The organism is Sorangium sp. So ce836 (assembly GCF_028553905.1).
GTDB lineage: Bacteria > Myxococcota_A > Polyangia > Polyangiales > Polyangiaceae > Sorangium > Sorangium cellulosum_D.
This window is the reverse complement of record NZ_CP102233.1, coordinates 7,991,260-8,221,945: the sequence shown is the minus strand read 5'-3', so window position 1 is coordinate 8,221,945 and position 230,686 is coordinate 7,991,260. Positions and strand designations below refer to the sequence as shown.

Below are 230,686 nucleotides of genomic sequence, written 5' to 3'. Positions count from 1 at the left end.
TCGGTGCTCTGCCCGCCGGGCAACTCCAGCTTCGAGAGGTCGATGTTCAGGCTGCCGGGGCGGAGGTTCCAGAAAGAGCACCCGACGTTGAGGCCGGCGAGCCCCTGCTCCGCGAAGTAGGCCGCCGGGAACGGCGGCTCACGACGCAACACCTCGATCGATTGAATGCGTTGAACGAGCATGGATGTCGACCTCGTGGACTGTCCGGGGCAATGCGCTGCATCGAGCGGCGCGACCCGGCCTGGCCCGCGCATTGCCCGGCGCCGCCGGCAGGCGGCGGTCAATCGCTCCCTGGCATACCGCCGCGGTGACCCTCTGCGAAGGGGGACCGCGAATGATTTACGTTTCTTCACACGATTGCTTCACCGCAGTGTCACGTCCGCTTTACGTTTCTTAATGAGCCCGCTACGTGGCGGATCCGCGCGATAACTGAAGCCAATTGGAGGTGGCCAGACACGCCGGCCGGGCTAGAGTTGCGGCGCAACAGGGCCCAGCGTCCCTCGAAGGCGGACGCCCGGGAAGGCTGGGCAGCGGAGCTGCCGCATTCGCTATCGCGTGTCGATAGCCACTGGTGGGCGTCGTATGATCGATTTTTATTGCGTGTCGCTGTCGCCAATCCATTGGCCCCACCCCGGCGTCGCGGTGGCCACGGCGCGCGCCGGCGGCGTCGCGGTGCTGGACCGCGAGCTGTGCGGCGAGCCGGACCTCCGGCTCGGGCGGGACAACCTCCTCCGCCTGCTCGACCTCGCGCCGAGGGACTGCCCCGTCGGGCTCCGCCTTCGCGCGGACCAGATCGCCGCGAGCGCGGAGCTCCTCGCGGCGCTGGAGCCGCGGTCGCACTGGCTCGTGATCTGCGGCTGGCAGGGCCCCGCCGAGCGCGCGGCGCTCGCCGCCCTGACGCCGCGCCGAGAGCGCAAGCTGTGGCTCGAGATCCGCGACGCCGAGGGGCTCGACGCCGCGGAGGGCGAGCTCTCGTTCGACGGCTGGCTCGCCAAGGGGCGCGAGAGCGGCGGGTTCGTCGGCAAGGAGTCGGCCTTCCTGCTCGCGCAGCGGCTGTCGCGGCAGCAGCGCCCCTTCCTGATCCAGGGCGGGATCGGCCTGCACAGCGCCGCGGCCTGCCGCGCCGCCGGCGCCGCCGGCGTCGTCGTCGACGATCAGCTCCTCGCCATGCGCGAGGCGCCGCTGCCGGAGCACGCCCGCGCGGCGCTGTCGCGCCTGGGCAGCGCCGATACCGTCGTCGTGGGCGAGCGCCTGGGCGCGCCGCTCCGCATCGCGGCGCGCCCCGACTTGCCGGGCAGCCAGGAAGTGGTGCGGCTCGCGGAGGAGCTCGAGCGGGAGGAGCTCGACCCGGCGGCGAGGCGCAGCGAGGCGAGGCGCAGCGACTGGATCGCCCGGGCGGCCGCGCTCCTCGGCTGGGATCGGGCGGGCCGCGGCGCCCCGCCGGTCGGACAGGCCGCCGGTCGAGCGGCGGAGTACGCCCGCAAGTACGCGACCGTGGGGCGCTTCCTCCGCGCGCTGCGCGACGCCGCGTCCGGGCACGTCGAGCTCGCACGAAAGCACGACGTGCTGGCGCCCGGCAGCGCGCTCGCCCGCTCGCACGGGACCCGTTACCCCATCGTGCAAGGCCCCATGACGCGGGTCAGCGACCGGGCCGAGTTCGCCGCGGCGGTCGCGGACGGTGGCGCGCTCCCGCTCCTCGCGCTGGCGCTGATGCGCCGCCCCCAGGTCGACGAGCTGCTCCGGGCGACGGAGGAGCGCCTCGGCGACCGGCCGTGGGGCGTCGGGATCCTCGGCTTCGTCCCGCCGGAGATCCGACAGGAGCAGCTCGCCGCCTGCGCGTCGATCCGGCCCCGCTACGCGCTCATCGCGGGGGGCAGGCCGGACCAGGCCGCCGAGCTCGAAGCGCAGGGCATCCCCACCTACCTCCATGTCCCGACGCCCGCCCTGCTGCGCGCCTTCCTCGAGGGCGGGGCGCGGCGCTTCGTGTTCGAGGGCTCCGAGTGCGGCGGTCACGTCGGCCCGCTGACCAGCTTCTCCCTGTGGGACGCGATGATCGACGCGCTGCTCGACGGCAAGGTCCCCGACGCGGCGGCCGTCCACGCGCTGTTCGCGGGCGGCATCCACGACGCGCGCTCGGCCGCGATGGCGGCGGCGATGGCCGCTCCCCTCGCGGCCGCCGGGCTCCGCGTCGGCGTGCTCATGGGCTCCGCCTACCTGTTCACCGCGGAGGCGGTCGCGAGCGGCGCGATCGCGCCGGGGTTCCAGCGACAGGCGCTCGCGTGCGACGGCACCGTCACGATCGAGACGGGGCCGGGGCACGTCATCCGCTGCGCGTCCACGCCCTTCGTGGGCGAGGTCCACGCCGCCCGCGACCGGATGCGGCGCGAGGGGCAGCCCGCGGCCGCGATCAGCGCGGCGCTCGAGGAGATGACGCTCGGCCGGCTGAGGATCGCGTCGAAGGGCGTCGACCGCGGCGCGCAAGGGCAGCTCGCCGCGGTCGACGACGAGCGCCAGGCGGCCCGCGGCCTGTATATGATGGGCGACGTCGCGGCCCTGCGCGCGGGCGTCGTCGACGTCGCGTCGCTGCACGAGGAGGTGTCCACGGGCAGCCGGCGCGCGCTCGACGGCCTCGTCCAGGCCTCGGTGGAGCACGCGCCGCGCCGCGCGGCCGCGCCGGCGCGCATCGCCGTGATCGGCGCGGCGTGCCTGCTGCCGAAGGCGCACGCGCCGGAGGAGCTCTGGAGGAACCTCCTCGACAAGGTCGAGGCCATCCGCGAGATCCCGCGAGAGCGCTGGGATTACCGCCTGTACTACGACCCCGATCCGCGGGCCGAGGACCGGATCACCTCGAAATGGGGCGGCTTCATCGAGGAGCTCCCCTTCGATCCGCTGCGCTACGGGATCCCGCCCGCGTCGCTGCGCTCGATCAGCGTCTCGCAGCTCTTGGCGCTGGAGGTCACCCGGCGCGCGCTCGCGGACGCGGGGTACGCCTCGGGGGGGTTCGATCGCGAGAACACCGCCGTGATCTTCGCGGCCAACGGCACGGCCGACCTGGAGCAGGCGTACGTGGCGCGCGGCCTGCTCCCGCTGGCCGTGGGCGGCCCTCCGCCGGCGAGCCTGGAGCGCCTGCCGAGGTGGTCGGAGGAGAGCTACGCCGGCATCCTCGCGAACGTCATCGCCGGGCGGGTGGCCAACCAGTTCGATCTGCGGGGCCCCAACCTGGTCGTCGACGCGGCGTGCGGCTCGTCCCTCGCGGCGCTCGACCTCGCCGTCGAGGAGCTCGTCTCCGGCCGGTCCAACGTCGCGATCGTCGGCGCCGTCGAGCTCGAGCAGACCCCGCACGGCTACCTCGCCTTCAGCAAGACCCGGGCCTTCTCGCCTCGAGGCCGCGCGAGCGTGTTCGACCGGAAGGCCGACGGCATCGTGATCAGCGAGGGGGTCGCCGTGGTGGTGCTGAAGCGGCTCGCGGACGCGGAGCGCGACGGCGATCGCATCGATGCCGTCATCCAGTCCGTCGCCGGATCGAGCGACGGCAAGGGGATGGGGCTCACCGCGCCCAAGCCCGCCGGCCAGCGCATCGCGCTCGAGCGGGCCTACGCGCGGGCGGGCATCGATCCGGCCTCGCTCGGGATGTACGAGGCGCACGGCACCGGCACGGCCGTCGGCGATCGCGCCGAGCTCGAGACGATCGCCGGCGTCCTCCGCGCGGCCGGGGCGCCGCCGCAGCGCTGCGCCATCGGCTCGGCGAAGTCGCTGCTGGGCCACGCCAGAAACGCGGCCGGGTTGGTCGGGCTGCTCAAGGCGCTCCACGCGCTGAAGCACCGCGTCCTGCCGCCCCACGCGGGCGTGGACACGCCGGTCGAGCCGCTCGCGGCCGACGACGCGCCGATGTACCTGATCGACGAGCCCCAGCCCTGGCTGGCCGGGCCCGAGCCCCGGCGCGCCGGCGTGAGCGCGTTCGGCTTCGGCGGCACGAACTTCCACGCGGTCCTGGAGGAGTACCAGGGCGACTTCGCGGCGCCCGTGCTCGGCGCCGTCGAGCGGCCCCACGAGCTGGTCGTCGTCGAGGCCGAAGGCGCGTCGGCGCTGGTCGCCGAGCTCGAGCAGCTCTCGCGCGCGCTCCGCCAGGGGCCCGACGCCGTGCGCCTCGGCGACGTCGCCTTCACGTGCGCGCTCGCGGCGCAGCAAAGCCGCGAGCGCCGCGCCGCGGGCCCCGCCGGCGCGGCCGTGTGCATCGTCGCGGACGGCCGCGAGCACCTCCTCGGCGCGGTCGACCGCGTGCTCTCGCGCCTCCGGGGCGCCACGTCGGACCCGCTGCCCGCTTACGTCCACCTCCGGACCGCGCCCTGCGCGGAGCCGGGCAAGGTCGCGTTCCTCTTCCCCGGGCAGGGCTCGCAGTACCCGTCGATGGGCCGCGAGGTCGCCCTGTACTTCGCCGAGCTGCGGGACGCCTTCGAGCTCGGCGACCGAGCGCTCGGCGGCGTCCTGCCCGGCCGCCTGAGCCGCTTCATCCTGCCGCCGGCCGCGTTCTCCGAGGCCGCGAAGGAGCGGCAGCGCCGCGAGCTCACGGCCACGCGGATCGCGCAGCCGGCCATCGGGGTGATCAGCGACGGGATGCTCCAGCTCGCGCTGCGCGTCGGCCTGCGCCCCGAGGTGCTCGCCGGCCACAGCTACGGCGAGCTGACCGCCCTGCGCGCGGCGGGCGCCCTGTCGCGCGAGGACTGGCTCGCGCTGTCCGAGACGCGCGGGCGGCTCATGCAGGAGGTCCCCTCGGCGCCGGGCATGATGGCGGCCGTGAGGGTCCCCCGGGCCGAGCTCGAGCCCTTGCTCGCGGCGTTCCCGGCGGTCTGCATCGCCAACCACAACGCGCCCGACCAGTGCGTCGTCTCCGGCGAGCTCGGCGCGATGCGCGTCGCGCTCGACGCGCTGTCGGCGAAGGGGATCCGCGCGCACGAGCTCCCGGTCTCGACCGCGTTCCACTCGCCCCTGATGCGCCCGGTCCGGGCCCCGTTCGCCGCCGCCCTCGAGCGCACGGCGATCGCGCCGCCGCAGAACGACGTCTACGCGAACGCGACCGGCAGCCCCTATCCGCGCGATCCCTCGGCCGTGCGCGCCCTGCTCGCGGCGCAGCTCGAGGCCCCCGTCGATTTCGTGGCGCAGATCCGGCGCATGTTCGACGACGGCGCGAGGACCTTCGTCGAGCTCGGGCCGAAGGCCACGCTGACCAGCCTCGTCCGGCGGATCCTCGACGGAGAGCCGCACCTGGCCGTCAGCTTCGACGGCGCCGGGGGCGGCTTGAAGGGCCTCCTGCAGGCGCTCGCGGCGCTGTTCGTCGCCGGCGTCCGGCTCGATCTGCCGGCGCTGTTCGACGGCCGCCCCTGCCAGCGGCTCGACCTCCGCGCGCTCGCGGAGGACCGCGCCGGGGCCTCGCCGCCCGGGTGGCGCATCGATGGGGGGCGCATCCGCCGGGCCGAAGAGCCCGTCGGCCTGCTCGGCGAGCGCCCGTTCGTCGAGCACGGCGCCGCCCCCGAGATCGACGAGGCGCTCCCCGGCGCCGGCGCGCTGGATCCTCCGCTCCTCGCCTACCGCGAGCACCAGGAGACGATGCGCCGGTTCCTGTCGATGCAGGAGCGGGTCACCACCGAGTTCCTCCTCCGGTTCGGCGGCGGGGATCCGGCCGCGCTCGCTCCGCCCGCGGCCTCGCCGCGCGGCGGCCTGGCCGCTCCGCCCGCGCCGCTCGGCGCGCCGCAACCTCCGCCGCCGCCCGCGGCGCTCGAGGCGTCGAGCGCGGAGGCGCGCGACGCGGCGCCCGCGCGGCTCGAGCCGGCGGCGCTGCGGCGGACGCTCGCGACCCTGGTCAGCCGCCGAACCGGCTACCCGGAGGACATGCTCGGCCTCGACCAGGACATGGAGGGGGAGCTCGGCATCGACTCCATCAAGCGGATCGAGATCCTGGAGACCCTGCTGCGCGAGCTGCCGCCGGAGGTGGCGGCGCGGCTCCGGTCGTCGATGGACCGGCTCTCCCGGATCCGGTCGATGAACGGCCTCGTCGACGTCGTGTCCAGCGAGGCGCTGGCGCTGCGCGCCGCGGAGACGACCGAGCGCGCTCCGGCCCTGCCGCCCGGCGGCGCCGGGGCTCCCGTGGCGCGCCCCGGCCCGGCGGCGCAGGCCGGCGAGGGCGGGGTGGGTGAGGCCGGCGCGGGCCCCGCGGGCGGCGAGCCCGCGTCGGGCTCCGCCGCGCCGGAGGGCGCGCAGGCAGGGGCGTGCCCTCGCTTCGTCCTGCGCGCCGAGCGCAAGGAGCTCCGCGACGAGCCGCCGGTGCACCCGCGGGGGCTCTTCCTCGTGACCGAGGACGAGCTGGGCCTCGCCGGGCGCGTGTGCGCCCTGCTCGCGCAGCGCGGGGCCCGGCCGGTCGTGATCCCGCGCGACGCGCTCGAGGCGCCCGACCGGATCGCGCGCGATGTCGCCGCCGCGCGCCGCGAGCACGGCGTCGTGCGCGGGATCGTGCACCTCGCGTCGCTCCACCGCGGCGCCGTCGACGGGCTGGCCGCGTTCCGGCGCGGCAACCGGGTGCAGGTGAAGAGCCTGTTCTACGCGGTGCAGGCCTGCCCCGGCGAGCTGGCCGAGGCCGGGGGCGAGCCCCTGCGGATCGTGGCCGCCACGCTGCTCGGGGGCAGCCGCGGGCAGGGCGGCCTCGACGGGTCGGCCTCGGGCGCCGGCTGCCACGGCGTCCTGCGGTGCGTGGCGCGCGAGCACCCTCGCACGATCGCCAAGGCGCTCGGGCTCGACGATGCGCTGCCGCACGACGCGATGGCGGACCGCATCGTCGACGAGCTGCTCCGCGCGCCGGACGACGTCGAGGTGCGCTACCGGAACGGACAGCGGACGGTCGTGTCCGTCGCGCCCGCGCCGCTCGACGCTGCGGAAGAGCGCCGCGACTGGGAGCCGGGCCCCGGCTGGGTCGTCCTGGTCACGGGGGGCGCGCGCGGCGTCACGGCGGAGGTCGCGCAGCGGCTCGCGCGCCCGGGCGTCCGGCTGGTCCTCGTCGGGCGCGCCGAGATCCCCGAGGGGGACACCGAGCACGAGGGCGGCGACGTCGAGGCGCTGCGCCGGCGCGTCATCGCCGAGATGCGGGGCGCGGGGAGGGACCTCTTGCCCGCCGCGATCGATGCCGAGATCAGGCGCCGGCTGCAGGCGAGGCAGCGCCGCGAAACGCTCGACGCCCTGCGCCGGCGCGGCGCCGCCGTGGAGTACCACGCGATCGACGTGCGCGACGCGGAGCGCCTCGGCGACCTGATCTCCGGCGTTTACCGCCGCCTTGGCCGGATCGACGCGGTCGTCCACGGCGCCGGCGTCATCGAGGATCAGCTCCTCGCCGACAAGCGCCCCGACTCCTTCGATCGGGTCTTCGACACCAAGGCCGACAGCACCTTCTTCCTCGGGCGCGCGCTGCGCCCGGAGGGCCTGAAGTGGTGTGTGCTGTTCAGCTCGATCTCCGCGCGGTTCGGGAACCGCGGGCAGTCTGATTACGCGGCGGCCAACGAGGTCATGAACCACCTCGCGGCTCAGCTCGACGCGCGCTGGCCCGCGACGCGCGTCGTCTCGATCGGGTGGGGACCCTGGCGCGACGTCGGGATGGCCGGCGAGGGCGTGCTCCGGCGGCTCGCGGCGCAGGGGATCGCGCCCATCGACGTGGAGGCGGGCTGCCGGTTCTTCGTCGACGAGCTCTCGCGGGGGCCCGAGGGCGACGCCGTGGTCATCGCCGGCGAGGGGCCATGGAGCCGCAGCGCCGACGCGGCGGGCGCCGCGCCCCTTGCGGGACAGGGCGTCGCTCAGGCGGCCGAGTAAGGGCAGGGCGCCCCGGCCCCGCCTCGCCGCGGGGCCTGCCGCTTCGACCCGGCGCGCGCGGGCGGCCGCCGGCGCGCCCCACGACGGCTCCGGTCGCGGTGAAGTGCTAGCGACCGTTCGCCGGTGCGCCCTTGCGGGCCCTGGCGACCGTCTGTTCCAGCGCCGCCACGGCGCGCGAGACGCCGTCCTCGGCGCGGAGCTTCTCGCCGAGCCGCTGCGCCCGCTCGCGCATCGCGCCGTCGCGCGCGAGGCGGGAGATCGCCCTGGCGAGGCGGTCGGCGGTGAGCTTCTTGATGGGCAGCGGCTCGACGCCCACGCCGAGGTCGGCGATCCGCTGCCCCCAGAGCGGTTGATCGTAGCCGAACGGCACGGCCATCGACGGGATCCCCGCGCGCATCGCGGCCGCCGAGGACCCGGAGCCGCCGTGGTGCACCATCGCGGCCACCCGCGGGAGGATCCAGTCGTAGGGCACCGTCTTTACCTTGAAGATCGTCTTCGGCAGCTGGATGTCCTTGAGCCCGCCCCACCCCGTGATCAGGAGGCCGCGCTGCTCGGCGCGCTCCAGGGCTGCGACGACCGTCTGGGTCAGGCGCTTCGGATTGCGCCCGACGATGCTGCCAAAGCCGATGGCGACCGGCGGATCACCCGCCGCGAGGAACTCCTTCAGATCCTCGGGAGGCTCGTAGTCCTCCGCCTCATCGAAGATCCAGTAGCCGGTGACGTGCATCCAGTCCGCCCAGTCCCGCGGCTTGGGGAGGACCGTGGGGCTATACCCGAACAGGTGCGAGGTGCGCCGGATCGTCCGCAGCTCGTCCCGCCAGTGCCTCGGGGGTAGATCGAGCGCCTCCTGCCGCCACCGGTTGATCTGGTCCGAGCCCGTGCGCGACACCGGCTCGGCGAGCAGCCAGGTCAGGCGGTTGTAGAGCGGCCCCAGCTTCCACACCGGCGCATGGAAGGGGTTCGGGAAGCCCCACGTGGGGATGTGGGGGACCGGGTTCGGGCTGACGACGACATAGGGGATCCCCAGCTTCTCGGCGATCGACGGGCCCACCTGCAGCCAGGGCCAGCACAGGAACACGTCCGTGCCCTTGACCGCGTTCCAGCAATCGCGCAGGTGGTTGACCACATAGGAATGCAGGTTCTCGCCCAGAAACTTGCTGAACTCGCCCGCGTGGCCGGACTGCTCGCGCAGGGTGACGGCGAGGCGGCTCGCGTAGAAAGCCTCCGCGCTGCCGCCGAGCGGGAAATACTCCAGCCCGCACTTGCGGACGAACGGCTCGAAGTCCGCCTGCGTCGCGAACCGCACCTCATGCCCGGCGGCCTTGATGCCGGCTGCGAGCGCGACCAGCGGCTGAACGTCACCTCGTGAGCCGCTTGCGACTACCGTATAGTGCATTGCAATTCTCCTCGACTCCCCCGCTGCGCGGCCCCTCGCACGGCATGCCCCGGCGGAGCGCGGCGTCTCGACGCCCCGCTCTCCGCCGGGAAAGGACCATGGCACGCGAGGGACGCGCCGGATCGGTCCTGCACGCTACACGCTACGCTGTGATTCGCAGCCCCCTGCAGACCAGGTCCGAGAGCTGCGCGAGCGACAGATCCGCCGGAGGCTCCTGCCCGTCTCCGAAGACATCCTTGTAGGTGAGCGACCGGCCGATGCGATCCTTGAGCAGGAGCACGAGGTGGATCACGTCCATCGACTTGATCCCCAGATCGCCCATCAACGTGATCTCGGGGGTGAGGTCGCCGGGATCCTGGTCGAGGTCTGCCATGAGCTCCTCGACCGACTCGACGACACAACGCCACACGTCCGCCTTCGTACGTACCTTCATCCTAGCTCCTCTGCTGACGACCCGAGCTCGGGTCGTTCATGTTCGGGGGTTCGGCGGGGGGCTGCGCGCGTGGAGCGCGGGCGTCCCTTGCCGCCACGTGGGACAGCAGGCTGGCGACGCGGCGGTCGCCGTCGCTGTCGTGACGATACCAGTCGTCGAGCTCGCGCCCGGGGAGCACCACGTGCGCGAGCGCCCGCGCCCAGATGCCCCAGCTCGCGTTCAGGAAGGACCCGTCGACCGCATCGACGGCGCGGTCCGCCGCCGTGCCCCCCGCCTCGGGCGCCTCCGGCGGCGCGCGGCGCTCCGCTGCCGCGCCGCCGAACAGCAGGCGATGGATGGCCTCGGGGAAGCGCACGAACCGCTGCTCCAGCCCCTCGATGACGGCCGCCGTCGCCCCGCTGCTGTCGACGATCTCGAACGTGGCGTACGTGGCGCCCGAGCGCTCGAGGCGGACATGGCCGCTGCACCGCATGCGTCCGCCCGGCGTAAGGGACCGCCGGTACCAGGCGACGCGCCGGGCCTGGAACGGAAATACCCCGAAATGGCGCTCGCCCCGCTCGAGCAGCCAGAAGGCGACCAGCTGGCCCGTGCAGTCGAGGAGCGCCGGGTGGATCCGGAGCGCTCGAGCATCGAGCCCGGGTAGATCGGTGATCGCCAGATCGGCCTCGATGCTGTGCTCTCCGACCGCGAGGACGCGCTCGATGCCGCGGTAGGAAGGCCCGTGAAAGGCGAAGCTCGAGTAGAATCGCTGCGCCGACCACGCGCGGGGCGGCCGCGCGCCCGGTTCTGAGAGGAGCGCCGGGCGCGGCGCCAGCGAGGGATCGTCGGCCACGTGCACCGTGCCCTCGAAGGCGGGGTATCGCCGCGGGCCGTCGACCTCGTGGAGCCTCACCCGCACCCGGCCATCGAGCCCGTCCCCGGGCAGGCGCTCCGCGTGGATCGCAACGGTGAGCCTGCCCCGGTCGAGCGCGAGCCATCGCCCCGCGCGGATGTCCGAGAACGCGACGGGCCGCAGGCCGGTGAGCCGCCCGGCTGCCTCCGCGAGGATCTCCAGGCTGAGCGTGAAGGGGAGGACGGGCAGGTGCGGCCCGCCCGCCCGGCGCTGCGGCGAGGGCGGCCCGAGGCTGTGGTCGAGCACGAACGGGTCGCGCCGCCAGTCGAAGCGCCGCTCGGCGTGCAGCTCGCGGCCGTCGAGCCGCACGACGTCGCCGAGCAGCGGGCAGTCCATCGGCGCCGCTGCCGCTGCCGGCCCTGGCTGTCGCGCGGCGGACGGCGGCGCCGGGGCGGCGCCGGGCTGCCGCGTCAGGCGCTGGACCGCGCGGAGGACGCGCGCCTGGCTCTCCTCGGCGTCGGCCAGCAGCGCGGCGTGCAGCGCGCGGATCGAGCGCGCGCGTGGCGCCGGATCTCGGGCCGGCCCGGCGCCCCGGCCGCGCTGCGCCGCGCCGGCGCCGTGGCCGCTGGCCAGCGCACCTGCGCGGGCCTCGTCCTGCGCGAGGCCGCCCCGCAGCACGGCGTCGCAGAGCAGATCGAGCGGCTCGACCTGGACGGCGAGGCCGTGGGCGTACAGCTCGCCGACGACGTGTTTCAGCTGCTGGATATCGCTGCGGTGCTGCGATGAGGCGGCGACGGCCAGGTGCGGTCTCCCGCGCAGGGTGTCCTCCACGAACGCGGTGAGCCGGTTGTTCGGGCCCGCCTCGATGAACGTCCGCGTCCCGTCGTCGTACAGGGCCTCGATCATCTGACGAAACCGCACCGGCGAGGACCACTGCGCGGCCAGGAGATCCCAGGCTCGCGACGGCTCCTCCGGCACCGGGCCCAGGGTCGCGCAGCAGCGCACCCGCGCGTGGGCCGCGCCGGGCACGAAGCGATCGTAATGCGCGCGCAGCGTGCGCTGCCACGCGTCGAACAGCGGGGTGTGGTAGGCGCGCTCGAACGGCAGCCGCAGGCAGACGGCGCCGGCGCCGCCCAGGGCCTCCGCGGCCGCCTCCACCGCCGGCTGGGTCCCCGCGATCACGACCTGGTTGGGGCAGTTGTCCATCGCGATGAACAGCTGGCCGCCGTGGCGCTCGAGCAGCGCATCGAGCTGGGCCCGGTCGAAGGCGTTGACCGCGACCATGCGCTCGGGGACCCGCGGCGCCGGCAAGGCCCGGCCGCTCAGGCCGATCTGCGCGATGATGTCGCAGAGCGCGCGCCGGCTCGGCGCCGCGATGGCGCCGGCGGCGATGAGCGCGGCGTGCTCGCCGTTGCTGTTGCCCACCATGATGTCGGCGCGGACGCCGAGCGCCGAGAGCATTTCGTACGAGGCCAGGCTGGCGATCAGGCCCACCTGCGCCCCGCGCTCCATGTCGACGAGCCGACGCTCCCGGGAGAGCCGCTCCTCCTCGCTCGTGGCGGGCGCGCGCGGAAACACGATCTCGCTCGGCGGCGCCTCCCCCGCGCTCGCATACGACGCGTCGAGGGCGTCGAACCAGGCGCGGGAGGGCGGCCAGTGGCGATGGAGCTGCTCCAGCATGCCCTCGTACTGGGAGCCTTGCCCCGGGAAGAGCAGCGCGGTCCCGCCCGGCGGAGCGCCGCTTCCATAATAGACGCCGCTCGGCACGCGCAGGTGCCGCTGCTCCGCGCGCGCGAGCGTGGTCCTGGCGCGCTTGAGCTTCTTCGTGAGATCGCGGTGATCGAGCGCGACCACCGCGAGGCGGTGCTCGCCGCCCGGCCCTCGCGCGCGCTCGCGCGAAAGCCGGCGCAGGGAGATCGCGGAGCCCGCCTCCGCGACGGCGACGAGGTCGTCGATCGCGGCCGCCATGCCCGCGCGATCGGAGGACGACAGGAGGAAGAGCTCCCCTGCGTCGCGCGCGCTCGCGCTCGTCGCCGACGGAGAACCATGGAGCTCGGCGGTGCGCGCCTCCGGCGTGTCGCCCGCCGGGATCTGCGGCTTCTCTGCGATGGACGCCATTCGTGCGAACAGGCTCCCTTGCCTCGCTGCGCCTGGGCCGCGAAAAGGCCCCATGGCTCAATGAGCGCGGAGTCTCCCCGAAAACGATCTCCATAGCAAGGCGAGATGCGCTCCAAGGCAAATTAAGTCTCGCGGGCCGAGGCGTATCGATCGAGATCATTTGTGCAAGTATCTGTAATCATTGGTAAGTGCTGCGTGTTTCGCCGGCGTTTCGCGCCGGGCTTTGCAATACTTTACAGTGAATTAGCGTGTTCTTCATCCGGGTCGGGGTTCTTTACAATACTTCACATGAGATGGGCCGAGGGCTCATGGTCGATCACGGCGCCATTCCGGGGTTCGTGGCCCGTGGCGACCGCAGTAAATCGCGCGCCTCGTGCGTGTCGTCGGCGGCGCCGATCGAATCGATGCAATCGAGGTTGACAGGTCTGGTGTCCGCATCACAATCCTTGCGCCTGGCCGGAGGGCCGCCATCGCTCGTCAGCGGCCGGGCGGTGCGGGCCCTTGGTGGACGCCGGGCGTCGTGGGAGGCGCTCGCGCGCGTCAGGTGCAGATATGAAGAGGATCCTTGTCACGGGGGGAGCGGGCTTCATCGGCTCGAACTTCGTCCGGCATGTGCTGGCGGAGCGGCCCGGGGTGCAGATCGTCAACCTCGACGCGTTGACCTATGCCGGGAGGCTCGAGAGCCTACGCGGGCTGCCGGGCGAGGGCCGGCACGCCTTCGTGCACGGCGATATTCGCGACCGGGAGCTCGTCGAGCGCCTCCTCTCCGAGTGGCAGATCGACACGATCGTCCACTTCGCCGCCGAGTCCCATGTCGACCGGTCGATCGCGGGGCCGGATGCGTTCATCGAGACCAACGTCGTCGGCACGCTGCGCCTCCTGGAGGCCGCGCGCGCCGTGTGGCTCGGCCGCGGCGGAGCGGCCAAGGGCAAGCGGTTCCATCACATCTCCACCGACGAGGTGTTCGGCTCCCTCGGGCCGGCGGACCCCGCGTTTCAAGAGGGCACGCCCTACGCGCCGAGCTCGCCATATGCCGCCTCGAAGGCCGCGAGCGACCACCTGGTCGGCGCGTACGTCCATACCTACGGCCTGCCGGCGACGATCACACACTGCTCCAACAACTACGGCCCGCGGCAGTTCCCCGAGAAGCTCATCCCGCTGATGATCCTGAACGCGCTCATGGGCAAGCCGCTGCCCGTCTACGGCGACGGCGCCCAGATCCGCGACTGGCTCTACGTCGTCGACAGCTGCGAGGCCATCCTGCGCGTCGTCGAGCGGGGGCGCGCCGGGGAGAGCTACAACGTCGGAGGCGGCAATCAGCCGACCAACCTCGAGATCGTCCAGCAGATATGCGCGGTCCTCGACGCGCGCTTCCCCGACTCTCCTTACCGGCCGTACAGCAAGCTCCTCCAGTTCGTCCCGGACCGGCCAGGGCACGATCGGCGGTACGCTGTCGACTTCCGGAAGATCGAGCGCGACCTCGGCTGGCGGCCGCGCTTCTCCCTGGACGAGGGTCTGCGCGCGACCATCGAGTGGTACCTGACGAACCCGGAGTGGCTGTCCGCGATCGGGCGGCGTGACGACTATCACGGCTGGATCGAGCGGAACTACACGCAACGAGGAGCGAACCAGTGAAAGGGATCATTCTCGCCGGGGGCCGCGGCACGCGCCTCCATCCCGTGACCCGGGGCGTGAGCAAGCAGCTCCTGCCGGTCTACAACAAGCCGATGGTCTACTACCCGCTCTCGATACTGATGTTCGCGGGCATCCGGGAGATCCTCGTCATCAGCACCCCGGAGGACCTGCCGCTGTACCAGCGGCTCCTCGGCGACGGCCGGCAGTGGGGCCTCCGCCTCGACTATGCCGTGCAGGACGAGCCGCGCGGGCTCGCCGACGCGTTCCGCATCGGCCGCGGGTTCGTGGCCGGCGAGCCCGTCGCGCTCGTGCTAGGAGACAACATCTTCTATGGCACCGGGCTCCCGGAGACGCTCCGCCGCGCGGCGAAGCTCGACGTGGGGGCGATCGCCTTCGCGTATCCGGTGAGCGACCCCCACCGGCACGGGATCGTCGAGCTCGACGCGTCCGGGCGCGTGATCAGCCTGGTGGAGAAGCCGAGCGAGCCGCGCAGCCACCTCGCCGTGCCGGGGATGTACTTCTACGACGGCAAGGTGTGCGACATCGCGGCGTCGCTGAAGCCTTCGGCCCGCGGCGAGTACGAGATCACCGACCTCAACTGCGTGTACCTCGCGCGGGGCGAGCTCAGGATCGAGCTGCTCGGCCGGGGCGTCGCGTGGCTCGACGCGGGCACGCACGAGTCGCTGCTCCAGGCCTCGAATTTCGTGCAGACCGTCGAGCTGCGGCAGGGGCTGATGATCGCCTGCCCCGAGGAGGTCGCCTACCGGATGGGGTTCATCGACGGGGACGCGCTGGCGGCGCTCGCGGACGAGCTGCCGGGTGAATATACGGATTACTTGCGCAATGTCCTGAGGGATCACCCGGTGCGTCGCTCGTAGATCGTCGACCAAGGCCGGTTCCGGGGGCGCGGGAGGATTGCCGGCCGCCCGGCCCGAGGAGGGCGAGCTCGTCGCGGAACCAGCCACGAGATGCAAGCCTGTCTGCCGCGCGCCTCGCGGTCCGGTCGGAAGCGGAGGTTCTGGATGAGTCGGCTCGATATCGTGCGATGGATCGATTTTCGCTCCGTGGTGGACGAGCGCGGGGCGCTGACCTTCGTCGAGGGGAACGAGGACATCCCGTTCGACATCAAGCGCGCTTACTACCTGTACGACGTCCGACGGGATCGGGGAGGGCACGCCCACCGCGACACGCAGCAGGTCATCATCGCGCTCCAGGGCCGCTTCGTCCTCGAGCTCTCGGATGGCGTCGAGAAACGGCGGTTCGCGCTCGACTCCCCCACGCGGGGAGTGCTCGTCGTGCCCATGCTCTTCATCCGGCTGCTCGACTTCGCGCCTGGCACCGTCGTCCTCGTCCTGGCGAGCACCCATTACGACTCGTCCCGATCCATCCGGTCCTGGGAGGACTACCTGCGGGAGGTGAAGGGGACGTGACGACGCGCACGACCACGCCGCCGGGCGTCGCTCCTGGCCTCCCCTGGCGCGGTGGGGTCGGGCGTCGCTCCGGCGAGGGACGGCCCGGGTGAAGGTCCTGCTCCTCGGATACTCGAGCCTCGCTCGGAGGCGCGTGCTGCCGGCGCTCGCGCGCCTCGGCGTGCGCGAGATCGATATCGCGTCGGCCTCCCGGGGCGCCGACATCGCCTTGCCGCCTGGCGTGACGGGGCGGCGCTACGATGACTACCGCGCGGCGCTCGCCCGCAGCGACGCGGCCCTCGTGTACGTGTCGACGGTCAACTCCACGCACGCGGAGCTCGCCGAGCGCGCCCTCGAGCAGGGCTTTCACGTCGTGGTCGACAAGCCGGCCTGCCTCTCGGTCGAGGCGTCCCGGCACCTCGTCCTGCTCGCCCGGCAGCGGGGGCGCTGCCTCGCAGAGGCCACGGTCTACGCCCATCACCCGCTCTACCGCGAGGTCCGCCGGATCTTCAGCGACGCCGGCCGCGCGCCCACGCGGCTCGCGGCGACGTTCAGCTTTCCCCCGCTGCCGGCGGACAACTACCGGTACCGCGCCGCGCTCGGCGGCGGATCGCTGCTCGATCTCGCACCCTACGCGGTCACCCTCGGGCGCGTGCTCCTCGCCGCCGCGGAGCCGGAGTCGATCGCTTGCCGCGTCGTCGAGCGCGCCGATGAGGTCGAGACGGCCTTCAGCGTGCTCATGATCTTCCCGGGCGGCCGATCGCTGGTCGGGCACTATGGAATGACCACCGGATACCAGAACCGCCTGGAGGTCCTTGGCCCCGACGTTGTCGTGACCATCGACCGAGCGTTCTCGCCCCCCGCCGATCTCCCGATCCAGCTCGGCGTCGCCGAGCGCGACCGTCGCCGGACGGTCGAGGTCCCCGCGGCGGACAGCTTCGCGGAGTTCTTCCGGAGCGTTTTCGAGGCCATCGCCCGCGGCGAGCACGGCGAGCTTGCGAGGACGCTGCTCGCTGACGCGGCTCTCCTGGACGCGCTGCGCCGCGCAGCCGCGGCCCCTTGACGTCGAGCCCGCTCTAGCTCTCACCGTGGCGTGCATCGAAGGGCCGCGGCCCATCCCCGCGGCCCCAAGGAGCCCACCCATGCACGCCCGGTCGGCTCGATCGCGGTCGGTTCGACCCCCGACGCTCAGCCCCGCCTCGGCTTCCGCTCCAGCCAGGCCCGCTGCCCCCACGGGCACGCGAACTCGAGCGGCTTCGTCAGGATCCACAGCACCGGCAGCGGCGGCGGCACCGGCGGCGTGGGCCCGGCGCCGTCCGTGAAATAGATGACGCCGGAGACCCGCCGGGCCGCCAGGAACTCCGGCGCGAACACCGGCCGCAGATCGGTCCCGCCGCGGCCGCCCACGTCGCCGAGCCGCCCGTCGAAGGCGTACACGCGCCCGATCTCCGTGTCGCACTCGGCCACGGTGATGCGCGCGACCTCGCTCATCGCCTGCAGCTGCCGGGCGATCTCCTCGAGCTCGTCGCGCCGCATGCTCATCGACGTGTCGATCGCCACGAGCACCGACGGCTTCGCGATGGCCCGGGGCGCGTACGTCCTGCCGGGCACCTCGCCGACGCGGCCCGGGAAGCGCCGATTCGGCCGCGCGTACGTGTGCACCGGGGCGCGCTCCCGCGCCACGAACATCCGCAGCGCGGTCTTCCAGTCGAGCGGGGTCGCGCGCGGGCCGAGCACGTCGGTGAGCTCCTCGATGAGCCGGCCGGGCGTCTTGCCCGCGAGCGTCAGGCCGGGCAGATCCGCCGGGTCGCCGTCGCCCGCGAGGGCGCCCGCCTCCTCGGCGGCGCGCAGCAGGAGCTGCCGCGTCTGCTCGACGGCGCCCGGCTCCCGCGAGGGGCGGCGCAGCACGCGGTGGTCGTCGACGGCCTCGCCGCCCCGCTGCGGGAGCTTGCCCTCGCGCGCCGCGCGCACCAGCAGCTCGTAGCGCTCGAGCGTGCTCTGGCCGCCGCGCAGCCCGACCGGGGCGTAGGGCTGCCACCGGATCGGGTCGGGCAGCGGCTCCTCGATGTACTCGTTGGCCGACATCTCCAGGGCGAGATCCATGAGCTCGGGCTCGTCCGCGCCCGCGAACTTGGGGTGGCAGAGGTGCCCGAGCGCCACGTGGTGCACCTCGTGCAGGAGCACGCCGCGCAGGAACACGGGCTCGTTCATGAACGACTCCACGTTGACGTGGAGGAAGAAGCGGCCCTCGAACATCGAGACCGCCATGCGCCTGACCGAGGGGTCCGCGACCGGCGCGAGCCGCCCGAGGATCGCCGCGTAGCAGGGATATCGCTCCAGAAACCCCGGATCGCGCACGAAGGCGTCGAGCCACGCCGCGAGCTCGTCCTCGGGCACCTCGCGGCGCGCCGCGCGCTCGGTCTCCGGCATCGCCGCCTCGGGCGCCTGCTTCGCCGCCTCGGGCGCCTGCTTCGCCGCCTCGGGCGCCTGCTTCGTCGCCCCGTTGCCCCGCCTCATTGCGGCCGGATGGGCGTGACGCCGTGCTTCTTCAGCGCCCCCGCCAGCCGGAGGGCCCAGCGCTCCGGCAGCTGCGCGAGCAGCTGGCCCAGGCACGCCCGCGCGACGTTGCTCCGACGCACCTCCACGAGCTTCGCCTGCTGCGACAGGTGCGCCGACAGCGCGGTCACGACGAGCCCCACCCGGTGCTGCCGCAGCGCATCGGCGCGCCACGCCAGCACCTTCTGCTCGGCGGCGCTGCCCGGGTAGTTCTGGAGCAGCTCCTCGGGGCGGACGTCGATGAGCTGCGTCGCGGTCGCGTTGCCGCCGAGCGCGTCCTGGAGGCGCTCGCGGTGGTCGCCGGGCAGGTCGGCGAGCAGCGCCTCGAACGCCACGAGCGACAGCTTCCGCTGCGCCGCGAGCACGCCGACCTCCGGCCCCTCGAGCAGCGGCGCGAGCCGCGTCGTCACCTCGTCGAAGCGGTCGGTCTCCCCGCGCTCGCGCGCGGCGCGCAGCGCCTTGCCCGCGGGCGAGGTCGGCCCGTAGTCGGCCAGCAGCGCGCGCAGGTCGAACGGCAGCCGCGTCGACCACGAGTCCTTCGACGCGAGCAGGAGCTCCACCCAGCTCGGCGGCAGGTACCCGCCGAGCGCGTCGCGCAGCAGCACGCCGTCCGCGAGCTCCTCGGGGCGGAGCGCGCTCAGCACCTGCGACGCGTACGTCCAGGTGCGCGGCGGGACGTCGTCCAGGAGGCGCTCGTGCGCCTGCGCCAGCGCGATCACGCCCGGGTGGATCCCGTTCACCTGCGCCCAGGCGAGCCAGGACGCGCGGTCCGCGCGGACGTTCAGGTTGAGGAACCGCGCCCGGAGCGCGCGATCGAGCGGGGTCACCTGGTAGTCGGCCGACTCAGGGTTCACGGCGGCGAAGCACACCCAGCCCGCGGGCAGCTCGTACTCGTGCAGCCGCCGGGCGCTGAGCAGCTGGAGCGCCGGCTGCTGGATGTACCGCTCCGCCCGGTTGAGCTCCTCGAGCATCAGGATGCCGGCGCCTTCCTGGGGCAGCACCGACGGCGCCGCGTAGGCGGTCCGGTTGTCGCGGATGACCGGCAGGCCCACGAGGTCGGGCGGCTCGAGGAGGCTCAGGTCGAGCACGACCGTGGCGATGCCGAGCCGCTCGGCGAGCTGCCGGACGAGCTCGCTCTTGCCGATCCCCGTCGGGCCCTCGAGCAGCACCGCGCGCCGCGCGCGGTACGCGAGCTCGAGCACGGCCTCGAGCCGCGGTCCGACCGGGATCGGCGCGGAGCGCCCCTCGAGGAGGCTGGGTGGCGTCGCCGCGGCCGGCCTGCCCGGCGCGTTTCCATCGGATCTGGGCTTCGTCACGGAGATAGAGGAGGGTACGGCGCGCGCGGAGCGAAGAAAGAACCTCCGAGGCCTGGGGCCCAGGATGCTCGGCCTTTCCGTGCCCGGCGGGCTCTCGGCTCTCGTCCTGCCAGGTGGACCCGAGCTCTAGCAGCCGCTGCGCGGCCTGTCATTCGCCACGCGACGGCCGGCGGCGCGCTCAGGCGCCGAGGAGCAGCCCCAGCGTGGTCGCGAGCGCGGCGTCGTTCCACGAGGACAGCCCGCGGGGCAAGAGGACGGTCACGCGGTGAGGCCGGCCTCCGCAGCTGCGCGCGCCCTCGTAGGTGCGTCCCGTCCGGGTGAGCTCGTAGCTGCATCGCCCGATCCGGCCGGTGAGCTGCCGGTCGTCCAGCCGGTAGTCGGAGAGGGCGCCGGCCACGAGGCCGCGCGCGCGGAGCCCTGCCTCCGCCCGGGTCACCGAGAGCTGAAGCGGCATGGCGCCGACGATGCCGGTCGCGGCCTGCCCGGTCGCGGTGACGCTCACGGGCTGGTTGAAGGCGACGCCCCGGACCGCCTGCCCGTCGCGCCCGCCGTCCGCCGCGTACACGCCCAGGCTCACGTCCGGCCCGACGACGCGCCCCGGCTCGATGTCGGCGCTCACGAGCTCGCCCCGGGCGGTGAGCAGGATGAACTCGCTCGGCCCCGCGGCATCGAAGATGTCGTCGCGCGCCGGGTGATCGGCGCCCGGCGCCGCCCCGCACGCCGCGGTGAGCGGCAGGGCGAGCGCGAGCGAGAGCACAGGGAGCAGCCTCATCCGCATCACAGCACCTCCACGCCTGGTCCGGCACACCGAACGTGAGGCCGGGGGCGCCGGAGCGGTAGACGTCTGTACCGCGAGGATCGGATTCACCAGGGCCGCATCCGTTCCCGATGGCCTCGGGGGGCATCGGGGAGCCCCCGAGGGGCAACCCCTGCACGTGCCGCCCGATGCGGGCTGCGATGCGCTGTCGTCCACCGATGCGCGAAGGCGTGCCAGCGCGCCATCGCGCGCCGGCGGCCCCTCAGCGCGGCACCTCGAGCGGGGCGCAGGTCGAGACGCCGGCGCCGACGATGCGGAAGCCGATGTTCGTCATGTAGTCGGGATCGATCGAGCCGTCCGAGGGCCGGTAGCGGCTCACGTTGGTGGTCCGCGACGACTGGAACTCATCCGGCGCGGTGTAGAAATAGAAGTCGCCACCCCAGAACGAGAACGCCCACGCGCTGGGGGTCTCGATGCCCGGCAGATCCGTGGCCTCGACGATGTCGCCGGTCTCCTTGTCGATCTCGGCGAGCTGGACCGGCGTGGTGGTGAAGAAGCCGAAGAGGCGCCCGTCGCCCGTGCCGGTGAGCTCCGCCGAGGCGCCCCGCAGCGAGCCGCTGAACTCCCCGACCGGCGTCACCGACGAGCCGTCGATCCTCCCCAGCCCGATGCCCGGCCTGCCGGTCGCGCCCGCCACGAACAGCTGCTCCGCGTCCGGGCGGGAGAGGTCGCTCGAGAAGCCCATCCCCAGCCGGGACCACCCCGCCGAGAGCGACATGTCCGTGGGCTCGCAGCTCGCGTCCTCGGTGCTGACCTTGAACAGCGTGCCTTCGCTGTCGTCGCCGTACACGTAGTTGACCCACGCCACCGCGTCGCGATCGACCGCCATCGAGTTTGGATGCATGCTGGTTTGGCAACCCAGGACACCAATCTTCGTGAACTCCTTGCGATCGGGCCTGAAGCTGTAGAGCTCGTTGTCCTGCGAGAGCACGTACACGAGGGCCGCCCGCTCGATGCACCGACTGTCGGTGTCCTCACTCCCGCCGCCCTCATCGCCGCCGCCGGTCCCGGCGCCGGCGCCGAACGTCTCGTCCTGGCCGCCCGCACCGCTGCCGTGGCCTTCGCCGCTTCCGTCGCCGCCGCTGCTATCGCCGGCCCCTGTGGTTTGGCTGGTGTCTGCCGGGGACGTACCGTCGCCGGACGCGCTGCAGCCGCTCGCCGCGAGCGCCATCCAGAAGCACCATCGTGCGATTCGCATATCCGCTCTCCCTTCCGCGTGATTCGCTTCTATAGCCGCGAAGCGCGCGTCCGGGTACACGAAGTGGGCGTCCCGAATGAAAAGGACATCTGCGCTCCGCGGGGGACAGCGGCGTCCGTGCCGAGCGGGCCTGAGGGGCGAGCGAGGTCATCAGGGGATGGCGACGACCTCGTCGGACTGGCAGCAAAAATACGTAGCTCCCTCGGGTGTCACTTCTCCAGCGGCGACTCCGCCGGTCGGGGCGCATGTGCCCGGCTCGTTCGTGACCCACTGCGCATCCATGCTCTCGAGATGCAGGTCCGGCCCTGCGAGGCACTTCGGCCCGGCCAGCGTCACGGTCGCGGCGCCGAGCAGCCGGTGGCAGCTGCCGTCGTCGTAGGCCGACACGATCGCGGAGCACGCGCTGCCCTCGGGCGGCTCGCACCCGCACGGCGAGCAGCTGCGCGCATCGTCGAAGCCCGTGTAGAGCGCTTGCAGCTCGGGGTAGTGCTCCGGGCATTTCGGCTCGCCCTGGCGGAGGTAGCGGATGCATATCGCGAAGCCCTCCGGTCGCTGCGCGGGGGAAGCGACGCACATCTTCGAGGGATCGGCGCATGCGTGCTTGTCGGCCGAGCCCGCGCAGCCGCGCGCCCGCACGCTGAACGGGGCAGGCAGCTCGGGCGGCGGCCCTCCCGGATCGATCGTCGGCGCGCAGGGGCTCACCGTCGGCACCGGGATGACCAGCGAGCCGAGCTCGCTCGAGGCGGTCGTGGCGCACGCGCCGTTCCACCCGTCGGGGGCGTCGAACGACGTGGACGCCGCCCCGTCGCACGTGGCGGAGGCGCTCCCCTGGAGGCTCGGCGGCAGCTCGCAGGCGGGCTGCATGCAGCGGCATGTCGGGCAGCTGTGCGCGTCGGCGAAGCCGCCGTAGCCGTCGAACACGACCTCCGGCGTCTCCGCCGGGCACTCCGGCGCAGACGCCCCGTCGACCGGGGCGCCCCTCCAGAGCAGGATGGGATCGCCGAACCCGAGGTATGGCAGCTCCACGCAGGCGCCCTTGCACACGGCGCACGGCTTGTCGCATTCGTGGGCGTCCAGGCCGTAGCACGGTTCGTCGCACGAAAACATCTGGACGGGGCCGCTGTTCCAGCAGCCCGCGAAGCTCCCGGCAGTAGCGAGCGCGAGCGCGAGCGGGTACTTCCTTGTCGTCATCGTCGTGGCCCTTTTCTGGCGTGTTTCGGTCCGGCCGTCGGACAGGGATCACTGCGCCGCGCTGATCTCTCGGCGCCGCCGCTCCAACCGCTCTCGAGCTCACGCCGGTTCACGCCGGCGGGCCCGCGCGGCCGGGGCGCGTGGCGCAAGCGTCCATCCAGAGAGGGGAGATCGCGCACGCCGAATCCATACTTGGGTCGGTGAGGACAGGAAAGCCCAATCTGCTGTGAATCCTCAATGAGTCGATGTCATTCCGGTCTGGCTCACGAAATTATCAACGCTCGCGCATCATGCGTCTCGTGCGAGAATATCGCTCCGGATGGCGGAAGGCATGGCGCTGGGAGAGCGCTCCCGGACCGCGACGGAACGTGCTGGACGTGAAGGGTAACGGCGGGAGGAAGGAACGTCGGCCCCTCACGAAGGGAGGGGGCGGGCGGCTCGGCAGCAGCCCCGCACAACCGGCAACGCGCCTAGCGCTGCGATCGCTCGAGCGCGTCCACCGCATCCAGCAGGGGTCTTATCTGCGCGCGCTCCTCCTCGGAGAGCGGCGCCTCGTCGAGCTCGGCGCGCAGCGCGCGCGCCCGCGCCTCCTCGCCCAGGGCGACCGCGAGCTCGAGCCGCGCCGCGAGGGCGCGCGCTCGCTCGAGCGGGGCGTCCGCCTCCTTCCGGGCGAGCGCCACGTCGAGCACCTTGGCGGCGGCGGCGTCGTCGTTCTTGAAATCACGCAGCCGCGCCGCCGCGCGCAGCGCCCGGCCCAGCCTCGAGTCCGAGCGCGACCCGGCGGCCGCCTCATCGTCGTCGTCCGGCGCGTCCCGCCGGATGAAGATGACCGAGTTGCCCGCGACATCGACCACCGTGAAGCGACTCTGCCCCTTCTTCATGCGCGAGATCCGGGGAAAGCCGGAGACAGGAACCTTGCCATACGCCCGCCGCAGGCCCTCCGAGAAGGTCTCGTGAAGGCGCTCGACCTCGGGGACGAGCACAAGGCACGTGCTGTACGCCTCCCTGGGATCCAGCCTCTTGAGGCCCATGAAGTGCAGGTGGACGTCGCCGCGGCGCGTGGCCGCGTACACGTTCGGCCTCGTCTGCTGGTGGGTGACCTCGAAGCCCAGGGCGCCGTAGAACGCCAGGGTCTCGGGCATCGACACGCACGGAAGCACGGGAATCGTCGTCACGTCGCTCATGAGATCACCCCTTTCGCGCCGGTCGCGCCCCCGCGGAAGCGGCGAAAGAAGGCGCGCACGTCGCCGATGAACAGGTCGGGCTCCTCCATGGCCGCGAAGGTGCCGCCGCGGTCGAACTCGGACCAGTGCACGATGTTCGTGTTGTCGCGGGCGGCGAACCTGCGGATCGGAGCGATGATGTCGCGCGGGAACACCGCGACGCCGGTGGGCAGGGTCGAGGGCTTCACCTCGGAGAGATCCGCGTCGTCCGGCGTGTCCGGGGTCTCCACGAACGAGCGGGCCGACGAGGCGGCCGTGTTGGTGAGCCAGTACAGCATCACGTTCGTGAGGATGCGATCGCGATCGATGGCGTCCTCGGGGGTGTCCTTGCAATCGGTCCACTCCTTGAGCACGCCGACGATCCAGGCGAGCTGGCCGACCGGCGAATCCGAGAGGGCGTAGGCCAGCGTCTGAGGTCGGGTCGACTGGATCTTCTTGTAGCCGTACAGCTCCCGCAGGTAGGTTTCGGCCGCCTTGAGCCGGGATTGCTCGGCGTCCGTCAGGCCCATGAGCTCCTCGGGGTCTCCGGATGGCCACGAGACGAGGCCGTTCGTGTGCACGCCGATCGCGTGGTCGGGATCGACGAGGCCGACCTCGCGGGAGATCCACGTGCCCCAGTCGCCGCCCTGGGCGCCGTAACGCGGGTAATCGAGCCTTCGCATGAGCTCGGCCCAGGCGCAGGCGATCCGGCGCGCGCCCCACCCGGCCTCGCGGGTCGGCCCGGAGAGCCCGTATCCGGGGAGCGAGGGGACGATCAGGTGGAACGCGTCCGCCGGATCGCCGCCGTGGGCGCGGGGATCGGTCAGCGGACCGATGACGTCGAGGTACTCCACGACCGAGCTCGGCCAGCCGTGCGTCACGATCAGCGGCAGCGCGCCGGGCTCGCGCGAGCGCACGTGGAGGAAGTGGATCCGCTGGCCGTCGATCGTCGTCGTGAACTGCGGGTGCTCGTTCAGCCGCGCTTCGTGCCTGCGCCAGTCGTAGGTGGTGCGCCAGTACGCGGCGAGCTCCTTCAAGTAGCCGAGCGGGACGCCGTACGACCAGCCCGCGGAGGGCAGCTCGTCGGGCCAGCGGGTGCGGGCGAGGCGATCGCGCAGATCGTCGAGCGCGGCCTGCGGGATGTCGATGCGGAAAGGTCGGATGTCGCTGTCCACGGGCAAGGGAGAGCTCATGCGTACGACGTAACGTACGATGTACGGTTCGTCAATCCGGGAGCGCTCGGTCGGTCGCCCTCGGACATGGCGGAGCTGCCGAGGCGATCCGGGCGCAGCTGCCGGCATGCCAGGACTGAAAGCAGCCGTCGCAGGATCGAAAGCGATCGGGGGCATCCTTAGGGGTAACCCCGTGAAGTCGTCGGGGACGACCCCTGGCCCGCATCCTGCTAATCACGGAGGACAGAGCGCCCGTGACGGCTTCCCCCCCCAGCCGTCGAATGGGCGCTCTGTTTTTTGTGCTTCCGGTCTGGCCGGCGCAGCGCTCACCGAGACGCCGCAACCCCAACCCGGGTGAGCGCTCGCGGCGGCGCAGACCCCGCAGACCCAACCCGGGTGAGCGCTCCCGCCTCCGGGGGCCAGTCGCCGCAACCGAGCACTCCCCGGTCCCGGCGGCGAGCTGCCAGATCTGCAAGCGACGATCTCAGGATCGAAAAGAGGTCGGGTAACCCCTTAGGATAACTACCGGAAACATGTCGGGGCGAGCCCTGGCCCGCGTCCTGCTAAGCATGCAGGGCAGAGCGCCTGTGACGGCTTCCCCCCCCGCCGTCGAATGGGCGCTCTGTTTTTTTGTGCTCTGCTCACGGGGCGCGCCGAGGGGCTTCGCCCAGCGTCGATGCGAGCAGGCGGATCGCGCCGGGCAGCTCTTCGAAAAGCTTCCCGTGTCTACGTCGGCGTACCGCGCGGCGGGGCCCAAGCGGCCAGGGCGTACGAGGCGGGAGACGGCCGGGGCCGCCCGGAGCGGCGATGTCCCAGGCGGCAGGAGCGCGCCGTGACTCGCCGCCTTCCGCCGCGTGGCTGGAGCTGCTAACTCCCCGGGCGCCAGGGGGGCGGCTCTTCCATCTCCCGGCGGCGCATCGACGACATCCGCGTGAGATCCTCCAGCGCACTCCTCGCCTTCGCGATCGCCGCCGCCGCCAGCGCCCACGCGGGCGAGGCGCACCCCCAGCCCGCCCCGGCGACGGTCGCCGCGCCGCTGGACGAGCCGCAGACGCCCGCCGCGCCGGCCTCCCCGCCCGCCGCGCCGGCCTCCTCGCCCGCCGCGCCTGCCGGGATCGAGGTGACCGTCGAGGGCAACCGCGCCCCGCCGGGCTCCGTCTCGCTCTCCCGGCGCGACATCCGCGAGCTGCCCGGCGCGCTCGGAGATCCCTACCGCGCCATCGAGATCCAGCCCGGCGTGACCTCCATCGCGAGCGGCATGCCGTACTACTACATCCGCGGCGCACCGCCGGGGAACATCGGCTACTTCTTCAACGGCATCCAGGTCCCGCTCCTCTTCCACGTGGGCGCCGGCCCCAGCGTCATCCCGGCCTCGATGGTCCAGCGCGTCGAGATGCACCTCGGCCCCTATCCCGCGGACATCGGGCGGCTCGCCGGCGCGGCGATCGAGGCCGAGAGCGCGCCGCCGTCCGACGTCTGGCGCGGGGAGGGGAGCCTCCGGTTCATCGACCTCGGCGGCGTCGTCGAGGGGCCGGTGGACCGGGACACGCACGTCCTCGTGGGAGGCCACTACGCCGCCGGCGCGGCGCTCACCTCGGCGCTCGTGCCGAGCGTCGACGTGGGCTACGCCGACTACCAGGGACGGGTGACCTACCGGCTCGGCCCGGAGGAGCGCTTCACCGTCTTCGCCTTCGGCGCGTACGACTACCTCGCCAGCATCGACGAGGGCGGCGGCGCCAAGGCGACCAACGTCCTGCTCGACAGCGACTTCCACCGCCTGGACCTGCGCTACGACCGCGAGGACGCCTCGGGCGCGCGCGTCCGGGCGGCGCTCACCCTCGGGCTCGACCAGTCGCGCGGCGTCGGCGTCGAGATCGCGCAGGCCTGGAAGCTCAACGCGCGGATGAGCCTGGCCCGGCCCATCCTCGGCGGGCGCGCGCTCCTGCGGGCCGGGGCCGACGCGGCGGTCGACCGCTACCAGGTGACCCCGCGCCCGAGCCCGCCGACGGCCGGCGAGCCCGCCGAGGGCGCGGACGACGAGCCCGCCGAGGGCACGGAGCAGCTCGACGAGAGCTTCCCCGAGCTCTTCCGCAGCCGGCTCGATCTCGCGCTGGGCGCGTGGGCCGACGCGCTGCTCGTGCTCGACGAGCGCTCGACCCTCACGCCCGGCGTGCGCGTGGATCACTACACGTCGCTCGGCCGCACCGCCGTCGCCGTGGACCCGAGGATCGTCGGCCGCTTCGGCGTCGGCGAGCACGTGCGGCTCATCCCGGCCTTCGGCGTCGCCTCGCAGCTGCCCGGCCTCGCCCCGCTGCCGGCGCTCCAGATCGGCGGCATCCCGGGCGGCCTGCAGCGCAGCCTGCAGTCGAGCTTCGGCGTCGAGGCCAACGTGGGTCCGGTCAATTTCAGCGCGACGGCGTTCCGGCAGGTGACCTTCGGGCTGAGCGATCCGATCGGCACCGGGCGCGGCACGAACCTCAGCACGGAGCGCTTCCTCACGCGGAGCCTCGGCGACACCTACGGCCTGGAGCTCGGCGCGCGCGGGGCGCTGCGCCGCGACATGTTCTTCCTGGCGTCGTACACGCTGTCGCGCTCCACGCGCACGCGCGGCAAGGCGACGATCCCCTCGGCCTACGACCGGACGCACGTCGCGCACGTCGCGCTGCTCTACGACCTCGGCAAGGGGTGGCGCGCCGGGATCCGCCACGTCTTCTACACCGGCTTTCCCGCCGACGAGGCCACCCCGGGCCGCCCCCCGCGCGAGCACCCGGATCGGATCCAGCCGTTCTACCGGCTCGACATGCGCCTGTCGAAGCGCTGGGCGCTGGGCGCGCGGAGCTATCTCGGCCTGGTGCTCGACGTGCAGAACGCGACGCTCGCCAAGGAGGTGTTCGACGTGAGCTGCGACGACAGCGGGTGCACGCCGCAGACGATCGGGCCGGTCACGATGCCGGGGATCGCGATCGAGGGCGGGTTCTGAGGAGAAGGCGCCTCGGGGGAGCGCGAGGGGCGCGGCGGCGACCACGCCGGCGCCGGCGGTCGCCCGGGCCGCGAGCGCCCAGCCGCGGCTCACCGGTGGAGCAGGTCGAAGAGCTGCTCCAGCATGAGGTAGGTCAGGCCCCAGACGACCCGCTCGTCCACGCGCAGGCACGGGAGCTGGAGGACGTTCCCCTCGTGCGTGTACGCGTAGCTCGAGGTGCGCTCGCCGCGCGCGAGCGGCCCGAGCGGCGTCCAGAGCGCCTCGGCCACCTCGTCGCTCAGGGTGAGATCCGGCGTGGAGCGCAGCGCGAAGACGAACGGGGCGATGATCATCCCGACGCGCCGCCCGCGGACGACCGCCGGGATGTCGGGCAGGCGCGCGAGCAGGGTGCCGTGCGCCGCGAGGTCGATCCCCACCTCCTCGTGCGTCTCGCGGATCGCGGTGGCGAACAGGCTCCCGTCGCGCTCCTCGCGCCGGCCGCCCGGAAGGGCCATGTGCCCTGACCAGGGATCGCCCGGGTGCTCGGCGCGGCGGATCAGGAGGAGCTCGGCCTCGCCGGGCTCCGGGCTCCCGGCGGGCTCGAGCGCCGTGCCCAGAGGCCCCGCCGGCGCCCGCAGGATCGCGGCGACCGCGGCCTGACGCTCCTGCGTGAGCGCGTCGAGCGCGGCCTCGCGCCCTTCGAGGCGGGCCATGATGGCGGCGAGGTCGTAGGAGGGGAGCACGGCGGCGAGGATAGCATAGTGTCTACCGGTACTTAGAGATCGCGCGCGGCGGCGGGGGGCTCCGGGCGCGCGGCGGCGCGGCGGTCGCTCCGGAAGGGCGTGCGCCGGCGGACCTGGACGCGAGGCGCGCTGGCCGCAACCACGGCGCCCGGGCCCCGCCGGCGTGCGATCGCCGTCAGGGAGCCGCCGCGGCGAAGCTGTCCCACATGTCGCAGAGCTCCTTCTTCAGCCCGGCCTCCTGGGAGCTGGTCATGTCGAGGACGATGTTCTCGTCCGTCTCCGGCTCGTACCTCGGCCATTCGACCGCATCCTCGCCGTTCGGGTCTCCGGTCTCCGCGTGGCGCGACCAGTACCCCATGATCGCCTGCGAGAGCTCGAGCTCGTCCTCGGTGAGCGGCTCCGACACGAGCAGCCCCGGGTTGCCGAACACGTACCGGATCTCGGCCGAATGGAAGGCGCCGAGCTCGCCGAGCAGCGAGCTCTCGGGCGCGTGGGTGAAATGATAAAGATACGTCGCCGCGCCGCCGCTCGCGATGGCGCGCGCCGCGCGCCGCGCCGGACACACGAACATCGAATCGCCCAGCGCCGCGGTCGCCGCCGCCTGCGCCGAGCCGTACGTGTCGCTCGGGTAATTCGCCACCACCTCTTCGCCGTGGCCGGGGGCGAACCCGTCCGCGAACGTCACGAACTCGGCCTCGTCGGCGACCGTCGCGGCCTCGCCCCAGAGCGTGACGAAGAGCGAGCCCTCGTCGGCGTTGCTGCCGATGATCGTCGGCAGCTTCTCGAAGCTCCCGGCTTCGAGGAGCTTGCTCGGCACGTCGGGGAGGTTCCAGCCGTCGATGACCGGGAACCAGGTCGGGCCGGCACCCACGAGGAAGGCTTCGCCCGGCGGGAGCGCGCTCATGACCTCCTCGGCCGGCTTGCCGCGCAGGCACTCGAGGACCGAAGGCGCGTCGGCGCAGCCCAGCGCCTCGACGAGCTCCTGCCCCTGCGCCGTGGCCGTGGCCTCGTCCGCGGCGGAGTCGCACGGCCCGCTCTCGATGATGGCGCGATGGAACAGGCCTTTGCTCGGCGGCGACACCAGGTGCATGCAGACGCTGATGCCGCCCGCCGACTCGCCGAACAGGGTGACCTTGCCCGGATCGCCGCCGAAGGCGCCGATGTTGGCCTTGACCCACTCGAGCGCGGCGCGCTGGTCCTCGAGGCCGTACGCGCCCGTCGCGGGGTGATCGGGATCCTCCGACTTGAGCTCCGGGAGGGCGAGGAACCCGAGCGGGCCGAGGCGGTAGTTGAGGGTGACCACCACCGAGCCGGTCGTCTCGGAGAGGAGCCGGCCGTCGTAATCGGCCTCCGCGCTGCTCCCCATCTCGAAGCCGCCGCCGTGAATCCAGACGAGGACGGGCAAGGACGAGGACGCCGGGCGCTCGGGCGTCCAGACGTTCAAGGTGAGGCAGTCCTCTCCCGAGCTCTCGTTGAAGCCGGGCGTGAGCAGGTTGAGCTGCGAGCAGGGGATGCCCACCTCCACCGCGCTGCGCGGCTCGGTCCACGGCTCGTGCGGCGCGGGCGGTCTCCAGCGCAGCTCGCCGACCGGCGGCGCGGCGTACGGGATGCCGAGGAAGGTGCGCGTCGCGCCGACGACCGCGCCCTCCACCGGACCCGCCTCCGTCTCGATGAGCAGGGGCGCCGGCTCACCGCCAGCGCCGCCGGAGCCGCCAGCATCGCCGGAGCCGCCAGCGCCGCCGGAGCCGCCAGCGCCGCCGGAGCCACCCGGGGCGGGCTCACTCGAGCTGCAGGCAGCAGCGAGCAGGCCTAGGAGAATGGTGTGCGACAGTGAAAGTCGAATGGGCATGGTCGTCTCCGTCGAGAGCAAGTCGAGAGTGCGGGACCGTGGGTAAAGAGGAGAGCACAGCGCCGAGGGAGAGCGGCGGACACGGCGACCGCGCTGGAGATGATGGAGTTCTTCGCCCGATTCCGCGAGCTCTACAAGTCGCCATCGTCGTCGAGCGAGGGCCGGGCGCGGGCCCGCCGTCAGCCGCCCTGCCGGCGGGCCGCGGCGACGCGCGCGACGAGCCGCTTCACCTCGGCCGCGTCCACCGGTTTGGTCAGGTGGTGGTCGAACCCCGCCTCGCGGGCCTGCCGCCGATCCTCCTCCGTGCCCCAGCCGGTGAGCGCCACGAGGAAGAGACCGGTCAGGTCGGGCTCGGCCCGGAGCCGCCGGGCCACGTCGTAGCCGTTCATGCCCGGCAAGCCGATGTCCAGGAACACGACGTCGGCGCCGAGCTCCCGGGTTGCGGTCAGCGCGTCGGGGCCGGTGTGGACCGCCCGGGTCTCGTGCCCCGATAGCCGGAGGAGCAGGGCCAGGCTCTCCGCCCCGTCGACGCTGTCGTCCACGACGAGGACGCGGAGGGCGGCCGGGGGGGCGCCGTGCGCAGGGCCGGCGGACGATGGCCTCGGCGCGGCCTCCTCGGCGGCGGCGAGGGGGAGGCGGATCGTGAACGTCGAGCCGCGGCCGGCGCCGTCGCTCTCGGCGTGGATCGAGCCGCCGTGCAGCTCGACCAGGCGCTTCACGAGGGTGAGCCCGATGCCGAGGCCGCCCTGGGCCCGGTCGATCGAGCGGCCAACCTGGGTGAACATGTCGAACACGTTCGACAGCATGTCGGCCGGGATCCCAACCCCGTTGTCCGCGACCCGGACGACCACCGCGGCCCCGTCGCGCTGGGCGGCGAGCCGGATGCTGCCGCCGGCCGGGGTGTACTTGGCCGCGTTGTTGAGGAGGTTCGCGAACACCTGGGCGAGCCGGGTCGGGTCGGCGTCCAGCAGGAGAGAGGCCGGCGGGAGCCGGACCGCGAGCTCGTGCGCCGCCGCCTCGATGAGCGGGCGGCTCGTCTCCAGGGCGCTGTTCAGGACGGCCCGGAGATCGATGCGCTCCTTCCGCAGCTCCACCTTGCCGCGGGTGATCCGGGAAACGTCGAGCAGGTCGTCGATCATGCGGGCCATGTGCCCGATCTGCCGGTCCATCATGTCCAGGATTTTGCGGGCCTGGTCCGCGCTGCCGGCGACCTTGAGGATCTCGAGGCCCGTCCGGATGGGGGCGAGCGGGTTCCGCAGCTCGTGGGCGAGCGTGGCGAGGAACTCGTCCTTCCGCCGGTCCTGGTCGCGGAGCTGGTCGTAGAGCCGGGCGTTTTCGATGGCGACGGACGCGATGTGCGCGAGCTGGACGAGGATCGCCTCGTCGCTCTCGGTGAAATCCCCGTCGTGCTTGTCGGAGAGGTGGATGAGGCCGAGGTTCTCGCCGCTCCGGCCGATGAACGGCGCGACAAGCCAGCCCCGCATCGGCGGGAGCTCAACCTGGGTGAGGGGCGGCGACGGGGGCTCAACCTGGGTGGGCGGGAGCTCAACCTGGGTGGGGGACGGCGGGGGCTCAACCTGGGTGAGGTACGGCTGCCCCAGCTCAACCCGGGTGAGCCCAACCTGGGTGAGCCACGCCGGGGGGACCCCCAGCTCAACCCGGGTGAGCCGCACGGGACGGTTCGTGCGGCAGACCACCGCGTAGACGCCGTCTTCCGCGGACGGAACCGCCGGGCCACGCCAGCCGTCGTACTTCCCGGACGTGGCCACCGGGTTTACCGCCTGCGACTCGTCGACCCCAGCGTTCAGCCGGGTCACCGCCAGGCGCGCCCCGATGATCCGCCGGGCCTCCTCGGTGATCCCCTGGAGCACGCTGCCCAGGGACCCGGACGCGTGGATGGTCAGCGCAGCGTCCGCCACCTGCTTGAGGAGCCGGCCTTGCTCCCGCTCCAGCTCCAGCAGCCGCGCCACCCGCTCCTCGTCGAGCTTGCGGGCGGTGACGTCGACCGTCACCCCGTCGAACCGCCGGGGGGTTCCGTCCGACGCATAGGCCGTCCCGCCCAGCGCCCGGACCCACTTGAACGCCCCCGTGGCCGGATCGACCGTCCGATAATCCATGTCGTAGGGGATCCGCTCGCGGATCGACGCCTCGATGGCCCGTCGGGTCGGCTCCCGGTCGTCCGGGTGCAGCCGCTCGTAGAACGTGCCGATGGTCACCCGCGCGTCCGGCGGCAGCCAGAAGTGCTCCTTTACCTGGTCGTCCCAGATCAGCTCGTCGAACGGCAGATCGCAGTACCAGAACCCGAGACCCGACAGCCGGACCGCATAGTCGAGCCGCTCGTCCCGCTCCCGCACGCCCCGGGCCGCCCGCGCCCGCTCGATGGCCTCCCAGCAGCGGCCGACCACCAGCCGCACCAGCCCGACCTCATCGGGCGTCCAGCGCCGCGGCACCTTCTGGTGGACCGCCATCGCCGCCGTGAACCGGCCGGACTTGTGCAACGGCACGCAGATGACCGCCTGGATCTCCGTCGCCCGGTACGCCGCGAGGTCGCCTCCGGCCCTCGGGTCCGCGTCGACGTCGTCGAGGACGTACGGCTCGTTCGCGAGCATGAGCCGCACCACCTCGGGGCCGAAATCGGCGACCGGCCACCGGCCCACGATGCTCCGGACACCCCGCGTGTGATCGCCCGTGATGACGAACACGCGCTCGTCCTCGACCTCCGCGTAAGCGCACCGGTCCACGCCGAGGTGCTCCGCGAGCAGGCGCGCCGTCACGGCCATGACCTCGCCGGGATCGACGAGCGGCTGGGTGGCCGCGGCCAGCTCGGCCAGGAACCGATGCCGGCCCTCGCTCTCCCGCAGCGCCTCGCTGGCCCGCCTCGCCTCCCGCGCCTGGGCCAGCGCATGCACGGCCGTGGCGGCGAACCGCGACAGGCTGGAGACGAGCCGCGCGTCCTCGGCGTCGAACTTCCGCTCGTCGGAGTGCGCCACGACCCAGACCGTGCCGATCGGCGCGCCGCCCGCGTGGAACGGGACGGTCAGCGCCTCGACGATCGCCGGATCCATGGCCGCGCCGGCCGCGAAGTGGCGGGCAGGGGGCGAGAACGAGAAGAGGAGCGCCGCGTTGCAATCGAGGACGGCGCCGCAAGGGCTCGGGCGCCGGGGCATCGTCCCACCGATGTGGTGCGCAAACGCCCCGGCGAGGGCGACCCACCGGAACACCTCGCGGCCGTCCTCCACCTCGAGCACGCTGACGCCCGCCGAGTCGGCCCGGCAGAGCTCGAGCAGCAGCGACACGAGCGTCGGGAGGACGTCCTCCAGCGACCCGGCCATCGCCTCGGCGAGGGCGATCAGGGCCCGGTTCTCGGCCGCATGATCGGGCAGCCGGGACGGGCGGAGGGAGAGCGCCTCGGCGGCCAGCACCTCGTCGATGCGGACCCCCGGAGGCGAGAGCACGGCGGCGCCGTCGCAGCGCGGAGCGCTCATCGGCAGGGACGCTCCACCCGATCCGAGCCGTGCGCGGGCAGGGCGGGGACGCCGAGCGCCTCGGACGCCGGACCGACCGTCATGGCGTCCCGAAAATCGAGCAAGCTCGGCTTTGAATGCTGCATGCGTTCGGCGGAGCTTGCTAAGGCGATGGGCGGGCCACCGCAAGCCGTCGGCCGCGCGCCCTGCGCGCCGGGGCGTCCCCTGCGGCGCACGGGCGGGTCACCCGGGCTGGCGCGCCGCCCTCGGCGCCGGGAGCGCCCTCGGCCGGGGAGCGCGCGTCATCCTTGCTGCGGCTCGACACGCGCGGAGCGTAGTCCGATCGCCGGAGGGGCGTCCACGCCGAGGCGAGCGCGCCGAGCGGCTCGGTCCTCTCGCCGGGGGCGGCAGGAGCGCATCTCGCACGGCTGTCTCCGCCGGTCCTGCGCATGGCCTCGGTCTCGCTGTCGAGGGGGGCCCGCGCGCGCGTCAGCATGACTCTGGAGGACGGCGCGCCGCGCCGGTTTCTGGGGCGTATCCGGAGGTCCGTTTGCCGGAAGCGTCGAAGAAACCATCCGGACCCGACCGGATCACATCGGGACCAGCTCGGGACCGAGCGGCCCAGCGCGACGAACTCAGCAGCTCCCGGCGTTCGGCTCGCTCGGCCGGGCATTCTGATTCGGTGCTCATCCTGATAGGATGAGCGTGGACCATGCTCGAGATCCTGCGCAATGCGCACTACACCGTGACGATCGATCCGGCGGCGCAGCTCGCGCGGGTGACGCGGAGCACGGCGCCGTCCGAGTCTGCCGCCATGTTCGAGGAGCGGTGGATGGAGGTGAGCCGCGCGCTGGACCGCGCCGGCCGCAGCGGGCTGTGCCTGCTCGTCGACCTGCGCGCGGCGGCGGGGCGGAACGACCCGCAGTTCGAGGCGGCGATGCAGCGGCTGCGGCCAGCCGTGATGGGCGGCTTCCGCCGCGTCGCCGTCCTCGTGCGGACGACCGCGGGGGCGCTTCAGATTCAACGCCATGTCCGGGAAGACGGCATCGACCGGATGATCGGCAGCGACGAGGCCCAGCTGCTCGATTACCTCCGTGAGGGACGGCCGCGCTGCCGCTGACGCGGATCGCGCCCGACATGGCCCCACCGGCGTGCGCCGCGGCGCCGCTCGTGATCTTCATCGACGCGTCCTCCGTTCGGTCGTTTGCATCGCGTGTCCCCCCTCCGGTGAAGCGGCCGCGATCCGAGGTCGCAGCCCGGCACCGCCGCAGCGCGAACGGCGGTCACCCACGCTCCCTCGCAGCACGGCCCCCCGACCGTGCCGCCGCACGCCCTCTGCAGTGCGCGCGCGTCACGAGGGCGGCTCACCTTTTTTGACCGGCCGGAGACGATCTTCGTAACTAATTGAAAACGAACCGCTTTTCCGGGCCATCCGCCGCGCCGCCGGCGCGCGCCTCGGCGGCCGCCCCGCCCGGCGAGGCGCCGCGCTCCGGGGAGGTGGTCAGTCGAAGACTGGGACGGAACTCCTCTGTTCGGCGCCGAGGGCCATGTCCTTATCAGGGTTGTACAACCCTCGTACTTCGGTTTTCCCGTTTGTCGCGCGATTCGCTTGTCAGCTTGCGAATCCGCCGTATAGTCAATCCGAGTCGCGTCCCCGCCATCCGCCATGGAGTCACGCGGGGTGTTGCAGCGCTCGTGTCGATCCGCCGGATCGGGGCACTCACCATCTCAGCTCCGCTCCGGCGATGCCCTGGACGGCGTTTGCCGGGCACGAGGGGCCGGTCGCGAGGGGATGGAAGGAAAGCCGTGTACGGCTGGCGCCGGACGAGCAGGCGAGTCGGCGGGACCGGCGGTCCACGCGTTTGGGGGGGAGAGGGGTATGGAGACACAGGTCGCTCACGGTATCGAGGATCGCGCTCGCAGGGACTCGCGGGCTCTTCAGCGGCTCGCCATCGCGCACGTGGTGAGCAGCTTCCAGACCGGCGGCGCCGAGCAGGTGGTCGTCGATCTCGCGGCGTCCCAGCGCGCCGCGGGCCACGACGTGCTGGCGGTCGCGATCGCCGAGGATCCGGACGGGCCGCGCGCCGAGCAGCTCCGGCGGCGCGGGGTCGAGGTGCGCCTCGTGCCGAAGGGCCCGGGGTTCGACAGGACGCTGACCGCCCGCCTCGCCGCGCTGTTCGCGACGAAGGGCGTCACGCTCGTCCACGCGCACAACCACCTGTCGCTCATCTACGCGGCGCCCGCCGGGTGGCTGCACCGGGTCCCGGTCATCCACACGAAGCACGGCGTGTCCCAGGACATGGAAGGACGAAGGTGGCTGCGCAGCGCCGCGTCCGCGTTCGTCGACGCCCACGTCGCGGTGTCGTACCCGACCGCCGCGGCCGTCCTCGGCCGGCGCGAGGTCGACCGGCCGAAGCTGCATGTCGTGGCGAACGGCATCGATCTATCGCGGTTCGCGCCGGATCCGGCGGCGAGGGGCCGGGTGAGGGCCGAGCTCGCGATCCCGCAGGACGCCCTGGTCGTCGGGAGCGTGGGGCGCCTCTCTCCCGTGAAGAACCACGCGCTCCTCGTGCGCGCCGCCGCGAGGGCGCTGCCCCGGAGCGGGCGGCTCCTCCTCGTCGGCGACGGCCCCGAGCGCGGGCGGCTCGTCGCCCTCGCGCGCGAGCTCGGCGTGTCCGATCGCGCGCTGTTCGCCGGGGAGCGTCACGACGTGCCGGCGCTCCTCGCCGCGCTCGACGTGTTCGCGCTGCCGTCCCTGTCCGAGGGCCTGCCGCTCGCGCTCCTCGAGGCCATGGCCGCGGGGCTGCCGACCGTCGCGACCGACGTGGGCGGCGTGCCCACCGCGCTCGTCGACGGTGAGACGGGCTTCCTCGTGCCCTCCGGCGAGGTCGCGCCCCTCGCCGCGAGGCTCGCGGAGCTCCTGGCCGATCCCGCGCTCGCTGCGCGGATGGGCCGGCGCGGCCGCGCGATCGCCCTCCGGCGCTACTCCGCCGCCCGGATGGCCGAGCGCTACATGGATCTCTACGCGCTGCTGCTCGCGCGGCACACGCCGCGCGCCGCCGCCGTCCGCCCGAGCTCCCTGCTCGCCTGGATCTGGGGCGCGAGCCAGAGGCCGCGCCAGATCACCGCCGCTCCGGGCCGCGGCGACGGCCGGGCTTCCGGCGATCACCCGCCGCCGGCCGCGCTGGCGAGCTGAGCGGACGACGGCGCGCCGCTGTCATCCATCGTTCTTTCGTAAGGCTCTCGAGGGGGGAGGACCCATGTCGAACGTTGCGAAATGGCTCTCGGATCTCCTGGCCGCGCCCTGGGCGACGCGGCCGTTCACGCGGGTGATGCGCGGGCGCGTGACCATCATCGTCATGCACCGGCTCGCGGACCCGGCTCGCGGCATCGCGGGCGTCGATCCGCGCGATCTCCGGCGCGCGCTGGAGTTCCTGAGGAAGGAGCGGTATCCGATCGTGTCGCTCGAGCGGGTCTTCCGGAGCCTCGCGGGCGAGGCGGCGCCCATCGACCGGGCCGTCGCCTTCACGATGGATGACGGCACGAGCGACCAGGCGACGGTCGCCGCGCCGATCTTCGCGGAGTTCGATTGCCCGGCGACCGTCTTCGTCGTGACCGGCTATCTGGACGGAGAGCTGTGGTGCTGGTGGCACCGCGTGGAGTACGTGTTCGAGTCGACGCGGCGCCGCGAGCTCAGCGTCATGGTGGCCGGCATCCGCCACGTCATGCGCCTGGACGAGGGCGTCCCGCGGGCGCACCTCGCGCGGCGCTTCATGGAGCACTGCAAGCGCATCCCCGAGATCGAGAAGCTCCGCGCCGTCGAGCGGCTCGCCGCCGCCGCCGAGGTCGAGCTGCCGGCGCGCCCGCCCGAGCGTTACGCGCCGATGTCGTGGGACGACGTCCGCGCGTGCGAGGCGCGCGGCATCACGTTCGGCCCGCACACGGTCACCCATCCGGTGCTCTCCAGGACGAGCGACGCGCAGTCGAAGCGCGAGATCGTCGTGTCCTGGGCGCGCCTGTGCGCCGAGGCCAGGCGCCCGGTCCCCATCTTCTGTTATCCGAACGGGCATGTCGGGACGGACTTCGGTCCTCGCGAGTGCGCCACGCTGCGCCGGCTCGGCTTCCTGGGGGCCGTGACCAACTGGCCTTGCGACCACGCGACCGTCGCGGGATTCCAGAGCTCGCCGGACGCGCCGTACTCGGTGCCCCGGGTCGACTTCGGCGCGGATCACCGGAGCTTCATCCGCTCGGTGTCGGGCGTCTTGCGGACGAAGCAGCTGCTGAAGCGGCACGTCGCCCAGCGGGGCGCGGCCGCGCCGGCCGCGGCCGCGCCGGCCGATGCGGGCCTCTCGCCCGAAGGCCCCCAGGACGAAAACCGCGGCCCGTCGACCTCGCTGTTCGAGTGACCATGGACCGACAAGACATCGGCGCCATCCGCTTCTCCCCCGAGCGCCCCCCGGCGCTCGTGCTGGGGGACATCACCCTGGTCCGACCGCTCGGGATGGCCGGAATCCCGGTCATCGCGGCGACGAAGGATCGGTCCGACGCGGTCCTCTGCTCGCGCCACGTGCGCGCCGCCTGCGTCGTGCCCGGCTTCGACGAGGCGAGCCGGGACGCGTCCGCGTCCGTCTTGCTGGGCCTCGGGGAGCGGCTCCACGCGGCGCTCGGGCGCAAGATCCCCCTGTTCTACGGCACGGACCCGCAGCTCGAGCTCGTCTACCGCCACCGGGCGGCGCTCGCGCGGCACTTCCTCTTTCTCCTCAACGAGGAGGACGTGCGCTGGTCGCTGCTCGACAAGGAGGGGTTTTACGGCCTCTGCGAGGCGAGGGGCGTCCTCGCGCCGCGCACGCTGCGGCCCGGCGGCGATCTCGCGCGCCTGCGCGAGCCGCTGCTCGTGAAGCCGCGCCGCAAGTCCGCCTGGGCCGAGATCCAGCGCGACCTCCTCGGCGGCGCGGGGAAGGCGCGCCGCTTCGACACGCGCGCCGAGCTGCTCGCGCACCCGCACTTCGAGCGCCTCAAGCGCGACCTCATCGTCCAGGAGCACATCCCGGGCGGCGTCGTCGATCTCGTGTCGTTCCACGGCTTCGCCGACGAGCGGCGGGAGCTGCTCGCGTGGTTCTGCGGGCGCAAGCTCCGCACCTACCCGGGCTTCGCCGGCGAGAGCGCGCTCATCGAGGTCACGGACGACGAGGCGGTCGCCGCGGCCGGGCGCGAGGTCGCGGGGAAGCTCGGGCTCAAGGGGCCGTTCAAGATCGACCTCGTGCGCGACGCGAGGAACGGCGCGCTCTACACGCTCGAGGTCAACGCCCGGTACACCCTCTGGAACCACGTGGGCGCCGCGGCGGGCGTCAACCTGCCGCGCGTCGCGTACGACTACCTGGTCGAGGGCCGCCGCCCGGCCGAGGCGCCGCGCGCCGCCGCGGGCTACCGCTGGCTCGACGTCTACCGCGTCTACCGCGCGTTCCGGGAGCAGCGCGGCGGCGCGTCCCTCGCGACCTGGCTCGGCTCGGTCGCGGGGGCGCCCACCGTCTACGACGCCTTCGCCTGGGACGACCCGAGGCCCTTCGCGCGATGGGCCAGCACATTCCTCACACGAAAGGTGGCTCGCCATGCTCTACGGGATCATCTCGGACGTTCACGGTAACCTCGAGGCCCTCTCGGCCGTACAGGCGTTCCTCGCGGAGCGGGGCGTGGAGCACCTGCTCTGCCTCGGGGACATCGTCGGGTACAACGCCGACTCGGACGCGTGCGTGCGCCTGCTCGCGCGGCCGCCGGTCCTCGCGATCGCGGGCAACCACGATCTCGTCGCGATCGGGCGGATCGACGTCGAGCGCTGCGGCGCGAAGGCCGCCTTCGCGCTCCGGCGCACGCGCGCCGCGCTCTCCGCGGACAGCAAGCGGGCGCTCGCCCTCTTGCCCAGGCGGCGCCTCATCGAGGGAGAGATCGTCCTCATTCACGGCGGCGTCGTCGATACGTGCGAATACATGACGAGCCCCGCGCACATCGAGGAGAACGCGCAGATCCTCGGCGAGCGCGAGCCCAGCGGGCGCATCTGCCTGTTCGGGCACACCCACGTCCAGGCGCTCTACGAGGTCGAGGCGGGCGTCGCGACGCTGCGGTCGGCCTGCGAGCGCGTCTCGCTGGACCGCGCGCGGGGCAGGCGCTTCTTCATCAACCCCGGCTCGGTCGACGCGGCCCGGAGGAGCGCGAAGCTCGCCGAGTTCGCCATCTTCGACTCGTCGCGACAGGAGATCTGGTTTCACCGGGTCCCTTACGATCACGAGCGCGCCGAGCGGCGCGCCGCCGAGGAGGGGTATCGAATGACATGGCTGGACAAGCACCTCGGCGCGGCGCGGGGGGCGATCGCCCAGCTGCGGCCGCGGTTTCGCTGAGGGGCGGCGATGCCGCCGCGCCGCGCGAGGGGGGCCGGGCGGCGCGGGGGCAGGGGAGGAGGGGTGTTCGATGGGGAGGTATTCGATGGGGAGGGAAAGATGCTGCGGTTTCACCTGGTGACCGAGGTCGCCGAGCTCGCCGCGATGCGGGGGGCGTGGGAAGATCTGATGGGGCGGAGCGACATGGGCGAGCCGATGCTCGCGCCGGACTGGATGCTCGCCTGGTGGCGGGTGTTCGGGGCGCAGGGCCGCTCGCTGCGCGCCGCGCTGTTCTTCGACGGGCCCCGCCTGGTCGGCCTCGCGCCGCTGCTCGAGCGCCGCTGCCGGCACAGGAGCGGCATCCCGTTCCGCCGGCTGGAGCTCCTCGCCTCGGGCGAGGACCAGGCCGACGAGATCTGCTCCTGCAACCTCGGCGTCATCGCCGAGCGGGGCGCCGAGGCCGACGTCGCGCACGCGCTCGCCGACGCGCTCACGGGCGCGGCGCTGGGCGCCTGGGACGAGCTCGTCCTGCCGGCCATGCGCACCGACGGCGCGCTCCCCGTGGTCCTCTCGCGCGCGCTCCGGAAGCACGGCATCGACGCGCGGATCGAGGTCACGGACGCCTCTCCCTACATCCCGCTGCCGTCCAGCTGGGAGGCGTACCTGCGCGCGCTCTCCGCGTCGCGCCGCTACCTCGTGCGCCGCTCGATGCGCGATCTCGAGGCGTGGGCGGGCGGCGCGCTGACGCTCGAGCGGGCGAGGACGCCGGCGGAGCTCGCCGGGGCGCGGGAGATCCTGCTCCGCCTGCACGCCGAGCGCTGGTCGGCCGACGGGCGCGCGGGCGTCTTCGCCTCGCCGCGCTTCCGCGCGTTCCACGACGAGGTGATGCCCGCGATGCTCGAGCGCGGCGCCCTCGACCTCACGTGGCTCTCGGCGCGCGGCGAGCCCGTCGCGGCGCTCTACAACCTCGTCTGGAACAACAAGATCTACTTCTACCAGTGCGGGCGCAGGGTCGACCTGCCGAAGGGGCTCCGTCCCGGGATCGTGGTCCACGCCTACGCCATCCGCGCCGCGATCGAGGCGGGGCGGCGCGAGTACGATTTTCTGGACAGCCCCTGCCAGTACAAGCTGGCCCTGTCGCTTTCGGCGCGGCCGCTCGTCGAGCTCCGGGCCGCGCGGCCCTCGGTGAACGACAGCGCCCGCCGCGCCGCGGAGCTCGCCGCGCACGAGCTCCGCGTGATGAAGCGGCGCGTGCTCGCCACGTGGCGCGCCGCCGCCCGCTCGCTCGGCCGCGACCCGGCCGATCCGCCGGCGCCCCCGCGCGGCGAGCCGGCGATCGCCGCGGCCGACGGCGCGAGCCCCGGGCCGGCGGCGCGGGAGCGCGCCGCCTCGCCATGAGCCGTTCGCCGGGCGCGGGGATGCTCGGGCCTCCCTGCGGTGCTCCGCGGGGCGTGAGGCGCCTCTAGGCGCGGCTCAGAGTCCGACCGTGGCGCGGAAGAACTGGCCCTCTCCCTCGATGGCGTAGCCCCCCGAGGCGAACGGGACGAAGATCGAGCCGCCCTGGCGGAGGGGCTGGGCGGCGCCGCGCGCGTCGACCAGCGACGCCTGTCCCCGGGTGCACAGCACGATCTCGGGGCCGCGCCGGTCGTCGGTCCGCCACGACGACGCGGCGTCGAGCTCGATGCGCGAGAGCCGGAACTCCGGCGCGGGGGTGTCGTAGATGGACTCCGCGCCGGCCCGGCGCGGCGCGACGGGCGCGACGCACCACGGGGAGAAGTCGAGGACGCGCAGGAGCTCGCCGACGTTCACGTGCTTCGGCGTGAGCCCGCCGCGCAGCACGTTGTCGGAGCTCGCCATGATCTCGATCCCGACCCCCTGCACGTAGGCGTGCAGCCGGCGCGGCGGCAGGTACAGCGCCTCGCCCGGCTCGAGGTGCACGTCGTTCAGCAGGAGCGCGATCACGACGCCGACGTCGCCCGGGTAGAGCTCGTGCAGGCGCAGCGCCCAGCCCGCGGCGCGCGCGAGCCGCCCGCCCGCCTCGGCGCGGGCGCGGCACGCCTCGACCACGGCGGACACGAGCTCCCGCCGCGCCGCCGGCCCGAGCGCGAGCAGGCCCTCGACGAGCCGCGCGACCGCGGCCGCGTCGACGGGCCCGTCGACGCGCGGGACGAGCGCGTCGCCCGGGCCGCCGGCGAGGAGCGCGAACACCTCCGCCAGGGCCTCGGCCGGCCGGAAGCCGCAGAGCGCGTCGAACGGGGTGAGCGCGCAGATGAGCTCGGGCTTGTGGTGCGGGTCGCGGTAGGTGCGCTCGGGCGCGTCGACGGGGATGCCGGCCGCGTTCTCCGCGTCGAACCCGCGCCGCGCCTGCGCCTCGTCCGGGTGCGCCTGCAGCGACAGCGGCTGGTCGGCCGCGAGCACCTTGAGCAGAAACGGCAGCCGCGCGCCGAAGCGATCGCGCGTCGGCCCGCCCAGGAAGGCGTCCGCGTGCGTGGGGATGGCGTCGATCAGGCGCTCGCGGCCTCCGTCGAGCGCGATGGTCGAGGAGGCCGCCGGGTGGGCGCCCATCCAGAGCTCGGCCTGAGGCTTGTCGGAGGGGCCCTGTCCGAGCAGCGCCGCGATGGCCTCCCGCGAGCCCCAGGCATACTCCTGAACACGGTTCTCGAGCGCGAACATGGCTAGCTCCTGCGGGCGGCACCCTACCGGATGGCCCCGGGGAAGTCAGCCCTTGAGCGCGTGGGCGATGCCGCTCTCCAGCGTCGACCGCGTGACAAGGCCGCTGAGATCGGCGCCGAGCTCGACGCGCGCGGCTGTCGGGGGCGTCACGCGCGGGAAGTCAAGAGGTCCCCGGGGGGCGTAAGACGCGCTTCGGGCTCGCGCTGCTCGGCGGCTTTCGGCTCCGCGGCTGACGCGGCGCGCGGCTCCGGCTTTACGCGGTCCGGCGTGCGCCCTAGGCTCGGCGAATATGACCACGACCAAGGACGAAGCGCGGCTCTCACCCATCCTTGCGAGGCTGCGCGACGCCGCGCTGGCCTATCCCGAGGCGGTGGAGGAGTTCCCCTGGGGCGATCGCGTGGCCAAGGTGCGCAGGAAGATCTTCGTCTTCCTCAACATCCACGAAGGGAAGCTCGTCGTGACCGCGAAGCTGCCGCAGTCGGGCGAGGCCGCGCTGCTGCTGCCGTTCGCGGCGCCGACCGGGTACAACCTCGGCAAGAGCGGGTGGGTGACGGCGCGCTTCGGTCCCAAGGACCGCGTGCCCGAGGCGATGCTGCTCGAGTGGATCGAGGAGAGCTACCGCGCGGTGGCGCCGCAGCGGGCTTTGCGGGTGACGGAAGAGGGGGCGACGGGGAAGGGGGCGAGCGAGCGAGAGGGGCAGGGGAAGAAGGGGGCTGCGGCCGGGAAGAAGGTTGCGGCGAAGAAGGGGGTTGCTGCGGCCGGGGAGAAGGTTGCGGCGAAGAAGGGGGCTGCGGCGAAGAAGGGGGCTGCGGCGAAGAAGGGGGCTGCGGCGAAGAAGGGGGCTGCGGCGAAGAAGGGGGCTGCGGCGAAGAAGGGGGCTGCGGCGAAGAAGGGGGCAAGGGGAGAGCCCGCGCCGCGGAAGAAGACGCCTCCGGAGCAGAGAGCGCAGCCCGCCCCACGCCGAGGAGGCTCGACGAGGGGCACCGGATGACGGCCCGACCGGACGCGGACGATCATGCTTGGAACGCCGTCTGGATGTGATCTACCTGGACGCTGGAGTCGTCCGAGCGCACCGCGAAGAATTCACTCGTTGAATCCATCTCAACTGCGGTAGGCTCGCGCTCATGGAATGGGAGATCTTGGATGGGCAAACGGTGCAGGGGCCGTTTGCCGAGGCGGCCGTCATTGCAGAGATCCGCAAGGGATTGCCGCCGACGACGAAGGCGCGACCGGTAGGCAAAGAGCATTGGAGGCCCATCGGTGCACACGAGCCTTTCGCTCACGCGCTGTCGGAGCTCATCAGGTCTCCGACGTCGCCCGTGGCTGCGCGTTCGCAGATATATGATGGCATCACGTTCGTGATCTGGGCGGCAGTTCTCGCATGGTCTGGATACGTGCTTTCCGACTCGCTCGGAGCATCCAGCAAGAGCGCTCCGTTCGACGCGGGCTGGGTCGCCGTCGCTGCGAAGTGCACCTTCGGCTACGTTGTCGGTAGATCGCTTCACTTCATCGTGCGTGCTGCGAAGGGGTAGCTTCGCTGCCATTGGCGCTCCTCGTCGGCAACATTCCCCTCCGCCATCAATGAAGCGCGGTCCTCGCGCGCTCCCGGCCTCGGCGGCGAGGCCGGCACGATGCGACACGACCTCCACCGTCCCTGGAGCACGACGGCGCCGAGGCCCCGCGTCTGCCGCCGACGTGCAGCGGACGCTCCTCGGGTGGGACGACGGAGCCGTCCGCGGTATCCTGGCGCCATGGCCGCGACCGCTTCGACCCCCTTACGTGCGCTCCTCGACACCTCCGCCCGTTGACGGCAGGGCCCACCCACACCCACGGAAAGCCCTCGATGCCCCAGCGCGAGCCATCCACGGAACCGCCCTCCGCCCCGCCAGGCCCCGCCGCCCTGCGTCCGCCCCCGCCGCGCTGGCGCCGTCTCCGGGCCGTCGTGCTCGCCGCCGCCGTGCTCTACCTCCTCGGGGTCGTCGCGGTCTGGCTCGCCCTGCCCATCCTGGGCGACCGCTTTTGGCCCGCGACGCTCTTCCTCTTCGGCCCGCGCCAGGTCATCGCCCTCCCTCTGCTCGTCCTCGTGCCCGCCGCTCTCCTGCTCCGGCGCCGCGCCCTCATCCCCGCGGCGCTGGCGGCGGCGATCGTGGTCGGGCCCATCCTCGGGTACTGCTTCTCGCTCCGGGCGCTCACCGGCGGATCGGGCCGCGGGGACCTGCGCGTCGCGTCCTTCAACACGGGGAGCCGCGCCATGAGCATGGAGCGACTCAAGGCCTTCGTGGCCGAGTCCCGGCCCGACGTGCTCGCCCTGCAGGAATGCTCGATCCCCGAGCCCGAGCTGACAGCCACCTTCCCGGGGTGGTCCGTCCACGTCGACCGCGGCATGTGCCTCGTGAGCCGGTATCCGGTCCTCAAGGCCGAGTCGAGAGATCGCAGCGACGTCTGGCGCGCCGGCGGCCACGGCGCCATCCTCCGCTACGCGATCGCGCTGCCGGACCGCGCGGCCCCCGGCGCCCCGCCCAACTCGCTCGTTCCGACTGCCGCTGCCGCGGGCGCGCCCGACGCGCCCGACGCGCCGCGGCCGGGCGCGCAGGCGGCGCCCGGGGCGCGCACCTTCAGCCTCCTCAACCTGCACCTGGAGACGCCGCGCGAGGCGATCGAGGCGCTGATTCACGGCCTCTGGAAGCAGGCCGCGGAGCACGACCGCGTCATCGCGCTGCGCGCGTGGGAGTCCGAGCTCGCGCGCCAATGGGCCGACGAGGCGCCCTATCCGGCCGTGATCGTCGGCGACCTCAACATGCCGGTCGACAGCGCCATCTACCGGCGCTTCTGGTCGGGCTTCGAGAACGCGTTCTCCCGCGCCGGGCTGGGGTTCGGCGCGACGAAGCGGACGCGCTGGTTCGGCATCCGCATCGACCACGTCCTCGCCGGGCCGGGCTGGACCACCGAGCGCGCCTGGATCGGCCCGGACCTCGGCTCGGACCACCTCCCCATCCTCGCCGACCTGCGCTGGACCGGCAGCCCGCACGAGGGGTCGCCCTGAAGTTCAGCAACTTCGGTCAGGCACGGCCGGCACCCCCTCGTTATCCTGTCGCTCGCCGAGGAGGACACCGCCCTTGACCGAAGCCACCGAGAACGCCTGCTTCGTCAGGTTCCGCAGGGTGCTCGAGCACATCGACGCGCACCTGGACGAGGACCTGACGCTCGATCGGCTGAGCGGCGTCGCCGCGTTCTCGAAATACCACTTCCACCGGCAGTTCTCCGAGCTCTTCGGCATCGGCGTCCACGAGTACGTGAAGCTCCTCCGCCTGCGGCGCGCCTCGCAGCGGCTCGCCCTCCGGGATCAGGCCCGGGTCACCGACATCGCGCTGGAGAGCGGGTACGAGAGCCTCGAAGCGTTCTGCCGCGCCTTCAAGAAGGCGTTCGGCCAGACCCCGTCCGAGTTCCGGGAGCAGCCCCGGTGGGACCCGTGGCACGCGATGCACGAGCGCCTGAGCGAGGCGAGGACACTGCCCCTCCGCGCCCAGGAGCGCGCCGGAGACGTGAAGATCGCGCGCTTCGAGGAGACCCGCGTCGCCGCCCTCGAGCACCGGGGCGACCCGAGGCGGATCCTGGAATCGGTGCGGCGCTTCATCGGGTGGCGCAAGGAGAACCGCCTGCCGCCGCGGAGCAGCGCGACCTTCAACGTCCTCTACTACGACCCGGCCGAGACCCCGCCGGAGGCCTTCCGCATCGACCTCTGCGCGGCGACCCACCGCCCCGTGCCAGACAACCCGCTCGGCGTCGTCGCGAAGACGATCCCCGGCGGCCGGTGCGCCGTCCTGCGGCACATCGGGGGCGATGACACGCTCTTCCACGCCGTGAGGCACCTTTACGCAACGTGGCTCCCCGCGAGCGGGGAGGAGCCGCGGGATTACCCGCTCTTCCTGCAGCGCGTGCGCTTCTTCCCGGAGGTGCCCGATCACGAGGGCGTCACCGATATCTTCCTCCCTCTCCAGTAGACGAACCCCTCCAGACCCTCTCCCATCCTCCAGATGTCCGCAGGAGAACCCCGCATGAGTCGATTCGTGGGCAGCCGAAGCCTCGTCGTGCGCGACGAGGCGAAGGACCTCTCGTTCCCGGTCCTGCTGATGTACCCGACGCGCGTCCCCGCCGAGATCGTGGCGATGGGGCCTTATTCGCTCGAGGTCGCGCCGAACGCGCCCGTCGACGGCGGCGCGCTGCCGCTCGTGGTCCTCTCGCACGGCGGCGGCAGCTCGCCTTTCGTGTATCGCACGCTCGCCTCCCACCTCGCGCAGAGCGGATACGTCGTCGCGATGCCGGAGCACCCGGGGGACAATCGCAACGATCGAAGCAGGTCCGAGACGCTCGAGAACCTCCGCGATCGACCGCGGCACCTTCGCCTCGCGATCGATGCCGTCGCTTCCGATGCGGAGATCGGGCCGCGCCTGGGGGAAGACGGCGTCGCGGTCATCGGGCATTCCATGGGGGGTTATACCGCGCTCGCCGTCGCGGGCGGGCAGCCCTTCGCGGGATATGGGCAGAAGATCGAGGTCACCAAGGACCCGCGCGTGAAGGCGCTGGTCCTGATGGCCCCCGCGACCGGCTGGTTCGGCCTCAACGACGCCTTGAAGGACGTCACGGCGCCCATCCTCTTGCTCGTCGCGGAGCACGACCGCATGACGCCGAGGTGGCAAGGGCAGCTCGTGCTCGACCTCGTCCCCGACCGGGCTCAGGTCACCTTCGAGGTCGTCGAGAACGCAGGCCATCATTCCTTCTTGAGCCCGTTCCCTCCCCAGATGCGGACCCCGGGCTTCCTGCCCGCCTGCGATCCCGCCGGGTTCGATCGCGAGGCGTTTCACCGCAAGCTCCCGCAAGACGTGCGCGCGTTCCTCGACCGGATCTGGTCGCGAAGAGGATAGGTCGCCTCTTCGTCGACGGCTTCGCGTAGCCGCGGGCCCCCGGAGGAGCCGAGCCGCTCGCCGGTCTCGTCGCGAAAGGCATCCAGGAGAGCAATCGCCCGACCTCGAACCGCCCCATGTGGGCTATCCTGCGCGCCCACGCGCGGCATCTTGTTCGGGAGTCTTCCATGAAGCGATCACGTTCAGAGAATCTTTGCAAGGTCGGCATATTCCTCGGCCTCGGCGTCTCGCTCGCCATCGCCGGCTGCGGCGACGAGGACAACGGCGGTTCCAGCAGCGCCAGCAGCAGCGCGAGCACCGCCACGAGCAGCAGCAGCGTCAGTAGCGGCAGCGGCGGCGGCACGGGCGGCAGCGGCGGCGGCACGGGCGGCAGCGACGGCGGCAGCGGCGGCGCGGGCGAAGGCGGCGGCACGGGCGGCAGCGGCGGCAGCGGCGGGCCGTCGCTCAGCTTCTTCGTGTCAAGCTCCGGGAGCGCGACCGCGAACCTGGGCGGGCTCGCCGGCGCAGACAAGCGGTGCCAGGACCTGGCCGCCGCGGTCGGCGCCGGCGCGAAGACCTGGCGCGCCTACCTCAGCGTCGAGAAGGGCCCGAACGATCAGCCGGTGCACGCCAAGGACCGGATCGGCGCCGGCCCCTGGTACAACGCGAAGCTCGTGATGGTGGCCGCGAACATCGAGGAGCTGCACGCGAGGTTCGGCGATCACACCGTGTTCCTCGACGAGAAGGGCCAGATGGTCCCGGGCCAGTGGGAGGGCTCCCCGACGCCGAACCAGCACGACATCCTCACCGGCACGAACCGCGACGGCACCCTGAAGGCCGGCCAGACCTGCGCGGACTGGACCTCCGAGGACGCGAACCAGACCGCGACGGTCGGGCACTCCGACGGGCTCGGCCCGAACGGAAGCAATGCCGACATGTACCGGCCGTGGAATTCGGTCCACGCGAGCGGCAGCTGCGCCGACACCGCTCCGGGCGGTGGGAACGGTCGTGTCTACTGCTTTGCCGTCGACTGAGCGGACGAGCGCAGGCGCCGTCTCGACGGGTATGTGGAGAGCGGCGCAACGCGCAATTCACCGCTTATCCGGCGCTGGCTCCGTCCTCGTCGTCACCGAGCCCGGTGAGGTTGTCCACCACGCGCCGGAGCATCGCCAGGAAGGTCGCGCGCTCTCGGTCGGTGAAGCCCCGCAGCGCCCGTTCGGCCACCTCGCGCAGCGCTTCCTTGGCGAGCGGCAGGCGCGCCTCGGCCTTCGCCGACAGCGAGATGTGGACAGCGCGCTTGTCGCCCGGGTGCGGCGTGCGCTCGACCAGGCCGTCACGCTCCATGCGGCCGAGGAGGGCGGCCATCGTCGGCTGTTCGACGTGGGCACGCTCGGCGAGCTCGCGCTGCAGGAGCGCGCCGTTCTCCTCGAGCGCCACGGCCACCGGCATGTAGGCCATCCCGAAGTCGAGCGGGCGCAGCCGCCGCTCGAAGTGGCGCATCAGCAGGCGCGACGCATGGTTGATCCAGAAAGTCGGTGAGGTCTGCGGCTCCCAGGGGGCCTTCGCCTTGACATTCATAGCATGCTATCTATGTTGGGTGGAGACCGGGCGCGATGCGCGCTCGAGGAGGTATCCGATGAGTGCACCGACGACCAGCGCAACTTTCGACCGTGCCTACCAGGCGCCTGTCACGTGGTGGGGCGACATCCGCATTCCGGGCGAGCTGGAGGCGCTCGTTCGCTCCGAGCGGCCGCAGACATCGCTCGAGCTCGGGTGCGGGGTGGGGCGGCTCACGCGGTACATGGCGCAGCGCGGGGTGAGGGCGACGGGCGTCGATTTCTCGTCGGTGGCCATCGCCAAGGCGAAGGAGAGGGTGGCGAAGGACGAGGTACGTCCGGAGCTCCTGGTGGGCGACGTGACGCATCTGGACATGCTGACAGGACCGTTCGACGTGTCCTACGACGTGGGCTGCTTTCACTGCCTCGACGGCGCCGCACAGCGCGCCTATGTGGCGGAGGTGGCGCGGCTCCTCCGGCCGGGCGGCACGCACCTGATCTGGGCGCTGGACCGCTCGCCGAGCGGCCTCGCGCTGTCGCCCGCGGCGGTGGAGCGCGTGTTCGCGCCTCAGCTCCGGCTGAACGACGCGCGGACGAGCCGGCGGCGCCTGCTCTCCTCCCACTGGTACTGGCTCGTTCGCTCGGAAGGTTGAGCTCGCGCGCACCGGCGCGCTGAATTGGATATCGCTGCCAGGGACCGGATCGGCACCGGCCCCTGGTACGGCGCGAAGCTCGCGGTGGCGGCCGCGAACGTCGAGGAGCTGCACGCGAGGTCCGGCGACCCCACGTGCGTTGGACTGAGCGGCAGAGCGCTGGCGCGGGGCGCCGTCAGGACGCCCGGCGCTGCGCGCGCGCAGCGCGGCGGGCCGGCCGCGGGGCGAGGGCGTGGGCAATGCCGCTCTGCAGGGTGCTCTGGGTGGTGATGCCGTCGAGGTCGACGTCGAGATCCACGAGCGTCTGGGCCGTGTCCGGGCCGATGCCGGTGAGCACGAGCTTGGCGCCGAGCAGGCGCGCGGCGCGCGCGATGCGCAGCAGGGCGTCGGCGGACTCCGCGTCGACCTCCTTGACGCCGGTGACGTCGAGGATGGCGGTGTGGAACTGGTGCTGGACGATGCCGTCCAGGAGCTTCTCCATGGCCTGCTGGGCGCGGGTGGTGTCGAGCGTGCCGATGAGGGGCATGGCGACGACGCCCTCGGCCAGCGGGACGAGCGGCGTGGACAGCTCGCGCAGCGTGGCCTGCTGGGCCTGGATGACCTGCTCCTGGAGGGCGAGCCGCTCGAGCTCGGCCTCGCGCAGGGGGGTCAGGTCGCGCGCGATGGTGGCGAGCGCCGGGGGCCGCCCGGCCTCGCCGATGAGCGCGACCATGGAGACCTGGCACGGCAGGGTGCGGCCGTCGCGCTGGGCGAGGCCGAGGGTGCCTTGCCACGACCCGCGCTCGAAGCACCGCTGCACGATCCCGGAGAGCGGGTCTCGCTCCTCCACATACAGGTCGGAGAGGCGCGTGCCGAGCGTGGCGTCGCCGTGGCCCGTCATGGCGCGGAAGGCCTGGTTGGCATAGAAGATCGCGCCCTCCTCCGAGGCCATGCACACGCCGTCCGGCGCGCTGTCCACGAGCGCCTGGAAGTCGCGCAGCTCCGCCTGGGCCGACGCCAGGTGTCGCTGCGCCGTGACGTCGCGCCCGACCCAGAGGACGCTGTCCTCGGTGAACGGCTTGCAGGCGGCCTGGATCCACAGCTGGCGATCCCGAAACGTGACGGGGTACTCGATGCTCAGGACCGTTTGCTTCGCGAGCGACTCCCGGATGACCTCGGCGCAGCGCTCGATGTAGTCCTCTCGCACCACGCTGGTCAGGTGTCTGCCCCGCGCGTGCCTGGCCAGCTCGGCAGGGATGACGAGCGTCGGAAACATCTCCAGAACCACGCCGTTCCGATCGAAGAAAGCGATGAACGCCGTGCTCACCGAGCAGAGCGCTTCCAGCTTCGCCTGAGCTCCCTCCAGCTCGGCCACACGCCTGCGCAGCGCCTCGTTCTCGCGTTCGATCTCCGTCAGGCTCTGTTTGTTATTCACCATACAAAAATCTCGCCCCCCATCGTATTCGCGCAGGTCGGGATGAGCGAGCGAAATCCAGCGAGGGATCGTGCTCGTTCATGCATTGCGCGACCCGTGCGCCGGGCGATCTCGCGTCCAGGCGAGGACCGTCGCGGCGCTGCTCGCGTGCCGGGCAGCGCGCGCACGTCGCGGACTGCGGTGGGCCGAGATTTGTCCAATGTTGCGGCAGGAAGGAGACGGCGCAGCCCGGCGGACGGTCCAGTGTCGATTCGCGTGCGTCGGAGATCCCGTTGCGGTTTCCGTGATGAGAGGCAGGGCCGGGAGAAGCCTAGATGGCCTCTACAGCTCAGTGGCTCTCCCGCACCCTTGCTGAACGAGGGCTCAGCGCGGGCGGCGCTTCGCGCGACCGAGCAGCAATCCCAGCGCCGCGAGGAGGAGCCCCGCGTGGGTGCCAGAGTCTCGCGCGTCGCTGCCCAGGGTGCAGCTGCAGCCGGAGCTCGATCCGTCACCGCCCGTCGAGCCGCCAGCTCCAGCGCTGGCGTCTTCTCCGTCCGCCCCCCCGGACCCGGTGACCATCGCGCCGCCGCTGCCTACGCCGCCGCCAGCGCCGCTTTCCATGTCCCCGCCCGCACCTCCGGTGCCGGCCGCGCCGCCCGCGCCTCCGGTGCCGGCCGCGCCGCCCGCGCCTCCGGTGCCGGCCGCGCCGCCCGCGCCTCCGGTGTCGTCGCCACCGGGAACAGCACCGGGACAGGCTGCCGTCTCCGGATCTTGACCACCGGCCCTGTCGAGGCCGAAATAGGCGGCGACGGCGGGGCCGTCGAACGGCACGGCGTGCCCGACGCCGGCCATCGAAAAGGCCTCGTAGACCGTGTAGCCGCACGCGCTCTTCCAGGACTGGCGCGTGGTTCCGCTCCGTGGAGTGTCGGTCCCATCCGGGGTTTCGTTCAAACCCAAGAGGTTCGTCCACTCCTTGACGTCTTCAGCCATGTTCTTGTAGCTGAGGATGGTGTCGTCGGTGCCATGCCAATGCTGCAGGCGCGGGCGATGGCCGGTGTAACCGGGATAGTACGAACGAACGAGGTCTCCCCACTCCTGCCCGGTCTTCGTGACGTTGCCGCCCCCGCAGGGCCCGCTCCACTGGGCAGAGTTCCCCGTTCCGGTGACGTCGTTGTAGCCCTCGGCCCAGCAGCCGCACGGGACCCCCATGAGCGACACGCCGGCCATGAACACGTCGGGGTACACACCGAGCAGCGCCTCGGTCATGATGCCGCCCGACGACCCGCCGACCGCGTACACGCGGCCCGGATCTCCGCTGTACTTCGCGAGCGTGTATTTCACCATCTGGACGATGGCGCCCGTGTCGCCGCCACCGCCGTGTTTGAGCGATCTCGTCGATCCCGCGTCCCAGCAGTTCTGCCCCGTGGCCTCCGGGAAGATCATGATGAAGCCACGGGTGTTCGCTATCGACACCAGGCTCGACATCTCGCTGAACGTACCCGGGCCGTTCCCCTGGCAATGATGGGGAGCGACGACGATGGGAGGCTTCGTCGCCAGCTCGTCAGGCACGTAAATATACATGTTGACGTAGCTGGGAAGGCCGTCCACCCCCCATTCGCCCTGGTTGACCTTTTGTAGCGATGCCCCGCGCGCAGGCGGCGCGGCGAGCAGCGCCAACGAGAGCGATGCGAGCCCGAGGACATGAATCTTGAATCGGTTCATCAGGCGGATGATGCTACACAACGTCAACCTGGTGCGCAAGCCGATACCGATTCTCCTCGGGCGTGGACTCAGGCCGTGACGGGCTCGACTGAAGAGCGCTCTAGAATCGACTCAGAAAATTCCAAACTTCCTGGGGCATCCACGACATGTTCTGCCCGGCGTCGTTCGGCGACGGAGTATGACCGCCGTCGTAATCGCACCAGCGGGTGGGGTGACCCGCGGAGCAGCCCTCGTAGTCAGAGCAGGCGTGGCCGCCTCTGGGCGCCTTGGCTAGGGTCTTCACCGTGCATCCATTCTGCATGGCGAAGAAATCGCTGTTGGAGGTTTGTCCGGCTCCGCCGCTCTCCTGCTGGCCGAGCGAAGACATGAAGGCGATCGGCTGACAGCTCGCGGGACGGGCGACGCCGCCGCCGGAGTGGACCACTGCGGCGCGGTAGACGCCCGGACGCGCGCAGGCCAGCGTCCACGCCATGGCGCCACCCTGGCTGAAGCCTTCGAGCTCGATGCGCGAGGTATCGATGCAGAGATCGCCTGTGACCTGCTCGAGGATGTCGTCGACGAAGGTCACATCGTCGTCGGCTGACCAGAACCCGCCGACAGCGTCGGGCGCGATGAAGATGGTGCTCCCCTCGGAGAGCGACCAGAGCCCGAAGTACGAGGGCGCAACTTGGCCGCTGTTGCCCGTGGCCCCGTGGAAGGAGAGGATGAGCCGGTAGGGGTGGCCGTTGTCGTAATCGTCGGGAGCGTGCAGGGTGTACTTGCGCGTCTTCCCGCCGCTCTGCACGGTGCCAGCGCCGTTCTGGAGCGTGCGCGCCTTGCCGCACCCGGCGGACCTCATCACGTCGCCTCCGTCTCCACCTCCGCTGCCGCCGGCCCCGGCCGTGCCGGCACCGCCCGCGCCGCCCGTCCCACCCGCGCCCGTCCCACCCGAGCCCGCTCCACCCGCGCCCGCGGTCGCCCCGCCGCTGCCAGCCGCATCGCCGCTGCTCGCGCCGACGGAAGCAGCGCCACCGCCGGAGCCGCTCGCGGAGGTTTCACCGGCGGTTGAGCCGCCAGCGTGGCCGTTGTCGCTACAGCCGAGGCTGAGAGCGGCGCAGAGACCCAGGCCGCCCCAGACCGGTGGCAGCCAGCGAGAGCGATGGTGAATGCAATGGGAGCTCACGGAGCCAACGCTGGACGACATGGGCGCTCTCCTCGGTCGACATCCAAGCCACGGTCGACATCCAAGCCACGAGGGGTACGAACCAGGTGCGGCGCGGACGGGCGTTTCGTCACATGGCGCCTCGGTGCGCATGACGGCCTATCCGGGACAGACAAAAGAAGTTCCGGAGCGCCGAATGTGAACGTTCACATGCTCGGAGTCAACCATGAAATGGCGCGCGGCGGTCGTCGGCGAGCGCGAGGGCCATGACGCGGTGCGGGAGCTCCCGATCCGGCAGCGCGGCGCTGAGGGGTAGAAAGATTCGCTGTTGTTGCATATCGGCCCCTCCGGAAATTGATCTTTCGAGGTGCGACGGGAATGTGCTAATGGACTGCTCATGCTTTGTGTCCCGCGCCCGGAGGTCGTCTCCGGGGCAGCGGGCGTTATCAATGTTACTTAGCCAGGGACCGATCGCGCGTCGGCGTCTCACGCTCCGACCCCGCGACGCTCGTCACCTCTGCTCGCGCAGCGCCGGCTCGCGCCTGGATCCCAGGCTGTCGGCCCCCTTGCGCCGCGGCGAGAGCGGGAGAGCGGCTCGCGAGGTGCTCTCTCGCTCCGGCGCGCCGCGTGCCCCTGGCTCTCCGGGAGGACGGGATGATGAAGAGCGCGCTTTGGGGGATGCTGACGGGCTCGGGCCTCCGGCTCGGGCTGTGCGTCGCGGCGGTGCAGGCGGCCGCGCTCGCGGGCTGCGTGGCGCCGTCGGACACGGAAGGCGAGGCGAGCGAGGGCGAGCTCACGGACGAGCAGTCGTATGCGGCCTCCACGAGGCCGGTGGACGTGCACGGCAGGCTCCAGATCGTGGGCAAGGAGCTCCGGAACCAGAACAACGCCCCGGTCCAGCTGCGGGGCATGAGCCTGTTCTGGAGCCAGTGGGGCGGGTCGTTCTACAACGCGAACGTCGTCAACTCGATCGCCGACAGCTGGGGGGCGACCGTGGTCCGCGCCGCGATGGGCGTCGAATCGGGCGGGTACCTCACCAACCCGACGTCCGAGAAGAACCGGGTGAAGACCGTCGTCGACGCCGCGATCGCCCGGGGCATCTACGTGATCATCGACTGGCACGATCACAGCGCCCAGGACCACAAGGAGCAGGCCAAGGCCTTCTTCCGGGAGATGGCGACCACCTACGGGAACCAGCCCAACGTCCTGTTCGAGATCTACAACGAGCCGGACAACGAGCCCTGGAGCACGATCAAGCCCTACGCGATCGAGGTGATCAACACGATCCGCAGCGCGGGCTCGAACAACGTGATCATCGTCGGCACGCCGACCTGGTCGCAGGACGTGGACATCGCCGCGAACGACCCGATCACCGGGTTCTCCAACATCGCTTACACACTGCACTTCTACGCGAACACGCACAAGGAGAGCCTGCGCGCCAAGGCGAGGACCGCCATGGACAGGGGCCTGGCCCTGTTCGTGACCGAGTTCGGCACCTGCGACGCCTCCGGGAACACCGGGCTCAACCTCAACGAGTCCCAGACCTGGATCAACTTCCTGAACGCCAACAAGATCAGCTGGGCCAACTGGTCGCTGTTCGACAAGAACGAGACGGCCTCGGCGCTCACCCCCGGCGCCAGGACCACCGGCAACTGGCCGGACTCGGAGCTCACAGAGTCGGGCAAGTGGGTCAAGGCGAGGATGCTCGAAGGCACCGGCGGCTCGGGCGGCGGAAGCAGCAGCAGCAGCACGAGCAGCAGCAGCGGGACCGGCGGCTCGGGCGGCGGGGGCGGCGCGGGCGGCGGCACCACGACCTCGGGGTTCCAGTTCACCGTGTCCCCGAACGTCAACCGGTGGTGGATCCAGGTGAAGGTCGTCGAGCCGGGGTACCGCATCACCGGCGTCACGGCGCGGGTGAACGGCACCACGCACAGGCTCGAGCCCCAGTCGTGGGGCGAGGGCGAGTACGCCATCAGCCGAGAGGTCCCCGCGGGCACGCGGGTCGTCTTCACGGCCACGGACAGCCGGGGCGTCTCCGCGAGCTTCACGTCGAACCCCTGGCCGTGACGAGCCGCGCAGCGGCGGTGCGCGCGGTCCTCTGAACAGGAAGGCCGGGGCCCCGGCGCTCGGCGCCGGGCCGCCGGCCCACGCAGCAGCGTGGCCGGGGCCCGGGGCTCAGCGCCGGGCCGCCGGCGCGCGCCCGTCCACCGGGCCGCCGACCGCGATGCGCAGCTCGGCGAGCGCGGTCCGGTACTCGCGCACGAGCTTCAGGAGCTTGACCTGCGCGGCGGCGCGCCGCTCCTCCAGGCTGAGCGCGCGCACCGCGTCGATCTGGCGGCTGTCGAGGGCGCGCGCGACCTCGACCCCGGCGCGCTCGACGGCCGGGAGCGCGCGCGCCCGGAACTCCTCGACCAGCACCCCCGCCGCGCGCGCCGCCCGGAGGCGATCGCGCACCTCGCGCGCGACCCGCTGGACCTCGGCCGCGAGCGCGCGCTGCGCCGCGATCGCGCCGGCGTCCGCGGCGGCGATCTCGCTCGCGCGCGTGTCGAAGAGCGGCAGCTCTAGCCCGGCCTCGAGGGTCCAGCCCAGCGGGTCGCGCGTGGCGGGCGAGAACTCGTAGCCGAGCTCGACGAACGAGAGCCACGGCCAGCGCGTCGCGCGCGCCAGCGCGCCCTCCGCGCCGGCGGCGTCGATCTCGGCGGCCGCGAGCGCGATCTCCGGGCGATTCCTCAGCGCGGCCTCGATCAGCGCCTCCTCGGACGCGAGGGCGACGAGCGGCGCGGACGCGGCCGGCTCGCCCACGAGGCGCACCGGCGCGGCGGGGTCGAGCCCGACGCGCTCGAGCAGCGCCGCGCGCGCGACCTCGCGGCGCGCGCGCGGCACCGCGCCGTCCTCCTCGGCCACCGCGGCCGACAGCGCCGCCATCGCCTCGTCGACGGCGGTCCCCTGCGCCGCGTTGACCCGGGCCCGCTCCTGGTCCGCGAGGCGGCGGCGCGTCGCGGCGACCGCCTCGAGCGCCTCGATCTCGGCGTCGAGCAGCAGCACGTCGTCGAACAGCCAGCGGACCTCGGCCTCGAGCTCGAGCTCGGAGACGCGGGTCTCCGCGCGCGCCACGTCCACGTCCGCGCGCGCGACGTCCGCGGCCGCCCCGGCCTCGCCGGGCCGGGGCGGGCGGATGCGGACCCCCGCCGCGAAGCGCGGCTCGTGATCGAGCACCTGATCGAGCCGCAGCTGCGAGAAGCGAACCTCCGGGTTCCGGTAGGTGCCCGCCGCGTCGGCGTCGACGCGCGCCCGGGCCTTGTCCTCGCGCGCGCGCATCATCGCGAGCGTCGCGCTCCGCTTCTTGGCCAGGGCCACCGCCTCGTCCGCGGTGAGCTCGCCCGGCGCGGCGCGGCGCCCCGCCCCGTGGCCCGCGCCCCCGCGCGCCTGCGCCTCTGCCTGCGCCTCCGCCGCGCGCGCCTCGCGATAGAGCGCGATCGCGCGCTCCGACCCCTCGAGCTGCGCGGGCGCCGCGCAGGCCGCGAGCGAGAGGCACGCGACCGACGACCAGACCGGCGCCCTGGCGCGCGGGCAGGAAGAGGACGAGGAGGAGGACGCCGGGCAGCGGCGGCGACGAACGGAGAAAACCTCAGCGATCTTCATGCCTCACGGGTTCCGTGGAGAGCTCTCGGGGCGACGGCGGCGCGGGCTCAGCCCTGCCACGGCAGCTCGAGGAAGGAAGGCGCCTCGGCGCCGGCGTCGAACACGACGATCAGCTTGCCGGGGGACAGCGCGAGCGAGATGCCCTCCGGCTTCTGGCCGGGGAAGCGCCGCACGAGGCTCGGCGAGAGGACGCCGCCCTCGGGGCGCAGGACGTGGAAGAGCGACCCCGCGGCGCCGTCGGCGGTGGACGGGGTCGAGGCGATCGCCAGCGAGCCGTCCGGGAGGAAGCACAGATCCGAGATCCCCCCCGGCGTGGGCGCGCCGTTGAGCTCGACGTCGACGCGCGCGCGCGCCCACAGCGAGAGGCCGGCGCCCTCGAGCCGCCGCCCCTCGAGGAGCGCGCGCGGCGCGCCGAGCCTCCAGATGAGCGCGTTGCCCTCCGCGTCGAGCGGCGACTTCAGCCCGAAGTAGAGCGCGCCGTCCCGGTAGGCCATGCCCTCGATCTCGAGCGGCCGCGTGCCGCCCGGCAGCCCGAGCTCCGCGAGGGCCGCGGGGCCGGCGGCGTCGAGCAGCTCCGCGAGGTGGACCTCGGCGTCGACGCGGAAGCCGCGGCCATCCTGCTTCAGCCGGAGCAGCGCGGTGCGCGCCTTCTTGCGCTTGCCCTTCGCGCTGTAGCCCTGCGACGAGAGCAGGTACACGTCGCCCCCGTCGCCGGCGGTGATCGACTCGATGTCCGCGAGCTCCTTGACGCCGAGCACCGGCACCGGCTCCGGATCGACGGCGCCGGCCGCCGACATCGCGAACAGCCACGGCACGCCCTCGTCCTCCGCGTCCTTGTGGCCCGTGTCGTCGCTGACGAGGAGGTACCGCCCCTCCGCGGGCCGGGGCAGGACGCCGGACGGCTCGAAGCGCGACCGCTGCCGCAACGCCGCCGGCACCGCCATGCGGATCGCGTCGGCGGCCCCGGCCGGCGGCGCCGCCGCGGGCGCGCCCCGCGCCGCGGGGGCGGCCGGAGCGCCGGGGGCCGGCGGCGCGGCGAGCGGGGCCGCCCCGCGCGTGAAGGCTACGTCGAACGCCTGGCCGCCGAGCAGCTCGACCGGTTGATCGAGCGCGATCGTGACCTCGCGGCCCCACACCGGCACGTTCAGATCCGTCCAGCAGCGGAGCGGCAGCTGGCCCACCACCGGCCCGACCGTGATGGCCCGGCCCGTGAGCGGCCGCCCGTTCGCGCCGCGCGCCCAGATCGTCGCGGCGTCGCCCGCCTCGACGTGGAGCGCCGCCCGCTCCGGGACGCAGGCGATGACCCGCCCGGGCGCGCTGGCGATCTCGACGATCGGGTCGCCCGCCACGGCGACGTCGCCCGGCCGCTTGCGCACCGCGGAGACGCGCCCGCCGTGCGCCGCGCGCAGCGTGTGCTGGACGCGCCGCGCCTCGAGCTGCTCGATTTCCCGCCGCGTCACCGCGAGGTCCGCCTCGATCTTCGCCGTCTCCGGGCTCGCCTGCTGGAGGAGCCTCTTGCGGCGCTCCTCGCCCGCCGCGATCCGCGCGCGCAGGAGCTGGATGGCGCGGGGCTTCTCGGTCGCGATCGCCTCGACGCCCGCGCGCTGCACGTCGAGCGACCCCAGGGCGTCGTGGCTCGCCTGCTTGTCCTCGATGAGCTGCTTCACCCGGGAGATCTCGCTGGCGAGCACCTCGCCCTCGGCGCGCGCGCGGCGCTGCTCCTCGAGCTCGCGCGCGAGCTCGAGCTTCAGCTCCTCGACGCTCGCCTCGAGCTCCTGATCGAGCCGCGCGTGCTCCGCGGGGACCATCGCCCGGAGGCGCGCCTCCTCGGCGCGCGCCACCGCGAGCTCCGCGTCGATCGCGCCGCTGTCGAGCGCGACGATGACCTGACCCGGCGCCACCACGTCGCCGACGTCGACCTCGATCGAGGCCACCCGCCCGACCTCGACCGTGGCCACCATCTCGGTGTCGGCCTGCGCGAAGGCGAGGATGCCGTCGCTCGGGCTCGAGGAGCGGCTCAGCCACGCCGCGAGGCCGAGCGTGCCCAGCATCGTGAGCGCGGGGGTCGCGGAGGAGAGCGCGGATCGGATTCGCCAGAGATACATGGCTAGAGGTCCAGCGTCGGCTCCTGGAGCATCAGACTCACGTCCTCCACTCCGGGGAGCGCTTGAAGGCTCGTCACGAGGCGCGCCCTGAGCTCCGGGTGGCGCACGCTGATCTGGTAAGCGTGCTCCATGACGGAGCCCTGCGCCGCCTCGCGCAGGGTGACGAGCGAGAAGGAGCCGCAGTGCTCGCGCAGGATGCCCGCGATCGCGCCGGCGAGCTCGGCGCCGGCCTGCCCGGTCGGCGCGACGAACCGGAGCAGCCCGTCGGGCTGCCGGCGCGACCCGTAGCCGGTGACGTGGAGCATGAGCGTCGCGCCCGCGAACATCGCCGCCCCCGCGATCGCCGCGCCGTAGGCCTGCGCGCCGCTCGCCATGCCGATGGCGAGCGAGGCGAAGACGAACACGACGTCGCGCGGATCGCGCATCGTGGTGCGGAACCGGATCGCGGTGACGCCGCCCGCGATCCCGATGCCGGCGGCGATGTTGTTGCCGACGGCGAGCATCAGCGTGCACGTGATGATGCTGCCGAGCGCCATGCTCTGGACGACGGTCCGCGAGTACGAGAGGCCGCGGAACGTGAGCATGTAGACGCCGGCGATGCCCTGCGTGAGCCCGAAGGCGACGAGGAGGGAAATGAGCGCCCTGCGCCACTCGACCGCCTCGCCGTGCGAGAGCATCGACAGCCACTCGATCATCGCAGCGGCCCTCCCTCGATCCGGGCCGAGCGCACGTCCGGCAGCATCAGCTGCGCGTTGACGCTGTAGCAGTACTTGGAGAACGAGCGCCGGACGAGCTCGAGGCGCCGCACGAGCGCCACCATCCACGCGGGCGGCCTGCGCTCGAACTTGAGCTCGAGGACGCAGACGGGCTCGTGCGTGTTCGTCTGGGCCGGGTGGTCGACGGGGCGCCACCCCCGCTCGGACGCCTCGAGATCCAGCGACTCCTTGCGCTGGCAGACGACCTTCCGGTCGAACGTGAGGCGCGCGTACTTGTCGAGCGTGCTCTCGTACGCCTCGCGCTCGTAGTCGACGAGCATCGTGGGCCGGAGATCGTGGCGGTGGATCGGGCTGATGAACTTCTCTGCGCCCTTTCGCACGCCCGGCGGGAGCCGCTCCAGCGCGGCGGGGCTGCCGCGCTCGACGAGCTCCCGCCACTCGTCCGCGGGCACGCACGCGCGCGACTTGATGATGACGTCTTGGACGCGCCGCTTCACCTCGAGGAAGACGGGGCTCTTCTTGCCGGGGTAGGTGCGCGCCCGCACCTTGAAGCGGTCCCGCTGCTCCCGGGCGTTGGCCCAGTAGAGATCGTGCCCGCGCGTGTCAAAGTAGAGCGAGCGGATGCGGTACGAGCCATCCTCGTTCCCGTACTTGTCCGCCCGGCAGACGGACCGCGCCGTGGCCCGGATCGCCGGGACGAGCCGCTCCGGCACCAGGTACTTGAACTCGTAGCGTTCGATGACGTCCAGGATGACGGCCTCCTCGATCGTCAGGGGTCAGGGGTAGGCGCCCGGGTCGGGTGCGTCGCGCCGCCTGCGGCGTCGCGGAGTTGTTGCTGTATCCACGCGATAATGACACAACCGCCGCCGAATGCCGCAAGCGGAATCCTGCGCAAGCTCGCGATATCTCCCCGGTATCCCCGCGCGTTGCATTCGAGTCGCAAAGCTACAGCGCAGTGGCTTGCCCGGCTCGGGCTCGGGGGGGGCGCTGCTCGCCGGGGGCTGCCAGGGCTCGGGGCCTCGAGGGGGCGGCGGCGGTGCGGATCTCGGGCTGCCCCCGCTGCGGCGGGGCCGTGCGGCTCGGCGCACTGCCGCACGGCGAGCCGGACGGGTGTTCCGGTGTGGTCGCCGGTGCGGTGCACGCGGAGAGGCTATACCTCCACAACGATTCCGGCGACGGCCCGCGCTTTTTTGCGATCGGGCTTGACGGCGCGCTGCGGGGCGAGCTCGAGGTGGCGGGCGCGCGCGGTCGACGGGGAGGGGGCCGCGCGGGGCCCGAGCACGGGCGGGGGAGCTGCCTCTCTTTCGGGGACATCGGCGACAGCGACCGGCGTACGCTCGCGGGGATGCGGAGCTCTTTTCGCCTGGGCATCGCGCTCGCGACGCTCTTCCTCGGCTGCGCCGATCTCCTCGGGATCGAGGACGTGACCCGAAACCCCGGTCCGGGCGGCGGCGGCAGCGCGACCAGCGCCGGCGGCGGCAGCGAGGGGAGCGCCGGCGGCGGGGGCGACGGAGAGCGGCCTGCTCCGTCGACGCCGGTCCCGCGGCTGCCGGTCCAGGACGGCGCGGTCGGCTCGATGCTCGTGCCCGACACGCGGAGGCCCACGTTCGTCTGGGAGCCGTCGGCGTCGCCCGCGGGGGAGAGCGTCGAGTACACCGTCGAGCTCAGCGAAGATCCCTCGTTCACCGCCCTCCTCGCGACCGAGACGACGGCGGCGACACGCTGGCAGCCGGCCGCCGATCTGGAGGGCTCGGCGGAGCCTCCGGTGGGCAGCCGGGTCTACTGGCGGGTCCGCGCGTGCTCGGCCGGCGCCTGCTCCGAGCCGTCCGCGGTCCGATGGATCTCCGATGGATCAACGTGGGACGGGGCCATCACGATCTCAACGGCGACGCCTTCGACGACATCCTCGTGGGCGCGACCGATTACCAGATCCCTGGGGAACTCACTAGCGGAGCCGCTTACATCTTCCTGGGCGGGGCGGGCGACAGCGTAGATCCGGCGCCGGATGGGACCCTGGTCCCGGTAAACCCCACGACCGGCTCCGTCCTCGATGGGGCCGCCTTCGGGGCCACCGTGGCGACCGCGGACGTGAACGGTGACGGCTTCGCCGACGCCGTGATCGCAGGCACGAGCTTCGCCAACGAAAGGGGCATGGTCCGCGTGCTGTCCGGGAGCTCGGCGGAGCCGGAGACGTGGTCCCCGAGCCAGGACTTCTGGGGGAGCTTGCCGGGGAATGAGCGCAGCTTCGGCCACGCGCTAGCCTCCGGGGACATCAACGGAGATGGCTACGCAGATCTCGTTGTCGGCGCGCCGGGGGACGGCCCGGATCTTTTTTCCGAGCCCGGCAGCGCCTACGTTGTATCTCGGCGGCCCCGGGAGCTTCGATACGGCCGCTGACGCGATGTTCACGGGGGTGCAGGGCGACAGCGAGTTCGGCGCCTCGGTCGCGTCGGCTGACTTCAATGGAGACGGCTTCTCGGACGTCGCGGTCGGGGCGCCTGGCATCCAGCGCGTCTATGTCTATTTCGGCTCGGCCGGCGCGCTTGACACGGTGGCTGACGGGCTCTTGATCGGCGAGGGCGAGCTCGGACGATCGGTGGGCGCCGGCGATGCGAACGGAGATGGGTTTTCTGACCTGCTCGTGGGAGATCCGACGAGGAGGATGGCCTTCCTGTTCCTCGGCGGGCCAGGTGAGGAGTTCGACACGACCGCCGACCTGGAGCTCCACGGCGAAGGGCCGTCCGATGGCTTCGGTCAGATGGCCTCGAGCGGAGACCTGGATGGGGACGGCTTCGCGGAGATGCTGGTGGGCGCGCGCGCGGTCGGCACCGCGGGCAAGGTGTACGTGTACCGCGGCGGCGCGAGCCTCGACGCGGAGCCCGACGCCGCGATGCGCCCGCAGCGCGGGGGCAGCGAGGGAACGGAGATCTCGCGCGCCGGCGACTTCAACCGCGATGGGTTCGGGGACGTGGTCGTCGCCTTCGGCGGGGGCAGGGAGGTGCTCGTCTACCTCGGCGGCAACCTCGGCGACGCCGCGCAGGCCTCGCTGCAGGGCGCGGGCGGGATGAGCGAGGAGCGCTTCGGCGCGGCCGTGTCGCCGTAGCCCGGCGCGGACCGCCGACGCCCGCGGCCGCACGGCCGCTCGCCCCGGGGCCACGGGCGGAGCGCGGCCTTACACGTCCTCCTCTTCCTCTTCACTGCGTCTGCGACACCTGCGCGAACTGCCTGTCGCCGACGTGCGGCGCCGCACGCGAACTCCTGTGTTTCTGCTGACACGCGCCCGGCGGGACACGACGGTTTGCGGCGGACAATGCAGGGTGAGCAGGCTCTACCAAGATGTGTGTCGATGCAATCGAAGCGATGAGACCCGCAGCTCGCCGGGGGATTGCGCCTCCTCTCCATGTCGGAACGAGCTCGAACTGGTTGATGCGACGTCGGATTCAGGGGAGAACATCGGCGTCATCGTCATCGCGGGGTAGCGAGCTATCTTGAAACGGGAACGCCTTCACGCACCTTGTAGGCAAGCGCACCGCACCTCGTGACGGCCCTCGGAATGCCCGCATGCTCAAGGTGCCTGATCTCCTCGCCGTCCTGCAGCAGATCGTGCGTCGGGCCATGGCCATGCACTCGCGCGCGCCGCGCGGCAGCCTGCTCCTCCGCGAGGGCGATCGCCTCGTGGCTCGAGCGCTGCTCGGGTTCGACGCTCCTCCTGGACACGGCGCGCACGCGCCCGCCGCCGCGGAGCTCGACGGCGAGGGGGCCGCGCTCGCCGGGGCGGCGCCCGAGGACACGCGCGCGAGCCATGTCGTCGATGCGCGCGCGTGGTACCGGGCGTACCTGCCCTTCGCGCTCGGGATCGGGGGCGCCATCCCGGAGGGCGCCGGGGTGCTCGTCGCGCCCATCCAGCTGCACGGCGAGGTGGTCGGCTACCTCGCCATCGAGCAGGAGACCCGGGAGCCCCCGGACGAGGCGCGCCGCGCCACCATCGAGGTGCTCGCGGGCGCGGCCGGGGACGCGCTGGAGCGCCACCGGCTCTACGACGACAAGGCGAGCGCGGCGCAGGAGATCCGGCTCTTCGAGCGGCTGCTCGGCGCGGTGGGCACGACCGTCGAGCTGCACGACCTCGTCGAGACCGTCGCGCACGGCATCAAGAGCGTGCAGCTCGACGCGGACTGGAACGCCGTCGAGCTGTGGCTGCTCGAGGAGGACGGCCTCGCGGACGGCCCCGCGCCTGCCCGGGGCGAGCTCCGCGCCCGCGTGTACCGGGCTCCGACGTCGGAGCCGACGACCTACTGGCAGAACATCCGCGCCGGCGCCGACAGCGCCGCGCGGCCCCTGGGCGTCGCCGTGGACTTCCGGACCGGCGACGGCGGCGAGGGCGAGGGCTCGCAGCGCGCCTTGCTCGACGAGGCGATCCGCCGGCGGGTGTCCGGCATCATCGTCGCGCCCGGCAACCCCGAGAGCGCGGAGGAGGCGTTCCGGCAGGCGGCGGACGCGGCCATCCCGGTCGTCGTCATCGACGCGCCGCCGATCCCGGGCAGCCGCGCGCCGCTCTACATCGGGACGGACAACGTGGCGTCGGGCAGGCTGGCGGCCGAGATGATGCGCCGGCTGCTGCCGGGCGGCGGCGTCGTCGCGGCGCTCGGCGCCGTGGACCTCGCGCCGAACGTCCGCGAGCGCGTCGAGGGCTTCTGCGCGGCGGCGCGCGGGTCGAGCCTCACGGTGCTGCCGACCATCGCGTGCGACTGGGATCTCGCGGCCGGGACGAGGCTCGCCACGGCGGCGCTGACGGCGCGGCCCGACGTCGCCGGCGCCTTCGGGGCCGCCGCGGACAACGGGCCGTCCTGGGGGCTCTCGGCGCGGGCGCTCGGCAGGGCCGGAGAGCTCAAGGTCGTCGGGTTCGATCTCATCGCCAGCACGGTCGCCCTGCTCCGGCAGGGCGCGATCCACGCGACGATCGTCCAGCGCGAGTACGACATGGGCTTCCGCGCGGTCGAGGTGATCCACCGGATGATCGCGCAGGGCGTCGGGCCGACGCTGGCCGCGCTGCCGCCGTCCCGCGTCCTCCACACCGGCGTCGATTGCGTCACCCTCGAGCGGACGCCGTGGTCCACGTCGCTGAGCGACTACCTCACGCTCGACGCGGCCCGCCGCGTCGCCGTCGGGCAGGGCGGCCGCGGCGCGTCCGTCGCGCCGGCGATCGAGGTCATGTTGATCGGGTTCCCGCCCCCCTCGCGCTCCGTCATCGAGGGCCAGGTCACGATCTCGGCCGCCTCGCTCGTGGGCCGCGCGATCGCGGCGGGCAGCCCGCTCGCGATCGACCCCGAAGGGGACGCGGCGCCGCGCGACGCCGCCCTGCCCGCCGCCCACGCCGGCGCGCGCACGGCGGTCGCCTTGCCCTTGCAGGCGCGGGGCGCGGTCCTCGGCGCCCTCGTCCTGAGCAGCCGTCGCGGCGGGGCGTGCGCGCGCCGGCAGAGCGACCTGTCGTTCCTGGTCCGCGTCGCCGGCACGGTGGCGGTCGGCGTCGAGAACGCGCGGCTGTTCCGCCGCATCTCCGAGCGGAAGACGGCGCTCGAGCGCGCCAACGAGCAGCAGGCGGCGATGCTCCAGACGATCCGCGAGCTCTCGAGCCCCGTCGTGCCGATCGCGGACGGCATCCTGGTGATGCCCGTCATCGGCGTCATGGACGTCGAGCGCTCCGGCCGCTTCATCGAGTCGATGATCCGCGCGATCGACGCCCAGCGCGCGCGCGTCGTGCTGATCGACGTGACCGGGATGGCGGTGGTGGACGCGTCGGCGGCGTCGCAGCTGGTCCAGGCGGCGCGGGCGGCCGCGCTGCTCGGCGCCGAGGCGGTGCTCGTCGGCGTGCGGCCCGAGGCCGCGCAGCTGATGGTCGCGCAGGGCCTCGACGTCGGCGCGATGGCGACGCAGGCGAACCTGGCGAGCGGCTTCCGCTACGCGCTCGAGAGGACGCGCCGCCGCGCGGCGAGGCGCGGCTGACGCGGCTACCCGGCGCGCGCGGTGGGGGGCGCCTCGAACGGGCGCGGCGGCGCGGCGCTCTCGTCAGCGGTGCGCCGCGCGCGCCGCTGCTCCTGGACGAGGTGCACCGCCTGGTCGAAGACGACCGCGACGAGGATGACGGCGCCGATGATGATGAAGGTCCAGTTCGGATCGAGGCGCCAGATGCGCCGCACGCCGTCGTCGCTGTAGCGGATCTGGAACATGTTGATGCCGTTGTCGATGACCCGCATGATGGCCGAGCCGATGAGGATCCCGAGCGCGCTGCCCTCGCCGCCGCGCAGCGAGCAGCCGCCGAGCACGACCGCGGCGATCGCGTAGAGCTCGTAGCCCATGCCGACCTGCTGGGACATCTGGCCGATGTAGGACGCGTAGCAGACGCCGGCGATGCCGCCCGTCGCCGACGAGATCACGTACGTGAGGACCTCGACCCGGCTCACGTCGATGCCGGAGTACTCGGCGGCCTCGCGGTTGCCGCCGATCGCGATCATGTAGCGCCCGAGCACGGTGGAGTGCAGGACGTAGGCGCCGGCCGCGAGGACGCCGAGGAAGATGACGAGCGGGTAGGGGATCAGCGCGTCGCCGCGGACGTGCAGGAGCCCGCCGTTCGCGAGGCGGAGGAACGGCGAGTCGCCGAAGCTCAGCGTGCCGCCCTCGGCCACCGACTGCGACACGCCGCGGACGAGCAGCATGCCGCCGAGCGTGACGACGAACGGCTGCAGCTTCAGCCGCGTGATGAGGAGCCCCTGCGCGAGCCCCACCAGCACGGCGGCGGAGAGCGCGACCGGCACGCCGACCCAGAGCGGGTACCCCAGGCACCCCATCCCGGACGACGAGAGCTTGGCGAGCAGGACGCCCGTGAGGCCGATGACCGAGCCGATCGACAGGTCGATGCCGCCGGTGATGATGACGAGCCCCATGCCCATGGCGAAGATGCCGAGCATCGAGATCTGCCGGGCGGTGTTGACGACGTTGGACTGCCCGAGGAAGTCGGGGTTCGAGATCCAGAGCCCCGCGCACATCAGGACGAGCACGAGGCCCATGCCCAGCTCACGCTTCATACCGTGACCTCGCCTCCCGCGGCGCCCGCGCTCCCCGTCATCAGCGCGGCGATGCGCTCCTGGGTCAGGCCCTCGCGCGGGAGCACGCCCGTGATCCGCCGCTCGTGCATGACGACGACGCGATCGCTCATGCCGAGGATCTCCTCCATGTCGGAGCTGACCATCAGCAGGGTCATCCCCTCGTCGACCAGCGCGGCCATGTGCCGGTAGATCTCGGCCTTGGTGCCCACGTCGATGCCGCGGGTCGGCTCGTCCAGGATGAGCACGCGGGGGCGCATCGACAGCCATTTCCCGAGGACGACCTTCTGCTGGTTGCCGCCGGAGAGGTTCACCGCCCGCTGGTCGAGCCCCTTCGCCTTGATGCGGAGCCGGCCCACCTCGTCCCGCGCGGCGCGGCGCTCGGCGTCGCGGCGGAGCCACCCGAAGCGGCTGAAGCGGGCGAGGCTCGGCAGCGACGTGTTCTCGACGAGGGTCATCGGGAGCACGAGCCCGCGCCGCTTGCGATCCTCGGGCGCGAGGCACACGCCGCGGTCGATGGCGTCGCGCGTCCCGCGCGGCAGGTAGGGCGCTCCCGCGAGCGTCATCGCGCCGCCGAGCGCCCGGGTCGCCCCGAAGATCGCCTGCATCAGCTCGGTGCGCCCCGCGCCGACGAGCCCCGCGAACCCGAGGATCTCCCCGCGGAGCGCGGTGAAGCTCACGCCCGCGGGGGCGCCGGCCACGAGCAGGTCGCGCACCTCGAGCGCGGGCTCGCGCGGCGGGCGCTCGCGCTTCTCCGGGAAATAGCGGCCGCTGAGCTCCCGCCCCACCATCATCGCGACGATCCTGTCGTGCGTCGCCTCGGCCCGCGGGACGTCGCCGACGTGCCTGCCGTCGCGCAGCACGGCGATCCGGTCGGCGAGGCGCAGCACGTCGTCCATGCGGTGCGAGATGTAGAGGATGCCGATCCCCTCGGCGCGGAGCTTCTCGACGATCGCGAAGAGCTCCCGCGACTCGGCCGCGGTGAGCGATGACGTCGGCTCGTCCATGAGGATGATGCGCGCGTTCACCGAGAGCGCCTTGGCGATCTCGACCATCTGCATCTGCCCCGCGGTGAGCGCCGAGACCGGCGTCGTGGGCGGCAGCGAGAGGCCGACGCGCCCCATCAGCGCCGCCGCCCCCGCGCGGAGCGCCTCGCGCCGGAGCGGCGCCAAGAGGCCGCTCGACCCCTCGTTGCCGAGGAAGATGTTCGCGGCGATGTCGAGGTTCGGCGCGAGCATCAGCTCCTGATGGATCAGCGCGACGCCGAGGCGCCTCCCGTCGCGGACCCCGCGCAGCGCGACGGGCGCGCCGTCGATGGCGATCTGCCCCTCGTCGGGGGCGAACGCCCCGCCGAGGATCTTCATCAGCGTGCTCTTGCCCGCGCCGTTCTCCCCCACGACCGCGAGCACCTCGCCGGCGCGCAGGGTGAGGGAGACGCCGGCGAGCGCGGTGACGCCCGGGAAGCGCTTGACGATCCCGCGCATCGCGAGCAGGGGCGGAGGCGCGGGGAGGGGCAGCGGAGCGGGGGCGAGCGTCATTGGCGGGAGGAGGCTCGAGGGCGGCGGGGCCGCCGCTCGCGCCGCCGGGGTCGCGCTACTTCTTCAGCTCGGCGAGCCTGGCCTTGAACGCCGCGACGTTCTGCTTGTCGATCACGTCGACGCCGGTGTCGACCATCTTGTTCGGGGGGATGGCGGCCATGGCCGCGTCGCCCTTGGTGGCGAGCTCGTGCATCCACTTGCTCGTGAGATAGCCGAACTGGAACGGCTTCTGTACGACGGTGCAGGCGACTGTGCCGTTCTCGATGCCGCTGAGCGTCGCGTCCTCTTCGTCGAACACGGCGGGGATGACCTTGCCCTTCTTCCCGAGCGCCTCGACGGCGGCGATGATGGCCGGCCCGTTGTACGACCAGAGGCCCGTCGCGACGTTGAGGTCCGGGTGGGCGTTGAGGATGTCCTCCACGTTCGCGCGTGCCTTGGCGCGATCCCCGTTGTCCTCGCGCTTGTCGACGATCTGGATGTCGTGGGGAGTGACCGCGTCCTGGATGCCCTTGAGGCGCTGGGTCGCGTTGTCGACGGCGAACATGCCGACGAAGACGGCCATCTTCCCGCCGTTCGGCAGGAGCTTCACGATCTCGTTGCCGAGCGCCTTGCCGGCCTCGTAGTTGTTCGTGCCGATGTACAGCAGCCGGTTCGACTTCGGTGCGTCGGAGTCGAACGTGATCAGCTTCGTCTTCTCGGCGACCTTGTTGAGCACGGGGACCTGATCGCTCGGCGCGAGGGCGGTCACGCCGACGGCATCGTAGCCCTGGCTGGCGAGGCTCTCGAGGATCTGGTTCTGCTCCTCGGGCGTGCTGTTCTGCGGCATCTTGATGTCGACTTGAATCTTGGCCTCCTGCTCGTACTTCCTGACGCCGGCGATCGCGATCTTCCAGAACTCGCTGGAGCCGCTCGTCACGAACGCGAGCTTGACGACCTTGGCCGTTTCCGGGCTGCCCTTGCTGCTGCCATCGCCGCTGACCCCGGCCGCGCCTCCCTGATCGCAGCCAGCGATCCACGCCATCGACAGCACGGCGAGCGCCGCACACGCGAGCTTCCAGAGATTCTGTTGATGCTTCACGTCAGCTCCCCTCGGTTCGTCCGCGACAAGCGCGCGTCGAGACGATGCCGCCGATCCGCGACATCGGTGATACCCCGAAGCGATGCTAGCGATTCGCCGCGACGATGTCGCGCCTCGTCTGGACGACCCAGGCGGAAACTTCGGGCCGACGCTCTCGGGCGCGGCAGGGAAGAGCCGTGCACGAGCCCGCCTGCCTTGCAGAACAGGCGATGACACAGCCCTCGATGTGCGGCGCATTACGGTGATTTCAGGCTGCACGTCACCTGCCTGTGAGGTCGCCGCTGGCGATGTGTTCGCGCGGTGGCGACGTGGTGCGCGCGAGGCGCACCGGGGGTCGTGTCGGGATGGCGCGGACACACGTGGCTGAATGGTGAGGGGGACGTTGCGGGGACACCGGATCCGCGCGGGAACGGCGCCACCGCGGAAGTCATGGTTGGATTCGCGCGGGAGAACCTCTAGAATGACCAGCCGTGTCATCTCCCAAGCAGTCGCAGAGCGCTTCTTTGTTCCTCTGCGTGACGTTCGTTCCGAACGAGCGGCTGGCCACCGCCGTCTTGCGGCTGGTGTCCAGCTTTTGCGGCCAGGTGCTGGACGACGCGAATGTGAGCTCGCGGTTCTACATGGCCGCGCACGAGCTCGCGGAGAACATCACGAAGTACTCCACCGGGCCTCGCGTCAGCCTCGAGCTCGCGCTGGAGGAGGACGAGAGCTCGCATATCATGAAGATCCGCGCGCGGAACGAGGCGTCCCCCGAGCGCCTGCGCGAGGTCGAGCGGCGGCTCATGGCGCTGAAGACCGCGAGCGACCCGGTGAAGCATTACGACGATCTCATCACCGAGACGGCGATGATCGACGGGATCTCGGGCCTCGGCCTCGCGCGCGTCCGGGCCGAGGGCGGGCTCGACATGGACTACACGATCGAGGGGAACGAGCTGACGATCATCGCGCACGCGCCGATCGAGCGATGGGGGGCGAGCGGGCAGGTCGGAGGTTGAGCCCGTCGCGCGCGGGCCGCCTGCTGCCCGACGGGCGGCGGCGCTGGGCCGCGCGCCGCAGCGGCAGCGCCGCGGGCCATCGGGCAGGCGAGCCGACCCACGTCGTGGGCTCGATCAGTGACAGGCCCTCTTGAGCCCGGTGTACATGACGTCTTGCTGGCAGAGGAGATTGCAGCTGCCGACCGGGCCTGGGTCGCCGCACGCGACCTCCTCCACCAGGTACACGTTGGATGCGTTCCGGCAGGCGCCGCCGCCCTCGCAGCTGACCGCGGGGATCTGCGGCTCCTCCTCGCCGCTGCAGTCATAATCGAAGCCGCCTCCGGGGCGGATGGGGGTGTCATAGAACGTGTTGGGCTGGTCGGGGTGGACCTGCGCGTGCCTGTCGTCGCAGTCGGTGCCGCCCTCGCACGCGATCGACGGATAGCCGTCGCCGTCTGCGTCGCAGTCGATCATCCCGCCGCCGCCCCCGCCGGAGCCCGACGTCGCCCCGCCGCTCCCGCCGGAGCCCGAGGCCGCCTCACCCCCACCGCCGCCGCCGGAGGCCGCCGCGCCCGCGCCGCCGCTCGCTACGCCCCCGCCGCCGCCCGCTGCGCCCGACGACGCGGTGGCGCCCGCGGTGCCGGCGCTCGAGCTCGCCGGCTCGGTGAAGACGACATCGGGAAAGCTGCACCCCGCGCTCAGCGCGGCAGTCGCGGCGGGCATGGCGACGAGCGCGAACCATCGATGACGCAAGGGCATCCCTCCATGGTCCTCATGATTCCTTCCCGCGTCAACCGTCCGTCGAGATGTCCGATGGTGCAGTGGCGCATAAGACGGAGTTTCCCCGAGCGGCGCCGCGTGTCCAGCGCCGCGCCGGACGAGCGCGAGCCCGCCGTCGGGGCCGCGTCGGGCCGCGTCGGGCCGCGTCGGGCCGCGTCGGCCTGTGCGCGCAAATCTTGCGAGCTCAACAATTTTTCGAAGGGCGGAATGCCATGGCCGCATCCACGCTCTGTCGGCTGATGAGGCCGACGCAGCGAGCCGTCGTATCGATTGTTTTCAGGAGGTTTCATGGTTCCCGGCCCATCTTGCTCCAGCCCGATGTCGCGCTCTCGAAGCCATTCTCCCGCCGCCACGACGCGGCGGTGGGCGCGCCGCGCCGCGCTCCTTGCGCTCGCGCTCCCCACGGTCTCCTGCGCGGCGGGTGATCCGATGGATGGCGAGCCGGACGGCGTCGCCGAGGCCGTCGGCGCCGACGCTCAGGCGCTCACGTTCCCGCTCGATCCCCGCAAGTCCCTCGTCGTCACGGACACGGACATCGTGTCTGCGTTCACGTTGCAGGACGTGCTGCAGCAGCTCGTCGACCAGGCCGACGTCCCCGGCCTCACGCCGCTGCAGGTGTTTCGTCAGATGTTCGACACGTACCGGAAGGCCGACGAGGGGCTCGCTCTCGGCCCGCATTGCGACGATGTCGTGCTCTCCAACCCCCCTCCGCCGACGCAAGGCATCTTCACCGAGAGCTTCGACGGGTCCATCAACGGCTTCCCGGTGATCTGCAGCCGGGCCGTCGGTCAAGAGGCGGACACCGACCCGTTCGCGGGGCCGCCGGAAGAGTCGCTCTACATGGCCACGACGCTCGTGAACCGCTTCGATCTCGCGGACCCGCTGGGATCCGATTGCGGCGAGCACCGCGTCGTGTTCGCGCGGCGGGGAGGGCACGCCCAGCTGAACGGCGGAATGCGCAGCTTCATCATCTTCGAGTCCAGGCTGCCCAACCCGACCCCCAGCCTGGGCCGCGAGGGCTGCCGCCCGGTCGTCGAGCTCTGGCGCGGCCTGTCGGATCCCGCGAAGAGCGTCGAGGAACGGAGGGCCGCGCTGCTGGACTTCTATTTCGACGGCCTCCCCGGCTTCTCGCCCGTCATCCACATCGACCGGTTCAGCGCGGGCAGCGGGCAGATCCGCGTCAACGACTTCCTGCGGCCTCCCCCCTTCTCGCAGGACGACTGGGCGCTCCGGGAGTTCAAGCTCTCGCACGACTGCACCGCCAGCGCCTGCCAGCTCCTCGTGGTGCCGCACCACGTCGACGACAACCCGTCCGCGCTGCTCTTCGACCCGGCCTCGACCGACCCTCGTGCGGCGAGCTTCCGGTCGTGGTTCGTCGACGACGCGGTGGAGGCGCTCGCCTCGTCGGGCGACATCAACCGGTTCGACTATCCGACGCTCGTGCCGGCCTCCTTCGGCGCCGGGGAAGCCCTCCTGATCACCGAGCAGAACAACTACCGGAACGCCGTCGGCAGCGGCCCCTCGGCCTTCAGGACCGCCATCCAGGAGAAGCTCACCGCCGCGGGCAGCCCGCTCTCGCCCGACCAGCTCCTCGCGCGCGCCCAGTCCATCTCCTGCTCCGGGTGTCACCTGGTCAAGAGCCAGGGCAGCGGCGCGAACAGCGACGTCGGCCTCTCCTCGCCGATCCCCGACAACACCTTTCTCTTCACCCACACCTCCGAGCAGACGGAGGAGATCCCCGGCGAGCCCGGCAGGACGCGCTTCCAGATCTCGAACCTGCTCGCCGACGAGTTCATCCCGTTCCGAGAGCAGGTGATGAACGACTTCCTCTTCGGCAATCCGGTCCTCGGGTTCGAGCGGTCCGGCCTGTGGACGTCGTCGCAGGCGCCGCTCTCGCTCGTCACCGGCTGGGTGACCGAGGGGATCCGGTCGCTCCGGGTCGGGACGCCGAGCGCCTGGAACCAGATCACGAGCGCGCCGTTCAGCACGGCGGGCATGACGCCGGTGGGCAACGAGCTGCGCCTCGACTTCTTCACCTCGGCGATCCAGCCCAATCCGTCGTGGGTCGGGACCGTTGTCGCGCTGATCTCGATCCCGTCCGCGGGCATCCACAACCAGTTCGTCGGGTCGGTCGGCCTCACCCCCCTCCCCAGGAACGCGTTCTCGCCCATCGCGTTCACGCTCGCCGCGCCCACCGTGGCCGCGCTGAACGCGTCGCCGAGCGACGTGTCGATCACGCTCGAGCTCGCCGTGAACCCCGGCTCGGGGCCCTACTTCCTGGACAACCTCCGCTTCACGAACTGACCGCGGCCGTCGCGGCGCGCCGCCCTCGGCGGCGGCGCGGCGCGGGCGTGGCGCTTCCCGTGAGCGGCTCGCCCTGGTAGGGTGGCCGCTCACGAGGGAGTACGCGCGGAGCGGCGCCTTTTGCGCGCGAGGAGGGGCGGATGGCGGATTCACCGAGCGAGGCTCGGGTCACCGAGGTGGCCGACGGCATCTACCAGCTCCACACCCCGGTGGGGGAGGGCAAAGCTGCGTTCTCGTTCAACCAGTATCTCCTGGTCGACGACGCGCCGCTGCTCTTCCACACCGGCCCGCGCCGCCTCTTCCCGGCGGTGCGCGCGGCGATCGCGCGGGTGATGCCGGTCGAGCGGCTGCGCTACGTGGCGTTTTCCCACTGCGAGTCGGACGAGTGCGGCGCCATGAACGAGCTGCTCGACGCCGCCCCGCAGGCGGCGCCGGTGTGCGGGCGGATCGCCGCGATGGTCGACGGGGACATGTTCGACCGCGCGCCGCGGGCGCTCAAGGACGGCGAGGTCCTCGAGCTCGGCCAGCGCCGGGTGCGCTGGCTCGACGCGCCCCACCTGCCGCACGGCTGGGAGTGCGGCTATCTGTTCGAGGAGTCCACCGCCACGCTGCTCTGCGGCGATCTCTTCACGCAGCCGGGCGCCGACCACCCGGCGCTCACGCGCGACGACATCCTCGAGCCGAGCGAGGCGATGCGCCGGGCGATGGATTACTACGCGCACGGCCCCGACGCGCCCCGGCTCCTCGAGAAGCTCGCGGCCACGTCTCCCCGCGTGCTCGCCTGCATGCACGGCCGGGCGTACGAGGGCGACGGGGCCGCGCTGCTGCGCGCGCTCTCGCGCTCGCTCGCCGCGGCGACGTGAGCGGCGCGCCGAGGCGCTGACGCCTCTTCTTGGTGTTCTTGGCGTCCTTGGCGGTTCGTTTCCGTTCGATCATCGTGATTGATCGGTGCTCTAGGATTGCTTCGGCGGTTCGTTCGGGCTCTATTCATGGGCGGGTCTCGCCGCAGGGCGTCCGCGACGTCGAAGTAGAGCTCTTCCGCCGGATCACACCCCTGTGGGAACGATACGACGAGGCCGGGTCTGAGAGCGATGGCAAAGACCTGGCGCCTTCGCTCGACTCCCGAAGCGCAGATCCGGCAGAAGCTCAGCAGGCCAGAGGCCGTTGGTGGAAGCGCCACGCAGATCGGGGGACCCTCAGGTCGAGCGAGCTCCTTGTTGAGCTTTGCAGACGGCTCGCCCCCCCCCAGTATCGAGCGCGCACGGCACGATGACGCCTCAGATCCGAGCTCGACGGGCCAAGGAGGAGATTGTCGTCTTCGACCACGACCGCAGATGCGATCTTCCTGAGCTCAGATTGGGCGATTCTGCCTATGGCGACCTAGACCATATCCTGCGCCGAGCTGAGCATCATCGGAACCCGCACGACCTGCAAGTATAGCAACGTTTGTCGCCTTCGCAGGGCATGATCTCAGACGCCGCGACCAGGGCCGGCGCCCTCAGCCGGGGCACGGCCCTGCGCATCCCTCGCCGCCGCAGTCGATGCCCGTCTCGTCGCCGTTCTTCACGCCGTCGCTGCAGGTGGGCGCCTCGCAGGCGCCGCTCCAGCACACGCCGCTCGTGCAGTCCGCGCCGGTCCTGCAGCCCCGGCCCGGCGGGTAGCGCGGGCACGACGTCGTGCCGCCGTCGACGCCGCTCTCGTCGCCGTTCTTCACGCCGTCGCGCCGGACAGCAGGGCGATGCACAGCGGGAGCGCGACGCGACGACGGGTGTTCCTGCGCACGGGAGCGGATCTCCTTGGGCGAGCCTCGGACCGGACGGAGCACGCCCGAGCCAGGCCTGCGGGCGACAGCCGCACGTACCAGAACAGGGCTGTCGGAAGGCCTGGGAGGCGCCGGGATGCGCGGGTGATGGTGCTGGCCACGCGCGTCGTGAGACGCATTCCGACGGCGCGATGAAAATTCTCAGCCGCAGAAGTACGTATCCTGACGATCTCGTCAGCGCCTGACTCGATGTTTGCCTGTGCGGGGCGGGAACTCGATGGCGCTCAGGGGCTGTCGGGCGCGGCGAGCGTTCAGATCGGCTCGGGCTCGGGCTCTGCCTGTGCCTTTCTCTTGGCGCTGGCCGTGCGGGCGCGCTGCTCGGCGCGGCGCACTTCATCGGCCGTGTCCTCGTACGGCGAGAGCAGCCGGTCGCGGAGGAGCGCGTGCCTCTCGTCCCTGTCGTCGTCGTACTCGGCGTGCACGTGGACCATGAGCGTGCCGTAGGCCTCGTGCCACGCCTCCACGGCCTTGATCGCCGGATCCGCGCTCTTCGCCTCGGTGACGCCGAGCTTCTGGCCGTACAGCTCGGTCCAGCGCCGCAGGCGGCCCGCCTCGGCCGAGAGCCCGAGCCGATCCACCGCCGCCTTCACGTCCTTGCGCTCGAGCGCCTTGATCATCGCGCTCATGCGCACCCATTGCTGGGAGTAGACGAGGCGGACGAAATCGATGCCCGACGAGAGCACCTCGGAGCGGACGAGCAGGGCGCCGCTGCGGCGCGCGGCCTCGTCCTCCGAGAGCGGCAGGATGCCATCGTGATCGAGCGCGCGCTCGACGCTATCGAGGACGCTGTTGAATGCGCGGGAGCGGACCCCCAAGCGCCATGTCGACGACTGGTAGTGGATAGACGCGACCCGTGATCGGGTCGACGGGATCGGCGCCGGGTCCGCTGGCTCGACGCGCCGCACCTGCCGCACGGCTGGGAGCACGGCTACCTGCTCGAGGAGTCCACCGCGACGCTGCGCTGCGGCGATCTTTCGACGCAGCCCGGCGCCGTCCACCCGGCGTTGACGCGCGACGACATCCTCGAGCTGAGCGAGGCCATGCGCCGCCCGCCCGCGGACCCGTCTTCGATGCGTGGATGAGCTGTTGAGCTAGCGTCGCTTTTCCGGGAGGCTGGGCGGATCGCGCAAGGCTTCATATGTCGCTCATGTCTGTAAGATGGGGCGGCCACCACGAGGAGCTTGAAATTCGGATCGCGTTTTGATTTCCTGGCCCCCCCAGCTTTCTCTAGCCCAGCGAGAGCGTGCCATGCCGGTCGCAAAGCTTATCGGTGTCCTTCCTTCATTCATGGGCCGTTCGCTTCGCCTCGCGGCGCCGCTCGCGGTCGTCGTGGCCGGCGGGTGCACGGGCGTCTTGGGTGGTAGCCCCCTGGACTCGACGGATCCGGCGATGGGTTCGGCGGCCGAGTGCGGCGCAGCCCCTGCGCTGGCCAAGCCGCGCATCTGGCGGTTGACCAAGAGCCAGCTCGCCAACACCTTGCGCGACGAGTTCGGCATCGAGCCCGCGGCGCTTTCGAACTTGCCGAGCGAGGCCCGGCTCGACGGCTTCGCCAACCAGGCCTCACAGCTGCGAATCGCGCCGCTCCTCGCGGAGGTGTACTTCGCGATCGGCGAAGAGCTCGGGGCGCACGCGCTGCAGAACCCCGACAAGTTCGGCATCGCGTGCGACGCCGCCACCTTGGCGCCTGGCACTTGCCTGGAGGGTTTCATCGCCACAACGGGGCGAAAGCTCTGGCGCCGCCCGCTCTCGGCGACGGAGGTCGCCGACTTCAGCGCGCTCTTCGCCAAGACGGCCGCGCAGGGCGCAGGTCCTGCCGGAGGCGTCACGAGCGTCGTGCAGGCGCTGTTCATGTCGCCGAGCAGCCTGCACCGCACCGAGCTCGGCACGGTGAAGGACACCGGAGCGGTGACACCGCTGACGGATCACGAGATCGCTTCGGCGCTCTCGTACATGCTCTGGGATAGCGCGCCGGATGCCGAGCTCACCGCGCTCGCAGATCAAGGGAAGCTGCGCGACCGTACAGTGCTCTTGGACCAGGCCAAGCGCCTGTTCGAGGCGCGCGACAAGGCGTCACCGGCCATGAACCACTTCTTCGAGCAGTGGCTGGAGCTCGAGAATCTCCCGAACGCGGTGAAAGACGCCGGCCTCTTTCCGATGGCGACGCCCGAGCTCAACGCCGATTTGAAAGAAGAGCTGCGCCTGTTCACGGACAGCGTGCTGTTCGACGCGGGGGCGGATCGTCGCTTCGACTCGCTGTTCACGAGCACGTACGCGTTCGTGAACGAGCGCACCGCCCCGCTCTACGGTTTGAGCGGGGTGACCGGCGACGCCATGGTGCGTCGCGAGCTCGATCCGGCGGAACGCCGAGGCATCTTGACGTCGCTGCCGTTCCTCTGGGGCCACGCGCACGCCCAGGATACGGCCCTCGTTGGGCGTGGCGCCTACGTCCGCGCAGAGATCCTGTGCCACCGCGTGCCGCTGCCGCCCGGCGGTGTTCCGAATCCTGGCAAGTTTGCCGAGCCGAACGCCACGGGTCGGCAAAGACTCGGCATTCATGCGAGTCCGGCCTGCGCCGCCTGCCACAAGCTGTTCGATGGCATCGGGTTCGCGCTCGAAAGCTACGATCCCATCGGTCGCTTCAGAACGACGGAGCACGGGCAGGAGATCGACGCGAGCGGCAGCCTGCCGCTGCCGAGCGAGGGGAACAAGGAACCCGGGATCGTGTTTTCCAACTTCGTGGAGCTGGTGGACGAGCTGGCGCAAAAGCCGGATGTCTACGGCTGCTTCGCCCAGCAGTTCGCCGCCTACGCTTCAGGTTACGATTTGCCGGAGCTCGACGCCTGTGAGAAGGAGCGCGTCGTGGACGAGTTTGCGCGCTCGCAGAACGCGATCGATCAGCTGGTGCTGAGCGTGATCGCATCGCCAAGCTTCATCGACCGGAAGAACTAGGAGCCCGCCATGCGCAACGTGAAGTTTTCCCGGCGTACGATGCTCCGTGGCCTCGGCTACGGAACCGTCTTCTGTTCTGGGCTGTTCGACAACGTCTACGCCCAGACCGCTCCGCGAATCACGCGCGTCGCCATGTTCGGCTACGCGAATGGCTCTCAGTATCAATCGGAGCCGACCGGAGGCGAAAAGGACTTCGTCCTCAAGCCGCACATGGCGCCGCTCGAAGCGGTGCGCAACGACATCCTGGTGTTCAAGAACCTGACGCTCGCACGCGACCCCGGTAACGCGCACCGCTCGGCGTCGTTCTCGGTGTTCGGCCTCGGCGCGCGGACCAGCATCGATCAGGAGTTCGCCAAGTTCCTCAAGGACACGACCCCGCTGGCATCGCTGGAGATCGCGGTCGGACAGACGTCCGGCGACGGCGGCGTCATCCCCGGACTGTCTCAGGTCGATGGCAGGTTCATCCCCAGCGTGAAAAACCCGCTGGCTGCGTATCAGCGCGTCGCCGACCGCATCAGCGGGGGCGCTCCCGCGCCGGGCAACGGCACGCCCATGAACACGCCGAGCGCCGCCGAGCAGGCGCTGCTCCGCCGCCAGAGCGTGCTCGACTTCATCAAGGAGGACGTCCAGTCCTTCCGCGGGCGCCTCGGGCCGGAGGAGGCTACCAAGATGGACTTCTACCTCGAGTCGCTGCGCACGCTCGAACGCGATGTCGGCGGCAGCATCCCCACAGACATGCCTTCGAACTCGTGCTCGAAGCTCGCGGCGCCGCTGCTGAGCAAGGACACCATGATGAACGATATGCCGGAGCACAGCCGGCTGTATCTCGACATCATGGCGATGGCTTTCGCCTGCAACGTCACTCGCGTGGCATCCATGATGTGGGGCGGTGGCGAAAACAACGAAGCCGTCAAGTTCGGTGACATCGATATCTCGGCCTGGCACTCCGTCTCGCACGGCGATCCGGACGGCGCTCCGGGACGACAGATCATTCGGCTCCAGGCATATTTCGCGCAGGAGTTCCGCTATTTCATCGAGAAGCTGAAGAGCTTCTCCGACGGCCAGTTCTCCCTGCTCGACAACACCGCAGCGGTCCTTTCGACCCAGAACGGCAGCAGCCAGCTGGGCTCCGCCCAGAACTTCGCCGAGACCGACCACCCTCCCCAGCACGCACCTTTCGTGGTCGCCGGCAGCTGTGGAGGCGCTTGGAAGACCGGGCGCCTGCTCGACGCCGGCGGGCGCAATCACAACGACGTTTATCTCAGCATCGCCCGGGCGATCGGCATGAATGTGACGTCGGTCGGCCGCGCCGCGTGGTGTAGAGGTCCGCTCATCACGTAGCTGGCGGGTGCCGGGCGGCGCCGCAGCGCTGACTGACCACGCGGCCGGTCCTCGCGGGCGGCGGCGTTCGCCTGCGCCATCAGGCGGGCGACCGCCTCCCGCGGCGCCTCGGCGCGGCCCTCCGCGGCGCCGGACAGCGGGGCGATGGACAGCGGGAGCGCGATGCCACGACGGGTGTTCCTGCACGCAACGTCAGGTCGAGAACCCCCAGGGCCTCACCGCGCGGCGCACCGTCCTCGTCGTCTCGGCGCCCGAGTAGACGTGCGCGTGGACATGGCCCTTGTGGCGCTCGCACCACAGGCTCGCTCCGCCGGTCCGGTTGCGCTCCGCGAGGCAGTCGGGGCAGGGCGGCTCGATCTCCGGAACACGCCACGAGTCGTCGTGGTGCTTGTCCCGGACCACGCACACCGGACACCCGGCGGTCCGCACCACGCGCTCGGCGACCGAGCCGAGCAGCACGCGCTTCACGCCGGTGCGCCCGTGCGTGCCCATCACGATGAGATCCGCGTCGACGTGCGCCGCGAGCCACACGATCTCCTGGGCCGGATCGCCCGTGAGCAGGTGCGTGACCACGCGCTCGACGTGCGCGGGCCGCGAGGGCACGGCGAACTCGTCGACGACGCTCTTCGCGAGCTCCTGGAGCCGGGCCGCGGCGTCCGCGGCGCTCGAGGTCTTGACGAGGCCCTGCAAGCCCAGCATCTCCCGGCGGCTGTCCGCCACCGCCACGACGTGCACCTCGCCGCCCGTCTCCTCGGCGTTCGCCAGCCACAGCGCCCGGAGCAGCACGCCCCGGCTCGCGGGCGAGAGATCCACCGCCGCCAGGACGTTGAACGGCCTCGTCGCGCTCGACGTGCTCGAAGAATTCGATTCCATGGCTTCCTCCCGTGACATGTCCTCGTTGGCTCGCGACCGAGTCGCAACGAGCGTGCCTCTCGCCGCCCCGCGCGCGGTCGCGCTCGGCACGGCGCGGGGAGAGCCCGGGACGCAGACGATGCGCTTCGCCGCGCACCCGCTGCGTGGACGATCGGAGGAGGGAGCGGCGGCGGCGAGCCCCGCGCCGCCCGCCCGGAGCGCTCAGCCGGCGGCCGAGCCGGCCTTCCGCTGCGCGCTGTCGCAGACCCAGCGGACCACGCCCGGGAGCACCCCCTGCGCGATCGCGCTCACGCGCGAGCCGACGTCGGGGTAAATCTCGAACCGCCCGCGCGCCATGCCGTCGGCCATGCTGCGCGCCACCGCGTCCGGCTCCAGCGTCTTCACGTTGCCCGCGATGGCCTTGGTCTCCGCGGGCTTGTACCGGTTCTCGAACGCGAGCTGCGGCGTGTCGGTGTCGGGCGGCATGCACACGCTCACCCGGACGCCGTGCGGCCACATCTCCGCGCGCAGCGCCTGCGAGAAGCCGATCAGCGCGAACTTGCTCGCGGCGTACGGCGTGTAGCCGTAGATGCCGATCACGCCCGCCAGCGACGAGACGTTGAGCACATGGCCGCTCCCGCGCGCCACCATCGCCGGCAGCACCGCCTTGCACAGGTGGACGGCGCCGAAGAAGTTCACGTCCATCATGCCGCGGAACTCCTCGACCGGCAGCTCGAGGAAGCGCCCCGGCATCACGGCGCCCGCGTTGTTCACGAGGTGATCGATCGGGCGCTCGGCGAGCAGCGGCTCCAGGGCGCGCGCGACGTCCTCCGCCCGGCCGACGTCGAGCTCCAGGACGTCGACCCGCGCCGACGGGTGCTCCCGCCGGATGCCCACCGCCGCCTCGTCGAGGAGGGCCCGGCGGCGCGCGACGAGCGTCACCGCCGCGCCGTAGCCCGCCACAAGCCGCGCGAACGACAGGCCGATGCCGCTCGAGCCGCCGGTCACGAGGACGCTCTTGCCCTGAAAGTAAGTTCGGGTGTCCATCGACGGCGGAACCTACCCCAGGAGAGCGTCAGGCGCGAGGCGCTCGTGCGGGCCCGCGCCGGAACGCCCCAGCGGGCGCGCCTCCGCCCCTTCAGAGCGTCCTTCAGCAGGCTCCCCGCGGCGGCGCCGATCGTCTCCGACCGGGCTTGTCGAGCTTCTTCTTTTGCTTCTTGGACAGCTTCGCCTTCATGCGCTTCAGCCCAGCACGCTGGATGCCATGCATTGGAGTCCAGGGAGCCGTCACGAAAGCGATGCTCCTCCGTGACGCGCGCCGCGCGGATAGGACGTTTTGCCCCGCTGTGGTGAAAATGACCGGTCAACCCCCCGGCGCGCCGCCCCGCCTGGGCGACAGGGCAGCGAGCGCGCGCCGGACGAGCCCGCGGGGCGAGGGCGCCTCCGGGGGAGCGCCCGGCGCCCGGGACCCGCGGGCGGGAGCACCACCCCGCACGGAACGGCGCGCGCCGCCCGTGCCCTCGGGGGGTGGCGTTTGCTATATTACAATGTCTGCGGTCGCGGTCGCCGGCGTGCTGCTGTGCCCAGCCGCTCCGGGCGGACCCGCTGGCGATCGGCGCCGAGTTCGTCTACTCACGTTGTAAGCAAGCTCATGCGAGATCTCAGGTAACACGGGGAGCCGAGATGCGCGTGGGAGACGTCATCGACCGTCGCTTCCGGCTCGAGCGCCTCGCCAGCTCCGGCGGGATGGGCGACGTCTACCGCGCCATCGATCTGGGCACGAACGAGCCGGTCGCGCTCAAGGTCCTGCAGCGCCGCGGGCTCCAGGAGGCGATCCGGTTCGCGCGCGAGGCGGAGGCGCTCGAGGCGCTCACCGCGCTGCGGCACCCGGGCATCGTGCGCTACGTCGCGCACGGCGCGACCGACGCGGGGCAGCCCTACCTCGCCATGGAGTGGCTCGCCGGCGAGACGCTGACCGAGCGCCTCGCCAGGAGGTCGCTCTCCGTCCGCGAGACCCTCGCGCTCGCCTCCAGGGTCGCCTCGACGCTCGGCGTCGTCCACCGCGCCGGCATCGTCCACCGCGACCTCAAGCCGAGCAACCTGCTCCTCGTGGGCGGCGCCGTCGAGGGGGTCACCCTCATCGACTTCGGCGTGGTGCGCCTCGGCGCCATCGACCGGCACCTCACCATGCCGGGCACGATGCTCGGCACCCCGGGCTACATGGCGCCCGAGCAGGCCCGCAGCGAGCCGAACATCGACACCCGCGCCGACGTCTTCTCGCTCGGCTGCGTGCTCTTCAAGTGCCTCACCGGGCGCTCGGCGTTCCAGGGCGCCGACGGGCTCTCGGTGCTCATCAAGGTCATCCTCGAGGACCCGCCGCGGCTCCGCGAGCTCCGCGGCGACATCCCCGAGGCGCTCGACGACCTCGTCGCGCGCATGCTCGCGAAGCCGCCGAACGAGCGGCCCAGGGACGGCGACGCGGTCGCGGCCGAGCTCCTCGAGCTCGACGACCTCGGCGCGGGCGCCGTGAGCAGCCGCCCGTCGAACACCCTGCGCGGGAGCGAGATCACCACGAACGAGCGCAAGATGATGTGCCTCGTGCTCGCGCGCGACGTGACCGGCGACGCCGAGGCGACGCGCTCCCAGGAGGAGGACCTGGAGCGCAGCAAGGCGCTCATCGCCGTGGCCGAGCGCTACCAGGGCGAGCTCGAGATCCTGGAGTCGCGCTCCCCGCTCATCGTGCTCTCCGCCGGCGGGGCGCCGACCGACCTCGCGGCCCAGGCCGCGCGCTGCGCGCTCGCCCTGAACGCGCTGCTCGGCTGCGTCCCGGTCGCGCTCGTGACCGGACGCGCCGAGATCTCCTCGCGGCTGCCGGTCGGCGAGCTCATCGACCGCGCCGTCCACCTCCTGCCGCCGGCCCACGCCCCCGCCGGCGCGGACGCCGTCCGCATGGACGAGGTGACCGCGGGGCTGCTCGGCTCCCGGTTCGACATCACCCGCGACAAGAGCGGCCTCCGCCTGCACGGCGAGCGCGAGGCGCTCGCCACGACGCCGCCGCTGCTCGGCAAGCCGACGCCGTGCGTCGGGCGCGACCGCGAGCTCGCCCTGCTCGAGGCCGCGTTCGCGCACTGCGTCGAGGAGTCGACGCCGAGCGCCGTGCTCGTGACCGCGCCCGCGGGCGCCGGCAAGTCCCGCCTCCGCACCGAGCTGCTCCGCCGCCTCCGCGACCGCGGCGAGGAGATGGAGGTGTGGATCGGGCGCGGCGACCCCATGAGCGCCGGCTCGGCCTTCGGCCTGCTCGCGTCGGCGCTCCGGCGCACGATCGGCCTGTTCGACGGCGAGCCGGTCGAGGCGCGGCAGCACAAGATCCGCGCGCGCGTCGCGCGGTACGGCCGGGGCGAGTCCCCGCGCACCGCGGCGTTCCTCGGGGAGCTCATGGGCGTGCCGTTCCCCGACGGCGACAGCGTGCAGCTCATGGCGGCGCGGCGGAACCCCGTGCTGATGAGCGACCAGATCCGCCTCGCCTGGGAGGAGCTCGTGCGCGCCGAGTGCTCGGCGCGGCCGGTGCTGCTCGTGCTCGAGGACCTGCACTGGGGCGACCTGCCGAGCGTGATGCTCGTCGACTCGGCGCTGCGCAACCTCGGCGATCAGCGGCTGATGGTGCTCGCGCTCGGCCGGCCCGAGGTGCGCGAGCTCTTCCCGAAGCTCTGGGCGGGGCGCGGCGTGCACGAGGTGCAGCTCTCGGGGCTGCCGCGCCGCGCCAGCGAGCGGCTCGTGCGCCAGGTGCTCGGCGAGGACGTCGCGCCGGAGCTGCTCACGATGATCGTCGACCGCGCCGACGGCAACGCGTTCTACCTGGAGGAGCAGCTCCGCGCGGTCGCCGACGGCAAGGGCGCCGACCTGCCCGAGACGGTGCTGGCGATGGTGCAGGCGCGCATCGAGGCGCTCGACATCGAGGCGCGGCGCGTGCTGCGGGCGGCGAGCATCTTCGGGCAGACGTTCTGGCAGGGCGGCGTCTCGGCGCTCGTGGGCGGGGCGCAGGTGGCGCCGAAGCTGGTCGAGCTGGAGCAGCGCGAGGTGATCGCGCGGCGCGGCGAGGGGAGCCTCCCCGGCGAGGTCGAGTACAGCTTCCAGCACGCGATCGTCCGGGAGGCGGCCTACGGGATGCTGACCGAGGGCGATCGGCGGCTCGGGCACCGGCTGGCGGGCGAGTGGCTCTCGCGCGTGGGCGCGGCGGACGCGATGGCGCTCGGCGAGCACTTCGAGCGCGGCGGCGAGCTGTCGCGGGCGGCGGCCGCCTACTGCCGCGCGGCCGAGCAGGCGCTCCGGGCGCAGGACCTCGCCGCCGCCGTCGAGCGCGCCGAGCGCGGGGTCGCGTGCGGCCCGACGGCGCAGACGCTGGGCGCGCTGCGCCTCGTGGAGGCCGAGGCGCACGTCTGGCGGGGGGAGCTCGCGCTCGCGGAGCAGCGCGGCGTCGAGGCGGTGGACCGGCTGCCGGCCGGCTCGGCGCCGTGGTTCTCGGCGATCAAGCAGGTGGCGGTCGCCGCGGGCAAGCTCGGCGGCTTCGAGCGGGTCGAGCGCTGGATGGGCGTGGCGCAGGCCGCCGAGGCGGAGGCGGAGGGCGCGCTCGTGGAGAAGCACATGTGCCTCGGCGAGGGCGCGCTCCTGCTCGTGTTCGGGGGGCGCTACGCGTTCGCGGACGCGCTGATCGAGGCGGTCGAGGGCGACGGGACCGACCTCGCCGAGCGGGAGGTCGAGGTGGAGGCGCGGCTGCACGAGGTGCGGTCGATCCGGGCGCTCGTGAACGGCGACCCCGGCGCCTGCCTGAGGGGCCTGTCGTCGGCGCTCGCGGCGTTCGAGCGGGCGGGCGACCGCGGCAACGCCTGCGCGGTCCGCATGAACGTGGGCTACATGCACGCGGAGCTCGGGGATTTCGCGGGCGCGGAGGAGGTGCTGCGCAGCGCCCTCGCGGCCGCGGAGCGGATGGGGCTGCACGAGCTGGCGGCGGCGACGCTGAGCAACCTGGGTCACGTGCTCGGCTACCGGGGGCGCATCGACGAGGCGCAGCGGACCGAGCGGGAGGCGATCGCGCTGTCGCAGCGGCTCGGGGATCCGCGCCAGGAGGGGAGCGCGCGGACGTACCTCGCGCGGATCGCGCTGATCGCCCGGGATTACGAGGCGGCGGAGCGGGAGGCGCGGACGGCGGCGGAGATCTTGCAGAGCGCGCCGCCGCTGCGCGCGGCGGCGGTGGCGGCGCGGGCGCGGGCGCTCCTCGGCCTGGGGAGGTACGACGAGGGGCTCTCGGCGGCGGGGGAGGCGTTCTCGATGCTGGAGGCGATCGGGGCGATCGAGGAGGGGGAGTCCGCGGTGCGGCTCGTCTACGCCGAGGCGCTGGAGGCGAACGGGATGGAGGCGGACTGCGCGGCGGTGATCGCGGCGGCGCGAGAGAGGTTGCTGGAGAGGGCGGGGAAGATCAGCGATCCGGTGTGGCGGGAGAGGTTCCTCACCGTGCCGGACAATCAGAAGACGCTCGCGATGGCGGAGCGGTGGGTGGGGTAGGGAAGAGTTCGCGTGCTCCTCGTGGAGCACCGGGAGAGAGGTGAGACTCGATATGACGAATGCGCTCGCCAAGTCGACGCGTCCTCGCCACCTCGTGGCGAAGCTCCTCGAGCAGCCGGATCTCGTGCGGCTCGTGCAGGGTCTGGAGGCCCCGGTCCTCACCCGGCTGATCCACCACATCGGCCTGGAGGACGCGGGGGAGATCGTCGCGCTCGCGACGACCGAGCAGCTCAAGGGGATCTTCGACGAGGACCTGTGGCGCAGCGAGCGCCCGGGCAAGGACGAGGCGTTCGACGCGGATCGGTTCGCCCTGTGGCTCGAGGTCATGCTCGAGGCCGGCGAGGCGTTCGCGGCGCGGAAGATCGCCGAGCTCGACGAGGATCTCGTCACGCTGGCGCTGTGCAAGCACGTCCTCGTGATCGACATCGACGGGCTCAGCGTGCAGATGTCGAGCTCGGAGCGCTCGGACGACGACGATCTCGTGGAGAAGGCGCTCGAGAGCTGCCTGTATCAAGAGTTCGAGGAGTTCCGCGTCATCGCCAAGGATCACCGGAGCTGGGATTCCATCCTCCTGGTCCTGGTCGAGCTCGACAGGGAGCACCACGCGCTCCTGCGGGCGCTGCTCGAGCGGTGCTGCGCCATCTCCACCGAGGTCATCGAGGAGTCCGGCGGGCTCTACGACGTCCTCACCTCCGAGGAGATGCTGGAGTCCGACGTCGCCGCGGACCGGGAGGACCGGCGCGAGCAAGAGGGGTTCGTCGCGCCGTCCGCGGCCGTGAGCTTCCTCAACCTGGCGCGGGTCACGCCGCTCGACGAGATCCTCGGGGCCCGGGCGTACGATGCCGTCACGCGCGCGCATTTCCGGGCGGCGGCGGCGAAGGCGCGGCCCCCCGCCGCGGCGCCCCGGCGGCCGGTCTCCGGCGAGGAGAAGGGCGCGCCGGCCGCGGAGGACCTCCAGAGCTTCCTCGAGGTGCTGCGCGAGGCGGACATCGTGGCGCCCGCGGCCGATGCGCGGCTCCTCACGGCCGGCGAGCGGCGCGAGGGGGAAGACCTGCTGTTCACGTCGGCGATCCGCGAGGTGATGGCGCGGGACGCGGAGCTCTACGGGAAGCGGCTCCTGGAGCTGAGCTATCTCGTGAACGTCCTCATCTCCGGGTGCAGCCACGACGGCCGCGCGTTCCGGCCGTTCGAGGCGGCCGAGGCCGTGCTCTGCACCTGCAGCCTCGGGCTCGAGCGCCTCCTCGGAGAGCGCGCGGGGCGCAAGAGGCCGGGCCCGGACGAGCTCGCGTCGGCGATGACCGAGCATGACGCGGTGAAGATGTTCATGGCCGGGTGGAACCTCCTGCACCACGAGGTGCTGCTCCAGGCCGCCGGCGCGCTCCGGAAGGCGCTGGCCGGGCTGATCGCCGACCAGCCCGACGCGCAGGCGGCCCGGGCGATCGAGCGCGTGGCCGCCGGGCTCGCGGCGGACGTCGACGCGGGCAAGCCGTGGCGCTCGCGCGGCAAGCTCGATCGGATCGAGCGCGCGCTCGGGGCCGAGGCGACGGCGGCCTACCGCGCGCTCCTGGACGAGCTCCCGACGCTGCCCGACAGCGCGGTCGAGGCGGCGCGGGCGAGCGGCGCGCAGCGCTCGCGGTTCGTCTCGAGCGCCGCGCAGATCCGGGCCATCCAGGCGATGCTGACGCGGCCGGAGGGGAGCGGCGCGACGGCCGCCCCGCGCGCGGCCGGCCCTGCTGGGCGTGGGGCAAAGGCCGCCCCGCGCGCGGCCGGCGCCGCTGCGCCCGCCAAGGCGCGCAAGCGCGCGCAGCCCGGCGCGGGCCGCCGGAAGTAGCGGATCGGGCCACCGCCGCGCCGCCGCCCGGCCGGGGGAGGCGGCGCGCGATCAGCCCTCGCGCGGGGGCGCCTCGGGCAGGCCGCCGTTCTTGCGGAGCGTGGCGATGAGGCGGTCCAGCGCCTCGCGGTAGCCCTTCTGGACCGCGGCGATGCGCTCCTCCATCGTCGCGTCGATCTCCTTCACCTGGGTCGCGGACGAGTCGAGCATCGCCTTGCTGCGCCCGAGCTCCTCGATGCGCCGGTCCGACGCCTTCTTCTCCTCGTCGGTGCGCCGGCCCGACGACTGGAACGCGCGCTCCGCGGCCACGGCCTCGTCGATCGAGGCCTTGATCGCCTCGATCTCCTCGAGCATCCGGCGGAGCCGGAGCTTGTGCTCGACCATGTCGATGTGGACGGTGTAGCTCGCGAAGCTCACGGCGTCGGCCTGCCGCTCGAGCGTCGCCGCGTTCTCCTTGCCGAGCGAGGCGCGGTGGCGCTCGATGGTGCGATGCGCCTCGTTGCGATCGCGGACGTACTTCTCGAGCTGGCGCGCGACGCCCTCCTCGAGCGCGTGCGCGGTGGCGCCGGTGACGTCGGCGTCGCACCCCTTCTGCTTGACGACGTACTGCGCGGCGCCGCTCACCTTGCGGGTGAGCTCGTCCTGGTTTTCGTTGAAGAACTCCATGGCGCCGTTCACGACGCGCAGGCGCTCGACGTAGTCGTAGCTCCGGCCCGCCGCGTCCGCCTGCTCGATGACCTCGACGGCCACCTTCCAGTCCGGCTTCTTGAGCTCGTCCGGGTAGCCCTTGAACTGGCCGGTGGCGCGCTTCGCGAGGTCCTCGCGCTCGCTGAACGACGTGGCCGTGGCCTGGAGCTCGGCCGGGTAACGCTCGGCATAGCCGCTCTGGCGGGCCGACGAGGCGATCTCGGGCTCCGGCTTGGGGGCGCTGCAACCGAGCGCGAAGAGGTGGCCGGCCAGGAAGAGCGCGCCGGCGACGAGGCGGGGTCGGTTCATGGGCGCAGGCGTATAGCCCAACTCCGCCCCCGGAGGGCGCGCTCCGCGCAGCCCGCGCGGCGGCTCGGCGCGCCCGAGATGCGATGTGTCATGTGGTGTGGGTCGCGCGGGGTCAGGTGTGCGTTCGCCGGGGCTCGCGGGGCGGATCGGGCGATTGCGCTCGCGTGACGGGGCGCAACGCACCTGGAGCGACGGATGGAGGGGACGTCGGATCACCGAAGGAGCTCGAGCCGCCGAGACGCCAAGCGCGCTCAGCCGCCGGTCCCGCCTGAGCCGCCTGCGCCCTCCGGCTCATCGCCGCACGCGGCGCCATCACAGCTGTTGTCGACGCCGTCGCCGCACACCTCCTCGGCTCCCGGATGCACCGACGGAAGGTCGTCGCGGCAGTCCAGCTCTCGGTACCCATCCTGATCGCAGTCCGAGCACGATTCGTCGTGGACCAGCAGGCCGGGGAGACGAGCCCCACAGCAGAGGCTGCGCGCCCCACATCCGCGCGCGCCGCGCATCGCGCACCGCTGGACATCGCGCAGGACGCTGGAATTGCTTCCCTTCTCGTCGCGTCCTTGGCATCGTCGCGTCCTTGGCATCGTCGCGGCCCGCTCTGCGCGCCCGAGGCGAGCGAGGGCGGTTGTTCTTCTTTATCTCAGCATGGCGAGCGCCGGAGCCGGTCACGGCGGCGTCGATCACCTTCGCGAGAGGATGTGCGGCATGGGAGCTTTGAAAGACAAGGTCGTCATCGTCACGGGCGCGAGCGCGGGCATCGGCAGGGAGACGGCCGCCGCCCTCGCCGCCGAGGGCGCGAAGGTCGTCGCGAGCGCGCGGCGCGAGGCGCAGGGGCGCGAGCTCGTCGCCGCCGTCAAGGACCGCGGCGGGGAGATCACCTGGGTCACCGCCGACATGCGGGTCGAGCGCGACGTGCAGGCGCTCGTGGACGCCGCGGTCTCCACCTACGGCCGCCTCGATGGCAGCTTCAACAACGCCGGGGTCGGCTTTCTGGCGCCGTTCATCGAGATGAGCAACGAGGACTACGACCAGTTCCTGGACACGAACCTCCGCGGCGTCTTCTGGTGCATGAAGTACCAGATCAAAGCCATGCTCGCGGGGGGCGGGGGCTCCATCGTCAACTGCGCCTCGGTGGCAGCGTCGCGCTCCTTTCCCGGGCTGTCGGCCTACGCCGCGTCCAAGGCCGGCCTCGTCGCGCTCTCGCGCGGCGCCGCGGTCGAGGTCGCGCAGAAGGGCATCCGCATCAACACGGTGAGCCCCGGCATCATCGAGTCGGAGATGGCCACGGCGGGCTGGCGCCTCGACGATCCCCAGGGCCGCGCCTTCGCCTCGTCGCTCCACGCCATGAACCGCGTCGGCAAGCCGGGAGAGGTGGCCGCGGCGGTCGCGTTCCTCCTCAGCGACAAGGCCTCGTTCGTCACGGGCCAGGACATCATCGTCGACGGCGGCCTCGTGCCGGCCGCGTGGCCCGCGGGCTACGCGGGCGGGGGCTGAGCCGCGCCCAGCGCGCGCCCTGAGCCGCGCTCCTCCGCGGCCGCTCGCCGCCGGGTGCGCGGGATGGCCCCGCTCGGCCCGGCCGGCGCGAGCGGCCGGGGACGGCGCGCGTCGGCACCTCGCGTGCACGCAGCGGGTCGGCGCGCGCGTGTGCGGGGGATGCACGGCGCGCGGCGATGGAGGGGAACCATGGGGCGCGATGACGAGGAGCGGCCCGAGCCGCAGGCGCAGGGCAAGGGGCGTGTCGACGAGGTCGATCAGTCGAAGGGGATCTTCCGGCTCGACGGGCCGCATCCCAAGGAGGCCGAGCTCCGCGCGCCGGGCACGCTCGGCGGCGGTCCTTACGAGGAGTCCGGGCGCGGCGGCCCCGCGGGCTCGCTCGAGCCGCGGGACCCCAGCCTCGCGTCCGCGGGCGCGGCGGCCTCGCCGGAGGAGCCGCCGGCGCAGGGCGGCGACGCGGCCGACGAGGCGCGGCCGGTGGCGGGCGCGCTGCCGCAGCACGAGGAGCGGAGCGCCGAGGAGCGCAGGGCCGCCGGGCAGGGGTAACCAGGGGTAACAGGGGAGGCGGCGGCCGCGCTCGCGCCGCTCGCGCCGGCGCCTCGCGCGCTCACCGCGGGGCCGCGGCGCTCGCGACGCCCAGGGCGACGTATTTGCTGAGGGTGCCGAGCACGCCCATCTTGTCGCGGAAGTTCTTCATGAGCCGATCGGGCAAAATCAGCTCGTCGAACAGGAGGCCGCCGAGCGCCGACAGCGCGCCCGTGAGCGGGCCGCTGCGCTTTCCGGTCGCGTCGAGCGCCTTCTCGTAGCCGATGCCCCAGGCGAGCAGGCCCCCGGCGAGCACCGCGATCCCGGCGGGCGTGACGACCGGATCGAACCGGTCGCTCGCGCGGCGCCCCCCGAGCCCGACCGCCGTCGCCATCGCGTTCATGGAGGCCCAGGGCGAACCGCGCTTGAGGGTCGACGCTGCCATCATCGTGCACATCGTCGCCGCCGTCAGCGCGGCGCCGGTCCGCAGCCCGCGCGTGACGATCTCGCTCATGCGGGCCCCCTGCTGAGGGCGCTGCGCGGCCGCGCGGGGCGCCTCGGGCGGCAGGGCCGTCGCCTCGGGCGGCAGAGCGCTCGCCCGAGCAGGCGGAGGGGCCGCCTCGGCCGGCACAGCCGTCGCGGGCGGCAGGGCGCTCGCCTCCGGCGGAAGGGCGGTTGTCTGGACGGGGGGAGACATCCGCTCGGAAGGGGGGACCAGCGCCGCGGGCTGGTCGGCCTCGGCGCCCCCCTGTCGGCCGACATGGAGATAGTCCTCGCGACCATCATGGTAGGTATAAGGGACCGGCTTGGGACCCTGGTGCTCCGGCTCCGGCGTTCCTGCGGCGCGTTCCGGGTTCATTCGATTCTCCATCTGACACCTTTCGACGATTTCTGCGAAACCTAGGATCTGCGGCGGGTGCCAACTCCGTGCCAGCGCCGCGTCAGCCAGTCCACGTCGCCGGGCCATCGCCCCGAGCGCGATCGACCCGGGCTCCCGCGGTCGCACGGACGCACGCCGGCGGTCCCGCTGGCCCGGCCGATCCGCCCTCGTCCGCGCGCGCCCGTGGTTTGGCCCTCGCATGGGGCTGCGCCCAGGAGGACCCCATGAGCACGGCGCGCCCGCTCGATCACGACTCCCCCACGAGGACATCGCGCGCCGTGAAGACGGCCGGCGTGCTCTTCGGGTTGGGCGCGGGCGGGCTGATCGATGGAATCCTGTTCCATCAGCTCCTGCAGTGGCACCACCTGATCTGCTTCAGCTGCCATCCGGGCGCGACCATCGACGACGTGCGGAGGAACATCTTCGCAGATGGCCTGTTCAGCGCTGTCGCATTCGGTCTCACCGTGGCAGGAGTCAGCAAGCTCTGGAGCGCGCTGCAGCGGGGCGGAGCCCTGCTGTCCGGGCGGATCTTCCCCGGCGCCGCCGCCGTGGGCTGGGGGGTGTTCAACCTGGTCGAGGGGGTGATCGATCATCACCTCCTCCAGATTCACCATGTCCGTCCAGGGCCAGGTCAGCTGGGCTGGGATCTGGCCTTCCTCGCGTCCGGGGGCTTGCTCGTGCTCGGCGGCCTGCGCCTGATGCGCGCGGCGCCGCGCGGCGCGCGTGCCGGGCTGTCAGCGGGATGAGGGGGCGCGGCGGGGCGAGGGCAGGCGCCGGGCCGGATCGCCGGCGCGGTCGGCTGCGTCGAGCGACAGGTCGCGCGTCTCGGTCACGGGGGCAGCCGCCGTGAGCGGCGGCGGCACGGCGAGCGTGGTCATCGGTGCGCCCTGCGCGACGGCCGCGCCCCCGTCGCCCTCGGCGGCAGAGGTCATGTCGAGCGACGCCGTTGTCTCGCCCCCAGGGGCCGGCGCGGCCGCCTCGACCGAGCGGCCGAGCGGGTCGCCGCCGGGCCACGCCAGCGCGATGGACGCAGCGCTCGACGCGGGCCCGCGCGCGCGGCGCTCGGCCTTCATCATCGACGGGTCGAGCGCGGTGCCGCCCGCGAGCAGCGGGCGCAGCGCCGCCAGCATGGCCGCGGCGCTCGGGTAGCGCGCCGAAGGATCCAGGGCGAGCGCGCCGTGGATGACCGCCGCGACCTCGACCGGGACCCACGGGGCGATCTCGTGGAGCGGCAGCGGCGGCGTGCTGCAGATCGTGTAGACGAGCTTCCCGAGCGTGCCGACCTGCTGGTACGGGGCGTGGCCGGCGACGGCGCAGTAGAGGGCGCTGGCGAGCGACCAGAGATCGGTGCGGTGATCGACGTCGCGGCCGTTCTGCACCTGCTCGGGCGACATGTACAGCGGCGAGCCGAGCACGCTGCCGGTGTTCGTCAGCCCCGTCGTGTGCGCCAGGGCCAGCGGATCGGCCAGGATCTTGGCGATGCCGAAGTCGAGGATCTTGACCGTGAGCGACCCGTCCGGGCGCCTCGCGAGGAAGAGGTTCGCCGGCTTGATGTCGCGGTGGACGATGCGCGCCTCGTGCGCCTTCTGCAGGCCCGCGAGCGCCTGGGCGCCGATGCGCAGCACGACGTCCGGCGGGAGGGGCCCGACCGCGTCGATGCGCTGCTGGAGGTCCTTGCCGTGGAGGCGCTCCATCGCGATGTACGAGGTGTCCGTCTCCTCGTCGGTGCCGGCGTCGAGCACCTGCACGATGTGCTCGCTGTCGATCGCGCTCGCCGCCCGCGCCTCGCGGCGAAGGCGCTTCACCCCCTCGCTGCCGGGCAGGAGGTGGCGCCTGCTCATGACCTTGATCGCGACGCGCAGCTGCGTGGTCGTGTGCTCCGCCTCGTACACGGAGCCCATCCCCCCCTCGCCGAGGAGGCGCACGAGCTTGTATTTGCGGTCGATCGTCTGGCCTATCAATCGCAGTGCAGCCTAGCGAAGCGACCCTGGTGCGGCAACGACGTCTCCCGTGGACGGCCGCGCCGCCGGCGGCCTGGCGAGGCACGTCAACAGCGCTCACCCGCTCGAGCCGCGCGGCGCTCTGGAGGTGGGTCGCCGAGCTGCGGAGATGGGTCGGGGCGCGGCGCCGCGCTCCGCGCCATCACCGCTCCGCCCGCGCGGGGCCGCCTTCGCCCCACGCCATCTGCGCGAGGCGGTGCAGCAGGGACAGCGAGGGCGGCTGCGCGCCCGCCTCGAGCGATGGGAAGGCGCACGTCAGCTGAACCACGGCGAACGGCGCCCTCCTGGCGATGAGCAGCTCGCAGTGGCCGCTGAACGCCGCCGGGTTCCGGGGCCGGGCGGGGGGGGCGAGCGAGAGGCCGTCGGGGAGCTCCGCGAGCGCGCGCCCGAGGTCGTCGAGCTCCTCGGGCGCGAGGCGTCGCTCGCGCGGCTCGGCCGCGCCGCTGCCGCCCGGGTAGAGCAGCGCGTGCCCGCTGGCCTGCGAGCGGAACGGGCCGTCCGAGGACGGCGAGAGCGAGAGCTCGACCTTGGCCCAGCGGCGCCCGCCGCCGGCCGGCGCGATGCCTTCGAGGACGAGGAGCCAGTCCGGCGCCGGCCGGCGCGCCATCGCGCGCCTCGCCCAGCGCCGCAGCGCGTGGGGCCGCGCCCAGGGCGAGAGCCCCGCGTGCCACGCGCGGAACGCGAGCTCCTCGCGGTACGCCGCGCCCGGGAGCCACGATCGGGCCGCCTCGAGCGACTCCCACACCGCGAGCCCCGCCGCGAACGCCGGGCCCACGCTGATGCACTGGACCAGCCCGGGGATGCACGCGGCCGCCGCGGCGAGCACCGCGCCCCCCGCCGCGGCCGACGCGACCAGCTGGACCGCCCCGAGCCCGAGCTCCCACGGATGGCTGCCCTGGCACAGCTGCCGCAGCTCGGCGGTGCTCAGCTCGCTCGGGTCGCGCACGTCGCAGGCCGCTCTGGTCATATCCTCGTCGCCGCCCCGGGCTCGGCCCAGGGCCGAGCGCTCCCATCATACCGCGATCCGGCGGCGCGCGCCGTCAATCTGCGTCGCCGCCCGGGACGGCGATGGGGCCGACCGCGGCCTTCGTCGCGCGCAGGTAGTCGCCGGGGGCGACGAGGATCTGGGTGCCTCGCACGCCGGCCGAGATGGAGACGACGTCGAAGAGCTCGATCGTCTCGTCCGCGTAGACGGGATAGGCCTTCTTCGCGCCGAGCGCCGTGACCCCGCCACGGACGTAGCCCGTGAGCGGCTGGACCTCTTTGAGGGGCACGGTGTCGACCTTCCGGTCTCCGGTGAGCCGCGCGATCGCCTTGAGGTCGAGCTGGGCGTTGCCCGGCACCACCGCGAAGCAGACGCCGTTGCGGTCGCCGCGCGCCACGAGCGTCTTCCACACCTGCTCCGGCGGCAGGCCGATCTTCCTGGCCACGGTGCTCGCGGTCAGGTCGCTCGGATCGACCTCGTAGGTGCGCAGCTCGTACGGGATGCCGAGGCTGTCGAGGATGCGCGCCGCGTTGGTCTTCATGCGGGGCATGCTATACGCGCCGGCCGGGCCGATGACGACCGAGAAGAAGCTCCCCGAGGGCCGGCTGAACCGCTTCGTCCGCCTCGCGGGCCTCGGCGCCCGCGCGGGGGCGGCGCACCTGCTCGCGCGGCGGGGCGACGCCGCCGCGGACGCCGCGGCGCACGTCGCCGAGGTGCTGGGCACGATGCGCGGGCTCGCCGCGAAGGTCGGCCAGATGGCGAGCTACGTCGACGGCTTCATCCCCGAGCCGCAGCGCGAGGCGTACGAGGCCGCGCTGCGCTCCCTCCGCGCCGCCGCGCCGGTGTCCTCGCCCGCCGCCGTCCGCGCGGTGGTCGAGGAGGACCTCGGGGCCCGCGTCGACGAGCTCTTCGCGGCCTGGGACGACGCGCCGTTCGCGAGCGCCTCCATCGGCCAGGTGCACCGCGCGGCGCTCGCGGACGGGCGCGCGGTGGCCGTGAAGGTCCAGCATCCGGGGATCGACCGGGCGCTCGCGAGCGACCTGGAGAACGCCGGCATGATCCAGGCGCTGGTGGGCGCGATGGCGCCCAAGGCGCTCGACTCGAAGCGCGTGCTCGAGGAGGTCAGGGCGCGGTTCCTGGAGGAGCTCGACTACGCGCTCGAGGCGGAGCGACAGCGGTATTTCGCGGGCGTCCACCGGGGCGATCCGACGATTCACATCCCCGAGGTCATCGCGTCTCGCTCGTCGCGCCGCGTGCTCACCGCCGAGCTCGCGCGCGGCGCGACGCTGGAGGAGGCCGCGGCGCGCGACGAGCGCACCCGGCGCGCGTATGCCGAGGCGCTCTGGCGGTTCGTGTTCAAGGGCAACCTCGTCGGCGGGATGTTCAACGCGGATCCGCACCCGGGCAACTATCTCTTTCACGCGGACGGCCGGGTCACCTTCCTCGATTTCGGCTGTGTCGAGCCGCTCGACGGCGCGCGGCTCGAGCACGGGCGCGGGATGCACCTCGCGGCGCTCCGGAAGGACGAGGCGGCGTTCGCGCGGCACGCGGCGCTGATCCTGGGGACGCGGGGCGGGCGGTTCGAGGAGATGTCGCTCGCGTACACGCGGCGGTGCTTCGAGCCGCTGTTCAGCGCGCCGTTCCGCGTCACGCGGGCTTACGTGACGAGCCTTGTGGAGGGCGTGATGGCGATCAAGGAGCAGATCTTGGTGAAGGACAGCGGGTTCGTGCAGCTGCCGCCGGGCATGGTGTTCTTGAACCGGCTCCAGTTCGGGTTCTACTCGGTGCTCGCGCGGCTCGACGTGGAGGTCGACTACGCCGCGGTCGAGCGGGCGTTCCTGCGGGAGGCGGGGCTGCTCGAGTAAGGCTGCGGGCGCGCGCGCGACCCGGCGCATGCGCGACCCGCTGGCGAGGGCGCGTCGGAGAGCGGCTCGACGGCTTATGCCGGGAGCGGTCGGCGCTATAACGCGTGGTCGCGGCCCTTGATCGGGGCAGGCATTGGAGGGGCACATGAACAGACTCGCTCATCGAAAGACAATCGCCGCGCTCGCCCTGCTCGCCGCCGCCTGTGGCGGGTCGTCGGACGACGCGCCCGACGACGGGAGCAGCGGGACGACTGCGTCTGGCGCGGGCGGCGGCACGACTGCGTCTGGCGCGGGCGGCGGCACGACGGCGTCTGGCGCGGGCGGCGGCACGACGGCCTCCAGCGGGACGACCGCGCCGGACGGCGAGATCCTGGCGCTCGAGATCGTCGAATGGCACCAGGACGAATCGGCGCTGCGGGTCTCGTTGGTCCTCAGGAATCAGGATACGTTGCCGCTGCCGGTGACGCCGGAGAGCTTCTCCGTGACGAGCTCGGATGGGTTCTCGCTCGGCTGGGTGCCCTTTCGATGGATCACGAACCCGTGCCCGGCGGTGAATCTGCCGTCCTTGGGCTCCTTGCGCTGCGAGATGGGCTTCAGCAAGAGCGCCGAGCAGGAGCCGGCACGGCTGGTGTTCGCCGCGCTCGACGGGCGCCAAATCGAGACCCCGTTTCCGGCCGAGTCGCCCATCACGCTGGACAACTTCTGCTCCCACATCAGCTTCGACGGTCGTTGCTACGAATGCGTGACCGAGTGCAGGTTGTACGAATCCGTCTGCACCTCGGACGAGGACCGGATCAACCTCGACAGGCTTCTCTTCTCTGCGGGGGACTCTTGCACCGAAGATGCTCCCCCCCTGAGCGAGGCCTGTTTTGACGGGCTGCTGACGTGCATACAGGATGACTGCGTCGAGGACTGCGATTTGCACCCTTGATCCACGAGGCGGCCAACCGCGGGAGCGCGCCTCGCCTTCCGCCTGCCGGGAGGGAGGGCGCTTCAGCGCGCGCGGCGGTCGTGGAAGAGGAGCATCTCGATCGTGCCGGCCTCGCGGAGCCACGGCTGGTCGTGCGGGCCCGGGAGGACGCGGAGCGTGTGGGGGATCGAGCGCTTCGCGAGCTGCGCGGCGAGGGCGGCGTTCGCGTCGTGGAACGGGTCGCCCTTGCTGGTGAGCAGGTGGAGATCGCGCGGGCCGGCCGCGGCGACGGCCCGGGCGAGGCGGTCGGCGTAGGCCGAGGCGCGGTGGGTGCTGATGGCGGACTGCACGCCGCCCCAGGCCCCGAAGAGCTCGGGCCTGCGGAGGAACACCTCGACGCCGACGTAGCCGCCGAGCGAGCAGCCGTCGAGCGAGGTGCGGGCCGCGTCCTGGAACACGGGCGCCTCGGCGCGGGCGCGGGGCAGGACCACCTCCGCGAGCCAGCGCGCGTAGCCGTCGAGGGCCGCGGAGGGGTTCGGGGCCTTGTGGACGTTGGGCGTGTACGGGCACGCGACCGCAAGGCCCCGGAACGGCCGCGCCGCGAGGGCGGCGTTGACCTCGGCGAGGCGTGCGTCGGTCCAGTCCTTCCGGCGCGCGGTGCGGCCGAGCGGCGGGCGGCGGAGCCGCTCGTAGGCGGACCCGAGGCCGTAGCGATCGAGCCACGCGAAGGCGCCGAGGCGCTCGTCGCCGGTCTCGCCGAGGCCGTGGAGGAGCACGAGCAGCGGCACGCGCTCGCCCGGGGCGAGGTGCCTCGGGACGAGCAGCGTGAACCGCCGGCCGAGGGCGCGATCGCCGGGGACCTGGAGGTCGCGGACGTCGAAGGCCGGCGGGGCGGAGGGCGCCGGAGGCGGCGGCGCGGAGGGCGCCGGAGGCGGCGGGGCGGCGGAAGAGGCGTCGGCCGGGTCGGCGAGGGCGGCGCGCGGGGCGAGGGCGGCGGCGCAGAGGGCGAGGAAGGGGCGCCGGGGGAGGAGCATGCGGGGAGTGTCGCAGCTCGGCTGCTCCGGGCCAGCTCGTCGGGGCTCCACAGGGATCTCGCGGGTCTCTGGGGGCTGACAGGAAATGGCCGAGGCGCGCCGACGGGGTGGACGCGGCGCGCGCCGAGCGGGTACACCGGGGCGCCCATGGCCACGACGCACGACGCGACCGACGAGACGCACGACGAGGTGGGGCAGGCGCGCCCCGTTCGCCCCGAGGACCAGGACCCGAAGCTGTGGAGGGGCCAGGGGTGGACGGCGCGGGTCATCAAGAACGAGGACGACGACGGGTGGGCCGTCGAGATGACGTGCGACGGCCAGAGCGAGCCCTCGCTGGTGGGGCCGTGGACGATGGGGCGCGACAAGAAGAACCCGAAGCCGCTCGACGCGAGCGCGTTCGCCACCCTGGTGAAGACGGCGAACGAGGTGCTGGCGCGGCACGTCCAGCAGCGCCGGGCGCTGCTCCACCGGAACGTGACGGTGGCGGTCGAGGGCGGCGCGCGGGTGCGGGTGGACCTCGACGTGGTGCCCGACGAGGACGACCCCCACGCCGTCCTCACCGAGCGCGACGCTGCCGGAGGGATCGTGCGGCGGTCGCGGGTCGCCGCCGATTTCAAGCTCACCGCCGAGAGCGCGCGCAGGTGGCTCGAAGGGGGCGTCCCCGAGGCGTGACGGGCGCGCAGCCGACGATGCGCCCGGCGAGGACGTGAAGCCACGGCCGCGGCAGAGACGGCCGCCGATCCCCCCGCGCTCAGCCGGGATGGCTCGGCGTCCAGGCCGGCGGATCGCTCGCCGGGAACGACTCGTCCGACGCCTCGTCCTCGGGCTCGACCGGCGCTTCCGGCGTCTCGCGCGGCGAGAGCGCGCCCCCGCGGTCGACCGGCGTCTCCGGAATCCGCTCCTCGCGCGCCTCCTCCGTCGGCTCGGAGCCGGCCGCGGCGCCCTCGGGCGCTTCCGGTTGTCGCTGTACCGCCGCCTCCTCGCTCGCTTCCATGCGTCCCCTCCGGCGCTGCCGTGCCCTCCTCGACAGCTGGAGCCGGCGAGGCGCGCCGCAAGGGGATCCCCGGCGAGATCGAGGCGGCGCTCTCTCTGCGCTCGCCTCGCGTCGCTCAGCGCGCCGGCTGAGCCCCCACGAACCGCTCCAGCACCGCCTTGCGGAGCAGCTTCGGCGGCAGGATCCCCTGGGCGAGCACGAAATCGTGGAACCGCTGCGCGTCGAAGCGAGGGCCCATCCTGGACTCGACCTCTGCGCGGAGCTCCATCAGCCGGGTGAACCCGTAGAAATACGATGTCGCCTGCCCCGGCGCGCGGAACGTGTAGCGCTCCACCTCGGACTGCGCGAACGGCGCCGACAGCACCACGTCCTTCTCCAGCAGGGCGCGCGCGGCCGCGGGCGTGATCTTGCCGGCCTGGAGCTCCGGGTCCAGGAAGGCGCGCGCGGCCCGCAGCAGGCGGTATTGCAGCGAGACGAGCTGACCCTCCGGCGGCATGAACGGGAGCACGATGGCCTCGGCGTAGAGGCCCCACCCCTCCACGTTGGCGCTGTTGTCCGCGAAGACCGCCCTGGCGATCGAGACGCCCCGCTCGACCAGCGAGGCGAACTGGAGCTCGTGTCCGGGGCGCGCCTCGTGGGCGGTGAGCGTCCACGACGCCGCGGCGTGGGTGAAATCGTCGACCTTCCGCAGCCCCTCCGCGGAGCCGGGCGGCGCCGGGAGGCTCAGCGGCAGCACGAACTCCCCTTGTTCGCCCTGGTTGTCGAGCAGCCGCGGCGGCCGCATGTGCGGCGCAGGCGTCTCGGCGCTCTCGGCGGCGGTGCCGAGCCGGATGCGCGCCGGCCGCTCGGGCAGGGTGACGAGGCGCTCTTTCCGAATGATGGCCTCGATCTGGGCGAGCCGCTCCTTGTAATGCGGCAAGATCGCCTCGCCCACCAGCTGCTCCTGTTTCAGGGCGCGGATCACGTCGCGGTAATCCGCGCTCGGCAGCTTGCGCGCGGCGGCGACCGACACCGAGAGCTTCTGCATCTGCGCCTTCAGATCGTCGAAGGCGGCGTGGGCCAGGGACGCGAGCTCGGCGGGCGGGAGATCGACGCCATACGACTCGAGCGCGAACGCATAGAGCGGCGGGGGCAGCGCGAAGCCGACCCGCGCCCGGGGGAGCACGTCGGCGCGCAGCGCCGCGTCGTACGCCTCGAGCTGGCGGTTCAGCGCGGCGAGCGGCTCTTCATGGCCGCTGATCGCGTATTTCCGGAAGAGCTCTCCGATGCCCTCCCGCACGCGGGCGTTCGTGGCGAGGTGCCGCTCGATCTCCATCCTGGAGGGGGCGAGCAAGCCGGGTTTCCCGAGGTCCTGGGTGAGCCTGGCCCTGGCCTGCTCGGCGATGGGCGCGTGGCCCCCCTCCAGGCCTGCGTAGCGCCGGAGCCGCGTGAGGGCCATGGCCCGCCGCGCCGGCGAGTTCCGGTCGTCCAGCAGGACCGAGATGCCCGTGAACACGAGCCCCGTGACGTGCACGTACGAGACCCGGTGCTTCTCGTCGAGCTCCGAGCCGCGTACCGCGCGATCTCCGGCGTCCAGCAGGATCTGCAGGTCTTCGGCGACCGCCGGGTCCTCCTCGGCATCTCGCCGCTTCTGGAGCTCGACGATGGCCGCGCGGTAGGCCGCGCGCTCCCGCGCCTCGACCCCCGGCGAGAGATCGGTGATCTCCCCGTCCGCGCGCTCGATCCCCGCCGCGCCGGCGTGCTCCGGCGAGAACCGCGCGAGCACGTCGAGGAGCACCTGCGCGTGCTCGTTGCTGCGCTCGACCCACGCCGGGGTGCGGGGGGCTGCCGCAGGCGCGGCGGGCGGCGCCGCCTTCGCGCTCGCGGCGGCCGGCGGCGCCGGCGAGGGCAGGGGAGCCGGCGCGGCCGCGGGAGGCGGCGCCTCGCGGGCGCACGCGGCCACGAGCAGGGGAACGACGGCGAAGGGGCGGAGGGCGCGCAGGGCCATATCGCACCTCTGGCACAGGCACAGCCGCGAGCCAATCACGACGAAGATACGCGAGGGCTCTGCGAGCGCGCCTTTCGCTGCCGTGATGCGCCGCCCCGCGACCTGTGTTGTTCTTCATGAACTCCGCGGTTTACAGCGTACTTCTCCAATCCGCGCGCGCGCGGCGATCACCCTGCGGAGCGGGCGCATCTCGCGACGTGCCCTCCTTCGGCGCGGGGCGGGCGGCGCGGGGCGGGCGGCGCGGGGCGGGCGGCGCGGGGCTGGCGGCGCGGAGCGGGTCGCCCGCGTGGCGCGCCAGGGAGCGCGTCGCGCGCGCTCGCTCGCGCGCCGATGTGCTCAGCGGCGGCGGCGCCAGCGCAGGAGCCCGAGCGCGAGCAGGCCTGCGGCGGTGGCGATCGCCGGGTCCTCGGCGGCGCCGACGCGGCAGCCGCAACCCGACGAAGAGGAGGAATCGGACGCGTCAGCGCCGGCGCTGCCGCCGTCGCCGCTCGCGCCGGCGCCGCCGTCGCCCGCGCTGCCGCCGGAGGAGGCGGTGCTGGCGCCGTCGCCGGAGCCGCCGCTGCTCACGCTGCTCGATGCGGCGCCGCCCTCGCCGGATTCGCCGCCTGCGCCGCCAGACCCGGTGGGCTCACCCTCGCGCGGGAGGATCGTGACGGTCGCGCAGTGGTGATAGAAGCAGCCGCCCGGGTTGTTGATCCCGTGGTTTGACATGAACTCGCTGACCTGCAGCGTGCAGTTCTCGCAGGTCAGATCGTCGGGGAGCTTGATCTCGACGGTTTGCTCGGCCGTGAACGCCGACGTGTGGACGAGCAGGCCGTCCGCCACGAGGGGGAGCTGCGGATCTGTCTCGATGACGGTGGAGCCGCACGGCGTGGCGCCGGGGGTCACCACCGGATCCGGGGGGAGCGACTCCGGCTTCTCCGCGATCGACACGCGGTAATGGCCCGGGTGGAATATCGTCTCGTCGATCCTCAGCTTGATCGTCTGACCCTGGACATACGTGGTCACCTCGCCGGTCGGCTCGATCGGCGTCCCGGGGTCCGCCTGGCCGCAGGGCGCGCTCTTCTGCGGGTCGCCGAGGTCGCTTTGTTCCGAGTAGCAAGCGGGCTCGAGCAGGACGAAGTGGGCGTGGGCCACGGCCGGGTCGATCGCGGCGAGGGCCGCCGCGGCGAGGGCCGCTGCCGCGGGCGCGCGCCACGGCGCCTTGGGTCTCGTTCGTGATGTTCGCATCGCAATTCTCTAGGTCAGGAGGTGGTCTCGCGGCCGCGCCCGTGGAGACTCGTTGGCTCTCCTCCCAGGGCGTCGCGGGCGCCTACTCTCCACCACCGCTTGTCCGCCGCCAAGCCCGAACTCGCCGCGGCGACGACACCCGAGCTCGCGATCGCCGCGGCGACGACAACCAAGCTTGAACTCGCCGCTGTCAACGGTCGCCGGACCGCGGCGCAGCGCCGCGCCCGCGCCGGCCCGAAGCTCGTCCCCGTGACGGCAGCGCCGGCGCCAGCAGCTCGCCGTCGATCCGGAAGCCGCTGTGGCGCGCCGTCGACCACGTCGCCGGCGCCGGACGGCTCGATGCGCTCGACGGACGGCGCCGCTCTCCGTCGCTCACGAGGCCGCTCGCGTCCCCGGACCGGCCGGACGCGCTGCCACGGCTCCGCACCTCGCCGCCAGACGACGCCGCGATGTCACCGGGCTGCCTTCATGTCCTCCGCGGCGCTGTGGTCGATTCTCGTTTCGTGTGGGCGTGAGCGCGAGGTGCGCGCCCCGGATCTCTCGACTGCCGATCTGCAGATCAGGCCACGCGCCGGATTGTCAGTCGTGTGGACCCGGCGTAGCGTGGTGCTCCTTGCAGTTCCTCCAACATCGAGGGCGTCATGAGTAACCCGTCCCTGCCTCAGAACGACTCTCCCGCGGAGCAGCAGCAGCGCAAGAGCGAGCTCGCCCGCGCCCAGCAGACGTACGTCTACGACCACGACACCCGTCTATCGCCCCTCGGGGTGGCCCAGAGCGTTCCGAACGGACAGGGGTTTGCCCCCATCCTGGTGGGCTCGGCCGCGCTCGTCATCCTCGAGCTCGTCGGCAACGTGATGGCCAAGGCGTCCAAGCTGGTGGGCTCCGACGGCGCGCTTCACTCCCCGAAGGGAGGCCCGATGGACGACGCGACGAGCGCCAAGATCCAGGGCGTCCTCCACGATCTCAAGCAACGTCATCGGGAGCTCACCCTCATGCTGACGCCGCTCCATGGCGAGCCCGAGCGCGCCCCCGCGCCGCCGCCGCGAGCGCCGGCGGTCGCGGTGGTCGCGGGGTTCGCGCAGAAGATCGTCACGGCGGCCGAGGGCCGCGCCGTGGAGGGCGTCCTCGGCGCGACGAACTATCCCACCAAGAAGGTGGGCGATATCATCAAGTCGCTGCTGGATGCGCTGGTGAGCGCGGCGGGGAAGCTCCTTCTCAGTCTTGTCGGGATGTACGGGCAGGCGACCGGCGTGTACGACTACGTCTCGGAGTTCCAGACGTTCCGCCTGCCCGAGATCGCGAGCGTCTACCAGGACGACTCCATCTTCGCCTGGCTGCGCGTGGCGGGGCCGAACCCGCTCGTCCTCAAGCGCGTCGCGTCGCCCGGCGCGAGCTTCCCCGTGACCGACACGCAGTATCGCTCGGTGATGGGCGAGGGCGACTCCCTGGCGAGGGCAGGCGCGGAGGGGCGCCTCTACCTGGCCGACTACGAGCTGCTCTCGCAGCTCGTGCCCGGGACCGCGCCGGATCAGCAGAAGTACGTCGAGGCGCCGCTCGCGCTCTTCGCGGTGCCCGCCGCGGGCTCGCCGAGCCGCCTGCTCCGCCCGGTGGCCATCCAGTGCGCCCAGACGCCGGGCGCGGCGAGCCCGATCTTCACCCCTTCGGACGGCGTGGCGTGGGAGGTGGCCAAGCTCCACGTGCAGGTCGCCGATGGGAACTTCCATGAATTGATCTCGCACCTCGGGCAGACCCACCTCGTCATGGAGGCGTTCGCGATGGCCACCCCGCGGCAGCTCGCCCCCGAGCACCCGGTCAACGTCCTGCTCACGCCGCATTTCCAGGGCACCCTGGCGATCAACAACGCCGCCGAGGCCGATCTCATCGCCCCGGGAGGCCCGGTGGACAACCTGCTCGCCGGGACGATCGCGTCGTCCACCCGGCTCGCGGTCGACGCCGTGCTGAGCTACAGCGTCAATCAGCAGTTCCTCCCGGTGGCGCTCGCGCGCCGCGGCGTCGACGACCCGAGCACCCTGCCGAGCTACCCCTACCGCGACGACGCGACGCTCCTCTGGGGCGCGATCCATACGTGGGTGTCGCGGTACCTCGCGATCTATTATACGAGCGACGCAGACGTGCTGGGCGATTACGAGCTGCAAGGCTGGTTCGCCGAGCTGTCTTCCCCGTCGGGCTGTGGCCTGAAAGACATCGGCGAGGACGGGGCGATCCGCACCGTCGCTTATCTGGCGAACCTGCTGACGCACGTGATCTTCACCGCCAGCGCCCAGCACGCGGCCGTGAACTTCCCGCAGAGCTCCCTCATGAGCTTCACCCCGGCGCTCCCGCTCGCCGCCTACGCCCCGGCGCCGAGCATCACCGCGGGCCTGCCGTCCTCGGAGATCTTCCAGCACCTGCCGCCCCTGCAGCAGGCGCTGCTCCAGCTGAACGTGATGATGCTCCTCGGCGGCGTCTACTACTCGCGGCTCGGCGACTACGACCGGAACATCCCGGGGGCGTATTTCACCGACGCGCGGATCCGCGAGCCCCTCGAGGCGTTTCAGCGCGAGCTGATGGATATCGAGGCGACCATCGGCAAGCGCAACCTCCAGCGCTTCCCGTACGTCGTCCTCCTGCCGTCGCAGATCCCGCAGAGCATCAACATCTAGGCTCGGCCTCGCCGGAAGCGCCGGAATCAGGCGTCGTGGAGCGTCATCGACGCGTCACGCGCGATCGAGGAACGTCACCTCGCCGGTCTCCAGGGCGTACTCGGCGCCGACGATGCGCATGCCCTCCTCGGCGCACAGCCGCTCGAGCAGCCGGCTGCCGTGCCGGAGGTGATCGCACGAGTTGCGCACGTTGGCGCGGACAGCCTCGCGCATCAGGAAATCCCTTGGAGCGTGGCGGCCGGCGGCGCTCACCACCGTCTGCACCGGGGCGCGGCAGCGCTCGACGATATCGCGGATGTTGTCGGTGAGGACGCCGCCGCTCTCCTCCTGGAGCAGCTCGCCCAGCGTGGCCTTGATGGCGCCGCAGCGCGAGTGGCCCATCACCACGGCGAGGCGCGTCCCGAAGGCGGCGGCGGCGAACTCCACGCTGCCGACCAGCGACGGCGCCACCACGTTGCCCGCCACCCGGATGACGAACAGATCGCCGAGGCCCTGGTCGAAGATGAGCTCGGACGGCACCCGCGAGTCCGAGCAGGAGAGGATGATGGCGAACGGCCGCTGCCCTTCCGCGAGCGCGGCCCGCTCCCGCTGGCCCAGCACCACGCGCTCGCTGCGGACGTTGTCGGCGAAGCGCCGGTTGCCCTCGATCAGCCGCTCCAGCGCCTGACCGGCGGAAATGGGGGGCAGGGCGGGCGGGGGGTCGGTGATGCTCATGACGGCCGGCCAGCGTGGTAGCGCGCGCGGCGGGCGTCAATGGGCTGTCGCCCGCCGCGGTGCGCCGTTCGTGGCGATCGACCTCGGAGCGACCGCCGACCGCGATCACGGCCGACGCCGCGCTGGAACGCGGCGCCGGGGCGCGGCGCGCGCGGGGATCACCGCGCCGTGCCGCCGCCGCGCCGCCGCCGCACCGCGAGCGCCGCGACGGCGGCCGCCGCCCCGAGCGCGCCCAGCGGAGCGCGCGGCGCTCCCCCCGGGATCGCGCACCCGCACCCCTCCTCCGGCGGCGACGGCTCCCTCGCCGGATCGACCACCACGCTCACCTGGTCGGCCGCCTCCAGGATCCCGTCGCTGACCTTCACCTCGAACGCGAGCGCCGTCGCCGCGGCCACCTCGGGCGCCACGAAGGTCGCCCGCGCGCCGTCGCCCACGAGCTCGACCTCCGGCCCCGCCGTCTGCGTCCAGGAGAACGTCAGCTCGTCCTCCTCGGGATCCGAGCTCCCCGACGCGTCGAGCGTCACCAGCTCTCCCACCGCGACCGCCTGATCCGCCCCGGCGTCGGCCGCCGGCCCTCGCTGGCAAGAGGCGGTGTCCTCGACGAGCGTCGCGAACGGCTTGTTCTTCACGCCCGCGAACCCGATGTTGTCGATCTCCCAGCCGGTGTCGCCCGCGGCCTCGTCGGTGCCGACCCGGAACCGCACCCGCACCGTCTTTCCGGCGAACGCGGTCCCCAGATCCACCGACACCCTGTCGAGCTCGGGCCACGACGGGCTCTCGCCGACGAACGCCCTCCGCCTGGCCAGCGGGTTGCCCGACTCGCTCGTGATCCTGCCGCCGTAGCCCGGATCCGCGGTCTTCGCGACGTCGACCCACGTCTCGCCGCCATCGGCGCTGATCTCGATCACCGCGCCGTCCCAGAACGTGCCGTCGCTCGCCTCGAACTGGTGCCGGTGCGCGAACGTCAGCACGAAGCGCTCGGTCTCGCTGACCTCCAGGGGCGGCGACACCAGCGCCGCGTCGGACAGGGTCCCGAGATCGACGCCGCGCCACACGCGGTTCGGCGCGTTCCCCTCGGCGCGCGACCACACGAGCTCGCTGGAGATCCCCTCGACCGTCCACGTCGTGCTCTGCGTCTCCACGCCGTCGACCGTCGACGACCCGGGGACCTCATCGTAGTTCACGCGGCGCACCAGGGCCTCGACCCGCGTCGGCGTGCACGCCTCGGCGCTCTTCAGCGTCAGGTTGAGCTTCAGGTCCTCGGCGGGCTTCATGTTCCGGTCGAGCTTCACCGGCACGGTCGCGGTCCCGGTCGCGAACGGCGCGATGTCGCCGAACGACGCGCGCGCGCCCTCCGGGAAGGTCACCCCGCCGCCCGGCCCCTCGATGGACGCCGCCGCGCCGGTCAGGGGCGCCGCGCCGCGATTGACGATCTCGATCGTGACCGTGCCGGACTCCTCCGCGTCGAGCAGCCCGTCGCTGTCGCAGGAGCCGGCGCTGTCGTCGAGCTCCGCGCGGACCAGCGCGAGCTCGGGCTGGACCTTGAAGCTCTCGACCACGCCGGAGAGGCCGCGCGCGTCGACGCGCGGCGACACGGCGCACGTGCCGGCCCCGCGCCGCGCGAACGCCTCCGCCATCGCGCGGAAGTCGCCCTGATCGCTGGCGAGCGCGGCGGCCAGCACCGCGTCGCGCTGCTCGGTGAAGGTCGGGTTGGCGGGGGCGAGCTTCATGCCGGCCACCACGTAATCGCTCATCCGCCGCCGGGTCTGCTCGAACGCGCGCGGCGGGGTCAGGCCGCCGCCGTGCCGGATCAGCGCGACATAGGCCTCGAACATCATCGCCGCCCAGACCTCTCCGGCGTTGTGCACCTCGGAGTTCTGCGGAGCCGAGACGTTGAGCGGGTGGTCGGGGAGGCGCTCGTCGTCCGAGATGTGCCGGAACGTCAGCCCGTTCTTGGCGAAATCGACGGAGTAGGGCGCGCGGCGGATGCCGAAGTAGCTGTCGCCGAGCGCCGCGCTCCCGTAGCTCGAGATCGGGTAAGCGCCGTCGAGGTCGTCGCCCTCGCGCAGCGCCATGTGCAGCGCGACGAAGTCCCCCCACCCCTCGCTCTGCGCGCCGCACATCTGGGTGCTGCACGCGACCTGACGGAGGTGGATGTAATGGCCCCACTCGTGCGCCACGATGGTGTTGTCGATCGTCCCGTCGCGCTCCACGCTGGGCTCTCGGGTCATCGTGACCGTGAGCGGCGCCTGCGCCCCCGCGAGCGCCGCCTTGAGCGCGCCGCCGTCCTCCAGCGAGACGCTCTGGGCGGGCGTCGTCACCTCCGGGTCGTCGCCGGCGAGCCGCGGGGCCCCGTCGCTCTCGCGGTTGTTGGCGATGATGACGCCGACCGCGCCGGCCTCCTGCGCGTTGCGCGCCTTCTCTGCGAAGGCGCACCCGCCGCGGTCGACGAGGGCGATCTTGCCGGCCACGTCGCTCGTGATCGGCCCGCACGCGTCGCCCCGGGGCGCGGCGTCGTCCTCGCCGAGGGCGAGCTCGCCGGTCACCTCGTAGCGCTGGGGCCCGAACATGGCGGTGTTCGACGCGTAATTGGCGTTCTGCGGCGTGACGCTGAGCGACCGCAGGTCCGGCCCGGTCCACAGGTACATCTGCATCCGCGGCGACGCGCCGTCGTACGTCGCATCCATGTTCGCGTTGTCGCGGCTGCCGCCGGGCGCGTCGTCCTGCGCCTCGGCGAGGAGCGGGTCGCCGCCGATGCCGCCCCGGCCGAGGTTGTCGCGCTGGGCGTTGCCCGCAGCCTCGGTGAAGCCGGAGTCGTAATACCAGTCGTGGAGCCAGTTCGTGACGTAGAAGACCTGGGTGACGGCCGCCATGATCTGATCGGGCCCGGCGAGCGGCTCGGCGAGCGGATCATAGGTGTAGTCGAACGCGCCCGGCCCCGAGAGCTCCGCGCGCGTATCGCCGCTGGAGAACCCGTCGGGCGCGTTGTGATCCGCGTAGGCGTCGACGTTGTTGCCGCGGGTCGAGGTCGCGTCGGCCGGCAGCCACGGGTCGGCCCGGCCGTCCGGGTTCGTGTTGAAGCCCTCGATGGAGATGAGGCTCGGCGCGATGAACCGCGGGCGATGGCCGTCGGGCCGCCCGGTCGGGTGCGGCGACATGTCCGCGATGGGCCCGCCGAGCGGGGTGTGCTTGTCGTCGTCCTCCGCCCAGACCCGGTAATCGAACGTCGCGGCGTGGGAGAGGTTTTCCCGGTAGAGATACCGCCCGTCGCTGGCCCCGAACACCCACGCGGTCGCGTCGGAGCTCGTGCGCTCGGCGTCGCCCGAGACGACCTCGACGAAGTAGCCGGGCACGAGCCGGTCGGGCAGCGGAAACAGCACCTTCCTCACCCGCGCCGGCTGCGCGAAGCGCAGGCTGCCGGCGCGCTGGCGCGCGTGCGCGGTGTCCGCGAGGTCGAAGAGCCGATATCCGCCCTTCGCCTCGCCGAGGTCGCGGAGGTCGGCCGTCTTGATGTCGATGCGGTGCGCGTCGCGCACGGCGCGGACGACCGCCTGGGCCGGCGCGCCGGTGAACGCGCGGCTGCGCTTCGAGCCGGGCCGGAGGGAGCCGGCGCCGGGCGGCAGCGCGACGGCCGACGCGTGCAGGTTGCCGCCGAGGGCGACGAGCGTGAGGTCGCGCTTCATGAGCACCTTGAGCTCGCTGCGGAAGACCGGGATCCCGTCGACGTCCTGCCCCAGCGTCACGAGGATGCCGCCGCGCCCGGTGTCGTGGATGTGGCGCACCACGGCCGTGTCGAGCGCGGCCTGCGGCAGGTGGTAGAGGCGCGCGTACTGCTGCACGTACCAGCGGGCGGCGGCCTCGGCCGTGCTGTGGGTGGCGGCCGGCGGGCGGTGCTCCGGCGAGGTCGCCCACACGAACGTCGGCACCCCGCGTTGCGGGTCGGTCGACGCGATGACGGCGCCCGGCGCGTCGTCGCTGGCGACGCGCGCCACGCCGGCGGGCGGCGCCGGCGGCTCCCTGAAGTAGGCATCGTGATTCGGGCGCTCGCGCGCGTGGGCGAGGGGACCGGCGAGCAGCGCGAACGACAGCGCGGTGTACCGAACTGAAACCTTCATGTTCCTCGATTCTCCGATTCCGAGGGAACGACGCCTGTTGGCCACGCGCGCGACGGCCGCGCGCTGCGTCCCGGGCGCCTCGCGCCCACCCGTCGAATCCGCGACGCGCGGCACCCTAGCCGCAGCGTGCGTGCAGGGGAAGCGCGACCGATCGCGCCCTGTCCGGAGTCGTAAGGCGCCTCTCATGCGATCTCGTCCAGCGCTTGTCAGGGCGCGAGTCCGGCGGCTCCGATCCAGGCATGGAATAAAGAGGATACCGTCGCGCTCCACTCCATGAATCCATGAATTGCACTGTTGTGATCGCTGCCTGACGTCGTGGGGCGCATCGGCCGCGCGCGCCGAGCTCGCCCGACCTGGGCAGGAGGGGAGACTGTCGCGCCGGAATCGGGCGGGGTGGGGGGAGCCGGGTGGGGGAGCTGGGGAGGGGGGAGCTGGGGAGGGGGGAGCTGGGGAGCGCTGGCTCAGGAGGCCCCGGATCATGCGGTGCGTCGTCGCTGCGCGGGCTCCTGCGGCGTCGGCCGTGCAGCGAGGGATCGAGCGAAGGCGGTTACGCGGTCCTGCGCGCTGTGGCGCGCCTCAGCGGCGCGGGCGCGGCGAGCCAGCCCACGTACGCCCCTGCGGTATGACGAAGCGCTGACATGCCGCGCGGGGCATCGGAGACTATTCTGACAAAAGCCAACGTGATCCACGCCTTGCACGTCGAGACCAAGCTCGTCTCCGAAGAGCTCTGCGCTCTTCTGCGTCAGGTTGATCCCGCGGTCTTCGTCTTCCGGGACGAGCCCGAGGTGCGCGCCCGGGTCGAACGGGTGGTGTTGCGGCTCCGGGAGCTCGTCGTGGCGGTCGAGCGCGACGACGCGGGGGGCGCGCTCGATCGGCTCCGCGACCGCCTCCGCGCGCTGCTCGCGGCGGTCGAGCGGGCGACCCCGTCCGGGACGCCCTCGCCCAAGGCGGCGTGGATCGCGTTCCAGCGCGAGGTCCAGCCTGCCTACGAGTCGTTGCTGCTGGCGCTGCGCGGGGTCGTCGCGGCGCCGCCTAGCGTCAGGCCGACGAACCATGCGCGCAGCCTGTGGCACGTGGGCTCGGGGCTGGCGGTGCTCGGGCTGGTCCAGCTCCTGCCCGAGCGCGGCTGGCTCGTGGCCGTGAGCGGCGCCTTCGCGGCGGCGGCGTGGTCGATGGAGATCGCGCGCCGGGTGAGCGAGCGGGTCAACGATCGGCTGATGCGGCTCTTCCGGCTCGTGGCGCACCCGCACGAGCGTTACCGGGTGAACTCGTCGACCTGGTACATGACGGCGCTCCTCCTCCTGGCGCTGTTCGGGACGCGGCTGAGCCAGTCGCTCGCCGTGGTGGTGCTCGCGGTGGCCGACCCGGCGGCGGCGCTCATCGGCCGTCGCTTCGGCCGCACGCGGCTGCGCGACGGCCGCTCGCTGGAGGGGACGCTCGCCTTCTTCGCGGCCGGCGCGCTGAGCTCCCTCGCGGTGATGTGGGCGCTCGGCCCGGCGTCGCTCTCCTCGCGGCTCCTCCTGGCCGCCGTCGCCGGCCTGGCCGGGGCGGCCACCGAGCTGTTCTCGTCGCGGATGGACGACAACTTCACGATCCCGGTCGCCGTTGCGGCCGCGGTGACCGTCGCCGGCGCGGGCTGAGCTCAGCGCACCTCGCCGCCGATCTCGACCGCGAGGCGAGCGAGGTACTGCCTCATGAACTCCGCCCGTCGCGCCCCCTCGCGACGCCCGGCGGCCGTCCTCAGGCTCTCGGCGGTCTTGAACAGCTTCACATGAAAGTGGTCGATCGCGTTCTCGCGGTCGTTCCACGGCCTCCGCTCGGCGAACGGATCCTGGGGATCGTAGAACCGCACCCCGAGCAGCCCGCCCACGGCGAAGCAGCGGGCGATCCCGATGGCCCCCAGCCCGTCGAGCCGGTCCGCGTCCTGGACGACCCTGGCCTCGAGGGTCCTCGGCTCGATGCCCGCGCTGTAGCTGTGGGCCTCGATGGCGTGGGCGATGTCCGCGAGGAACGCCTCGGGGTACGCGACGCTCCGGAGGAAGCGCAGCGCCTCCTCCGCGGAGAGCCGCGAGGCCTGGGAGCGCCTGGGATCGTTCTTGGGGACGTTCACGAGGTCGTGCAGCCAGGCCGCGGGGACGACGACCTCCAGCCTGGCCCCTTCGTCGGCCGCGAGGGCCTTGGCCGTGGCGACCACGCGCGTGAAGTGCGCCAGATCGTGGGCCGGATCCTTGCCGAGATCGGTCTGCTCGAGCTGCTTCGCGAAGAGCGCTTCCCAGTCCCTCATCCCCCGCCTCTTACCCACCGGGACGAGCGCGGGCAACGCCGACGGGGAGCGCGAGCGCCATCCGTCGCGGGCCGCCTCCGCGCGCGGTCCGTGGGCGGCGCGTCAGGCCGCCGGGGGCGCCTCTGCGCCCACGCCGCGGGGAGGCGCGGCCGCGAGCTGGTTGATCTGCACGTGCTGGCTCGGGACAGGCAGCCCCAGCTTGCCGAGCTCCTCGCGGATGACCTTGTTGGTGGCGAAGAAGACGGCGCCGTAAGAGCTGCTCTGGCAGAAGGGCCGGACGGCCAGCACGGGCCCGGAGAGGTTGAACTCCAGGATCTCGACGACGGGCGCGGGCTCGCTGACCACGTTGGGGATGAGCGCGAGGCGCGCCTTGAGCCGGGTGATCGCCGCCTCGTGATCCGCGCCGTGCGCGAGCTGCGCCGTGCAATCGACGCGGCGGAACGGGTTCGCGCTGAGGTTCTGGATCGTGTCGCTGAAGATCTTGGCGTTGCCCACGATGGTGCGGATGTTGTCCGGCGTGTCCAGGGCGGTCGCGAAGAGCCCGATCGAGTGCACCGCGCCCGTCACGCCCCCGGCCGTCACGACATCGCCGGTCTTGAAGGGGCGCAGGAGGATCATGAAGATGCCCGCCGCGAGGTTCGAGAGGAGCCCGGACCACGCCATGCCGATGGCGATGCCGATCGCGGCGAGCAGGCTGGCAAAGGTGGTCGTCTCGACGCCGAAGACGCTGAGCACCGCAATGATCAGCAGGATGTTCAGCAGCACGGACGTCGCCGACTCCAGATAATGCGCCAGCGTGACGTCGAGCTTCTTCAGCGTGGCGCTGCGCTGCATGACCGAGAGGACCCCCCGGATGATTATCCGGCCGATGACCCAGACCAGGATCGCGCCCACGATCTTCGTGCCGACGCTCACCCCGAGCGCGACCCCCATGTCCATGTATCGCTGAACTCTCTCGTCCATCTCAAGCCTCCTGGCGACGTGCGCGCCGCTCGCGGGGCGCCCTGTGCAAGGCGCGTGCGCGCCTCGCCTCGAGAGAGCTTCCCCCGGCGGGCACCTCTATCACGCGAGCGGGGCGGTTCGCGAGAGGGGCGGTAGAGATGTTCGAGCATCAGCCCTGCGGCCTGCACACCTCAGCTGGCCGCGGGGTCGGCGCCCGGCCGCGCCTCGGGTCGCCGGCGCGTCCTCCTCGCTCGCCGGCGCCCGCAGGCGCTATCGCGGCCGCGCACCAGCGGTCGCATCTGCGGTCGGTATGCTGAGGTCAGCGCCACGGACCCGCTGGGCGCTACGTCGCCTGCGGCTCCACGTCGGCGCAGCAGCGGAAGCCGACCTCGTAGCCGTAGTCGTCTTCCTTGTGAAAGGTCGTCATCGGGCGGCACTGGCTCCGGATCGGACCCCACCACCCGCCCTTGAGCCCGCTGCGGTAGGGGGCCTTCTGGTCGGTGCGCACCACCCACTCGTTGACGTTGCCGTTCAGATCGTAGACGCCTGCCCACGAGGCGCACTCCGCGCGCGAGCCGGCCGGCTCGCGGCCGTCCAGCCGCGAGAGCTCGGCGGCGCATCGCTCGTTCTGCATGCAGGCCTGGTAGTGGAGCAGCCGCTGCGAGTGGTCTGGAAAGCGGTACTCCCGGTCCTGATTGCACGTCTCGGCGTTCCGCTCGTAGCCGTAGACGTAAGGCAGCGCCTCGGGGCCCTCGCAGGCGAAGTTGAACTCGGCCTCGGTGCACAGCCTTTTGCCCTGAGCCTCGCAAAGATCGGCGGCCTGCTCCCACGACGTCAGGGTGCGCGGCAGCTCGCCCGGGACGTTCGGGTACTCGTAGCGGTCCATGCAGAACGAGAGGCTCTCGGTCTTCTTGGCGACGCACCGCGACGGCTCGCGGAAACGCAGGCACCGGGCGGCCACGCCCGGCTCGCCGTGGCGCTTCGTCCACTCGGGGTGGTATTCGAGGCATTCTTGCACCACCGCGGGGCAATACTCGCCTTCCACCCGCACCATCCCGCCGGGGCAGCCCTCGGTCCTTCCGGGCAGGGTGACCGGCGCCTCGATCGCCGGGGGGTCGTCCGTCGTGGGCTCGTCCAGCGGCCCGTCGGTCGCCATCTCCGCAGACGCGATCGGCGCGGGATCGGACTGCGGGAGGTCGGACTGCAGAAGCTCGGACTGCGGGAGGTCGGACTGCGGGGGTTCGGACATCCCCCCGGAAAACTCGCGAATCTCGCCGTTGCGAGCGTCCCTTCCCTCCGTGTCCGGGTGACTGCTGCAGCCAGAGGCCGCAACGCCAAGCAGTGTCAGTAGTACCGTGATGCCCAGGGTTCGCACAATGACCTCTTCCCACGTTTGCCTACATCGGCGCACATGCGTGGGCCAAGACTTGAACCGAGCTCGCCTCGATCGTCGCGCGAGCGTCGGGACCTGGGTGGAGAGATTGCAAAATCCCGGCCTACTGCAGTGCCCGGCGATCGCGGGCCACGCGGCTGCGCCGCCCGTCGTCGAGCCGCGGTGTGGCCGCCTGGACGGCCGGAATGGCCGGCCAGCGCGCGGCCACCTCGGCACACCGCCTTGCGCGCGACATGCGCGCCCTACGTCAAGTTTGCGTGGTTGGATGGCCGCCGACGCGTCGCCGTGCCCACGGTCGGTCGGCGGTCCCCGGGCGGCGCGAGCGGCGGCGCCGCGGCGGGACGATCATCGACGCCCACCGCGGGCCGGGGCGGGGCCCGCCGGGCGGCCGACGCCCACGCCGGCGCGGCCGCCGGCGGTCCCCCGGAATGCCCGCGGCCGAACGCTCAGCGCCGGCGCCGCCGCGAGGCCAGCGCGCCGAGCACGCCGAGGAGCATGACCCCCCCGAGATCGGCCGAGCGGCCGTTGGTCGAGCACGAGCACCCCGAGTCGCTGCCGGACTCCCCGTCGTCGTCCTTCGGCGTGTCGTCGGGCGACGCGCCTCCGCCGCCCACGCCGCTGCCCGAGGCGCTGCTCGAGGCCGCCGACGAGCTCGACGCCGCGCTCGTGGTCGATCCGCCTCCGGCCGAGGAGGTCGACGTGCTGCTCGCGCCCGCGCCGCCGCCGCCGTCGCCACCGCCGCCGCCGCCGTCGACGCCGGCGCACTCGGTGGAGCACTCCGCCGAGCACTCGCCGCAGATGCACTCGATGATGCGGACGTAGATGCTGGCGCCCTCCGCATGCTGGTCGACGCAGCGCTGCGCGCACGCGTCGTCCGCGCACTCGGAGTAACAGCCGGCGAATTCCCGGCACGGGCGCGACGCGCCGCAGGCGTCGTACCGCGCCCTGCACACGCCCGCGAGCGAGTCGTTGGAGCAGCTGTTGCACTCGCTGCCGCCGCCGCTCGCGGCGCTCGCGGCGCTCGCGGCCGTGGTCCCGCCGATGGGGTACAGGGCGCACACGCCCTCGATGTCGTCGTCCTCGAGGGAGCGGATCGACGAGCCAGCGACGTAGTACGCGGTCATCGTCGAGCCCCGCGCGTCGGAGTGGCCGAGGCCCAGGAAGTGCCCCTCTTCGTGCGTGGCGATCGACTGCGTGTCGACACATCCGTCGTTGCCGGTGTCGTTCCAGCAGAACCCGACGTTGTTGAAGACCATGTCGGCGTCCACGATGGCGTTGCCGAAACCCCAGGCCGGCGTCGTGACGCCGATGACCGAGTGGACGTCGCCGAGCATGCCCGGCCAGGAGTCGCTGATCCAGTGGAACACGCTCTTGCCGTCTCTGTGGTCGTAAAGATCGGTGGTGTCGCCGAGGAGGGTGACCCCCCACTCCGTACACCCCACGCTCGACCACGCCTCGAACCCGGCCTGGATCCGGGAGACGGCGATGCCGGCGATCGGGCGCGGGATCGTCGACTGGTTGATGTAGTAGCCGACGGGCAGCTTGCCCCAGCGGGGAACGCTGGGGTCGAGCGGCGTCCACGCGGCGGCCTCGCCAGCGGCGGCGAGGGAGGAGAGGGCGCCGAGGGCGGCGGCGAGGGCGACGCGGCGCCTCACCTCACTTCACTCCCGCGAGGTGGACCACGTCCGTCATGAGGCTCTCGACCGGCTCGACCTCCACGGCGGGCGCCTGCACGGGCACCAGCGCGCCGCCGTTCCGCCGGACGAGGTGCAGCCCCTCGAGGCTGCGCCGCGCCAGGCCCTTCGTGTCCACGTGATAGACCGACAGCGCGAGCGCCGTGAAGTGCCATCGCCCCTTGTCGCCGGCGCGCAGGAAGACCACCGCGTCCTCGCCCTGCGAGAGGTTGGCGTCGCCGAGCACGCGCTGTGTCTTGCCGTTGTAGGTCCCGCCCATCTGCTCCAGCACGATCACCTTCGGACCCCCGCTGTCCGCGCCGCCCTTGAGCGGCTGAGTGACCGTGAGCTCGGTGCGGGTCACGATCGACCTCCCGTCGTCGGACTCCGTCGTGTACGACTTGCCGACGGTCACACGCGCGACGGTCGCCGACTTGCGCACGAGCTCCTCGCGCGAGAGCAGGACGGCCGTCGTCGCGTCGGCGGGCGCGCCGAGGCACAGCAGAGCGGCGGCAGCGGACAGGGAGAGCACTGCGTTCACGCTTCTCTTCATGTCGATGACTCCTTAAGACCCTCTGTTCTATCCTGAAGCGCGCGCGGCGGCCAACCGGGATCAGGACGGAGTTCGTGCTCTCCGTGCTGCGGTGCAGGATATCTGTCGTGGTGACGGAACATCGCGCGATCGGATGGCGTCATGCCGTCATCTGCGCTCTGCGTAATTGCTCACCGCGCGTGGGTGGTGCGCCGAAATTTGTGCGGTGCCTGTGACGCGCTGCTCGTCCTCGAGGGCGAGATCGTCATGTCGCTGCGCGGCGGGGGGAGAGCGTCATCGCGCCCGGGAGGAGCTGCCCGGGCCGCATCTTCGGGGCCCGAGGCCGGGCGGAACTAGGGCGCGAGCGACAGGTCGCGCACGTAGTCGGCGAGCGCCCGCTCCGCGCTGGCCACCGCCTCCCGCGCGCCCGGCAGCTTCGCCGACAGCGCCGCGATCCGGTCTTCCTGCTCGCTCAGCGCCCTGAGGTACCGCTCCTGGAGCGCGCTCCCGGCGGGCACCACCTTGAGGTTCGCGCGCACGCGCTCCTGCTCGCCGCGCAGCGCCGCGAGCTCGGCCTCCAGCGCCGAGAGCGCGCGCCGCTGGACTTCGACAGCCGCCCTGAGCTCCGCGATCCGCGCGAACACGGCGCGCAGCGCCTCGGGGATCTCGCGCGAGGACAGGTACACCTCGATCTGCTCGTTGGACAGGCTCGTGAGCGCGATCGTGTGCGAGACGGGGTGCTCCAGCGCGACCGTGAGCCGCGCCGTCTCGCCCGCGGCCACCTCCCGCCGGATGCGGTAGCGGTCGCGCGTCGTCTCGACGCCCTCCTTGGGCTCGGCGAGCTCCCAGCCGGCGAGGCGCGGGTGCTCGATGAGCACGACGCGCGGCTCGCGCGCGGCGCCCACGATCGTGTAGACGGTCACCTTGCGGGCGGTCCGGACGAGCTCCAGCACGCCGCCCTGGATCCTCGCGCGGGCGATCGCCTCCTCGGCCCGCTCCTCGCGGTCGATGCGCACCTTCAGGTCCACGGCGAAGCTCACGAGCCGCGACTCGCCCGGCGGCAGCGCCGCGAGCCGGGCGTCGCCCACGTAGGTGACGACCCCCCCGGCGGAGCGCTCGTAGACCGTCATCGCGCCGGGCGGCAGGCTCGTGTCGCTGTCGTTCCGCAGCCGCACCGAGGCGAGCGGCCTGTGCGCGCTCGCCTCCCGCTGGTAGAGCCACACGCGCTCCGCCGGGAGCTCGCGCTCGACGATCGGGAGGAGCGCCGTCTGCCCGCTCGCGATCGTGAGGGGCGCAGGGAAGTGGAACACGACCTGCGTCGCCGCCTCCTTGCGCTCCGGCGCGCGCTCCTCGGCCTTCTCGGCCACGGCCTTTTCGGCCGGCGCGGGGGCCCCGGCGGGGCCCGCGAGGCCTTGGTAGCCCGCGTGCCGCGCCGCCCTCGCCGCGAGCGCCGCGGCGCCCTCGTCGAGGCGCGGCAGCACCCGCTCCGCGACGTCGACCGGCACCTCGGGGCGCTCCACATAGTAAATCTCGTAGAGCGCCTGGCGGAACGTCACCGGGTTGCCCGACACCAGGGTGAAATCCACGTTCTCCCAGTCGCCGCCGCTCTGGTTCTCCACGATGGCCCACCCGGAGAGCGCGCCTGTCTTCGCCTGCGCGTCCTCCGGCACGGTGAGCCGATACGAGGTCTTCCAGAGCGGCACCTCGATGACGTAGGCCACCCGGACGATCCGCTCGCCCTCGCCGGCCGTGCGCACGACGAGCTCGCGGCGGTTGCGCTGGCGCCGGCTCGCGAGCCCGAGCAGCGCCGCGCCGACCTGCCGCCGCAGCCGCTCCTCGGCGAACTCCACGCTCTCGAGCTCCTGCAGGACGACCTGCTTCAGCGCGCCGTCCGACATCAGCGCGAGCCAGTGCCGGTTCTCCGAGCCGCCGCCCGGCAGCGCCACCTGCGCCGCCGTGACCGCGACGATCCGCCCGGCGACGATCCCCTCGGGCCCGCGGGCCCGCACCTCGGCGCCGCGCAGGGCGTTCAGCAGGGAGGCCTCGGACTCCAGCGCTCCCTCGTCGAACGGGAGCTCGCGGAACAGGTCGCGCAGCGGCTCCCTCCCGGGAAGCGTGATGCTCCCGGTCACGCCGCGATCGTCGTAGACGACGATGCTCTTCAGCACGTCGTCGACCTGATCGAGCCGCACCTCGAGCCGGAGCGCGGCGTCGCCGCGCACGCGCGCCTCGTACTCGAAGTATCCGACGCCGCCGGTCGAGAGCACGACGCGGCGCAGCGAGAGCGCGTCCGCCGCGGTCCCCGGCCGGGCAACACCCGTCGCGTCGGCCGCCAGCGTCGCTGTCGTCCACAAGTGATGATCCATCGTCGCCTCCCCCCGGCGGAGGCGTGCGATGGCCCCGCCGTGGGGGTTCATAACGCCCCTCGCGAGGGCGTCAACGACGGGCGACGGGTGGAGTTCGCGCGCCGCTCCCGGCGCCCGTCAACCGCGGCCGGAGGCCTCGATTCGCTTCACGACGGCGAGCGCCTCCTCGACGTGCCTCGCCGCGCGGAGCTGGGAAGAAAAGGCATGTCGAACGACCCCCTCGCGATCGATGACGAACGTCACGCGGCCCGGGAGGAGCCCGAAGAGCGGCCTCACGCCGTAGCGCGCCGCGATCTGCCCGCCGGGGTCGCTGAGCAGCGTCATGGGCAGGCGGTGCTTCTGCGCGAACTGCTCGTGGGATCCCTCCGAGTCGGCGCTCACCCCGATGACCTCGGCGCCGGCCTCCGCGAAGGCGTCGTAACGATCGCGGAAAGCGCACGACTCCGCGGTGCATATCAGGGTGTCGTCCTTGGGATAGAAAAAGAGGACGACGGCCTTCTTGCCGCGGAAATCGGAGAGCTTCACCGCCTCTCGCCTCTGCGATTGCAGGGTGAAGTCAGGGGCGATCTGACCGACGGACAGGGTGGAGGGGGCGAGCATGTCGGTCCTCTACCCGATGCGCCGCGCCGCGTCCAAGGCCGCGGGGCCGCGCGGAGACCCGCCGGTGGCGCGCGGCGGCGGCTCCTCCGCTCCGGAGCTTCTTCGCGATCTCCAGGCAGGCGCCCGGCCGCAGGCCGCGGCGGATTCTCCAGGGACCGGGCCCGCGGCCGCCCCGCGCCCGGGAGAGATCGAGCGAGCGGCGGCCCAGAAGGCGCGCAGCGCGCGCCGGACACCGGCCGCGGGCGGCCGATCGGGCTACCCTGGGCGCCCCATGGCCACCACGTTCGCTGCGCTCATCTTTCGACCCGCCGAGATCCCGGACCGCGCGCTGTCCCAGGGCTTTGCCGTGGCGCTCGGCGGCTGGGACGTCGCCGCGCCGCGCCTGTTCGTCGCGCCGCTCCCGGGCGTGCCCGGCTACGCTGCCGCGTATTACTCGAGCGGCGAGCCCGCGGGCGGCGGCGACGAGCTCGACCACCTCGCCGAGCTCTTCGAGGACGAGCTCTCCCCGCCCGTCGCCGTGCTCGACGCGGCCGAAGGGCTCGGCCACGCGGGCGCGACGATCTTCGCGCTCGTGTTCTCGGAGGAGGTCGTCCACGACGACGGCTGGCGCTTCGAGGCGAGCGGGTTCGTCCGCCATTTCGTGCGGGAAGGGGAGGACGGCCTCGAGGCCGGCGTGGAGACGCCCGACCGGAGCGACCTCGTCGCCATCGACGCCGACCTGCCGGAGACCGCGACCGCCCAGGAGGAGCGCGACGCGACGGATCGCGCGATCCGGCCGCACCGCGGCTCCACGTTCCTCTCGGCCGAGCTGGGGGCGCCGGTGCTCGGCGCGCTGATGGGCGGGCTCTTCGCGCCCGAGCGCCGGGTCGCGGTGCACCTCGTCGAGCCGGGGCCGGCGTCGATCGCCGCGGAGGTGGAGCGCCTCAACCGGGTGCTCCGGCGCGAGGACGGCCGCGGCGCGAAGGCGGCGCCCCCGCCGCCCGTCCGCGGCGTCGCCCCGCCGGCGACGTACGCGGCGTTCGCGCGCGCCTACGACTGGGCCGATCCGGCGGATCCGGAGGATCTCTACCGGGAGCTCGCGATCGGCGCCGTCGAGGGCACGCTGCGCTTCCTGCGCGAGGACGAGCTCCTCGGCCACGAGCGCGAGCCCGGCTGGGACGCGGCGGCGGCGCGGCAACTCTACCCGATCGCGCGGCTCTCGGGCTCGGCGCTCGGCGGCGGCGCGGCCCAGCGGGCGATCCTCGCGCTCGGGGCCGACGGCGAGCAGCTCTGGGTCGTCCGCGGCGGCACGAGCGCGGCGCCGGCCGGTCCGACGTTCGGCGAGCTCCTGCGCTACCTCTCGCTGGGCTGGTCGCGCCGGAGCGACGCGGAGGAAGACCTCATCGGGGCGCTGATGCTGCGCGCGCGCCTCAGGTCCCTCGGGGGCTGAGCCGACGCGCGGGCGGCTGGGCGTTCGGCATCGAACGATCGCAGCGCCCCGCGCCTGCGGCGTGGGGCGCCTCGGTGCGTGTGCCCGCCCGGATCAGAGATAGGTGTCGTACGCCTGGCGCCCGGTGATGGCGGGGCGGACCGGGTACATGCTGGGGTCGTCAAGGACCATGTGGAGCACGCCCACCTCCCGCTCGTTGTTGGCGAATACGCTCACGAGGATCCCGCCCTGCTTGACGCCCTTTTCGTAGCGTTCCGCCCAGTGCTTCGGGACGCCTGCGGAGATGAGGATCTCGCGCAGGCCGCCGGTGATCCCGGCGCCGACCGCGCTCGCCACCACGGCGGCGAGCGGGCCGGCCACCACGAATCCGAGGTCGGGAACCACGGCGCTCATCGCGATGGCGGCGCCGAACGTGTGCGCCGGCGGCGTTCCGTCCGGAACCCTGAAGCACCTGTGGCGCGTGGCGTCGGTCATCAGCAGGCTGACGTCCTGTCGCGTGTAGCCGCAGTCGATGATGCGTTCCGCCGCGGCTTCCGCCTCGTCGCGCGTCTGCACCAGGCCAATTACGAGCTTCGCCATGAGAGACCTCCTTCGCGTGAGCGCGTCCCCGCTCCGGGCCCCCGCGGCGGATACCGCACGGACCATGCCAATTCGGATTTCTCACGCGGCCGCGCGATTGCTTCGATATTCGCGGCCCCTGGACCCCGGCCGAGCGAGGCGGGATGTCGCAGTGCGCCCGCCGTGCCTCGCCTTCTGATGGCAACTTTCGCCTGCGCCGCGCGATATTCCATGTTTGAAAGCGAACGGCGCAAGAACGCCGTGACAAGAGGTCTCGTCCGGCCGGTGCGACCGCGCGCGCGCCGGCGTTCACCGAACGCCTGGGGCGGCTGGAGCACGGCAGCGCGGAGGTCGCCTCAGAAGCCGATCGTGTCCTCGAGCGGCGGAGGCGGCGGCTTCGTCGCCGCGGGGCGACCCGTCGTCGCGGCCCGGCCGCGGCCGTCCGCGGCGCCGCGCGGCGCTGCGGTCGCGCCGGGCTTCCCGGCCGCGGGCGAGCCCGTCCGGGGTCCCGGCGCGCCTGCCTGGACCGACGGGGTGCCTGCCGTGCCCGCCTGGTTCGCCTGCGCGGCCGCCGCCCCCGGCTGTGCGCCCTCCGCGGCCTCGGCCGTGTCCGCCTTCGCGGGCTCGACCGTGGCTTCCGCCGCGGGCTCCGCTGGCGCGATCTGCCCCGGCGCCACGGCGCCGCCCTGCGCAGCGGGCCCAGCCGGCCTAGCTGCGCCCGACGCCGCCTGCCGCGGCGCCGGGTCGGCCGAGGGCGAAGACGCCTCGACGCTGGGCGACGGCCTCGCCACGAGGAACACGACCACCGACAGGGCCGCCCCCGCGGCGAGCGCCCCCGCCAGGATGGCCGGCGCCCATTTGCGGGACCCGTCCGTCCCCGAGGTCGCCATGCCGGCGAGCGTCCGCCCCGGCGTGCCCGTGCTCGAGAGCCGCGCGCCCGGCGCCGACGACGGCGTGCCGGTGGTCGAGAGCCGCGCGCCCGCCGAAGGCGGCACCGGCGCCCCGAACAGCACCGGCGGCGACCCGCCCGCCGGCGCGCCCCCGTGGCTCACCCGGTCCCCGCTGGACGACGGCTCGGTCGTGAACGGCGTGCGCGCGAGCCCGAGGACCGCGTGCTCCAGCGCCTCCGCCAACTGCCGCGCCGACGCGAAGCGCGCCGCCGGATCGAGCGCCAGCGCCCGCTTCATCCAGGCGTCGATCGCCGGGGAGAGCTCCGGCCGGATCGCGCTCGGCGGCGTGAAGATCCCGGTGTGGAGCACGACCGACAGCGCGCCCAGCGTCTCGCCCCGGAACGGCACCTGCCCGGTGAGCGCGTGGTAGGCGACCACCGCGAGACCCCAGAGATCCGCGCGGAAATCGACGTGCTTCGCGCTGAGCAGCTGCTCGGGGCTCATGTAGAGCGGCGTGCCGAGCATGCTCCCGGTCGACGTCATGCCGAGATCGCCCTGCGGCGCGCCCTGGACCCGCTTCGCCACCCCGAAGTCGACCACCTTCACGAACAGCTCGCCCTCGACGTCGAGCAGGAAGATGTTGTCCGGCTTGACGTCGCGGTGGACGATCCCGAGCTGGTGCGCCCGCCCGAGCGCCTTCGCCGTCTGCGCCACGATCGCCGCGACCTCGACCGGCGGCAGCGCGCCCAGCCGCTGCATGCGGCTCTTCAGGTCCTCCCCCTCGAGCAGCTCCATCACGATGTACGGCACGCCGTCCGGCGTGACCCCGTGATCGAAGACCTGCGCGACGTGCGGGCTCTTGATCTGCGCGGCCGCCATCGCCTCCCGCCGGAAGCGCTCGACGAAGCCGCTCTGGTCCGCGTAGGCCGGCGACATGAACTTCACCGCCACCTGCGTCCCGAGCGCGAGGTGATCGGCCACCCACACGCTCCCCATCGCCCCCTTGCCGAGCTCACGCGCCAGCCTGAGCGTGCTCGTCACCTGCTGTCCGGGGTTCATCGGGGGTGCCTCTCCAATCAGCCGAGCCGCCGACCCGAGAAGGCGCCGTGTGCGCGAAGCGCGGTCCTCCGGGCGTCTACGCGCACAGCGTACAACAATCGCCCCGAACCGTCACCAACGAGCGCGTAGGCCGCGGACGTGGCAGGTGCTCTCGGATAAGCTCTCGCCATATGCGCGAAGGCACGCTGGTCGCAGGCCGGTTCGAGGTGCACCGCCTTGCCGGCGCCGGCGGGATGGGCACGGTCTACCGGGCGACCGACCAGCTCACCGGCCGGCCCGTGGCGCTCAAGGTCGCGCCCCCGGAGCTCGCGGCCCGCTTCCGGCGCGAGGCGCGCCTGCTCGAGGCCGTGCAGCACCCGCTCATCGTCCAGCACATCGCCCACGGCACGAGCGACGACGGCGCCCTGTGGCTCGCGATGGAGTGGCTCGACGGCGTCACGCTCGACGCGCGCCTCGGCGAGGGGCCGCTCCCCGTCGCCGACGCGCTGCTCGTCGCCCACCAGATCGCCGACGCGCTCGCCGCCGTGCACGCGCTCGGGATCACGCACCGCGACCTCAAGCCGAGCAACGTGCTCCTCCGCGACGGCAGGGTCGACGGCGTGGTCCTGCTCGACTTCGGCGTCGCGCGGGCGGCGGCGTCGACCACCCTCGTCACGGAGGCCAGCTCGCTCGTCGGCTCGCTCGGCTACGTCGCGCCCGAGCAGGCGCGCGGCGACGCCGAGGTCGACGCGCGCGCCGACGTCTTCGCGCTCGGGGTGCTGCTCTTCGAGAGCCTCGCCGGGCAGCGCCCCTTCGCGGCCGACGACCCGCTCGCCGAGATGTGCCGCATCCTCCTCGAGGAGGCGCCGCGCCTCGCCGAGCGGCGCCCCGACGTGCCGCCCGCCATCGACGAGCTCGTCGCGCGCCTCCTGGCGAAGGACCCGTCCGCCCGCCCCGCGGACGGCCGCGCGGCCGCGGCCGCGCTCGCGGAGACGCGCGCCGTGCTCGCGCGCTCGCCCGGCGAGGGCGGGGACGGCGCGCCGGCGTCGGTCACGGGCGACGAGCGGCGGCTCATCAGCGTGGTCCTCGTCGACCTGGGCGCGGCGGACCCCGAGCCGGCGAGCGATCGAGGCGTCGAGCGCGTCGTCGCGGACGTCGCCGAGGCGTTCGGCGGCGATCGGGTGCGGCTCGCGGGTGGCACGCGGATGGTGCTCCTGTCCTCGCAGACCGACGAGGCGTTCACCGGCCGCGGCGGCTCCGGCACGATGGTCGCCTTCGACCTCGCGGCGCGCGCCGCGCAGTGCGCCCTCGCGATGAAGGCGCGCCTGCCCGGGCGCCCGGTCGCGCTCGCCACGGGGCGGGCGCAGGTCGGCGAGCGCCTGCCCGCGGGCGACGTGATCGACCGCGCGGTCGCCTGCCTGCGCGAGGCCGGGGGCGACGTGCGCATCGACGAGGTCACGGCGGGGCTCGCGGCCCCGCGGTTCGAGGTGATCGGCGACGGCCCCTCGTTCCTGCTGAAGGGCGAGCGCGACGGCACGGAGCCGGAGCGCACGCTCCTCGGGCGCGTCACCGCGTTCGTCGGGCGCGACCGCGAGCTCGCGATGCTGCGCGGCCTCTACGAGCAGAGCGCCGACGAGCCCGTGGCGCGCGCCGCGCTGGTGCTCGGCGAGGCGGGCATCGGCAAGACGCGCCTGCGCTGCGAGCTCGTCCGCGCGGTGCGCGAGGTCGACGCGCGCGCGTCGGTCTACGTGGCGCGCGGCGACCCGATCGGCGCGGGGGCGCCGTTCGGCATGCTGGGCGAGATCGTCCTCGCGGCCGCGGGCTGCCTGCCCGGCGAGGCGATCGAGGCGCGGCGCGGCAAGATCCGCGAGCACGTGGCGCGCGCCGTGCCGGCCGCGGACGCGCGGCGCATCGCGTTCTTCCTCGGCGAGATCGCGGGGACGCCGTTCGACGATCCGGAGCCCGAGCTCGACGCCGCGCGGGGGGACGCGGTCTTCCTGGGCGAGCAGGCGCGCCGCGCCGTGCTCGACTGGCTCGCCGCGCGGTGCGCCGAGGGGCCGGTCGTGGTGGTGCTCGAGGACATGCACTGGAGCGATCACGCCTCGGTGTCGGTGCTGGACGAGGCGCTCCTCTCGCTCGCGGATCGCCCGCTGCTCGTGCTCGGCTTCGCGCGCCACAGCGTGATGGAGACGTTCCCCGGGCTGTGGGCGGCGCGCGGCGTGCAGCACATCAGGCTCGGCGCGCTGAGCCCGCGGGCGGCCGAGCGGCTCGTCCGCAGCGTGTTCGGCGACGAGCTCGCGCCGTCCGAGGTGGCGCGGCTGGTCGAGCACGCGGACGGCCACCCGTTCTTCCTCGAGGAGCTGATGCGCGCGCGGGCCGAGGGCCGGAGCGACCTGCCGCCCACGGTGGTGGCGCTGATGCACACGCGGATCGAGGCGCTGCCGGCCGAGGCGAGGCGCACGCTGCGCGCGGCGAGCCTGTTCGGCGGGAGCTTCTGGCCCGACGGGGTGCTGCAGCTGCTCGGCGCCGGCACGTCGGCCGAGGCGCTCGATCGCTGGCTGAAGAGCCTGCTCTCGGAGGAGCTCGTCGCCCGGCGGGGCGTGTCGCGCTACCCGGGGCACGAGGAGCTCACGTTCCGCCACGGCCTCGTGCGCGACGCCGCCTACGGGATGCTCACCGACGGCGATCGCGCCGCCGGCCACCGCGCCGCCGCGCGCTGGCTGCGCTCGGTGGGCGAGACCGACGAGCGGGTCCTGGCCGAGCACGCCGAGCGGGGCGGCGAGCCCGAGCGCGAAGGCGGCGAGGCGCTCGCCCGCGGCCCGGCGTGAGGGCGGCATGGAAAAGGATGAAAAATCCGACAAGGCGTCACGCGACGACGGCGCGTAACGTAAAATGGCCGGGTTGATGGATTTCCATTGACGTGATACCTGGCCGTCCAGAGTATCGAGCATGGAGTCGTCTGGTCTGGGCACTGTCGGTCCCTACGAGCTGCTGCTGCAGCTGGCCGTGGGCGGCATGGCCGAGGTCTTCATCGCCCGTCGCGCCCGCGCGGCGGGCCCGGGCGGCGAGGGCGCGGGCGGCGCGGCTGCCCCGGGCGAGCCGCTCGTCGCGGTGAAGCGGATCCGCGCCGATCTGCGGTCCGAGTCGGGTTATGCCGCGATGCTCTTCGACGAGGCGGGCATCGCGTCGCGCATCGCGAGCCCGAATTTCGTGCCGATCCTCGATTGCGGGCTCGACGAGGGGGGCGCGCCCTACCTCGCGATGGAGCTCGTGGTGGGGGTGACCCTGAAGCACCTCACGAGGCCGCCGGAGATGCTCGAGATCGGCGACGCGCTCGAGCTCATCGCGCAGGCGGCCGACGGGCTGCACGCGGCGCACGAGGCGCGCGACAGCTCGGGGGAGCTGCTCCAGGTGATCCACCGGGACATCTCGCCGTCGAACGTCCTCGTCGGCGTGGACGGGCGGGCGTCCATCTGCGACCTCGGGCTCGCGTACGCGCTGCGCCGCACGACGCGGACGAAGACCGGGACGGTGAAGGGGAAGCTGAGCTACCTCTCGCCCGAGCAGGCGCACGCGCGGCCGCTGGATCGGCGCTCGGACGTGTTCTCCCTCGGGGTCGTGGCGTGGGAGGTGCTGGCGGGCAGGCGGCTGTTCATCGGCAGCAGCATGCTGTCGATCCTGCACGCCGTGCTCGAGCGCGAGGTGCCGCCGCTCTCGAGCGAGCGCGAGGGCGTGGGGCCGGCGGTCACGGCCGCCGTGGCGCGGGCGGTCGAGCGCGATCGCGACGCGCGCTGGCCGACCGCGGCGGATTTCGCGCGGGCGCTGCGCGAGGCGGCCGAGCGCGAGGGGCACGCCGCGTCGCGCGCGGCCATCGGCGCGCGGGTCGGCGAGATCCTCCCGGAGCCGCTGCGGCCGCTGCCGCCGTACTACGCGCCGGGCGGGCCGGTCGTCACGCCGGAGATCATCGCCACGCTGCGCTCGATGCACGCGGCGGGGGTGGTCGGCGAGGCGGACGCCAGCGTCCTGATGCCGCGGGGGCGCTCGCGCGGCTGAGCGGCGTGCACGCATGGGCGCGCGCCGGCCCGGGAGGATAGGATGTTCGAGGATGGAGCCCATCTTCGTCCTGATGATCATCTCGGGGATCGCGGGGCTCGCGAGGTGCTTCGCGGGGGCGCGAGGGGAGGCGATGCGGGCAGCCGAGGTCCGCTGGCGGCTCGCCCGGCCCGTCTGGCAGCGCGCCGCGGCCCTCGTCGGGGGGGAGTTCAGGTCGGGCCCGAGCCAGTCGGGCGACCCGCGGATGCAGATCTCCGTCGTGGTCGAGAACGTCGCGCTGCTCGTCGACCACGACGTCGACCACGACGACGTGCTCGCCGTGCGGTACCGCACGTGGATCACGAGCACCGCGCGGAACCCGTCGGGCCTCAGGCTCCGGGTCAACGAGCAGCGGCTCGGCGGCTCCTGCGGCGGGGCCTTCCGGGCGAGGCGGGTGGACGTCGGCGATCGGGCAGCGGACGGCGCCTTCGTCGTCAAGGCGAGCAGCGCGACGCTCGCGCGCTGGTGGCTCACCCCGGAGCTGCGCGCGGCGCTCCGCGCGGCCACGGACTACCAGCTCACGCTCGAGTCGCACCGGCTCACCGCCGTCCGCGCCGGGCTGGAGGACGACGCCGAGAAGCTCGCGAGCGCCATCCGCGCCGCCGCGCTCCTCGCCGGCCGCGGGCGCGCGCTCACGAAGGAGCTGCGGGCGCTGGCGCACGAGCTTGGCGGGCGCCTCTCGCCCGGCGCCGGCTCCATCTCGTCCGAGGGCGAGGTGACCATCGAGCTCGAGCACCGCGGCCGGCGCGTGACCGTCGAGTTCGGGCGGGACGGGAAGAAGGGCCCGTTCGGCACCCAGGTGCGCGCCGCCCGCGCCGCGTCCCCCTCGGAGCGGTTCGCCGCGAGGCGCCGGGCCAGGCGCGCCGCGGCGAAGGGGACGCCCCGCGCGCGCGGCGACGAGCCCCTCTCCGTCGCCTACGAGGTGCAGGCCGAGGCGCCGGACCGGCTGGCGCGGCGCCTCGGCGACGAGCTGCAGCGCGAGATCGTCGCGCTCCGCCCGGCGGCGATCCTGGGCGACGAGGCCGCCGTCACGCTGGTGTTCGGCGAGCTCGAGACGGGGCGCGATCGGATCGAGCGCGCCATCGCCATCGTCGCCGCGCTCGCGGCGCCCGGCCCGCACGGGCCCTACCGCTGATCGCGCCGAGCCGCCGTGTCGCCGTGTCTCCGCGAGCCCGGCGTGACGGCGCGCGGTGGGCCTCGCGCGGGAGCCCGCTGTCACATCGTCCCCTGCCACAGGGGATGTGCAGGCGTTCCTCCACGGCCTGGCCGCGCCAGAGCCAGGAGTGATCTGCCGAGATTCCCCAGGAGAGGAACACCCACGCATCGTTCGGGCCCTCGCTCGCGGCGGCCTCGTAGATCCGGCGAAAGCCTGCCCATCCGTCCACGAAGTCATCGCTTTCCAGCTCGATGGCGAGCCTGCGGAGCCGCTCGGAGCGGGACAGTCCTGCGTCCGCGGTGCTCGCGAGGAATCGTTGGAGCGCCTCGGCAGTGATCTCGATGGGGGCGTCAGCGCGCCTGAGCTTCTCGATCTCGGCGGCAAGCCAAGGCTCCACCTGGCGAGCCTCGATACCGCGCTCAGCCCTCTCTAGAGCTGCCCGGATCGCTTCCACAAGATTCATTCGAGACACTCTACGATGGCTCGCTCTACGTCGCGAACGCGGTGGCTCCAGGCGGCCGGGCGCGAAGGGAGGCTTCCGTCGTTGGACAGGCGAAGTCTTTGAGCCCGATGGTTTCCAGAGAAAGGAGCATCGACGTGCAGCAAGAAACTGTGCGCGAGCGAATCGAACAGACCCTGCGGGTCCTTGTAGGGCTGCCGCTACGCTACATGGGACGTGCTGTGGACATGGCCTGGCTCGGTTTCGGCGACATGGTCGAAGTGCCGAAGCGCAATGGGTGGACAAGATGGGTCGCAAGGCACGCGTTGCACCTGCAATGCGATGACAGTCACTTCGTGGTCTTCGAGGATGCTGAGAGTGATTGAGGTGGTAAGCGTCCAGCGCTGGGGCACGACGAGCGCGGATGGCGCCTTGAAGACGTGCCCGTTGGCCGGGTGCAGCAGACCGCGCGCCTTGGTTCCTGGACGGGGCGCCTCGGTTCCTGGACGGGGCGCCTTGGTTCCTGGACGGGGCGCCTTGGTTCCTGGACGGCGCGCCTTGGTTCCTGGACGGCGCGCCCGCCTGACACGGCGGACGCAGCGCGACGTCCGGCGATCAGGGCGTTGTACCCTGCCGCCCCAGCAGCCGCGCCGTCGCGCCCTGCGCGGCGTCGACCGCGCGGCCGGCCGTGCGCGCCGCCTCGCGGAGGGCCTCGTCTGCGCCGCGTGCGCCGGCGCCCCCGGACGGCCTCGACAGGAGGTACGCGGCGAGCGCCACGCCGAGCGCCACGGCGACGCCGGCCGCCGCGAGGCGCCGGCGCCGCGGCCCGCGCCGCGCCGGCGCCTCGCCGGCCGCGGCCGCGAAGGCGGCGATCATCGCCTCGACGCTGGGGAACCGCTCCGACGGGCTGATCGCGAACGCCCGCGCGAACCACGCCTCCAGGGCGGGCGGCGCCTCCGGGCACAGCGTGGTCACCGGGGGGCGCGCGCCGACGAGGATGGAGGCGAGCACGGCGGCCAGGTTGCGGCCCGGGAACGGCTGCTGCCCGGTCAGCGCCTCGTGCGCGACGACCGCGAGCGACCACAGATCGAGCTGCGGGCCCGCCTGCCCCTCGCACGTGTGCTCCGGGCTCAGGTACGCGGGCGTGCCGAGCACCACCCCGTCCGCGGTCCGGCGGCGGAAGTCGGCGGGCCGATCCTCGCCGACCCATTTGGCGATCCCGAAATCGGTGATCTTGGTGCAGAGGTGTCCGTCGCTCCCCTCGACGAGCAGGATGTTCGACGGCTTGATGTCCCGGTGCACGATGCCGAGCCCGTGCGCCACCGACAGCGCCTCTCCGAGCTGCCGCAACAGCGCCGCGAGCTCGACGGCCGGCACCTTTCCCCGCTCGTCCAGCAGCTGCCGCAGCGACCTGCCGCGCACGTACTCCATGACGAGGTACGGCCCTGCCGTCGGATCTTCCCCGGCGTCGTGCACGGCGACGACGCCGCCGGTCTTCTGCCCGAGCCGCGCCGCGACCCGCGCCTCCAGGCGCAACCGCTCGATCGCGTCGAGGTTCCGGCCGCTCCGCGCGACGACGAGGAACTTCAGCGCGACGTCGACGCGCCGGACGCTGTCGTGCGCGCGCCAGACCTCGCCCATGGCGCCGCGCCCGAGCGGGTGCTCGAGCCGGTAACGCCCGCCGACGAGGCGGCCTCGCAGCCGCCCGGCGCGGCGCGAGGAGGCAGGGCGGGAGTCTGCGGGTCGATCAGCGAGCGCGGCCGCGGCGCGCGCGCCGTCTCTTCTCTGGGAATCGGGTTGGGGATCGAACGAGGATGGCTGGAACACGATCGAGCACCTCCGTGCCGCCTCTGTGTCCCAGACGCGTCGATGCTCCTCTCGGGCGACGCGCTGGGGCCAGGGACCGGGGCATGAACGGAGCGTATCGCGAACGTGGGATTCAGGGAATCCCGGACAGCGCACCTCGATCAGAGAGCCAACCGCGGACTTGTGCTCACAAGGTCTTACGGTGGCGCAGAACGTCGGTGTCTACGCCACGTGGATCTCGCTCGGCGGTCGAATCCCGCCCGTACCGCGTCGCGGCGTGGGGTCTCGCGTCTCCGGTCGCGGAGCTGCGCGAGACCTGGGGCTCAGAATAGCGCCACGACGGTGGTCACCACGCTCGCCGTCGCGGGGATCGCGCGCAAGAACGCCTTGGAGTTCCACGACTGATCCATCGAGCAATCCGCCGTGGTGCCGCCGGTCAGGTCCTTCCAGTTCGCGGCGATTCGCTCGTTGACGCCGAACTCGGTGTTGTCGTCCGTGCGAGAGCCGCCGCCGAATGTCCCTCCGAGCTTTCCTGATATCTTGAAGACGAAGGCTTCATGCGAGCGTGAGACCACGACACACGACAGCGTATAATTGCGCCTGACGAGACCGCTGTTATGGGCGTACGTGTTGAATGCATATGATCCGTCGGTGCGCAACGTCACGGTCGCATTACCGGTGACGTGATTCCCGAGCGCGAGGCGGAAGTCCGCGCTCTTGTACGTGACGCTTGTGCCGGTGTCCTCGACCAACGTGACCGGTGCAGCGAGCGCCGGCAGCGCGCCGAGCACGGCCGCTGCGGAAATGAGCAACGCTGCGATGGTGACGCGCGGCGTCGTGAAGCAAGAACGAGCGGACAGAATGGCGGTGGCGGTAGTTGGGAACATGGAATCCCTCCTCTGCTGAGCTTGATATGGAGCCAACAAGTAATGCCAAGATGGTTGCGTGTAATCCGTGAAACCGTGGCTGGTTCCTCGGTGGTTAACAATGTGGTCAATGCCGCAGTTGTAGGCAGGAGCGGCCGTACGGAGGTGCGCCTGGTGGCGTGGACACCAGGCGTTCACGCGCATCGAAGAGGACGCGAACGCGGGGGAATCCTGCCTGGTTGACCCCGGCGTTCTGTCGCGAGGAGCCTGAAAACTTCGACCAAAGCGGCGGATCGCACCGGTTCGGTACCGCGAGCTCGTCGCCCAAGCGCGTCCCTGGCTCCACGTCCACGGTAGGCTCCCGGCGAGGGGCCTCAGCCCGCGGGCGCGCCGTCCGCGCTGGCGAGCCGCGCGCCGACCGGCTGGATCGCCCGGCGTGGCCTCACAGAAGATGTGAAGTCAGGAAGCGGGTTTGGCCCGCCTCCCCATCTTCCCACCGTCCTGTTCGCGCCGGGCGCGGGAGACTGCCCCCTTCTGTGAGCGCCCCGCCTGGGTGCGCGGGCGCGCGGGCGGGGGCGTGGCTTCGCGCACTGCGGAGATGACGACCTCGCGGAAGCAGCGCGCGCCCTCGTCCTCGTGGGTCCTCTCGTGCCATACGAGCTGGATCTTCGACGAGAACCCGGGCAGCGGCGGCTCGATGATCGCGAGCGGGGCGAGGCGGGCGAGCGCCTCGGCCAGGCGGCGAGGCATCCCGGCGATGAGATCGGTATTCGCGGCGGCGACCGCGGCGGCGGAGAAGCTCGGGACCGTCATGGCGATTTCGCGGCGCAGCCCGTGCGCCGCGAGCTGCTCGCGGGCGGCCCGGTTGCCGATGCCGCCCCGCCCGAGCGCGACGTGGATGTCGATGTGGCGCATCGCATTGAACACCTCGCGCGTCATCCGGCCGCGGGCGCACGGGTGGCCGCGGCGGACCACGAAGACGCTGTCCTGCTCGTAGAGGTCCGCGGCGTGGTGGCCGGGCGGCAGCGGGTGAGCAGGCGCGATCGCCGCGTCGATGTCGCCGCCGGCGAGCCCCCCGGCCGCCTCGAGGTGGTCGACGCTCGCGACGCGGAGGACCGCGCGCGGCATCTTCGCCGCGAAGGCCCGCGCGATGGCCGGCAGGCTGCATATCTGATCGAGGTCGGAGCACGCGATCGCGAACGCGCGCGAGGTCGCCATCGGGTCGAACGCGCGGTCGCCCTCGATCGCGCCGGCGATCTCGCCGAACGCCGCCCGGAGCCGCGGAATCATCTGCTGCGCGCGGGGCGTCGCGACCAGACCGCGCCCGCTCCGAACGACGAGCGGGTCGCCGAGCTGCGCGCGCAGCCGCGCGAGCGAGTTGCTCACGGCCGACGGTGTAACGTGGAGCCGCCGCGCCGCGCGCGCCGCGCTCCGCTCCTCGAGCACCGCGTGGAGCACGAGCAGGAGGTTGAGATCGAGCGCCGGTAAGTTCACGAATCGTGACGATTAGCATCACAAACCATCACTGGCAATGAATGCCTGTCACACGCATGCTGGCCCGGACATCGAGCCGGCGTGGCTCGACCGGCGGACAGGGTGGAGGTGGTGAGATGACCAAGCGAGGCGTGCAGCGGGCGATCGTGGTCGGCGGAGGCATCGCGGGTCCGGTGCTCGGGATGTTCCTGCGGCGCATCGGCGTGGACGTGACGATCTTCGAGGCGCGCGAGGCGTCTGCGGAGCGGGAGGGCGCGTTCCTGGGCATCGCTCCGAACGGAATGAACGTGCTCTCGGATCTCGGCCTCGCGGGCGCGGTGGAGGCGCTCGGCGCGCCGTGCGCGGGTCTCCGGTTCGAGAACGCGCGCGGCCGGCGCGTCGGGGTGATCGATCAACGGGAGGCGGCGCGCCGCTTCGGCGCGGGGCTCGTCATGATCCGGCGCGGGGCGCTGCACGCCGCGCTCGCGGAGGAGGCGGCCCGGCGCGGCGTCGCGATCCGGTACGGCGCGCGGCTCGAGGACGTGGACGCCTCGGATCCGCGCGAGGTCGTCGCGCGCTTCAGCGGCGGCGGCGAGGCGCGCGGCGACGTTCTCCTCGGGTGCGACGGGTTCCGCTCGCGCACGCGGGCTCGGGCGCTGCCCGGCGCGCCCGAGCCGCGCTACACCGGGCTCATCGACTTCGGCGGCTTCGCGCGTTGCCCCGGCGCGCCGATCGAGCCTGGCTGGAACGTGATGGTGTTCGGCCGGCGCGCGTTCTTCGGCGCGTTCGCGGCGCCCGGCGGCGAGGTGTGGTGGTTCCACAACAGCGGGGAGCCCGCTCCGGCGCACGGCGACGCCGCGCCGCCGGAGCCGCTCCGCGAGCGCATCCTCGCGCTGCACGAGGGCGATCCGGGCTGGATCGCGGACGTGGTGCGCGCGACCCCGGAGGTCCTCGGGCCGTGGCTGCTGCACGACATCCTGACGATGCCGCGCTGGCACGCCGGCCGGGTTTGCCTGATCGGGGACGCGGCGCACGCGGCGACCCCGCACGCCGGCCAGGGCGCCTCGCTCGCCATGGAGGACGGGATGCTCCTCGCGAGGTGTCTCCGGGACGAGCCCGACCCGGAGCAGGCGTTCGCGGCGTTCGAGCGCCTCCGGCGGCCGCGCGTCGAGGCGATCGTCCGGCAGGCGCGCCGGAACGGCAGCCGCAAGGCCGTCTCCGGGCCGGTGGCGGAGTGGCTCCGCGACCGGGCGCTGCCGCTGTTCCTGCGGCTCGGCGCGGCCGCTCAGCAGCGCGTGTACGCGTACCGGATCGACTGGGAGGAGCGGGTCTAGCTCGCTCCGCCGTTCAGGCTGGCGCCGAGGGCGTCGGCGAGGATATCTGTACACGGGCAGCGCGGCGAGGCTCTTGACCTTGGTGCTGTGTCAGAGCGGCCGTGGCGCGACCGGGGGCGCGCGCCGGATCAGCGCGCCACGCAGATGCCGGCGCAGTCGGCGCTGCCGGTGGCCGTATCGCAGTCGTCGCTCGGGTCGTCGACGCACTCGAGCCCGTCGGGGCAGGGGAAGCCCGCGAAGCCGCCGCACATGATGGGCTTGGGCTCGACGCAGACGCCGGCGCAGTCGGCGCCGCCGTGCTCGGGGTCGCAGTCGTCGGTCGGGTCGTCGACGCACTCGAGCCCGTCGGGGCAGGGGAGGCCCGCGAAGCCGCCGCACATGGCGGGCTTGGGCTCGACGCAGACGCCGGCGCAGTCGGCGCCGCCGTGCTCGGGGTCGCAGTCGTCGGTCGGGTCGTCGACGCACTCGAGCCCGTCGGGGCAGGGGAGGCCCGCGAAGCCGCCGCACATGGCGGGCTTGGGCTCGACGCAGACGCCGGCGCAGTCGGCGCCGCCGTGCTCGGGGTCGCAGTCGTCGGTCGGGTCGTCGACGCACTCGAGCCCGTCGGGGCAGGGGAAGCCCGCGAAGCCGCCGCACATGGCGGGCTTGGGCTCGACGCAGACACCGATGCAGTCGGCGCCGCCGTGCTCCGGGTCGCAGTCGTCGGTCGGGTCGTCGACGCACTCGAGCCCGTCGGGACAGCTGGTCCCGAGGAAGCCGCCGCACTCCTGGGTCGTTTGCGGATGCTGCGTCTCCCCGACGTCGTCGTCGTCGCCCTCCGCCTGGCAGCCGACGAGTCCAATCACCATGAGCAAGAAAGCCAATCCTGTGTGGCGCATCAGAACCTCCGCGTCGTGCTTGTTCGAGCCCTCATGCGGCCGCCGGACCGGCGATCGCGCGGCAGCCTGGCGCGCAGGCGCCGCCAGGGGAGGACACCCCTGACGCCACCGCCCAGGCCACCTTCAGGGCTCTTCTGTCTCTGCTCCCCGAGGCGCGTCCTTCGGGAAGCGGCGCTCCATCGTCGCGCCTGTCTTCGCCCGTCTTCAGCCTGAGCAGCCTCCGTGCCAGCGAGATCTGGCACAGCTCGCGCGGAAATCGCGGCCTGCCGCGGGGGGGTCATCGCGGCCGCGGTGTCTCGCGTGTGTCTCGAAGTGTCTCACGTGTGCCAACGGTGAGACAGTCGGCTCGTGCGCCTCGCACCGAGGCCACGGCGCCGCGGCCGGAGGACGCCACCGCTTGCGCGCGCGCGTCCGGGCTGCAACGCTGCGCGCCTCTTGCAAGGAGGTCTTCTGTGGCGAGCTTGTTCGAGCCCTTTCGCTTGAAGGACATCACGCTGCGCAACCGCGTGGTCGTCTCTCCCATGTGCCAGTACTCCTCCGTGAACGGCCATGCGACCGACTGGCACCTTGTCCATCTGGGCTCGATGGCGAGAGGTGGAGTCGGCCTCGCCATCGCCGAAGCCACGGCGGTGTCCCCGGAGGGCCGTATCAGCCCGCGAGACGCCGGGCTGTGGGAAGACAGCCAGATCGAGCCGCTCAGGCGGATCGTCGCGTTCATCAAGGAGCAGGGCGCGGTGCCGGGCGTCCAGCTCGCGCACGCGGGGAGGAAGGCGAGCGCCAACCGGCCCTGGGAGGGCGACGACCACCTCACGAAGGAAGAAGGCGCCTGGGAGACGCTGGCGCCCTCGGCGAAGCCGTTCGGCGCGTACCTCCCCCAGGTGCCCAGGGAGATGTCGAAGGCAGACATCGACCGCGTGAAGGGCGATTTCGTCGCCGCCGCGCGTCGGGCCCTCGAGGCAGGCTACGAGTGGCTCGAGCTGCACTTCGCGCACGGCTACCTGGCGCACAGCTTCTACTCGCCGCTCTCGAACGCGCGCACCGACGCGTACGGCGGGACGTTCGAGAACCGGATCCGCTTCCTGATCGAGACGTTCGAGGCGGTGCGGAACGCCTGGCCGGAGCGCCTGCCGCTCACCGTCCGGCTCTCGATCACGGACTGGGTGGACGGCGGGGTCACGATCGAGGAGTCGATCGAGCTGACGAGGCGGCTCAAGGCGTCCGGCCTCGATCTGCTCGACGCGAGCCACGGGTTCGTGGTCCCCGATGTCTCCAAGATCCCCTGGGGCCCCGGCTTCCTGCTCCCGCACGCCGGACGCCTCCGCAAGGAGGCGGGCGTGCCGGTCGCGGCGGGGTGGTTCATCAACGAGCCGGAGCAGGCCGAGGCGGCCCTGAAAGAGGGCCAGGCGGACCTCATCGTGCTGGCCCACGCCCTGCTCGACGACCCGCACTGGGCCTACCACGCCGCGAAGAAGCTGGGCGTGGAGCAGCCGAGCCGCGTCCTCCCGCCGCCGTACGGCCACTGGCTCAAGCGCTGAGGGCGGCGGGCGGCGCGCCAAAACCCCTTGAACCGGGCCCGCGCACCGATGACGTTGCGCGGCCCGACCATGCCAGGCGACCCCCAGCCCGTCACCCCCGGAGCGCCGGAGGCGCCGTTCGCGACGCGGGCGGCGCTCCTGTCCTGGCTCGCGCGCCACGCCATCGCGCACCTCGCCCGGCTGAACCTCGAGGCCGTGGCCCCGCGCCTCGATCCCGCCCTCTGGCCCGAGCTGCGGGTCCTCGGCGCGCGGCGGCGCCTCATCGACCTCGCGAGCGACGACGAGCTCGCGCGCTCGATCGAGTGGCTGCCGCCCTCGCGCCTCCGCGACGCGCTGCCGCCCGCCGTCCTCGCCTTCCTGGAGGACGAGCGCGCCGCCGCCGCGCTGGCGCGCGCCGCGGTCCCCGCGCTGCTCCGGCCGCCCGACGAGCCGCGGGCCCAGCCGGCGCACGCCCTCCTCTGCGCCCTGCGCGCCCGCGTCCCCGACGCCGTGGCCCCGCGCCCCGAGCGGGCGCTCCGGGCCGCCCCGCTGCGCTTCGACGCGGCGCTGCCCGGCTTCCGCCTCGACGACCCGCTGCCCTACGAATCGCAGCGCGTGGGCGCCGGCTTCGTCCGGCCCGAGGCGCGGCTCACCCTCGCCCCCGGGGCGCTCCGCGCCGAGTGCGGCTGCGGCGCGGCCGACTGCGTGCACGTGCTCGCGGCCATCGACGCGGCGCTGCTCTGGCTCCGCCAGCCCCCCGGCGAGGCCTTCTCCCGGGCGCTCGACGAGCTCGGGCGCCCCCCCTGGGAGCGCACCTTGCTGGCGCTCGACCGGGCGTTCGACGACGGCCCCGGCGCGCGCGCCGGCGTCGAGCTCACCTTCCGGCTCGACGTCGTCGAAGGCGCCGGCGTCGCGGTCGCCCCCTGGATCCACCGCGTCGGCAAGAAGGGCCAGCGCGGCGCCGGCGCGCGCGTCGGCAAGAAGCGCCTCCTCCTGGAGCACGGCGCGAAGCTCTCCGCCGAGGACGCCCGCATCGCGGCGCTCCTGCCCGACGGCGACGCGTTCGCCTCGCGGGCGCTGCTCGACGCGCTCATCGGCCACCCGCGCCTCGTCCTCGGCGAGGCGCCCGACGTCGCTGTGCGCATCGAGCGCACGCCGGTGGGCCTCGTGGCCGAGGAGCGCCACGGCGCCGTGCGGGTGAGCGCCGGCGTCGAGGGCACCGCGCTGCCCCCGCCGCTGCTCGAGCGCCTGCGCCGGGCCCGGCCCGAGGAGGTGCTGTTCCTCTGGGACTGGGACAAGGGCGCGCGCCGGCTCACGCTGCTCGACGTCAAGACCGAGGTCCGGTCGCTCCTCGACGTGCTCCTGCGCGAGGGCAACGTCTTCCCGCCCGAGAGCCACGCCGCCCTGCTCGCAGCGCTCGCGCGGTGGGCGCAGCGCGTGCCCGTCGCCATGCCGCGCAGCGTGATGGGCGAGTCGGTCCCGCCCGCGCTGAGCCCGGTGCTGCGGCTCACCGCCCAGCCCCGCGGCGCGGTCGAGGTGGAGCTGCGCATCCGGCCGCTCGAAGGCGGCCCGACGCTCGCGCCCGGCGCGGGCGCCCGCGACGTGCACGTGCGGCGCGGGGAGAAGGCGCTGCACGCGGTGCGCGACCTCGCCCGGGAAGAGGGCTTCGCCGCCGCGCTCGCGGCCGAGCTCCCGCTCGCCGGGGCCGAGCCGCTCGAGGATCGCCGCTTCCACTACCGCTTCGCCAGCGCGCACGGCGCGCTCGACCTGCTCGCGGCCTGCGCGGCGCGCGACCCGCCGCCGGAGCTCGAGTGGGTCGGCGCGCCGCTCCGCGCGGTGGCGAGCCGCGGCCCCCAGGCGCTCAAGATCATCCTCGAGCGGCGGCGCGAGTGGTTCGGCGTCCTCGGCGGCCTGAGCGTCGAGGGCGAGCGCGTGGAGCTCGCGCGGCTGCTCGAGGCGGCGCGGCGCGGCGAGCGTTACGTGCAGGTCGAGGCGCAGACCTACGTGGAGCTGGGCGAGGCGCTGCGCGCCCACCTCGAGCGCCTGTCGGACCATGTCCACGAGACCCGGCACGGCCTCGCGGTGGGCCCCTCGGCCGCCGGGGTGCTGTGGGAGATCGAGCAGGCCGGCGCCGCGCTCGACGGGGACGGCGCCTTCCGGCGGCTCGCCGAGCGCGTCGCGGCCGCCGGAGAGCTCTGCCCGGCGGTCCCACCGGCGCTCGGGACCGAGCTCCGCCCGTATCAGGTCGACGGTTACCGCTGGCTCGTGCGGCTCGCGGCCTGGGGGGCCGGGGGCGTGCTCGCCGACGACATGGGCCTCGGCAAGACCGTGCAGGCGCTGGCCGTCCTGCTCGAGCGCGCCGAGCGCGGGCCGGCGCTCGTCCTCGCCCCGACGTCGGTGGCCTTCAACTGGCGGGACGAGGCGCACCGCTTCGCGCCCTCGCTGCGCCTCACGCTCTACGCGGACGAGGCCGATCGCGACGGCGCGCTCGCGCGGCTCGGCCCGGGCGACGTGCTGGTGCTCAGCTACGGCCTGCTCGCGCGCGACGCCGCGCGCCTCGCGGCCCGGCGCTTCGCCACGGTCGTCTTCGACGAGGCCCAGAGCCTGAAGAACGCGACCACCCTGCGCGCGCGCGCCGCGCGGGCGCTCCAGGCGGACTTCACGATCGCGCTCTCCGGCACGCCGCTCGAGAACCACCTCGGCGAGCTCTGGAGCCTGTTCACGATCGTCTTTCCCGGCCTCCTGGGCAGCTGGGACTCGTTCCGCGATCGCTATGCCGCGCCGATCGAGCGGCACGGCGATCCCGCCGCGGCGCCCGCGCTCGCGCGCGTGCTCGCCCCCTTCCTCCTGCGTCGGACCAAGGCGCAGGTGGAGGCCGAGCTCCCGGCGCGCACCGAGGTGCGCGTGCCGGTCGTCCTCTCGAGCGCCGAGTGGCAGCTGTACGAGGACGCGCGCCTCGCGGCGCTCTCCGATCTCGAGACGCGCCGGTCGGTCCGCCGCGAGCAGCAGCGGCGGGTCGAGGTGCTCGCGGCGCTCACGCGGCTGCGGCTGCTCGCCTCGCACCCGCGGCTCTACGACGAGCGCTCGGCGCTCGCCTCGTCCAAGCTCGCGCGCCTCCTCGAGCTCGTCGACGAGCTGCGGGCGGAGGGGCAGCGCGCGCTCGTCTTCAGCCAGTTCACCTCGCACCTCGCGCTGGTGCGCGAGGCGCTCGAGGCGCGCGGCGTCGCGTACGTCTACCTCGACGGCGAGACGCCGCGGCGGGCGCGGGGCGAGCGGGTGCGCGAGTTCCAGGAGGGTGCGGCGCCGCTCTTCCTCATCTCGCTCAAGGCGGGCGGCTTCGGCGTCAACCTCACGGCGGCCACCAACGTGATCCTCCTCGACCCCTGGTGGAACCCCGCGGTCGAGGATCAGGCCTCGGATCGCGCGCACCGGCTGGGCCAGCGCCGGCCGGTCACCATCTACCGCCTGGTGGCGCTCGGGACGATCGAGGAGCAGATGCTGTCGCTGCACGAGCAGAAGCGCTCGCTCGCGGCCCAGGTCCTCGGCGGCAAGGACGCGGCGGGCAAGCTCTCGACGCAGGAGCTCCTGGGGCTGCTCTCGGCGCGGCTGCGGGGGCCGGGCGGCGGCGAGGCCGGCGAGGCGGAGCGCGCCGCCGGGCTCGACGAGGATCCCGGCGCCGGGGCGCCGGCGCCCGCCTGAGGGGCGCTACGTCGCCCAGAGCACGGCGAGCTCCAGCTCGATCGCCTCGAACGGCGCGGCGCGGACGCGCGCGGCGTCGCGGTGGACGGCGAGCTGGATCCAGCCGCGGCCGGGGGCGAGCGAGAGGACCTCCAGGGTCCGCTGGATGGGATCGACCAGCCACGCGTGCAGCACGCCTTCGCGCGCGTAGAGGGGCATCTTCTCCTTGCGATCGTGCTGCTCTGTCGAGGGGCTCAGGACCTCGCAGATCCAGTCCGGAGCGAGCGAGAAGTAGGGTGTGTCGGGGAGCTCGGGCATGCGCTCCCGGCGCCAGCCGGCGATGTCCGGCACGACGGCTTCCACGTCGCCCGGCGATTCCGGATCGGGGAAGTGCAGCTCGGGCTCGTCCAGGATCCACCATCCGCCTGGGCCGTTCCTGCCGTGGTCGAAGGGACCGCCGATCTCGATGCCCAGGCTCGACGCGGCGCGCGCATGCCGCGGCGCAGGCCGCGGGAAGACGTGCAGCACGCCGCGGATGAGCTCTGCCACCTTGTTCGGCGGGGCGGCCTCGAGGTCGGCGTACGTGGCGCGGCGGGGCTTCTCGGCGGGCTGGCCCATGGCTCCAGCCTGCCTGCGGGCGCACGGCCAGGCAAGCTGCGCCCGGCGGGGGCGCAGTCGGCGGATCACGCCTCGCCGACCTCGTTCGCGAACCCCTTCGCGGGGTCGGCTTGCCTCGCCGCGTCCGCCGGGCCGGCGGGGTGGACGACCACCCGCTTCCAGCGCCCCGTGGCGTAGTAGGCCAGGCTCGCGGCGAGCGACACGACGAAGCTCGCCGCGATGGCGTACCAGACGCCCTTCACGCTGCGCATCTCGCGGGAGAGGAAGTAGGCGAGCGGGGCGCGGACCACCCAGAGGCCGAGCAGCGAGATCGCGGTCGTGACCATGGTCGCGCCGGCGCCGTTGATGATGCCGTTGCTCACGAAGGAGAGGCCGAAGAGCACATACGACGCGCCGACGATGTGCAGGTACGAGACGCCGAGGTCGATGACGACCGGATCGGCGATGAACACCCGGAGGAGCGCCTCGGGGAAGATGACCGCCGCCGCCGAGCACGCGAGCGTGATCGCGGCGCTGAAGACGCAGCCCCACCGGAAGACCTCGCGCACGCGGCCGTGGTGCCCCGCGCCCAGGTTCTGCCCGGCGAGCGTCGATATCGCCATTCCCATGTTGATCGCGGGCAGGAACGCGATCTGGTCGATGCGCGAGGCCGCGCCGAACGCCGCGGTCGCGACCTCCCCGAACCCGTTCACGATCCCCGTCACCACCACCATGCCGAGCGAGACCACCGACTGCTGCACGGCCGCCGGCACGCCGATGCGGAGCGTCCGCCGGATCGTCGGGCCGAGCTGGCCGAAGCGGGGCCACCTCGGCGAGATCGGGGATTTCCGGGCATAGAGATACCCGTTGAGCGCCACGAGCGCGAGGACCTGAGAGACGATCGTGGCCCAGGCCGTCCCGTTCAGGCCGAGCTTTGGCAGCCCCAGCTTCCCGAAGATGAGGAGCGGGTCGAGCACCGTCGTGAACAGGACGCCGCCGAGCAGAAAATAGAGGGGAGTCTTCGAGTCTCCCGTTCCCTGCAGCATGCTCCTCAGCGCGAACATGCCGAAGCTGAAGGGCAGCGAGAGCAGGTAGACGCGGAGGTAGTGCACGGCAGGCTCGATCACCTCGGCCGGCGTGTCCATCGCGCGGAGGATCTCGGGCGTGAAGATCTCGCCGACGACGGTCAAGACGATGCCGAGGCCGTAGATGAGCACGGTCGAGCCGTCCACCACGCGCTTCAGCTCGTCGAACCGCCTGGCGCCGAAGCTCTGCGAGACGAGGATGTTCGTCGCCAGGGTCATCCCCATCCCGACGCCGAAGATCGTGAAGACGACGGGGAAGCTCACGGTGACGGCCGCCAGGGCGACCGTGCCCAGGTACTGGCCGACCCAGATGGCGTTGATGAAGCTGTAGGTCGTCTGGAGGAAGCCCCCGAGGAGCATCGGGAGCGAGAACGTCACGATGTGTCTTGGGATGCTGCCGGTCGTCAGATCGGTGCCGAACGTCGGTTTCATCGGGCTCCTCGCCCGCGGGCGGGCGGAAAGAGGGATCGTGGGGGGGGCTCGGGTGCGGCGTAACTTAGCCGACGCGCGGCGACAGTCCATGCCCGCTGGCGCGCGGTTTGCAGCCCGCGCCGGCCGCTGAGCGCTTCGGTCCTTCCTGCGGTTGCGCCAGCGAGAGGAGAACGACATGCCGAAAGCGAAGTCCGCCGGCGCCCCCAAGCAGCCGGGGGCGCGGGGCGCGGCCCCGGAGCCGTCCGAGGCGACCTTGCCGCTGGTGCTCACCGCGGCCGAGCAGGATCTCCTGGGGCGCGCCCTCAAGCTCCTGGTCAACGTCCAGGCCGCGCCGTTCGTGGAGCGGGCGCGTCGCGAGGGCTACACGGCCGAGGAGCACCGCGAGGGGTGGCGGCTGCTCAAGCTCGCCTCGGGCGAGCAGCGCCCGCTGGAGCACCTGTTCGTGGAGGCCGCGAGCGGCGGGGGGGTGGAGGGGACGGAGCGGATGCGGCTGCTCCAGGAGGTCGATACCTTCGAGAACACGTGGTTCCCGCGCGCGCGGGCGATCATCCGCCGCGTGGTGCCGCGCGAGCGGCGCGGCGGGTTCGAGGCCGCGTTCTTCAAGAACCTGGAGCAGCAGCCGCTCGGGCCGGCGGTGATCATGTCGGTCGGGACGTTCCTTCGCCGGGTCGAGGGGCTCGCCAGGAACAGCGACGGCGACGCGAAGAAGGTCCACAAGACGCTGACGGCGCGCGGGCTGACCGAGGCGAGGATGCAGCACGTGCGCGAGCAGATCGCGCGGCTGGAGGCCGGCGCCGGCGCGCCGGGGCAGCCGCCCAGGGTGCCCGTGGCGGAGCTGGAGCGGGCCCGGAAGGAGCAGCGGGAGGCGCTCGAGGGGCTGCGCGACTGGTTCAACGACTGGGCGACGACGCTCCGGCAGGTCTTCTCGGTCAAGGCGCAGATCCAGCTCGGCCTCACGGTGATGAAGCGCGCGGCGGCCGCCGCCGAGGAGGTGGTCGAGGAGGAGCCGCCGCTCGACGGGGCCGACGACGGCGCCGAGGTCGAGGTCGCGGGCGCGGAGCCGCCGCTCGGCTGACGCGGCGCCGGGCGCCGCCCGGCCCGCCAGGCGCCGGGGAGGCCGGCGGGGCGGCGCGGCGGAAGCGGAAAGCCGGTCCGGGGAGCCGGAGGAGGGGGTCTCGAGAATGGCCGAGGGGGGTCTCGAGAATGGCCGAGGGGGGTCTCGAGAATGGCCGAGGGGGGTCTCGAGAGCGGCCGAGGGGGTCTCGAGAGCGGCCGAGGGGGTCTCGAGATGTGCGCAGACCTCGCTCCGCGCTCTCCGGACCGGCTGCGGCGGTGTCCAGACCCGCCGCCCCGGTTTCCAGACCGGCACCGGCGCTCTTCCGCTGCCGCGCCGGTGCTCTCCGGACCGGCTCCGGCGCTCTCCAGCCCCGCGCCGGCGCTCTCCGGACCGGCTCCGGCCATCTTCAAGCGCGTCCTGGAGGCGATCGCTGTCCAGGGAGCGATCGCTCGCCTCTCGTCCGGGCGCGACCGAGCCGTCCGCGCCACCCGAGACGGTCGGTGCATGTGGCCACGAGCCCTTTCGAGGTGGCTCGGGACACCGGGCCGGCAGCGCGAAACCCCCTGAGCGAGCGCACAGATGCCGCGCGGGCGAAAGGAGCCTTCGCGGCGCCAATCGCAGAGGGGCTCCGCAACCGGTTGCTCCCTTCCGCAATGGTTTGCGTCATTGAACAACGGTTTGCGGTCCCCGGGACCCCGGCCGCACGTCCCGACGGCACTGGCGCAGGGCCGTGCAAGGGGTTGCATCGCGGGAGCGATCCACCTCGGCCGCACCAACGCGGGGCTCCGCGCCAGGGCGGAGGACGCGGCGTGTCGGGGGGCACGAGAAGAGTTGAAATCCCAAGGCGCCGAGGACACCAAGAGAGAGGAGACGCCCGTCTTCGTCTCTCCCTTCTATGGACGTCCTTGGTGTCTTATTCTTGTTTGTCTGAGTCGTTGTACCCGACGGGGCTGAGCTCCGCCTCGGACTACACACTGCGAGCGCCGTCGCCTGATGCGGGGATGCTTGTGGCGATTGTTCCATCTCGACCAGCGATCCCTGCCAGCACACCCGGACGGCCTCATGCGCTCAGAAACAGCTCTCGAACCCGTCACGGCACCCACAGCTCGACGTGTCGATGATGCACGCACCCGTTCGGCTGCGAGGGATGGCGCCTGCGCCGAGCGCCCTGACCTGGCGACGCTTGCCTCCCGATGTGGCGCGGAGTAGGGTAAATCAATGGCCGTTCAAGCGGTGACCGTGAACCTGCCGGAGCCTCTGTACGAGCGGCTGGCACGACGCGCGAGCAGGATGCATCGGACCGTCGAGGCTGAGCTCGTCGAGGCGGTGGCGGCGTTGCTCCCGGACGAGCCCGAAGAGCTGCCCGCCGACATGGCCGAGTCGATCGCCGCGCTGCACCTCCTGGACGACGAGGCCTTATGGCGAGCCGCGAGGACCTCCCTGGCCGCTCAGAAGGCTGCCGACCTCGAGGCCCTCCACGTCAAGCGCCAGGGAGAAGGGCTCTCTGCATCGGAGTCCGATGCGCTTGCGATGCTCGTGAAGGAGTATACGCGGATCATGCTGGTTCGCTCCCGAGCGGCTGCGTTGCTCAAGCAGCGTGGGCACGATGTCTCGGTGCTGCTCCAGAAGAATGAGCCGTAGTTACATCTCCACGGCGCTGCGGGAGCAAGTCGCCGCAGAGGCGCGCCACCGGTGCGGCTTCTGCCTCACGTCGTCGCGCATCATCGGCTCGCCGATGGAGATCGATCACATCATCCCCGAGTCGCTGGGAGGCCTCACCGAGAGAGAGAACCTCTGGCTGGCGTGCTCCCTCTGTAACGAGCACAAGGGCAACCGCATCGCGGCCTCCGACCCTCACACCGGGGAGACCGTGCGCATCTTCGATCCGCGCCGACAGGCGTGGCCGGATCATTTCTCGTGGAGCGCGGCGGGAGACCAGATCATCGGCAAGACCCCCACGGGCAGGGCTACCGTCGTTGCCGTTCGCTTGAACCGCGCCGAGCTCGTGGAAGCCCGGCGGGGCTGGGTGATCGCCGGCTGGCATCCACCCAAGGATTGACCTAAAAGCATCGATGTTCCCGCGCTTGCCGCGCAACCCGGCGGCCAGGCGCCCGCAAGGCGCTCCGGGCTGCGCGCGCTCCAGAGCTCCTCCCGACCTTGCTCGAACAAACGCAGCTCGCCGCGGGGCGCGCCCGCGCACACAGCGGCCCTCTCAGGCCGCCCGCAGCCGCCACACCGCGGGGCGCAGCAGCAGGAGCGGCGCGGCGAGGCCCGCGATGACGCCGCACCACACCGCCGCCTCGACGCCGATCCGACCCGCGAGCCAGCCGGCCGCGAGCGTGCCCGCCGGCAAGAGCGCGCCGGTGAGCACGTGGAGCGTGGCGTTGACCCGGCCGAGCACGTGGAGCGGCAGCATCGATTGCCGGGCGCTCACCGCGTGGATCATGAACGCCACGAGGAACGCGTCCCCGAGGAGCTGGTGCAGCACGAGCGCAGGGACCGCGAGCCGCCCGAGGTGCGCGGCGAGCGGGATGAGCGCGGCGCCGGCCTGGCCCACCGCGAGGCTGAGGATCATCGCAGGCCCGGCGCCGAGGCGGCGGCCCAGCCACCCCGCGATGACGCTGCCGCCCAGCGCGCCGACGCCGCCCGCGCTGATGATCAGCCCGACCGCGGCGGGATCCAGCCGCAGGCCCTCCAGGAGGTAGAGCATGTACAGCGCGGAGAAGACCCCGCCGCTGAAGAGCGCCTGCGCGCCCATGGCCAGGAACGTCGCGCCGACCACGGGGTGGCCGAGGCCGTGGCGCAGCCCCACGCGGAGATCCTCGCGCAGCGAGGCGCCCCCCTCGGCCGCGTCGCCCGCAGGGGCGGCCGGCGCCTCGACCGCCCGGATGCGCCCGAGGAGCGCCGCCGACCCGAGGTAGGACAGCGCGTCCGCCACCATCGTCACCGGCGCGGTGAGCACCTGGATCAGGATGCCCGCGGCGCCCGGGCCGGCGATCTCCGCGGCGGCCTCGGTCATCTCCAGCCGGGCGTTCGCCTCGACCAGGCGATCCTGCCCGACCAGCGCCGGCAAGTACGCGTTGTCGGCGATCTGGAACAGGGAAGTGGCGACGCCGACCAGCGCGGCCACCGCGGAGAGCTGGAAGAGGGTCAGCGCGCCGGCCCAGGCCGCGATCGGCACCGAGAGGATCAGCGCGGCGCGCGCGAGATCCGCGCCGATGAGCAGCGGCCGCTTGCGCGAGCGGTCGACGAGCCCGCCCGCGAAGAGCCCCACGAGGACGCCCGGGGCGGTCGACAGCGCCGAGAGCGCCGCGACGCCGGCCGCGTCGGCGCCGAGGCTCACGATGGCGATCACGGGCAGCGCCGTCCGGCTGACGCGGCTGCCCAGCGCGCTCACCGCCTGCGCGGCCCAGAGGCGCAGGAAATCGGGGTGGCGAGAGAGGCCGGCGGGGGGAGGGGACATGGGGCCGGGTGGTGCCCCAATTTGCCCGTCTCTGCCTCCCTTTGCCATGTACAATCTCACGAAACTACTCGGGTCCGGAGACCGTCGAGCGCCCCTAATCAGGACACCACCTGGGGCGGGGGCGCGAGTAGAAGCAGAGACGAAGGAAGGACGGAGCGCCGCGGAATGAGGGTCGCCTCTCCGGGCAGGCGCGACTACGAAAGCAGCCCTGGAGCCACCCGCGCCCATGCCCACGCTGCTGCGTTCACCAGCCACGAGGCTCGCCGCAGCGCTCGTCGCGATCGCGATGGCGCTCGTCGGCCTCCTGCCCCTCTTCGACGGCCCCGGCTACGAGAGCGCGCTCGCCGCAGGCCTGCTCGCGCCGAGCGCCGCGGCGATCGCGACCGCCCTCGACGTCGCCGCCCACCGGCCCCTGCCGATCGACGCCTTCCGCCGCGGCGTCGCGAACGGCGCCCTGCTCGCGGTCGTCGCGTACGCCACCACCCTGGCGCACGGCCTCCGCGCAGGCTTCTGCGACGTGCTCGGCGGCTCCGCGCACTTCGCCCTCGGCCCCGGCCTCGGCGCGGCCCTCGGCGGCGCCTGGGGCGCGGTCGCGGGCGAGCTCGCCGCCGGCATCCGGCGCGACGACGCCGCGCCCCTGCCGCCTGCGTCCCCCGCGTGGCGGCGCCGGCTCGTCGCCGTCCTCGCCGCGCTCGCCGCCCCGCTCGCCTCGATCGGCGTGAGCGCCGTCCGCTTCTACACGAGCCCGATCGTCTTCGCCTACGACCCGTTCGTCGGCTTCTTCAGCGGCACCCTCTACGACACCGTCGTCGACGCCTCCGGGCTGCTCACCTACCGCGCCGGGACGCTCGCCACCCTGGTCGCCGCCTCCGCGCTCGCCCACCACCTCGTCCACGACGCGGGCGGCCGGCTGTCGTTCCAGCTGCAAGGCCGCCCCGGGCTGCTCCTGCTCGGCGCGGCGTGCGCCGCCCTCAGCGCCGCGAACCTCCTCGAAGGCGCGCGCCTCGGCCACTTCCAGACCTCCGAGACCATCGCGGCCGAGCTCGGCGCCCTCTCGCAGGGCCAGCGCTGCGAGGTCGTCTACCCGCGCGGCATGCGCGAGGCCGACGTCCAGCGCTTCGTCCGCGAGTGCGACGCCCACGTCGCGGCCGGCGAGCGCTGGCTCGGCGCGCCCGCCGAGCAGGACGGCGCGCCGCTCCGCGTCCGCGCCTACCTGTTCGAGAGCGCGGCGCAGAAGGGCGCGCTCATGGGCGCGTCGCGCACGTACGTGGCGAAGCCGTGGCGCCGCGAGGTGTACCTGCAGGCCGCCGGCTACCCGCACCCGACCCTCGGGCACGAGATCATGCACGTGCTCGCCGGCGCCTTCGCCCGCGGCCCGTTCGAGATCGCCGGGCGGCTCGGCGGGTGGCTCCCCGACCCGGGCCTCATCGAGGGGATCGCCGTCGCCGGCTCGCCAAGGGAGGGCGAGGACCTGAGCCCGAGCGAGTGGGCCAAGGCCATGAAAGATCTCGGGATCCTGCCGCGGCTGTCGCGCCTGTTCGCGCTCGGGTTCCTGGCCGAGAACTCGTCGACCGCCTACACCGTGAGCGGCGCCTTCGTCGGCCACGTGCGCGCGACGTACGGGCCCGCCGCGGTCCGCGCCTGGTACGGCGGCAAGCCGCTGCCCGAGCTCACCGGCGCCTCGTGGGACGAGATGGAGCGCGCGTGGCACGCCGAGCTCGACGCGCTGTCGCTCCCGGACGCGGCCAGGGCGCAGGCGAAGGCCCGCTTCGATCGGCCCGCCGTGTTCGAGCGGCGCTGCCCGCACGTGGTCGACGCGTGCGCGCAGAAGGCGGAGCAGCTGCGCGCGCGCGGCGACCACGAGGGCGCCGTCGCCGAGTACCGGCGCGTCCTCGCGCTCGACCAGAGCCCCGCGACGCGCGTCGCCATCGCCGAGACGCGGCTCGCGAGCGACGCGCCCGGCAGCCGGGCGGAGGGGGTGCGCGAGCTGGAGGTCATCGCCGGGGACGCGTCGGTGCCGCGCCACCTGCGCGACCGCGCGGCGGAGCGGCTCGGCGACGTCGCGCTCTCGGCCGGCGACCGGGAGCGCGCGGTCGCGTGGTACCAGGAGGTCGCCGGCCGCCTCGTCGACGAGGACCGGCTGCGGACGCTCGACGTCAAGATCGCCGCCGTCCACGACGAGCGGGCCCGCGCGGCCGTGGTCGAGCTGCTGATCGGGACCCGCGGCGGCGCGCCGGACCGGTTCCGGGCGGCGGAGCTGCTCGGCGCCTGGGCCGCGCAGGCGCCCGGCGACGGCCTGCCGAGCTACCTCCTCGGCCGCCAGTACCTGAACGACGGCCGCTTCGACGAGGCGGCCGATCGCCTGGACCGGGCGCTCGGGGCCCACCTGCCCATCCAGCGGGTCTGGATCGAGGCCGAGCGGCTGCGCCTCGTGGTGGCGTGCGGCGTCGGCGACGCCGAGACCGCGCGCCGGATGTTCGCCCAGTACGCCGCCCACGAGGGGCCGGCCGGCGCCGGGCCCGCCGTGAGCCAGGAGCGCCGGGACGCCGCCCTCCGGCTGCTCGAGCGGTGCGACCACGCGGCGCCCCGGCCCGCGGCCCCGGCGACCCCATCCGACAGGCCGGACGGACAAAAGTGAAGAATGCCTCTCGTCCCCGCGCGCCGACGTGGTGAGATGTCGTGGCGATGCACGATGCGCCTGCGAGCGAGAGGTACCGCCGCCTCGTCGCGCTGAACGCTGTCCTCACCGTCGTGGCCCGCCACTCGAACCTCCTCCTGCCGAGGCCGTTCGAGGAGCTCGCCGCCGCCGTCGGCCGGTTCGCCTCGTTCCAGCTCTTCGCGGTGCTGTTCCCGGAGCCCGAGGGCGAGCTCCGCGCGCACGCGGTCATCCGCAGCGACACGCTCGCCGCCGCGCCGTTCGGCGCGCTGCTCCCCGCGCCGGCGGCGCTCTTCCGGCGGGTGTTCGGCGAGGGCAAGGCGTTCTCCTGCGACGACACCCGCGCGGGGGACGCGCTCGACGGTCTGGGGCCGACCGAGGGGTGCCTCGCGTACGTCGCCTTCCCGGTGCGGGCCGCGCCGCCCGGCGCCGAGGCCGCGGCGCGCGCCAGCAGCTCCGGCGTCGGCCCCGTGGTGGCGGCGCTCGTGCTCGGCTACGCGGACGCCGCGGCGGCGGCCGCCGCGCCGGTCGAGCTCCTGGAAGAGCTCGCCGACGCGCTCGGCGCCGGCCTGGATCGCTCGCTGCGCGTCGTCGCCGGCGAGCGCGAGGCCGCCGAGCGGCTGCTCAGGATCCGCGAGCTCGAGGAGCAGCACCGGAACCTCCTCGACAACGCGCCGCTCATCATCTTCCGGCTCGATCCCGAGACCGGCGAGCTCTCGTTCCTGAACCGCCACGCCGAGCGGCTCCTCGGGGTGCCGGTGGCCGAGGCGCTGAAGACGCCGGGCTTCCTCGGCGAGGCCCACGCCGATCCGGAGGGCGTGATGTGCTTCGAGGACGCGGTGGCGCGGGCCAAGCTCGGCGCCCCCTCGTCGTCCTACGAGGCGCGCCTCAGGCGGCGGGGCGGCGACGCGATCACCGCGCGCGGCACGGTGTACCCGCTGGTCTCGGATCGCGGCCGCGTGGTGGCGATCGAGGGCGTGCTCGCGGACGTGAGCACCGAGCACGCGGCGCGCACGCGGCTCATCCAGGTCGATCGGCTGTCGACGCTCGGCACGCTGGCGGCCGGCGTGGCGCACGAGATCAACAACCCCGCGGCGTTCATCCTGCTCGGCCTGGACATGCTCGACCGCCTGCTGCGCGGCCCGAACGTGCGCATGGAGGGCGCGGCCGCCTCGAGCGCGTCGGAGCTCTTGCGGGAGCTGCGCGACTCGATCAAGCGCATCGTCGACATCGTCCGCGACCTCAAGCTGTTCGCGAGCCCGCCGCAGCCCGAGGGGTCGCGGCGCACGCTGACGGACGCGAACCGCACCGTGGAGTCGGCGCTGAGCCTGACGCGCGGCCAGATCATCGAGCGGGCGCAGATCGTGAAGAACCTGTCGGAGGTGCCGCCGATCCTGATGGACGACGGCCGGCTCGGGCAGGTCATCGTGAACCTGCTCGTCAACGCGGCCCAGGCGATCGCGAAGCCGAGCTCGAAGCACGAGGCGCGCGATCAGACCGTGACGGTCGAGACGCGGAGCGACGGGGACACGGTCGAGATCGTGGTGACCGACACCGGCGGCGGCATCGCGGAGGAGAACCTGCCGCGCATCTGGACGCCGTTCTTCACGACGAAGGGGCCCGAGGTCGGCACGGGGCTCGGCCTGTCGATCAGCCGCGAGATCGTCGAGCGCGCCGGCGGGCAGATCACGGCGCAGAGCCCGGTGCCCGGGGGCGATCCGCCGGGCGGGGCGCGCTTCATCATCTCGCTGCCGGCGGCGGGGCGCGCGGAGGAGGCGACGCCGAGCGTCTCGCCGGTGCCGCGGCTCGTGTCGAAGCGGGCGCGGGTGCTCGTGGTCGAGGACGAGGCGTCGCTGGCGCGCGCGCTGTCCGAGCAGCTCGGCCGGGTGCACCAGGTGGCGATCGCGCCGAGCGCGGACGCGGCGATGGGGATGCTCGCCGGCGGCCAGCGGTTCGACGTGGTGCTCTGCGATCTGCGGATGCCCGGCATGTCGGGCGACGTCTTCTACACGCGGATCCGCGAGAGCGATCCGGCGCTCGCGCAGGGGTTCATCTTCATGACCGGCGTGGGCTTCGGCGCCGACGTGGAGCGGTTCCTCGCCTCGTCGGGCCGGCCGCTCCTGGAGAAGCCGTTCTCCGCCGAGGACGCGCTGAGCGCGATCGCCGAGGTCGTCACGGCGAACCGGGCCGAGGAGCGGGAGAGCACGAGGTCGCGGTCCAGCTCATGAACCTCGCCGACGTCATGCGGGAGCTCGCCGCGCTGGGCAACGAGAAGATGCGCGAGGTCAACGCCCGCGCCGGAGACGCCCACGGCGTGAACCTCACCGAGCTCCGCGCGCTCGCGAAGCGGCTGAAGGCGGACCACGCCCTGGCCGGCGAGCTGTGGCGCACCGGGGATCCCGACGCCCGCCTCCTTTCGACGCTCGTGTTCAAGCCGAAGGCCCTCTCGGCGGACGAGCTGGACGCGATGGTCCGGGAGGTCGGCTACCCCAAGCTGCTCGACTGGTTCATCGTCAACGTGGTGAAGGCGTCGCGCCACGTCGAGGAGCTGCGCGTCCGCTGGAAGGACTCCGCGAGCGCGCTGGTCGGGCGCGCCGGCTGGAGCCTGACGACGGACTGCGTCGTGAAGAGCCCTGCCGGCCTCGATCTCCCCGCGCTGCTCGACCAGATCGAGGCGGAGATGAAGACGGCGCCGGGCCCGAAGCAGTGGTCGATGAACCACTGCCTCGCCGAGATCGGCATCCGCAACCCCGGGCTGCGCGCCCGCGCGGTGGCCATCGGCGAGCGGCTCGAGGTGCTCAAGGACTACCCGGCGTCGCCGGGCTGCACGCCGCCGTTCGCGCCGGTCTGGATCGCGGAGATGGTGCGGCGGCAGAAGGCGGAGAAGGCGCGGGGCGGGTGAGGGGGGCAGCTCGCCCCGCTCCGTCGCGGTGACGCGCGCGGCCTCCGGCGGCGCGCGCGGTCAGCCGAGGATCTGCGCGCAGATCTGCTGGAGCTCCCGCAGCAGGTCGGGGGTGGCCTGCAGCGTGATCCGGGAGCGCTGCTCGCCCTCCTGGTAGCTCAGCGTGAGCAGGACGACGGGCGCCGCGATCTTCGCCCCGCGGCTCGCGGCCGCGATCGAGTCGATGCGCCAGTCGACGCCGGTGAGCAGCTTGCCGTGGTCGAGCAGCGCGCCGCGCACGATCTCCCGCCGCACGACCGCCCGGGCCTGGTCGTAGCCGGCGAGCAGGATCGCCTGGATCTCCGCGGCGCCCTCGCCGGGCGCGAGCGCCGCGAGGTCGGCCGCGAGCGCGGCGCGGTCGAGGTCGCGCTTGCTCGCCTCGCGGACGAGGAAGCGGCACGCCTTGAGCACCCGCGCGAGCGCCTCGGACCCGACCTCGTGCCGGCGGCAGAACCCGTCGAGGAGCCGCTCGACGGCGGCGGGCACCGGCTCGCCGAGGCTCGGCCCGAGCGCCTCCCAGAGGCGCTGCCGCGCGCCCTCGGGCAGGTCCAGGAGCCGGCGCAGGTCGGCGGCGAGCTCCGGGGGAGGCGGCGCGCCGCCGAGGCTCACGAGCTCGGGGCGAGGGGAGGGCGCTTCGCGCGCGGATGTGCTCATCGCGACCGCGCCAACGATTGCCGAGCTCCGCGGCGATGTCCACCGCCGCGCGTCCGCCGGCCGCGCTGGAGGGCCGAGGCCGCCAGCGCGGCGCCCGGCCGGATCACTTGCTCAGCTGGATCGGGACGTAGAGGGCCCGCATCTTCGACATCGTGCCCTCGCGCGTGTACCCGGCGAGCCCGTACAGCAGGTTCCACCAGTGCCCGTTCGGCGTCTCGCCGACCGAGAACACGGGGAAGAAATGGAACTCCCACTCCTTGCCCGTCCGCACCCGCTGCTCCCGGTAGAACGTGTTGAGCGCGACCTGCGTCACCGAGTTCTGATCCGCGAACCGGAAATAGATCGGCAGCGCCAGCGTGGTGCGCGACGTCGGCGTCGCGAAGTCCCAGAGGAACGGCGCGACCACGAGGTGCGTCGAGTTGCGGTTTCGACCCGAATAGAAGAACGGGTAGATGTCCGTCTCCCACCCCGTGAGATCCTGCGTGTGACGGACCAGCGGCGTGAGCCACGTGGTGTCGCTCAACCCGTGGCGCTTGAAGCGGCCATAGAACGGGAAGAGGACGAGATCGTCGCTGCGCGGCGAGGTGTTCCGGTAATAAAACGGGAGCAGGAACGTCCGCTCCAGATCGATGTCCGGATCCCGGTACTGCCAGAAGAGCGGCGTGATCATGTCGAGCTCCGTCCGCCCTCGATAGCGGGCGTAGCCCCAGGTCGCGAAGGTGCTCTCTCCCTCCTCGCCGCGCGCCTTCACGAAGAGCGGCGTGACGAGCAGGTTCGAGTTGCCCTCGTACCCGTAATGGAAGAACGGGAACAGCGTGGTGCGATCGTAGTTCTTGCCCCAGCTGTGCCAGTAGAAGGGCATGACGTTGAACACGTCGCCCTTGCGCGAGTGCTGCCACATCAGAGGACCCCAGATGTTCGTCGAGCGGTCTCCGACGTCGCTGTAATGGTAGTAGTGCAAGAGCGGCGGGATGACCTCGTACTCGCTGCTCTCGTCGCGACCGTAGAAGTAGAGCGGGGCCAGGCCGAGATCGATCTTGTCGGCCGAGCGCGCGTCGCACGCGGGGCCGCCCTTCCAGCTGCAGAAGAGGGGGCCGACGAGGTTGAAGCCGCTCCGCGCCGTGTGGTGCGTGAAGGTGAGCAGGGGAGGGATGTGGAAGTAGCCGCTCCCGTCGTCGCTCTTGCCCTCGAAGAAGAGGGGGGCGAGCCAGTTGTCGTGCCGGCCCGGCTCCGCCTTGCGCCCGGGGCCCGCGGGGCGCCCCTCGCGCTCGCGGTGCATGAACGGGCCGACGATCGTCGTGTACGTGTCCTGGTCCCGCAGCTTCCAGAAGAACGGGAAGAGCACGTCGGCGTCGACGTCCTTGCTCCGGCGGTTGTAGTAGAGCGGCGTCACCATCGTGGCGCGGTCGCCGGGCATCCTGCGCTCCGCCCACAGGGGGAAGAGCGTCCGGAACTGGTAGCTGCCGCTCTTCTCGCCGTAGTAGAGCCCGTACCAGTCGCGCTGGATCTCCGCGGCGCGCCCGACCTCCCAGTCGCCGGCGTCGTTCGTGCCGATCTGCTTCTTGACCTGCGGCGGGATCGCCAGCGGGTCCTCCGGCAGGGTCGGCTCCTGGGTCTGGATCGGGCTCTCCTCCGAGGTCGGCGCCGCGTGCGTCTCCGGCGTGCCGGGCGGCGGCTTCGACGGCGCGCTCGAGGGGGGCGGCCCCATGCCGGGCTGACCGAAGCCGACCTGCGCCGCCGCGACCGACGGCGCCGCCAGCGCGGCCAGCGCCGCGGCGAGCGAGAGCGCCGCGCCCGAGCGCCGCGCCCGGCCCGCCGGAGCGCCGCGCGCCCCCCGCGAGCAGCCCTGCGCTCCCATCGCCTCGGAGGTCAACGCGCTCCCCGCTGGCCGCCGGGCGACGCCTCGAGGGCCCGATCCGCGAGCACGCGCGCCGCGCCCTCCAAGGGGATCTCCTCCTGCACGTGCGCCACGAGATCCTTGATCTGGACGACGCCGCGCTCGACCTCCGAGTCGCCGAGGATCACGCACAGCCGCGCGCCGAGGGCGTCCGCGCGCCGGAGCATCGCCTTGAGCCGGCCGCCGCGCCCGTCGAGCTCGACCGAGACGCCGAGCGCGCGCAGCTGCTTGGCGAGGAGGAGCGCGCGGTCCGCGCCGCTCTGGCCGAGCGGGGCGAGGAAGCAGCCGGGCCTGCGGCGCGCGGGGGCGTCGGGCATCATCGTGAGCAGCCGCTCCATCCCCATCGCGAAGCCGATCGCCGGCACGCTCGGCCCGCCGAGCCCCGCGACCATGTTGTCGTAGCGACCGCCGCCCGCGAGCGTGCTCTGCGCGCCGAGATCGCCCGAGGTCGCCTTCACCTCGAAGAGCGTGCGCGTGTAGTAGTCGAGCCCGCGCACGAGCGACCGGTCGACGACGTAGTTCACGCCGAGCACGTCGAGGCAGCGCAGCACGCCCTGCCAGTGGGCCCGGTCGGCGTCGTCGAGCAGGTCGAGCGTCGACGGCGCGTCGCGCGACACCTCGTGGTCGCGCGGGTCCTTCGAGTCGAGGATGCGCAGCGGGTTCTTCTCGAGCCGGCGCTGCGAGTCCTCGCTGAGCTCGCCCTTGCGCGGCGTGAAGTGGGCGAGCAGCGCCTCGCGGTAGCGCTCGCGCGTGCCCGCGCTGCCGAGCGAGTTCACGTGGACGACGAAGTCGCCGACGCCGATGCGCTGCAGGAACGTCCCGACGAGGTCGATCGTCTCCGCGTCGCAGAGCGGCCCGGGATCGCCGAAGAGCTCGCAGCCGGCCTGGTAGAACTGGCGGTAGCGCCCCTTCGCCGGCCGCTCGCCGCGGAACATCGGCCCGAGGTAGTACCAGCGGGTGACCGGCTCCTTGGCGTGGACCGCGTGCTCGACGTACGCGCGCGCGGCGCCCGCCGTGCCCTCGGGGCGCACCGTGAGCTGATCGCCGTGGCGCTCGAAGGAGTACATCTCCTTCTCGACCACGTCCGTCGTCTCGCCCATCTGGTGCTGGAAGAGCTCCGTTGGCTCGAGCAGCGGCGTGCGCACCTCGGCATAGCCGTGGAGCTCCGCGTGGAGGCGGAAGGCCCCCTCGAGCTTGTGCCAGCGCTCCACCTCTTCGGGGAGGATGTCGTTCATCCCCCGGACCGCGCGCAGTTCCATCGCGCGGCGCTTATGGTCGGTGCTGGCGAGCGGGTCAAGCTGGTCGGAGGCCTCCCGGTGCGCTCGGGTCTCGCCGGCTCACCGTTCTGGGGCTATGTGCTGTCTCCGAGAGGCATGGCGAAGGCAAAGACGCGCGCTGCGGCGATCGATCTTGGGAAGGCCCGCGTCGGCGTGGCGGTGACCGACGAGCTCGGGCTCTACGCGCACCCGCGGCCGCTGCTCGACGGGCGGAACCGGAAGGCGCTCCTCGAGGCCCTCGCGGCGCTCGCCCGGGACGAAGGGATCACGCGGTTTCTGGTGGGGCTGCCGCTGGAGATGAACGGGGACGAGGGGCCCGCGGCGCGGCGGGCCGCGGCCTTCGCGCAGGCGGTGGCCGACGCGACCGGGGTCGAGGTGGAGCTCATCGACGAGCGTCTGACGACGGTCGAGGCGGCACGGCGGCTGCGCGACGGTGGCGTCTCGGGGCGGAAGAGCAAGGAGCGGGTCGACGGGGCGGCGGCGGCGCTGCTCCTCCAGGCCTGGCTCGACGGCCGGCGCGGCTAGATCGCCGGGCTACCGGCTCTCGCTGCGGAGCAGGAGGTACGCCCCGGCGGCCCCGACCGCGCCGATCGCGAACAGCACGACGTCCCACATGGGCCAGGCGACGCCGGCCGCGCGCCGGAGGACGACGGCCTCGACGACCCGCACGAGCAGCGACGAGAAGCCGTAGGCGCACAGCCCGACGACGATCGGCCGGCGGAGGTTGTCGGCCAGATCGACCGACTTCATGCTGTTGTTCCACACGTTCCGGCGCACGTGGCGCGCGCCGATCAGCGCGGGGGTGATCAGCGCGAAGCCGATCCCGGACGCGAGCAGGACCGCCTCGAGGCCGGTCAGGTTGTCGGTCACGGTGCCGCCGCGCGAGAGGCGGATGATCGCGGTGACCAGCGTGATCAGGCCGCCGGCGACCCAGAAGAGGCCGAGCGCCGAGAGCAGCAGGATGAGCGGCCTCGCCATGCTCACCTGCTGCGCCTGGCGGAGCTGCATCGTCGCGGCGCGCGGCGCCGACGGCAGCGACGTGCGCGGCCCGGGCTGCCCGGGCTGGACGACGGGGGAGCTCAGCTCCCGCGGCTCGGGCTCGCTCGTGTCGTAGAGCGCCAGCTCCGCGTCGAGCTCCTCCATCGTCTGGTAGCGGTGGCTGGGCTCCTTCGCCATCGCCCGCTGGATGATCATCTCCAGCGGCTCGGGGATGCTCGGCTCGAGCGAGCGCGGGCGCGGCGGGTCCTCGGTGAGCACCGCGGTCAGGGTCGCGGTCGGGTCGTTGCGGTCGAACGGGCGGCTGCCGGTGAGGGCGCAGTAGAGGATGGCGCCGACGGCGTAGATGTCCGCCCGGTGATCGACGCGCTCGCCGCGGGCCTGCTCCGGGGCCATGTAGGACGGCGTGCCCATGATCATGCCGGTCTGCGTGAGCGCGGCGCCCGGCGCGTCGTCGACCTTGGAGATGCCGAAGTCGATCACCTTGGCCGTGGGCATGGCGAGGTCGCCGGTGAGGAACACGTTCTCCGGCTTCATGTCGCGGTGCACCACGCCCTTCGCGTGCGCGGCGGCGAGCGCCTTGCAGATCTGCCGGACGATGCGTACGGCGGGGCCGGTCTTCATCTTGCCGACCTCCGTGAGGTAGTCGGCGAGCTCCTTGCCTTCGAGGAACTCGTTGACGAGGAACGGCCGCCCCTCCGCGGTGCGGTGGACGTCGAAGACGGTGACGACGTACGGGCTCTGCACCGCGGCCGCGGCCTCGGCCTCGCGCTGGAAGCGCGAGATCACCTGCGGCTGCCGCGCGTACTCCGGGTGCAGCATCTTGATAGCGAAGCGCTTGCTCGAGATCCGGGTGTGGCGCGCCTCGTAGACGCGCCCCATGCCGCCCTCGCCGACGACGCGCATGACCGTGTACGTCTCGTTGAGCGTCTTGCCGACGAGATCGTCGCGGAGCGCGTCGTCCACGGAGTCGTCGAGCGTCGCGGCGTCGCGCGGGCACACCCTGAACTCGGCCGGGTACCGCACCCCGCAGGTGGGGCAGACCTTCGGCGTCGCGTTGTCGCTCCCGGAGCTCGGGGGCGCGTTGGCGGAGGTCGACAGGCTCGTCATCGCGTGCGCGATATGCAGGTCCGACTGCGAGCCGCGGGCGTCCGACTGCGGTCGGGAGCCGCGCGGGTCCGACTGCGGTCGGGAAGGGTCCGACTGCAGTCGGGGAGCGTCTTCAGGGGGCCGGAGGGTGCCGGGCATCGCTGACCGAGGGTAGCCAATCGGCCGTTCTGGGGGTGACAAATCGCGCGGGCCACGTCGACCGCGTTGACGGACCGAGGCGTCTGCGTATACTCGCGCGCTCCTCAGCTCACTGGCCTGAATTTCGCGGGCTCCCGCCGCTCCGGGCGCGGGGCTCGCCTTCAGGCGTCGCTTGGCCAGTCGCCGGCGTCGTGAAGACGCGTCGGCCCGGGCGCTCGGCAGCGCACCGGAGAGGCCATGGAGAGCCAGCCATGCTGCATTCTGTTCAGAAGACGGACATCATCCAGAAGTACGCGATCCACGAGGGCGACACCGGGTCGCCCGAGGTCCAGATCGCGCTCCTCAGCGAGCGGATCAACCAGCTGCAGGAGCACTTCCGCACCCACCAGAAGGACCACCACTCCCGCCGGGGTCTGCTGAAGCTGGTGAGCCAGCGCCGCCGTCAGCTCGACTACCTGAAGCGCATCGACATCGAGCGCTACCGCAGCCTCATCAACCGCCTGAACCTCCGCAAGTAGCGGATTTCAGGCAGATTGCGCCGGTCCAGCCGGCGCGCTCCCGAGGACGCCGCGCGCCCGCGCGGCGTCCGTCTGCCTTCGGCCCCTGATCGTCTGCCTCCCGCCGGCGCCCGTCTGCCTTCTGCCCGCGGTGTCGGGGCAGGTGCGAGCGCCGGCCGCGGTCGGCCGGGCGTGTCCGCCTGCCGCCCGCAGCCCCGTGCCGCCCCATCGTCACCCCCGCGCGCCCAACGTCAACGCGTCGCCGACCGGCGTTCCGGCCCTTCCGTTCGGGAGGTTTTGCGGCACGCACCCCTGAACGCATGCGTTTTGCGCTGGCGAGAGCGGGGCGAACGCTCTAAGGAGCACATTCATTGACCACGGGACGGCGGGGCGCTCGGCCTCGCCGTTCCCGAGCGCGGGCTCCGCGCGTCTTCGTCTTCGCTTCGTGCGCAGCAGCAGCGCGGCTCCTGCGCAGGAATCGAGGAAGAAGAGCAGCCCCTCGCGCTCGGCGTAGCGCCGCACGCAGCGGCCCTCGCGCTCGCGCGAGAGAGAGCTGAAATCCTGATGTTCGTTCGTGAATCCGTCATGGTGGGCGGCCGTGCCCTCACCCTCGAGACCGGCCGCCTGGCGAAGCAGGCCCACGGGGCCGTGCTCGTCACCTACGGCGATACCATGGTGCTCGTGACCGCCGTCTCGCAGGACGAGCGGCCGGGCCTCGACTTCTTCCCCCTCACCTGCGAGTTCGTCGAGAAGACGTACGCCGCCGGCAAGATCCCCGGCGGGTTCTTCAAGCGCGAGGCGCGCCAGCGCGAGGAGGAGATCCTCTCGAGCCGCCTCATGGACCGCCCGCTCCGCCCGCTCTTCCCGGAGGGGTTCAAGCGGGACACGCAGATCATCGCCACGGTCCTCTCCAGCGACAAACAGAACAAAGCCGACGTCCTCGCCCTGACGGGCGCGAGCGCCGCGCTGCACATCTCGGACATCCCCTGGCACGGTCCGGTCGTCGGCGTGCGCGTGGGCCGCCTCGAGGGCGAGTTCGTCGCGTACCCGACGGTCGCCGACATCGAGCGGTGCGACATCGACCTCGTCGTCGCCTGCTCGCGCGACGCGATCGTGATGGTCGAGGGCGGCGCCGCGGAGGCGACCGAGGCCGAGATCATCGACGCGCTGATGTTCGCGCACGAGACGGCGCAGCCGGTCATCGACCTCATCGAGAAGATGCGCGCCGCGGTGGGCAAGCCGAAGCGCGAGTTCGTCGCGCCGGCGCTGCCGGACGACGTCAAGCAGCGCGTCGCCCAGATCGTCGACGAGGACCTCAAGGCCGCGACGCGGGTGACCGACAAGAAGGCGCGCTACGACGGCTACAGCACGCTCAAGAAGAAGCTGACCGAGACCCTGGCGGCCGAGCTCGGCCCCGAGAAGCTCCTCCCCCTCCAGGGGCTCGTGAAGGCCGAGTTCGAGGAGCGCAAGGCGCACGTCGTCCGCACCTACGTGATCGACGAGGGCCGGCGCATCGACGGCCGCGACGGCAAGAGCATCCGGCCGATCATGTGCGAGGTGGGCCTGCTCCCGCGCGTGCACGGCAGCGCGCTGTTCCAGCGCGGCGAGACGCAGGCGATCGTCACGACGACGCTCGGCACCTCGACCGACGAGCAGAAGATCGACGGCCTGATGGGCGAGACGTGGAAGCGCTTCTACCTCCACTACAACTTCCCGCCCTTCTCGACCGGCGAGACGAAGCCGCTGCGCGGCCCCGGCCGGCGCGAGATCGGCCACGGCGCCCTCGCCGAGCGCGCGCTCTCCCGGATGATCCCGCCGCCGGATCAGTTCCCCTACACGATCCGGATCGTGTCGGAGACGCTCGAGTCGAACGGCTCGTCGTCGATGGCGGCGGTCTGCGGCGGGTGCCTCTCGCTCATGGACGCGGGCGTGCCGATCAAGTCGCCCGTCGCCGGCATCGCGATGGGGCTCATCATGGAGGGCCAGCGCTACGCGGTGCTCTCGGACATCCTCGGCGACGAGGATCACCTCGGCGACATGGACTTCAAGGTCTGCGGCACGGCGCGCGGCGTGACCGCGATCCAGATGGACATCAAGATCGCCGGCCTGAGCCGGCAGATCCTGATGCAGGCGCTGGATCAGGCGCGCGAGGGGCGGCTCCACATCCTGAACAAGATGCTGGAGACGCTGCCGACCACGCGGCCCGAGCTCAGCCAGTACGCGCCGCGGATCACCACGGTGCGCGTGAAGCCCGACCAGATCCGGCTCATCATCGGCCCCGGCGGCAAGACCATCAAGGGCATCGTCGACCAGACCGGCGTCGCGATCGACGTCGAGGACGACGGCACGGTGAACGTCGCGTCGTCCGACTCCGACGCGGTGAAGCGGGCGCTCGACATCATCAAGGGGCTCACGGCCGAGCCCGAGGTCGGCGCGACCTACAAGGGGACGGTCAAGCGCATCACGGACTTCGGCGCGTTCATCGAGATCCTGCCGAACACCGACGGCCTGCTGCACATCTCGGAGATGGCCCACACGCGCGTCGAGCGCGTCGAGGACGTCCTCAAGGAGGGCGACGCGGTCGACGTGAAGGTGCTGAGCGTCGATCGCGACGGGAAGATCCGGCTGAGCCGGCGCGAGCTGCTCCCGCTGCCGGAGGGCGAGGAGGGCGACCGGGCGCGCGAGCGCATGGCGCAGGCGCGCGACGCCGGCCCGCCGCCGCGGCGCGACGGCCCGGGCGGCGGGCGCGGCGGCGACCGCGACCGCGGCGCCCGCGGCCCGGCATGGAGCGCGATCGCGGCGGGCCGCCGCCGCGCGAGCGCCGCGAGCGCCGCTCCTAGCCACGAGATCCGCGCGGGGAGGTCATGCCGCGCTGCGGCGCACGCTGGCCTCCCCGTCGCTCACGCCCCTCACAGAGATCGCCTGATTTTCAGCGTTTCGCGGCCTCGCGCGGCGCCCGCGGCCTCGCGCGGCGCCCGCGGCCTCGCGTGGAGCGCGCTGCCCCGCTGCGGGCCTGCGCGCTCGGCTGTGCGCCGGCGCGCGCGCGGCGCCTGGGCTCGTCCACCCAGCGGCTTTGTTGGAATCCGGTGAAGTCAGCATGGCTCCTTCACAATCAGGGTAGTGTCGCGACCCCTGCTCGTGGCATGCTCCGCCCGTGCTCGTACGCAGAGCGAAAATCGTCTGTACCATTGGCCCTTCGTGTGACTCTCAAACGACGCTGGAGCAGCTCATCCGCGCCGGTATGGATGTCGCTCGACTCAACTTCTCTCACGGCTCGCATGAGGATCATGGCAAGGCAATCGCCACGGTCCGCGCGGCTGCGGAGGCCTGCGGAAAGCCTGTGGCGATCCTGCAGGATCTCTGCGGCCCGAAGATCCGAGCCGGTCGCTTCCCCGGCAACACCTTCGAGGTCGCTGACGGGGCTTCCGTTACCTTGGTCGAGGCGAACCGGGACAGCCCCGTCGCCACGCCCGGCGAGATCCCGATCCTCTACGAGGGCCTCGCCTCCGACCTGCAGCCGGGCGACGTCGTCCTCATCGACGACGGCCGCGTGGTGGTCACCGTCACCAAGGTCGAGGGCGAGCGCGTCCACGCCGGCGTGACGCAGGGCGGACGCCTGCGCGATCGCGTGGGCGTGCACCTGCCGGCCAGGCGCGTGCGGATCTCCGCCCTCACCGAGAAGGACAAGGCCGACCTGAGCTTCGGCCTCGCGCAGGGCGTCGACTACGTCGCCCTCTCGTTCGTGCGCAACGCGGACGAGGTCCGGCACGTCCGCGACATCTGCGAGGCCTGGGGTCGCCCGACGCCGATCGTCTCCAAGATCGAGACGCCCGGCGCCATCGACAACCTCGAGTCGATCATCCTCGCCTCGGACGGGGTCATGGTCGCGCGCGGCGATCTCGGCGTGGAGTTCAACCCGGAGCGGGTGCCGATCATCCAGCGCGAGATCCTCGGCCTCGCCCGCGTGCACCAGAAGCCGGTCATCGTCGCGACCGAGATGCTCCAGTCGATGGTGACCGCGACGCGCCCGACGCGCGCCGAGGCGAGCGACGTGGCGACGGCCGTCTTCGACGGCACCGACGCGGTCATGCTCTCGCAGGAGACCGCGACCGGCGCGCACCCGCCGCTCGTCGTGCGGATGATGGCCCGCATCGTCACCGAGGCCGAGCAGAGCTCGTTCTACCGCTATCTCTCGAGCGAGCAGCCCGGCCAGCGCGCGAACGTCGCCGAGGCGACCGCGCGCGCCGCGTGCGACATCGCGAAGGACATCGGCGCGAAGCTCATCATCGCGTTCACCGAGAGCGGCCTCACCGCGCGGTACGCGTCGAAGGCGCGCCCCGTCGTGCCGATCGTCGCCTTCTCGCCGAACGACACGACGCGCCGGCGGCTCGCGCTGCTCTGGGGCGTGGTGCCGTTCCCCGTCGACGCGCTCCGCAACTCGGACGAGATGATCGAGCGCGCCACCGGCCAGCTGCTCGCGAACGGCCTCGTCTCGCCGGGCGACAAGCTCGTCACCATCTACGGCGCTCCCGTCGGCGTCTCGGGGTCGACCAACGCGATTCGGGTGAAGGTCGTTGAATGAGCCTGCTCGCCCGCGATAGGGGCTCGACGGGCGAGCAGGAATCCCTCTTTCGACACGCGGGCGCAGAAGGCCTCCCGAAGCTCGAGAAATACGAGCTGATCGAGGAGCTCGGCCACGGCGGGATGGCCACGGTCTACCGCGCCCGCGACCCGCGGCTCCGCCGCGAGGTCGCCGTCAAGATCATCCACAAGCACCTCCGCGAAAACGCCGAGGTCGGCGCCCGCTTCGTCGCCGAGGCGCGCGCGGCGGCGAAGCTGCGCCACCCCGGCATCGTCGAGGTGTACGACGTCTCCAGCGAGCAGGATCGCGAGCGCTACCTCGTCGTCGAGCTGCTCCGCGGCTCCACGCTGCGCAAGATCCTGAGCGCCCACCGCGACATGCCGGCCGAGATCGGCGCCGCCGTGGTGCTCGAGCTGTGCGACGCCCTGGAGCACGCGCACGCCTCGGGGATCATCCACCGCGACGTGAAGCCGGAGAACGTGCTCGTCGAGCTGCCGTCCGACCGCCCGGGCGGCAGCTGGGACGGCGCGAGCGTGGTCATCAAGCTGACCGACTTCGGCATCGCCAAGATCCTCGACGCCCAGGGCGTCACGTCGACCGGGCAGGTGCTCGGCTCGCCGGCGCACATGGCGCCGGAGCAGATCGAGGGGGGCGAGGTCGACGCGCGCACCGACGTCTTCGCGCTCGGGGTGCTCTTCTACGAGTGCCTCGTCGGGCATCTGCCGTTCGAGGGCAAGAACCCGGCGCAGGTGCTCCGCAAGGTGATCGAGGGGGTCTACCCGGAGGCCGAGCGCGAGCGGCCCGCCGTGGGCGCGCGCTGGAGCCGGATCGTCGCGGGCGCCCTCTCGCACGACATCGCGGGCCGCACGGCGAGCCCTCGCGCGCTCGCCGAGCTGATCCGGGCCGAGCTGGCCGAGCTCGGCGTCGCGGAGCCGCGCGCCGAGCTCGCCGCCTACTTCGCCGACCCCGCGGGCTACGCCGAGCGGCACGCCGCGCGGCTCGTCCCGCGCCTCGTGGCGCGCGCGGAGGCCGGCCGCAAGCGCGGCGACGTGCCGGGCGCGGCCGCCGATTACAACCGGGCCCTCGCCCTCGCGCCGACCGACCTCACCATCCTCAAGCGGATCGCGAAGCTGAACGCGAGCCGCAACCGGAGGCAGCTCGCGCAGCGCGCGCTGCTCGTGGCGCTCGCGTCGGTGGGGCTCGGCGTCGCCGCGTTCGGCGTCGCGCGCGCGCTGCGCGATTCTCCACCGTCGGCGGGGGCGCCGTCGGAGGGGGCGCCGTCGGAGGGGGACGCGCCCCTCGCGGGCGCGCCGCCGCGGCCCGTGCCGATCGACGCCCCGAGCCCGCCGCCGAACCTGCGCGCGGTCGCGCCGGGCGCCGCGGAGGCGGCGCCGAGCGCCGCGGAGGCCATGATCACGCCGCGGCCCCGCCCGCGGTTTCATCCGCCGCCCGTCGCGCCGCCGGCCGCTTCCTCGGCCGAGGCGCCGGCGGTCCGCGACGTCGTCTTCCAGATCGTCCCGACCGGCGCCAAGCTGGTGCTCGACGGGGTCGAGATCAACTGGTTCGGCGCGAACAAGGTCACGCCGCTCAAGATCGGCGCGCACAGCGTCCAGATCAGCGTGCCCAACTCGCGGTGCTGCAAGCCGTACTCGGGCGTCGTCTCGGTGGTCGCGCCCAAGCCCGGGGTCACGGCGCCGCAGCGGATCGTCTACAAGCTGGAGATCCTGCCCAGCACGGTCGTCCTGAGCGGCGCGCCGCCGAGCGCGCAGTACCAGTGCCCGCAGATCGGCCTGATCGGCTTCGCGGGCGCCCCGCAGACCGTGACCCTGAGCGACGTGTTCTGGAGCGGGCGCTGCATCTTCACGCCCCCGACGCCCGAGGCGACGCCGCTCGTCGGCAACGTCACGCTCGTGGCCGGCGAGTCGAACACCGTTTCCTGGCCGTCCGGCTGACGGCGACGCCATCATTGCGGCGTCAGCTCCGGAAATCTCAGCATCCCCGCCCAAACTCCGCTACATCACGGCGCACCCCTCCGCATGGCTGCGCGAACTCCAGGCGGGAAATCTCCCGGCGCTCGCTTCCCATCGGTCGGGAGCGGCCGCGCCCTGCTCGCGCCGCGGCGCCTCGCCGCGGCCGCCGCGGGCGCCCTCGCGCTCCTCTGCGTGGGCCCGGCGGCCGCCGACGACATGCAGCAGTTCGAGCTCGCCAAGACGCGCTTCGACGCCGGGCACTACGAGGAGGCCGTGAGCCGCTTCGCGGCGATGCTCGACCCCGCGACCCCGCCCTGCGACCGCGGCGCGACCGAGGTCGAGGGCAAGCCGTGCCGGATCTCGGATCCCGCCCTGGTCGAGCGGGCGCGCGGCCTCGCCGCCGCGGCGCTCGTGGCGCTGCGGCGCACGAGCGAGGCCGACGCCTACATCGAGCAGATCCTCCTCGACAACCCGGTGTACTCGCCGAACCCGGCGGTGTTCCAGCCCGAGGTCATCGACCGGTTCACCGCGGTCCGGGCGCGCATCCGGGCGCGGATCGAGGAGATGACCCGGCAGAAGGCGGAGGCGCAGCGCACGGAGCGGCTGCGGATCGAGCGGGGCCGCGACGACGAGCGCCGCTGGATCGCCGAGCTCCACCGGCTCGCCGGGCGCGAGCGGGTCGTGGCGCAGAGCTCCCGCTGGATCGCGATGCTGCCGTTCGGGGTGGGGCAGTTCCAGAACGGCGACGAGGGGCTCGGCTGGTTCTTCCTGGTCAGCCAGGCGGTCGCAGGCGGGACGTCGATCGTGTCGGCCCTGGCGCTGTCGAGCTACACGAACGTCGACGTCACGCCGCGGCCCAGGGCGCCGGGCACCCCCGCGCAGGCCGTCGACATCGACGCGCTGAACAGCCGGATCGAGACCGCGGCCGCGGTCAACCGCGTGGCCTTCGGGACGTTCGCGACGCTCGTCGCGGCGGGGATCGCCCACGCGCAGATCACGTTCGTCCCGGAGCGGGTCTCCTTCCGCACGCGCCGCGTGCCGCCCCCGCCCCCGGGCTTCACCGCGGCGCCGACGATCTCCGCGCTCCCCGGCGGCCTGTACGCGGGGCTCCTCGGCCGGTTCTGACCGGGGCCGGCGGCGCGGCTCACGCCTTCTGCGCGGCGGCGATCCAGAACCCGCCGAGCTCGGCGAGCCTCGTGTCGCACAGCGCCCACTCCGCCCGGCGCAGGAGCCGGCCGAGGCCCGGCACGCGCATCGCGGCCGCGAACGGGGTCACGATGCGCACGCCCCGCGAGGCGACGACGCGCACGCCCTCCGGCATCAGGGCGGCGGCGGCGCGCGGCGCGTCGAACCGCGTGTAGACGGCGCTCTCGCGGGTCCGGTCGCTGATGGCGCCCGCTGGGCCGAGCTTCTTCACGAGCCCGCGCAGGCTGTAGGGGTTGTAGAACTCGGCGATCACGTGCCCGCCGGGACGCACCACGCGCGCCATCTCCGACAGCGCGCGGCGCACGTCCTCGACGTGGGCGAGCACCTTGAACGAGCAGGCGACGTCGAAGCTCTCGTCGGGGAAGGGCAGGGCGGTCGCGCTCCCCTCGACGACGTCGAGGCCGCGCTCGCGGGCGCGATCGAGCATGCCGGGCGAGAGGTCGACCCCGCGCGCGGAGCGCGCGAACGCGCCGATCCGCGCGAGCAGGAGCCCGGTGCCGCACCCGACCTCGAGCACGTCGCGGCCCTCGCCGAAGCGCCGCACGAAGTCGACCTCGAGCGCGTCGACGACATCGTGGTAGCCGCCGACGTCGCGGCCCCCGCGCCGGTCCTCGTAGCGCGCGGAGAACTCGTCGTAGTACGCCCGCGTCGCGCGCAGGTGCTCGTCGGCCTTGGCCTCGTCCGTCTGGGATCGCATGGGCTCGCTATAGTACTCCCCGGCGCGCGCGGCTTGCGCGGCGCCGCGCCGGGCCGCATCTCTCCTGCGAGGTGACCCATGAAGCCCGGCGACCATCCTGACTTCTTCCGGTTCGCGCCGCCCCCAGGAACGTCCCGCGAGAGCTCGATCCGGCTCGATCGCGAGGGCCGCTTCTGGCACGACGGCGCCCGCGTCGACCACCCCGCGCTCGAGCGTGGGCTGAGGTCGTGGATCGCGCGGCACCCGGACGACGGCCGTCCGATCCTCTCGAACGGCTACGACTGGTGCTACTTCCAGGCCGACGACGCCCCGCTCTTCGTCGACGCGCTCCGGATCGGCGACGGCGGCGCGGTCACGCTGGTCCTGTTCGACGGGACCGAGGAGCCGCTCGATCCGGCGACGCTCTCCCTCGGCGAGGACGGCGTCGTGTACGCGCGCGCCCGCGGCGGCGCGCTCGAGGCGCGCTTCTCGCGCCACGCGCAGTCGCAGCTCGCCCCGCTGCTCGTCGAGGCCGAGCCGCCCACGCTCATCGTCGGCGGGCGCGAGATCCGGCTGCCCGCGCGGGCCGCGGGGTAGCGCGGCGCGAAGGCGCCCCGCGCGCCGCTCAGTAGCGGTACTGCCAGAGCAGGTCGAGCATGCCCGAGGTCGCCTGGCGCGCGTCGACGCCCACGGTGCCGCGGAGCGTCCAGTGCTCGTCGAAGCGCCAGTCGATGGTGACCTCGGTGCGCGTGCCGCGCTCGCTCGCCGTCCCCCCCGGGGTCGGCCCGCTGTCGCTGGTCGTGGTGCCCCGCACCGCGCCCTCCTGGAAGGTGGCCTGCGCGGTCAGGTCGTCGTTCAGGCGGTAGACGAGGCTCGTCCGCAGCGTGCCGTCCGCCGTGGTCCCGAACCGCGTCGACAGCCCGCGCAGCGGCGCGATGCCGCTCAGGAGCGCGTTGAACTGCGCCGCCGCGAGCTCGCTGCCGACCGACGCGGCGACGCGGCCCGCGGCCAGCCCCGCGGGCGTCTCGGCGCCCGCCGCCTGCGCGCCCTCGGAGAAATCGGCGCCGAACAGGAGCCGCGCGAGGATGTCCTGCTGCGAGCTCGGCGGGCTCGAGGTGAAGCGCAGCGACCGCTCGGTGATGGGCCGGAGGTTGCCGTTGAAGGCGACGTGGATGCGCGTGCCGTCCGGGGCGTCCCAGTGCGCCGTGGCGTTCAGGTGCGGGTTCGACGCATCCTCCTCGCGCAGGCGCACGCGCCCGCCCTCGATCTCGAACGTCTTGCCGTAGATCTCGAGCGCGCCCCGCGTGATCACGATGCCGCCCGACACGAGCACGTCCTCGCCGATCACCACCCGCGGCGGCGCGTCCTCGGCGCTCCGGAGCCAGAGCCGCAGCCCGGCGCCGCTGACCGCCGCGTCGTGCACGTCGAACGTCATCGCGTAGCGGAGCGCGTCCGCGGCGCGCTTCTGCTTCTCCGGCCCGAGCGGGTGGGAGACGGAGATGTCGGGGTTGTCGCCGAGCGGCTGCACGTCGCGGCTGCTCGTCGCCGGCAGCGTGAGGCGGAGCCTCGGGACCGTCGCGTAGAGCGCGAGCTCGCCGGGCTTCTTCTCCGCGATGAACGACAGCGACCCCGAGGCGGTCCCGAGCGGCACCCCCTCGAGCGTGAGCGGGAGCGCCTGGTCGTCGGCGATCGTCAGCGCCCCGGCCCCGTCGCGCAGCGCGAGCCCGTTGAGCCGGAGGAGCGCCCATCCCTCCGCCAGCCCGGTGGAGCCCGCCGCGCGCAGGCCCTCGATCCGGACGACGCCGCCGCCGGCCGTGATGCGGGCGCCGACGTCGCGCAGCTCCTGGCCGAGCTCGGGGATGTGCACGACCCCGTCGCGGACCTCCAGCTGGGCGCGGACGCTGCCCCCGTCGTCTCCGTACGCGCCGCCGAGCTCGACGCGCAGGTCGCCGTCCAGGGTGCCGTCGATCTTGCTCAGCAGCCCGCCGACCAGGGGCTGCAGCGCCGCGAGCCGGAAGCGCTCCGCCGAGAGGGCGAGGTCGGTGTGCTCGCCGTCGGGGACCGGGAGGAACCCGTGGCGGAAGCGCACGCTGGCGTACGCGTTCGCCCGGAGCTTGCCGCCGCGCGGGCCCTCGAGCGCGAGCTCGGTGACGCGGAGCTGCCCGCGGTCCGTCCCGCGCTTCGGATCGATCCGCAGCGAGAGCACGCCGCGCTCGAAGGCGAGGTCGCTCCCGATCGTGACCCCCGGCAGCGCGAGGTGCGCGGTGAGCGCGGGCGCGACGTTGAGGTCGCGCATCTCGATCTCGCCGCTCACGCGCCCGCCGATGCCGCTGTCGCCGAGCAGCGGGATCTCGCCGAGCGGGACGTCGCGCAGCGTCGCGCGGAAGCGACCGGTCCACGCCGGGGGCGGGGGCGCGCCGCGCAGCGCGCGCGGCGAGGGGGCCGCGAGGAGGCGGTCGAGCGGCGCGATCACCTCGGCGCGCGCGGTCGCGATCTCGTCCGGGCCGCGCGTGACGTGCGCGTCCAGCGTGGCCTTCTCGCTGTCGTACGTGAGCCACGCGTCGAGATCGGTGGGGAACAGGAGATCCGTCGCGCCCGTCGCGCCGGGCGGCGCGTACGTGAGGCCCCACCAGAGGGTGCGCGCGGTCAGGGACGGGCGCGCGAGGGTGCCGCCCGCGTAGGCGTCGATCCGCAGCTCGCCGGCGAGGGGCGGGAGCGCGTCGCGCACGAACGAGGGGAGGGTGGTCAGCTCGTCCACGCGGCGCCGCGGGAAGGAGACCTGCGCGGCGATGGGCGAGCGCAGGAGCGACGGCCACCGGCCCGCGGGCGGACCGGCGAGCGCCGCGAGGTCGAGGTCGACCGAGCCCGAGGCGTCGGCGAGCAGCCCGCCGTCGTACAGGGTCAGCGCGGCCTCGGCCTTGCCGGTCGTCCCGTCGAGCGAGCCCTTGAGCTGCGCGTCGATGAAGCGCGACTCCCAGGCCGGGCGCTCGGCGCCGAGGCGGTGAGGCCCCGCGAGCGCGAGGCCCTGCGTCCGCACGAGCACGTCGTGCAGCGAGGGGAACGCCTCGCCGGGCGCGCGCGACACCCGGAAGCGGGTCGTGAGCTTGCCGCGGACCTCGCTCACGACGTGCGCGATCGGCATGAGCCGCGCGAGGCACCCGAGGTCCCAGTCGTCCGCGGCGACCTCGGCCTGCCCCACGAGGCCGGCCCACGTCTCCGCGCGCAGGAGGGGCCCCTTCAGCGTGCCCTCGGCGCCGGACACCCGCACGCTCGCGAGGGTGCCGGGGCACCGCGGCAGCGCGCCGTTCGACGCATCGTTCCCCGCGCGTCCTCCGGCCGGCTGCGGCGCCGCCGCGTCGATGCGCACGAGCCCGTCGGCCTTGAGCTGGTCGCGCTCGAAGGTCGCGGCGAGGTGCGCCGAGACGCCGGACAGGAACGCGACCTCGCCGCCCGTGAGATCGAGCCGCACGTGGCCCGAGCGCCCGGTGTTGCGGTCCTGGTCGAGCGCGACGTCGACGTCCGCGCGCCCGCGCACGCGGAGCGGGATCCCGAGCATCCGCGCGAGGCGGCCGACGTCGATGTCGTCGCCCTGGAGCCGCCCGGTCACGTCGTCGCCGCGCACCGCGAGCTGGCCCTTGAGCGAGCCGAGCTCGGCGGAGGCGAGCTCGATCCCATCGACGGCGAGCCCTCCGGCCGACGGGTCGATGGCCGCGATCTTCCCGACGACCACGGCGCCGTCGCGCTTCAGCCGGAGCTCGACGCCGCGCAGGGCCCCGGTGGCGGTGCTCAGCCGGGCCGAGGCGTCCAGGGCGTCGTCGCCGTCGGTGACGGTCGCGCGGAGCTTCGGCGCGGCGAGCGGGCCGGAGATCTGCGCCGTGACCTCGTCGAACGTGTGGCCGCCGGCGAGCGCCTCCTGGCCGGAGAGCGAGCCGCTCACCGCGAGCGTGTCGAGCGGCCCGGTGACCCGCCCCGCGAAGCGCGCGCTGGCGAGCGCGACGTCCGGGCCGACCCGGAGCCTGGCGAACGCGCCCTCGACGTGCGCGTCGAGCGCTCCGTCGCGCAGGCTCCCCTCGACGCGCACGCGGCCGGCGCCGTCGACGGGCCCGGCGAGGCGCGGGGCCGCGGCGATCGCCGGGATGTCGGCGGTGGCCGCGAAGCGGATGCCCTGGCCGCCCGGCAGGACCGAGACGGCGGCGTCGATCGGCGCGCCCGGCTCGTGGAGGTGCGTCCGCACGTGGAGCTCGCCGCGGTCGAGCACGAGGTGGACGTCCGCGGCCGGCACCCGCTCGCCGAGCAGCTCGGTCGGCTCCGTCCGCGCCTCGACGGCGAGCCGGAGCTCGTCGCCGAGCTCGACGCGCACCCGGCCGTCGGCGGTGATCGAGGTCGCCGCCTCCTCCGGCGCGCCGCCGGTCCCCGGCGCGGTCTTGGTCGCGGCCGCGCCTGTCCGGGCGGGCGCCACGCCTGTCCGGGTGGACGCCGCGCCTGTCCGGGTGGACGCCGCGCCTGTCCGGGTGGACGCCGCGCCTGTCCGGGTGGACGCCGCGCCTGTCCGGGTGGACGCCGCGCCTGTCCGGGTGGACGCCGCGCCTGTCCGGGTGGACGCCGCGCCTGTCCGGGTGGACGCCGCGCCTGTCCTGGAGGGCGCCGCGCCGCGCTCGTCGCCCGTCGCATCGGACGAGAGGCGCACGCCGAAAAGCCGCAGATCCACGTCGCGCGCCTGCACGTCGGCGTCGAGCCGGACGGGCCCCGTCACGTCGAGCCGCCCCGCCAGGGCGACGCTGCCCCCCGCCGGGCCGGCCGGATCCGCCGAGAACGAGGCCGCCACGTCGAGCTGGGGGAGATGGCCGTTCAGGGCGACGCGCGCGGCGACCGGCTCGGTCAGGGGGTGATCCGGCACGAGGCTCCGGAGCTGCTCCGGCGTGGCGCGCGGGACGCTCGCGTGCGCCTCGAGGTGATCGTCGTCGAGCACGGCCCGCGCGGTGATCTCGACGTCGGCGAGCCGTCCGGCGAAGCTGCTCCACATCCGGACCTTCTCGCCCGCGCGGAGGTGGTAGTTCGCCGTGCCGGCGGTCCGGGCGGGCAGGAGCGCGCGGTCCACGAGGCCGGTCTGGTCCACGTCGAGCGCCACGCCGTCCGGGCCGATGTGCACCGACCCGACGAGCCGGCTGATGTCGGCGTCCAGCGCGCGCGGCGGCGCGAGCTGCCCGTGGACCCACCCCCGCCCGATCTCGATGCGCGAGAGCGCGACGACGACCTCGCGCGGCGGCGCCTCGGGCGCCGACGAGGGCGGGCGGCTCGGCGGCAGCGGCGCGAACGTGTCGCCCAGGGTGACCCCGCCGGCGCCGTTGTCCTGGACCAGCACCTCGATCTGCTCGACCCGGATGGACGGGAGCTCGACGCGGAGCGCGCCCGTCCCGAGGAGCGCGCCGCGGACGATCGCGAGCACGTCGGCGCGCGCCGCGATGCCGCTCGCGCGGATCACCTTGTTCCCCCGCGGGTCGAGCGCGACCGCGGAGCGGATCCGCACGCCGTTCAGGCCGAGCCTGTCGATCTCGTCGGCGACGATCCGCCCGTAGAACAGCGAGCCGAGCAGCCGGTTCGTGGCGTCGCGGGCGACGCGGCGCGCGGCGGGCGTGTCGAGGTGGAGCGCGACGCCGACCGCCGCGGCGCCGGTGAACACAAGGGCCAGCCCGAGCGCCGTCGCCGCGGCGGACGCGGCGCGGCGCATGCGTCCCGGCGCGCGCGGCGAGGGGCGCCGCGGCTCTTCTGCGGGGGCGGGCGTCACGTGGGGTAGCTTAGTACGCGCGGAGCGCGGCGACTGTGCTGGCGCGCGGCGCAACACCGGGCAACGGAGGCCTGCTGCGGCGCCGGCGCGATCCCGGCGCGCGCGTCCGCGCCGGATCGGCGCGCTGCGCGGGAGATCCGCCCGCCGCCGGCGGCGCGTCCGGGGCGCGCCGGACCGGAGCGCTCAGCCGGCGAGCCGCTCGAGCTCCACGAAGAGCGTGCCGAGCTCCGGCTTGGACCGGAGCGGCGCGCAGAAGCGGCTGGCCAGGTGGAGCAGCTCCGCGTCGAGCTGATCGGCCCTGCGCCCGATCTCGGCGATGCGCTCCTGGGACTCCCGGCGCCGCGCCTCGAGCTGTCGATCGAGCTCCTCGAGGCGCTCGCGCAGCTTCTTGATCTGCGCGTCCACCTCGGCCACCTCGTGCTCGCGGGCGATCGCCTCGCTCTCCGCCTCGTAATCCGCCTTCCGCGACGCGTACCAGCCCTCGACGAGCTCGGCCAGCCGGCGGTAGCTGGCGGCGAGCTCGAGGTAAGGCTCGGCGAACCCGCACCGGCCCTCCCAGCGCACGGCCTCCTTGTGCGCGCTCAGCACCGCGGGGACGAACGCCTGCGTCGCCGCGTTGAGCGGCGCCACCCTGGCGCGGAACGAGCGGGCCTCCTCGCGCGTGAGCGAGGCGTCGACGGTGAGCGCGTCCATCGCCCGCCCGATCTGCAGCCGGCCGTCGCGCCACTCCTCGGCGACGCCCTCGAGGCGCCGCTGCTCGTCGAGCGCCCTCGAGCGGAGCTCGACGTGCTCCCGCACGAGGCCCCGCAGCCCCTCGAGCTGCCGCTGGATCTCCGCCGGCGCGGACGCGCCGAAGGCGCGGGCCGTCATCTTCTCGAACAGATCGAGCCGGCTGACCCAGGGATCGCGCCCGGCGCCGCGCGAGCGCACCGCCGAGTCGCGCGGCATCGCCTCGGGCGGCGGGGGGAGGGCGATCCCGCTCGCCGCCGCGATCTCCTCGAGCTCCGCGAGCACGCGGTACGCGTCGACGGGGCGCGCCGAAGGGTCCTTCGCCATGAGGGCGTTGACCAGGCGGTCGAGCGCGTCGGGCATCTCCGGCGCGAGCTCCTGGAGGTGCGGCGGCTGCTCGTTCAGGTGCTTCAGGATCCAGCTCGCCGGATCGGGCGCGTCGAACGGCAGCCGCTGCGTGATCATCTCGAACATGATGACCCCGAGCGAGTAGAGGTCGGCCGGGGGGCCCGCGTCGATGGTCGTGCTGCGCTCGGGCGCCATGTACTGCGGCGTGCCGAAGATCTCGCCGAGGTTCGTGAGCCGCGCGTCCTGCGCGCACCGGGCGATGCCGAAGTCGAGGAGCTTCACCCAGTCGCCCTTCAGCAGGAACACGTTCTCGGGCTTGAGGTCGCGGTGCACGACGTCGAAGTCGTGCGCGCGGCCGAGGGCGCGCGCCATCTGCACCCAGATGGGCAGCGCCCGCGCGAGCGGCACCCGGCTGCGCTCCACCACGTCGGCGAGGCTCGTCCCCTGGAGCAGCTCCATCACGAGGAAGGGCAGCCCGTCGTCGGTGTCGCCCTGATCGAAGATCTCGATGATGTTCGGGTGCGCGAGCCGCTGCGCGTGCCGCGCCTCGCGCCGGAAGCGCTCGCGCGTCGTCGTGTCCTGCGCGAACTCGCGGTTCAGGATCTTGATGGCGCACGGCGTGCCGATGAGCTTGTTGTAGGCCCGGTAAACCGTGGCCATCCCGCCGATCCCGAGCGCCTGCTCGATGACGTAGCGGCCCGCGATCGACATCCCGATGCGGGGGTCCTTCTCGGAGACGAGCGACGAGCCGTCGATGAAGCAGAAGGTGCTCTCGGCCGGATAGCGCTGGTGGCACTGCGGGCAGGTCTTCATGGCGGGCACGTCGGCTGCAAGGCTACACTCTACGGGCGGCTGCTCTCGAGGGTCAACGCTCGCCGCGCGCCTCGCGCTCCGCGCGCTCCTTGGCGAGATTCCGCGCGACGCCGGACGGTGCTGGGCGATACGCCGCGCGCGGGCTCGCCGCGTTATGTTCTCGCGACGTGATGGACGACGAGGTCCCCTTGCGCGCGGTGGTGATCGGCTCGGGCGTCGGCGGCGCGGCCGCGGCGCTCCTCCTGTCGCACGCCGGTATCCCGACCCTCCTCGCCGAGAAGGAGCGCCGCCTGGGCGGCTCCGCTGCGGCGGTCGAGAGGGACGGCTTCCGTGTCGATACAGGCACGCACATGCTCTGCCGGGGCGAGGACGGCCCGCTCGGCGACGTGCTCCGCCGCGTGGGCCAGGGCGACGCCATCGCCTTCCGCCAGAGCGGCGAGCCCGCCGCGCTCTGCTTCGCCGGCGCCGCGCGCGGCGCCCACGCCGGGGCTGCGCGCGGCGGCCGCGTCGCCCTCCCGGCGGATCTCCGGCGGCTGGCCGCGACCGCGCTGGATCTCGCGCGCGCCCTCGAGCTCACGCCCCTGGAGGCCGCGCGCGCCGCGCGCCTCCTCGCGCACGCGACCGCGATGCGCGACGTGGACCTGGCCGCGTGCGACGACGTGACGGCCGAGGCGTACGCGGCCCGCTTCCTCCCGCGCGCCGCGGCGGCGGCCCGGCTCGGCGGGCTGCTCGGCCTGCCGCTGCTGCTGCCCGGGTCCGAGGCGTCGGCCGGCGAGGCGCTCCTCGCCTTGCGCCAGCTCGCCCGCGCCGGACGGCAGAGCTACCCCGAGGGCGGCGCGGCCCGGGTCCCCGAGGTCTTCTGCCGCCTGGCCCGCGAGCTCGGCGCCGCCGTGCGGACGGGCACGGCCGTGCGCCGCGTGCGCGTGCGCGATCGGCGCGTGCGCGGCGTGGAGCTCGAGGACGGGACGATCCTGTCGGCGCGCATCGTGGTGAGCACGGCCGGCGTCGCGTCCACCGTCGCGGAGCTCGTGGGCGAGCCGCACTTCCCCGAGGCGTACGTGGCGCGCGCCCGCGCGCTGACGCCGCTGCCGAGGCAGGTCCAGGTGAAGATCGGGCTGCGCCGGCGGCTCGCCGCGGCGGGCGCGCTCGCCGGCCTCGGCGGCGGCAGCGGCGCGCCGGCCCTGCCGTTCTACTGCGTCGCGCCGACGCGCTTCGATCCGTCGCTCGCGCCGCCCGGGCACGAGCTCCTCTGCGCGTGCGCCGTGTCCGGCGCGAGCGGCGGCGCCTCGCCCGGCGCGCCCCCCGCGACGGTCGACGAGCTCCTGCGCGCGCTCGCCGGCGCGGTGCCCGGCCTGCTCTCCGAGGCGGTCTTCGTCGATGGCTCGCCCGGGGACGAGCGCGCGCCGGCGTGCGGTCCGGGCGGCGAGCCCGCGGCCGGGACCGCGCAGACGCCTGGCCAGGTCGGCCGCGCGCGGCCGGCGGTGTACACGCCCGTGCGGGGGCTCTACCTCGCGGGGCGCGCCGCCGGCGGACGCGGCGCGGGCATGGAGCTCGCCGCCTCGAGCGCGATGGAGTGCGTCGATCGCATCCTCGTCGACCTGGGCCGCGATCTCGGCGCCCCCGCGCCCCCGGCGCTCCTCGACATCGCCGGCGATCTGCTCGGGCGCGTCGCGGCCTCCACCGTGTCGTGGGTCGCGCGCCCGCGCGGGTAGGTCGACGCCGTCCGGCGAGCTCCTGCGCTCGCCGGACGGCGTCGCCCCGGCGTGTCAGCGCGTCGAGCTGCCCCGGTTGCCGCGCGCGAGCGCGTCGAGCGGCAGCTTCTGATCCTCGAACACGGCGTCGAGCTCCTCGCTGCCCCGCTCCCGCACGCCCGAGCGCGGCGACAGCTCGGGGCGCACCGAGGACGGCGGGGCCAGGCGGGCCGACAGCGGTCCCATCGTGCGGATCGACGGCGGGGGCTCGGTGCCCGGAAGCCGACCGGGTGAGCTCGAGCGGACCGAGGCGGGCGAGCTGGACACGCCGCGCACGGACGGCGGGCTCGGCAGCGTCCGCGTGGAGGAAGGCGGCCCGGCCTGCGAGCTCGACGGCGGCATCGGCGTCGGCCGCCGCGCCACCGGGCCCCCCGGCGCGCGCGACGACGGCGGCGGCGCGTTCGGCACCGCGCGGGTCGAAGGAGGCGGGCTCGACCGCAGCTCGGCGCGCACCGAGGCGGCCGCCGCGCGGGTGGACGGGGGCGGGACCGACAGCGGGGCGCTCGCGACGACCGGATGGGCAGGCGGCAGGCTCGAGAGCGGGCGCGAGGCGGGCGGCGGAACCGAGCGAGGCACGCCCGAGGCGTATGCAGGCGCCTGCGCGCGCGACGACAGCGGCGCCGAGCGCACGGAGGGAGGGGAGCGGAACGACGGCGGCGCGCTGGACGGAGGCACCGGGGTGACCGCGTGGCTCGGCAGCGGCAGCCGGACCGAGGGCGGGGCGGCGGTGCGCGACGACGGCGGCGGCATCGTGCTCGGCCCCGGCGACGAATCGCGCTGCCGCGGCGCGAGCCGGGGATCGGCGCTCGCGCCCGGCCGCGACGCCGCGCGCGCGTCCACGGCGCTCATCGCGCCGACGGTCTCGCTGCGTTGCGCGCCGATCACCGTGTAGCGCCCGCTGCCCTCGTCGCGCCGCGCCGCCTCGCGCTGCGCGTTCATCTCGCGCGTCTCGCGCAGCGCGCCGCTCAGCATCGCCTCCAGCTCCCGCTCGCTGACCTCCTCGTCGAGCCGCAGCAGCGTCGAGTGGACGTCCCGGGCGAGCGCGTCGAACTCGGCCGGATCCATCGCGTAGACGCTGTTCGACAGGATGATCGCGAGCGGCCGCCGCTCGGCGGCGATCGTCGCGGCCGTGGCCGCGTCGCAGCGGTGCAGGAGCACCCCGCAGCCCGGCGCCACCGCGAGGCACAGGCTGAAGAGCGCCGGCCACGCCGGATCAAGGACCACAAGAATGCTGGGTACATGAAGCGGGGTTGCGGTGATCTGCGCGCGACGGTCCATGGCAGACTGAGGATAACTGAAGCTACCGGCTTGATCGTAGTTCTCTTTCACGGAATCGGTCATTTTCGCTCTGCTTGTGCGTGCTGCGATGTGGCCAGAGGCGTAGATCTCCTACAGCTGATTGCCTGTGCGGCGCCCTCGCGGGTCGCGCCACTGCAGGTTTCTGCTGCTGCGGCGTGACGGCGCCGCGGCGTCGCTGCGACGCCGCATGGCGGCATCGCAGCGATCGCTCGCCACCTCGTCCGCCGCCCGGGCCGCCGCCCGGGCCGCCGCCCGGGCGGGCCCCGGTGCTGGGCGGGCGCGGGCGCCGCGCCCTCCGCCGGGATGAGCGGCGGAGGGCGCGGCGACGCCGGCGGCGCGGTGGGCGCCCCGGGCCCGGTGGACGCCGGGAGATGACGTGGTGCGATGCGCGCCGCCGCGGCGCCGATCACAGCCCCGTGTAGATGGTGGCGAAGGAGGCCGCCTCGCCGCGGAGCAGCAGGTTGAGCCGCGGGTTCGGCACCTTGAAGGTGTGGATCTTGGCGTTCCGCACGTCGAGCACCGCGAAGGCGCCGCCCGGCGTGCTCTCGGCGAGGCCGTTCATCAAGAGGTTCAGCACGACCGACACGCGCTTCGACGACAGGGGCTCGCCGCGGAAATACATCTTGATCACGTGCGGCGTCCCGTCGATGACGAGCCCGAGCTCCGGATTGACGTTGATCTCGAGATCGCCGAGGCGGTACGTCGACGCCGGCGGCTCGAACCACGTCATCTTCGCCGAGGCGAGGAACTTGCGATATCCATTCACCACCGACGGGTAGATGCGGCGACGCCGCTCGTCGTGCTGGGCGGCGAGGAAGCCGTCGAGCACGCTGGTGGGCTTTCCGCTCCTGTGCATGTCGACGATCGCCTCTCGCACCTGCCTGTAAAAGTCCGTGTGGAGCTCGTCCTTCCGCTCCTTGAACTCCCTGACGCCGGTCAGCTTGGGCGTCCCGGCCTTGAGAACGAAGTCGACAAAGTACGTGAGCGAGATCTTTTCCATGAAGTCTCCTCCAAAACGAAGCGTTCCGGCGCGCCATTTACACGCGTCGTGCGAGAGACACGCCGTCGCGCCGCGTTTTTGATGTCTACCATGGATAGCCATCTTCGACCCGTCCGAAAAGGGATCGATCGGACGGACATTGTCCCAACCTGTCAGGGTCGGACGGCCGCGGTGCGGGTGCGAAAAATTTCAGCAAATTCAGTTACTTATGGGCGACCTTCGGACGCCGGCTCGGCCGTGCGCGCGAGGTTCGGCCAGGCCCCGCGAGGGGCATGACGAGAGGAGGCGCGCGCCGCGATGGTAATCGACAGAATCCAACTGTTGCCCCTGGGCACTTCCTGTGGAGAAAGCCTGTGGAGAACTGGAGTCCTCGGGGCGCGCTCTCCGCGTGGACGGGGTCGGACGTGGTCTGTCACAGCCGGGGGCGACTTGGCGCTTGACGCTGACCGCGGGCGAGGGATGGCGCCGGGCGCCGCCTCTGGCGAGGCGGGGCGCGGCGGCCCGCCGCCGCCCGTGCCCGGCATCGAGCGCTTCGCGGCGCACCGCTGGGACCAGGTCAAGCTCCCCGACCGCGTCGAGGTCCGCTGGCTGGGCGGTGCCGCGCGCCGGATCGTCCTGCGCTTCGTCCCGATCGCGGCCGATCGATGCCGCCTGGAGTGGATGATTGCGAGGGCGCTGCCGTTCGGAGCGCGCGCGAGCTTTCGCCGGGAAGAGCCGGCGATCCTCCGGCAGGGACCGCGGTTTGGCGCTCGTCTCTCTTGACGCGGCGCTCCGGAGGAGCCCCGCCAGCATTGTCCTCCTTCGGGCTCTGTCTTAGGATACCCGCGGTCACACCGACAATTGTTGACATCAACGATGTGAGCGCTCACAATGTGCGCCTCGCCGCGATTGCGGCGAGCGGAGATCGAGCTTCGTCGGGGGCCTCCGATCGTTCAATCAACTGGAAACGACCTCACGCTGAGGGCGCGCCTCGCGGAACGCCGCCGGTGAGGGCGAAAACACGCTTGGGTATTCAAGTGAACAACAAACCTACTTTCGCTCGAACCACACTATGCGCGGCGCTGGTCGGCGCTTGCGCGCTCTCGGCTTGCAGCGACGACGGCGCGGATCCGCCGGGCAACGACCCTCAAGCCGGGACGAGCGGGGCCGCCGTCTCTGGCAGCGGCGGCGGCGCCACGACCGGCGGGAGCACCACGACGACCGGCGACGGCAGCGCGTCCGCGGGTGGAGCGGGCGCGGGCGGTGAGGGAGGAATGGGCGGGAGCGGTGGTTCGCCAGGAGTCGGTGGCTCGGGCGGCTCGATGGGAGGCAAGGCCCCCCCGCAGCCGAGCACGGGTTGCAACAAGGCCAATCCGCAGACGGGCAGCGCGCAGAGCCCGCTCACCGTGGCGGGTCACCAGTACTACGTGAAGCTGCCGACCAACTACGACGCCAGCAAGCCGTATCCGGCGATGATCATGTTCAACCCGACGGGCAACCCGATCAGCTGGGCAGAACAGAACGCGGGCTTCGAGGCGACCGGCCCCAAGGAGGCTTGGATTCGCGTTTACCCACATCCGGCCAACTCCGGCTCGGGCTGGGGAGCGAACGACGTCTCTTTCTTCCAGCCGTTCTACGAGCAGATCACGGACAACTTCTGCATCGACAAGGCGCGCGTGTTCGCGGCGGGCGAGAGCTCGGGCGGCGACTTCTCGAGCATCTTGGGCTGCGAGCACGCGGACAAGCTGCGCGCGGTGGGCCCGTGCGCCACCAAGGACGTGCGCCAGTATCCGCTCAACGCCGGCACCCGAGCGTGTACCGGACAGGTCACGTCGGTCGTCATTCACGGAAAGCGCGACTCGGTGGTCGGGACGGAGAACGGCCCGAAGACGCGCGACTTTTACACCGCGCTGAACCACTGCGAGGCGAGCACGACGCCGGTCGAAGGATACACGGACGACCTCTCGAACTGCGTCATGTACCAGGGCTGTGACGAGGACCATCCGGTCTACTGGTGCCTGCACGGAGACCCGAACTACAGCAACACGAATCACGGCTGGCCCGGGTTCGCGCCCAAGTTCCTCTGGAGCCTGTTCTCGACCTATTGAGGATCCCGAGGGGCCCGGAGGCGCGGGGCGCACTGTGTGCAGCGTGGCTGTACGACGGGACGACCGCCGCGATGATCTTGACTTTCGGATCGCGTTTGGATTTCCTGGGCCCCTCTAAACCAGAAGCTCTAGTGGTAGACGTCACGAGCCTCGCCGAGCATGTCACTGGATTCCGGGGCCGATCGCGAAATCCGCGTGGTGCCCCGGAATGACGCGCGACACCGTCGCTCGCCAAATGCTAATAGTTTGCGCTTCAGCGCTTTTGCCGTGAACAATGCGGCGTCACGCGGACCTCGCGCTCGTAGTTCGCGAGGGCGAGGGCGTGACGACATGGGATGGGCCGGAGAGGCCTCTATCTGACCACGTCTCTTGGCTCGAAAGGTGGCGGCACGATGTTGATTGGCCCGTTGAAGTCTCGTGGACCGGCGCGGCGCGCAGCGGCGGTGTTGAGCTGTGCGCTCGCGCTCTTGGGTCTCTCTGCCTGCAAAGGTAAGCCCGACAGCACTCAGGTCGCAGAAGGGTCCGCCAGCGCCGCCGCCGCCGAGCAGGCGCCGAGCGGGCACGGGCCCAAGGTCGTCCCAGGGCCCGGCTTCAACCCCGAGTGCTTCGCGCCGTGGAAGAAGGACACAAAGTATTTGCAGTGGAAGGCGCGGACGCCGCCGTTCCGCATCGCGCTGGTCAACGGCTACGTCGGGAACGCCTGGCGCATCCAGATGGTCAAGACGGCCAAGGCCTTCGCGAAGGACCCGGCCATCGCGCCGCTGATCAAGGAGTTCAAGGTGGTGTCGACCGGCACCGACGTCGCGGCCCAGCTCGGTGCGATCGAGGACTTCATCAACCAAGGCTTCGACGGGATCGTCACGCTCGCCGTCAGCCCCGACGGCTTCGACCGCGTGATCCGTCTCGCGGACAAGAAGGACGTCGTCCTGGTTCCGTTCGACAACGTGCTCGACACGGACAAGGTCATGCAGGTCAACGAGGACCAGCTGGCGATGGGGCGCCAGTGGGGGGAGTTCCTCGACAAGCAGCTCGGCGGGAAGGGCAAGGTGCTCGAGGTCCGCGGGCTGCAGGGCAACTCCGTCGATCGCGACCGCCACGACGGCTTCCGGCAGGTCATGGAAGCGCCGGGGAAGAGCTACACCATCGTGGAGGTGGTCGGCAGCTGGGACGACGGCAAGGCTCAGAAGGCGGTGGCCGACGCGCTGGCCGTGCACCGCCAGTTCGACGCGCTCTTCGCGCAGGGCGGCTCGACGGGCGCCGTCCGCGCGCTGCTCGACGCCGGCCACAAGCCGATCCCGGTCGCCACGGAGGCCGAGAACGGCGTGCGCAAGCTGATCGCGAAGCACCACGAACAGGGCATGAAGGGCCTGTCGCTCGGTCAATCGCCGGGGCTCGCGGCCATCGCGATGAAGGCGGCGCTCGAGGGCCTGCAAGGCAAGGTGCTGCCGCAGATGATCTCCGTGCCGATCCCCGCCGCGGATCACACCACGCTGAAGGACGGCGAGAACTTCTTCTCCCAGCTCTCCGACAACTTCTTCACGCCCAACGAGTTCCCGCCCTGCGGGGTCAACATCTCGGGCGTGAAGATCATGAACGAGTCGGAATCCGACGTAAAGTAGACGTGAAGTAGCGCCCCCCGGCGCCCCAGCATCATGACCGAAACGGTGAGCCCTCCGCTTCTCGAGCTCCGGGCCGTCTCCAAGCACTACGGCGGAGTCACCGCCCTGAGCGGCGTCGACTTCGCCTGCGAGGCGGGGAAGGTGCACGCGATCCTCGGCGAGAACGGCGCGGGCAAGAGCACCCTCATCAAGATCATCGGCGGCGTGGTCAAGCCGAGCGCCGGGGAGCTCTTGCTCCACGGCGAGCCGGTCCGGTTCGGCCACCCGATCGAGGCGAACGCCGCCGGCATCGTCTGCGTCTTTCAGGAGCTGTCCCTGATGCCGACGCTGACCGTGGCCGAGAACATCGGCATCACCAGGCCGACGAGCCGCCTGGGGCTCATCGATCGCAGGGCGCAGGTCCGCAGGGCCGAGGAGCTCTTGGCGCGCGTCGGCTGCGAGGGCGTGAACCCGAACGCCTGGGTGAGCGACCTGCCGCTCTCGCGCCGCCAGATGGTCGAGATCGCGAAGGCGCTCGGCAAGGACCCGCGGCTGCTGATCCTGGACGAGGCCACCTCCGCGCTGACCAACAGCGACGTCAAGAAGGTCTACGACCTCCTGGCCGAGCTCAAGGCCCAGGGCGTCGGCATGCTCTACATCTCGCACCGCATGCACGAGATCAAGGAGCTCGCGGACGTGATGTCGGTCTTCCGCAACGGTCGGCACATCGAGACCTTCGCCAAGGGCCAGCGCAGCGACGATCAGATCGTGGAGCTCATGATCGGTCGTGACATGGGTCACGTCTTCCCGCCGAAGCCGGCGGCGCGCAGCTTCCCGGAGACGCTGCTCGAGGTGCGCGACCTGAGCTGGGAGCGGCAGCTCGAGAACGTGTCGTTCAAGCTCGGCAAGGGCGAGATCCTCGGCATCGGCGGGCTCGACGGCCAGGGGCAGCGCGAGCTGTTGCTCAGCTTGTTCGGTGTGCTCAAGGACCTGCACGGCGAGATCAAGATCGACGGCAAGCCGGTCAAGCTGACGAGCCCGCGCCAGGCGAAGGACCGCGCGCACGGCATCGCCCTCGTGCCCGAAGACAGAAAGACCGAGGGCCTGATGCTGCCGATGGCCATCGGCACGAACATGTCGCTGGCCTCGCTCGACAAGCTCACGAGCGGCGTGGTGATCGACCGCCAGCGCGAGGCCGCGCGCATCGACGAGATGGTGCGCCGCATCCAGATCAAGATCGGGTCGCTCGACCACCCGGTGTCATCCTTGTCCGGGGGCAACCAGCAGAAGGTCGTGCTGGCCAAGTGGCTGATGACGGAGCCGCGGCTGCTGATGCTCAACGACCCCACCCGCGGGATCGACGTCGGTACGAAGCAGGAGATCTACCAGCTGCTCCGCGAGCTGGCGGACGGCGGCACGTCCATCCTCTTCTACACCACGGACTACGACGAGCTGATCGGCTGCTGCGACCGCGTGCTCGTCCTCTACCAGCACCGCGTGCAGGGCGAGCTCGTGGGGCCCGATATCACCGAAAAGAACATCCTGGACCTGGCCCTCGGTCTGCGCGGCGGGCCTGAGCGCGCGAAGCCCGAAGCCGAGCGCGCGCCATCAGAGGCACGATGAACGACTGGAAGCTCCGCCTGCGCCAGAACCAGGGCCTGCTCGTGGCCGTCGGTCTGTGCATCTTCTTCTACGGGCTCTACTCGCTGTCCCATCCCAAGGGCTTCAGCGCGTCGCTGGTCGGGCAGAACGCCAACGAGTCGTTCGTGCTGGTGGCGGCGGCCATGGCCCAGACGATCCCCGTGCTGACCGGCGGCCTGGATCTGTCCGTGGGCGCGGTGATCACGCTCGTCAACTGCGTGGCCTCGCACGTCCTTGCCGGCAGCGCGTTCGAGATCTTCCTGGGCATCCTGCTGTGCCTGGCCGTGGGCATGGCGGCGGGCCTGCTCAACGGCTGCCTCGTCGTGTACGGCCGCCTGCAACCGATCATCGCCACCCTGGCCTCGGGGACGATCTTCATCGGCATCGCGCTGTTCCTGAGACCGACGCCCGGCGGGCAGGTGGATGGCGATCTGGCGTTCGCGGCGACCTTCGATCTCAACGAGCTGCTGCAGGCTGCGGGCGCCGCCCCCCTCGACGGCGCGCTGAGCTTCGTCGGCGAGATCCCGTCGCCCGCGATCTGGATGGCGCTGCTCGCGCTGCTCTGGGCCTACTACCGCCGTACCCGCTACGGCCTCGGCGCTTACGCCGTCGGCGCGTCGCAGGAGGCGGCGTACATGTCGGGCGTCCGCATCGAGCGCGTCAAGCTGGCCGCGTACACGCTGTCGGGGTTCTTCGCCGGCGTCGGCGGCCTCTACCTCGCGCTGCAGACGACGTCGGGCAACGCCGACATCCCACAAGCCGGCTCCTACACGCTGAACTCCATCGCCAGCGTCGTGATCGGGGGCACCTCGCTCTACGGAGGGATGGGCGGCGCCATAGGATCGCTCTTCGGCGCGCTCGTGCTCCGCTCCGTCGCCTTCAACTTCCGCGTCTTCAACGAGGGCTCGGCGCTCGGCTTCCTCGCCAACCCGCTCTACCAGCCGCTGTTCGAGGGCCTCATCCTGCTCGCGGCCGTCTGCCTCGGCGCGCTCTGGGTCGTCCGCGTCAAGAACCGGCTGCACGTCTTCAGGTGAGCTCGATGCAACAGCTCCGCTCCTTCAAGATCCGCTTCGGCGAGATCGACAAGCCGACCTGGTACGCGCTGCTGTCGATCGGCGTCATCCTCGTGATCGGCTCGGTCGGCACGCTGATCACCCAGGGCACGCTAAGCTTCCTGAGCCCCTACTACATCCTGCAGCAGCTGCAGATCGCCGCCTTCCTGGGCGTGGCCGCCACGGGCATGATGATCGTGATCCTGCTCGGTCACATCGATCTCTCGCTGCCGTGGGTGCTCACCTCGAGCGCCATGCTGGCCGCAGGGCTCGGCGGCTGGGCCGCGTTGCCCTGCGGCCTGGCCATCGGCGCCGCCGCGGGTCTGGTGAACGGGCTCGGCGTCGCCTACCTGCGCGTGCCGTCGATGATCTTCACGCTGGGCACGAACACCGTGCTTCAGGGGCTGATGGTGCTCTACACCGGCGGCTTCGCTCCGCGCAGCGAGGCGCCGGAGTGGATGGAGGTCCTGGCCGTGGGCAAGACGCTCTCCATCCCGAACTCGCTGTTCGTCTGGATCTTCGTCGGCGGCGTCGGCACCTTCGTGCTGAAGAAGACCACGCTCGGCCGCTACATCTATGCCGTGGGCAACCAGGAGCAGGCCGTTTATTTGTCGGGCATCAGGACGCACCTGGTGCTGATCGGCGCCTTCGTGATGTGCGGCGTGTGCTCCGCCATCACCGGCATGCTGCTGGCAGGCTTCTCGCACAAGGCCTACCAGGCCATGGGCAACGACTACCTCATGCCGGCCATCGCCGCGGTGGTGATCGGCGGAACCAACATCATGGGCGGGCGCGGGACGTACCTCGGCACCGTCCTCGGCACGATCCTGATCGTGCTGCTCCAGAGCATGCTCAGCGTGCTGCAGATGCCCGAGGCCGGCCGTCAGATCATCTACGGTGCCGTGATCATCGCCATGTTGCTGGTCTACGGACGACAACATCAGGCGGGACGATGAGCCGAACCGGGCTCGGCCACCAAGTCGAGGTGGCCAGCCCGGTCGGCAGCGAGGCTCACCGTCCGGCGACGGCGCTCAGGCGAGCATGCCGTCGATCGGCCCGGAGCCCTGGCCCTCACCGAAGTTCTCCGTCCACTCGGTCTTGTCCCGGACGGCGGCGGCGATGAGGCCGTTGAAGAGGCGGTTGTTCGTGACGTTGCCGGCGTCGATGTACTGCCCCTGCTTCAGGTAGCCGCCGCCGCTTCCGGCGATGATCGTCGGCACGTTGCGGAAGCTGTGCGACGGGCCGTCCGAGACGTGGTTCGTCCACATGATGATGGACTTGTCGAACAGGTCGCGCGCCTTGAACTGATCGAGGCCGTGGAGCAGCGTCTGCATGCGGAGCACGTCGATCTCGGCGTGCGCTTGCTCGGCCGTCGGGTTGTTGCCCGAAGCCGCGTCCGATTGCACGCGGTGGCTGATGTGGTGGAAGGGCCAGCCGAGCTGCGCGTTCGACGGGACCGCGTACTTGGTCTGATCGGTGCCGTCGCCGTGCTGCAGCGTCGCCACGCGGTTGAAGTTGCACGCGAACGCCAGCGCCACGAGCTCGAGGTGGAGCTTCGCGACGTCTTCGATCATGCCGTCCGTCTTGAACGCGAGGCCGCCCTTGAGCGCCTCGAGCTTCGACGTCGCGAGGCCCGCCTGGGTGCAGGCCCCGCCCATCTCGCCCATCGTGACCTCGGTGTCGCGGATGGAGTCGAAATGCTGTTGGAGGCGGTGCTTGTCGGCGGCGCTCAGGGCCGACATGCGCATCAGGCTGTTCAGCTCCTCGCTCACGAAGTCGTTCACGCTCTTGCGGCTGCGGAGGAGCTCCTCCGCGAGCTGCGCGCCGCTGCCGCTGCCGCTGCCGCCGCCGCTGTCCGCCAGGCCGACGAGCTTGGCGTAGAGCGCGTACGGGTTGTCATCCGCCGAGCGCACCTGCCCGGCGCCACCGCCCTTGAAGGAGATGCGCTCGGCGATGTACCCGTTCCTGCGGTTGCCGGCGTACAGCGTGAGCGGCTCGGCGCCGCCCTCGTTCACCAGCTGGGCGATGACCACGTCCGCGGACACGCCGCCCGAGGATGCGGTCTTGCCGCCGCCCTGCGCCGGGCGCGCGGTGAGCGACTGACACAGGCCCTGCGCGTGGCCGCAGTTGGTGGGGCCCCCCATCGGGAAGTTGATGCCGCGGATGAAGAGCAGGTTCGCGGCGTGAGGCGCGAGCACGTGCGTCGCCTTGTCCGTCATGGCGCCGAGCCCCGCGGTCGTGAGCGGGCCAGTCTGGTCCGGGAAGAACTTTTTGCCCACCACGCCGCACGCCGCCACGATGTAGAGGCTGAACACGGGCGCGTTGTCCGCGGCCCAGGCGGAGCGCGACGGCAGACCCTCGAGGAACGGAAGGGCGATGGCGACGCCGCCGGCGCGCAGGAACGCGCGCCGATTCATCCCGCGCCTGCGGACCACGTGCGGTTGAGTGAGGTTCGTTACGATCTTGGGGTTCACAGCGGGCCTCCCACGCGAGTGCGGAATGCTTCGTCCTTCACGAGCTCGAGCATCATCTCTTTCACCGAGCCGCTGGCGCCACGGCTCACATCGGCGAGCGTCTCGACGAGCGGCAAGTCCGACGGGATGACGTCGCGCTGAAGCGCGAAGCTCGCGAGCTTCTTGGCGTAGCAGAGGTGAGCCTGCTCGCCCGCCGCCATGTGGTGCATCAGCTCGCCGGCGTCCGCGAACGACTTGGCTCCTTCGGTGAAGGAGTAGACGCCGCTGCTGTCGACCGGCAGGCCCCCGTTCTCCTCGTCCCGATAGAGCCCCATGCCGTCGAAGTGCTCGAAGGCGAAACCGACGGGGTTGATGAGCTCGTTGTGGCACGAGCCGCCGCAGCCGGACGTGAGCCGCGTGATGCGTTCGCGGTTCGTCTGCCCGGGCTCGAGCGGCGGGACCGGCGGAATGTTCGGGGCCGGCGCGCCGAGCGGCGTGCACAGCACGTCGAGGTTGATGCTGACGCCGCGGTGGATCGAGTCCGACTCATCGTTCAGGGCGTTGAGCGTCAGATAAGGGAGCTGCGAGAAGAAGCCGACGCGATCGGGACCGAGGTCTCGCTCCACGACGTCGCGGCCGCTCGGCGAGAGGCCGTAGAGCTCCGCCATCCCCGGCCCCACGAAGCCCTTCGTGGACGTGAGGATGTCCTTGACTCCGTGCCCCTCGGTGAAGATTTTTTCGAAGAACAGGTACGCGCTCTCCTCGTACTCCGCGTTCAACGATTCTTTGTAGCTCGGCACGCCGAGCTTGCTGATCGTGGCGTAGCGATCGAAATGGAGCAGCTCGCCATGGAAGTACCGCATGCCCTTGGCCGCAGCGGGCTCCTCCATCATGGACTCGGCGACCGCGGCGATCGATTCCGGCGTCGTGAGCGTCGGCGCCTTGTCGAGCAGCGCGTCGTCCGGGGCGGCGTTGCGCAGCCAGAGCGAGAGCTTCGCGGCGATCTCGTAACCGTTGAGCGGCTTGCGATCCTCGCCGAGCTCCGTGCGGTAGAGGAAGTGCGGCGACTGGAGCATCGTCCGGATCACGAGCTGCGCGCCTTTGGCGAACGTGCTCTTCGTGCCGGACATCGCCGCGCCGGTCTCGAAGAGCGCCGTGTACTTGGTGAGCTCGGCGTCCGTCAGCGGACGGCGATACGCACGGCGCCCCACGGTTTTGAGGAAGCCGGCCGTGTCCGTACCCGGGTAGACCTTGGCGAGCGCCGCATCCGAAGCCGTCACCTCCTCGGCGAGCGCCTCCGCCGCCGATTGGTAGTCGCTCCACGAGCGCTGGTTCACGCTCAGCAAGAGCTCGTTGTTCGTGAAGTCCGTCGTGCCGGCGACGGGCTTCTCGAACGCCTCGGACAGCGTCGAAGGGGCGCCGAGGTTCAGGACCACCTGCACGCTGCTCGCCCACTGCGAGTTCGTGAGGCGCACGAACCGGTGGTACCGCGGCGCACCCGGCATATCGATGCCGCGCGCCTCGCCGCCGGTGGCCTCGCCGTTGCCGCCCGGCCCAGGGCCGGCGCTGTCCTCTGGGTCGCCCAACGAGCCCGTGCACCCCGCGAGCAGGAGCGCCGTGACGCAGAGCCCCGCACCGAGCGCCCGCCCGCGGCGCGGCAAGCCGGTTATCGAAAAAAACGGTGGGGTCATCATTGTCTCCTGACTGACCTTTGGTGATTGGGCAGTTCCCTTGCCCTGGGTGGACAGAACTTGGTTCTGTGCGATCTGGCCATCTTGGAAAATTGGGGCTATATCAACAACTCATCCATGCAGCGAAGGGGTCGCATTCACTCATAGGCTGCGGGTCGCCACCCGGACGCTTCGCCGGAGGATGAAAAAATCATTCTCGGTGAACAATGTTCGGAGCTCACGACAGCGGTCGAACCAGCGAGGCCTGTCGTGGTCTCCAGGGGAACACCCCTGGCAAGCGCCGAGCACCACCGAGCAGCGATCGCTTCCGCGACGACGGGGCGAACGCGATCCTTGCCGAAATCGTTCAGATGACGAAGGTCTCGGCGCGCACGACGAGACCTCCTAATCAAGGGCGAAGCAAAAGGATACCCTTCGGGTCGAATGTGAACGATCACAATTTCTGTGTCAATTCCAATCGACCGGCCCGCGGGTCTCTCCTCGAGTCCGGGGAGGACCGGGCTGGGAGCGCTCCTCCGGTGCGCCGCGTCAAGTGGGGTAGGCGCCGGACCTCTTCTGGTGCCATGGCGCGACCGTCCAGGTGAACGCGCATGAGGACGCAAGGCCCGGTGCGCATGACGGCCTATCCAGGCAGGGCAAGGCAAAGAAGCCTCGGGGCGTCGGATGTGAGCGATCACATTAGACCGGCGCGCTCCTGTCTCCGCGACGGCGCGTGGGGGACGCGCGCCGGCCGGCTCAGGTGGGCGCGGCGGGCCGGTCGGGCGCGCTCGCCGAGCGGCGCCACGCGGCGGCCGCGTCGACGCCGTGCTCGCCGAAGCGGGGCACGTAGTCGCGCTCGATGGCGCGCTCGAGGATCTCCCCGTATCGGGCGACCGGCATCAGGCCCCAGGCGCGATCGTCGTCCGAGATGGCCGCGCGCTTCGCGCCGCCGGGGGGCATGTAGCTCCGGCGCAGCCGCGCGAACATGGCGTGGAGCTCGCGCTCGACCAGCTGTCGCACGGCCGGCGCGCACGGCAGCTCGAGCAGGTAGCGGAGCAGCGTCCAGCCGAAGTCGCGGTGCCGCACCTCGTCCCGGAGGATGCGGTCGAGCGCCCGGCGCGCGACCGGGACGGTGCACCCCTCGCGGAGCACCTTGAAGAGCGGGACCGCGACCGTCTCCCCGAGGCAGAACACCTCCACGCCCGCCCGGGCGACCGCCAGCTCGAGCGGCTCGTCGCCGCCGCCCTTCAGGCCGAGGGTCTCGCGGCGCAGCGCCGGCAAGGCCCCGCCGCCCGCGCGGGCGTGGACGCGATGGCTGAGGCGCGCGTGCGCGAGCTCGTCCTTGACGATGCGCAGGCCGTCGTCGATGAGATCCGGCGAGGCGCCCATCTGGATGAGCCAGAGCGTGAGGTGCTGCGTGATCGCCGCCGAGCGGTACTCGGCCTCGATGCGCCGCCCCCACTCGGCGCGCACGGCGTCGCTCGCGGGCGGAAGCGGGAGGGGCGCGCGAGCGACGGGCGATGGCTCCTCGCGCGGCGCCTGCTCCGCGGCCGCGGTGCTGTCGTGCTCTGCGTCGGGGGCGTCCGTCATGGGGTCACGCTATGCGCGGGGTCCGGGAGCGGCAAGACGAGAGGCGGGGCGCGCCGGCCGCGGCGGAGCGCCCCTGGCGGGGCGCGCCGGCCGCGGAGGAGCTCACTTCCCCGCGGCGGTCGCCGCGGAGGGCGGCACGCAGACGTTCTTGGTCGACCCGCACGCGGCGCAGGTCACCCCGCCGGGAGACGCGGCAACACAGGGGTTGACGACGACCTCCTGGCAGAGCGTCCCAGCCGGACACGCGTCGTCGCTCTCGCACGGCAGGCTCGGGAAGCAGCCCGCCGCGGGCAGCGCCGGCGCTCCGTCGCCGTCGGCACAGCCTGGCACAAGCCATTGACAGGTCGGGCCGAGGCCCGCGCACGCCTCCGCGGTGGCGGCCGCGAGGCAGTGCTCCGGCGGCGGCGGGTTGCAGAAGATCTCGTGCACCTGCCAGCGCCAGGTGTCGCCTTCCAGGACGCACGCCGCGTCGATCGGCATCGGGCCGCAGCCGGTGGGCATCATGTAGCCGCAGGTCCCGATCGCTCCCTCGCAGGGAGCCCCGTCCTCCGGCGTCGCCTCGGGGCACTCCGGGGGCGGCGGCGGGTTGCAGGACATCTCCGGCCCCATCTGCCACGCCCCGCCCATGCACGTGTAGTCGATGGGGTTGTCGCAGTCGTCGAGGTACGAGCAGGACAGGCCGCCCGCCGTACAGCTCGATCCGGCCTCCGGCCTCTCCTCCGGGCACGCCGGAGGCGGCGGGTTGCACGTCGGATCGACCCCCATCTGCCACGCCCCGTCCTCGCACGTGAACCTGAAGGTGTCGTCGCCGCACGTGCCCGGGTAGGTGCAGGACACGTCGTCCGCGTCGCAGCTCGACCCTTCCGCCGGCCGCTCCGCGGGGCAGCTGCCGTCCTGCACCGTGGGGTCGCACCCCGGCAGGGCCACGGCGCCCGCGAACGAGGCTGCCGCGGCGACGGTCACGACGAAGGGGGTCCGGAGCACCTTGCGCTTCTTCTGGATGGCCATGACGTGCGATGTCCTTTCTGTGGCACAACCCGGCGCAAGCTCTGTCCTTGCGCGCTTTCCGTGCTCGGCAAAGCAAGCGAGGTGCCAGGACGATCGGATGGCGAGCGTCGCGGGTGCCCGGAGAGAGCTCCCATGAAAGCGGAAATAGTCGATGGCTGTCGATCTCTTCTGCCGTGCTCTCGCCGAGCCCGGTCCACGGCGGCCGGCTACCGGCACGCGCTGATCTGCACGTCGTCGATGTTCCAGCCGGACGTGGGCGCGCCGCCGAAGGCGAGCACGGCGCTCTAGCCGAAGCGCACCCGGAGACTCCGGTTCTTGTAGGCGTGAGATCGTACGCGACGTTCGTCCACGCGGACTCGGCGACGTCCTCGTGGGGAGACTCGTAGAGGATCCGCCAGCGCGCCGTCGTCGAAGATCTCGACACGGGCCCCCCGACGGGGCGACCCCGCATCACCGGGGCGGGGCCGCGGCCTCGGGCGGCGGCGGCGCCGGCGGGACCGGGCCGCGCGAGACCGTCTCGCGCGTCGCGACGTCGCTGACCATCAGCGTGAACAGCAGGCCGAGGAGGAGGGCCGACACGATCATGGGCATGGCGTTCGCGAAGCGCTGCTCGATGAGGTGCATGAAGAAGAGGACCACGAGCACCGTCTTCGCCGCGGCGATGAGCAGCGCCGCGACGACATCGGCCCGGCCGAGGTGGGCCAGCGAGAGGAGGTACGAGGCCAGCGTGAGCGCGAGCAGGACGAGCCAGACGATCACGTAGGTCCGCGAGGAGAGGTGTTTGACGATCATGGGCGCTGCGTGCCGTTAGCGGTGCATCAGGTAGAGCATCGGCCAGAGGAAGATCCAGATCACGTCGACGAGGTGCCAGTAGAGCCCGCCGAGCTCGACGTGCGTCTCGTTGCCCGCGCCGTACCGGCGCCGGAAGCACCCCCACGCGAGCCAGCCGAGGACCACGAGCCCCGCCGTGACGTGGATGGCGTGGAGCCCGGTCGTCAGGTAATAGAGCGTGAAGAACACCTTCGCGCCCGCCTGCGGGAGCTCCTCGAAGCGGTAGGCGGCGCCGGGGAAGATCCCCTCGTGGAAGTGCGCCGTGTACTCGACGCCCTTCAGCACGAGGAAGGCGATGCCGAGCGCGATGGCGCCGAGCAGGAGGCGGCCGGCCCTCGCGGGGTGATCGAGGCGCACGGCGTGGACGCTCAGCGCGACGAGCAGGCTGCTCGTCAGGAGGATCGCCGTGTTCGACGTGCCGATCACGGCGTTGTTGTGGGCGATCGCCGCGGTGAAATCGGCGCCGAACATCGCGCGGTAGGCGGCGTACAGGGCGAAGAGGCCGCCGAAGAGGAGAACCTCGCTGGCGAGGAAGATCCACATCCCGAAGTGCGCGGCGTGGGTCTGCTTCTCGAGATCCTCGAACTGCATGGCGAGCCGCGCCGGGGCGAGCGGCTCAGAGGGCGGCTGAGATTCGGGCATGGGCCTCCTCCTCGGTCAGCTGGTAGTCGTACGGGCCGCGCTCGACGATCGGCGTCACGGGGAAGTTGTGCGCCGGCGGGAGGGGCGGCGTCGCCCACTCGTAGCTCCGGGACCTCCATGGATTGGCCGGGGCGAGCGCGCCCCAGCGCAGGGCGACGAGGAGGTTCACGAGCGCGAGCACGAGCGCGCCCGCGAGCAGGTAAGCGCCGCCGGTCGAGAGGACGTTCAGCCACTGGTACTGCTCCGGATAGCTGTAATAGCGGCGCGGCATCCCGGCGTTGCCCAGCAGGAACTGCGGGAGGAACGTCAGGATGAACCCCAGGAACACGCCGAACGAGGTGAGCAGCCCCATCGACTCGGAGTACATGCGGCCGAACATCTTGGGGAACCAGTAGTGCGCGGCCGCGAGGAACGCGGTGAGCGTGCCGCCCACCATGATGAAATGGAAGTGGGCGACGACGAAGTAGGTGTCGTGCCAGTGCACGTCGAGCGACTGCGTCGCCGTCGCGACGCCGGTCATGCCGCCGAAGACGAAGAGGAACAGGAACCAGAAGAAATAGAGCATCGGGGTGTTGAAATGGATGGACCCCTTCTGCATCGTCGCCACCCAGGTGAAGACCTTGATGGCCGAGAAGATCGCGACGAACATCGAGAGCGCGCCGAAGACCCCGGCGTCGAACTCGCTCATCCCGGCCACGAACATGTGGTGCCCCCACCCCGTGAACCCGATGAACGCGATGCCGAGCGACGAGAGGGCGATCGCCCAGTAGGACGCCGGCTGCCGCTGGGAGAAGGTGCAGACGACCTCGCTGACGACGCCCTGGGCCGGGAGCACCATGATGTAGACGGCAGGGTGGGAGTAGAACCAGAACAGGTGCTGGAACAGCACGGGATCGCCGCCGAGCGCCGGGTCGAAGACGCCGAAGTGGTAGATGTGGTCGAGCCCGACGAGCAGGATCGTGAGGCCGAGGACGGGGGTCGCGAGCAGCATGATGACGCTCGTCGCGTAGTTGGCCCACACGAAGAGCGGCAGCCTGCCCCAGCCGATGCCGCGGGCGCGCATCGTGTGCGTCGTCGCGATGAAGTTCACGGCCGTCATGATCGACGACATGCCGAGGGTGAAGATGCCGATCACGATCGGCAGGACGGCCGCGGGCGTGGTCGTGCTGTACGGCGGGTAGAACGTCCACCCGGTGTCCGCGCCCCCGGCGATGGCCGTCGCCAGCGTGATCACGGCGCCGGCCGCGTAGACGTAGAGGCTCGCCAGGTTGAGGCGCGGGAAGGCGAGATCCTTGGCGCCGATCATGAGCGGGAGGAAGAAGTTCCCGAAGACGTTCGGGATCGACGGGATCATGAAGAGCCACACCATGACCACGCCGTGGAGCGTGAACATGCGGTTGTAGGTCGTCGCGTCGATGACGGTGGGCCCGGGGGTCAAGAGCTCCGTCCGGAGGACGAGCGCGAAGGCGCCGCCGAGCAGGAGCATCAGCACGATCAGCGCATAGAACATGAGCCCGATGCGCTTGTGATCGGTCGTGAGCAGCCACGATCGCACGCCGGCGCCGGCGCGGAGGTAATCGAGCTCGTGCGAGCCGTGGACGGGCGCTGTCCCCTCGATCTCATGGGCCGTCATGGCGTCGTCATCCCTCCCGGCGCCGGGGCGCCGCCTCCGCTGACGCCGTCCCACGGCACCACGGGGCCGTGGGGGACGTCGCGGATCGATTTGATGAGCTCGATGATCGCGGCGACGTCGGGCGGCGTGATCTGCCCCAGGTACGACGGCATGACCGGCGAGAAGCCGCGGTGCAGGACGGCGAGCGGATCCATGATCGACTCCGTGATGTAGGCCTCGTCGGCGACGCGCTCGCCGCCGCCCTCGAGCGGCACGACGGTGCGGTAGAGCCCGGCCCAGGTGGGGCCGACGTGCTGCGTGCCGTCGAGCGTGTGGCAGCGGAGGCAGTTGTGCCGCGCGGCGGCGCGCTCGCCGCGCTGGGGCATCGTCGGCTCCGCGGCGGCGAGCTCGGTCCGGTCGGCGGCCTCCTGCGCGAACGCCGGCGTGCTCGCCGCGCCGCCCGCGAGCCAGCGCTCGTAGTCGGCCGGGGCGAGCGCGATCACCTGGCCGCGCATCTCGGAGTGGCTCGTGCCGCAGTACTCGGTGCAGAGGATGGGGTACGCGCCCGGCTCGCTCGCCTCGAACCAGACGGTGGTATACCGGCCCGGGACGACGTCCTGCTTGATGCGGAACTCGGGCACGAAGAAGCTGTGGACGACGTCCCGCGACGTCATGACGAGCCTCACCGGCCTGCGCGCAGGGACGTAGAGCACCGAGATCATGCTCTCTCCCTCCGGATAGCTGAACTTCCACATCCACTGCTTGGCCGTGACGTAGACGTCGAGCGCGTCCTCCGGCGGCGTGCGCAGGTCGACGAACTGGCGCGTGCCGATGTTCCAGAAGGTGAGGAACAGGAACCCGAGGCCGAAGAGCGCCGCAGTCTCCAGGAAGAGCGCCGGCCGCGCGAAGGCCCCGGGGTGAGGCCGTGAGGTGTCCTGGACCCGGCGGCGATAGCGGATGAGGAAATATCCGCCGATCAGCGTGATCAGGGCGGCGCCCCCCATCGTCACCAGGATGACGAAGTAGTGCAGCCCGTCGACCTCGCCGGCCAGCGAGGAGCGCTGTTCGGGCAGGAAGAGCAGCTGGCGCAGGAGGTCGTTCATCGCGCGCCCTCCCGCCGCCTGCGCCGCCGCCCCTGCCAGCCAAAGAAGGCGAGCAGCGCGGCGACCCAGGTCAGGATGGAGGCCGCGCCGACCCGCAGGAAGCCGGCCACGTAAGGGCCGTAGCGGCGGCTCGCCGGGTCGTAGCGATAACACGTCATGAGGACGCGATCCAGGGAGGTGCCGACTTGCCCGCGGCTGGCCTCGAGGAGCGCGAGCCGGAGGTCGAGGGCGGAGAACTCGATGCCATAGAGATAGCGGGAGATGCGGCCGTCCGGCGTGAGCACGAAGACCGCCGCGGGGTGCGCGTACTGCTCGGTCCGCGGGTCGTACGCGAACCGGAAGCCGAGATCGCCGGCGAGCGCGCGGATCTCGGGGAGCTCGCCGGTGAGGAACGGCCAGGCCCCGCGATCGGGCGCGCCCGCCGCGCCGAGCGCCGACAGGGCAGCTCCGCGCTTCCGCGCGGCGGACTCCGGGGTATCCCGCGGATCGAAGCTCACCGTGAGCGCGCGGTACTGCTCGCCCAGCCGGTAATCGAGCTTCGCCATGCCGGCGACGAGGCCGCGCAGCACGAGGCCGCAGAGCGTCGGGCAGCGGTAATAGGCGAGGACGAGGAGGACCGGCCGCCGCCCGTCGAAGTGCTCCGCGAGCGGGGCGCGCCGTCCATCCATGTCCGTGAACTGGAGGGCCTTGTCCACGGCGCCCCCGAGGCGCTCGTCGATGTCGGCCTCGCGCGCGGCGGGCGGGAGCGACGGCGGATCCGCGGCGGCGGCGAGCGGCGCGCGCGAGAGCGCGAGGGCGAGGAGCGCGGCGGTGGACACGGGGTGCATCCTCATCAGCGGCTCTCCTCCACGACGAGGCTCATCGCGTCCTCGATCGGGATCTGCACGATCCCGCGGCCCCGGTCGGCCCAGCCGAAGCGGCCGAGCTCCTCGCGCTTCTTGCGGTTCAGCATCGTGCCGAGCCCCTCCTCGCCGCTGGCCGTGCGCTGGAAGAGCCGCTGATCCACCCCGGCCACCACGCCGCGCGGCTCGAAGCCCTCCTTGGCGCGCGCGAGGGTCCTGCCCGCGGGGCGGAGCTCGGCCTCGCGGCCGCGCAGGATCATCCACGACCAGATGCCCAGGAGGAAGAAGATCACGACGACGGCGAACGCGACGGCGAGGATCCTCCGCCAGGGGAGGAGATCCTCTTCCTGGCGAACGTCGGGGCGGCGGTAATGGGACGTCATACGCTCTCGTAGCGGAGGGCGGCCGGCAGGGCCGGGTCGTTGATGGGGGCGAGCGGCCTATTGCGCATGCGCAGCGCGGCGAACGCGACGCTCGCGCCGATCACGGCGAGGAGCGCCGCCAGATCGAGCCAGTGGAGCGGCGCGCGCGCGCCCGGGATCTCGGGCGCGACGAGCCAGTGCATGTCGAGGTAGTGCGCGGCGACGACCCAGGCGGCGACCGCGGACAGCCAGGCCGGCCGCCGCTTGATCCGGTAATTGAGCAGGATCGCGAACGGGATCACGAACCGCGCGAGCACGAGGACGAGCGTCTCTGTCCGCCACGGGCCGTGGGAGCGGCGCAGGAAGAACTCGATCTCTTCGGGCCTGTCCGTGATCCATATCAGCATGAACTGGAAGAAGGCGGCGTAGGCCCAGAAGATGGTGAAGGCGAGGAGCAGCCGGCCGAGGGCGTAGTAGTGCGACGCGCCGAGCCCGGGCAGGAGCCCGGCGCGCTCGGCGGCGAACGCGAGGACCGTGAGCAGCGCTATCGCCGCGACGAAGCCGCCGGCGAAGACGTAGACGGGGAACATCGTCGAGACCCACGTCGGCGCGAGGGACATGAGCCAGTCGAACGAGGCGAACGAGAGCGTGAGCGCGACGAGCGGGAGGCCGACGACGCTGATCACGCGGAGGCGGCCGCCGGCCGCGAGCGCCGGGGTCGCGTCGCCCCGGAGCGAGCCGCGCCGGAGCAGGGCGCCGAAGGCGAGCCAGACCGCGAAATAGATCGCCGTCCTGACGAGGAAGAAGGGGAGGTTCAGGTAAGGCTGCTTGTGCAGCACCACCTCCCTCACGTGCTCTTCGCGGATGGTCTCGGGATGAAGCCACTCGCCGTAGAGCGCGTCCAGCCCGAACAGGAGCGGGAGGAACAGCACGGCGAGGAGCGGCAGCGCGCCGACGATCGCCTCCGCGAGGCGGCGGACGGCCACAGGCCACGTCGCGTTCATGGCGTGGCAGATCATGAGGAAGATGAGCGCGCCGACCGCCGTGGTCACGGCGTAGGCGTAGGCCGCGAGGTAGGCGTAGAAGAGCCGCTCGCGATCCACGAACGCGCCGGCGACGAGCAGCGCGGCGCCGACGAGGGCGAGGCCGAGCGAGCGCGTGACGATCGCGCGGCCGCCCCGGAAGACGGGGATGCGGAGGTTCACGGGAGCTCCTTCCGGGCGCGCTCGCGGAGGGGTGGAGGGAGCGCGTCGAGCGCGGCGGCGCGGCTCCTCCCGAGCGCCTTCACATAGGCCACGATCGCCCAGCGCTCGCCGAGCGGGATGTTCGGCTCATAAGACCGCATGAGCCCATAGCCCTCGACGATGACCTGGTAGATGCGGCCGGGCGGGAACGCCTGCACGCGCGCGTCGACGAGCGACGGCGGGCGGCGCTGGGTCATGTTGCGCGCGACCTCCGACTCGCCGTCTCCGGCGATCCCGTGGCAGGCGGCGCAGAAGATCTCGAAGCGCTCCTTGCCGTACCGGAGCAGATCGAGCGTCACCGGGACCGGGATGCGCGTGACGTACGCGCCGCCCGCGACCCCGCGCGTCAGCCCGGGATCGCCGGTCGCGCGGTCGTTCGGCACGGTGCCCTCGGGCGGGCGGCGCATGACGGAGCCGTCGTTGAAGAGCTCCGAGGGCTGGTAGGGGAGATAGCGCGCCTGGCGGAGCATGCGCTCGAGGTCCAGCGCGTCGGCGTCCCCGGGCTCGGGATCGGCCGGGGTCGACGGGGTGCACGAGAGGCAGAGCGCCGCGGCCAGGCAGGCGAGCGGGAGGAGGCGGCCGCGGTTCATGCGCGCCCCTTCCCGGCCCAGGCGACGGCGAGCGCGCCGAGATCGGTGAGATCGCGCTCGGCGAGGGGGCTGATGAGCGCCGGGTCGCGGGCGTCGATGCCTATCCAGAATCGATCGATGGTGGCGCGCTCGAACCCCGGGACATCGAAGATCGGGTTCCAGAGCTCGGGCAGCCGCGCGAGGACGAGCATCACGACGAACCCCGCCAGGGCGGAGGCGAGCACCGTCATCTCGAAGGTGATCGGCACGAACGCCGGGGGCGCGTGCCCCGGCCGCCCGCCGATGTTGAGGGGATAGTCGTACGCGTTGTTGTGCCACTGGACGAGGTAGCCCCCCGCGGCGCCCGCGAGCGCGAACGGCAGGACGATCCAGTTGAGCGGCGAGCGGCGCAGGCCGAGCGCCTCGTCGACGCCGTGCACCGGGTACGGCGTGAACGCGTCGAGCCTGCGGTACCCGCGGCTCCTGAGCTCCGCGATCGCCAGGAGCATCGCCTCCGGCGTCTCGAACTCGGCGAGCAGACCTCTCCGCATCAGTGCTCCTCCTTGCTGATCTCGCGGTTCAGCTCCTTGACCTCGGCCACCGGGATGAACGGCAACAGGCGCAGGAAGATGAGGAAGAGGAACAGGAAGAAGCAGAACGTCCCGGCGAACAGCGTGAGATCGACCCACGTCGGGCCGTAGGCGTGCCACCCGGACGGGATGAACTCGCGCTGCAGCCCCATGACGATGATCACGAACCGCTCCGACCACATCCCGACGTTCACGAGAATCGAGACGATCCAGAGCAGGATCATGTTGCTGCGGACGCGCGAGGACCAGAGCAGCTGCGGGACGGCGACGTTGCAGAACATCTGCGCCCAGAAGACGGCGGCGTTCGGCCCGCTCGGGCGCGCGACGAAGAACTGGTAGATCTCGTACTCCGAGCCGCTGTACCAGGCCGCGAAGAGCTCGATGATGTACGAGTAGATGACGATCCAGCCCGTGACGAGCGTCAGCTTGCTGAGGTTGTCGAGGTGCCGCTGGGTGACGACGCGCTCCAGGTGGAAGATCCGGCGCGCCGGGATGAGGAGCGTGAGCACCATCGCGAAGCCGGAGAAGATGGCGCCGGCGACGAAGAACGGGGGGAAGATGGTCGAGTGCCACCCCGGGACGAGCGATATCGCGAAGTCGCTGCTCACGATCGAGTGCACCGAGAGGACGAGCGGCGTCGCGAGGCCGGCGAGGAGGCCGTAGAGGAGGCGATAATGGCGGTAGTCTCGCGCGGAGCCGCGCCAGCCGAGCGACAGGATGCCGTAGATCACCCGGCGGCCGCGATCGGGCGCCCGATCGCGGAGGGACGCGAAATCGGGGACGAGCCCGAGGTACCAGAACACGAGAGAGACGGTGAAGTACGTGAAGATCGCCGCCGCGTCCCAGGGCAGCGCGCTCTTGAACTGAGGCCAGGCCCTCAGCGTGGAGGGGTAGGGGATGAGCCAATACGCGAACCACGGCCGGCCGAGGTGCAGGAGCGGGTAAAGGCCTGCCTGGACGACCGCGAAGAGGGTCATCGCCTCGGCGAACCGGTTGATGCTCGTGCGCCAGCGCTGCTCGAGCAGGAGCAGGATCGCCGAGATGAACGTCCCGGCGTGCCCGATGCCGATCCAGAACACGAAGTTGATGATCCCGAACGCCCAGCCCACCGGGATGTTGTTGCCCCAGACGCCGATGCCGCTCACGATGGTGTAGGTGACGAGCGTCAAGAGCACGATCGTCCCTGCGCCGGTGACCGCGAACGCCGCCCACCAGAGCCGCGACCGCGGCTTCCAGACGACCGACAGCAGCTCTTCCGAGAGGGCCTCGTCGGTGGGCCTCCCGAGGATGAGGGGTTGTGTCACGGCTCGCCGAGCTCCGGGTTCTCGTTGTCGACGCGCGCGAGGTACATCGTCCTCGGCCGGGTCCCCTGGTCGTGCAGCACCGCGTAGCTCCGCGGCTCGTTCCGCCACGCGACCATCGGCGTCTCTGCGTGCTCGAGCGCCCCGAACTGGATCGCCCGCGTCGGACAGGCCTGCTGGCACGCCGTGACGACCTCGCCCGGGCGGATGCCGCGCTGCTCGACGCGCGCCGCGATCTCCGCGCGGCGGATCCGCTGGACGCAGTACGTGCACTTCTCCATGACGCCGCGCTCCCGCACGGTCACGTCGGGGTTGCGCTGGAGCCTCGCGAGCCCCGTGTTGTAGGCGTGGAGCTCGTGGTAATCGAACCAGTTGAAGCGGCGGACCTTGTAGGGGCAGTTGTTCGAGCAGAACCGCGTCCCGACGCAGCGGTTGTAGGTCATCTCGTTGAGGCCGTCGGGGCTGTGCGTGGTCGCGTTGACCGGGCACACGTACTCGCACGGCGCCTTCTCGCAGTGCTGGCACAGCATGGGCTGGTGGACGACGCCCGGGTCGCGCGGGTCGCCGGAGTAATACGTGTCGATGCGGAGCCAGTGCATCTCGCGGCTGTTCAGGACCTCGTCCCTGCCCACCACGAGGACGTTGTTCTCGGCCTGGCACGCGACGACGCACGCGCTGCACCCGGTGCAGATCGAGAGATCGATCGTCATGGCCCATTGCGCGAGCGGCACGCCGGGGGCCGACACCGCGGGCATGAGGGACGGCACCGGCCCCTTGAACGCGCTCGTGAAGTCGGGGTGCTCGCGGTAGACGGCGAGGGGGACGGAGAGCGCGATGGGCCGCCCGTGCACGCTGAAGTGCTTCTGCGTCAGGGCGAGCCGGTGCTTCTGATCCGGCCGCTTGCGCGCCGAGACGCCCGCCGCGAAGAACGGCGCGTCCGCGGTGCGGAGCCGGTACGCGTCGGCCCCCACCCCAGAGGCAATCGACTCGGCGCCGCTCCGCCCGTAGCCGAGCGCCAGCGACACCACGCCGTCGGCGTGCCCTGGCGCGACGAGGACCGGTATCGAGATCGCCCGCCCCCGGAGCTCGAGATCGACCACATCCTCGCTGTCGACGCCGAGCGCTCTGGCCGTGTCCGGGCTGAGCAGCGCGGCGTTGTCCCAGGTGAGCTTTGTCATCGGATCGGGCAGCTCGAGCAGCCACGGGTTGTTGGCGAACCGGCCGTCATACACGCTCGCGTCGACCGAGAAGGCGACCTCCAGGACCTCCGCCGGCGCCGGGACCGCCGCCGCGAGCTGCCCGAGCGCCGCGAGGGCGCCGTCGGGCCGCAGCGCGGCGCCCTCGCGCGGGGCCGCGGTGCCCTCGACGAGCCCGCGCCGGAGCGCCTCCTCCCAGAACGCCTCGAAGTCGGCGCCGCCCCGCCGCGCCGACCAGGCGTCGCGCAGGAGCTCGCGCGCGCTCCGGCGCGGCTCGCCCGCGAACACGGCGAGCACCTCGGAGGCGGTCCTGCCCTGGAAGAGCGGCTCGATGAGCGGCTGGACCAGCGAGATCGTGCCGTCGTAGGCGCGGGCGTCGCCCCAGGCCTCGAGCTCGTGCGCGGCGGGCACGAACCAGCCGCAGGCGGCCGCGGTCTCGTCCTCGTAGAGCCCGAGGTAGACGCGGTTCGGGACGGAGCGGAGCAGCGCCGCGAGCTCGAGATCCGCGGGCGCCGTGTAGGCCACGTTGTTCTCGAGGATCACCAGCGTATCGACGCCGCCGCGCCGGATCTCGTCGGCGAGCGCGGCGATCTCCTGCTCGGCGGCGCCGGCCGAGATCAGGGTCGGCCCGGTGACCCACGCGGCGCGGTCGTTGCCGAGCGCCGCGTTCATGAGGTGCGCGAGCGCGTGGACCGGCGCGGGCTGCCGCTCCCCCGCGACGACGACGCTCGCCGCGGCGCCGCGCGCGAGGTCGCGCGCGAGCGCCCGGACGAACGGCTGCTCCTCGGCGCGCACGTGCGCCCGGAGCGGCTCGAGCGCGCCGAGCGCCTGGGGCGGGACGGCTCCGGGGCGCGGGCCGACCGCGAGGAAGAGCTCCGCCGCGATCGCCGCGGCGAGCGCCGGCACCTCGCTCGGGCGCTTGCGCAGCCGGTGGTCGGCCATGCTCCCGGTCGGGCTCAGCCCGGGCTCGACGACGTAGAGGCGGTTCATGGTGCCCGTCGGCGAGCCGACGCGCCTGCGCTCGGCGAACTGGCGCGCATACCGCGCGCTGAACGGCACCGACGCGAGGAAGTCGGCGTCGAGCGCGAGGATGACGTCCGCCGCCCGGAAGTCGTACTGGGCCTGGAGCGGCGCGCCGAAGGCGAGCGCGGCCCCGCGCGCCGGATTGGCCGACCGGGCGGGCGCGTAGAACGTGAACCGCGCGGCCGGATGGCGCGCCTGGACGCGGCCGATGAGGTCGAGGACGAGCGGCGAGCCGGTCGGCCGGAGGACGAACCGGAGCCCGGCGCCGCGGTCGGGCCGCGGTGCGCCGAACTGCTCGACGAACGCCTGCCACGCCGCCGGCGCCGCGCCGCGCCGCGCAGCGCGCGCCCGGTGCTGATCGTAGAGGCCGAGCACCGACGCTTGCTCGTAAACGCCGGTCGCGCCGAGGCTCGCCGGGTGCTCCGGGTTGCCCTCGACCTTCGTCGGCCGCCCCTCGTGGTTCTCGACGAGGATGCCCGTGGCGAACCCGTCGAGCTCCAGGCTGGTGGCGTAGTATCGGAGGATCCCCGGCGTCACCTCCGGCGGGGTCGTCACATAGGGCACGATCTTGTCCGCGGGCGTCGCTCGGCACCCGGAGACGCCGGCGAGCGCCATGCTGGCGCCGAGGAGCTTGAGCCAGCCGCGCCGGCTCACCGCGCCCGGGTCGCTCCCGCCGCCGGGGAGCTCTCGCGCCGCGGCCTCGCGGAGCTCCGGCGATTCGAGGAGGTCCGCGAGGCTGCGCCAGTATGCCTTGCCCGTCTTGCCGTCGAGCGCCGCGCTCCAGGGGGTCTGTCTCTGATCAGCCATCATCCCTCTTCAGGTCCTCGGCGGCCGGCGCCGCCGGCTCGAGTGCTCTCCGCTGTTCGCCGCATGCCGTCTCCTCGTCTCCGCGCCTCCGCTCGATCCTCGATCCCGCGCGTTCACCTGTGGCAGGTCGAGCAGTGCTCGAGGCGCCGCACGCCGAGCTGCTGCGCGATCTGGCGGCCGATCCGCTCCGCGTCGGGGCCGGCGTCCCACTCCATGTCCGTGACGGCGGAGGGCGGGCGGAGGTGCCGCTCCGGCGCCCTGTGGCAGGCGAGGCACCAGCCCATCGTCATCGGAGACACCTTCCGGACGTCGGGCATCTGGTCCACGCGGCCGTGGCACGTCACGCAGCCCACCCCCTTGTTCACGTGGATCGCGTGGTTGAAGTAGACGAAGTCGGGGACGTCGGTGACGCGGTTCCAGGCGATGGGGGTGTCCGAGAAATAGCTGCTCCGGACGAGCTCGAGCTTGGGGCTCTGATTCCAGATCTGGCTGTGACACCCCATGCAGAGCGCGGTCGACGGCATCCCCGCCGTGCCGGCGCGCTCGACCGTGGAATGGCAGAACCGGCAATCGATGGCGTCGTCCTGCACATGGTGCCTGTGGTCGAACTGCACCGGCTGCTGCACGGGCAGGTTCTGCCCGGTGTTCCACTCCGTGCGCACGTAGATCATCGGCGCCGCCACGGCCGCCGCGCCGCCGAGGAGGACGGCCGCGATGGCGAGTCGGAACGCGGTGTTGCTCCAGCGCGGAAAAACGGATGCCATGATCTCGTGTGACCGGCATCGCTCGACGGGCGGCGAGTCGGCCATCTCCATCGATGCGGAGATCACCGGGGTCGTTTCGCGATCTCATCGAGCGCGCGCCGGGATCCGCGCGCTCGGGCGATCCCGGAGCGGCGCCGTCCGGCGTGCGCTCGATTGCACCATGCGCGCGAGCGCCGGCCGCGAACACCAGATCTTCGCCTCCAGGGACGGAGATCTGCGATATCTTGCCGTGATGAGGCCATCGAGCTCTGCCCTATCGCCCCTCCTGGTCATCGCGCTTCCGGTGGCGACCGGGCTCGCCTTCTTCGCGTGCTCGCGCGACGAATCGATCTCCCCGCTGACGCTCGGCACCGGCGGCGCGGCCTCCTCCGCCTCCTCGACCGGCGGTCCGGGCGGGAGCGGCGCCGGCGGTGACGGCGGCGCCGGCGGAAGCGGCGATGCCGGGGGCAGCTCCGGCGGGGGCGGCGCCGGTGACGGCGGGGCCGGCGGTGACGGCGGCGCCGGCGGCGCTGGCGCGAGCGGCGGGGGCGGCGCGCGGCTGAGCTGCGCGCCGCCGTCCGAGGACGAGGGCGCGCTGAAGCTCACCCCGCTCGTCACCGGCCTCAAATCCCCGATCCTCGTGAAATCCGCGCCGGGCGACCCGACGCGGCTCTTCATCGTGACGCAGCCCGGTCAGATCCTCGTCCTCGACGAGGGGTCGACCGAGCCGACGGTCTTCCTCGACATCCGGGACCTCCTCATCTTCGCGGACGAGCGCGGCCTCCTCGGGCTCGCCTTCCACCCGGAGTACGAGAGCAACGGCCGCTTCTTCGTCCACTACTCCGACAAGGCGACGGACGGCGATACGCGCGTCGTCGAGTTCGCGCGGGGCGAGCGCCCGGACGTGGCCAATCCGACGCCGGTGGCCACCTACCTCGAGCAGGCGCAGCCGGCGCGCAACCACAACGGCGGCTCGCTCGAGTTCAGCCCGGTCGACGGCTTTCTCTATCTCGCGCTCGGCGACGGCGGGAACAGCAACGATACCGGCCCCGGCCACTCGCCCGTCGGCAACGGCCAGGATCTCGCGACGTGGCTCGGGAAGATCCTTCGCATCGACGTCTCGACGCACCCGTACCGCATCCCGGAAGGGAACATGACCGGCGAAGGCGTCCTGCCCGAGATCTGGGACTATGGCCTACGGAACCCGTACCGCTTCAGCTTCGACGCGTGCACGGGCGATCTCTACATCGCCGACGTCGGACAGCGGCTCTGGGAGGAGATCAACATCGAGCCGGCGGGGCAGGGCCGGAAGAACTACGGCTGGCGCCTGATGGAGGGCGCGCACTGCTTCTCGCCGGCGGAGGACTGCGACCCCGAGGGCGCCACGACGCTCCCCGCCGCCGAATACGGCCATGCCGGGCAGGTGATCGAGGACTGCTCGGTCACCGGCGGCTACGTCTACCGGGGGAGCAAGATCCCGTGGCTCCGCGGCAGTTACTTTTTCGGCGACTACTGCAGCGGCCGGATCTGGACGCTGAGATACGAGGGCGGGGTGGCGTCCGCGCCCGTCGACCGGACGGACGATCTCGGGTCGTTCCGCTTCAAGCTCGCCAGCTTCGGGCAGGACGGCACGGGCGAGGTCTACGTCACGGATTTCGGCGGCGGCACCGTGTACCGCATCGATCCGGAATGAGGGCGCTCACATGGACCAGCGGAGCCCGGCGTAGCGCGGGCCGAGGACGAGCTCGGGCGGCGGCGCGGAGGCGGCCTTCTTCTCCGGCTGGACCGGCACCTTGCGGCCGCCGATGATCGCGAGCGGGATGCCGACGCCGGCGAAGACGACCCCGCCGAGGATGAGCGCGATGCCGGCCTCCTCCGCGCTGGCATCTTCCTCGTAGCCGAACTCTTCCTCGAACGGGTCGGGGGGCTCCCCCGTGTACTCCGAGTCCGTGCCCGAGCTCGCGGCGAACGCCAGGCCGCCGCCGAGGAGGGCCACGGCGCCGATGCTCGTCAGGACGATGCCCGTGACCATCAACCCCTTGCTGCGGCGCCGGGTCAGCGGCTCGGCCGGGGGGGGCGGCGCGCGCCCGGCCAAGGGCGCGAGCGCGGCGCCGCTCGTCGGCGGGGCGGCGGCGCGCGCGGGCGGCGGCGCGGCGGGGCCGCTCGCCGGCGGGGCGGCGGCGCGGGCCGGCGCGGCCGCGAGCGGCGGGACGGCCACCGTCTCCGAGGCGCCGGCCTTGTTGACCTCGACGGTCTTCACGAACGGCGAGCGGCCGGCGGCGGAGGCCTCGACCGTGTGCTGTCCGGGATCCACGGGCACCGGCGTGCCCCACTGCGCGCGCCCCACGAGGGCGCCGTCGCGCTTCACCTGGAGGTCGGCCGGGGCGTCCGCGGGCGCCGTGATCGTCAGCCGGACGAGCTTCGGCTCCAGCGCCGTGGCGCGCTGCCGCGCGACCTTCTCGCGCTCCAGCTGGCCGGCGGCCTTGGCCGCGCCCGCCACGTCGAGGAACGTCGACCAGGCGCTCGCCGTCCGGCCGAGCTGCTCGTAGCAGGCCGCGAGGTTGAACTGCGTGCCGATCCCGGGATCGAGCCGCTGGCTCTCCTCGAGCTTGGGGCACGCCTCGGCGTGCTTGCCCTGGGCCATCAGCTGCCTGGCCGCGTCGAACAGCGCCTGCGCCGCCGCCGTATCGGCCCTGGCGTCGCGGCCGCCCCCCACGAGGGCGGCAAGGAACATCGCGAGCGCCAGCAGGCGCCCGAGGTGCTGCATGGGCAGGCTCGTCATGGTCGTGTCCTCACTTGCGATCGTCGAACAGGTTGCCGCTCGCCGGCGCGGCGGCCGGAGCGGCGGCCGGCCGGGCGGTCCGGGGCTGCGGCGGGGCCGCGGCGCCCGCGGGTCGGGGGCGGCGCTCGCCGGGCGCGCCGTCGCGGGCTTGCCGCCGGCCGCCGCCGCGGAGACGGCGACGGCCGGGCCCGCCGCCGCGGAGGCGGCCGCGGCCGGGCCCGCCGCCGCGCGGTCCTCCGCCGGCGGGGGCGCCTCGACACTGCCGGGCGTGACGGCCGGCGAGAGCGCCGCGGGCGCGTCGGGCAGCGCCGCGGAGCCGGCCGGCGACGGCGCCGCGGGCGCGTCGGGCAGCGCCGCGGAGCCGGCCGGCGACGGCGCCGCCGAGGCGCTGGCGGACGGCTCGGCCGGGGCGCCGTCGCGGCCCGCGCGGGCGCTCAGGAAGCCGAAGATCCCGAGCGCGACCGCGAGCGACAGGCCGATGCCGGCCAGCGCGACGAGCCCCACCGGCCGCTTCCGCCGCGTCACCGTCCCCGTCCACGGCGCGGCGGTGCTCGCCATCGTCGGCGAGATCGCCCCGCTCCGCGCCGCGGCGTCGGGCCGCGACGGCGCCGAGCTCCGCGAGATCCCGCTGATCCGGTCGACGGAGAGCCGCGCCCGCCCGCTCGCGAGCGGCGCGAGCGCCTCGGCCAGCGCCCCGACGTCGCGGAACCGCCGCTCCGGCAGCTTCTCCAGGCACCGCTGGATCACCGCCTCGAGCGCCGGGGGCACGTCGGGGCGGAACGAGGCGAGCGGGCGCGGGATCCCCTGCATGATCGCCACGCAGAGCTGCGGCATGGTCGCGCCGTCGAACGGCGGCGCGCCCGCGAGCAGCTCGAACAGGATGACGCCGAGCGACCAGATGTCGGTGCGCGCGTCGACGTCGCGCGCGGACTTGAGCTGCTCCGGCGACATGTAGAGCGGCGAGCCCATGACGGCCGTGGTGTCGGTGATCCGCGGATCGGCGCCGCCGGTCGCCACCTTCGAGATCCCGAAGTCGAGCACCTTCACGCACGGCGAGCCGTCGGCGCGCCGCGTCAGGAACAGGTTCGCCGGCTTGAGGTCGCGGTGGACGATGCCCGCGGCGTGCGCCTCGGCGAGCGCTTCGCAAGCCTGGAGCACGTACTCGACGGCGACCTGCGGCGGCATGGGCCCGCCGGCGCGGAGCGCCTCGGCGAGGTCGCTGCCGGACAGGTACTCCATCACCATGTACGGCGTGCCCGACTCGAGCGTCCCGACGTCGGTCACGCGGGCGACGTGCTCGCTCTTGACCTTCACCGCGGCGCGCGCCTCGCGCACGAAGCGCTCGGCGAGGGTGCGCGAGTGGGCGGCCGCGGGCAGGAGCAGCTTGATCGCGACCTGCTCCTCCAGCTGGAGGTGGGTGGCGGCGACGACGACGCCCATCCCGCCGATGCCGATCACCCGGTCGACGCGGTACTTGCCGGCGATCACCTGCCCCTGTCGAACCAGCCCTTCGGCTTCGTCGTGTGTCGGCGCGGTGCTCGTCATCGGTCGGTCCCTTCGGCCCGCCGGATCGAGGATCGCGTGAAACGCGCGATCTTCGCGGAGAATCCGGCGCAAAGCCAGCCCACGATAGCCGCCGGACGGACGGCAATCAACGTCATGGCTCGGCTCCGTCGCCCCGCGCCCGCGCGCCGCGGGCCCGCGCCTGCTTCGGCGTCCCGCGCGCCCGCGCGCCGCCCGCCCCGCCCCCGGGGTGTTCCCGCCGACGGCTCGCCGGGACGCTTCCCCCGGGCGTGAATCCGAGAGAACATCGCTCACGCCATGGAGCACGGTCACCCCGGCGGCGCGAGCGAGCGGCGTCAGCGGATCCTCGAGGCGACAGAGCGGCTCCTCCGCCGGTACGGGCCTGCCAAGACCACCGTCGCCGACATCGCCCGCGAGGCCGAGATCGCGGTCGGCGCCGTGTACCTGGAGTTCGCCTCGAAGGACGCCATCGTCGAGGAGCTCTCCCACGGCCAGCACCGCGCCGTCATGGCCGCCATGCGCGCCGCCGCGGCCGTGGACGACCTGCCCTTCTGCGACCGGCTGCGCGCGGTGTTCGACGTCCGCGCGCGCTCCTTCCTGGAGCTCGCCGGCTCGGGCGCGCACGCCTGCGACCTCGTGCATTGCCAGAGCCGCGCCGTGAAGGCGGCCCACGCCCGCTTCCTCGACGAGGAGCGCGCCCTCCTCCGCGACCTCATCGCGCGCGGCGCCCGCGCGGGCGAGCTCGACGCCGAGGACCCCGAGCTCGCCGCGCGCGCGCTCCTGCGCGCCTACGCGAGCTTCTCCCCTCCGTGGCTGTTCCAGAGCTCCCGCGACGAAGCCCTGGCGATGCTGTCCGCGGTCCACCGGATCGTCCTTTACGGCCTCGTCGGCCGCGCGCCCGCCCCCACGCCGAAGCGCTGACCGCGGCGCCGGCGTATCCGTGCTCGCGGGGTAAGCCCGCCTGCCCCGGCGGGCGCCGCGCAGGGGGCCCGAGAGCCCCAGTCGCCGCCCCGGCCGCCGCGCGGGTCAGCGAGGCTGTCTGACGGGCCGCGCGACGCGCCTCTGCGGCGCGAGCTCGTGTCCTCTGGACACGAGAGCCCTCGATCCGCGCACCGGCAGGGCCTCTGTGCGCACTCCCTGGTTCGATGATCTCGAGCGCAGAGGCGCGCAAACGCGCGCAAACACGCGCAAACACGCGCAAACACCGACAGACGCCGAGTTCTCCCTGGAGTTTCGACAATTTCTGTGACAGCCGCGGATCGGCGGCTTATGCTCCGCCCTTGCTGGAGGGCAGTCATCGCCTCGCCAGATCGGAGCAGAGCCTTGCAAGCAGCTGTGGGCTATCGAAGCGAAGAGGTGGTGCATACGACAAATGAGCGGTGGAGCTTCGTGCGCGCCGTGCGCGAGAGCGACGAGCGCCGCGTCCTGCTCAAGGGGCACCTCGACTCACCTCGTCACACGGCTGCTGCGGCCGCTTCTGCGCTCCTCAACGAATTCGAGATCACCCGCTCTCTCGACGCCGCGGGGGCGCTGAGCCCCGCGCGGATGGAGCTGTCCGGCGAGACACCGGTGCTCGTCTTCGAGGACGAGGGGCTCACGCCCCTCGACGCGCTCCTCGCGCGCGCTCCGCTCCGGATCGAGCAGCTCCTCTCGTGGGCCGCGCGCATGGCGGACGCGCTCGCCGAGGTGCACGGCGGCGGCGTGATCCACAAGCACATCCAGCCGCAGAGCTTCTTCGTCGACCCCGGGACAGGCGCGGTCCGGCTCACCCATTTCATGTTCGCGACGCGGCTCCGCAAGGAGCACCCGCAGGCGCAGAGCACGGTCGAGGAGGGCAGGCTCCCCTACATGTCGCCGGAGCAGACGGGCCGGATGAACCGGACCCTCGACTGGCGCACAGACCTCTATTCGCTCGGGGTCGTGTTCTACGTGATGCTCGCCGGGCGCCTGCCGTTCGACGCCTCGGGGCCGCTCGAGTGGATGCACGCCCACCTGGCCCGGCCGCCCGCGCCGCTGCCCGAGGACTCCGTTCCTCCGGCCGTGTCGGCCATCGTGATGAAGCTCCTCGCCAAGGACGCGGAGGAGCGGTACCAGAGCGCAGAGGGGCTGTCGAAGGACCTCGAGAGGTGCCAGCGCGCGCTCCGCGAGGCCGGGCGGATCGACCCGTTCCCCCCCGGCGAGCACGACGTCTCCGGTCATTTCCGCATCCCGCAGCGCCTCTACGGCCGCGAGGGGGAGGCGCAGCAGTACCTGTCGATCTTCGAGCGGGTGCTCGCCGGCAGCCGCGAGATGATCATGATCACGGGCTATTCCGGGATCGGCAAGACGTCGCTCGTGCACGAGATCTACAAGCCGCTCACGCGGGAGCACGGCTATTTCATCTCGGGCAAGTTCGACCGTCTCCACCGCGGGATCCCCTATTCCGCGGTGATCCAGGCGCTCCGGAGCCTGCTCCAGCAGGTGCTGGCGGAGAGCGCGGAGCGGGTCGAGGCCGCGCGGCAGTCGCTGCTGAAGCGCCTCGGGAGGAACGCGTCGCTGCTCGTCGAGGTGCTGCCCGAGCTCGGGATCGTCCTCGGCGCCGGGAACGTCCCGCCGGCGCCGGCCGAGCTCGGTCCGGCGGAGGCGCAGCACCGCCTCCTGCTCGCGTTCCGCGGGGTCCTCGAGGCGTTCTGCGGCCGCGAGCAGCCGCTGGTCCTGTTCCTCGACGACCTCCAGTGGGCCGACGCCGGCTCGCTCTGGCTCCTCGAGGGGCTCCACGGCGGCGAGGATCTCGGGCCCTTGCTCCTCGTCGGGGCCTATCGCGACAACGAGGTGAACGAGAGCCACCCATTGCTCATGACGCTGAGGTCCGTGCAGGCGACCTCGGTGACGGTGAACACGATACAGCTCTTCCCGCTCCAGTTCGCGGCGCTGACCCGGCTCGTGGCCGACACCCTGAGGCAGGACCCGAGGGCGGTGGAGCCGCTCGCCTGGCTCGTCATGCACAAGACGGAGGGGAACCCGTTCTTCGCGCGGCAGTTCCTCCAGGCGCTCGACGCCGACGGGCTCGTCTGCTTCTGCCCGGAGGAGCGCCGCTTCCGCTGGGACATCGAGAAGATCGAGGCGCGCGGGTTCACCGAGAACGTCGTGGAGCTGATGAGCGGGCGGGTGCGCAGCCTCGACGCCGGGACGGTCGAGCTGCTGAGGCTCGCCGCGTGCATCGGGAACACGTTCGATCTGGAGACCCTCGCGGTCATCGCCGGCCTCGGCAGGGCGGAGGTCGCGCGCCGCCTCCTGCCGGCGATCCGCGACGAGTACATCCTCCCGGTCGGCGAGCCCTCGGGCGAGGCCGCCGCGGGACGCTACCGCTTCCTGCACGACCGGGTGCAGCAGGCGGTCTATGGGCTCATCGACAGGCCGCAGCGCGAGGCGGTCCACCTCCGGATCGGCCGGCGGCTGCTCGCGGCCGCGGCGCCGGAGGAGCGCTCCGAGCGCATCTTCGAGATCGTCGAGCAGCTCGACGAGGGGCTCGGCCTCGTGCAGTCCGTCGAGGAGCGGCTCGCGATCGCGCAGCTCAACCTGGAGGCCGCCGTCCGCGCCAAGCAGTCGACCGCGTACGCCGCCGCCCGGCGCTACCTGGAGGCGGGCCGCGGGCTGCTGCCGGCCGGCGCGTTCGCGTCGCACTACGCGCTCGCCTTCGCCCTGCTCAGGCAGCTGGCCGAGGTGGAGTACCTGCTCGGGGCGATGGACGCGGCCGAGGCGCTGGTCACCGAGGCGCTCGGCTACGCCAGGACGCCGGTGGAGAAGGCCGATCTGCTGAAGCTGCGGATGGTGCAGTACACGATGCGTGGGCGCTTCACCGACACGGTGGAGGCCGGGCGGGAGGCGCTCGCGCTGGTCGGCGTGGCGCTGCCGTCGCGCGCGAGCGCGGCGGAGCTCGACGCGCTGGTCGAGGCCGAGGCGGCGCGGGTCGAGCAGCTGCTGGGCGGCCGGGCGCCGGCGTCGCTGATCGAGGCGGAGGAGATCGAAGGCGAGAGCCAGCGGCTGGCGGTCGGCGTGCTCAACGAGCTGATGGCGCCGCTGTACATGCTGAAGCTCGAGAAGCTGAACTTCTTCGCGTGCTGCAGCATCGTGCGGATCTCGCTCGAGCACGGGCTGGCGCCCGAGGCGTCGTACGGCTTCGCCATGTACGGCGGGCTGATCGGGCACTTCTACGGCGACTACCACCAGGGCTACGCGTTCGGCCGGCTGGCGGCGGACATCGGCCTGCGGTTCCGGATGCAGGGCGACTTCTGCCGCGCCTGCTACATCCTCGGCAACAACATCCAGTCGTGGGTGCGCCCGCTGTCGGAGACGGACGCGCTGTTCCGGGACGGCTACCGGGCGGGCCTGGACGCGGGGGACCTGCAGTTCGCGGGCTACTTCCTCATCTACCTGCTGCTCAACCCGCTGTTCCGCGGCGCCAGCGCGCGCGGGCTGCTCGAGGAGCTGCCCGCGTCGCTGCGCTTCGCCAAGCGCACCAAGCACACGGTCGCCACGCACAGCATCCTCGGCCTGCTGCTGGCGCTGCGGGACCTGACGGGCGACGCGGCCGCGGTCGCCGAGGAGGCGCTGACGGAGGAGCAGTACCTCAAGGACTGCGAGGCGCACCAGACGCGCTACGCGCTCTGCCACTACCAGATCCTCAAGGCGATGTGCCTGTACCTGCACGGCCTGCCCGCGGAGGCGCTGCGGCTCGCCGACGAGGCGGAGGAGAACCTCGGCTTCCTCGCGGGGAAGTTCCAGACCGCGGCGCTCAGGTTCTACCGGGCGCTGGCGCTCGCGGCGCTCTTGCCCGAGGCGGCGGAGGGGGAGCGGGCGCGGCTCCGGGCCGATCTGGACGCGTGCCGCGAGCGGCTGCGCGGCTGGGCGGAGAGCTGCCCGGCGAACTTCTCCCACAAGCACGCGCTCGTCGAGGCGGAGGCGGCGCGGCTCGATGGCCGGGTGGACGAGGCCGCGAGGCTGTACGAGCAGGCGATCGCGCTGGGCCGGCAGCACGCGTTCGTCAACATCGAGGCGCTCGCGTGCGAGCTGGCCGGCCGCTTCTGGATGTCGCGCGGCAGGACGCGCGTGGCGCTCGACTTCCTGACCGACGCGCTGCAGGCCTACGGCCGGTGGGGCGTGGACCGCAAGATCGCGCTCTTGACCGAGGAGTTCCCGCTCATCAAGCCCGGGCGAGAGCGGGGCGCGCGGGCGGACGTGTTCGACGCGGAGACGCTGCTCAAGGCGGCGCGCGTGCTCTCCGAGGAGCTGGTCGTCGAGCGGCTGCTCAGCAGCATGGTGCAGGTGCTCGTCGAGAACGCCGGCGCCGAGCGGGGGGCGCTGCTGCTCGTGCGCGGCGACGACCTCGCGCTGGTGGCGCTGGGCACGGCGCACCCGCCGGCGTCGAGGGCGCTGCCGTCGATCCCGCTCGGGGACCAGAGCGACGAGGTCTGCGCCTCGGCGGTGCGGCTCGCGGTGCGCACGCGGCAGAGCGTGATCCACGCCGACGCCTCGCAGGACCCGGCCTTGCGGGACGACCCGTACGTGAGCGCGCGCAAGGTCCGGTCGATGCTGTGCGCGCCGCTGCTCTTCAAGGGGCGGGCGCTCGGCGCGATCTACCTGGAGAACAACCTGTTCGAGGGGCTCTTCGGGCCCGAGCGGCTCGAGATCCTGCACCTGCTCGCCGCGCAGGCGGCCGTCTCGTTCAACAACGCGCTCGTCTACGAGAGCCTCGAGCGCATGGTGGAGGAGCGCACGCGCGAGCTCCGGAGCACGCAGCAGCAGCTCGTCGACGCCGCGCGCAAGGCGGGGATGGCCGAGGTCGCGGGCAGCGCCATGCACAACGTGGGCAACGCGCTGAACAGCGTCATGGTGCTGCGGATGCAGCTCTCGGAGCGGATCACGGGCTCGCGCGTCCCGCGGCTCGGCCAGGTGGCGCAGCTCCTGAAGGCGCACCGGGGCGACCTCGCCGGGTTCCTCTCGGACGACCCGCGCGGCCAGCGGCTGATCGAGTACGTCGACGAGCTGGCGCGCCACCTCGCGGCCGAGCAGGACGCCGCCGCCGGCGAGCTCGCGGAGCTCGGCGAGTGCGTGGCCCGCATCCGCGACATCGTGTCCGATCAGCTGCGCAATGCCGGGATGAAGATCATCGTCGAGCCGGTCATGGTCTCCTCGGTGGTCGAGGACGCCCTGCGCGTCGGGCTGAACCGCGCCGAGCGCGCGCACCACGGCATCGAGGTCGTCTGCGAGCTCTCGGACGAGGCGCGGGTCGAGACGGACCGGCACCGGCTGCTCCAGATCGTCACGAACCTCATCACGAACGCGCGGCGGGCCGTGTGCCACGCGGTGGGCCCGGATCGCCGGGTCCTCGTCCGGTGCGCGCCGCGGGACGGGGGCGGCTGCTCGGTGGAGGTCGAGGACACCGGCGTGGGCATCGCGTCGGATCACCTGGCGCGGCTGTTCCAGCAGGGTTTCACCACGTGGCCCGAGGGCACGGGGCTCGGCCTGCACGCGAGCGTGCTGGAGGCCCGCCTGCTCGGCGCGGACCTCCGCGTGGAGAGCAGCGGCCCCGGCCAGGGCGCGAAGTTCACGCTCGATCTCCCGGCCACCGCGCCCCGGAGCGGGAAGCGGCGCGCCGAGGCGCTCGCTTGACGCGCGCCCGGCGGGCGCGGGGCGGCGATCTTCCGTGCACGGCAGGGCCGGCTCGCTCGGATCGAGCGGACCGGCGCGGGCCGAGGTCCCGATGAACAAGGCGAGCGCGCTCCACAGAACGAGGATCCTGGTCGTCGACGACAACGCGGCGATCCACAGCGATTTCCAGCGGATCTTGAGGGTCGGGCCCCAGAGGTCGTCGCTCGAGGAGCACGAGGCCGAGCTCTTCGGCGATCTCGACGCGCCGATGACGCTCCCGGTGGTCGAGCTCGACGTGGAGCTCACGCTGGCGCACCAGGGCGAGGAGGGGGTCGAGCTCGTGCGGCAGGCGCGGGCGCGCGGGGAGCCCTACGCGGTGGCGTTCGTGGACTTCCGGATGCCTCCCGGGATCGACGGGGTCGAGACGATCCACCGGATCTTCGAGGAGGATCCGGACGTGCAGGCGGTGTTCTGCACGGCGTACACCGACCTGTCCTGGAAGGAGATCGCGAGCCGGCTCTCGGAGGTGGACCGGTACCTGATCCTCAAGAAGCCGTTCGAGCCGGTGGAGGTGCGGCAGATGGCCGCGGCGCTGAGCGCGAAGTGGCGGCACCAGCGGGAGCGCGCGAGGGCGCACGCCGCGCTGCTCGAGCGCGAGGCGCACCTCGCCGAGCTCCGGCAGCGCCAGGAGGAGGAGAGCCGGCTGCGCGAGCGGGAGATCGCGCTCCGGGCGCAGGTCGAGGCGCTCGCGGCGCTGTCGACGCCGATCGTGCCGATCTCCCGGCGCGCGGTCGTGGTCCCGCTCGTGGGGGAGCTCGACGCGCGCCGCGGCGAGGGCATGCGGTCGGCGCTGCTCGCGGGGATCGTCGCGCGGGGCACCCGGACCGCGATCATCGACGTGACGGGCGTGCCGAGGATGGATGAGCCGATGGCGATGGAGCTCGAGCGGACGGCGGGCGCGGTCCGGCTGCTCGGCGCGGAGCCGGTGCTGACCGGCCTCGGCCCGGAGGCGGCGCTGCAGCTGGTCGCGCTCGGCGTCTCGCTCTCGGGGCTAAGGACGTTTCTGACGCTCCAGGAGGGCGTCGCGTTCGCTCTCCGGCGGCACAAGGTTTAGGGATCCTGCTCGGAGGGGGGTGATGCGCCCTGCGCCTCAACCCCCCGAGAGCAGGGGTGCCTCCGGCGCGCGTCGTGGGGGAAGATCCGCGATCAGTTACACGACCCGAGGGAGACCCACTCGGCAGGGCACCACGAGGCCGGGTTGATGGGCGGGCAGTCCGGGTGCGACCACCAGATCTGCTGGGTCGCCTGCCAGAACTGGCCTCCGTAGGTGACCAGCGTGGAGGGCGTATACACCTGCCCCGACTGCCATGCGGGCAGGCTGCTGCACGTCGAGCACGCCTCCCAGGTCGACGGCGACGCGCTGAGGTTCTTGTTCTGGTAGACGTACGGAGGGGCGTTGTGGAACGACCAGGTGCTCGAGCCCGACATGTTCTGCCAGACGCCGGAGGTGGTCTTCAGCTGCTGGCGCAGCATCTTGATGGGCGCGTCGCAGGAGATGTGCGGCTCGGCGTACTGCGGGCCCACGTCGCGGAAATGCTCGATGTCGTGCGCGTACATCTCGACCGTGGTGCGCGCGTCCTGGGCGAGGAACTGCCAGCCGGAGCCGTCCTTCACGTCGACATAGAGGCAGAGCAGCGAGCCGTTCACGTCGGCGACACGCGCGGACGTGCACCACTCGTACTTGAAGACGACCTGATCCCCGGGCTGGAGCTCGGGGAGGGTACCCCCGAGGCCGCAGATGCCCCCGATGGGGACGCCGTTATCGGTCCACTGCCCGTCGCAGCTCGGATGATTCCCCGTAGTGCCGTTATCATCTCCGAAGTAGTAGATGAACCACCCGTCCGGGCTGTGGTAAATGCCGGACTCGAGGTTGTAGTACCACTGGCCCACCACGCCCCAGGCCGTGGACTCGTTGAGGAGCTCGGGGACCTCCCACTCGATGAGCCAGCCGCGGGTATCTCCGACGGTGCCCGTGTAGCTGCTCGTCAGATCGTAAGTCCCGAGCAGGCTCGCCTCGCCGAGGCTCTCCTCCTCCACGTCGACACCGGCGGTGCACGCGGCGCCGCCGAGGGTTCCGAGGAGCAACAGCGCCGCGCCGACGCGAGGCCAGACGGCGCGCGACGGACGACGAGAATGGGTATGCGTCGACAGGGTGCTCTTCTCGATCATAAGGTTTCTCCTGAAAGCGGTGTTTTCCCCCCACGGCGTGAGTAGCGCAGACCCCGCCCGCTTGCTGTTAAGTTGTGTGAAGTCGTACGACTTGATTCCGGGATCAGGCGCCGAACACGCAGGTCGCCGTTCGCGCGGGAGGTCGATGCTTTGACGGCGAGTTGGGCGGCGGCGCCACGCGCCCGGGAGGCCGCCGGGGGAGCGATGTGCCGGGATGAAGGCTGCGGCCTGGAGGCCGTGGCCTCCAGGCGTGGAGGCTCGCCCCTCCGGCGAGACGCCCCAGGGTCGAGCAGCTGCGTCGGTCGCCGGGCGGGGACGAAGCGCGGGGTCGAGCCGATTCCGCCGTGATCTCGGCTGGCGATGATGTCGACCGCGCTCTTTTCAGCCTCTGGATGCGCTCGTGATCGACGACCTCCGTTCCGACACGCATGCGCGAGCGCCGCGCCGCGCGCATCGCGGTGATGTCGAGCGCATCGGCGGCCGATGTCGGCTCGCGGCGAGCTCATCGGCATGCCCGTTGCTAACCATCGGATTGCGGCGCGACCTCGGACGGGCGCCGCTGGATCGTCGATGCCAGCAGGCGGTTGTTCCGCGGCGAGCGCGCGTGTCGCGCGGCGGCCTGCGCTCGGGATCCTTGGCTGGGCTCATCGGCGGAGTCACGCCGCGTCTCCCCGACAGAGCCTTTGATCGAGAACGGAGATGATCATGTACTATCACCATCGAAAGACCACGCTGTCCCTCCAATGGCTCGCCATCCCCGCCGTGACGGCGCTGCTCTCGGGATGCTTGACGGCCGATCCGGACACGGAGCCTTCGCACGAGGACTCGGTCTCGGAAGGACACCTGTCGCCCAGCGGATTTTCGCCGCTGTCTTCCGCCACCCGCGCCGAGAAGGACTGGGAAGTAGAGGGGTTCGCCCGCGAGCGTGGCATCTCGTACGCCGAAGCGCAGCAGCGGCTCGGCTGGCAGACGCTCGCGCCAGAGCTCGAAGAGCTGGTCAGCGCCGGTCTGGGCGACCAGTTCGGCGGCACCTGGATCGACGCCGCCCGCGGCGACCGGATCATCGTCGGCGTGGCGGGCAAGGCCGGCACCGACGCGGTCGCCGTCGTGCGGGACGCGGCCCGGAAGATCGGTCTGACCGAGGGGTACGATATCGTCGAGGTGCGCCACTCCATGGCGGAGCTCGAGCGCGCCAATGACCGGCTCGGCGATCGGATCGAGAAGGTCAACGACGGCGCGGACGCGACCCTGACCGCCGGCTTGCGCGCGGACCTCAATGCGGTCGAGCTGCAGGTACCAGCCGAGGGCCGGCTGACCGACGCCCAGCGCGATCTTGTCGCCGCCGCGAGGGCGGAGCTCGGCGGCGTGCTCGCGCTCGGCTCGTACGCCGGCCGCGCCACGGCGCGCGCCTGCGTCTATCCCCATTGCGACCCGCCGCTACGCGGCGGTATACGGATCACCAACTCCGGAGCGGGTTGCACCGGGGCGTTCATCGCCAAGAGCAAGATCGACGACGTGCTCTACCAGTTCACCGCCGGGCATTGCGCGCCCGGAAACGTCGACGACTGGTCGACCCGCTTCACCGACAAGTCCAGCCATGTGATCGGCCCCGTGTGGCACTGGGAGTGGCACACGGGCGGTGACATGGCGATCCTGCGGATCAAGAACCCGGGCGGATGGGAGCCGGAGCCGTGGGTCCACGTCACGAGCGGGCCGGACACGACGACCAACACGACGTATACGATCAAGTCCGACCACCTGAGCGTGCTGGGCATGCGCATCTGCACCACCGGCGCCTTCTACGGCCGCAGCGACTGCGGGTACGTCACCCAGCTCGGGGTCACGGCCACGTACGGCGGCGTGACCGTGCGGAAGCTGGGTCGCGGGTCGTTCTGCGGGACCGGCGGCGACAGCGGCGCGCCGATGTACGCCTCGCACGTGGCCTACGGGCTCCAGGTGGCCGGATACAGCGAGTGCGACAGCCTCTACCAGGGCATCCGGGCCGCCGAGTCGGTGCTGAACGTCAATGTCTTGCACGCGCCGTAGCTGCGGACGAGCGGCCGCCGCGTGAGCGCCGCCCCGCGCTGGCCGCCCGGCTGCTGTCCCGCTCCAGGGACTCCTTGGGCAGCGCGCGGCGACACGACCGGCGAGCGCGGAGGCGCCCCGGGTCACATTGAGCTAGGGCCCCCGGGAAGCGCCGTGCGCCTCAGGTGCAGGTCCCCTCGACGCACTCGCTGCCGCTCGGACAGTCGCAGTCCGCCTCGCAGGAGATCGCCGGCTCGGGCGGCGGCTCGCAATAGCCGGCCTCGCACGACTCGCCCTCGGGGCAATCGCACGACGCCGCGCAGGGCGTCTTGCAGGTCCCCTCGACGCACTCGTCGCCGCTCGGGCAGTCGCAGTCCGCCTCGCAGGCGCCCGGGTTCTCCGAGGAGCTCCCGCCGTCGCCGCCGGTGCTCACGCCGCCCTGGCCGCCCGTGCCCGAGCCGCTCTGGCCGCCGGTGCTCACGCCGCCCTCGCCGCCGGTGCCCGAGTGGTCATCTTCTTCTTCCTCTTCTTCGCGGTCCGGGCGCCCCGCGTGGGGAGCGCCGGGGCCTTCGTCCCAGAAGCACTCCTCCTCATCTTCATCCCAGTCGCAGCGATCGTTTGTGTTGATGTAACACCCCATCATCGTCGTCGAGGCGAAGCACAAAGAGAGGCCGAGGCCCCACTCGAAGGCGGTGCGCATGCTCATACGTCATCACTCCTGATCAGCGATGGACCCAGGGCAGCGGCGCCGCACTTCCCGCGGCGCCCTCTGCCCACCCGACGCTGCGTGCCCGCCGCCGCGCGCTCCGTTCAACGCTCCCGCGCCTCCGCACGATCTCGACGCCCACCCAGCGCCAACCCCTCGTCTCGGTGAGGTGGAGTACACCCGGAGGTCGGCTTCGCCGGCCGAGGTCGATTTCCCCCGCCGGGGTTGAACGTTCCGGACCCGTCCGGGCACGAAACCGACGCCGCCCCATGAACGATCCCCGCCACGCCGGGCACGAAGCCGTGTGCCACAGGTCGCCCCGACCCCCCCGACGCCGGCCGACGTCAAAAGGGCCGCGCCGCTGGGCCCGTTCGGATGTAACCATGACAACGCAGGGATGGACCGAGAAGGGACGGAGCGAGCGGCGGGCTTTCCGCCGGGAGAGGCGGCGGGCCCCGGTCACCCCGCGAGCGCCGCGGAGAGGTCGCGGCCGATGAGGACGCTCGCGCTCGTGATGCCGTTCCTCTTCTCCCGCGGCGCCGAGCGCGCGCAGGACGAGGAGGAGGCGCTCGTCGAGCGGCTGCGGCGCGGCGACGCCGCGGCGGTGGGCGAGGCGTACGACAAGCACTACGCGGCGGTGCGCGGGTTCGCCCGCCGCCTCACCGGCGACGACGCCGCCGCCGAGGACCTGGCGCACGACGTCTTCGTCAGCTTGCCGCAGGCCGCGCAGCGGTTCCGCGGCGGCTCGTCGCTGAAGACGTTCCTCATCGCGATCGCGGTCAACCACTCCCGCCACCACCTCCGCGCCGCCGCGCGCCGCCGCGCCGCCATGGAGCGGCTCGCCCTGGAGCCGGACGAGGGGGACGCGCCGAGCCCCGAGCGGGAAGCCGGCCGCGCCGCGCTCGCCCAGGCCCTGAGCCGCGCCCTCGACGCGCTGCCGGACGCGCAGCGCGCGACGTTCGTGCTCTGCGAGGTCGAGGAGCGCAGCGCGCGCGAGGTGTCCGAGATCCTCGGCGTGCCCGAGGCGACGGTGCGCACGCGGCTGTTCCACGCCAAGCAGAAGCTCCGGACGCTGCTGGAAGAGAGGACCCCATGAAGGACGACGTGCTCCGCGAGGCCGCGCGCGCGCTGCGCGACGATGCGGACGCGTCCGTCGCCCGCCGCGACGAGACGCGCGCCCGCGTGATGAGGAGCCTGAAGGCGCAGCGCGCCCGCCGGCTCACCACGGTCCGCGTGGTCGTCCCGCTGGCCGCCGTGCTCGTCGGCTCGGCCGCGTGGGCCTCGGCCGCGCGCTGGTTCCCGGACGCCTTCCACGACATCGCGTCCCAGCTCGGCCTGAGCGCGGCCGAGCCGCCGAGCGCGCCTCCGGCGCCGCCGTCGCCGCGCGCGCGCTCCGGGCCGCGACACGCGGCCGACGCGCCCGCGCCCGAGGCGCCCGACGTCGAGGCGCCCGACGTCGAGGCGCCCGCGCCGCCGGAGGCCGAGGCGAGCGCCGCGCCGATCGCGCCCGCCCCGCCGCCGCCGTCTCTGCCCACCGCCGATCCCCCGGTCGCCCCCGCGCCGCAGCGCGCGCCGGAGCTCGCGGTCGCGCCGCGCGCGCGCCCGCCCGTCGCGCCGCGCGCCGCGCGCCCCGCGCCCTCGCCGGCGGGCGATCCGCAGGCCGTCCAGCGCCCGCCGGCGGGGCCCGACGCGGACGCGCTCTACCAGGCGGCGCACCGCGCGCACTTCGTCGAGCGCGATCCCGCGTCCGCGCTCTCGGCCTGGAACGCTTACCTCGCCGCTGCCCCGCGCGGCCGCTTCGCCGTCGAGGCCCAGTACAACCGCGCCCTCTGCCTCGTTCGCCTCGGCCGCAAGGACGAGGCGCAGCGGGCGCTCGAGCCGTTTGCGCAGGGCTCGTTCGGCGGCTACCGCCAGGCCGAATCGCGCTCGCTGCTCGAGGCGATGCGCAGCGCGGACGAGTGAGCGTGAGCGTCGCGCGCGCGTGAACGAACGCGCCGCGAGCGGGCACAGCACGGTCGATGAACACTCCCCACATCGCTCCTCCCCCCGCGCCGCCGCGGGGCTCGCCGCGCCGCGACCGGAAGACGCCCGCGCGCCGCGCAGGCCTCCGCGCGGGCGTCGTCCTCCTGCGCGCCCTCGCGGCCGCGGGCGCGTTCGCCGCGGCCGCCGCGCCTCCCGCGCGCGCCCTCGCCGAGGAGCCGCGCGCCGCCGGCGTCGATCTCGTCGTCGACGGCGCGCCGTGGACGCTCGATCCCGACGCGGTGCGCGCCGCCGTCGAGCGCGAGCTCGGCGCCGGCGTGACGCTGGCCCGCGCGGCGGCCGCCGGGCGCCCCACGCTGGTGCTCCGCGGCGAGCCCGACGGCCGCGTCACGCTGAGCTACAGCGCCGCGGACGGCCGCCGCATCGAGCGCACCATCGACCTCCCCGAGGATCCCGATCGCGCCGCCGAGGCGATCGCCCTGCTCGCGGGCAACCTGGTCCGGGACGAGGCCGCGGAGCTCGCGGCGTCGTTCGGCAAGCGCGCCCCCGAGGCGCCGCCCGCCGCGCAGCCGGAGCCCGCCCCGCCCCCGGCGCCCCCGGCCGCCGGCGAGCAGGCCGCGCCAGCGGGCGCCGCGCGGGGCGCGCAGGCCGCGCGCCCCTCGCAGCCCGCGCGCCCGGAGCCTCCCCGGTGCTCGCTCCCCGGCGCGAAGAACGTCCTCCTCGGCGCCGACATCGCCCCGTTCGTCGGCACCTCGACGTTCGACGGCACGAACGTCGTCCGCCGCTATTCGCTCAACCTCGCCGGCGGATATACCGCGGGCATCGCGGGCCTCGAGGTCGGCGTCGGCGTCAACATCGCCTCGTCGTTCCTGTGCGGCGCCCAGCTCGCGGCCGGCGCCAACCTCGCGCTCGGCCCGGCGCGCGGCGCGCAGATCGCGCTGGGCCTCAACCTCGCGAGGTCGCTCTCGGGCGCGCAGGTCGGCTCGATCAACGTCGCCGCCGGCGCCGTGGACGGCGCGCAGGGCGGCGTGCTCAACGTCGCCGCCGGCGCCGTGGACGGTGCGCAGCTCGGCGCGATCAACGTCGCCGCGGGCGCCTCGGCCGATCTGCAGCTCGGCGTGGCCAACGCCGCCGTGAGCGACGCGACCGGCGTGCAGCTCGGCGCGATCAACCTCGCCGTGGGCGCGGCGACCGACGTGCAGATCGGCCTCGCCAACCTGGCCGCGGGTAAGTCGAGCGGCACGCAGATCAGCCTGACCAACCTCGCTGCGGGCGAGTCGACCGACGTGCAGATCGGGCTCCTGAACGTGGCCACGGGCAAGGTGGAAGGGATGCAGATCGGCCTCGTCAACTACGCCGACGACTCGCCGTTCTCGCTCGGGCTGCTCAACTTCATCCGCAACGGCCGTCTCCACGTCGACGTGTGGGGGATGGAGTCCGGCATCGCGATGGCCGGCCTCAAGAACGGGAGCGATCACTTCCACAACATCTACGGGATCGGCGTCCGCCTCTCGGGCGACCACCCCCGCATGGTCTTCTCGCTCGGCCTGGGCGGCCGCATCTCCCTCGGCGAGCGCGCCTACGCCGACCTGGACCTGCTCGGGTACTCGATCCACGAGCCCTCGACGGCCAACCCGTCGGCCTCGCTGGTGCAGGCGCGCGCGGTCCTCGGCGTCCGCCTCTCCCCGGAGCTCGCGGTCTTCGGCGGCCCCAGCTACAACGTCGCCTTCGGCGACACCGCAGAGGACGCCCGCCTCAGCCCGTACGGCAGCACCTCCTTCGCCGACAGCGCCGACGACGTGAATCCCTGGCGCGGCTGGCCCGGCATCGTGGTCGGCGTCGAGGCGTTCTGACCTGACCGCCGCGCTCGATCGCAGGGCGGGTTGACGGACGCATGAACGAATTTACTTTCCGTTCATCGATTCATGGAGCTCGCCCGAGCGGTCGCTCGCGGCGGTCTACGTGAGCGACCCGTCCGCGCGCCGCGCGCCGCCCTGACCCGGCGGAGGCGCGGCGCTCCGCAACCACCCGTCCACCGATCCGATCCGGCAGGGATGGCGCGAGCCTTTCGCTGCCCCAGGAGTTCGCATGAGCCAGCTTCGCAGCGGCGCCAGCGCGCCTCGCTCTCCATTCCCCCTGCTCCCGCTCCGCACGGGCGTGCTCTTCCCGGGCACCGTGCTCACGCTCCCGGTGGGCCGCGCCCGCTCGGTGGCGCTGCTCGGCGCGGTCCACCCCGGCGACGTGATCGGCGTGATCGCGCAGCGCGATCCAAAGCGCGAGGATCCGCGCCGCGAGGATCTCCACGACATCGGCACGTTCGCTCGGGTCGTCGACGTCACGCGCGTCTCGAACGGCTACCGGCTGGTGATCGAGGGGCTCGATCGCTTCGCGCTCACGGCCCTGGTCGAGGCCGAGCCGTACTGGCGCGCCGAGGGCGCGCTCGCGCCCGAGTACCCCGGCGACGCCGAGGAGGCGCGCCTGCTCGCCGCGTCGCTGCGCGAGCGCGCCCGCGAGCTCGGCCCGAGGACCGCGACGAACCTCGCCGAGATCGCCGCCGCGAGCCGGGCCGAGCCGGGCCTGTTCGCGGATCAGGTCGCCGGCGCGCTCGGGCTCCCGACCGAGAAGGAGATGGAGGTGCTCGCCGAGCTGCGCGTCGTGCCGCGGCTCCAGCGGGTCGCCGGCCTGCTCTCCGAGGCGGCCGCGCTCGCGGACCTGAAGAAGAAGATCGACAACGACGTGCGGCGCGAGCTCGGCAAGGGCCAGCGCGAGGCGATCCTGCGCGAGCAGCTCCGGGCCATCCAGAAGGAGCTCGCGGGCGGCGAGGAGGGCGAGGACGAGCTGTCGCTCCTCCGCCGGCGCCTCGACGAGGCCGGGCTCTCCGAGGAGGCGCGCGCCGTCGCCGACCGGGAGCTCCGGCGGCTCGAGTCGGTCGGCCCGCAGGGCGCCGAGCACAACGTGATCCGCACCTACCTCGAGTGGATCGCCGATCTGCCGTGGAGCGCGCGGGCGGCCGTCAAGGACGACCTCGACGCGGTCCAGGCGAAGCTCGACGAGGATCACCGCGGCCTCGACGACGTGAAGCGCCGCATCCTGGAGCACATGGCGGTGCTCAAGCTGACCGGCAAGGCGCGGGCGACCATCCTGTGCTTCGCGGGCCCGCCCGGCGTGGGCAAGACCTCGCTCGGCCAGTCGATCGCCGACGCCACCGGCCGGCCGTTCGTGCGGATCTCGCTCGGCGGCGTGCACGACGAGGCGGAGCTGCGCGGCCACCGGCGGACGTACGTCGGCGCGCTGCCCGGGCGCATCGTGCACGCGCTGAAGAAGGCGAAGGTGAAGAACCCGGTCGTGCTCCTCGACGAGGTCGACAAGCTCGGCGCGGGCTTCCGCGGCTCGCCCGAGGCGGCGCTCCTGGAGGTGCTCGATCCGGAGCAGAACCGGACGTTCGTCGACCACTACATGGAGCTGCCGTTCGATCTGTCGGAGGTCGTCTTCCTCTGCACGGTGAACGACCTCGGCGCGCTCTCCGCGCCGCTCCGGGACCGGCTCGAGGTCATCGAGCTGTCCGGCTACACGCCGGACGAGAAGATCGCGATCGCGCGGTCGCACCTCGTCCCGAAGCAGCTCAAGGAGCACGCGATCGATCCGGGATCGCTGTCGATCACGGACGAGGCGCTCGCGGCGATCGTGCGCGACTACACGCGCGAGGCCGGGGTGCGGCAGCTCGGCCGCGAGATCAAGAAGCTGTGCCGGGCGGTCGCGCTGGAGATCGCCCGCGCGGCGGACGGCAAGGCGCCGCGCGTGGCGATCGAGGCGAGCGAGCTCGGCAAGTACCTCGGCAAGGTCCGGTTCTTCAGTGACGTGGCGGAGCGGACGAGCGTGCCCGGGGTCGCGACCGGGCTCGCCTGGACGCCGGTGGGCGGGGACATCCTGTTCATCGAGACGTCGCGGATGCCGGGGAAGGGGAGGGTCGAGATCACGGGCCAGCTGGGCGACGTGATGAAGGAGTCGGCGAAGGCGGCGCTCACCTACGTGCGCAGCCACGCCGGCGAGCTCGGCGTCGACACGGCGAAGCTCGAGACGGAGGACCTGCACATCCACGTCCCGGCGGGCGGGGTGCCCAAGGACGGGCCGTCGGCGGGCGTGACGATGTTCACGGCGCTGACGTCGCTCCTGTCCGGGCGGCGCGTGCGCTCGGACACGGCGATGACGGGCGAGTGCACGCTGCGCGGGCGGGTGCTGCCGGTGGGCGGGATCAAGTCCAAGGTGCTCGCGGCGCACCGGGCCGGGATCACGCGGGTGATCCTGCCGCAGAAGAACGCGCGCGACGCCGAGGAGATCCCGGCGGAGGTGCGGGGCGAGCTGGAGATCATCTTCGTCGAGGACATGAGCCAGGTGATCGCGGCGGCGCTGGAGGAGGCGCCGATCGAGGCCGTGGGCGGCGGCGCGGCGGCGAACGCGGCGGCGGGGGAGCCGGCGGCGGCCGCGTAGCGGAGGGGGCCCCGGGGGGGCGGGCGCGCGCGGCTGTGCCGAGCCGCGCGCGCCGGCGGGGGGCTGTGCGCGGCGGCGCGCGGGTGGGCGCTCGGCCATCCGCCGAGGCGGGCGGCGTGGGCGCTTGCGCTGAGAACACCGCCCGGCATGTCTCACTTCGGGCCATGCCTCCTGGGACGTTTCGTCGCGCGCCACACAAGGCGCGCCTGAGACGTAGAGCCCCCTGAGAGCTTATGGCACCTCGTTCGGTGCTCGCCGCGCCCACCCGCGCGCCGCCGCGCACAGCCCCCCGCCGGCGCTTACGTTGTTGTGGGGGCGTCGTTCACCGAGCTGCGGGTGCACCGTTTCGAGGCGCTCACGATGCGTCGGGTCGTGGACGACGCGCATGGGGGGACGCGCTCGATGACGAGCGCTGCGCGGTGCCTTGTGCTTCGGACGCGCTCGCCCGAAGGGGCGACGCGGCAGCGCGGCTGCTCTCAGGCGCCGTCGCCGCGAGGCGCGCCTGTCCGTTCTCGCCGTCGAGGAGCCCAGGGCACTTGACTCGGGGAGCGCCCTCGGTATGCATCGCTCATGTCCGGCGCCCTGGAACGGATCCCGTTCGCGTGGTGGAACACGAAAGTTTCGCCCCCGAGCACCCGATCGCGCGCGACAACGGAGCATCGGACCGCCGCCGTCAACGTCTTCCGCACGCTGGTCGAACAGCACGGCTGCCGCTTGGTCGCCATGGCCGAGGTGCGACGTGAAGACGTCCTCGGATGGCTCCCTGAGGGCTTGCGCGCGAGCTGGAACAGCTTGAGCGACACGTCCGGCGAACTCCATGATTTCGACGTCGCGATCGCCTACGACCGAAGGTCACTGACGCTCATGGACCACGTCTGGGTGCGGACGCATCACGCCGCCAACGCGGTTCGAGCGGGGCTCGTCGCG

163 protein-coding genes and 1 pseudogene (2 of these 164 running past the window's edge) are annotated in these 230,686 nt (G+C 72.7%); 77 read left to right on the top strand and 87 right to left on the bottom strand.

Annotation, left to right across the window (positions count from 1 at the left end; genetic code table 11):
• A protein-coding gene (locus NQZ70_RS29580; protein WP_165374231.1) for a methyltransferase domain-containing protein crosses the window boundary here: on the bottom strand, positions 1 to 182 show its 5' end (the start). 550 nt of this gene lie to the left of the window's left edge; the window shows 182 of its 732 coding nt (coding positions 1–182); it begins with the start codon at positions 180 to 182; its stop codon lies off the left edge, out of view.
• Between the two features lie 418 nt (positions 183 to 600).
• On the opposite strand from NQZ70_RS29580, the gene NQZ70_RS29575 reads away from it, so the two are divergent.
• Positions 601 to 7,848: a type I polyketide synthase gene (locus tag NQZ70_RS29575; RefSeq protein WP_207217510.1), complete on the top strand. Its 7,248-nt coding sequence runs from the start codon at positions 601 to 603 to the stop codon at positions 7,846 to 7,848.
• 106 nt (positions 7,849 to 7,954) lie between these two features.
• Here the strand turns inward: NQZ70_RS29575 and NQZ70_RS29570 are convergent, their stop codons facing one another.
• The 3 genes from NQZ70_RS29570 to NQZ70_RS29560 form a co-directional block, all read right to left on the bottom strand.
• Positions 7,955 to 9,244: a glycosyltransferase gene (locus tag NQZ70_RS29570; RefSeq protein ID WP_129577205.1), complete on the bottom strand. Its 1,290-nt coding sequence runs from the start codon at positions 9,242 to 9,244 to the stop codon at positions 7,955 to 7,957.
• A gap of 142 nt (positions 9,245 to 9,386) precedes the next feature.
• Positions 9,387 to 9,677, bottom strand: coding sequence for a hypothetical protein (locus NQZ70_RS29565; RefSeq protein ID WP_129577204.1), 291 nt, complete (start codon positions 9,675 to 9,677; stop codon positions 9,387 to 9,389).
• Between the two features lies 1 nt (position 9,678).
• Entirely contained in the window at positions 9,679 to 12,627 is a 2,949-nt protein-coding gene (locus NQZ70_RS29560; RefSeq protein WP_165374230.1) for an acyltransferase domain-containing protein, read from the bottom strand.
• 552 nt (positions 12,628 to 13,179) lie between these two features.
• Here NQZ70_RS29560 and rfbB point away from each other — a divergent pair.
• The 4 genes from rfbB (at position 13,180) to NQZ70_RS29540 (ending at position 16,734) form a co-directional block, all read left to right on the top strand.
• Positions 13,180 to 14,262: a dTDP-glucose 4,6-dehydratase gene (gene rfbB / locus NQZ70_RS29555; protein ID WP_129577202.1), complete on the top strand. Its 1,083-nt coding sequence runs from the start codon at positions 13,180 to 13,182 to the stop codon at positions 14,260 to 14,262.
• The gene (rfbA, locus tag NQZ70_RS29550) at positions 14,259 to 15,140 is read left to right on the top strand and encodes a glucose-1-phosphate thymidylyltransferase RfbA (protein WP_129577201.1); all 882 of its coding nucleotides are present in this window, start codon (positions 14,259 to 14,261) and stop codon (positions 15,138 to 15,140) included. The genes rfbB and rfbA overlap by 4 nt, the downstream gene beginning before the upstream one ends.
• 144 nt (positions 15,141 to 15,284) lie before the next feature.
• The gene (locus tag NQZ70_RS29545) at positions 15,285 to 15,692 is read left to right on the top strand and encodes an FdtA/QdtA family cupin domain-containing protein (RefSeq protein WP_129577200.1); all 408 of its coding nucleotides are present in this window, start codon (positions 15,285 to 15,287) and stop codon (positions 15,690 to 15,692) included.
• 88 nt (positions 15,693 to 15,780) lie between these two features.
• Positions 15,781 to 16,734, top strand: a complete 954-nt coding sequence (locus NQZ70_RS29540; protein ID WP_129577199.1) for a Gfo/Idh/MocA family protein — start codon at positions 15,781 to 15,783, stop codon at positions 16,732 to 16,734.
• Between the two features lie 125 nt (positions 16,735 to 16,859).
• On the opposite strand, the gene NQZ70_RS29535 is transcribed toward NQZ70_RS29540, so the two are convergent.
• The 7 genes from NQZ70_RS29535 to NQZ70_RS29505 all read right to left on the bottom strand — a co-directional run bounded on the left by NQZ70_RS29535 (position 16,860) and on the right by NQZ70_RS29505 (position 25,144).
• Positions 16,860 to 18,188, bottom strand: coding sequence for a VWA-like domain-containing protein (locus NQZ70_RS29535; protein ID WP_237244161.1), 1,329 nt, complete (start codon positions 18,186 to 18,188; stop codon positions 16,860 to 16,862).
• Positions 18,185 to 19,543, bottom strand: a complete 1,359-nt coding sequence (locus tag NQZ70_RS29530) for an AAA family ATPase (RefSeq protein WP_129577198.1) — start codon at positions 19,541 to 19,543, stop codon at positions 18,185 to 18,187. Before NQZ70_RS29530 ends, NQZ70_RS29535 begins: the two co-directional genes overlap by 4 nt.
• A gap of 178 nt (positions 19,544 to 19,721) precedes the next feature.
• Entirely contained in the window at positions 19,722 to 20,315 is a 594-nt protein-coding gene (locus NQZ70_RS29525) for a hypothetical protein (RefSeq protein ID WP_237244160.1), read from the bottom strand.
• A 247-nt stretch (positions 20,316 to 20,562) separates the two neighbouring features.
• Entirely contained in the window at positions 20,563 to 21,558 is a 996-nt protein-coding gene (locus NQZ70_RS29520; protein ID WP_129577196.1) for a hypothetical protein, read from the bottom strand.
• Between the two features lie 150 nt (positions 21,559 to 21,708).
• Positions 21,709 to 22,749, bottom strand: a complete 1,041-nt coding sequence (locus NQZ70_RS29515) for a hypothetical protein (protein WP_129577195.1) — start codon at positions 22,747 to 22,749, stop codon at positions 21,709 to 21,711.
• Between the two features lie 470 nt (positions 22,750 to 23,219).
• The gene (locus tag NQZ70_RS29510; protein ID WP_129577194.1) at positions 23,220 to 23,933 is read right to left on the bottom strand and encodes a hypothetical protein; all 714 of its coding nucleotides are present in this window, start codon (positions 23,931 to 23,933) and stop codon (positions 23,220 to 23,222) included.
• Entirely contained in the window at positions 23,930 to 25,144 is a 1,215-nt protein-coding gene (locus NQZ70_RS29505; protein WP_129577193.1) for an epoxide hydrolase family protein, read from the bottom strand. The genes NQZ70_RS29510 and NQZ70_RS29505 overlap by 4 nt, the downstream gene beginning before the upstream one ends.
• 910 nt (positions 25,145 to 26,054) lie before the next feature.
• Here NQZ70_RS29505 and NQZ70_RS29500 point away from each other — a divergent pair.
• The gene (locus tag NQZ70_RS29500; protein ID WP_237244159.1) at positions 26,055 to 28,103 is read left to right on the top strand and encodes a TonB-dependent siderophore receptor; all 2,049 of its coding nucleotides are present in this window, start codon (positions 26,055 to 26,057) and stop codon (positions 28,101 to 28,103) included.
• Between the two features lie 89 nt (positions 28,104 to 28,192).
• On the opposite strand, the gene NQZ70_RS29495 is transcribed toward NQZ70_RS29500, so the two are convergent.
• The 3 genes from NQZ70_RS29495 to NQZ70_RS29485 all read right to left on the bottom strand — a co-directional run bounded on the left by NQZ70_RS29495 (position 28,193) and on the right by NQZ70_RS29485 (position 34,159).
• A complete protein-coding gene (locus NQZ70_RS29495; RefSeq protein ID WP_129577192.1) occupies positions 28,193 to 28,825 on the bottom strand; it encodes a CoA pyrophosphatase in 633 nt (210 codons plus the stop codon).
• 175 nt (positions 28,826 to 29,000) lie between these two features.
• On the bottom strand, positions 29,001 to 30,674 hold the full coding sequence (locus tag NQZ70_RS29490; protein WP_129577191.1) for a carboxylesterase/lipase family protein: 1,674 nt from the start codon (positions 30,672 to 30,674) through the stop codon (positions 29,001 to 29,003).
• A 179-nt stretch (positions 30,675 to 30,853) separates the two neighbouring features.
• Positions 30,854 to 34,159: a GAF domain-containing protein gene (locus NQZ70_RS29485; protein ID WP_129577190.1), complete on the bottom strand. Its 3,306-nt coding sequence runs from the start codon at positions 34,157 to 34,159 to the stop codon at positions 30,854 to 30,856.
• Positions 34,160 to 34,850: 691 nt separating this feature from the next.
• On the opposite strand from NQZ70_RS29485, the gene NQZ70_RS29480 reads away from it, so the two are divergent.
• From NQZ70_RS29480 to NQZ70_RS29455, 6 genes are all read left to right on the top strand, one after another.
• A complete protein-coding gene (locus NQZ70_RS29480; RefSeq protein WP_129577189.1) occupies positions 34,851 to 35,258 on the top strand; it encodes a hypothetical protein in 408 nt (135 codons plus the stop codon).
• Positions 35,259 to 36,017: 759 nt separating this feature from the next.
• A complete protein-coding gene (locus NQZ70_RS29475) occupies positions 36,018 to 37,334 on the top strand; it encodes a glycosyltransferase (RefSeq protein ID WP_129577188.1) in 1,317 nt (438 codons plus the stop codon).
• A gap of 64 nt (positions 37,335 to 37,398) precedes the next feature.
• The gene (locus NQZ70_RS29470) at positions 37,399 to 38,544 is read left to right on the top strand and encodes a polysaccharide deacetylase family protein (protein WP_129577187.1); all 1,146 of its coding nucleotides are present in this window, start codon (positions 37,399 to 37,401) and stop codon (positions 38,542 to 38,544) included.
• A gap of 2 nt (positions 38,545 to 38,546) precedes the next feature.
• Positions 38,547 to 39,782, top strand: coding sequence for a hypothetical protein (locus tag NQZ70_RS29465; RefSeq protein ID WP_129577186.1), 1,236 nt, complete (start codon positions 38,547 to 38,549; stop codon positions 39,780 to 39,782).
• Positions 39,748 to 40,530, top strand: coding sequence for a metallophosphoesterase (locus NQZ70_RS29460; protein WP_129577185.1), 783 nt, complete (start codon positions 39,748 to 39,750; stop codon positions 40,528 to 40,530). The genes NQZ70_RS29465 and NQZ70_RS29460 overlap by 35 nt, the downstream gene beginning before the upstream one ends.
• 99 nt (positions 40,531 to 40,629) lie before the next feature.
• Positions 40,630 to 41,907 carry a GNAT family N-acetyltransferase gene (locus NQZ70_RS29455; RefSeq protein WP_165374229.1) on the top strand — a complete coding sequence of 426 codons (1,278 nt, stop codon included), beginning with the start codon at positions 40,630 to 40,632 and terminating at the stop codon, positions 41,905 to 41,907.
• 75 nt (positions 41,908 to 41,982) lie between these two features.
• Here the strand turns inward: NQZ70_RS29455 and manA are convergent, their stop codons facing one another.
• A complete protein-coding gene (manA, locus tag NQZ70_RS29450; RefSeq protein ID WP_129577183.1) occupies positions 41,983 to 43,182 on the bottom strand; it encodes a mannose-6-phosphate isomerase, class I in 1,200 nt (399 codons plus the stop codon).
• A gap of 289 nt (positions 43,183 to 43,471) precedes the next feature.
• Here manA and NQZ70_RS29445 point away from each other — a divergent pair, with 289 nt between their 5' ends.
• From NQZ70_RS29445 to NQZ70_RS29420, 6 genes are all read left to right on the top strand, one after another.
• On the top strand, positions 43,472 to 44,173 hold the full coding sequence (locus NQZ70_RS29445; protein ID WP_129577182.1) for an MmcQ/YjbR family DNA-binding protein: 702 nt from the start codon (positions 43,472 to 43,474) through the stop codon (positions 44,171 to 44,173).
• A 133-nt stretch (positions 44,174 to 44,306) separates the two neighbouring features.
• A complete protein-coding gene (locus NQZ70_RS29440) occupies positions 44,307 to 44,714 on the top strand; it encodes a hypothetical protein (RefSeq protein ID WP_129577181.1) in 408 nt (135 codons plus the stop codon).
• Between the two features lie 410 nt (positions 44,715 to 45,124).
• Positions 45,125 to 46,225, top strand: a complete 1,101-nt coding sequence (locus NQZ70_RS29435) for an endonuclease/exonuclease/phosphatase family protein (protein ID WP_129577180.1) — start codon at positions 45,125 to 45,127, stop codon at positions 46,223 to 46,225.
• Positions 46,226 to 46,298: 73 nt separating this feature from the next.
• Complete coding sequence (locus NQZ70_RS29430) at positions 46,299 to 47,183, top strand: GyrI-like domain-containing protein (RefSeq protein ID WP_129577179.1); 885 nt, start codon at positions 46,299 to 46,301, stop codon at positions 47,181 to 47,183.
• A 54-nt stretch (positions 47,184 to 47,237) separates the two neighbouring features.
• A complete protein-coding gene (locus tag NQZ70_RS29425; protein WP_129577178.1) occupies positions 47,238 to 48,104 on the top strand; it encodes an alpha/beta fold hydrolase in 867 nt (288 codons plus the stop codon).
• Between the two features lie 167 nt (positions 48,105 to 48,271).
• Positions 48,272 to 49,117 (top strand): DUF1554 domain-containing protein, encoded by an 846-nt coding sequence (locus NQZ70_RS29420; RefSeq protein WP_165374228.1) that lies wholly within the window; start codon positions 48,272 to 48,274, stop codon positions 49,115 to 49,117.
• A 64-nt stretch (positions 49,118 to 49,181) separates the two neighbouring features.
• On the opposite strand, the gene NQZ70_RS29415 is transcribed toward NQZ70_RS29420, so the two are convergent.
• The gene (locus NQZ70_RS29415; protein WP_129577176.1) at positions 49,182 to 49,661 is read right to left on the bottom strand and encodes a MarR family winged helix-turn-helix transcriptional regulator; all 480 of its coding nucleotides are present in this window, start codon (positions 49,659 to 49,661) and stop codon (positions 49,182 to 49,184) included.
• A 58-nt stretch (positions 49,662 to 49,719) separates the two neighbouring features.
• On the opposite strand from NQZ70_RS29415, the gene NQZ70_RS29410 reads away from it, so the two are divergent.
• The gene (locus NQZ70_RS29410; RefSeq protein WP_129577175.1) at positions 49,720 to 50,292 is read left to right on the top strand and encodes a class I SAM-dependent methyltransferase; all 573 of its coding nucleotides are present in this window, start codon (positions 49,720 to 49,722) and stop codon (positions 50,290 to 50,292) included.
• A 175-nt stretch (positions 50,293 to 50,467) separates the two neighbouring features.
• Here the strand turns inward: NQZ70_RS29410 and NQZ70_RS29405 are convergent, their stop codons facing one another.
• The 3 genes from NQZ70_RS29405 to NQZ70_RS29395 all read right to left on the bottom strand — a co-directional run bounded on the left by NQZ70_RS29405 (position 50,468) and on the right by NQZ70_RS29395 (position 54,245).
• Positions 50,468 to 51,709, bottom strand: a complete 1,242-nt coding sequence (locus NQZ70_RS29405; protein WP_129577173.1) for a PAS domain S-box protein — start codon at positions 51,707 to 51,709, stop codon at positions 50,468 to 50,470.
• 360 nt (positions 51,710 to 52,069) lie between these two features.
• Positions 52,070 to 53,407 (bottom strand): MYXO-CTERM-sorted multifunctional esterase, encoded by a 1,338-nt coding sequence (locus tag NQZ70_RS29400; protein WP_129577172.1) that lies wholly within the window; start codon positions 53,405 to 53,407, stop codon positions 52,070 to 52,072.
• A 100-nt stretch (positions 53,408 to 53,507) separates the two neighbouring features.
• Positions 53,508 to 54,245, bottom strand: coding sequence for a PHB depolymerase family esterase (locus NQZ70_RS29395; RefSeq protein ID WP_129577171.1), 738 nt, complete (start codon positions 54,243 to 54,245; stop codon positions 53,508 to 53,510).
• 960 nt (positions 54,246 to 55,205) lie between these two features.
• Here NQZ70_RS29395 and NQZ70_RS29390 point away from each other — a divergent pair.
• Positions 55,206 to 56,615 carry a glycoside hydrolase family 5 protein gene (locus NQZ70_RS29390; RefSeq protein WP_237244157.1) on the top strand — a complete coding sequence of 470 codons (1,410 nt, stop codon included), beginning with the start codon at positions 55,206 to 55,208 and terminating at the stop codon, positions 56,613 to 56,615.
• A gap of 108 nt (positions 56,616 to 56,723) precedes the next feature.
• On the opposite strand, the gene NQZ70_RS29385 is transcribed toward NQZ70_RS29390, so the two are convergent.
• Genes NQZ70_RS29385 through NQZ70_RS29370 form a run of 4 tightly spaced genes read right to left on the bottom strand, consistent with a single transcriptional unit; the run spans position 56,724 to position 61,751 of the window.
• Positions 56,724 to 58,190 carry a TolC family protein gene (locus NQZ70_RS29385; RefSeq protein WP_129577170.1) on the bottom strand — a complete coding sequence of 489 codons (1,467 nt, stop codon included), beginning with the start codon at positions 58,188 to 58,190 and terminating at the stop codon, positions 56,724 to 56,726.
• A gap of 47 nt (positions 58,191 to 58,237) precedes the next feature.
• The gene (locus tag NQZ70_RS29380; RefSeq protein WP_129577169.1) at positions 58,238 to 60,295 is read right to left on the bottom strand and encodes an esterase-like activity of phytase family protein; all 2,058 of its coding nucleotides are present in this window, start codon (positions 60,293 to 60,295) and stop codon (positions 58,238 to 58,240) included.
• A gap of 2 nt (positions 60,296 to 60,297) precedes the next feature.
• Positions 60,298 to 60,990, bottom strand: coding sequence for a DUF4956 domain-containing protein (locus NQZ70_RS29375; RefSeq protein WP_129577168.1), 693 nt, complete (start codon positions 60,988 to 60,990; stop codon positions 60,298 to 60,300).
• Positions 60,987 to 61,751 (bottom strand): polyphosphate polymerase domain-containing protein, encoded by a 765-nt coding sequence (locus tag NQZ70_RS29370; RefSeq protein ID WP_129577167.1) that lies wholly within the window; start codon positions 61,749 to 61,751, stop codon positions 60,987 to 60,989. The genes NQZ70_RS29375 and NQZ70_RS29370 overlap by 4 nt, the downstream gene beginning before the upstream one ends.
• Before the next feature lie 605 nt (positions 61,752 to 62,356).
• Between NQZ70_RS29370 and NQZ70_RS29365 the strand changes: the two genes are divergently transcribed.
• The 4 genes from NQZ70_RS29365 (at position 62,357) to NQZ70_RS29350 (ending at position 67,011) form a co-directional block, all read left to right on the top strand.
• The gene (locus tag NQZ70_RS29365) at positions 62,357 to 63,004 is read left to right on the top strand and encodes a hypothetical protein (protein ID WP_165374227.1); all 648 of its coding nucleotides are present in this window, start codon (positions 62,357 to 62,359) and stop codon (positions 63,002 to 63,004) included.
• Positions 63,005 to 63,084: 80 nt separating this feature from the next.
• Positions 63,085 to 63,408, top strand: coding sequence for an FG-GAP and VCBS repeat-containing protein (locus NQZ70_RS29360; protein WP_165374226.1), 324 nt, complete (start codon positions 63,085 to 63,087; stop codon positions 63,406 to 63,408).
• Positions 63,409 to 63,424: 16 nt separating this feature from the next.
• A complete protein-coding gene (locus NQZ70_RS29355) occupies positions 63,425 to 64,114 on the top strand; it encodes a VCBS repeat-containing protein (RefSeq protein ID WP_207217509.1) in 690 nt (229 codons plus the stop codon).
• A 458-nt stretch (positions 64,115 to 64,572) separates the two neighbouring features.
• The gene (locus tag NQZ70_RS29350) at positions 64,573 to 67,011 is read left to right on the top strand and encodes a substrate-binding domain-containing protein (protein ID WP_129577164.1); all 2,439 of its coding nucleotides are present in this window, start codon (positions 64,573 to 64,575) and stop codon (positions 67,009 to 67,011) included.
• 5 nt (positions 67,012 to 67,016) lie between these two features.
• Here NQZ70_RS29350 and NQZ70_RS29345 read toward each other — a convergent pair whose 3' ends face one another.
• The 3 genes from NQZ70_RS29345 to NQZ70_RS29335 are packed head-to-tail and all read right to left on the bottom strand — an operon-like array spanning position 67,017 to position 70,724.
• Positions 67,017 to 68,090 carry an ABC transporter permease gene (locus NQZ70_RS29345; RefSeq protein ID WP_129577163.1) on the bottom strand — a complete coding sequence of 358 codons (1,074 nt, stop codon included), beginning with the start codon at positions 68,088 to 68,090 and terminating at the stop codon, positions 67,017 to 67,019.
• The gene (locus tag NQZ70_RS29340) at positions 68,087 to 69,646 is read right to left on the bottom strand and encodes a sugar ABC transporter ATP-binding protein (protein ID WP_129577162.1); all 1,560 of its coding nucleotides are present in this window, start codon (positions 69,644 to 69,646) and stop codon (positions 68,087 to 68,089) included. The genes NQZ70_RS29345 and NQZ70_RS29340 overlap by 4 nt, the downstream gene beginning before the upstream one ends.
• Before the next feature lie 55 nt (positions 69,647 to 69,701).
• A complete protein-coding gene (locus NQZ70_RS29335) occupies positions 69,702 to 70,724 on the bottom strand; it encodes a sugar-binding protein (protein ID WP_165374224.1) in 1,023 nt (340 codons plus the stop codon).
• A 470-nt stretch (positions 70,725 to 71,194) separates the two neighbouring features.
• Here NQZ70_RS29335 and NQZ70_RS29330 point away from each other — a divergent pair, with 470 nt between their 5' ends.
• Positions 71,195 to 71,719 carry a hypothetical protein gene (locus NQZ70_RS29330; RefSeq protein WP_129577160.1) on the top strand — a complete coding sequence of 175 codons (525 nt, stop codon included), beginning with the start codon at positions 71,195 to 71,197 and terminating at the stop codon, positions 71,717 to 71,719.
• A gap of 114 nt (positions 71,720 to 71,833) precedes the next feature.
• On the opposite strand, the gene NQZ70_RS29325 is transcribed toward NQZ70_RS29330, so the two are convergent.
• Positions 71,834 to 72,457 (bottom strand): hypothetical protein, encoded by a 624-nt coding sequence (locus NQZ70_RS29325; protein ID WP_207217508.1) that lies wholly within the window; start codon positions 72,455 to 72,457, stop codon positions 71,834 to 71,836.
• 339 nt (positions 72,458 to 72,796) lie between these two features.
• Between NQZ70_RS29325 and NQZ70_RS29320 the strand changes: the two genes are divergently transcribed.
• On the top strand, positions 72,797 to 74,782 hold the full coding sequence (locus NQZ70_RS29320; protein ID WP_272825960.1) for a hypothetical protein: 1,986 nt from the start codon (positions 72,797 to 72,799) through the stop codon (positions 74,780 to 74,782).
• Positions 74,783 to 74,922: 140 nt separating this feature from the next.
• Entirely contained in the window at positions 74,923 to 75,645 is a 723-nt protein-coding gene (locus NQZ70_RS29315) for an MBL fold metallo-hydrolase (protein WP_129577158.1), read from the top strand.
• A 635-nt stretch (positions 75,646 to 76,280) separates the two neighbouring features.
• Here NQZ70_RS29315 and NQZ70_RS29310 read toward each other — a convergent pair.
• Both NQZ70_RS29310 and NQZ70_RS29305 read right to left on the bottom strand, forming a co-directional pair.
• The gene (locus NQZ70_RS29310; RefSeq protein WP_237244154.1) at positions 76,281 to 76,526 is read right to left on the bottom strand and encodes a hypothetical protein; all 246 of its coding nucleotides are present in this window, start codon (positions 76,524 to 76,526) and stop codon (positions 76,281 to 76,283) included.
• Positions 76,527 to 76,855: 329 nt separating this feature from the next.
• Positions 76,856 to 77,530, bottom strand: coding sequence for a phosphoenolpyruvate--protein phosphotransferase (locus NQZ70_RS29305; RefSeq protein WP_237244153.1), 675 nt, complete (start codon positions 77,528 to 77,530; stop codon positions 76,856 to 76,858).
• Between the two features lie 274 nt (positions 77,531 to 77,804).
• Here NQZ70_RS29305 and NQZ70_RS29300 point away from each other — a divergent pair, with 274 nt between their 5' ends.
• Both NQZ70_RS29300 and NQZ70_RS29295 read left to right on the top strand, forming a co-directional pair.
• Positions 77,805 to 79,553 (top strand): DUF1592 domain-containing protein, encoded by a 1,749-nt coding sequence (locus tag NQZ70_RS29300; protein ID WP_237244152.1) that lies wholly within the window; start codon positions 77,805 to 77,807, stop codon positions 79,551 to 79,553.
• Positions 79,554 to 79,562: 9 nt separating this feature from the next.
• On the top strand, positions 79,563 to 80,894 hold the full coding sequence (locus NQZ70_RS29295; RefSeq protein WP_165374222.1) for a DUF1552 domain-containing protein: 1,332 nt from the start codon (positions 79,563 to 79,565) through the stop codon (positions 80,892 to 80,894).
• A gap of 192 nt (positions 80,895 to 81,086) precedes the next feature.
• Here NQZ70_RS29295 and NQZ70_RS29290 read toward each other — a convergent pair whose 3' ends face one another.
• Positions 81,087 to 81,767: a universal stress protein gene (locus NQZ70_RS29290; RefSeq protein ID WP_165374221.1), complete on the bottom strand. Its 681-nt coding sequence runs from the start codon at positions 81,765 to 81,767 to the stop codon at positions 81,087 to 81,089.
• A 201-nt stretch (positions 81,768 to 81,968) separates the two neighbouring features.
• On the bottom strand, positions 81,969 to 82,793 hold the full coding sequence (locus NQZ70_RS29285; protein ID WP_129577156.1) for an SDR family oxidoreductase: 825 nt from the start codon (positions 82,791 to 82,793) through the stop codon (positions 81,969 to 81,971).
• A gap of 636 nt (positions 82,794 to 83,429) precedes the next feature.
• Between NQZ70_RS29285 and NQZ70_RS29280 the strand changes: the two genes are divergently transcribed.
• Together NQZ70_RS29280 and NQZ70_RS29275 are read left to right on the top strand one after the other, a co-directional pair.
• On the top strand, positions 83,430 to 87,305 hold the full coding sequence (locus NQZ70_RS29280) for a serine/threonine-protein kinase PknK (protein WP_129577155.1): 3,876 nt from the start codon (positions 83,430 to 83,432) through the stop codon (positions 87,303 to 87,305).
• A 52-nt stretch (positions 87,306 to 87,357) separates the two neighbouring features.
• Entirely contained in the window at positions 87,358 to 89,136 is a 1,779-nt protein-coding gene (locus NQZ70_RS29275; RefSeq protein WP_129577154.1) for a DUF6178 family protein, read from the top strand.
• 51 nt (positions 89,137 to 89,187) lie between these two features.
• On the opposite strand, the gene NQZ70_RS29270 is transcribed toward NQZ70_RS29275, so the two are convergent.
• Together NQZ70_RS29270 and NQZ70_RS53480 are read right to left on the bottom strand one after the other, a co-directional pair.
• Positions 89,188 to 90,132: a hypothetical protein gene (locus tag NQZ70_RS29270; protein ID WP_129577153.1), complete on the bottom strand. Its 945-nt coding sequence runs from the start codon at positions 90,130 to 90,132 to the stop codon at positions 89,188 to 89,190.
• Between the two features lie 251 nt (positions 90,133 to 90,383).
• Positions 90,384 to 90,638 carry a putative metal-binding motif-containing protein gene (locus tag NQZ70_RS53480; protein ID WP_237244151.1) on the bottom strand — a complete coding sequence of 85 codons (255 nt, stop codon included), beginning with the start codon at positions 90,636 to 90,638 and terminating at the stop codon, positions 90,384 to 90,386.
• Positions 90,639 to 90,840: 202 nt separating this feature from the next.
• On the opposite strand from NQZ70_RS53480, the gene NQZ70_RS29260 reads away from it, so the two are divergent.
• Both NQZ70_RS29260 and NQZ70_RS29255 read left to right on the top strand, forming a co-directional pair.
• Positions 90,841 to 91,629, top strand: a complete 789-nt coding sequence (locus NQZ70_RS29260) for an SDR family NAD(P)-dependent oxidoreductase (protein WP_129577151.1) — start codon at positions 90,841 to 90,843, stop codon at positions 91,627 to 91,629.
• Between the two features lie 189 nt (positions 91,630 to 91,818).
• Positions 91,819 to 92,175 (top strand): hypothetical protein, encoded by a 357-nt coding sequence (locus NQZ70_RS29255; RefSeq protein ID WP_129577150.1) that lies wholly within the window; start codon positions 91,819 to 91,821, stop codon positions 92,173 to 92,175.
• A 61-nt stretch (positions 92,176 to 92,236) separates the two neighbouring features.
• Here the strand turns inward: NQZ70_RS29255 and NQZ70_RS29250 are convergent, their stop codons facing one another.
• Entirely contained in the window at positions 92,237 to 93,013 is a 777-nt protein-coding gene (locus tag NQZ70_RS29250) for a hypothetical protein (RefSeq protein ID WP_129577149.1), read from the bottom strand.
• Between the two features lie 299 nt (positions 93,014 to 93,312).
• Between NQZ70_RS29250 and NQZ70_RS29245 the strand changes: the two genes are divergently transcribed.
• Positions 93,313 to 93,780 (top strand): DUF2243 domain-containing protein, encoded by a 468-nt coding sequence (locus NQZ70_RS29245; RefSeq protein WP_165374674.1) that lies wholly within the window; start codon positions 93,313 to 93,315, stop codon positions 93,778 to 93,780.
• Here the strand turns inward: NQZ70_RS29245 and NQZ70_RS29240 are convergent.
• From NQZ70_RS29240 to ybaK, 3 genes are all read right to left on the bottom strand, one after another.
• Entirely contained in the window at positions 93,769 to 94,995 is a 1,227-nt protein-coding gene (locus NQZ70_RS29240; RefSeq protein ID WP_129577147.1) for a serine/threonine-protein kinase, read from the bottom strand. The two genes, NQZ70_RS29245 and NQZ70_RS29240, sit on opposite strands and share 12 nt — an antisense overlap.
• Before the next feature lie 181 nt (positions 94,996 to 95,176).
• On the bottom strand, positions 95,177 to 96,001 hold the full coding sequence (locus NQZ70_RS29235; protein WP_129577146.1) for a hypothetical protein: 825 nt from the start codon (positions 95,999 to 96,001) through the stop codon (positions 95,177 to 95,179).
• A 73-nt stretch (positions 96,002 to 96,074) separates the two neighbouring features.
• Positions 96,075 to 96,560 (bottom strand): Cys-tRNA(Pro) deacylase, encoded by a 486-nt coding sequence (gene ybaK, locus NQZ70_RS29230; protein ID WP_129577145.1) that lies wholly within the window; start codon positions 96,558 to 96,560, stop codon positions 96,075 to 96,077.
• On the opposite strand from ybaK, the gene NQZ70_RS29225 reads away from it, so the two are divergent.
• Positions 96,538 to 97,884, top strand: a complete 1,347-nt coding sequence (locus NQZ70_RS29225; RefSeq protein WP_272825954.1) for an AarF/ABC1/UbiB kinase family protein — start codon at positions 96,538 to 96,540, stop codon at positions 97,882 to 97,884. The two genes, ybaK and NQZ70_RS29225, sit on opposite strands and share 23 nt — an antisense overlap.
• A 145-nt stretch (positions 97,885 to 98,029) precedes the next feature.
• Complete coding sequence (locus tag NQZ70_RS29220) at positions 98,030 to 98,815, top strand: hypothetical protein (RefSeq protein ID WP_165374219.1); 786 nt, start codon at positions 98,030 to 98,032, stop codon at positions 98,813 to 98,815.
• 62 nt (positions 98,816 to 98,877) lie between these two features.
• On the opposite strand, the gene NQZ70_RS29215 is transcribed toward NQZ70_RS29220, so the two are convergent.
• A complete protein-coding gene (locus NQZ70_RS29215) occupies positions 98,878 to 99,828 on the bottom strand; it encodes an esterase family protein (RefSeq protein ID WP_129577142.1) in 951 nt (316 codons plus the stop codon).
• A gap of 147 nt (positions 99,829 to 99,975) precedes the next feature.
• On the opposite strand from NQZ70_RS29215, the gene NQZ70_RS29210 reads away from it, so the two are divergent.
• The gene (locus tag NQZ70_RS29210; protein ID WP_207217506.1) at positions 99,976 to 100,500 is read left to right on the top strand and encodes a hypothetical protein; all 525 of its coding nucleotides are present in this window, start codon (positions 99,976 to 99,978) and stop codon (positions 100,498 to 100,500) included.
• Positions 100,501 to 100,579: 79 nt separating this feature from the next.
• Here the strand turns inward: NQZ70_RS29210 and NQZ70_RS29205 are convergent, their stop codons facing one another.
• The 3 genes from NQZ70_RS29205 to NQZ70_RS29195 form a co-directional block, all read right to left on the bottom strand.
• The gene (locus tag NQZ70_RS29205) at positions 100,580 to 100,822 is read right to left on the bottom strand and encodes a hypothetical protein (protein ID WP_129577141.1); all 243 of its coding nucleotides are present in this window, start codon (positions 100,820 to 100,822) and stop codon (positions 100,580 to 100,582) included.
• Between the two features lie 115 nt (positions 100,823 to 100,937).
• Positions 100,938 to 102,809 (bottom strand): DUF885 domain-containing protein, encoded by a 1,872-nt coding sequence (locus NQZ70_RS29200; RefSeq protein WP_129577140.1) that lies wholly within the window; start codon positions 102,807 to 102,809, stop codon positions 100,938 to 100,940.
• A 336-nt stretch (positions 102,810 to 103,145) separates the two neighbouring features.
• Complete coding sequence (locus NQZ70_RS29195; RefSeq protein ID WP_129577139.1) at positions 103,146 to 104,039, bottom strand: SCE4755 family polysaccharide monooxygenase-like protein; 894 nt, start codon at positions 104,037 to 104,039, stop codon at positions 103,146 to 103,148.
• 641 nt (positions 104,040 to 104,680) lie between these two features.
• On the opposite strand from NQZ70_RS29195, the gene NQZ70_RS29190 reads away from it, so the two are divergent.
• Positions 104,681 to 106,702: a lipoxygenase family protein gene (locus NQZ70_RS29190; RefSeq protein WP_129577138.1), complete on the top strand. Its 2,022-nt coding sequence runs from the start codon at positions 104,681 to 104,683 to the stop codon at positions 106,700 to 106,702.
• Between the two features lie 54 nt (positions 106,703 to 106,756).
• Here the strand turns inward: NQZ70_RS29190 and NQZ70_RS29185 are convergent, their stop codons facing one another.
• Positions 106,757 to 107,416 carry a carbonic anhydrase gene (locus NQZ70_RS29185; protein WP_129577137.1) on the bottom strand — a complete coding sequence of 220 codons (660 nt, stop codon included), beginning with the start codon at positions 107,414 to 107,416 and terminating at the stop codon, positions 106,757 to 106,759.
• Positions 107,417 to 107,574: 158 nt separating this feature from the next.
• Positions 107,575 to 111,531 (bottom strand): M36 family metallopeptidase, encoded by a 3,957-nt coding sequence (locus tag NQZ70_RS29180; RefSeq protein ID WP_129577136.1) that lies wholly within the window; start codon positions 111,529 to 111,531, stop codon positions 107,575 to 107,577.
• A 680-nt stretch (positions 111,532 to 112,211) separates the two neighbouring features.
• Here NQZ70_RS29180 and NQZ70_RS29175 point away from each other — a divergent pair.
• Positions 112,212 to 113,171: a diacylglycerol/polyprenol kinase family protein gene (locus NQZ70_RS29175; RefSeq protein WP_129577135.1), complete on the top strand. Its 960-nt coding sequence runs from the start codon at positions 112,212 to 112,214 to the stop codon at positions 113,169 to 113,171.
• A 2-nt stretch (positions 113,172 to 113,173) separates the two neighbouring features.
• Here NQZ70_RS29175 and NQZ70_RS29170 read toward each other — a convergent pair whose 3' ends face one another.
• The 7 genes from NQZ70_RS29170 to NQZ70_RS29140 form a co-directional block, all read right to left on the bottom strand.
• Positions 113,174 to 113,815 (bottom strand): HD domain-containing protein, encoded by a 642-nt coding sequence (locus NQZ70_RS29170; RefSeq protein WP_129577134.1) that lies wholly within the window; start codon positions 113,813 to 113,815, stop codon positions 113,174 to 113,176.
• Positions 113,816 to 113,917: 102 nt separating this feature from the next.
• Positions 113,918 to 114,778 (bottom strand): mechanosensitive ion channel family protein, encoded by an 861-nt coding sequence (locus tag NQZ70_RS29165; RefSeq protein ID WP_165374218.1) that lies wholly within the window; start codon positions 114,776 to 114,778, stop codon positions 113,918 to 113,920.
• 322 nt (positions 114,779 to 115,100) lie between these two features.
• Positions 115,101 to 116,006, bottom strand: coding sequence for an SUMF1/EgtB/PvdO family nonheme iron enzyme (locus NQZ70_RS29160; RefSeq protein ID WP_129577133.1), 906 nt, complete (start codon positions 116,004 to 116,006; stop codon positions 115,101 to 115,103).
• A gap of 590 nt (positions 116,007 to 116,596) precedes the next feature.
• Complete coding sequence (locus NQZ70_RS29155; RefSeq protein WP_207217505.1) at positions 116,597 to 117,805, bottom strand: matrixin family metalloprotease; 1,209 nt, start codon at positions 117,803 to 117,805, stop codon at positions 116,597 to 116,599.
• A 1-nt stretch (position 117,806) separates the two neighbouring features.
• Entirely contained in the window at positions 117,807 to 118,376 is a 570-nt protein-coding gene (locus NQZ70_RS29150) for a hypothetical protein (protein WP_129577132.1), read from the bottom strand.
• Between the two features lie 332 nt (positions 118,377 to 118,708).
• Positions 118,709 to 120,721 (bottom strand): DUF4139 domain-containing protein, encoded by a 2,013-nt coding sequence (locus tag NQZ70_RS29145; RefSeq protein WP_165374217.1) that lies wholly within the window; start codon positions 120,719 to 120,721, stop codon positions 118,709 to 118,711.
• A 117-nt stretch (positions 120,722 to 120,838) separates the two neighbouring features.
• Positions 120,839 to 121,321, bottom strand: coding sequence for a peroxiredoxin (locus NQZ70_RS29140; RefSeq protein ID WP_129577131.1), 483 nt, complete (start codon positions 121,319 to 121,321; stop codon positions 120,839 to 120,841).
• Here NQZ70_RS29140 and NQZ70_RS29135 point away from each other — a divergent pair.
• Positions 121,320 to 122,750, top strand: coding sequence for a hypothetical protein (locus NQZ70_RS29135; RefSeq protein ID WP_237244150.1), 1,431 nt, complete (start codon positions 121,320 to 121,322; stop codon positions 122,748 to 122,750). The two genes, NQZ70_RS29140 and NQZ70_RS29135, sit on opposite strands and share 2 nt — an antisense overlap.
• Positions 122,751 to 122,843: 93 nt before the next feature.
• Here the strand turns inward: NQZ70_RS29135 and NQZ70_RS29130 are convergent, their stop codons facing one another.
• Together NQZ70_RS29130 and NQZ70_RS29125 are read right to left on the bottom strand one after the other, a co-directional pair.
• Positions 122,844 to 123,329: a hypothetical protein gene (locus tag NQZ70_RS29130; RefSeq protein WP_129577129.1), complete on the bottom strand. Its 486-nt coding sequence runs from the start codon at positions 123,327 to 123,329 to the stop codon at positions 122,844 to 122,846.
• Positions 123,330 to 123,664: 335 nt separating this feature from the next.
• Complete coding sequence (locus NQZ70_RS29125) at positions 123,665 to 125,257, bottom strand: serine/threonine-protein kinase (RefSeq protein WP_129577128.1); 1,593 nt, start codon at positions 125,255 to 125,257, stop codon at positions 123,665 to 123,667.
• A gap of 170 nt (positions 125,258 to 125,427) precedes the next feature.
• Here NQZ70_RS29125 and NQZ70_RS29120 point away from each other — a divergent pair, with 170 nt between their 5' ends.
• The 4 genes from NQZ70_RS29120 to NQZ70_RS29105 all read left to right on the top strand — a co-directional run bounded on the left by NQZ70_RS29120 (position 125,428) and on the right by NQZ70_RS29105 (position 131,309).
• The gene (locus NQZ70_RS29120) at positions 125,428 to 128,064 is read left to right on the top strand and encodes a serine/threonine-protein kinase (protein WP_129577127.1); all 2,637 of its coding nucleotides are present in this window, start codon (positions 125,428 to 125,430) and stop codon (positions 128,062 to 128,064) included.
• 121 nt (positions 128,065 to 128,185) lie between these two features.
• Complete coding sequence (locus NQZ70_RS29115) at positions 128,186 to 129,289, top strand: serine/threonine-protein kinase (protein WP_129577126.1); 1,104 nt, start codon at positions 128,186 to 128,188, stop codon at positions 129,287 to 129,289.
• A gap of 52 nt (positions 129,290 to 129,341) precedes the next feature.
• The gene (locus NQZ70_RS29110) at positions 129,342 to 130,463 is read left to right on the top strand and encodes a hypothetical protein (RefSeq protein ID WP_129577125.1); all 1,122 of its coding nucleotides are present in this window, start codon (positions 129,342 to 129,344) and stop codon (positions 130,461 to 130,463) included.
• 618 nt (positions 130,464 to 131,081) lie between these two features.
• Positions 131,082 to 131,309 carry a hypothetical protein gene (locus NQZ70_RS29105; protein WP_129577124.1) on the top strand — a complete coding sequence of 76 codons (228 nt, stop codon included), beginning with the start codon at positions 131,082 to 131,084 and terminating at the stop codon, positions 131,307 to 131,309.
• Between the two features lie 229 nt (positions 131,310 to 131,538).
• On the opposite strand, the gene NQZ70_RS29100 is transcribed toward NQZ70_RS29105, so the two are convergent.
• The 3 genes from NQZ70_RS29100 to NQZ70_RS29090 form a co-directional block, all read right to left on the bottom strand.
• Positions 131,539 to 132,750 carry a serine/threonine-protein kinase gene (locus NQZ70_RS29100; RefSeq protein WP_129577123.1) on the bottom strand — a complete coding sequence of 404 codons (1,212 nt, stop codon included), beginning with the start codon at positions 132,748 to 132,750 and terminating at the stop codon, positions 131,539 to 131,541.
• Positions 132,751 to 133,052: 302 nt separating this feature from the next.
• A complete protein-coding gene (locus NQZ70_RS29095; RefSeq protein WP_129577122.1) occupies positions 133,053 to 133,616 on the bottom strand; it encodes a hypothetical protein in 564 nt (187 codons plus the stop codon).
• A 438-nt stretch (positions 133,617 to 134,054) separates the two neighbouring features.
• Entirely contained in the window at positions 134,055 to 135,089 is a 1,035-nt protein-coding gene (locus NQZ70_RS29090; RefSeq protein WP_129577121.1) for a LysR family transcriptional regulator, read from the bottom strand.
• Between the two features lie 116 nt (positions 135,090 to 135,205).
• Here NQZ70_RS29090 and NQZ70_RS29085 point away from each other — a divergent pair, with 116 nt between their 5' ends.
• Positions 135,206 to 136,402 carry an NAD(P)/FAD-dependent oxidoreductase gene (locus NQZ70_RS29085; RefSeq protein ID WP_165374216.1) on the top strand — a complete coding sequence of 399 codons (1,197 nt, stop codon included), beginning with the start codon at positions 135,206 to 135,208 and terminating at the stop codon, positions 136,400 to 136,402.
• Positions 136,403 to 136,530: 128 nt separating this feature from the next.
• Here NQZ70_RS29085 and NQZ70_RS29080 read toward each other — a convergent pair whose 3' ends face one another.
• Positions 136,531 to 137,250: a hypothetical protein gene (locus NQZ70_RS29080; protein WP_129577119.1), complete on the bottom strand. Its 720-nt coding sequence runs from the start codon at positions 137,248 to 137,250 to the stop codon at positions 136,531 to 136,533.
• A gap of 482 nt (positions 137,251 to 137,732) precedes the next feature.
• Here NQZ70_RS29080 and NQZ70_RS29075 point away from each other — a divergent pair, with 482 nt between their 5' ends.
• Together NQZ70_RS29075 and NQZ70_RS29070 are read left to right on the top strand one after the other, a co-directional pair.
• Positions 137,733 to 138,815 (top strand): NADH:flavin oxidoreductase/NADH oxidase, encoded by a 1,083-nt coding sequence (locus tag NQZ70_RS29075; protein ID WP_129577118.1) that lies wholly within the window; start codon positions 137,733 to 137,735, stop codon positions 138,813 to 138,815.
• A 69-nt stretch (positions 138,816 to 138,884) separates the two neighbouring features.
• Complete coding sequence (locus tag NQZ70_RS29070; protein WP_237244149.1) at positions 138,885 to 142,493, top strand: DEAD/DEAH box helicase; 3,609 nt, start codon at positions 138,885 to 138,887, stop codon at positions 142,491 to 142,493.
• A 6-nt stretch (positions 142,494 to 142,499) separates the two neighbouring features.
• Here the strand turns inward: NQZ70_RS29070 and NQZ70_RS29065 are convergent, their stop codons facing one another.
• Both NQZ70_RS29065 and NQZ70_RS29060 read right to left on the bottom strand, forming a co-directional pair.
• On the bottom strand, positions 142,500 to 143,090 hold the full coding sequence (locus tag NQZ70_RS29065; RefSeq protein ID WP_129577117.1) for a Uma2 family endonuclease: 591 nt from the start codon (positions 143,088 to 143,090) through the stop codon (positions 142,500 to 142,502).
• Between the two features lie 65 nt (positions 143,091 to 143,155).
• On the bottom strand, positions 143,156 to 144,586 hold the full coding sequence (locus NQZ70_RS29060; RefSeq protein WP_129577116.1) for an MATE family efflux transporter: 1,431 nt from the start codon (positions 144,584 to 144,586) through the stop codon (positions 143,156 to 143,158).
• Between the two features lie 175 nt (positions 144,587 to 144,761).
• Here NQZ70_RS29060 and NQZ70_RS29055 point away from each other — a divergent pair, with 175 nt between their 5' ends.
• The 3 genes from NQZ70_RS29055 to NQZ70_RS29045 all read left to right on the top strand — a co-directional run bounded on the left by NQZ70_RS29055 (position 144,762) and on the right by NQZ70_RS29045 (position 147,702).
• Positions 144,762 to 145,661, top strand: a complete 900-nt coding sequence (locus NQZ70_RS29055; RefSeq protein ID WP_129577115.1) for a hypothetical protein — start codon at positions 144,762 to 144,764, stop codon at positions 145,659 to 145,661.
• Positions 145,662 to 146,876: 1,215 nt separating this feature from the next.
• Entirely contained in the window at positions 146,877 to 147,284 is a 408-nt protein-coding gene (locus tag NQZ70_RS29050; protein ID WP_207217504.1) for a hypothetical protein, read from the top strand.
• On the top strand, positions 147,274 to 147,702 hold the full coding sequence (locus NQZ70_RS29045; RefSeq protein WP_129577113.1) for an HNH endonuclease: 429 nt from the start codon (positions 147,274 to 147,276) through the stop codon (positions 147,700 to 147,702). The genes NQZ70_RS29050 and NQZ70_RS29045 overlap by 11 nt, the downstream gene beginning before the upstream one ends.
• A 153-nt stretch (positions 147,703 to 147,855) precedes the next feature.
• Here NQZ70_RS29045 and NQZ70_RS29040 read toward each other — a convergent pair whose 3' ends face one another.
• Positions 147,856 to 149,106: an MFS transporter gene (locus NQZ70_RS29040; protein ID WP_129577112.1), complete on the bottom strand. Its 1,251-nt coding sequence runs from the start codon at positions 149,104 to 149,106 to the stop codon at positions 147,856 to 147,858.
• Between the two features lie 226 nt (positions 149,107 to 149,332).
• Between NQZ70_RS29040 and NQZ70_RS29035 the strand changes: the two genes are divergently transcribed.
• From NQZ70_RS29035 to NQZ70_RS29025, 3 genes are read left to right on the top strand one after another with little or no spacing between them, the layout of a single operon-like run.
• Positions 149,333 to 151,744 (top strand): hypothetical protein, encoded by a 2,412-nt coding sequence (locus NQZ70_RS29035; protein ID WP_129577111.1) that lies wholly within the window; start codon positions 149,333 to 149,335, stop codon positions 151,742 to 151,744.
• A gap of 47 nt (positions 151,745 to 151,791) precedes the next feature.
• Positions 151,792 to 153,990 carry an ATP-binding protein gene (locus NQZ70_RS29030; RefSeq protein ID WP_129577110.1) on the top strand — a complete coding sequence of 733 codons (2,199 nt, stop codon included), beginning with the start codon at positions 151,792 to 151,794 and terminating at the stop codon, positions 153,988 to 153,990.
• Positions 153,987 to 154,664 (top strand): DNA alkylation repair protein, encoded by a 678-nt coding sequence (locus tag NQZ70_RS29025; protein ID WP_129577109.1) that lies wholly within the window; start codon positions 153,987 to 153,989, stop codon positions 154,662 to 154,664. Before NQZ70_RS29030 ends, NQZ70_RS29025 begins: the two co-directional genes overlap by 4 nt.
• Before the next feature lie 60 nt (positions 154,665 to 154,724).
• Here NQZ70_RS29025 and NQZ70_RS29020 read toward each other — a convergent pair whose 3' ends face one another.
• The 3 genes from NQZ70_RS29020 to hisS all read right to left on the bottom strand — a co-directional run bounded on the left by NQZ70_RS29020 (position 154,725) and on the right by hisS (position 158,513).
• Positions 154,725 to 155,357, bottom strand: coding sequence for a COMM domain-containing protein (locus tag NQZ70_RS29020; protein ID WP_129577108.1), 633 nt, complete (start codon positions 155,355 to 155,357; stop codon positions 154,725 to 154,727).
• A 103-nt stretch (positions 155,358 to 155,460) separates the two neighbouring features.
• Entirely contained in the window at positions 155,461 to 157,230 is a 1,770-nt protein-coding gene (locus NQZ70_RS29015; protein WP_129577107.1) for a hypothetical protein, read from the bottom strand.
• Positions 157,227 to 158,513 carry a histidine--tRNA ligase gene (hisS, locus tag NQZ70_RS29010; protein WP_129577106.1) on the bottom strand — a complete coding sequence of 429 codons (1,287 nt, stop codon included), beginning with the start codon at positions 158,511 to 158,513 and terminating at the stop codon, positions 157,227 to 157,229. Before hisS ends, NQZ70_RS29015 begins: the two co-directional genes overlap by 4 nt.
• A 114-nt stretch (positions 158,514 to 158,627) precedes the next feature.
• On the opposite strand from hisS, the gene ruvX reads away from it, so the two are divergent.
• Positions 158,628 to 159,056 carry a Holliday junction resolvase RuvX gene (gene ruvX / locus NQZ70_RS29005; protein ID WP_129577105.1) on the top strand — a complete coding sequence of 143 codons (429 nt, stop codon included), beginning with the start codon at positions 158,628 to 158,630 and terminating at the stop codon, positions 159,054 to 159,056.
• 9 nt (positions 159,057 to 159,065) lie between these two features.
• Here the strand turns inward: ruvX and NQZ70_RS29000 are convergent, their stop codons facing one another.
• Positions 159,066 to 160,637 carry a serine/threonine-protein kinase gene (locus tag NQZ70_RS29000; RefSeq protein ID WP_165374215.1) on the bottom strand — a complete coding sequence of 524 codons (1,572 nt, stop codon included), beginning with the start codon at positions 160,635 to 160,637 and terminating at the stop codon, positions 159,066 to 159,068.
• A 389-nt stretch (positions 160,638 to 161,026) separates the two neighbouring features.
• Here NQZ70_RS29000 and rpsO point away from each other — a divergent pair, with 389 nt between their 5' ends.
• From rpsO to NQZ70_RS28975, 5 genes and pseudogenes are all read left to right on the top strand, one after another.
• Entirely contained in the window at positions 161,027 to 161,293 is a 267-nt protein-coding gene (rpsO, locus tag NQZ70_RS28995) for a 30S ribosomal protein S15 (RefSeq protein ID WP_129577103.1), read from the top strand.
• Between the two features lie 543 nt (positions 161,294 to 161,836).
• Positions 161,837 to 163,918 (top strand): annotated as a pseudogene (pnp, locus tag NQZ70_RS28990) (polyribonucleotide nucleotidyltransferase); the annotation flags it as partial.
• 508 nt (positions 163,919 to 164,426) lie between these two features.
• The gene (gene pyk / locus NQZ70_RS28985) at positions 164,427 to 165,854 is read left to right on the top strand and encodes a pyruvate kinase (RefSeq protein WP_044986218.1); all 1,428 of its coding nucleotides are present in this window, start codon (positions 164,427 to 164,429) and stop codon (positions 165,852 to 165,854) included.
• The gene (locus NQZ70_RS28980; protein ID WP_129577101.1) at positions 165,851 to 167,806 is read left to right on the top strand and encodes a serine/threonine-protein kinase; all 1,956 of its coding nucleotides are present in this window, start codon (positions 165,851 to 165,853) and stop codon (positions 167,804 to 167,806) included. Before pyk ends, NQZ70_RS28980 begins: the two co-directional genes overlap by 4 nt.
• Before the next feature lie 84 nt (positions 167,807 to 167,890).
• Entirely contained in the window at positions 167,891 to 168,949 is a 1,059-nt protein-coding gene (locus NQZ70_RS28975; RefSeq protein ID WP_129577100.1) for a hypothetical protein, read from the top strand.
• Between the two features lie 19 nt (positions 168,950 to 168,968).
• Here the strand turns inward: NQZ70_RS28975 and NQZ70_RS28970 are convergent, their stop codons facing one another.
• A complete protein-coding gene (locus NQZ70_RS28970; protein ID WP_129577099.1) occupies positions 168,969 to 169,727 on the bottom strand; it encodes a class I SAM-dependent methyltransferase in 759 nt (252 codons plus the stop codon).
• 78 nt (positions 169,728 to 169,805) lie between these two features.
• On the opposite strand from NQZ70_RS28970, the gene NQZ70_RS28965 reads away from it, so the two are divergent.
• Entirely contained in the window at positions 169,806 to 170,303 is a 498-nt protein-coding gene (locus tag NQZ70_RS28965) for a hypothetical protein (RefSeq protein ID WP_129577098.1), read from the top strand.
• A 28-nt stretch (positions 170,304 to 170,331) separates the two neighbouring features.
• On the opposite strand, the gene NQZ70_RS28960 is transcribed toward NQZ70_RS28965, so the two are convergent.
• Positions 170,332 to 175,491 (bottom strand): translocation/assembly module TamB domain-containing protein, encoded by a 5,160-nt coding sequence (locus NQZ70_RS28960; RefSeq protein WP_129577097.1) that lies wholly within the window; start codon positions 175,489 to 175,491, stop codon positions 170,332 to 170,334.
• A 183-nt stretch (positions 175,492 to 175,674) separates the two neighbouring features.
• Positions 175,675 to 177,381, bottom strand: coding sequence for a protein kinase domain-containing protein (locus tag NQZ70_RS28955; RefSeq protein WP_129577096.1), 1,707 nt, complete (start codon positions 177,379 to 177,381; stop codon positions 175,675 to 175,677).
• A gap of 170 nt (positions 177,382 to 177,551) precedes the next feature.
• Here NQZ70_RS28955 and NQZ70_RS28950 point away from each other — a divergent pair, with 170 nt between their 5' ends.
• Positions 177,552 to 179,093, top strand: a complete 1,542-nt coding sequence (locus NQZ70_RS28950; protein ID WP_237245684.1) for an FAD-dependent oxidoreductase — start codon at positions 177,552 to 177,554, stop codon at positions 179,091 to 179,093.
• Between the two features lie 54 nt (positions 179,094 to 179,147).
• On the opposite strand, the gene NQZ70_RS28945 is transcribed toward NQZ70_RS28950, so the two are convergent.
• Positions 179,148 to 180,356 (bottom strand): hypothetical protein, encoded by a 1,209-nt coding sequence (locus tag NQZ70_RS28945; RefSeq protein WP_129577095.1) that lies wholly within the window; start codon positions 180,354 to 180,356, stop codon positions 179,148 to 179,150.
• A 481-nt stretch (positions 180,357 to 180,837) separates the two neighbouring features.
• Entirely contained in the window at positions 180,838 to 181,431 is a 594-nt protein-coding gene (locus NQZ70_RS28940) for a hypothetical protein (RefSeq protein ID WP_129577094.1), read from the bottom strand.
• Positions 181,432 to 181,860: 429 nt separating this feature from the next.
• Between NQZ70_RS28940 and NQZ70_RS28935 the strand changes: the two genes are divergently transcribed.
• The 6 genes from NQZ70_RS28935 to NQZ70_RS28910 all read left to right on the top strand — a co-directional run bounded on the left by NQZ70_RS28935 (position 181,861) and on the right by NQZ70_RS28910 (position 188,765).
• Entirely contained in the window at positions 181,861 to 182,193 is a 333-nt protein-coding gene (locus NQZ70_RS28935; RefSeq protein WP_129577093.1) for a hypothetical protein, read from the top strand.
• A gap of 539 nt (positions 182,194 to 182,732) precedes the next feature.
• Complete coding sequence (locus NQZ70_RS28930; RefSeq protein WP_237244148.1) at positions 182,733 to 183,518, top strand: PHB depolymerase family esterase; 786 nt, start codon at positions 182,733 to 182,735, stop codon at positions 183,516 to 183,518.
• A 446-nt stretch (positions 183,519 to 183,964) separates the two neighbouring features.
• Positions 183,965 to 185,137: a sugar ABC transporter substrate-binding protein gene (locus tag NQZ70_RS28925; protein WP_129581637.1), complete on the top strand. Its 1,173-nt coding sequence runs from the start codon at positions 183,965 to 183,967 to the stop codon at positions 185,135 to 185,137.
• Positions 185,138 to 185,170: 33 nt separating this feature from the next.
• Positions 185,171 to 186,739, top strand: a complete 1,569-nt coding sequence (locus tag NQZ70_RS28920; RefSeq protein ID WP_129577091.1) for a sugar ABC transporter ATP-binding protein — start codon at positions 185,171 to 185,173, stop codon at positions 186,737 to 186,739.
• Complete coding sequence (locus NQZ70_RS28915) at positions 186,736 to 187,791, top strand: ABC transporter permease (RefSeq protein ID WP_129577090.1); 1,056 nt, start codon at positions 186,736 to 186,738, stop codon at positions 187,789 to 187,791. Before NQZ70_RS28920 ends, NQZ70_RS28915 begins: the two co-directional genes overlap by 4 nt.
• Positions 187,792 to 187,796: 5 nt before the next feature.
• Complete coding sequence (locus tag NQZ70_RS28910; RefSeq protein WP_129577089.1) at positions 187,797 to 188,765, top strand: ABC transporter permease; 969 nt, start codon at positions 187,797 to 187,799, stop codon at positions 188,763 to 188,765.
• Between the two features lie 75 nt (positions 188,766 to 188,840).
• Here the strand turns inward: NQZ70_RS28910 and NQZ70_RS28905 are convergent, their stop codons facing one another.
• The 16 genes from NQZ70_RS28905 to NQZ70_RS28830 all read right to left on the bottom strand — a co-directional run bounded on the left by NQZ70_RS28905 (position 188,841) and on the right by NQZ70_RS28830 (position 207,416).
• Positions 188,841 to 190,226: a DUF1552 domain-containing protein gene (locus tag NQZ70_RS28905; protein ID WP_129581636.1), complete on the bottom strand. Its 1,386-nt coding sequence runs from the start codon at positions 190,224 to 190,226 to the stop codon at positions 188,841 to 188,843.
• Positions 190,227 to 190,279: 53 nt separating this feature from the next.
• Positions 190,280 to 191,953 carry a DUF1592 domain-containing protein gene (locus tag NQZ70_RS28900; protein WP_129577088.1) on the bottom strand — a complete coding sequence of 558 codons (1,674 nt, stop codon included), beginning with the start codon at positions 191,951 to 191,953 and terminating at the stop codon, positions 190,280 to 190,282.
• Positions 191,954 to 192,688: 735 nt separating this feature from the next.
• On the bottom strand, positions 192,689 to 193,522 hold the full coding sequence (locus tag NQZ70_RS28895) for a ferritin-like domain-containing protein (RefSeq protein ID WP_129577087.1): 834 nt from the start codon (positions 193,520 to 193,522) through the stop codon (positions 192,689 to 192,691).
• Between the two features lie 102 nt (positions 193,523 to 193,624).
• Complete coding sequence (locus NQZ70_RS28890; RefSeq protein WP_129577086.1) at positions 193,625 to 194,530, bottom strand: hypothetical protein; 906 nt, start codon at positions 194,528 to 194,530, stop codon at positions 193,625 to 193,627.
• Positions 194,531 to 194,980: 450 nt separating this feature from the next.
• The gene (locus NQZ70_RS28885) at positions 194,981 to 195,322 is read right to left on the bottom strand and encodes a cytochrome C oxidase subunit IV family protein (protein WP_129577085.1); all 342 of its coding nucleotides are present in this window, start codon (positions 195,320 to 195,322) and stop codon (positions 194,981 to 194,983) included.
• A 15-nt stretch (positions 195,323 to 195,337) separates the two neighbouring features.
• Positions 195,338 to 196,003, bottom strand: a complete 666-nt coding sequence (locus NQZ70_RS28880) for a cytochrome c oxidase subunit 3 family protein (protein ID WP_129577084.1) — start codon at positions 196,001 to 196,003, stop codon at positions 195,338 to 195,340.
• Positions 195,978 to 197,636: a cbb3-type cytochrome c oxidase subunit I gene (locus NQZ70_RS28875; protein ID WP_129577083.1), complete on the bottom strand. Its 1,659-nt coding sequence runs from the start codon at positions 197,634 to 197,636 to the stop codon at positions 195,978 to 195,980. The genes NQZ70_RS28880 and NQZ70_RS28875 overlap by 26 nt, the downstream gene beginning before the upstream one ends.
• The gene (coxB, locus tag NQZ70_RS28870) at positions 197,633 to 198,718 is read right to left on the bottom strand and encodes a cytochrome c oxidase subunit II (protein WP_129577082.1); all 1,086 of its coding nucleotides are present in this window, start codon (positions 198,716 to 198,718) and stop codon (positions 197,633 to 197,635) included. Before coxB ends, NQZ70_RS28875 begins: the two co-directional genes overlap by 4 nt.
• Entirely contained in the window at positions 198,715 to 199,551 is an 837-nt protein-coding gene (locus NQZ70_RS28865; protein WP_129577081.1) for an SCO family protein, read from the bottom strand. The genes coxB and NQZ70_RS28865 overlap by 4 nt, the downstream gene beginning before the upstream one ends.
• Positions 199,551 to 199,943, bottom strand: coding sequence for a hypothetical protein (locus NQZ70_RS28860; RefSeq protein ID WP_129577080.1), 393 nt, complete (start codon positions 199,941 to 199,943; stop codon positions 199,551 to 199,553). The genes NQZ70_RS28865 and NQZ70_RS28860 overlap by 1 nt, the downstream gene beginning before the upstream one ends.
• Positions 199,940 to 201,127, bottom strand: coding sequence for a hypothetical protein (locus tag NQZ70_RS28855; RefSeq protein WP_129577079.1), 1,188 nt, complete (start codon positions 201,125 to 201,127; stop codon positions 199,940 to 199,942). Before NQZ70_RS28855 ends, NQZ70_RS28860 begins: the two co-directional genes overlap by 4 nt.
• On the bottom strand, positions 201,124 to 201,756 hold the full coding sequence (locus tag NQZ70_RS28850) for a cytochrome c (RefSeq protein WP_129577078.1): 633 nt from the start codon (positions 201,754 to 201,756) through the stop codon (positions 201,124 to 201,126). The genes NQZ70_RS28855 and NQZ70_RS28850 overlap by 4 nt, the downstream gene beginning before the upstream one ends.
• The gene (locus tag NQZ70_RS28845) at positions 201,753 to 202,286 is read right to left on the bottom strand and encodes a DUF3341 domain-containing protein (protein WP_129577077.1); all 534 of its coding nucleotides are present in this window, start codon (positions 202,284 to 202,286) and stop codon (positions 201,753 to 201,755) included. The genes NQZ70_RS28850 and NQZ70_RS28845 overlap by 4 nt, the downstream gene beginning before the upstream one ends.
• Positions 202,286 to 203,629, bottom strand: coding sequence for an NrfD/PsrC family molybdoenzyme membrane anchor subunit (gene nrfD, locus NQZ70_RS28840; protein WP_129577076.1), 1,344 nt, complete (start codon positions 203,627 to 203,629; stop codon positions 202,286 to 202,288). Before nrfD ends, NQZ70_RS28845 begins: the two co-directional genes overlap by 1 nt.
• On the bottom strand, positions 203,626 to 206,652 hold the full coding sequence (locus NQZ70_RS28835) for a TAT-variant-translocated molybdopterin oxidoreductase (protein WP_237244145.1): 3,027 nt from the start codon (positions 206,650 to 206,652) through the stop codon (positions 203,626 to 203,628). Before NQZ70_RS28835 ends, nrfD begins: the two co-directional genes overlap by 4 nt.
• Positions 206,653 to 206,765: 113 nt before the next feature.
• A complete protein-coding gene (locus NQZ70_RS28830; protein ID WP_129577074.1) occupies positions 206,766 to 207,416 on the bottom strand; it encodes a cytochrome c3 family protein in 651 nt (216 codons plus the stop codon).
• Positions 207,417 to 207,648: 232 nt separating this feature from the next.
• Between NQZ70_RS28830 and NQZ70_RS28825 the strand changes: the two genes are divergently transcribed.
• The gene (locus NQZ70_RS28825; RefSeq protein WP_237244144.1) at positions 207,649 to 209,088 is read left to right on the top strand and encodes a sorbosone dehydrogenase family protein; all 1,440 of its coding nucleotides are present in this window, start codon (positions 207,649 to 207,651) and stop codon (positions 209,086 to 209,088) included.
• Between the two features lie 6 nt (positions 209,089 to 209,094).
• On the opposite strand, the gene NQZ70_RS28820 is transcribed toward NQZ70_RS28825, so the two are convergent.
• Positions 209,095 to 211,722 (bottom strand): serine/threonine-protein kinase, encoded by a 2,628-nt coding sequence (locus NQZ70_RS28820; RefSeq protein ID WP_272825930.1) that lies wholly within the window; start codon positions 211,720 to 211,722, stop codon positions 209,095 to 209,097.
• 276 nt (positions 211,723 to 211,998) lie between these two features.
• On the opposite strand from NQZ70_RS28820, the gene NQZ70_RS28815 reads away from it, so the two are divergent.
• The 3 genes from NQZ70_RS28815 (at position 211,999) to NQZ70_RS28805 (ending at position 219,445) form a co-directional block, all read left to right on the top strand.
• Complete coding sequence (locus NQZ70_RS28815; protein ID WP_129577071.1) at positions 211,999 to 212,622, top strand: TetR/AcrR family transcriptional regulator; 624 nt, start codon at positions 211,999 to 212,001, stop codon at positions 212,620 to 212,622.
• 438 nt (positions 212,623 to 213,060) lie between these two features.
• A complete protein-coding gene (locus NQZ70_RS28810) occupies positions 213,061 to 218,352 on the top strand; it encodes an ATP-binding sensor histidine kinase (RefSeq protein WP_165374213.1) in 5,292 nt (1,763 codons plus the stop codon).
• Positions 218,353 to 218,443: 91 nt separating this feature from the next.
• Complete coding sequence (locus NQZ70_RS28805; RefSeq protein ID WP_129577069.1) at positions 218,444 to 219,445, top strand: response regulator; 1,002 nt, start codon at positions 218,444 to 218,446, stop codon at positions 219,443 to 219,445.
• 92 nt (positions 219,446 to 219,537) lie between these two features.
• Here NQZ70_RS28805 and NQZ70_RS28800 read toward each other — a convergent pair whose 3' ends face one another.
• Positions 219,538 to 220,560, bottom strand: coding sequence for a hypothetical protein (locus tag NQZ70_RS28800; RefSeq protein ID WP_129577068.1), 1,023 nt, complete (start codon positions 220,558 to 220,560; stop codon positions 219,538 to 219,540).
• 699 nt (positions 220,561 to 221,259) lie between these two features.
• On the opposite strand from NQZ70_RS28800, the gene NQZ70_RS28795 reads away from it, so the two are divergent.
• Positions 221,260 to 222,606: a S1 family peptidase gene (locus tag NQZ70_RS28795; protein ID WP_129577067.1), complete on the top strand. Its 1,347-nt coding sequence runs from the start codon at positions 221,260 to 221,262 to the stop codon at positions 222,604 to 222,606.
• 160 nt (positions 222,607 to 222,766) lie between these two features.
• On the opposite strand, the gene NQZ70_RS28790 is transcribed toward NQZ70_RS28795, so the two are convergent.
• The gene (locus tag NQZ70_RS28790; RefSeq protein WP_129577066.1) at positions 222,767 to 223,291 is read right to left on the bottom strand and encodes a hypothetical protein; all 525 of its coding nucleotides are present in this window, start codon (positions 223,289 to 223,291) and stop codon (positions 222,767 to 222,769) included.
• A gap of 493 nt (positions 223,292 to 223,784) precedes the next feature.
• On the opposite strand from NQZ70_RS28790, the gene NQZ70_RS28785 reads away from it, so the two are divergent.
• The 5 genes from NQZ70_RS28785 to NQZ70_RS28765 form a co-directional block, all read left to right on the top strand.
• A complete protein-coding gene (locus tag NQZ70_RS28785; protein ID WP_129577065.1) occupies positions 223,785 to 224,387 on the top strand; it encodes an RNA polymerase sigma factor in 603 nt (200 codons plus the stop codon).
• Positions 224,384 to 225,253, top strand: a complete 870-nt coding sequence (locus NQZ70_RS28780; RefSeq protein WP_129577064.1) for a tol-pal system YbgF family protein — start codon at positions 224,384 to 224,386, stop codon at positions 225,251 to 225,253. The genes NQZ70_RS28785 and NQZ70_RS28780 overlap by 4 nt, the downstream gene beginning before the upstream one ends.
• A 56-nt stretch (positions 225,254 to 225,309) precedes the next feature.
• On the top strand, positions 225,310 to 227,124 hold the full coding sequence (locus NQZ70_RS28775) for an LA_2272 family surface repeat-containing protein (RefSeq protein WP_129577063.1): 1,815 nt from the start codon (positions 225,310 to 225,312) through the stop codon (positions 227,122 to 227,124).
• A 235-nt stretch (positions 227,125 to 227,359) separates the two neighbouring features.
• Entirely contained in the window at positions 227,360 to 229,759 is a 2,400-nt protein-coding gene (gene lon / locus NQZ70_RS28770; RefSeq protein ID WP_272825924.1) for an endopeptidase La, read from the top strand.
• 570 nt (positions 229,760 to 230,329) lie between these two features.
• A protein-coding gene (locus NQZ70_RS28765) for an endonuclease/exonuclease/phosphatase family protein (protein ID WP_129577062.1) crosses the window boundary here: on the top strand, positions 230,330 to 230,686 show its 5' portion. It continues 597 nt past the right edge of the window; only the first 357 of its 954 coding nucleotides appear in the window; its start codon is at positions 230,330 to 230,332; its stop codon lies beyond the right edge, outside the window.

Bases quoted from the DNA above. Each gene is read 5' to 3' on its own strand.
- NQZ70_RS29295 (WP_165374222.1), top strand. From the start codon at position 79,563: ATGCGCAACGTGAAGTTTTCCCGGCGTACGATGCTCCGTGGCCTCGGC.
- NQZ70_RS28895 (WP_129577087.1), bottom strand. From the start codon at position 193,522: ATGACGGACGCCCCCGACGCAGAGCACGACAGCACCGCGGCCGCGGAG.
- NQZ70_RS29545 (WP_129577200.1), top strand. From the start codon at position 15,285: ATGAGTCGGCTCGATATCGTGCGATGGATCGATTTTCGCTCCGTGGTG.
- NQZ70_RS28890 (WP_129577086.1), bottom strand. From the start codon at position 194,530: ATGGCCATCCAGAAGAAGCGCAAGGTGCTCCGGACCCCCTTCGTCGTG.
- NQZ70_RS29475 (WP_129577188.1), top strand. From the start codon at position 36,018: ATGGAGACACAGGTCGCTCACGGTATCGAGGATCGCGCTCGCAGGGAC.
- NQZ70_RS28975 (WP_129577100.1), top strand. From the start codon at position 167,891: ATGGCTGCGCGAACTCCAGGCGGGAAATCTCCCGGCGCTCGCTTCCCA.
- NQZ70_RS29535 (WP_237244161.1), bottom strand. From the start codon at position 18,188: ATGAGGCGGGGCAACGGGGCGACGAAGCAGGCGCCCGAGGCGGCGAAG.
- NQZ70_RS29325 (WP_207217508.1), bottom strand. From the start codon at position 72,457: ATGCCCTTGCGTCATCGATGGTTCGCGCTCGTCGCCATGCCCGCCGCG.
- NQZ70_RS28775 (WP_129577063.1), top strand. From the start codon at position 225,310: ATGAACACTCCCCACATCGCTCCTCCCCCCGCGCCGCCGCGGGGCTCG.
- NQZ70_RS28955 (WP_129577096.1), bottom strand. From the start codon at position 177,381: ATGAAGACCTGCCCGCAGTGCCACCAGCGCTATCCGGCCGAGAGCACC.
- NQZ70_RS29270 (WP_129577153.1), bottom strand. From the start codon at position 90,132: ATGAACCGACCCCGCCTCGTCGCCGGCGCGCTCTTCCTGGCCGGCCAC.
- NQZ70_RS29185 (WP_129577137.1), bottom strand. From the start codon at position 107,416: ATGAGCATCACCGACCCCCCGCCCGCCCTGCCCCCCATTTCCGCCGGT.
- NQZ70_RS29220 (WP_165374219.1), top strand. From the start codon at position 98,030: ATGAACAGACTCGCTCATCGAAAGACAATCGCCGCGCTCGCCCTGCTC.
- NQZ70_RS29405 (WP_129577173.1), bottom strand. From the start codon at position 51,709: ATGGTGAATAACAAACAGAGCCTGACGGAGATCGAACGCGAGAACGAG.
- coxB (WP_129577082.1), bottom strand. From the start codon at position 198,718: ATGAACGACCTCCTGCGCCAGCTGCTCTTCCTGCCCGAACAGCGCTCC.
- NQZ70_RS29035 (WP_129577111.1), top strand. From the start codon at position 149,333: ATGCCCACGCTGCTGCGTTCACCAGCCACGAGGCTCGCCGCAGCGCTC.
- NQZ70_RS29180 (WP_129577136.1), bottom strand. From the start codon at position 111,531: ATGAAGGTTTCAGTTCGGTACACCGCGCTGTCGTTCGCGCTGCTCGCC.
- NQZ70_RS29315 (WP_129577158.1), top strand. From the start codon at position 74,923: ATGGCGGATTCACCGAGCGAGGCTCGGGTCACCGAGGTGGCCGACGGC.
- NQZ70_RS28950 (WP_237245684.1), top strand. From the start codon at position 177,552: ATGGACGACGAGGTCCCCTTGCGCGCGGTGGTGATCGGCTCGGGCGTC.
- NQZ70_RS29115 (WP_129577126.1), top strand. From the start codon at position 128,186: ATGGAGTCGTCTGGTCTGGGCACTGTCGGTCCCTACGAGCTGCTGCTG.
- NQZ70_RS28795 (WP_129577067.1), top strand. From the start codon at position 221,260: ATGATCATGTACTATCACCATCGAAAGACCACGCTGTCCCTCCAATGG.
- NQZ70_RS29045 (WP_129577113.1), top strand. From the start codon at position 147,274: ATGAGCCGTAGTTACATCTCCACGGCGCTGCGGGAGCAAGTCGCCGCA.
- NQZ70_RS28865 (WP_129577081.1), bottom strand. From the start codon at position 199,551: ATGAGGATGCACCCCGTGTCCACCGCCGCGCTCCTCGCCCTCGCGCTC.
- NQZ70_RS29440 (WP_129577181.1), top strand. From the start codon at position 44,307: ATGGAATGGGAGATCTTGGATGGGCAAACGGTGCAGGGGCCGTTTGCC.
- NQZ70_RS29200 (WP_129577140.1), bottom strand. From the start codon at position 102,809: ATGGCCCTGCGCGCCCTCCGCCCCTTCGCCGTCGTTCCCCTGCTCGTG.
- NQZ70_RS28900 (WP_129577088.1), bottom strand. From the start codon at position 191,953: ATGACCCCACCGTTTTTTTCGATAACCGGCTTGCCGCGCCGCGGGCGG.
- NQZ70_RS29000 (WP_165374215.1), bottom strand. From the start codon at position 160,637: ATGACGAGCCTGTCGACCTCCGCCAACGCGCCCCCGAGCTCCGGGAGC.
- NQZ70_RS29560 (WP_165374230.1), bottom strand. From the start codon at position 12,627: ATGGCGTCCATCGCAGAGAAGCCGCAGATCCCGGCGGGCGACACGCCG.
- NQZ70_RS29205 (WP_129577141.1), bottom strand. From the start codon at position 100,822: ATGGAAGCGAGCGAGGAGGCGGCGGTACAGCGACAACCGGAAGCGCCC.
- NQZ70_RS29345 (WP_129577163.1), bottom strand. From the start codon at position 68,090: ATGAAGCGTGAGCTGGGCATGGGCCTCGTGCTCGTCCTGATGTGCGCG.
- NQZ70_RS29125 (WP_129577128.1), bottom strand. From the start codon at position 125,257: ATGAACCCCGGACAGCAGGTGACGAGCACGCTCAGGCTGGCGCGTGAG.
- NQZ70_RS29485 (WP_129577190.1), bottom strand. From the start codon at position 34,159: ATGAGCGCTCCGCGCTGCGACGGCGCCGCCGTGCTCTCGCCTCCGGGG.
- NQZ70_RS29410 (WP_129577175.1), top strand. From the start codon at position 49,720: ATGAGTGCACCGACGACCAGCGCAACTTTCGACCGTGCCTACCAGGCG.
- NQZ70_RS29290 (WP_165374221.1), bottom strand. From the start codon at position 81,767: ATGGAATCGAATTCTTCGAGCACGTCGAGCGCGACGAGGCCGTTCAAC.
- NQZ70_RS28880 (WP_129577084.1), bottom strand. From the start codon at position 196,003: ATGCCCGAATCTCAGCCGCCCTCTGAGCCGCTCGCCCCGGCGCGGCTC.
- NQZ70_RS29465 (WP_129577186.1), top strand. From the start codon at position 38,547: ATGGACCGACAAGACATCGGCGCCATCCGCTTCTCCCCCGAGCGCCCC.
- NQZ70_RS29280 (WP_129577155.1), top strand. From the start codon at position 83,430: ATGCGCGTGGGAGACGTCATCGACCGTCGCTTCCGGCTCGAGCGCCTC.
- NQZ70_RS29480 (WP_129577189.1), top strand. From the start codon at position 34,851: ATGCTCGAGATCCTGCGCAATGCGCACTACACCGTGACGATCGATCCG.
- NQZ70_RS29135 (WP_237244150.1), top strand. From the start codon at position 121,320: ATGTCGGTCCTCTACCCGATGCGCCGCGCCGCGTCCAAGGCCGCGGGG.
- NQZ70_RS29420 (WP_165374228.1), top strand. From the start codon at position 48,272: ATGAAGCGATCACGTTCAGAGAATCTTTGCAAGGTCGGCATATTCCTC.
- NQZ70_RS29255 (WP_129577150.1), top strand. From the start codon at position 91,819: ATGGGGCGCGATGACGAGGAGCGGCCCGAGCCGCAGGCGCAGGGCAAG.
- NQZ70_RS29190 (WP_129577138.1), top strand. From the start codon at position 104,681: ATGAGTAACCCGTCCCTGCCTCAGAACGACTCTCCCGCGGAGCAGCAG.
- NQZ70_RS29210 (WP_207217506.1), top strand. From the start codon at position 99,976: ATGGCCACGACGCACGACGCGACCGACGAGACGCACGACGAGGTGGGG.
- NQZ70_RS28965 (WP_129577098.1), top strand. From the start codon at position 169,806: ATGAAGCCCGGCGACCATCCTGACTTCTTCCGGTTCGCGCCGCCCCCA.
- NQZ70_RS29040 (WP_129577112.1), bottom strand. From the start codon at position 149,106: ATGTCCCCTCCCCCCGCCGGCCTCTCTCGCCACCCCGATTTCCTGCGC.
- NQZ70_RS29395 (WP_129577171.1), bottom strand. From the start codon at position 54,245: ATGAGGTCCGCCGGGTGCGGCAAGGCGCGCACGCTCCAGAACGGCGCT.
- NQZ70_RS29425 (WP_129577178.1), top strand. From the start codon at position 47,238: ATGAGTCGATTCGTGGGCAGCCGAAGCCTCGTCGTGCGCGACGAGGCG.
- NQZ70_RS29095 (WP_129577122.1), bottom strand. From the start codon at position 133,616: ATGTTCCCAACTACCGCCACCGCCATTCTGTCCGCTCGTTCTTGCTTC.
- NQZ70_RS29320 (WP_272825960.1), top strand. From the start codon at position 72,797: ATGTCGCGCTCTCGAAGCCATTCTCCCGCCGCCACGACGCGGCGGTGG.
- NQZ70_RS29225 (WP_272825954.1), top strand. From the start codon at position 96,538: ATGCGCGCCGCGTTGGTCTTCATGCGGGGCATGCTATACGCGCCGGCC.
- NQZ70_RS29275 (WP_129577154.1), top strand. From the start codon at position 87,358: ATGACGAATGCGCTCGCCAAGTCGACGCGTCCTCGCCACCTCGTGGCG.
- NQZ70_RS29160 (WP_129577133.1), bottom strand. From the start codon at position 116,006: ATGTCCGAACCCCCGCAGTCCGACCTCCCGCAGTCCGAGCTTCTGCAG.
- NQZ70_RS29130 (WP_129577129.1), bottom strand. From the start codon at position 123,329: ATGGCGAAGCTCGTAATTGGCCTGGTGCAGACGCGCGACGAGGCGGAA.
- NQZ70_RS28905 (WP_129581636.1), bottom strand. From the start codon at position 190,226: ATGAATCGGCGCGCGTTCCTGCGCGCCGGCGGCGTCGCCATCGCCCTT.
- NQZ70_RS29525 (WP_237244160.1), bottom strand. From the start codon at position 20,315: ATGAGGCTGCTCCCTGTGCTCTCGCTCGCGCTCGCCCTGCCGCTCACC.
- NQZ70_RS28920 (WP_129577091.1), top strand. From the start codon at position 185,171: ATGACCGAAACGGTGAGCCCTCCGCTTCTCGAGCTCCGGGCCGTCTCC.
- NQZ70_RS29140 (WP_129577131.1), bottom strand. From the start codon at position 121,321: ATGCTCGCCCCCTCCACCCTGTCCGTCGGTCAGATCGCCCCTGACTTC.
- NQZ70_RS29340 (WP_129577162.1), bottom strand. From the start codon at position 69,646: ATGACGCTCGCCCCCGCTCCGCTGCCCCTCCCCGCGCCTCCGCCCCTG.
- NQZ70_RS28805 (WP_129577069.1), top strand. From the start codon at position 218,444: ATGAACAAGGCGAGCGCGCTCCACAGAACGAGGATCCTGGTCGTCGAC.
- NQZ70_RS29350 (WP_129577164.1), top strand. From the start codon at position 64,573: ATGCTCAAGGTGCCTGATCTCCTCGCCGTCCTGCAGCAGATCGTGCGT.
- rpsO (WP_129577103.1), top strand. From the start codon at position 161,027: ATGCTGCATTCTGTTCAGAAGACGGACATCATCCAGAAGTACGCGATC.
- NQZ70_RS28830 (WP_129577074.1), bottom strand. From the start codon at position 207,416: ATGGCATCCGTTTTTCCGCGCTGGAGCAACACCGCGTTCCGACTCGCC.
- NQZ70_RS29490 (WP_129577191.1), bottom strand. From the start codon at position 30,674: ATGCCCATTCGACTTTCACTGTCGCACACCATTCTCCTAGGCCTGCTC.
- NQZ70_RS29055 (WP_129577115.1), top strand. From the start codon at position 144,762: ATGCCGAAAGCGAAGTCCGCCGGCGCCCCCAAGCAGCCGGGGGCGCGG.
- NQZ70_RS29070 (WP_237244149.1), top strand. From the start codon at position 138,885: ATGCCAGGCGACCCCCAGCCCGTCACCCCCGGAGCGCCGGAGGCGCCG.
- NQZ70_RS29510 (WP_129577194.1), bottom strand. From the start codon at position 23,933: ATGAGCGACGTGACGACGATTCCCGTGCTTCCGTGCGTGTCGATGCCC.
- NQZ70_RS28885 (WP_129577085.1), bottom strand. From the start codon at position 195,322: ATGATCGTCAAACACCTCTCCTCGCGGACCTACGTGATCGTCTGGCTC.
- NQZ70_RS28815 (WP_129577071.1), top strand. From the start codon at position 211,999: ATGGAGCACGGTCACCCCGGCGGCGCGAGCGAGCGGCGTCAGCGGATC.
- NQZ70_RS29145 (WP_165374217.1), bottom strand. From the start codon at position 120,721: ATGGATCATCACTTGTGGACGACAGCGACGCTGGCGGCCGACGCGACG.
- NQZ70_RS29445 (WP_129577182.1), top strand. From the start codon at position 43,472: ATGACCACGACCAAGGACGAAGCGCGGCTCTCACCCATCCTTGCGAGG.
- NQZ70_RS29390 (WP_237244157.1), top strand. From the start codon at position 55,206: ATGAAGAGCGCGCTTTGGGGGATGCTGACGGGCTCGGGCCTCCGGCTC.
- lon (WP_272825924.1), top strand. From the start codon at position 227,360: ATGAGCCAGCTTCGCAGCGGCGCCAGCGCGCCTCGCTCTCCATTCCCC.
- NQZ70_RS28790 (WP_129577066.1), bottom strand. From the start codon at position 223,291: ATGAGCATGCGCACCGCCTTCGAGTGGGGCCTCGGCCTCTCTTTGTGC.
- NQZ70_RS29020 (WP_129577108.1), bottom strand. From the start codon at position 155,357: ATGAGCACATCCGCGCGCGAAGCGCCCTCCCCTCGCCCCGAGCTCGTG.
- NQZ70_RS29195 (WP_129577139.1), bottom strand. From the start codon at position 104,039: ATGCGAACATCACGAACGAGACCCAAGGCGCCGTGGCGCGCGCCCGCG.
- NQZ70_RS29150 (WP_129577132.1), bottom strand. From the start codon at position 118,376: ATGAAGAGAAGCGTGAACGCAGTGCTCTCCCTGTCCGCTGCCGCCGCT.
- NQZ70_RS29080 (WP_129577119.1), bottom strand. From the start codon at position 137,250: ATGGTGATTGGACTCGTCGGCTGCCAGGCGGAGGGCGACGACGACGAC.
- NQZ70_RS28850 (WP_129577078.1), bottom strand. From the start codon at position 201,756: ATGAACCGCGGCCGCCTCCTCCCGCTCGCCTGCCTGGCCGCGGCGCTC.
- NQZ70_RS29400 (WP_129577172.1), bottom strand. From the start codon at position 53,407: ATGAACCGATTCAAGATTCATGTCCTCGGGCTCGCATCGCTCTCGTTG.
- NQZ70_RS28780 (WP_129577064.1), top strand. From the start codon at position 224,384: ATGAAGGACGACGTGCTCCGCGAGGCCGCGCGCGCGCTGCGCGACGAT.
- ybaK (WP_129577145.1), bottom strand. From the start codon at position 96,560: ATGAAGACCAACGCGGCGCGCATCCTCGACAGCCTCGGCATCCCGTAC.
- hisS (WP_129577106.1), bottom strand. From the start codon at position 158,513: ATGGAACTGCGCGCGGTCCGGGGGATGAACGACATCCTCCCCGAAGAG.
- NQZ70_RS29375 (WP_129577168.1), bottom strand. From the start codon at position 60,990: ATGATCGAGTGGCTGTCGATGCTCTCGCACGGCGAGGCGGTCGAGTGG.
- NQZ70_RS29470 (WP_129577187.1), top strand. From the start codon at position 37,399: ATGTCGAACGTTGCGAAATGGCTCTCGGATCTCCTGGCCGCGCCCTGG.
- NQZ70_RS29030 (WP_129577110.1), top strand. From the start codon at position 151,792: ATGCACGATGCGCCTGCGAGCGAGAGGTACCGCCGCCTCGTCGCGCTG.
- NQZ70_RS29565 (WP_129577204.1), bottom strand. From the start codon at position 9,677: ATGAAGGTACGTACGAAGGCGGACGTGTGGCGTTGTGTCGTCGAGTCG.
- NQZ70_RS28860 (WP_129577080.1), bottom strand. From the start codon at position 199,943: ATGACGTCCCATTACCGCCGCCCCGACGTTCGCCAGGAAGAGGATCTC.
- NQZ70_RS29025 (WP_129577109.1), top strand. From the start codon at position 153,987: ATGAACCTCGCCGACGTCATGCGGGAGCTCGCCGCGCTGGGCAACGAG.
- NQZ70_RS29065 (WP_129577117.1), bottom strand. From the start codon at position 143,090: ATGGGCCAGCCCGCCGAGAAGCCCCGCCGCGCCACGTACGCCGACCTC.
- NQZ70_RS28785 (WP_129577065.1), top strand. From the start codon at position 223,785: ATGAGGACGCTCGCGCTCGTGATGCCGTTCCTCTTCTCCCGCGGCGCC.
- NQZ70_RS28940 (WP_129577094.1), bottom strand. From the start codon at position 181,431: ATGGAAAAGATCTCGCTCACGTACTTTGTCGACTTCGTTCTCAAGGCC.
- NQZ70_RS29460 (WP_129577185.1), top strand. From the start codon at position 39,748: ATGCTCTACGGGATCATCTCGGACGTTCACGGTAACCTCGAGGCCCTC.
- NQZ70_RS29415 (WP_129577176.1), bottom strand. From the start codon at position 49,661: ATGAATGTCAAGGCGAAGGCCCCCTGGGAGCCGCAGACCTCACCGACT.
- NQZ70_RS29110 (WP_129577125.1), top strand. From the start codon at position 129,342: ATGGAGCCCATCTTCGTCCTGATGATCATCTCGGGGATCGCGGGGCTC.
- NQZ70_RS28875 (WP_129577083.1), bottom strand. From the start codon at position 197,636: ATGACGGCCCATGAGATCGAGGGGACAGCGCCCGTCCACGGCTCGCAC.
- NQZ70_RS28825 (WP_237244144.1), top strand. From the start codon at position 207,649: ATGAGGCCATCGAGCTCTGCCCTATCGCCCCTCCTGGTCATCGCGCTT.
- NQZ70_RS29170 (WP_129577134.1), bottom strand. From the start codon at position 113,815: ATGAGGGACTGGGAAGCGCTCTTCGCGAAGCAGCTCGAGCAGACCGAT.
- NQZ70_RS29165 (WP_165374218.1), bottom strand. From the start codon at position 114,778: ATGGACGAGAGAGTTCAGCGATACATGGACATGGGGGTCGCGCTCGGG.
- NQZ70_RS28930 (WP_237244148.1), top strand. From the start codon at position 182,733: ATGGGAGGCAAGGCCCCCCCGCAGCCGAGCACGGGTTGCAACAAGGCC.
- NQZ70_RS28980 (WP_129577101.1), top strand. From the start codon at position 165,851: ATGAGCCTGCTCGCCCGCGATAGGGGCTCGACGGGCGAGCAGGAATCC.
- NQZ70_RS29285 (WP_129577156.1), bottom strand. From the start codon at position 82,793: ATGGACACCCGAACTTACTTTCAGGGCAAGAGCGTCCTCGTGACCGGC.
- NQZ70_RS29505 (WP_129577193.1), bottom strand. From the start codon at position 25,144: ATGAGCTCTCCCTTGCCCGTGGACAGCGACATCCGACCTTTCCGCATC.
- NQZ70_RS29250 (WP_129577149.1), bottom strand. From the start codon at position 93,013: ATGAACCCGGAACGCGCCGCAGGAACGCCGGAGCCGGAGCACCAGGGT.
- NQZ70_RS29570 (WP_129577205.1), bottom strand. From the start codon at position 9,244: ATGCACTATACGGTAGTCGCAAGCGGCTCACGAGGTGACGTTCAGCCG.
- manA (WP_129577183.1), bottom strand. From the start codon at position 43,182: ATGTTCGCGCTCGAGAACCGTGTTCAGGAGTATGCCTGGGGCTCGCGG.
- NQZ70_RS53480 (WP_237244151.1), bottom strand. From the start codon at position 90,638: ATGCGCGGCGCGCGCGGATGTGGGGCGCGCAGCCTCTGCTGTGGGGCT.
- NQZ70_RS29085 (WP_165374216.1), top strand. From the start codon at position 135,206: ATGACCAAGCGAGGCGTGCAGCGGGCGATCGTGGTCGGCGGAGGCATC.
- NQZ70_RS29120 (WP_129577127.1), top strand. From the start codon at position 125,428: ATGCGCGAAGGCACGCTGGTCGCAGGCCGGTTCGAGGTGCACCGCCTT.
- NQZ70_RS29385 (WP_129577170.1), bottom strand. From the start codon at position 58,190: ATGAAGATCGCTGAGGTTTTCTCCGTTCGTCGCCGCCGCTGCCCGGCG.
- NQZ70_RS28800 (WP_129577068.1), bottom strand. From the start codon at position 220,560: ATGATCGAGAAGAGCACCCTGTCGACGCATACCCATTCTCGTCGTCCG.
- NQZ70_RS28970 (WP_129577099.1), bottom strand. From the start codon at position 169,727: ATGCGATCCCAGACGGACGAGGCCAAGGCCGACGAGCACCTGCGCGCG.
- NQZ70_RS28910 (WP_129577089.1), top strand. From the start codon at position 187,797: ATGCAACAGCTCCGCTCCTTCAAGATCCGCTTCGGCGAGATCGACAAG.
- NQZ70_RS29060 (WP_129577116.1), bottom strand. From the start codon at position 144,586: ATGAAACCGACGTTCGGCACCGATCTGACGACCGGCAGCATCCCAAGA.
- NQZ70_RS29515 (WP_129577195.1), bottom strand. From the start codon at position 22,749: ATGACGACAAGGAAGTACCCGCTCGCGCTCGCGCTCGCTACTGCCGGG.
- rfbB (WP_129577202.1), top strand. From the start codon at position 13,180: ATGAAGAGGATCCTTGTCACGGGGGGAGCGGGCTTCATCGGCTCGAAC.
- NQZ70_RS28835 (WP_237244145.1), bottom strand. From the start codon at position 206,652: ATGGCTGATCAGAGACAGACCCCCTGGAGCGCGGCGCTCGACGGCAAG.
- NQZ70_RS29215 (WP_129577142.1), bottom strand. From the start codon at position 99,828: ATGCTCCTCCCCCGGCGCCCCTTCCTCGCCCTCTGCGCCGCCGCCCTC.
- ruvX (WP_129577105.1), top strand. From the start codon at position 158,628: ATGGCGAAGGCAAAGACGCGCGCTGCGGCGATCGATCTTGGGAAGGCC.
- NQZ70_RS28820 (WP_272825930.1), bottom strand. From the start codon at position 211,722: ATGACGAGCACCGCGCCGACACACGACGAAGCCGAAGGGCTGGTTCGA.
- NQZ70_RS29380 (WP_129577169.1), bottom strand. From the start codon at position 60,295: ATGTATCTCTGGCGAATCCGATCCGCGCTCTCCTCCGCGACCCCCGCG.
- NQZ70_RS29455 (WP_165374229.1), top strand. From the start codon at position 40,630: ATGCTGCGGTTTCACCTGGTGACCGAGGTCGCCGAGCTCGCCGCGATG.
- NQZ70_RS29365 (WP_165374227.1), top strand. From the start codon at position 62,357: ATGCGGAGCTCTTTTCGCCTGGGCATCGCGCTCGCGACGCTCTTCCTC.
- NQZ70_RS29520 (WP_129577196.1), bottom strand. From the start codon at position 21,558: ATGCGAATCGCACGATGGTGCTTCTGGATGGCGCTCGCGGCGAGCGGC.
- NQZ70_RS29235 (WP_129577146.1), bottom strand. From the start codon at position 96,001: ATGACCAGAGCGGCCTGCGACGTGCGCGACCCGAGCGAGCTGAGCACC.
- NQZ70_RS28915 (WP_129577090.1), top strand. From the start codon at position 186,736: ATGAACGACTGGAAGCTCCGCCTGCGCCAGAACCAGGGCCTGCTCGTG.
- NQZ70_RS29260 (WP_129577151.1), top strand. From the start codon at position 90,841: ATGGGAGCTTTGAAAGACAAGGTCGTCATCGTCACGGGCGCGAGCGCG.
- NQZ70_RS28845 (WP_129577077.1), bottom strand. From the start codon at position 202,286: ATGCGGAGAGGTCTGCTCGCCGAGTTCGAGACGCCGGAGGCGATGCTC.